Annotated in this window: 160 protein-coding genes and 4 tRNA genes; 97 read left to right on the top strand and 67 right to left on the bottom strand. The window is 63.6% G+C overall.

Annotated features, from left to right (window positions below; translation table 11 throughout):
• Positions 1–191: 191 nt before the first annotated feature.
• Complete coding sequence (locus NAO55_RS15080) at positions 192–1,586, bottom strand: class II fumarate hydratase (protein WP_102841434.1); 1,395 nt, start codon at positions 1,584–1,586, stop codon at positions 192–194.
• Positions 1,587–1,733: 147 nt separating this feature from the next.
• Here NAO55_RS15080 and NAO55_RS15075 point away from each other — a divergent pair, with 147 nt between their 5' ends.
• From NAO55_RS15075 to NAO55_RS15050, 6 genes are all read left to right on the top strand, one after another.
• Entirely contained in the window at positions 1,734–2,240 is a 507-nt protein-coding gene (locus NAO55_RS15075; protein ID WP_102841433.1) for a DUF2059 domain-containing protein, read from the top strand.
• 11 nt (positions 2,241–2,251) lie between these two features.
• Positions 2,252–2,548, top strand: a complete 297-nt coding sequence (locus tag NAO55_RS15070; protein WP_102841432.1) for a BolA family protein — start codon at positions 2,252–2,254, stop codon at positions 2,546–2,548.
• 126 nt (positions 2,549–2,674) lie between these two features.
• A complete protein-coding gene (gene trhO, locus NAO55_RS15065; RefSeq protein ID WP_102841431.1) occupies positions 2,675–3,610 on the top strand; it encodes an oxygen-dependent tRNA uridine(34) hydroxylase TrhO in 936 nt (311 codons plus the stop codon).
• Between the two features lie 46 nt (positions 3,611–3,656).
• A complete protein-coding gene (locus tag NAO55_RS15060) occupies positions 3,657–4,286 on the top strand; it encodes a DsbA family protein (RefSeq protein WP_256070234.1) in 630 nt (209 codons plus the stop codon).
• Positions 4,279–6,057, top strand: a complete 1,779-nt coding sequence (locus NAO55_RS15055; RefSeq protein ID WP_102841454.1) for an ABC transporter ATP-binding protein — start codon at positions 4,279–4,281, stop codon at positions 6,055–6,057. Before NAO55_RS15060 ends, NAO55_RS15055 begins: the two co-directional genes overlap by 8 nt.
• A gap of 158 nt (positions 6,058–6,215) precedes the next feature.
• Positions 6,216–8,168 (top strand): HAMP domain-containing methyl-accepting chemotaxis protein, encoded by a 1,953-nt coding sequence (locus tag NAO55_RS15050; protein WP_102841430.1) that lies wholly within the window; start codon positions 6,216–6,218, stop codon positions 8,166–8,168.
• Between the two features lie 36 nt (positions 8,169–8,204).
• On the opposite strand, the gene NAO55_RS15045 is transcribed toward NAO55_RS15050, so the two are convergent.
• Positions 8,205–9,254, bottom strand: coding sequence for a metal-dependent hydrolase (locus tag NAO55_RS15045; RefSeq protein WP_102841429.1), 1,050 nt, complete (start codon positions 9,252–9,254; stop codon positions 8,205–8,207).
• Positions 9,255–9,389: 135 nt separating this feature from the next.
• On the opposite strand from NAO55_RS15045, the gene arfB reads away from it, so the two are divergent.
• On the top strand, positions 9,390–9,803 hold the full coding sequence (gene arfB / locus NAO55_RS15040) for an alternative ribosome rescue aminoacyl-tRNA hydrolase ArfB (protein WP_102841428.1): 414 nt from the start codon (positions 9,390–9,392) through the stop codon (positions 9,801–9,803).
• A gap of 4 nt (positions 9,804–9,807) precedes the next feature.
• On the opposite strand, the gene NAO55_RS15035 is transcribed toward arfB, so the two are convergent.
• The 3 genes from NAO55_RS15035 to NAO55_RS15025 form a co-directional block, all read right to left on the bottom strand.
• Positions 9,808–11,115 carry an MFS transporter gene (locus NAO55_RS15035; protein ID WP_102841427.1) on the bottom strand — a complete coding sequence of 436 codons (1,308 nt, stop codon included), beginning with the start codon at positions 11,113–11,115 and terminating at the stop codon, positions 9,808–9,810.
• A 161-nt stretch (positions 11,116–11,276) separates the two neighbouring features.
• Complete coding sequence (locus NAO55_RS15030; RefSeq protein WP_102841426.1) at positions 11,277–12,602, bottom strand: DUF2254 domain-containing protein; 1,326 nt, start codon at positions 12,600–12,602, stop codon at positions 11,277–11,279.
• 72 nt (positions 12,603–12,674) lie between these two features.
• Positions 12,675–13,568 (bottom strand): LysR family transcriptional regulator, encoded by an 894-nt coding sequence (locus NAO55_RS15025; protein WP_102841425.1) that lies wholly within the window; start codon positions 13,566–13,568, stop codon positions 12,675–12,677.
• 123 nt (positions 13,569–13,691) lie between these two features.
• Between NAO55_RS15025 and NAO55_RS15020 the strand changes: the two genes are divergently transcribed.
• The 11 genes from NAO55_RS15020 (at position 13,692) to NAO55_RS14970 (ending at position 24,349) form a co-directional block, all read left to right on the top strand.
• Entirely contained in the window at positions 13,692–14,513 is an 822-nt protein-coding gene (locus NAO55_RS15020; protein ID WP_102841424.1) for an HTD2 family dehydratase, read from the top strand.
• Positions 14,514–14,583: 70 nt separating this feature from the next.
• Positions 14,584–15,747: an acyl-CoA dehydrogenase family protein gene (locus tag NAO55_RS15015; RefSeq protein WP_102841423.1), complete on the top strand. Its 1,164-nt coding sequence runs from the start codon at positions 14,584–14,586 to the stop codon at positions 15,745–15,747.
• Between the two features lie 159 nt (positions 15,748–15,906).
• Positions 15,907–16,311 carry a VOC family protein gene (locus NAO55_RS15010; RefSeq protein WP_102841422.1) on the top strand — a complete coding sequence of 135 codons (405 nt, stop codon included), beginning with the start codon at positions 15,907–15,909 and terminating at the stop codon, positions 16,309–16,311.
• On the top strand, positions 16,308–17,660 hold the full coding sequence (locus NAO55_RS15005; RefSeq protein WP_102841421.1) for an MmgE/PrpD family protein: 1,353 nt from the start codon (positions 16,308–16,310) through the stop codon (positions 17,658–17,660). The genes NAO55_RS15010 and NAO55_RS15005 overlap by 4 nt, the downstream gene beginning before the upstream one ends.
• Before the next feature lie 197 nt (positions 17,661–17,857).
• The gene (locus NAO55_RS15000; protein WP_102841420.1) at positions 17,858–19,063 is read left to right on the top strand and encodes a CaiB/BaiF CoA transferase family protein; all 1,206 of its coding nucleotides are present in this window, start codon (positions 17,858–17,860) and stop codon (positions 19,061–19,063) included.
• 20 nt (positions 19,064–19,083) lie between these two features.
• Positions 19,084–19,911 carry an HpcH/HpaI aldolase/citrate lyase family protein gene (locus NAO55_RS14995; protein ID WP_102841419.1) on the top strand — a complete coding sequence of 276 codons (828 nt, stop codon included), beginning with the start codon at positions 19,084–19,086 and terminating at the stop codon, positions 19,909–19,911.
• Positions 19,912–19,965: 54 nt separating this feature from the next.
• Positions 19,966–20,955, top strand: coding sequence for a TRAP transporter substrate-binding protein (locus NAO55_RS14990; RefSeq protein WP_102841418.1), 990 nt, complete (start codon positions 19,966–19,968; stop codon positions 20,953–20,955).
• Positions 20,956–21,074: 119 nt separating this feature from the next.
• Positions 21,075–21,965, top strand: a complete 891-nt coding sequence (locus tag NAO55_RS14985; protein ID WP_102841417.1) for an alpha/beta fold hydrolase — start codon at positions 21,075–21,077, stop codon at positions 21,963–21,965.
• Between the two features lie 362 nt (positions 21,966–22,327).
• Complete coding sequence (locus tag NAO55_RS14980) at positions 22,328–23,044, top strand: hypothetical protein (RefSeq protein WP_146030742.1); 717 nt, start codon at positions 22,328–22,330, stop codon at positions 23,042–23,044.
• An 81-nt stretch (positions 23,045–23,125) separates the two neighbouring features.
• Positions 23,126–23,857 carry a hypothetical protein gene (locus NAO55_RS14975; protein ID WP_102841416.1) on the top strand — a complete coding sequence of 244 codons (732 nt, stop codon included), beginning with the start codon at positions 23,126–23,128 and terminating at the stop codon, positions 23,855–23,857.
• Between the two features lie 201 nt (positions 23,858–24,058).
• On the top strand, positions 24,059–24,349 hold the full coding sequence (locus tag NAO55_RS14970; protein WP_197932470.1) for a lysozyme inhibitor LprI family protein: 291 nt from the start codon (positions 24,059–24,061) through the stop codon (positions 24,347–24,349).
• Positions 24,350–24,424: 75 nt separating this feature from the next.
• On the opposite strand, the gene NAO55_RS14965 is transcribed toward NAO55_RS14970, so the two are convergent.
• Positions 24,425–25,360: a hydroxymethylglutaryl-CoA lyase gene (locus tag NAO55_RS14965; protein WP_256070232.1), complete on the bottom strand. Its 936-nt coding sequence runs from the start codon at positions 25,358–25,360 to the stop codon at positions 24,425–24,427.
• Positions 25,361–25,484: 124 nt separating this feature from the next.
• On the bottom strand, positions 25,485–26,687 hold the full coding sequence (locus NAO55_RS14960; protein WP_013982470.1) for a CaiB/BaiF CoA transferase family protein: 1,203 nt from the start codon (positions 26,685–26,687) through the stop codon (positions 25,485–25,487).
• Positions 26,688–26,863: 176 nt separating this feature from the next.
• On the opposite strand from NAO55_RS14960, the gene NAO55_RS14955 reads away from it, so the two are divergent.
• Positions 26,864–27,763 carry a LysR family transcriptional regulator gene (locus NAO55_RS14955; RefSeq protein WP_102841414.1) on the top strand — a complete coding sequence of 300 codons (900 nt, stop codon included), beginning with the start codon at positions 26,864–26,866 and terminating at the stop codon, positions 27,761–27,763.
• A 145-nt stretch (positions 27,764–27,908) separates the two neighbouring features.
• Entirely contained in the window at positions 27,909–28,907 is a 999-nt protein-coding gene (locus tag NAO55_RS14950) for a DctP family TRAP transporter solute-binding subunit (RefSeq protein WP_102841413.1), read from the top strand.
• A gap of 152 nt (positions 28,908–29,059) precedes the next feature.
• On the opposite strand, the gene NAO55_RS14945 is transcribed toward NAO55_RS14950, so the two are convergent.
• A complete protein-coding gene (locus NAO55_RS14945; protein ID WP_102841412.1) occupies positions 29,060–30,385 on the bottom strand; it encodes a DUF2254 domain-containing protein in 1,326 nt (441 codons plus the stop codon).
• A gap of 250 nt (positions 30,386–30,635) precedes the next feature.
• On the opposite strand from NAO55_RS14945, the gene acs reads away from it, so the two are divergent.
• Complete coding sequence (acs, locus tag NAO55_RS14940) at positions 30,636–32,591, top strand: acetate--CoA ligase (protein ID WP_102841411.1); 1,956 nt, start codon at positions 30,636–30,638, stop codon at positions 32,589–32,591.
• 77 nt (positions 32,592–32,668) lie between these two features.
• Here the strand turns inward: acs and NAO55_RS14935 are convergent, their stop codons facing one another.
• Positions 32,669–33,028 (bottom strand): YgaP-like transmembrane domain, encoded by a 360-nt coding sequence (locus NAO55_RS14935; RefSeq protein WP_013982476.1) that lies wholly within the window; start codon positions 33,026–33,028, stop codon positions 32,669–32,671.
• Between the two features lie 85 nt (positions 33,029–33,113).
• Entirely contained in the window at positions 33,114–35,144 is a 2,031-nt protein-coding gene (locus NAO55_RS14930) for a S9 family peptidase (RefSeq protein WP_102841410.1), read from the bottom strand.
• A 435-nt stretch (positions 35,145–35,579) separates the two neighbouring features.
• Between NAO55_RS14930 and fadB the strand changes: the two genes are divergently transcribed.
• The 5 genes from fadB (at position 35,580) to NAO55_RS14905 (ending at position 42,835) form a co-directional block, all read left to right on the top strand.
• On the top strand, positions 35,580–37,727 hold the full coding sequence (gene fadB / locus NAO55_RS14925; protein ID WP_102841409.1) for a fatty acid oxidation complex subunit alpha FadB: 2,148 nt from the start codon (positions 35,580–35,582) through the stop codon (positions 37,725–37,727).
• An 18-nt stretch (positions 37,728–37,745) separates the two neighbouring features.
• Positions 37,746–38,921: an acetyl-CoA C-acyltransferase FadA gene (gene fadA / locus NAO55_RS14920; RefSeq protein WP_102841408.1), complete on the top strand. Its 1,176-nt coding sequence runs from the start codon at positions 37,746–37,748 to the stop codon at positions 38,919–38,921.
• Positions 38,922–39,055: 134 nt separating this feature from the next.
• Complete coding sequence (locus NAO55_RS14915) at positions 39,056–39,289, top strand: DUF1653 domain-containing protein (protein ID WP_063543648.1); 234 nt, start codon at positions 39,056–39,058, stop codon at positions 39,287–39,289.
• 288 nt (positions 39,290–39,577) lie between these two features.
• Positions 39,578–42,181 carry a type I DNA topoisomerase gene (gene topA, locus NAO55_RS14910; RefSeq protein ID WP_102841407.1) on the top strand — a complete coding sequence of 868 codons (2,604 nt, stop codon included), beginning with the start codon at positions 39,578–39,580 and terminating at the stop codon, positions 42,179–42,181.
• Positions 42,182–42,316: 135 nt separating this feature from the next.
• Positions 42,317–42,835 carry a DUF6586 family protein gene (locus NAO55_RS14905; protein ID WP_102841406.1) on the top strand — a complete coding sequence of 173 codons (519 nt, stop codon included), beginning with the start codon at positions 42,317–42,319 and terminating at the stop codon, positions 42,833–42,835.
• 15 nt (positions 42,836–42,850) lie between these two features.
• Here NAO55_RS14905 and NAO55_RS14900 read toward each other — a convergent pair whose 3' ends face one another.
• Positions 42,851–43,690 carry a DMT family transporter gene (locus NAO55_RS14900; protein ID WP_102841405.1) on the bottom strand — a complete coding sequence of 280 codons (840 nt, stop codon included), beginning with the start codon at positions 43,688–43,690 and terminating at the stop codon, positions 42,851–42,853.
• Between the two features lie 207 nt (positions 43,691–43,897).
• Here NAO55_RS14900 and NAO55_RS14895 point away from each other — a divergent pair, with 207 nt between their 5' ends.
• Positions 43,898–44,134, top strand: coding sequence for a hypothetical protein (locus NAO55_RS14895; protein WP_102841404.1), 237 nt, complete (start codon positions 43,898–43,900; stop codon positions 44,132–44,134).
• Between the two features lie 69 nt (positions 44,135–44,203).
• Here the strand turns inward: NAO55_RS14895 and sulA are convergent, their stop codons facing one another.
• Positions 44,204–44,683, bottom strand: a complete 480-nt coding sequence (gene sulA / locus NAO55_RS14890) for an SOS-induced cell division inhibitor SulA (protein ID WP_063543637.1) — start codon at positions 44,681–44,683, stop codon at positions 44,204–44,206.
• Between the two features lie 10 nt (positions 44,684–44,693).
• Complete coding sequence (lexA, locus tag NAO55_RS14885; protein ID WP_014596417.1) at positions 44,694–45,302, bottom strand: transcriptional repressor LexA; 609 nt, start codon at positions 45,300–45,302, stop codon at positions 44,694–44,696.
• A gap of 200 nt (positions 45,303–45,502) precedes the next feature.
• Here lexA and NAO55_RS14880 point away from each other — a divergent pair, with 200 nt between their 5' ends.
• From NAO55_RS14880 to NAO55_RS14845, 8 genes are all read left to right on the top strand, one after another.
• Complete coding sequence (locus NAO55_RS14880) at positions 45,503–46,210, top strand: TetR/AcrR family transcriptional regulator (RefSeq protein ID WP_063543634.1); 708 nt, start codon at positions 45,503–45,505, stop codon at positions 46,208–46,210.
• 39 nt (positions 46,211–46,249) lie between these two features.
• Positions 46,250–46,774, top strand: coding sequence for a L,D-transpeptidase (locus NAO55_RS14875; protein ID WP_102841403.1), 525 nt, complete (start codon positions 46,250–46,252; stop codon positions 46,772–46,774).
• Between the two features lie 14 nt (positions 46,775–46,788).
• Positions 46,789–47,787 (top strand): beta-N-acetylhexosaminidase, encoded by a 999-nt coding sequence (nagZ, locus tag NAO55_RS14870; protein ID WP_102841402.1) that lies wholly within the window; start codon positions 46,789–46,791, stop codon positions 47,785–47,787.
• A 25-nt stretch (positions 47,788–47,812) separates the two neighbouring features.
• Positions 47,813–48,550 carry an S-methyl-5'-thioinosine phosphorylase gene (locus NAO55_RS14865; protein ID WP_102841401.1) on the top strand — a complete coding sequence of 246 codons (738 nt, stop codon included), beginning with the start codon at positions 47,813–47,815 and terminating at the stop codon, positions 48,548–48,550.
• Positions 48,551–48,697: 147 nt separating this feature from the next.
• Positions 48,698–49,195, top strand: coding sequence for an LEA/WHy family protein (locus NAO55_RS14860; RefSeq protein ID WP_156246087.1), 498 nt, complete (start codon positions 48,698–48,700; stop codon positions 49,193–49,195).
• Positions 49,196–49,202: 7 nt separating this feature from the next.
• Positions 49,203–49,391, top strand: a complete 189-nt coding sequence (locus NAO55_RS14855; protein WP_013982487.1) for an SEC-C metal-binding domain-containing protein — start codon at positions 49,203–49,205, stop codon at positions 49,389–49,391.
• A 7-nt stretch (positions 49,392–49,398) separates the two neighbouring features.
• On the top strand, positions 49,399–49,860 hold the full coding sequence (locus NAO55_RS14850) for a DUF2489 domain-containing protein (RefSeq protein WP_063543623.1): 462 nt from the start codon (positions 49,399–49,401) through the stop codon (positions 49,858–49,860).
• A gap of 76 nt (positions 49,861–49,936) precedes the next feature.
• Positions 49,937–52,474: a penicillin acylase family protein gene (locus tag NAO55_RS14845; protein ID WP_102841399.1), complete on the top strand. Its 2,538-nt coding sequence runs from the start codon at positions 49,937–49,939 to the stop codon at positions 52,472–52,474.
• Between the two features lie 19 nt (positions 52,475–52,493).
• On the opposite strand, the gene tsaA is transcribed toward NAO55_RS14845, so the two are convergent.
• Complete coding sequence (gene tsaA / locus NAO55_RS14840; protein ID WP_102841398.1) at positions 52,494–53,201, bottom strand: tRNA (N6-threonylcarbamoyladenosine(37)-N6)-methyltransferase TrmO; 708 nt, start codon at positions 53,199–53,201, stop codon at positions 52,494–52,496.
• A 109-nt stretch (positions 53,202–53,310) separates the two neighbouring features.
• Positions 53,311–54,519, bottom strand: coding sequence for a tryptophan synthase subunit beta (gene trpB, locus NAO55_RS14835; RefSeq protein ID WP_102841397.1), 1,209 nt, complete (start codon positions 54,517–54,519; stop codon positions 53,311–53,313).
• A 431-nt stretch (positions 54,520–54,950) separates the two neighbouring features.
• On the opposite strand from trpB, the gene NAO55_RS14830 reads away from it, so the two are divergent.
• The 3 genes from NAO55_RS14830 to betA all read left to right on the top strand — a co-directional run bounded on the left by NAO55_RS14830 (position 54,951) and on the right by betA (position 60,271).
• Positions 54,951–57,017: a choline transporter gene (locus tag NAO55_RS14830; RefSeq protein WP_102841396.1), complete on the top strand. Its 2,067-nt coding sequence runs from the start codon at positions 54,951–54,953 to the stop codon at positions 57,015–57,017.
• 93 nt (positions 57,018–57,110) lie between these two features.
• Positions 57,111–58,583: a betaine-aldehyde dehydrogenase gene (betB, locus tag NAO55_RS14825; RefSeq protein ID WP_102841395.1), complete on the top strand. Its 1,473-nt coding sequence runs from the start codon at positions 57,111–57,113 to the stop codon at positions 58,581–58,583.
• 14 nt (positions 58,584–58,597) lie between these two features.
• Positions 58,598–60,271, top strand: coding sequence for a choline dehydrogenase (gene betA / locus NAO55_RS14820; protein WP_102841394.1), 1,674 nt, complete (start codon positions 58,598–58,600; stop codon positions 60,269–60,271).
• 120 nt (positions 60,272–60,391) lie between these two features.
• Here betA and rimO read toward each other — a convergent pair whose 3' ends face one another.
• On the bottom strand, positions 60,392–61,714 hold the full coding sequence (gene rimO / locus NAO55_RS14815; RefSeq protein ID WP_102841393.1) for a 30S ribosomal protein S12 methylthiotransferase RimO: 1,323 nt from the start codon (positions 61,712–61,714) through the stop codon (positions 60,392–60,394).
• Between the two features lie 292 nt (positions 61,715–62,006).
• On the opposite strand from rimO, the gene NAO55_RS14810 reads away from it, so the two are divergent.
• Complete coding sequence (locus NAO55_RS14810; protein ID WP_232244545.1) at positions 62,007–62,615, top strand: tetratricopeptide repeat protein; 609 nt, start codon at positions 62,007–62,009, stop codon at positions 62,613–62,615.
• On the opposite strand, the gene NAO55_RS14805 is transcribed toward NAO55_RS14810, so the two are convergent.
• The 20 genes from NAO55_RS14805 to NAO55_RS14710 form a co-directional block, all read right to left on the bottom strand.
• Complete coding sequence (locus NAO55_RS14805; protein ID WP_102841392.1) at positions 62,593–63,690, bottom strand: acyltransferase family protein; 1,098 nt, start codon at positions 63,688–63,690, stop codon at positions 62,593–62,595. The two genes, NAO55_RS14810 and NAO55_RS14805, sit on opposite strands and share 23 nt — an antisense overlap.
• 20 nt (positions 63,691–63,710) lie before the next feature.
• The gene (locus tag NAO55_RS14800; RefSeq protein WP_369806263.1) at positions 63,711–64,778 is read right to left on the bottom strand and encodes a glycosyltransferase; all 1,068 of its coding nucleotides are present in this window, start codon (positions 64,776–64,778) and stop codon (positions 63,711–63,713) included.
• Between the two features lie 12 nt (positions 64,779–64,790).
• A complete protein-coding gene (locus NAO55_RS14795) occupies positions 64,791–65,000 on the bottom strand; it encodes a hypothetical protein (RefSeq protein WP_063543578.1) in 210 nt (69 codons plus the stop codon).
• 37 nt (positions 65,001–65,037) lie between these two features.
• Positions 65,038–65,379 carry a hypothetical protein gene (locus NAO55_RS14790; RefSeq protein WP_146030741.1) on the bottom strand — a complete coding sequence of 114 codons (342 nt, stop codon included), beginning with the start codon at positions 65,377–65,379 and terminating at the stop codon, positions 65,038–65,040.
• A 37-nt stretch (positions 65,380–65,416) separates the two neighbouring features.
• Positions 65,417–66,622, bottom strand: a complete 1,206-nt coding sequence (locus tag NAO55_RS14785) for a glycosyltransferase family 4 protein (RefSeq protein ID WP_102841389.1) — start codon at positions 66,620–66,622, stop codon at positions 65,417–65,419.
• Positions 66,623–66,687: 65 nt separating this feature from the next.
• Positions 66,688–67,722, bottom strand: a complete 1,035-nt coding sequence (locus NAO55_RS14780) for an acyltransferase (RefSeq protein WP_102841388.1) — start codon at positions 67,720–67,722, stop codon at positions 66,688–66,690.
• 45 nt (positions 67,723–67,767) lie between these two features.
• On the bottom strand, positions 67,768–68,880 hold the full coding sequence (locus NAO55_RS14775) for a glycosyltransferase family 4 protein (protein WP_102841387.1): 1,113 nt from the start codon (positions 68,878–68,880) through the stop codon (positions 67,768–67,770).
• 137 nt (positions 68,881–69,017) lie between these two features.
• Positions 69,018–70,340, bottom strand: coding sequence for a glycoside hydrolase family 113 protein (locus NAO55_RS14770; protein WP_180981661.1), 1,323 nt, complete (start codon positions 70,338–70,340; stop codon positions 69,018–69,020).
• A gap of 25 nt (positions 70,341–70,365) precedes the next feature.
• The gene (locus NAO55_RS14765) at positions 70,366–71,664 is read right to left on the bottom strand and encodes a hypothetical protein (RefSeq protein ID WP_102841385.1); all 1,299 of its coding nucleotides are present in this window, start codon (positions 71,662–71,664) and stop codon (positions 70,366–70,368) included.
• A complete protein-coding gene (locus NAO55_RS14760; protein WP_102841384.1) occupies positions 71,558–72,868 on the bottom strand; it encodes a glycosyltransferase family 4 protein in 1,311 nt (436 codons plus the stop codon). Before NAO55_RS14760 ends, NAO55_RS14765 begins: the two co-directional genes overlap by 107 nt.
• A gap of 60 nt (positions 72,869–72,928) precedes the next feature.
• A complete protein-coding gene (gene rfaH / locus NAO55_RS14755) occupies positions 72,929–73,438 on the bottom strand; it encodes a transcription/translation regulatory transformer protein RfaH (RefSeq protein WP_102841383.1) in 510 nt (169 codons plus the stop codon).
• Positions 73,439–73,489: 51 nt separating this feature from the next.
• Positions 73,490–74,236 carry a WbqC family protein gene (locus tag NAO55_RS14750; protein ID WP_102841382.1) on the bottom strand — a complete coding sequence of 249 codons (747 nt, stop codon included), beginning with the start codon at positions 74,234–74,236 and terminating at the stop codon, positions 73,490–73,492.
• A 21-nt stretch (positions 74,237–74,257) separates the two neighbouring features.
• Positions 74,258–76,471 carry a polysaccharide biosynthesis tyrosine autokinase gene (locus NAO55_RS14745; RefSeq protein WP_102841381.1) on the bottom strand — a complete coding sequence of 738 codons (2,214 nt, stop codon included), beginning with the start codon at positions 76,469–76,471 and terminating at the stop codon, positions 74,258–74,260.
• Between the two features lie 50 nt (positions 76,472–76,521).
• Positions 76,522–77,454 (bottom strand): glycosyltransferase family 2 protein, encoded by a 933-nt coding sequence (locus NAO55_RS14740; protein ID WP_102841452.1) that lies wholly within the window; start codon positions 77,452–77,454, stop codon positions 76,522–76,524.
• Positions 77,423–78,985 (bottom strand): lipopolysaccharide biosynthesis protein, encoded by a 1,563-nt coding sequence (locus NAO55_RS14735; protein WP_102841380.1) that lies wholly within the window; start codon positions 78,983–78,985, stop codon positions 77,423–77,425. Before NAO55_RS14735 ends, NAO55_RS14740 begins: the two co-directional genes overlap by 32 nt.
• Positions 78,986–79,007: 22 nt before the next feature.
• Positions 79,008–80,186 (bottom strand): DegT/DnrJ/EryC1/StrS family aminotransferase, encoded by a 1,179-nt coding sequence (locus NAO55_RS14730; RefSeq protein ID WP_102841379.1) that lies wholly within the window; start codon positions 80,184–80,186, stop codon positions 79,008–79,010.
• A gap of 73 nt (positions 80,187–80,259) precedes the next feature.
• A complete protein-coding gene (locus tag NAO55_RS14725) occupies positions 80,260–81,033 on the bottom strand; it encodes a hypothetical protein (protein ID WP_102841378.1) in 774 nt (257 codons plus the stop codon).
• An 852-nt stretch (positions 81,034–81,885) separates the two neighbouring features.
• Positions 81,886–81,962, bottom strand: a tRNA-Met gene (locus NAO55_RS14720).
• A gap of 161 nt (positions 81,963–82,123) precedes the next feature.
• Positions 82,124–82,200, bottom strand: a tRNA-Met gene (locus NAO55_RS14715).
• 65 nt (positions 82,201–82,265) lie between these two features.
• A complete protein-coding gene (locus NAO55_RS14710) occupies positions 82,266–82,442 on the bottom strand; it encodes a hypothetical protein (RefSeq protein ID WP_180981664.1) in 177 nt (58 codons plus the stop codon).
• A gap of 146 nt (positions 82,443–82,588) precedes the next feature.
• Here NAO55_RS14710 and NAO55_RS14705 point away from each other — a divergent pair, with 146 nt between their 5' ends.
• From NAO55_RS14705 to NAO55_RS14695, 3 genes are all read left to right on the top strand, one after another.
• On the top strand, positions 82,589–82,909 hold the full coding sequence (locus NAO55_RS14705) for a hypothetical protein (protein WP_102841377.1): 321 nt from the start codon (positions 82,589–82,591) through the stop codon (positions 82,907–82,909).
• Between the two features lie 28 nt (positions 82,910–82,937).
• Positions 82,938–83,228, top strand: a complete 291-nt coding sequence (locus NAO55_RS14700) for a hypothetical protein (protein WP_102841376.1) — start codon at positions 82,938–82,940, stop codon at positions 83,226–83,228.
• Between the two features lie 89 nt (positions 83,229–83,317).
• Positions 83,318–84,292: a tRNA dihydrouridine synthase gene (locus NAO55_RS14695; protein ID WP_102841375.1), complete on the top strand. Its 975-nt coding sequence runs from the start codon at positions 83,318–83,320 to the stop codon at positions 84,290–84,292.
• Positions 84,293–84,298: 6 nt separating this feature from the next.
• On the opposite strand, the gene NAO55_RS14690 is transcribed toward NAO55_RS14695, so the two are convergent.
• Positions 84,299–85,045 carry an SDR family oxidoreductase gene (locus tag NAO55_RS14690; RefSeq protein ID WP_102841374.1) on the bottom strand — a complete coding sequence of 249 codons (747 nt, stop codon included), beginning with the start codon at positions 85,043–85,045 and terminating at the stop codon, positions 84,299–84,301.
• Between the two features lie 129 nt (positions 85,046–85,174).
• On the opposite strand from NAO55_RS14690, the gene NAO55_RS14685 reads away from it, so the two are divergent.
• Entirely contained in the window at positions 85,175–85,621 is a 447-nt protein-coding gene (locus tag NAO55_RS14685) for an Hsp20 family protein (RefSeq protein ID WP_063543544.1), read from the top strand.
• Positions 85,622–85,674: 53 nt separating this feature from the next.
• Here the strand turns inward: NAO55_RS14685 and NAO55_RS14680 are convergent, their stop codons facing one another.
• Entirely contained in the window at positions 85,675–86,547 is an 873-nt protein-coding gene (locus NAO55_RS14680; protein ID WP_102841373.1) for a LysR family transcriptional regulator, read from the bottom strand.
• A 147-nt stretch (positions 86,548–86,694) separates the two neighbouring features.
• Here NAO55_RS14680 and leuC point away from each other — a divergent pair, with 147 nt between their 5' ends.
• The 14 genes from leuC (at position 86,695) to NAO55_RS14610 (ending at position 103,220) form a co-directional block, all read left to right on the top strand.
• Entirely contained in the window at positions 86,695–88,122 is a 1,428-nt protein-coding gene (leuC, locus tag NAO55_RS14675; RefSeq protein ID WP_102841372.1) for a 3-isopropylmalate dehydratase large subunit, read from the top strand.
• A gap of 11 nt (positions 88,123–88,133) precedes the next feature.
• Positions 88,134–88,781, top strand: coding sequence for a 3-isopropylmalate dehydratase small subunit (leuD, locus tag NAO55_RS14670; RefSeq protein WP_102841371.1), 648 nt, complete (start codon positions 88,134–88,136; stop codon positions 88,779–88,781).
• A gap of 74 nt (positions 88,782–88,855) precedes the next feature.
• Positions 88,856–89,938, top strand: coding sequence for a 3-isopropylmalate dehydrogenase (gene leuB / locus NAO55_RS14665; protein WP_102841370.1), 1,083 nt, complete (start codon positions 88,856–88,858; stop codon positions 89,936–89,938).
• 54 nt (positions 89,939–89,992) lie between these two features.
• Positions 89,993–91,105, top strand: a complete 1,113-nt coding sequence (gene asd / locus NAO55_RS14660; RefSeq protein ID WP_044315764.1) for an aspartate-semialdehyde dehydrogenase — start codon at positions 89,993–89,995, stop codon at positions 91,103–91,105.
• 135 nt (positions 91,106–91,240) lie between these two features.
• A complete protein-coding gene (locus NAO55_RS14655; protein WP_102841369.1) occupies positions 91,241–92,251 on the top strand; it encodes an aspartate-semialdehyde dehydrogenase in 1,011 nt (336 codons plus the stop codon).
• A gap of 144 nt (positions 92,252–92,395) precedes the next feature.
• Positions 92,396–95,164: a motility hub landmark protein FimV gene (locus tag NAO55_RS14650; protein WP_102841368.1), complete on the top strand. Its 2,769-nt coding sequence runs from the start codon at positions 92,396–92,398 to the stop codon at positions 95,162–95,164.
• Between the two features lie 4 nt (positions 95,165–95,168).
• A complete protein-coding gene (gene truA / locus NAO55_RS14645) occupies positions 95,169–96,029 on the top strand; it encodes a tRNA pseudouridine(38-40) synthase TruA (protein ID WP_102841367.1) in 861 nt (286 codons plus the stop codon).
• A gap of 78 nt (positions 96,030–96,107) precedes the next feature.
• Positions 96,108–96,731, top strand: coding sequence for a phosphoribosylanthranilate isomerase (locus NAO55_RS14640; protein WP_102841366.1), 624 nt, complete (start codon positions 96,108–96,110; stop codon positions 96,729–96,731).
• Positions 96,732–96,946: 215 nt separating this feature from the next.
• The gene (gene accD, locus NAO55_RS14635; protein WP_063543687.1) at positions 96,947–97,840 is read left to right on the top strand and encodes an acetyl-CoA carboxylase, carboxyltransferase subunit beta; all 894 of its coding nucleotides are present in this window, start codon (positions 96,947–96,949) and stop codon (positions 97,838–97,840) included.
• Positions 97,837–99,141, top strand: a complete 1,305-nt coding sequence (gene folC, locus NAO55_RS14630; protein ID WP_102841365.1) for a bifunctional tetrahydrofolate synthase/dihydrofolate synthase — start codon at positions 97,837–97,839, stop codon at positions 99,139–99,141. Before accD ends, folC begins: the two co-directional genes overlap by 4 nt.
• The gene (locus NAO55_RS14625) at positions 99,125–99,748 is read left to right on the top strand and encodes an SPOR domain-containing protein (RefSeq protein WP_102841364.1); all 624 of its coding nucleotides are present in this window, start codon (positions 99,125–99,127) and stop codon (positions 99,746–99,748) included. The genes folC and NAO55_RS14625 overlap by 17 nt, the downstream gene beginning before the upstream one ends.
• Before the next feature lie 97 nt (positions 99,749–99,845).
• A complete protein-coding gene (locus NAO55_RS14620; protein ID WP_256431875.1) occupies positions 99,846–100,391 on the top strand; it encodes a CvpA family protein in 546 nt (181 codons plus the stop codon).
• A 68-nt stretch (positions 100,392–100,459) separates the two neighbouring features.
• Positions 100,460–101,965 (top strand): amidophosphoribosyltransferase, encoded by a 1,506-nt coding sequence (gene purF, locus NAO55_RS14615; protein WP_102841363.1) that lies wholly within the window; start codon positions 100,460–100,462, stop codon positions 101,963–101,965.
• Positions 101,966–102,008: 43 nt separating this feature from the next.
• Positions 102,009–103,220, top strand: a complete 1,212-nt coding sequence (locus NAO55_RS14610; RefSeq protein WP_102841362.1) for an O-succinylhomoserine sulfhydrylase — start codon at positions 102,009–102,011, stop codon at positions 103,218–103,220.
• Between the two features lie 97 nt (positions 103,221–103,317).
• Here the strand turns inward: NAO55_RS14610 and gspD are convergent, their stop codons facing one another.
• On the bottom strand, positions 103,318–105,258 hold the full coding sequence (gene gspD / locus NAO55_RS14605; protein WP_102841361.1) for a type II secretion system secretin GspD: 1,941 nt from the start codon (positions 105,256–105,258) through the stop codon (positions 103,318–103,320).
• 3 nt (positions 105,259–105,261) lie between these two features.
• A complete protein-coding gene (locus NAO55_RS14600; RefSeq protein ID WP_102841360.1) occupies positions 105,262–105,897 on the bottom strand; it encodes a type II secretion system protein N in 636 nt (211 codons plus the stop codon).
• Between the two features lie 254 nt (positions 105,898–106,151).
• On the opposite strand from NAO55_RS14600, the gene NAO55_RS14595 reads away from it, so the two are divergent.
• The 5 genes from NAO55_RS14595 to NAO55_RS14575 all read left to right on the top strand — a co-directional run bounded on the left by NAO55_RS14595 (position 106,152) and on the right by NAO55_RS14575 (position 108,521).
• A tRNA-Val gene (locus NAO55_RS14595) sits at positions 106,152–106,227 on the top strand.
• 37 nt (positions 106,228–106,264) lie between these two features.
• Positions 106,265–106,341, top strand: a tRNA-Asp gene (locus NAO55_RS14590).
• Positions 106,342–106,964: 623 nt separating this feature from the next.
• Entirely contained in the window at positions 106,965–107,507 is a 543-nt protein-coding gene (locus NAO55_RS14585) for a c-type cytochrome (RefSeq protein ID WP_102841359.1), read from the top strand.
• Between the two features lie 13 nt (positions 107,508–107,520).
• On the top strand, positions 107,521–107,976 hold the full coding sequence (locus tag NAO55_RS14580; protein ID WP_102841358.1) for a DUF305 domain-containing protein: 456 nt from the start codon (positions 107,521–107,523) through the stop codon (positions 107,974–107,976).
• Positions 107,976–108,521 (top strand): DUF6692 family protein, encoded by a 546-nt coding sequence (locus NAO55_RS14575; RefSeq protein ID WP_146030740.1) that lies wholly within the window; start codon positions 107,976–107,978, stop codon positions 108,519–108,521. The genes NAO55_RS14580 and NAO55_RS14575 overlap by 1 nt, the downstream gene beginning before the upstream one ends.
• Before the next feature lie 131 nt (positions 108,522–108,652).
• Here the strand turns inward: NAO55_RS14575 and NAO55_RS14570 are convergent, their stop codons facing one another.
• Genes NAO55_RS14570 through NAO55_RS14555 form a run of 3 tightly spaced genes read right to left on the bottom strand, consistent with a single transcriptional unit; the run spans position 108,653 to position 112,097 of the window.
• Positions 108,653–109,135 (bottom strand): DUF1641 domain-containing protein, encoded by a 483-nt coding sequence (locus NAO55_RS14570; protein WP_102841357.1) that lies wholly within the window; start codon positions 109,133–109,135, stop codon positions 108,653–108,655.
• Positions 109,135–110,550, bottom strand: coding sequence for a molybdopterin oxidoreductase family protein (locus tag NAO55_RS20990; RefSeq protein ID WP_369522426.1), 1,416 nt, complete (start codon positions 110,548–110,550; stop codon positions 109,135–109,137). Before NAO55_RS20990 ends, NAO55_RS14570 begins: the two co-directional genes overlap by 1 nt.
• Positions 110,505–112,097, bottom strand: a complete 1,593-nt coding sequence (locus NAO55_RS14555; protein WP_256070229.1) for a molybdopterin-dependent oxidoreductase — start codon at positions 112,095–112,097, stop codon at positions 110,505–110,507. Before NAO55_RS14555 ends, NAO55_RS20990 begins: the two co-directional genes overlap by 46 nt.
• A gap of 261 nt (positions 112,098–112,358) precedes the next feature.
• On the opposite strand from NAO55_RS14555, the gene NAO55_RS14550 reads away from it, so the two are divergent.
• From NAO55_RS14550 to NAO55_RS14495, 12 genes are read left to right on the top strand one after another with little or no spacing between them, the layout of a single operon-like run.
• Positions 112,359–113,015 carry a cytochrome c3 family protein gene (locus tag NAO55_RS14550; protein WP_102841356.1) on the top strand — a complete coding sequence of 219 codons (657 nt, stop codon included), beginning with the start codon at positions 112,359–112,361 and terminating at the stop codon, positions 113,013–113,015.
• 3 nt (positions 113,016–113,018) lie between these two features.
• Positions 113,019–115,979 carry a TAT-variant-translocated molybdopterin oxidoreductase gene (locus NAO55_RS14545; protein WP_102841355.1) on the top strand — a complete coding sequence of 987 codons (2,961 nt, stop codon included), beginning with the start codon at positions 113,019–113,021 and terminating at the stop codon, positions 115,977–115,979.
• Positions 115,976–117,364, top strand: a complete 1,389-nt coding sequence (gene nrfD, locus NAO55_RS14540; RefSeq protein ID WP_102841354.1) for an NrfD/PsrC family molybdoenzyme membrane anchor subunit — start codon at positions 115,976–115,978, stop codon at positions 117,362–117,364. The genes NAO55_RS14545 and nrfD overlap by 4 nt, the downstream gene beginning before the upstream one ends.
• Positions 117,357–117,884: a quinol:electron acceptor oxidoreductase subunit ActD gene (locus NAO55_RS14535; RefSeq protein WP_102841353.1), complete on the top strand. Its 528-nt coding sequence runs from the start codon at positions 117,357–117,359 to the stop codon at positions 117,882–117,884. The genes nrfD and NAO55_RS14535 overlap by 8 nt, the downstream gene beginning before the upstream one ends.
• Positions 117,881–118,444, top strand: a complete 564-nt coding sequence (locus NAO55_RS14530) for a c-type cytochrome (protein ID WP_102841352.1) — start codon at positions 117,881–117,883, stop codon at positions 118,442–118,444. Before NAO55_RS14535 ends, NAO55_RS14530 begins: the two co-directional genes overlap by 4 nt.
• Positions 118,441–119,442 (top strand): hypothetical protein, encoded by a 1,002-nt coding sequence (locus NAO55_RS14525; protein ID WP_102841351.1) that lies wholly within the window; start codon positions 118,441–118,443, stop codon positions 119,440–119,442. The genes NAO55_RS14530 and NAO55_RS14525 overlap by 4 nt, the downstream gene beginning before the upstream one ends.
• A complete protein-coding gene (locus NAO55_RS14520; protein ID WP_102841350.1) occupies positions 119,439–119,870 on the top strand; it encodes a hypothetical protein in 432 nt (143 codons plus the stop codon). Before NAO55_RS14525 ends, NAO55_RS14520 begins: the two co-directional genes overlap by 4 nt.
• Positions 119,867–120,670: an SCO family protein gene (locus NAO55_RS14515; protein ID WP_102841349.1), complete on the top strand. Its 804-nt coding sequence runs from the start codon at positions 119,867–119,869 to the stop codon at positions 120,668–120,670. The genes NAO55_RS14520 and NAO55_RS14515 overlap by 4 nt, the downstream gene beginning before the upstream one ends.
• Entirely contained in the window at positions 120,663–121,664 is a 1,002-nt protein-coding gene (coxB, locus tag NAO55_RS14510; protein WP_102841348.1) for a cytochrome c oxidase subunit II, read from the top strand. The genes NAO55_RS14515 and coxB overlap by 8 nt, the downstream gene beginning before the upstream one ends.
• Entirely contained in the window at positions 121,661–123,286 is a 1,626-nt protein-coding gene (locus tag NAO55_RS14505; RefSeq protein ID WP_102841347.1) for a cytochrome c oxidase subunit I, read from the top strand. Before coxB ends, NAO55_RS14505 begins: the two co-directional genes overlap by 4 nt.
• Positions 123,273–123,920 carry a cytochrome c oxidase subunit 3 gene (locus tag NAO55_RS14500; protein ID WP_102841346.1) on the top strand — a complete coding sequence of 216 codons (648 nt, stop codon included), beginning with the start codon at positions 123,273–123,275 and terminating at the stop codon, positions 123,918–123,920. Before NAO55_RS14505 ends, NAO55_RS14500 begins: the two co-directional genes overlap by 14 nt.
• The gene (locus tag NAO55_RS14495; protein ID WP_102841345.1) at positions 123,917–124,186 is read left to right on the top strand and encodes a hypothetical protein; all 270 of its coding nucleotides are present in this window, start codon (positions 123,917–123,919) and stop codon (positions 124,184–124,186) included. Before NAO55_RS14500 ends, NAO55_RS14495 begins: the two co-directional genes overlap by 4 nt.
• A gap of 132 nt (positions 124,187–124,318) precedes the next feature.
• On the opposite strand, the gene NAO55_RS14490 is transcribed toward NAO55_RS14495, so the two are convergent.
• The 8 genes from NAO55_RS14490 to NAO55_RS14455 form a co-directional block, all read right to left on the bottom strand.
• Positions 124,319–124,870 carry a cytochrome b gene (locus NAO55_RS14490; protein ID WP_102841344.1) on the bottom strand — a complete coding sequence of 184 codons (552 nt, stop codon included), beginning with the start codon at positions 124,868–124,870 and terminating at the stop codon, positions 124,319–124,321.
• A 200-nt stretch (positions 124,871–125,070) separates the two neighbouring features.
• Positions 125,071–126,504 (bottom strand): ATP-binding protein, encoded by a 1,434-nt coding sequence (locus NAO55_RS14485; protein WP_102841343.1) that lies wholly within the window; start codon positions 126,502–126,504, stop codon positions 125,071–125,073.
• Positions 126,498–127,157 (bottom strand): response regulator, encoded by a 660-nt coding sequence (locus tag NAO55_RS14480; protein WP_063543475.1) that lies wholly within the window; start codon positions 127,155–127,157, stop codon positions 126,498–126,500. Before NAO55_RS14480 ends, NAO55_RS14485 begins: the two co-directional genes overlap by 7 nt.
• A gap of 62 nt (positions 127,158–127,219) precedes the next feature.
• The gene (locus tag NAO55_RS14475; RefSeq protein WP_102841342.1) at positions 127,220–127,870 is read right to left on the bottom strand and encodes a tetratricopeptide repeat protein; all 651 of its coding nucleotides are present in this window, start codon (positions 127,868–127,870) and stop codon (positions 127,220–127,222) included.
• Positions 127,867–128,703, bottom strand: coding sequence for an SDR family oxidoreductase (locus NAO55_RS14470; protein ID WP_102841341.1), 837 nt, complete (start codon positions 128,701–128,703; stop codon positions 127,867–127,869). The genes NAO55_RS14475 and NAO55_RS14470 overlap by 4 nt, the downstream gene beginning before the upstream one ends.
• On the bottom strand, positions 128,690–129,361 hold the full coding sequence (locus NAO55_RS14465; protein WP_102841340.1) for an iron-containing redox enzyme family protein: 672 nt from the start codon (positions 129,359–129,361) through the stop codon (positions 128,690–128,692). The genes NAO55_RS14470 and NAO55_RS14465 overlap by 14 nt, the downstream gene beginning before the upstream one ends.
• Positions 129,362–129,376: 15 nt before the next feature.
• The gene (locus NAO55_RS14460; RefSeq protein ID WP_102841339.1) at positions 129,377–130,822 is read right to left on the bottom strand and encodes an AMP-binding protein; all 1,446 of its coding nucleotides are present in this window, start codon (positions 130,820–130,822) and stop codon (positions 129,377–129,379) included.
• On the bottom strand, positions 130,806–131,492 hold the full coding sequence (locus tag NAO55_RS14455; RefSeq protein WP_102841338.1) for a thermostable hemolysin: 687 nt from the start codon (positions 131,490–131,492) through the stop codon (positions 130,806–130,808). The genes NAO55_RS14460 and NAO55_RS14455 overlap by 17 nt, the downstream gene beginning before the upstream one ends.
• A gap of 192 nt (positions 131,493–131,684) precedes the next feature.
• On the opposite strand from NAO55_RS14455, the gene NAO55_RS14450 reads away from it, so the two are divergent.
• The 5 genes from NAO55_RS14450 to NAO55_RS14430 all read left to right on the top strand — a co-directional run bounded on the left by NAO55_RS14450 (position 131,685) and on the right by NAO55_RS14430 (position 137,577).
• Positions 131,685–132,368 carry a response regulator transcription factor gene (locus NAO55_RS14450; RefSeq protein ID WP_102841337.1) on the top strand — a complete coding sequence of 228 codons (684 nt, stop codon included), beginning with the start codon at positions 131,685–131,687 and terminating at the stop codon, positions 132,366–132,368.
• The gene (locus tag NAO55_RS14445) at positions 132,358–133,635 is read left to right on the top strand and encodes a sensor histidine kinase (protein ID WP_102841336.1); all 1,278 of its coding nucleotides are present in this window, start codon (positions 132,358–132,360) and stop codon (positions 133,633–133,635) included. Before NAO55_RS14450 ends, NAO55_RS14445 begins: the two co-directional genes overlap by 11 nt.
• An 81-nt stretch (positions 133,636–133,716) precedes the next feature.
• Positions 133,717–134,394, top strand: a complete 678-nt coding sequence (locus tag NAO55_RS14440; protein ID WP_102841335.1) for a class I SAM-dependent methyltransferase — start codon at positions 133,717–133,719, stop codon at positions 134,392–134,394.
• A 2-nt stretch (positions 134,395–134,396) separates the two neighbouring features.
• On the top strand, positions 134,397–135,116 hold the full coding sequence (locus NAO55_RS14435) for a lipopolysaccharide kinase InaA family protein (RefSeq protein WP_102841334.1): 720 nt from the start codon (positions 134,397–134,399) through the stop codon (positions 135,114–135,116).
• A 325-nt stretch (positions 135,117–135,441) separates the two neighbouring features.
• Positions 135,442–137,577 carry a putative bifunctional diguanylate cyclase/phosphodiesterase gene (locus tag NAO55_RS14430; RefSeq protein ID WP_102841333.1) on the top strand — a complete coding sequence of 712 codons (2,136 nt, stop codon included), beginning with the start codon at positions 135,442–135,444 and terminating at the stop codon, positions 137,575–137,577.
• Between the two features lie 11 nt (positions 137,578–137,588).
• On the opposite strand, the gene NAO55_RS14425 is transcribed toward NAO55_RS14430, so the two are convergent.
• Together NAO55_RS14425 and NAO55_RS14420 are read right to left on the bottom strand one after the other, a co-directional pair.
• Positions 137,589–137,921 carry a protealysin inhibitor emfourin gene (locus NAO55_RS14425; protein ID WP_102841332.1) on the bottom strand — a complete coding sequence of 111 codons (333 nt, stop codon included), beginning with the start codon at positions 137,919–137,921 and terminating at the stop codon, positions 137,589–137,591.
• Positions 137,922–137,930: 9 nt separating this feature from the next.
• On the bottom strand, positions 137,931–138,974 hold the full coding sequence (locus NAO55_RS14420; RefSeq protein WP_102841331.1) for a M4 family metallopeptidase: 1,044 nt from the start codon (positions 138,972–138,974) through the stop codon (positions 137,931–137,933).
• A gap of 197 nt (positions 138,975–139,171) precedes the next feature.
• Here NAO55_RS14420 and NAO55_RS14415 point away from each other — a divergent pair, with 197 nt between their 5' ends.
• The 4 genes from NAO55_RS14415 to NAO55_RS14400 all read left to right on the top strand — a co-directional run bounded on the left by NAO55_RS14415 (position 139,172) and on the right by NAO55_RS14400 (position 142,063).
• On the top strand, positions 139,172–140,611 hold the full coding sequence (locus NAO55_RS14415) for a cytochrome ubiquinol oxidase subunit I (RefSeq protein ID WP_102841330.1): 1,440 nt from the start codon (positions 139,172–139,174) through the stop codon (positions 140,609–140,611).
• 3 nt (positions 140,612–140,614) lie between these two features.
• The gene (gene cydB / locus NAO55_RS14410) at positions 140,615–141,622 is read left to right on the top strand and encodes a cytochrome d ubiquinol oxidase subunit II (protein WP_102841329.1); all 1,008 of its coding nucleotides are present in this window, start codon (positions 140,615–140,617) and stop codon (positions 141,620–141,622) included.
• Positions 141,622–141,786 carry a DUF2474 domain-containing protein gene (locus NAO55_RS14405; RefSeq protein ID WP_102841328.1) on the top strand — a complete coding sequence of 55 codons (165 nt, stop codon included), beginning with the start codon at positions 141,622–141,624 and terminating at the stop codon, positions 141,784–141,786. The genes cydB and NAO55_RS14405 overlap by 1 nt, the downstream gene beginning before the upstream one ends.
• Positions 141,787–141,916: 130 nt before the next feature.
• Positions 141,917–142,063 carry a hypothetical protein gene (locus NAO55_RS14400; protein WP_197932471.1) on the top strand — a complete coding sequence of 49 codons (147 nt, stop codon included), beginning with the start codon at positions 141,917–141,919 and terminating at the stop codon, positions 142,061–142,063.
• A 28-nt stretch (positions 142,064–142,091) separates the two neighbouring features.
• Here the strand turns inward: NAO55_RS14400 and NAO55_RS14395 are convergent, their stop codons facing one another.
• Positions 142,092–143,129: an AraC family transcriptional regulator gene (locus tag NAO55_RS14395; protein ID WP_102841327.1), complete on the bottom strand. Its 1,038-nt coding sequence runs from the start codon at positions 143,127–143,129 to the stop codon at positions 142,092–142,094.
• The gene (locus NAO55_RS14390) at positions 143,126–144,139 is read right to left on the bottom strand and encodes a carbon-nitrogen hydrolase family protein (RefSeq protein ID WP_102841326.1); all 1,014 of its coding nucleotides are present in this window, start codon (positions 144,137–144,139) and stop codon (positions 143,126–143,128) included. Before NAO55_RS14390 ends, NAO55_RS14395 begins: the two co-directional genes overlap by 4 nt.
• 197 nt (positions 144,140–144,336) lie before the next feature.
• Between NAO55_RS14390 and NAO55_RS14385 the strand changes: the two genes are divergently transcribed.
• From NAO55_RS14385 to NAO55_RS14365, 5 genes are all read left to right on the top strand, one after another.
• The gene (locus NAO55_RS14385; RefSeq protein WP_102841449.1) at positions 144,337–146,367 is read left to right on the top strand and encodes an NADPH-dependent 2,4-dienoyl-CoA reductase; all 2,031 of its coding nucleotides are present in this window, start codon (positions 144,337–144,339) and stop codon (positions 146,365–146,367) included.
• Between the two features lie 38 nt (positions 146,368–146,405).
• Complete coding sequence (locus NAO55_RS14380) at positions 146,406–146,825, top strand: nuclear transport factor 2 family protein (protein ID WP_102841325.1); 420 nt, start codon at positions 146,406–146,408, stop codon at positions 146,823–146,825.
• 195 nt (positions 146,826–147,020) lie between these two features.
• Positions 147,021–148,379 (top strand): hypothetical protein, encoded by a 1,359-nt coding sequence (locus tag NAO55_RS14375; protein ID WP_063543439.1) that lies wholly within the window; start codon positions 147,021–147,023, stop codon positions 148,377–148,379.
• Positions 148,380–148,384: 5 nt separating this feature from the next.
• The gene (locus NAO55_RS14370; RefSeq protein ID WP_102841324.1) at positions 148,385–149,332 is read left to right on the top strand and encodes a 1-aminocyclopropane-1-carboxylate deaminase/D-cysteine desulfhydrase; all 948 of its coding nucleotides are present in this window, start codon (positions 148,385–148,387) and stop codon (positions 149,330–149,332) included.
• A gap of 18 nt (positions 149,333–149,350) precedes the next feature.
• On the top strand, positions 149,351–150,451 hold the full coding sequence (locus NAO55_RS14365; protein ID WP_102841323.1) for a cyclic nucleotide-binding domain-containing protein: 1,101 nt from the start codon (positions 149,351–149,353) through the stop codon (positions 150,449–150,451).
• 4 nt (positions 150,452–150,455) lie between these two features.
• Here NAO55_RS14365 and NAO55_RS14360 read toward each other — a convergent pair whose 3' ends face one another.
• Positions 150,456–151,850, bottom strand: a complete 1,395-nt coding sequence (locus NAO55_RS14360; protein WP_102841322.1) for an MATE family efflux transporter — start codon at positions 151,848–151,850, stop codon at positions 150,456–150,458.
• A 121-nt stretch (positions 151,851–151,971) separates the two neighbouring features.
• Here NAO55_RS14360 and pdxB point away from each other — a divergent pair, with 121 nt between their 5' ends.
• The 8 genes from pdxB to NAO55_RS14320 all read left to right on the top strand — a co-directional run bounded on the left by pdxB (position 151,972) and on the right by NAO55_RS14320 (position 159,714).
• On the top strand, positions 151,972–153,117 hold the full coding sequence (gene pdxB / locus NAO55_RS14355) for a 4-phosphoerythronate dehydrogenase PdxB (RefSeq protein WP_102841321.1): 1,146 nt from the start codon (positions 151,972–151,974) through the stop codon (positions 153,115–153,117).
• Between the two features lie 87 nt (positions 153,118–153,204).
• Positions 153,205–155,226, top strand: a complete 2,022-nt coding sequence (gene dnaX / locus NAO55_RS14350; protein ID WP_102841320.1) for a DNA polymerase III subunit gamma/tau — start codon at positions 153,205–153,207, stop codon at positions 155,224–155,226.
• 19 nt (positions 155,227–155,245) lie between these two features.
• Positions 155,246–155,572, top strand: a complete 327-nt coding sequence (locus tag NAO55_RS14345; RefSeq protein ID WP_008567825.1) for a YbaB/EbfC family nucleoid-associated protein — start codon at positions 155,246–155,248, stop codon at positions 155,570–155,572.
• A 79-nt stretch (positions 155,573–155,651) separates the two neighbouring features.
• Positions 155,652–156,251: a recombination mediator RecR gene (recR, locus tag NAO55_RS14340; protein WP_102841319.1), complete on the top strand. Its 600-nt coding sequence runs from the start codon at positions 155,652–155,654 to the stop codon at positions 156,249–156,251.
• Between the two features lie 145 nt (positions 156,252–156,396).
• On the top strand, positions 156,397–157,386 hold the full coding sequence (locus NAO55_RS14335; protein WP_063543425.1) for an ABC transporter substrate-binding protein: 990 nt from the start codon (positions 156,397–156,399) through the stop codon (positions 157,384–157,386).
• Between the two features lie 100 nt (positions 157,387–157,486).
• Entirely contained in the window at positions 157,487–158,233 is a 747-nt protein-coding gene (locus NAO55_RS14330; protein ID WP_102841318.1) for an ABC transporter ATP-binding protein, read from the top strand.
• Complete coding sequence (locus NAO55_RS14325; protein WP_102841317.1) at positions 158,230–159,003, top strand: ABC transporter permease; 774 nt, start codon at positions 158,230–158,232, stop codon at positions 159,001–159,003. The genes NAO55_RS14330 and NAO55_RS14325 overlap by 4 nt, the downstream gene beginning before the upstream one ends.
• Before the next feature lie 9 nt (positions 159,004–159,012).
• Positions 159,013–159,714 carry a type 2 periplasmic-binding domain-containing protein gene (locus NAO55_RS14320; protein ID WP_102841316.1) on the top strand — a complete coding sequence of 234 codons (702 nt, stop codon included), beginning with the start codon at positions 159,013–159,015 and terminating at the stop codon, positions 159,712–159,714.
• Between the two features lie 29 nt (positions 159,715–159,743).
• Here NAO55_RS14320 and NAO55_RS14315 read toward each other — a convergent pair whose 3' ends face one another.
• The 4 genes from NAO55_RS14315 to hemN form a co-directional block, all read right to left on the bottom strand.
• Entirely contained in the window at positions 159,744–160,352 is a 609-nt protein-coding gene (locus tag NAO55_RS14315) for an SCO family protein (RefSeq protein ID WP_102841315.1), read from the bottom strand.
• A gap of 36 nt (positions 160,353–160,388) precedes the next feature.
• Positions 160,389–160,937, bottom strand: coding sequence for an adenine phosphoribosyltransferase (locus NAO55_RS14310; RefSeq protein ID WP_063543415.1), 549 nt, complete (start codon positions 160,935–160,937; stop codon positions 160,389–160,391).
• A gap of 28 nt (positions 160,938–160,965) precedes the next feature.
• Complete coding sequence (fnr, locus tag NAO55_RS14305) at positions 160,966–161,700, bottom strand: fumarate/nitrate reduction transcriptional regulator Fnr (RefSeq protein WP_003301790.1); 735 nt, start codon at positions 161,698–161,700, stop codon at positions 160,966–160,968.
• A gap of 113 nt (positions 161,701–161,813) precedes the next feature.
• The gene (hemN, locus tag NAO55_RS14300; RefSeq protein ID WP_102841314.1) at positions 161,814–163,196 is read right to left on the bottom strand and encodes an oxygen-independent coproporphyrinogen III oxidase; all 1,383 of its coding nucleotides are present in this window, start codon (positions 163,194–163,196) and stop codon (positions 161,814–161,816) included.
• Positions 163,197–163,399: 203 nt separating this feature from the next.
• Between hemN and nadE the strand changes: the two genes are divergently transcribed.
• Positions 163,400–164,224, top strand: coding sequence for an NAD(+) synthase (gene nadE / locus NAO55_RS14295; protein ID WP_102841313.1), 825 nt, complete (start codon positions 163,400–163,402; stop codon positions 164,222–164,224).
• Between the two features lie 17 nt (positions 164,225–164,241).
• Here nadE and NAO55_RS14290 read toward each other — a convergent pair whose 3' ends face one another.
• From NAO55_RS14290 to NAO55_RS14260, 7 genes are all read right to left on the bottom strand, one after another.
• Positions 164,242–164,958, bottom strand: coding sequence for a sulfite exporter TauE/SafE family protein (locus tag NAO55_RS14290; RefSeq protein ID WP_102841312.1), 717 nt, complete (start codon positions 164,956–164,958; stop codon positions 164,242–164,244).
• Positions 164,951–165,163 carry a cbb3-type cytochrome oxidase assembly protein CcoS gene (gene ccoS / locus NAO55_RS14285; RefSeq protein ID WP_063543407.1) on the bottom strand — a complete coding sequence of 71 codons (213 nt, stop codon included), beginning with the start codon at positions 165,161–165,163 and terminating at the stop codon, positions 164,951–164,953. Before ccoS ends, NAO55_RS14290 begins: the two co-directional genes overlap by 8 nt.
• Before the next feature lie 92 nt (positions 165,164–165,255).
• Complete coding sequence (locus tag NAO55_RS14280) at positions 165,256–167,670, bottom strand: heavy metal translocating P-type ATPase (protein ID WP_102841311.1); 2,415 nt, start codon at positions 167,668–167,670, stop codon at positions 165,256–165,258.
• A 7-nt stretch (positions 167,671–167,677) separates the two neighbouring features.
• Entirely contained in the window at positions 167,678–168,178 is a 501-nt protein-coding gene (locus tag NAO55_RS14275) for a FixH family protein (protein ID WP_102841310.1), read from the bottom strand.
• 12 nt (positions 168,179–168,190) lie between these two features.
• Positions 168,191–169,603: a cytochrome c oxidase accessory protein CcoG gene (gene ccoG, locus NAO55_RS14270; RefSeq protein ID WP_102841309.1), complete on the bottom strand. Its 1,413-nt coding sequence runs from the start codon at positions 169,601–169,603 to the stop codon at positions 168,191–168,193.
• A gap of 137 nt (positions 169,604–169,740) precedes the next feature.
• A complete protein-coding gene (ccoP, locus tag NAO55_RS14265) occupies positions 169,741–170,658 on the bottom strand; it encodes a cytochrome-c oxidase, cbb3-type subunit III (protein ID WP_102841308.1) in 918 nt (305 codons plus the stop codon).
• Positions 170,659–170,844 carry a CcoQ/FixQ family Cbb3-type cytochrome c oxidase assembly chaperone gene (locus tag NAO55_RS14260; protein WP_003301805.1) on the bottom strand — a complete coding sequence of 62 codons (186 nt, stop codon included), beginning with the start codon at positions 170,842–170,844 and terminating at the stop codon, positions 170,659–170,661.
• Positions 170,845–170,878: the final 34 nt, after the last annotated feature.

Here is a 170,878-nt window from a genome sequence, read left to right as displayed (position 1 = left end):
TTCACGAAATTGCACGCTTCGCCATGATCAGATTGCGAGTGCATGACCTGGACTGCTTCGGTCAATGCCTAGTTCATAGCAGGGCGGATAGGGCCTTATAGCTGTTATCGCAGCAGCTGGCAGGAACGTGCCAGCGGACTGACCGAGACCTCACTGCTCAAACCTCGACTCCAAGCCGCCCGCCGTTTGCTTTAATCGCTGTTGCCAGAACCCAGCATGGTCTCCGGACGTACCCAATCGTCGAACTCTTCACTGGTCAGGTAGCCAAGCTCCAACGCTGCCTCTCTCAAGGTGGCGCCTTCGGCATAAGCCTTCTTCGCGATCTCTGCCGCTCGGTCGTAGCCGATATGCGGATTCAGCGCAGTGACCCGCATGAGACCGCGCTCAAGATTTTCTGCCATGCGTGCCGGGTCGGGCTCGAGACCGGCGATGCAGTGGGTATTGAAGTTACGACAGCCATCGGACAGAAGCCGTATCGACTGGAGCAGGTTATGGATGATCACCGGCTTGAACACGTTGAGTTGCAGATGACCCTGGCTCGCTGCGAAGCTGATGGTCATGTCGTTGCCCATCACCTGGCAGGCGAGCATGGACAGCGCTTCGCACTGGGTCGGGTTGACCTTGCCTGGCATGATCGAGCTGCCAGGCTCGTTGGCTGGCAATCGCACTTCGGCGAAGCCTCCGCGAGGTCCTGAGCCGAGCAGACGAAGGTCATTGGCAAGTTTCATCAAGGCGACCGCCAGCGTCTTCAGCGCGCCGGAGAGCGCGACCAGTGGCTCGTGGCCGGCCAAGGCGGCGAACTTGTTCGGTGCCGAGACGAACGGCAGGCCGGAAAGGGCGGCCAGCTCGGCTGCGATCGCTTCGGCGAAGCCATGTGGCGAGTTCAAACCGGTACCTACTGCGGTGCCGCCTTGCGCCAGTTCATAAACAGCCGGAAGGCACTGGCGAATCGTCCGCTCGGCTATGTCGAGCTGAGCGACGAATGCCGACATTTCCTGGCCGAAGGTGATCGGCGTGGCGTCCATCATATGGGTGCGCCCGGTCTTGATCAGCTTGTTGTGCCGCGCGGCCAGTTCGGCCAGCCCGCCGGACAGCTCGGCCAAAGCCGGAAGCAGCTCACCGTGGACCGCCTTGGCGGCGGCGATGTGCATCGCTGTGGGGAAGCAGTCGTTGGAGCTTTGCGCGCGATTGACGTGGTCGTTGGGATGCACGGGAGACTTGCCGCCACGCTTGCCACCGGCCAGCTCGTTGGCGCGACCGGCGATGACCTCGTTGACGTTCATGTTGCTCTGCGTGCCGCTACCGGTCTGCCAGACCACCAGCGGAAACTGGTCGTCGTGCTGGGCATGCAGGATCTCGTCGGCGGCCTGTTCGATCAGTCGCGCGACGTCGGGCGGCAGGTCGCCGATGCGGTTGTTGACCCTGGCTGCCGCCTTCTTGATCAGCGCCAGCGCATGCAGCACCTCGATCGGCATGCGCTCGGCACCGATTGCGAAATTGCTCAGCGAACGTTGCGTCTGGGCACCCCAGTAAGCCTGTTCCGGTACTTCGACCTGCCCCAGGCTGTCGGTTTCTATACGCGTCATGCCATGCTCCTGCTCGATATTGCTGGTTTAGGCCGCCTTGCGGTGCCGGGGGTTCCATAGCCCGCCGGTCGTTGCTTGAGGCATTGGAACTCTCGGCGCAGAATGTGTCCATTGAGGGCTACCTATCGCCTTGCCAAGGGATTTCCAATGCCAACCTTACGTATCCAGGCGTTGCGCTGTGCAATGCTGTTTGTCTGCATCAGCTCTTCGGCATTGGCCGACACCGTCAGCCACGCCAGCAGTGCGGAGCGTTTCCTCAAGCTGGCGAACGCCGATCGGCTAGCAGTGCCTGTCTATGCACAAGTACAGCAGATGTTTGCGCAGCGTTTCGCCGAGGCTCAGGCGCCCGAGAGCAAGAAGGCGATGCTCGAGCGCTATCAAGCCCAGGCTAACACCGCGCTAGATAAGGCCATAGGGTGGGACAAGCTGAAGCCCGATCTGGTGTCCCTGTATACCAGTCAGTTTTCCGAAACCGAGTTGAATCAGCTGATCGATTTCTATCAGTCGCCACTGGGCAAGAAGATGCTCGCCAAGCTGCCGGAGCTCAATGCACGGTCTGCCCAGCTAACCCAGGCCAAACTCGAAAGCGCGGTGCCGGAAGTGAACAAGCTGTTGGCCGACATGACGGCCGAACTCGAAAAACAGAAGCCTTGAGATAGCAGGCAATGCGCAAACTCGATCTGATCCAAAACGCCCTGCAGGTTCTGCAGCCCGAGCACCTGGAAGTGCTCGATGAAAGCCACACTCACAGCCGCGGCCTGGAAACGCACTACAAGGCGGTCATCGTCAGCGAGCAGTTCGCGGGTCTGAACTCGGTCAAGCGGCACCAGAAAGCCTACGCCGCCATGGGCCCGCTGATGCAGCAGATCCATGCACTCGCCCTGCACACCTACACGCCGGAAGAATGGGCCCAGCAGCGTGTGGCTCCGGAATCACCTGTTTGCGCCGGTGGGCATAAATAGAGGCGACAACGGACGGGAAACATCCTGGACGTTCTTTGCTAGAATCGCGCTCGCGCCGGCCCACGCCGGCGCTTTCGTTTGTATCCGGTCCACCCTTTACGCGGGTGACCACTGGTGGAAAACCCCATGACACGAAAAATCGTTGTGGCAGCGCTTTACAAGTTCGTATCGCTGCCGGACTACGTCGCCTTGCGTGACCCTCTCTTCACGACGCTTACCGAAAACGGCATCAAGGGCACCCTGCTGCTGGCGGAGGAGGGCATCAACGGCACGGTATCCGGTACCCGCGAGGCGATCGATGCGTTGCTCGACTGGTTTCGCCGTGACCCTCGCCTGGCTGACATCGACCACAAGGAATCCTACTGCGACGAACAGCCGTTCTATCGCACCAAGGTGAAGCTCAAGAAGGAGATCGTCACGCTGGGCGTACCCGGTGTCGATCCCAATCAGCGGGTCGGTACCTACGTCGAGCCGCAGGACTGGAACGCGCTGATCACCGATCCCGAGGTTCTGCTGATCGACACCCGTAACGACTATGAAGTGGCGATCGGTACCTTCGAAGGCGCGGTGGACCCAAAAACCAAGTCGTTTCGCGAATTCCCCGATTACATCAAGGCGCATTACGACCCGGCGAAGCACAAGAAGGTCGCGATGTTCTGCACCGGTGGCATTCGCTGCGAAAAGGCTTCGAGCTACATGCTCGGCGAAGGGTTCGAAGAGGTCTATCACCTCAAGGGCGGCATTCTCAAATACCTGGAAGAGGTACCCGAGGCCCAGTCGCGCTGGAAGGGCGACTGCTTCGTGTTCGACAACCGGGTCACCGTTCGCCATGACCTGAGTGCCGGTGAGTTCGACCTGTGTCATGCCTGCCGCGCCCCGCTGTCCGTGGAAGACCGGCAATCGGAGCACTACGCTGCGGGTATCAGCTGTCCGCATTGCTGGGACACTCTGAGCGAGAAGACACGAGCCGGCGCGCGCGAGCGGCAGAAGCAGATCGAGCTGGCGCGTCAGCGCAACCAGCCTCACCCCATCGGCCGTGATCCGCGGGAGCAGGAACGCTGATTCACACCAGCCCGCGAGCACACCAAGCAGTAAGGGGAGTAACGAAGTGGCCCGACTGATCTATGTGATGGATCCGATGTGCTCATGGTGCTGGGGCTTCGCTCCTGTGCTGCTGGGGCTTGCCGAGCAGGCCGCGGAGTACGGTGTGCCGCTCGTGCTGAAGGTCGGCGGCCTGCGCCGAGAACAGATCGCGATGGATGAGGCCGGGCGCTCGCGCACGCTGTCCTACTGGCAAGCTGTGCATAACGCCACTGGACAGCCATTCGATTTCGAGGGCGGTTTGCCGGCGGGATTGATCTACAACACCGAGCCTGCATGCCGAGCCCTGGTCGCCGCGCGCGGGCTCGATGAAAGCCGGGTCTGGCCGCTGTCGCTGCTGATCCAGCAGGCCTTCTACCAGCAGGGGCGTGATGTCACGCAAGCCGCGCTGCTGGTGGAGCTGGCCGAGGCGGCTGGGCTCTCCCGCGAGCGCTTCGCCGAAAGCTATGACGACCCGGCCACCAAGGCCGAAACGTCAGCGGATTTCAGCTGGGTCGAGAATCTTGGTATCGCCGGGTTCCCGACCCTGCTCGCCGAGCACGAGGGCCAGCTGGCCCTGCTCACCAATGGCTACCAGCCTCTGACGGCGCTGGCTCCATTCCTGGGCCGCTGGCTGGAGCACAATGCGCATGCCTGACCAGCTCAGTTGGGCGGAGATTCGCCGCCTTGCGTTGCGCCACCGCAAGGCGTTGATTCTGGCCAACCTGGTCGCGGTTCTGGCCACGCTCTGCAGCGTGCCGATCCCCTTGCTGTTGCCGCTGCTGGTAGACGAAGTGCTGCTCGGCACCGGCGATGCAGCGTTGCGCGTGATGGATCGCTTCCTGCCCGCCAGCTGGGAAACGGCGGCCGGCTACATCGGCCTGATGCTTGGTATAACCCTGTTGCTGCGGGCTTCGGCCTTGGTTTTCAACGTCCTGCAGGCGCGGCTGTTCGCCCGGCTGTCGAAGGACATCGTCTATCGCATACGCGTGCGGCTGATCGAGCGTCTCAAACGCATCGCCCTCGGTGAATACGAGAGTCTCGGCGGTGGTACGGTCGCTACCCATCTGGTCACCGATCTGGAGACCATCGACAAGTTCATCGGTGACACCCTCAGTCGTCTGCTAGTGGCAGTGCTATCGATCATCGGCACAGCGGCCATTCTGATATGGATGCACTGGCAGCTGGCGCTGCTGATCCTGCTTTTCAACCCGCTGGTGATCTACGCCACCGTGCAGCTGGGCAAGCGGGTGAAGCACCTGAAGAAGCTGGAGAACGACAGCACCTCGCGCTTCACCCAGGCGCTTACCGAAACCCTCGATGCGATACAGGAAGTCCGTGCCGGCAACCGCCAGGGATTCTTCCTTGGTCGACTGGGGCTCCGGGCGCGGGAGGTCCGCGACTACGCCGTCGCTTCGCAGTGGAAGACCGACGCCTCCAATCGCGCCAGCGGCCTGCTGTTCCAGTTCGGCATCGACGTGTTCCGTGCCGCGGCGATGCTGACCGTACTGTTCTCCGATCTGTCGATTGGCCAGATGCTCGCCGTATTCAGCTACCTCTGGTTCATGATCGGACCGGTGGAGCAATTGTTGAGCCTGCAATACGCCTTCTATGCCGCCGGCGGCGCTTTGGGCCGGATCAATCAGCTGCTAGCCCGCGCGGACGAGCCGCAGTATCCGGGTGGGCGGGATCCATTCGCCGATCAGGCGACGGTTGCGATCGATGTGCGGGGTTTGACGTTCGCCTATCAGGATGAACCGGTACTGGAGGGTCTGGACCTCAGCATTGCCGCTGGCGAGAAGGTGGCGGTCGTCGGCGCCAGCGGTGGCGGCAAGAGCACGCTGGTGCAACTACTGCTGGGGCTGTATCAACCTCAGTCCGGCGAGATTCGCTTCGGCGGCGTACCGCTGGAAGAGATCAGCCTGGGCGTTGTGCGCGACAACGTCGCCGTTGTGCTGCAGCACCCGGCGCTGTTCAACGATACGGTGCGGGCCAACCTGACCATGGGCCGGGAGCGCGACGACCATCAGTGCTGGCGTGCGCTGGAGATCGCGCAACTTGCCGAGACCATTCGCCAGTTACCGGATGGGCTCGACAGCATAGTGGGTCGCTCCGGCGTTCGTCTGTCCGGCGGTCAGCGCCAGCGGTTGGCCGTGGCGCGGATGGTGCTGGCCGAACCGAAGGTGGTGATCCTCGACGAAGCCACCTCGGCGCTCGACGCTGCCACCGAATATGCCCTGCACCAGGGACTCAACCGCTTTCTGCAGGGGCGTACGACGCTGATCATCGCGCACCGCCTGTCGGCCGTGAAGCAGGCGGACCGGGTGCTCGTCTTCGATGGCGGGCGGATCGCCGAGGAGGGTGATCATCTGCAGTTGATCGCCGAGGGTGGTCTCTACGCGCGTCTGTACGGGCATCTACAGCATTAGTCCGAGCCCGATGCGGTCATTGCGGTCGGCCAACCAGCATCGGCCGATTTTGCTCGGCTACCGTCAGTCTTAAGGCGCCAAAAAAAACCAGACGAAACGCTCAACTATTAGTAATCTCGGCCGACTTCCCGACTGTGCTTTTTTGTGGGATTTCTCTGATGGAACCAGTGCAGAACCTATTTACCAATCTCTCGGTCGGCAAGAAGCTCATCGCCGGATTTGGCGTCGTGCTCCTGCTTACTGCAGGCGTGGCCGCCACCGGCTTTGTTGCAGTCGAGGAGATCCTTGGCCGGGCGCAACAGATCGAGCAGCTGTCCAGCGTCAACGCGTCGCTCCTGTCGGCGCGCGGCGCCGAGCGTGACTACGCTCTGACGCGTCAGCAATCCTCGGCCGACGCGCTGCACGCATCATTGCAGCAACTCGGTACCGAGCTGGCAGGCTTGGCGAGTACTTCAAGTACGCAGGAGCGGGCCTACCTGACACGTATTCAGCAGGCTGCAGAAGAGTACAGCCGGCAATTCGACCGTTACATGGCGCTGATCGAGCGTGGCGTGAAGCTGCGCACGCGCATGCAGGAGGCTGCTCAGGTCAGCCGCGAAGAGTTCGAATTCATCGAGCTGGACATGTACGACGCCGTGCGCGTGCTGCGCCTGGAAGGTGATCGCCTCAAGGGCAGCGATCCGCTGACGGTCGCCGAGGCGACATCGGGGCTGACCAAGCAGATTCTGGACATGCGTACCCTGGAGAATGTCTACGTCGCCAACAGCTCAGATGAAGCGGCCACCGGTTGGAGCGACTTGCACGGGAACGTGACCACCATCGGTAGCAATCTCAAGATCTGGCTGAACGATGACCAGAAGACTTCCATGGACAAGGCCCTGGCCGAGCTGGACCAGTACAAACTGGCGTTCGACGAGTTTCGTCAGAATCGTAGCGAACGCCTCGCGCTCGAACAGTCGATGGCTCAGCAGTCCGAAGTGGTGATCGCAGCTGCCGACGAGGCCTTGGCCAATGCCAGCAGCGTCATGCAGCAACAGAAAAGCAGCAGCTACATGCTGCTCGGCGTGATTGGCGCGCTGGCCATTCTCGTCGGCCTGGTGGCCGCCACGGTGATTTCGCGAATGATCGTCGGTCCGCTTCGCAGCACCGTCCAGCAAGCTCAGCGCGTTGCTGCTGGCGACCTGACCCATTCTCAGGCGAGCGCGCGTCGCGATGAGGTCGGCCAGCTGCAGAACGCCATGCACGACATGACCACTAGCCTGCGTAACCTGATCGGGCGCATCGGTGGCGGCGTCAGCCAGATCGCCGCGGCGGCTGACCAGCTCTCGGCAGTGACCGCGCAAACCAGCACTGGTGTGCAGACCCAGCGTGTCGAGACCGAGCAGGTGGCGACTGCGATGCACGAGATGGCGGCGACGGTGCAGGAGGTTGCGCGCAATGCTGAACAGGCTTCGACCGCGGCGCGGCAGGCTGACCAGCAGGCTCGCCAGGGTGATCGGGTGGTGCGCGATGCAGTCGGGCAGATCGGCAGTCTGGCCGGCGAGGTGGACCAATCGGCACACGCCATCGAAGCGCTGCACGCCGAAAGCGGGCGGATCGGCAGCGTGCTCGAAGTCATTCGTGCGGTCGCCGAGCAGACCAATCTATTGGCACTGAACGCGGCCATCGAGGCGGCTCGCGCTGGCGAGCAGGGCCGCGGCTTCGCTGTTGTTGCGGACGAAGTGCGCGCCCTGGCGCGGCGCACCCACGACTCCACCGAAGAGATCGAAGGCCTGATCGGCAATCTGCAGCGCGTTGCGCAGCAAGCGGTGGAACAGATGCAGAGCAGTCGTTCGCTCACCCAGCGCACCGTCGAGTTGGCTAACGAAGCGGGTGTTGCGTTGGGGCGGATCACCGAGTCGGTGTCCACCATCGAGCAGATGAACCAGCAGATCGCCGCGGCAGCCGAGCAGCAGAGCGCGGTCGCGGACAACATCTCCGAGAGCGTGACGCGTGTGCGCGACATCGGCGACCAGAGCGCCAGTGCCACAGAACAGACCGCCGGTGCCAGCGCCGAGCTGGCTCGCCTGGGCGTGGAGCTGCGGGAGCTGGTCCGCCAGTTCCGTACCTGACGGCGCGCGGCAGACGCGGCTCGCGCGCGAGCCGCGTTATCTGATCGCCTTGCCGTTCAGCTCGGCCGCCCAGGCGGCCAGGGGCAGCGCGGGTTCCTGCCGCCAGACGCGCTGCCAGATGCTCTCCAGGCGGCGCATATCGCCCCGATTGGCCGGCAGGCGTTCGGGGCGTTCCACCAGCTGCCAGCCCTCGGCGCCGCGTTCGGCCAGAGGAAAGCGAAACGGATGGAAGCCGGTCATGCCCAGCCGCAGATCGGTGACCAGCAATTGGTCGCCGTCCACGTCGTAGCGCAGCACATCGCCGCTGAACCAGCGCAGCCGTTCATGCTGAGGTGAGCCGTCCAGCGCATCGGCCAGGTGGGCATTGCGTGGCAGGCGCACCAGCGCCGGGGGCGCGTCGTCCCACCAGCTCACCAGTGTCTCGTAGTAGTGCTCGCCCTCTACCAGAATCACCCGCCAGAGCAGGCTGTTGAAGGGCGTCGGTGTGCTGAACATCCGCTCGACCTCGATGCCCTGGCGGGTGATGCTGGCCTGCACGCGCTGTTCGGCCATCTGCTTGCCGGCAAGGGTGAAACCCAGGTAGCAAGTGGTCAGCACCAGCGCGTAAGCGGGCCATCGGGCCGTGCGGCCATGCAAGCCAAACAGCGCGCCGGCCAGCACCGCGATCAGCAGCGGCACGCTGTAGAGCGGGTCGATGATGAAGATGCTGGACCAGGCGATCGGTGGAGTGGTCAGCGGCCATAGCAGCTGGGTGCCATAGCTGGTGAAGGCGTCCAGCAAGACATGGGTGACCAGCACCAGCCAGATGGTGAGGAACAGTCGGGTGCCGGAGTATCGCTCATCGGGGCGGAAGCGCCTGATCAGCCAGCTCAGCAACACGGCCACGATGCTGAGGACGAACAGCGAATGGCTGAAGCCGCGGTGATAGGTCATGTTGGCGACTGCATCGCCGTAGTCGATGACCACGTCGAGGTCGGGCAGGGTGCCGAGCACGGCGCCATAGGCGAGCGCCTTGCGGCCTTGCCAGCGTCCGAGCATCGCGCCCTGTACGCTGGCGCCGAGTAAGGCCTGGGTGATCGAGTCCATGTGCAGATCCCTGGGGGCGGGGAAATTACCTTAGCCGAAGCACCGGCGGCACCTGATCGGCAAATTTCGAAAAAGTATGTCGTGGTTCGGCACGGCGTAGGACAATCGCCAGCTCAATCGTCCATGGCGCACTCCATGCTGGAAATTTCCAATACCGTGCAGCTGCCGGATGCCGAGATCGAATTGACCGCGATACGCGCCCAGGGTGCCGGCGGGCAGAACGTCAACAAGGTGTCCAGCGCTTTGCACCTGCGTTTCGATATCCAGGCGTCCTCGCTACCGGCGTTCTACAAGGAGCGCCTGCTGGCGCTGCGCGACAGTCGCATCACCGCGGAGGGTGTGGTCATCATCAAGGCGCAGCGCTATCGCACCCAGGAGCAGAATCGTCTCGATGCGCTCGAGCGGCTGGCGGAGCTGATTCGCAGCGTCGGCAAAGTGGAGAAAACCCGGCGCCCGACCAAGCCGACCTTGGGCTCGAAGAAGCGCCGCCTGGAGGGCAAGAGCAAACGCGGTGCGATCAAGGCCGGGCGCGGGCGGGTGGACTACTAAGCCCTCAGGTGCCGGTGCGCACCTCGTCTGTTGCCTCGGCGGGAGGCATGTCGTCCAGCTCGCTTTTGTTGGCCGGTTCGTGGCTGGCGGCGTCTTCCGGGGTGTCGGGCATCAACTCCATGACCGTGGGGCTGGTGCGCAGGATCGGCGTGAAGTGTCCGTGCGGTTCGGTGACCAAGTCGAACACCTTGCGCGGCCGGTAGAACGCATAGAACGCCAGCACGCCGAGGCCTACCGCGAAGAACAGCGGCAGGGCGATGGGGCCGGCCAGATGCATCAGGCCGCCGGCCGCCACCGGGCCCAGTGCGGCGCCGAAGCCGTTGGCCAATAGCAGGCCGCTGGAGCCGGACAGGATCTCGTCGGGATTGAGTTGATCGACCATCTGCGCGACGGCGATAGAGTAGATGGAAAAGGCCAGCCCGCCCCAGACGAACATCAGCCCCAGCAGCAACGGGCTGGCCATCAGCGGTGCCACGGCGAGCGCGAGAACGGCAGCCAGCGCTACCACCCAGAGCAGCACGGTGCGCCGCTCATGTTTGTCGGAAAACAGCCCGATCGGCCACTGCAGCACGGCGCCGCCGAGGATGGTGATGCTCATCAGCAGGCCCACGCCGGCCGCATCGAAGCCGATCTCGCTGGCGTACACCGGCGCCAGGCCCCAGAACCCGCCGAGGACGAAGCCGGATATCCCGGCCGCCATCAGCGGCAGCGGGGCGATGCGCGCCAGCTGCAGCAGGTCGGTCGGGGGAATGTCGGGCAGGGTCGGCTGCGGCTGGCGGGTCAGGGTAATGGGCATCATCGCGCCGCCGATGAGAATGGTCGCCAGGGCAAACAGGGTGAATTCCATCGGGCTGTCGAGCCCCAGCAATTGCTGCGCTGCCGCCAGGGCACCCAGATTGACCGCCATGTATACGGCAAATACCTGGCCGCGCTTCTCGCCGCTGACCTGGGCGTTGAGCCAGCTCTCGATGACCATGTACAGCGTGACCAGCGCGATGCCGTAGACCACCCGCAGCACCAGCCATACCCACGGATTGACGATCATCACGTGCAGCAGCACGGCGGTGGCCGCCAGCGAAGCGTAGAAGGAAAAGGTGCGGATGTGCCCAACCCGCCGGATCAGCGAAGGCGCCAGCCAGGTGCCGACGAGAAAACCGGCGAAATAGCCGGACATCAGTAAGCCAACCATCCCTGTCGAATAGCCTTCGGCCACGCCGCGCAGGGTCAGGAGCGTGTTGAGTAGCCCGTGGCCGAGCAGCAGCAGAGCCACACCGGCGAGCAGTGAACTGATGGGAGCGATCAAGGACGTCATGCGGTAACCCTAGGCAGCGAAGCCGGTGAAGGCAAGTCCAGGTGCGTCGGACGCTGGCCGATGATGTGACCTAACTTGCTAATTTTCATAACAAAGTCGTGGGAAGCGGCGGCTGGTAGGGCCGACGCTCCCTGCGTTGTGCATTTGGCAGCCGTGGCCATTCAGGATTCCCGCAGCGTCGCGCACTGCAATGGCTTGGCATGGCGCACGGCCTGGTTCAGCGACTGCACGGCTTCGACCATCGCCTCGCGGTCGAGCACGCCGGTCAGGCTGATCGCCGCCTGGTCGACCACCGCCTGGGCATGGCGCAGCAGCACCCGTTCGGTGTCGGCATCCTCGGCGGCGTAGAGCAGGTTCTTGCAGGCCTGCAGCAGTGCTTGCAGAACCTGTAGGTCGTCAGCGCCATAGCGGCGCTGCGGGCCGAAGGTCATCTGCAGCAGCTGATGCAGATTCAGCTCGCGGATGAAAATCCGCGGTCGATCCTCGGCGCGGGCGACCTCGTGGTCGGGCATCTGCATGCGCTCGGCCAGCAGTACGCCCAGCATGTCGATCGCCTTGATCGCCGTTCCCGGGTCGTTGATCCCCGGGCTCAGGGCGCGCACGGCGATTTCGACGATCTGCTTGAAGCCAAAGAAGAAGTGCCGCTGCGCGTACTCCTCGACATAGAAGTCGAAACAGTCGAGCAGACGGTTCGTGCAGTTCTCATCGAGTTCACGGTCGATGCGCATCAATGGATGTCCGGGCATGACGAAGAAGCCGTAGTGCACCTGCACGGTCATGCGCGCGTCCTGCTCTTCGAGGAGGTCCTGGGCAGCGGTGACGTTCAGCGCCTTGAAGTAGCCCGAGCGCCGCGCGCGCACGACCGTCCATTGCGCGTCGTCCGGCCAGATTGGCGCATGGCTGTCTTGCAGCTGACGACGGCGTGCGCGCAGCTGACCGAGGGTCTGTTTGTAGACGCGGTTGAGGATGAAATCCACCTGGATCGACAGCGAAATGGAACGGATGAAGTACACGAACAGACACAGGCAGATCACCGCGAGCCCCAGCGCCAGGAAGATGCCCAGGCTCGGTACGTTGATGTCGTCGCCTTCCTGAATGGTCGAGATCAGCATCAGCGAATCGATGATCGTGCCGAGATAGACGCCGAGCACCACCTGATGACTGCGGCTGCTGATCAGGCCGGGAATGACCCGCGGCGACAGCGAGGAGGCGGCCGAGTTGAGCACCACCATCACCATCGAGAAGCTGAACACCATCAGCGAAATGATCCCGCCGACCAGGGTGCCGAGGATCAGTCGGGCATTCTCGGCGTTCTTCACCAGGCCGAGGTCCAGATCTTCCTTGTACGGCTGCAGCCAGGTCATCTCCAAGAGGATCGTCACGACGCAGAGAACTGCCAGGCCCACCGCGATCAGGGTCGGGTAGAAGGCGATGCTGCCGGTGACGCGGTGATACAGGCGAAACAGCCTGTTGGTCAGTGATGGCATGGCAGCTCCCTGCGGTGATCCGGCGATACGTGTCTACCGCCGTTCGGCAGCAAGCGGCGACTATCGTTCGCTTCAGGCCGGGCCGTCGGCCACAAGGGTCGCGATCAGCGCACGCACGCTGCCGGGCAGCGCGTCCAGTTCGCGAACCAGAATGCTGCGCTCGCGCACCGCCCAGGGTTCGTCCAGTGTCACCAGGGCGAGCTGCATGGTGCGGCTGTGCCGGCGCGCTGCCGACTCGGGAATGATGCCGATGCCCACACCGGCCTCGATCATCCGACAAACCGCCTCGAAGCTGGAGACCTGGATGCGCAGGGAAAGCTGGCCACCCAGTTTTTCCACTTGGTCGCGCAGAAAGGTCAGCAGCGTGCTGCCTTCGTGCAGGCCGATGTGCTGGTACGCCAGTGTCTGGCGCAGCGTGACCTGTGCTTCCCCGGCCAGCGGATGGCCGATCGGCACGGCCAACAGCAGGCGGTCGGTGCTGAAGTGCAGCACTTGCAGCCCTTCGGCCTGCACCGGGCCCGCGATGATGCCCATGTCGGTGCTGCCGTCCAGCACGCCACGCACGATGTCGCGGCTCAGGCGCTCCTGCAGGTCCACCGTGACGCCGGGGCGCTCGGCGAGAAATCCGGCCAGCACCTCTGGGAGGAATTCGGTTACGGCCGTGGTATTGGCGAAGATGCGGATGTGACCGGCCGAGTCGGTGCCGTATTCGGTGAACTCGCTTTTCAGGTAGTCCACCTGGCGCATGATCAGCCGCGCATGCTGCAGCAACTTGTGGCCGGCCGGCGTCAGCTCGACACCGCGGCTGTCGCGGTAAAGCAGGCGGCTGTCGAGCTGGCCCTCCAGCGCCTTGATCCGCGCACTGGCGGCTGCCGGCGAGAGGTGTGCGCGTCGTGCGCCCTGGGTCAGGCTGGGGGACTCGGCAATATGGATGAACAGGCGCAGGTCGGCCAGATCGAAGTGCATAGACGCCTCGGTTTGGGCTAGGCGTTCAGCTTAGCCGAACGCTGGTGTCGGTAAATACAAATTCTCGGAACGCCGGCTTCGTAGCATCCTCCAGCGAAACAAGACAACAGCGGAAACCCGACGATGACCGATACCTCTGCCTGGATTGGCCGCAGTGAAGAAGTGCACGACCAGCTCAGCCGTAACCTGCTGATGCGCATCGCCGCGACCTTCGGCGAAAGCACTCCCGCGCACGGCGAAGCGCTGCCACCTCTGTGGCAATGGTGCTTCTTCCAGGAGCCGGTTGCCGAAAGCGGCCTCGGCGAGGATGGCCACCCGGCACGCGGTGGCTTCCTGCCTCCGGCGGATAATCGCAACCGCATGTGGGCCGGCGGCCGGGTCGAATTCCTGCGTCCGCTGGAAGCCGGCGGCGAGGCGCGACGCGTGTCTACCATCAAGCACATCGAGGAGAAACAGGGCCGCACCGGCGCGCTGCTGTTCGTCACCGTGCAGCATGACTATCTGCAGGACAGCCGGCTGGCGATCCGTGAGGAACAGGACATCGTCTACCGTGAGCCCACCCCGCCGAAGACCAGCAGCGGCGAACCCATGGTCGCCGGTGGCTGGCGCGAGGCGGTCACACCGACGCCGACGCTGCTGTTCCGTTATTCGGCGGTCACCTTCAACGGCCATCGCATCCATTACGACTGGCCTTACGTCACCGAGACCGAAGGCTATGCCGGCCTGGTCGTTCACGGCCCGCTGATCGCAACCTTGAACCTGCGCGCCTTCTGCCGCGCCAACCCCGACGCCCGCCTGCGCCGCTTCGCCTACCGCGGCCTGCGCCCGCTGATCGCGCCGCAGCCGTTCGAGGTCGGCGGTCGCATCGTCGCGCCGGGCAAGGCCGAACTCTGGGCCGGCGACCACAACGGCCTGGCGCAGAGAGCCGAAGTGGAATTCGACTGAATCGTAGGGTGGATAACGGCGCAGCCTTATCCACCGTTGAGGCCGCGTGCCGCACAAGCGAGAAACCGAGATGACCCCGAACAAGACCGAAGAACTGAGCTTCATCCGCGAAGGCGTGCGCGCCCTCTGCGCCGAATTTCCCGCCGAATACTGGCGCAAGATCGACGAGGAAAAGGGCTTCCCGGAAGCCTTCGTCACCGCCATGACCGAAGCCGGCTGGCTCTCGGCGATGATCCCGGAAGAATACGGCGGCTCCGGCCTGGGCCTGGCCGAGGCCTCGGTGATCCTCGAGGAGGTCAACCGTTGCGGCGGCAACTCCGGGACCATCCACGGGCAGATGTACAACATGTTCACCCTGCTCAGAAACGGCAGCGAGGAGCAGAAACGCTACTACCTGCCGAAGCTGGCCAGCGGCGAGCTGCGCCTGCAGTCCATGGGCGTCACCGAGCCGACCACCGGCACCGACACCACCAAGATCAAGACCACCGCCGTGCGCCAGGGCGACAAGTACGTCATCAACGGGCAGAAGGTGTGGATCTCGCGCATCCAGCATTCCGACCTGATGATCCTGCTGGCACGCACCACGCCGCTGGCCGAGGTGCAGCGCAAGTCCGAGGGTATGTCGATCTTCCTTGTCGACCTGCGCGAGGCCATCGGCAACGGCCTGACCGTGCAGCCGATCGCCAACATGGTCAACCACGAGACCAACGAGCTGTTCTTCGACAACCTGGAGATTCCCGCCAGTAGCCTGATTGGCGAGGAGGGCAAGGGCTTTCGCTACATCCTCGACGGCCTGAATGCCGAGCGCACGCTGATCGCCGCCGAGTGCATCGGCGATGGCCGCTGGTTCGTCGAGAAGTCCGCGCAGTACGCCCGCGACCGTGTGGTATTCGGCCGGCCCATCGGGCAGAACCAGGGCGTGCAGTTCCCCATCGCCGAAGCGCATATCGAGATCGAGGCCGCCGACCTGATGCGCTGGCGCGCCTGCGAGGAATACGACGCCGGGCGCAACGCCGGGGCGGCGGCCAACATGGCCAAGTACCTGGCAGCCAAGGCCAGCTGGGAAGCCGCCAACGCCTGTCTGCAGACTCACGGTGGCTTCGGCTTCGCCAACGAATACGACGTCGAGCGCAAGTTCCGCGAGACGCGGCTGTACCAGGTGGCGCCGATCTCGACCAATCTGATCCTGTCGTACGTGGCCGAGCACTTGCTCGAGCTGCCGAGATCCTTTTAACCGGCAGCCGATGCCACGATGCAACGGAGCGGGTTCGGGCCAACGCGTGGAAAAGGCTTCGCCGTTTTCCACCCTACGGCGGCAGGTTTGTAGGGTGGATGTCGCGAAGCACATCCACGCGGGCGTTGGAATGCCAACGCATCGAATCAGGAGGAAGTCATGCACATCGGTCACCTCGACCATCTAGTCCTCACCGTCGCCGACATCGAGACGACGGTGGACTTCTACACCCGCGTGCTCGGCATGCAGGTGGTGACCTTCGGCGAGGGGCGCAAGGCGCTGGCCTTCGGCAACCAGAAGATCAACCTGCACCAGGCCGGGCGCGAATTCGAGCCCAAGGCCGAGCGGCCGACCCCGGGTTCGGCGGACCTCTGCTTCATCGTTGCCACACCGCTGGCCGGGGTGATTGCCCATCTCCAGGCGCAGCAGGTGGCCATCGTCGAAGGCCCGGTACAACGCACCGGCGCGACCGGACCGATCCGCTCGGTGTACCTGCGTGACCCCGACCAGAACCTCATCGAACTGTCCAATCCGTTAGAGAATCCGCTGGAGCCCAACGCATGAGCCAGCACACCCGTGCCTTGACCGAATTCCTCGCCGGGCTCGCCTACGAGCAGATCCCCGAACCGGTGCTCGCCCGCACCGAAGACCTCTTTCTCGACTGGCTCGGCTCGGCCCTGGCCAGCGCCGGCTCGCATCCGATTCCGCTGTTCGAGCGTTACGCGCAGAGCATGGGCCCGACCGACGGGCCGGCGCGCATTCTGGTCAACGGCCAGAGCAGCTCGGCCTATTTCGCCGCACTGGTGAATGCCGCCAGCTCGCATCTGGTGGAGCAGGACGACCTGCACAACAGCTCCGTGTTGCACCCGGCCACGGTCGTGTTTCCCGCTGTGCTGGCGGCGGCGCAGGATTTCGGCAAGTCCGGCCGCGAGCTGCTGGTGGCCTCGGTGGCCGGCTACGAGGCGGGCATCCGCATCGGCGAGTTCCTCGGCCGCTCGCATTACCGCATCTTCCACACCACCGCGACGGTCGGCACCCTGGCCGCGGCGGTGGCCGTTGGCAAGCTGATGGATTTCGACCAGCAGCAGTTCACCCATCTGCTCGGCAGCGCCGGGACGCAAGCGGCGGGGCTGTGGGAGTTTCTCCATGACGCGGCGGACTCCAAGCAACTGCACACCGCCAAGGCGGCTGCCGATGGCCTGCTCGCCGCCTACCTGACCGCCGATGGCCTGACCGGCGCGCAGAACATCCTCGAAGGCGAGCAGGGCATGGCGGCGGGCATGTCCCGCGATGCCGAGCCGAGCAAGCTGTCCGACCGGCTCGGCACGCGCTGGGCGCTGGCGGAAACCTCGTTCAAGTTCCACGCCTCCTGCCGGCATACCCACCCGGCGGCCGATGCGCTGCTGGCGCTGATGCAGCGCGAAGGGCTCGGGGCCGATGACATCGCCTCGGTCACCACCCGCGTGCACCAGGGCGCGATCGACGTGCTCGGCCGCGTGACGGTGCCGCAGACGGTGCATCAAGCCAAGTTCTCCATGGGCACAGTGCTGGGGCTGATCGCCCTGTACGGCAAGGCCGGCCTGACCGAATTCCACAGCCATGCGCTCAGCGACCCGCGCGTCGGCGAGTTCCGCGAGAAGGTCTCGATGACGCTCGATCCCGAGGCGGACGGCGCCTACCCGGCACGCTGGCTCGGTCGCGTCGACGTGATCACCGCCGATGGCCGCACGCTGCACGGCGCCATCGACGAGCCGAAGGGCGACCCGGGCAACACGCTGAGCCGCGCCGAGCTGGAGGACAAGTTCCGCCGCCTGGTGCAGTTCTCCGCGGCGCGCAGCGATGACGAGGCGGGCGCGCTGATCGATACGGTCTGGCGCCTGCGCGAGAGCGGGAATTTAGACATGTTGAGGTGACCGTAGGGTGGGCTTCAGCCCACCACAGGTAACACGCTCCGGTGGGCTGAAGCCCACCCTACTAGAAGCGCAATCGTAGGGTGGATGACGGCGAAGCCTTATCCACCAATGTGGCGCCAGAGCCCCAGGAGCTTGAACAAACGCGTGGAAATGGCTTTGCCGATTTCCACCCTACGCCGAATATGCAGGAACCGAACATGAACGACACCCAAGTCAAACCCCGCCCACTCGATGGCATCACCGTGGTCAGCCTCGAGCACGCCATCGCTGCGCCGTTCTGCACGCGCCAGCTGGCCGACCTCGGCGCACGGGTGATCAAGATCGAACGGCCCGGTGCCGGGGATTTCGCCCGCGGCTACGACGAGCGGGTCGACGGCCTGGCCTCGCATTTCGTCTGGACCAACCGCTCGAAGGAAAGCCTGAGCCTGGACGTGAAGCAGGACGCCGCTGCCCAGGTGCTCGACCAGCTCTTGGCCAAGGCCGACGTGCTGGTGCAGAACCTCGCGCCCGGCGCCGCGGCGCGCATGGGGTTGTCCTTCGAGGTGCTGCACGAGCGCTTTCCGCGGCTGATCGTCTGCGACATCTCCGGCTACGGCGAGGGTGGCCCCTATGAACAGAAAAAGGCCTACGACCTGCTGATCCAGAGCGAGGGCGGCTTTCTCTCCGTCACCGGTGGGCCGGGTGAAACCGAGATGGCCAAGGCCGGCTGCTCCATCGCCGACATCGCCGCGGGCATGTACGCCTACACCGGCGTGCTTTCGGCGCTGATGCTGCGCGACAAGACGGGCGAGGGCAGCCGCGTCGACGTTTCCATGCTCGAAAGCCTGGTGGAGTGGATGGGCTACCCGTTGTATTACGCCTACAAGGGCGCGACGCCGCCGCCGCGTGCCGGCGCCGCCCACGCCACCATCTACCCCTACGGCCCTTTCCCCACTGGCGACGGCGGCACGGTGATGCTCGGCCTGCAGAACGAGCGTGAGTGGCTGGCGTTCTGCGACAAGGTGCTGCTGCAGCCGGAACTGGCGCAGGACGAGCGCTTCTCCAGCAACGCCCGGCGTTCGGAGAATCGCACCGAATTGCGTGCGCTCATCGTCGAGGCGTTCAGCCACCTGAGTGCCGAAGAGGTGATCGCCCGGCTGGATGCCGCGCCCATCGCCAATGCCCATGTCAACGACATGGCCGGTGTCTGGGCGCATCCGCAGCTCAAGGCGCGCCAGCGCTGGAGCGAGGTGGACAGCCCGGCCGGTCGCTTGCCTGCGCTGCTGCCGCCGGGACGCAACAGCGCCTTCGCCCCGCGCATGGATCCGATCCCCGCGCTGGGCCAGCACACCGACAGCCTGCTGGCCGAGCTGGGTTACGCCCCCGGCGACATTCAGCGCTTGCACGAGCAGGGCGCGGTATGAGCGCGCCCAGGAGCCAGCCCATGAACGCATCGATCATCCGTAGCGCGCTGTTCGTCCCGGCGACCCGCCCGGAACGCATTCCCAAGGCGCTGGCGAGCGGCGCCGACGCGGTCATCGTCGACCTCGAGGATGCGGTCGCAGAGAACCTTAAGGCAGAGGCGAGGGGCAACCTCGATGCCTTCCTCGCGGCCAACCCGGCGGCGCGCCTGCTGGTGCGCATCAACGCGCCAACCCATGCCGAGCAGGCCGCGGACCTGGCGCTTTGTGCCCGTCATGCCGGTGTCGCCGGCGTGCTGCTGCCGAAGGTCGAAAGCGCGGTGCAGGTCGCGCTGGCGGCCAGCTGCGGCAAGCCGGTCTGGCCAATCGTCGAAAGTGCCCGCGGGCTGGCCAATCTGGCGGAAATTGCCCACGCCCAGGGTGTCGAGCGGCTGTCCTTCGGCGCGCTGGACCTGGGCCTCGATCTCGGCCTGGCCAATGGCAGCGCCGGCGCTGAGCGCATGCTCGACCAGGCACGCTATGCGCTGCTGCTGCAGTCGCGATTGGCCGGACTGGCAGCGCCGCTGGACAGCGTCTTTCCCGACATCAAAAACCTCGAAGGCCTCGCCCGTGCCACTGCCGATGCGCGTGACATGGGCTTTGGCGGCCTGCTGTGCATCCACCCGAGCCAGGTGGCCGTGGTGCACGAAACCCTGATGCCCAGTGCCGACGAGCTGGACTGGGCGCAACGCATCCTCGCCGCCGGAGCTTCCGGCGATGGGGTTTTCGTGGTGGACGGACAGATGGTCGATGCCCCCGTCATCGGCCGTGCCCGTCGCCTCCTGCAACGTGCCGGGCAAGCGGTTCCCTGACCACAACGCTTGCCTGCGAAACGTACCAACCGACAAAAACAAGAGGGTACTTCCATGCTGAGTAACAAGCTCAAGGCACTCGCCTGCGCGCTTTCTTTCACTGTCGCCGGGGTGGTGCATGCCGAACCCGTGACCATCAAGTTCGCCCATGTAGTGGCGGACAACACGCCGAAGGGGCAGGGCGCGCTGCTGTTCAAGAAGCTCGCCGAAGAACGCCTGCCGGGCAAGGTGAAGGTCGAGGTCTACCCGAACTCCTCGCTGTTCGGCGACGGCAAGGAAATGGAGGCCCTGCTGCTCGGTGACGTGCACATGCTGGCGCCGTCGCTGGCCAAGTTCGAGCATTACGCCAAGGCCATTCAGATCTATGACCTGCCGTTCCTGTTCGACGACCTGGCGGCAGCCGATCGTTTCCAGAGCGGCCCGCAGGGCAAGGCGCTGCTGCGCGCGATGGAGGACAAGAACATCACCGGTCTGGCCTACTGGCACAACGGAATGAAGCAGCTTTCGGCGAACAAGCCGCTGCGCGAGCCGAAGGATGCCCGTGGGCTGAAGTTCCGCGTGCAGGCCTCGGCAGTGCTCGACGAGCAGTTCAAGGCGGTGCGCGCAAACCCCCGCAAGATGAGCTTCGCCGAGGTCTACCAGGGCTTGCAGACCGGCGTGGTCAATGGCACCGAGAACACCTGGTCGAACTATGAAAGCCAGAAGGTGCACGAGGTCCAGCCTTACATGACCGCCTCCGACCACGGTCTGATCGACTACATGGTGATTACCAACACCAAGTTCTGGAACGGCCTGCCGGAAGACGTGCGCGGCGAGCTGGAAACGATCATGGAAGAGGTCACCGCCGAGGTGAACCGCCAGGCCGACGACCTTAACCAGCAGGCACGCCAGGCCATCGCCGCCTCCGGCAAGACCGAGATCATCGAGCTGACCCCCGAGCAACGCGCCCAGTGGCGCGAGGCGATGAAACCGGTGTGGAAGAAGTTCGAGAGCGAGATCGGCGCCGAGCTGATCGAAGCGGCGCAGGCGGCCAACCGCTCCTGAGCCTCCAGAGGCACCAAGCGGCGGAGAACGAACGGGTCTGTCCGATGTGACCGGCCCGTTTTTTTATGCCTGAAACCAGGCTTATGCTGACCGACCAAAGCGCGCAAGGAGACGCCGGCATGAGTCGTTACGCCACGGTCAGCACACCCGTGCTGGATATCGCTTATCTCGAATGGAACCCCCGCGGCCAGCAGGTCGCCGTGCTCGTGCACGGCTGGCCGGATTGCCCCGAAGGCTGGGAGCCCGTGGCCGAGCGCCTGGCCGCAGCGGGCTACCGGGTGCTCTGCCCGACGCTGCGCGGCTTCGGTCGGACACGCTTTCGCGACGCGCTGACCCCACGCAGCGGTCAGCTCGCCGCGCTGGGCCGTGACCTGCTGGATTTCATCGACGCATTGCGCCTCGACCAGCCGGTGTTGGTCGGCCATGACTGGGGGGCGCGGGCGGTGGCCAATGCCTGCGGGCTGCGCCATCACGCCGCCGCACGGCTGGTAATGCTCGCGGTGGGCTACGGCACCAATGACCCGAACCAGCACATCTCGCTCAGCCAGGCGCGCAACTACTGGTACCACTGGTACATGGCCACCCCGCGCGGCGAGCAGACGGTAGTCGAGGATCGCGCGGCCTTCACGCGGCTGCTGTGGGATACCTGGTCACCGGCCGGCTGGTACAGGGAGGCGGATTTCATCCAGGCGCTGGAGGCGTTCGACAACCCGGACTGGGCTGCCGTGGTACTGCATTCCTACCGCCACCGCTGGGGCTTCGTCGCCGGCGATCCTGCCTATGCATCGGACGAGGCGTTGCTGCAACCGGCCCCGGTGCTCGCCGTGCCGACGCTGGTGCTGCACGGCGAGGCCGATACCTGCAACGCACCGGAAACCTCGGCCGGGCGCGAGGCCTTGTTCAGCGGCCCATACCACCGACAGCTGTTGCCAGGCGCCGGCCACTTCCCCCAGCGCGAGGCGCCGCAGGCGGTGGCCGAGGCGATTCTGCAGTTCTGTCAGGGGGATTGAGCCGTTGCTAGATGCTGCGGGCGGCGAGACCTAACCGTTTCTCTGGCCTGCAGTGGTTGGTTTTTCTAGGGCTCTGCTAGGCCTGCCGCTTGTACTAGCCGGTTTTTTTGCGGCGCTACACGGCATGGAATCTGGAAGGCTTATCGACACGGCAATGGCTGAGCGGGTGCGGAAGGTCGCAGGCGAGGCAGTGTCTGATGACATCAATTTCATGCTTCCCGGAGCTGGTGTATAACCACCCGGCGTCCCTGAGGGGCCCGAGCTAGAGGCTCGGACACAATGGCGAATGGAATGTTATACACCAAGCCCGTTCGGCGTCTTATACACCACTTGGTGTCTAATTATAGTTAGAGAATACTCCGATGACTGAGCAAACCCTAAAATTTTTGGGTGAGATGATTGCATATGGCGGAGGCGGAGCTGTAGTAGCTTACTTAACCTTTCAATTTCTAGGAAAATCCTGGATTGAAAATAAATTCACCCAAAGGCTCGATTATCTAAAACACCAACAAGCTCTTGAATTACAACGACTAAGAGTTGAGATAGACGCACTGCTTAGCGGAGCAATAAAGCTGCAAGAGCGAGAGTTCCAGGTGCTACCAAAAGCATGGCAAAAACTTGATGAAGCATATGGATTGATTTCATCACTAGTTCACCCTATGCAAGAGTATCCCGATGTAGACCGCATGAGCGAAGCACAGCTTGAAGAGTTTCTTGCATCTACAATTTTCACTGAATCGCAGAAACATGAGATTCAATCCTCCAGAAACAAGCTAGAAACCTATAAAGACATTGTCTTTTGGCATCGCTATCGAAAAGTGAAATCTGCCTTCTCAGAACTGCAAAGTTTTGTTGCGCGCAATGGAATATTCTTTACGCCAGAGCTTAAAGAACAATTCACAAGAATCTCGGAAATGCTCTGGTCAGCGCTAGTCTCGAAAGAGGTAGGGCACGAGGCAAGCGATCACAAAATGCAACGCGAAGGGTGGCAAAAAATTAAAGATGATGCAGAGCCTCTCTATAAGAAAATAGAGGGGGCAATTCAAGCACGCCTACAGTCACATGGCAGAAAACTGTGATCTCTAACTAGTGGTTAAAACCCTTCGCTCCGCTCGCTGGGGCGGGTTAAAGCCCGCCCCTTAACCAAATGTTAGATATTTATGCAGATAACTGAGTGGGTCATAGCAGCAATAGCGTGGGCAAATGAGAACCAAGGCGTTCTCAGTGTTGCGCTATTCGTGATCACTGTGATTTTTGGCTGGTTTAGTGGGGTTTTCTCTGCTCTACGCCGGAAACCAAAATTCAAAATAGAAACCATCCCCGGTCCAACCCTCTGCTGCACATATCTCACCGGAAACAAGCATCAAGAATACGATGCGCATCAAACAGCAATAGCCATATATTTGCACATCTCAAATATTGGCGCTGCGCCATCAAGCATTCATAAGGTCAGAGTTGGGTATCATTGGAACCTCACTCCATGGAGCATGCTTTGGCTAAAAAACTCCATCGGCTGGTTTTGGATTGAGCATCAAGCGGTAGCACTTACTGATTTCCAAGTAGAAATTGTAGGCAACATAAAAATCTACCCATTTCTAACCCAGAAAAATTATTTATCTCCTGCTAGGCTCGATAGTTTTCTCGAAATTGGCCAATCTATAAATGGCGTTGTCTACTTTGAGCAACCTGAGAGCTGGGGAGGTTGCTTTCCGAAAAACAAAAAACAACTAGTAAAAATCAAAGTAGAAGTCACCGACGTCTTCGGAGGCCGCCACAAGGCAACAATCAAAGTGCCGACAGTGACCTTAGAAGAAGCAAGGAAATACAATCCAGAATTTGGAAGCACACTTTTCAAAATTAACAACCCAGAATCGGACAAGAATGAAGTTTAAATATCTAGGAACTGGTTAAAACCGCTCGCTTCGCTCACTGGGACGGGCTAAAGCCCGCCCTTGGCTTAATCGTTAAGTGCTAGGTGTAAATTTGAAAGCAATACACTTTGTATTTTTCTTCATTTCAGCAGCAGCCTTTGCCACTGAAGAAAATAATGATCCATGCAATGCCCAAGGCGGAGGCGTTACCGCAGGATATATGTGCGTGGCACAAAAAAACTCGCTGACGAGCAGTTGAATGCAGAATACAAGAAAGCCATCAAAAGAGCCGAAGAAGAAGAAACTGCATTGCGCCAAAATTGGCCACACACCGAACTGGTTAGCTTATTTCGTTCTTCTCAAAGGGCGTGGCTTAAATTCAGAGATGCCGAGTGTGAGTTCATAGGGATGTCGTCCACGCCATCTCCTTGGCAGGGTGTCCAAGTGGAAGAGTGCAAATTAAGAATGACTATTGAGCGAACAGAGTATTTTAAAGGAGTTCACTCAGGCTAACGCACCCAATAATAGGTATATGGCTTCTCCCCACAATCAGTGAAAGATAGCTTTTTCGAGACGGTCCGCCCGGATTTAAACGCCGGCTTCCTGCATCCACTTCGGTTTCGGGTAACGGCGATCGGCCTTGCCGGCCTTGAGTACCGCGCCCGGCACGTCGTGGCCGACCAGTTGGGGCAGGTCGGCGGCGCATTGCAGCAGGCGGTCGAGATCGACGCCGGTGTTCAGCCCCATGCGCTGGAACATATGCACCACGTCCTCGGTGCAGATATTGCCGCTGGTGCCGGGCGCGTAAGGGCAGCCGCCGAGGCCGCCGAGCGAGGCGTCGAAGCGGTCGATGCCGGCGTTCAGCGCTGCCAGCGCGTTGGCCAGGCCCATGCCGCGGGTGTTGTGGAAGTGTGCGGTGAATATTGCCTGTGGCCAGCTGTTCAGCGCTTCGCGGCAGATACGCTCGACCTGCGCCGGGTTGGCCATGCCGGTGGTGTCGCAGAGGGTGATGCCCTGCACGCCGATCTCCAGCAGGCGTTGCACCAGCTCATAGATGCGCCGCTCGGGCACGTCGCCCTCGAAGGGGCAGCCGAAGGTGGTCGATAGCGAGGCGTTGATGAACACGCCACTGCCGCGAGTGACTTCGATGATTTCGCGGAACTGCGCCAGCGACTGTTCGGGCGTCATGCGCAGGTTGGCCAGGCCGTGGGTATCGCTGGCCGACATCACCAGGTTGATCTCGTCCACCTCGCAGGCCAGGGCGCGCTCGCAGCCCCTCACGTTGGGCACCAGCACGGTGTACTCGACGCCCTCCGCACGGCGGATGCCGCGCATCACGTCTTCGGCGTCGCGCAGGTTGGGGATGGCCTTGGGCGAGGTGAAGGAGGTGACCTCGATCTTCGCCAGCCCGGTTTGCGAGAGGTGGTCGATCAGGGCGATCTTGGCTTCGGTCGGCACGAAGTTCGCTTCGATCTGGAAGCCGTCGCGGGTGGCGACTTCCTGGATATACAGGCGTTTGCTCATGGGGAGTCCTGGGGTTTCGTAGGGTGGATGACGCTCTACCCATCCACCGTTGTGGCTTGCTGGCTGGTGAACAAGCTTCGCGTTGTCCACCCTACGTATGGGCGTAGGGTAGATGACGCACTGTTCAGATGATCCCGCGTTCGCGCAGGCCCTGGCGTTGTTCGTCGGTGAGGCCGAGGCCGGCCAGCACGTCGTCGGTGTGTTCGCCCAGCTGCGGGCCGCCTTCGCCGATTCGTCCCGGCGTGCGCGATAGCTTGGGCAGCACGCCCGGCACCTTGAGCGGGCCGGCAAAGGTCTGCACCTGCTCGATCATCTGCCGCGCCAGGTAGTGCGGGTCCTTGACGATATCGGCGGCGGTGTAGGGATAGCCGGCCGGCACGCGGGCGCCCTTGAGTGCTTCGATCACCTCGTCGCGGCTGTGCTGGATGGTCCATTCGCCAATGGCGGCATCGATCAGCTCGGCGTGCTGGGCGCGGCCGTCGTTGTGGGCGAAGCGCGGATCATCGGCAAGGTCCTGGCGGCCCATCAGGGTCATCAGGCGCTTGTAGATGCTGTCGCCATTGCCGGCGATCAGCACGTAGGCGCCGTCGTTGCACAAATAGGAATTGGACGGCGTGATGCCGGGCAGGGCGCTGCCAGCCGGCTCGCGTACATAGCCGAAGGCGTCGTATTCGGGCACGAGGCTTTCCATCATGGCGAACACCGACTCGTACAGCGCCACGTCGATCTCCTGGCCCTGGCCGCTACGGTTGCGCTCCTGCAGGGCGAGCAATACACCGATCACGCCATACAGCGAGGACAGCGAATCGCCGATGCTGACGCCGACCCGCACCGGGGGCTGGCCCGGATAGCCGGACAGGTGGCGCAGACCGCCCATGGCTTCGCCGATCACACCGAAGCCCGGCAGGTCACGATAGGGGCCGGTCTGGCCGTATCCGGAGATGCGCAGCATGATCAGCCGAGGGTTCAGCTTCGACAGCTCATCCCAGCCCAGGCCCCATTCTTCCAGCGTGCCGGGGCGGAAGTTCTCCACCAGAATGTCGGCTTCGGCCACCAGCTGGCGGACGATTTCCTGGCCTTCCGCGGCCTTGAGATCCAGCGTCACCGAGCGCTTGTTGCGCGACTGCACGTGCCACCAGAGCGAGGTGCCGTCCTTTAGCTTGCGCCACTTGCGCAACGGGTCGCCAACCCTGGGGGGCTCGATCTTGATCACGTCGGCGCCGAATTCACCGAGCAGCTTGCTGGCGAAAGGGCCGGCGATCAGTTGGCCCATCTCGATCACCTTGAGGCCCTGCAGCGGCAGGTTCTTGTCTGTCTGTTCGCTCATCACGACACCTGTGCCGGTTGATTCATGGTGCCGAGCATGACCGACCCATCGGCAGCGGACAATTGGTCGTTGGCCAAGCATGGCTTCGCGCTCCACGAAGCCGGGAGACGTGAGGCCGTGGAATAGCGGCGGGAATAGGTGCATGCTTCGTCACCCGCGAATACGGAAGCTTGCCCATGCGCCGCATCGATTTCGTCACCCTTCGGCTGTTCGTCGCCATCGCCGAGACCCGTAGCCTGACCCGCGCCGCCGAGCGCGAGCATCTGGCGCTGGCAGCGGTGAGCAAGCGCGTCAGCGATGTGGAAGGGCAGCTCGGCGTCAGCCTGCTCTATCGCCAGCCCAAGGGCGTCGAGCTGACGCCGGCCGGCCACGCGCTGCTGCACCACGCGCGCAACCTGCTGGACAACCTGCAGCAGCTGGACGCTGACCTCAGCGAGTTCAGCCAGGGCGTGAAGGGCCATGTGCGCATCCACGCCAACACCTCGGCGGTGATCGAGTTCCTGCCCGAAGACCTGAGCGCCTTCGCTCGCCAGCACCCGGAAGTGAAGATCGACCTGGAGGAGCGCGTCAGCAGTGACACCCTGCGCGCCCTGCGCGAGGGGCTGACCGATATCGGCATCTTCGCCGGGCACATGCCGGGCGAGGACCTGCAGGTGTTTCCCTACCGCGAGGATCGGCTGGTGCTGGTCACGCCACGTGAGCATCCGCTGGCCGGCCGCGAATGCATTGCACTGCGCGAGGCGGCAGGCTTCGACTTCATTGGCCTGCAGCAGGATGCCTCGCTGCATGCCCTGCTGCAGCAGTCGGCACAGCAGATGGGCACGCCGCTGCGTCTGCGCATCCAGGTGCGCAGCTTCGAGGCGATCTGCCGGATGATCCACACCGGCATGGGCATCGGCGTGCTGCCTGAGCAGGTGGTGCGCAACTACCTGCCGGCGCTGGACGTGGCCATGGTGCCGCTGACCGATGTCTGGGCGCGGCGCGAACTCAAGCTCGGCGTGCGCAATCTGGAAAGCCTGTCGGTGACTGCCCGGCAGATGCTCGAACACCTCACGCTTCGCGAAGGCCAGGCCTGAGCGAAGCCGTTTGGCGGCGCGATCGCGTCACGGCCTTCGCCAAACGCGAAGTCGCGCTTGGCCAATTAGCAATTCAGCCCGAGGGGGCGGCGGGGTAGAGTCGGACCAGCTGCATGGCTCACACAACTACAAAACGGAGCTCTCCATGGCACGACTCACCCGTGGCATCACCCGTCTGCTCGCCGCTTCAGCGCTGTTTAGCGTCCTCGGCGCCCAGGCCGATCCGATCCTGATCAAGTTCTCCCATATCACCGCCGACAGCACGCCGAAGGGTCAGGGCGCGCTGATGTTCAAGAAGCTCGTGGAAGAGCGCCTGCCCGGCCAGGTGGAAGTGCAGGTATTCGCCAACTACTCGCTGTACGGCGACGGCAAGGAGATGGAGGCACTGCTGATGAACGAGGTGCAGCTGCTGGCGCCGGCACCGTCGAAGCTCGAGCAGTACACCAAGCAGCTGCAGCTGTTCGACCTGATGTTCCTGTTCGACGACATGGCCGCGGCGCAGCGCTTCCAGCAGTCGGACAAGGGCCGCGCCATGCTCAAATCCATGGAGGACAAGGGCATCACCGGCCTGGCCTACTGGCTCAACGGCATGCGCCACTTCACTGCCAACAAGCCGCTGCGCGAGCCGGCCGACGCCCGCGGGCTGAAATTCCGCGTACAGCCCTCGGACCTGCAGGCCGCCCAGTACACCGCCCTGCGGGCGGTGCCGCGCAAGATGGCCTTCGCCGAGATCTACCAGGGCCTGCAGACCGGCGTGGTCAATGCCCAGGACAATCCCTGGTCGAACATCTACAGCCAGAAGTACCACGAGGTGCAGAAGTACATCACCGAGTCCGGTCACGGCATCGGCAACTATCTGCTGATCACCAACACCAGGTTCTGGAACGGCCTGCCGGCAGAGGTGCGCGGCGAGCTGGAAGCGATCATCGACGAGGTCACCGTGGAGGTGAACCGCCAGGCCGAGGCGCTGAACGAGAAGGCCAAGCAGGGCGTGATCGACTCGGGCAAGAGCGAGATTCTGGTGCTGACCGACGAGCAGCGTGCCCGCTGGCGCGAGGCGGTACAACCGGCCTGGAAAAAGTTCGAGGGCGAGATCGGTAAGGAGCTCATCGAGGCGGCTCAGGCAGCCAACTCTGCGCCTTGAGGCAAGCCCGCCAATGGTCTGTTAGACCAATGTGCAGTTTCGGCCACGGCGCTGGCTGCACAGAATGGCGGCGTCTATCTGCGTGATCGGACAAGTGTGTATTCCAACCGGATGGTTGACCGAGCGGCCCCTGAGGCCGCTTTTTTTTGCCTTCAGCTTTTCGCCGGAATCGGCAGTAATGCCAGCGGCGCCAGTTCGTCATGCAGGCGGTTGATGCGCTCCAGCAGATCGTTGACCGCACGGCGGTCACGGTCATTCTGCAGGTCCGTATCCGCGGCGTCGCGCAGTGCCGCCAATTCATCCACGTAGGCCTCCAGCTGGTCGCTGGAGGGCTGCCCGTGCAAGGCAGTCTTCAGGCACTGCATCAGCGCCATGACGATCGCCGGGTCATTGCTGCCATAGGTACGAATCGGGTCGAGGATAAGCGTCAGCCGTCGTTGCGGGCTCAGCTGTGGATAGAACAGCCTGGGCTTGCCATTGTCGATGCAGCCCACGTCCAGCGGCGGGACGCCACCCAGGCGACCGAGCAACACGCCGTGCAGATTGAGCACGCGTATTGCCGTGCCCGGGTCGTTGATCGACGGGCTGATGGCCTTTACCGCGATTTCGGTCATCTGCCGCATGCCATAGAAAACGTTGGCGCCGGCGAACTCTTCATCGTGGAAATCGAAGCAGTCGAGCACCTGTCGGGTTCGCCGGGCATCCAGTTCGGCGCTGACCTTGAGCAACGGATGCCCTTCGACCAGAAAGAACCCGGGTTCCACCTGTAGCACCGCCTGCAGATCGTCCGGCCCCAAGAGCTCCCGCAGGCGTTGCTCGTTGACCTCGCGCAGATAGCCGGGCGTGACCGCTTCGATGCAGTACCAGTCGCGGTCATCCGGCGCCGCGGTGATCGACCCCAGGCGCTCGCAACGCTGCGCCAGGTTATGGCAGGCGCTGCGGTAGAGCTGGCCGACGATCCAGTCCACCTGGATGGACTGCGAGATGGAACGGATGAATACGACGAACAGGGCCATACAGCCCAGGCCCATCAGTACGGCGAGCAGCACGCCGAACGCAGGCAGGCTATCGGGTTCGTTCTTGTTGATGAAGGCGATCATCAGCAGGAAGAACAGGATGCAGCCCAGGTAGTTGCCGAGGATCAGCTGGTTGCGCCGATCGCTGATCAGCCCGGGCAGCACGCGCGGGGAGAGTCGCGAGGCGGCCCCATTGAGCACGACCATGACCATGGAAAAGCTGAACACGGTCAGCGAAATGATGCTGGTGATGAGCGTGCCGAGGATTTCCCGGGCGTTGTCCGCCTCTGCCAGGCCGGACGGCAGCATGTTTCGCCAGGCGTGAGCCAGGTCAGTCGTTTCGAAGAGCAGGACGAGACCGCCCAGCACGAAGTAGCCGGCCGGAATCACGGTGGGGTAGAAGACGATGCTCTGGGGGATCCGCTGCAGCTGACGAAACAGGGCGTTGCTTGGTGCTGACATGGTGGTTCCCGGCGATGGCTGTTACGAATTGAGACAGCAGCCCTCGGCAAATGGCCGCGAAACAGTGTCTATGCTTGGAGAGTGGCCGCTAGTCGCGGCCGCTGCGGTATTCGGCATCGGCTGAAGCAGACGTCTGACAGGCGCGTGGTTGGCGATCCGCACGGGAAGCGTGGATCGATCGGGTGGTGAGGGTTCGCCTGCGAGACAAGGCTGCGACCGGAAAATAACCAGATAACCCGAGGTGACTGCCATGTGTGCTGCGTCCGTGTATCCCGTGTCCCCTGAGGCTGCAAAGCACTCCCTGACCGACGAGGCCGCTTATCGGGCCATGTATCAGCAGTCGGTGATCAACCCTGAAGGATTCTGGCGTGAGCAGGCGGCACGGCTGGACTGGATTCGGCCCTTCAGCGAGGTCAAGCGCACCTCCTTCGACGACCATCACGTCGATATCAAGTGGTTTGCCGACGGCACGCTGAACGTGTCGGCCAATTGCCTGGATCGGCACCTGGCCGAGCGCGGCGATCAGGTGGCGATCATCTGGGAGGGGGACGACCCCTCGGAGCACCGCGAGATCACCTACCGCGAGCTCTACCAGGAGGTCTGCAAGTTCGCCAACGCCCTGCGTGGCCAGGATGTGCACCGCGGTGACGTGGTGACCATCTACATGCCGATGATTCCCGAGGCCGCGGTGGCAATGCTGGCCTGCGCGCGCATCGGTGCGATCCACTCTGTGGTGTTCGGCGGCTTCTCGCCGGAGGCATTGGCCGGGCGCATCATCGACGGCAGCTCGAAGGTGGTGATCACTGCCGACCAGGGCATACGCGGCGGCAAGGCCATCGCCCTGAAGGAGAACGTCGACGAGGCGCTGACGAACCCGCAGACTCGTTGCGTGCAGAAGATCATCGTGGTGCGCCGCACCGGAGCGAACATTCGCTGGCACCCGCACCGGGACGTCTGCTACGACGACCTGATGCGCGTGGCCGGCGAGGTCTGCGCGCCGAAGGAAATGGGCGCCGAGGAGGCGCTGTTCATTCTCTACACCTCGGGCTCCACCGGGAAACCCAAGGGCGTGCTGCACACCTGCGGCGGCTACCTGCTGTACGCCGCGCTGACCCACGAGCGGGTCTTCGACTACCGCCCCGGCGATATCTACTGGTGCACCGCCGACATCGGCTGGATCACCGGGCACAGCTACCTGATCTACGGCCCACTGGCCAACGGTGCGACGACCCTGATGTACGAAGGCGTGCCGAACTATCCGGACGTCACCCGCATCGCCAGGATCATCGACAAACACCGGGTCAACATCCTCTACACCGCGCCGACGGCAATCCGCGCGATGATGGCCGAGGGGCCGGCGGCGATGGAGGGTGCCGACGGTTCGAGCCTGCGCCTGCTCGGCACGGTGGGCGAACCGATCAATCCGGAAGCCTGGCACTGGTACTACGAGACGGTCGGTCGGTCGCGCTGCCCGATCGTCGATACCTGGTGGCAGACCGAGACCGGCGGCATCCTCATCAGCCCGTTACCCGGTGCCACGGCGCTCAAGCCCGGCTCGGCGACGCGGCCGCTGTTCGGCGTAGTGCCGGGGCTGGTGGACAATCTTGGCAACCTGCTGGAAGGCCCGGCGGAGGGCAATCTGGTGATTCTCGACTCCTGGCCAGGGCAGATGCGCACCATTTACGGTGACCACGACCGTTTCGTCGATACCTACTTCAAGACCTTCCGCGGCATGTACTTCACCGGCGACGGCGCCCGCCGCGACGAGGACGGTTACTACTGGATCACCGGGCGCGTCGACGATGTGCTCAACGTCTCCGGACACCGCATGGGCACCGCCGAAATCGAGAGCGCCCTGGTGGCGCATGCCAAGGTGGCCGAAGCCGCGGCCGTTGGCGTGCCGCATCCGCTCAAGGGCCAGGCGATCTATGTTTACGTGACTCTGGTTGCTGGTACCGAGCCCAGCGACACGCTGCGCCAGGAGTTGCAGCAGTGGGTCCGGCACGAGATCGGCCCGATCGCGGTGCCGGATACCATCCAATGGGCGCCGGGGCTGCCGAAGACACGGTCCGGCAAGATCATGCGCCGCCTGCTGCGCAAGATCGCCACGGACGACTACGACACTCTGGGCGATACCTCGACGCTGGCCGACCCTGGCGTCGTCGACCAGTTGATCGCTGCCCATGAGGCGGTGAAGCGGCGCTGAAATCCAGAGCGCCCGGCTCGCCTGCTGCAGCTTCGCTCGCGGACAAGTCCGCTAGCCACAGGCCCGCAGGGCGATGTTCAGACGCCGGCGGGCGGGCTTTTCAAATCGTCGTTGCCGGTGACCGTGGTGCCGTTGGTGGCAGCTGCGGCGTTGGCCTGCAGTTGCTCCTTGTTCGAGTCATAACGCTCGAACGGCATATGGTGCGAGCGCCCTTCGGCCATGCCCGCCTGTTCGCTGACTTCATTGAACACGCGCTTGGCCTCGCAGTGGCCGGTCACGCCCCGGGCCACGGCCATCCCGCCGATGCCCAGTTGCAGCAGACCGCCGAGGCCACCACGGCGCAGGCCCTTGGCGAGGAAGTACAGGCCGCCGGCCAGGGACATGGCGCGCTCCCAGCCGTGGACGTTCTGTTCGAGATGCTTGGAAGAGTTGTTCATGGGGGGCTCCGACGAGGACATTCTCAATGAATGACTCTTGCCGGAGCCGCCTGTTCGCCACCGCAGGTCGGCAGGCATGGTCCGATCAGGCCATGCCGAACACCTTGAGCACAAAGGCGTACTCCAGCGCCACGTCCTTGAGCGCCTGGTAGCGTCCGCTCATGCCACCGTGACCTGCGCCGAACTCGGTCTTGAGCAGCAGCAGGTTGTCGTCGGTGCGGGTGGCACGCAGCTTGGCGACCCACTTGGCGGCCTCCCAGTACTGCACGCGGCTGTCGTTGTAGCCGGCCACGGCAAGCAGTGGCGGATAGGCCTGGGCCCGGACGTTCTCATAGGGCGCATAGGCGCGGATGCGTTCGTGCACCTCGGGCTGGTTCGGGTCGCCCCATTCGTCGTACTCGGTCACGGTCAGCGGCAGGTCGGCATTGAGCATGGTGTTGAGCACGTCGACGAAGGGCACCTCGGCGATCGCCGCACCGAACAGTTCCGGACGCAGGTTGAGTACGGCACCGATCAGCAGGCCGCCGGCACTGCCGCCGCTGATGGCCAGGCGTGGCGATGTGGTGTAGCCATCGGCCAAGAGCTGTTCGGCGCAGGCGATGAAGTCGCTGAAGGTGTTCGGCTTGAGTTCCAGCTTGCCGGCGCGGTACCAGGCCTCGCCCAGATCACCACCGCCACGCACATGGGCGATGGCGAAGATGAAGCCGCGGTCGAGCAGCGACAGCCGCGCGTGGGAGAACCAGGGGTCAAGGCTATGGCCGTAGGCGCCGTAACCGTAGAGGTAGAGCGGTGCGGGCTTGCCGAAGCTGTCGCGGCGGCCGACCAGGCTGATGGGAATCTGCGTACCGTCCTGGGCGGTGGCCCAGATGCGCCGACTTTCATAGGCGTCCGCATCGAAGGGGCCCTCCACCGGGGTTTCCTTGAGCACCTCCTGCGTGCCGTCGGCCAGGGTCAGCTGGCGGATCTGCGCCGGGCGATTCAGCGCCTCGTAGCGCAGGCGGATCACCGTGCTGGTGAATTCCAGCGAGTTCTGCACGTGCAGGCTGTAGGCCGCATCGGGCAATTGCAGGCGATAGGGCTGCACGCCCTGCGGTCGTACCTCGATCACCGGCAGGCCGCTTTCGCGCAGGGTCAGGGTGATCGCCTCGGCGTTCAGGCTGACATCCTCGAGCATCACCGCATCGTCATGCGGGACCAGCTCCTGCCAGTGCTCGCGGCCTGGCTCGGCCTCGCTGGCGTGATAAAGGGCGAAGTTGATGCCCGCCTGGTTGCTGCGGATCAGCCAGCGCCACTGGCCTTCGTAAAGGCCATGATCGGGGAAGTACTCGTGATCCTCCTGGCGCGGCGCCAGACAGGTCCAGCTGCCCTCCGGCTGGTCCGCCGACAACACCCAGGCTTCGCTGGTGGTCTTGCTGTGGGAAAGGATGACCAGCTGGCGCTCGGAGCTGGCGCGGTAGCAATGCACGAAGAAACGCCCGTCCGGGTCGTGATAAACCTCGCTGCTGTCCGTATCGCCAAGGCGGTGGCGGTAAATCTTGTGTGGGCGGTGGGTGTCGTCCAGCTCGCCGTAGAACAGGGTCTGGCTGTCGTTGGCCCAGGTCATGCTGCCGTCGCAGTTGTCGAAGGGCAGCTCGGTGACCGCGCCGCTGGCCAGGTCCTTGACGTACAGCCGGTAGATCTCGTCGCCCTCGCGGTCGAGGCTGTAGGCGAGCTTGCTGTGGTCCTGGCTGACGCTGAAGGCACCCAGCGAAAGAAAGCCGCCGCCGGCCAGCTCGTTGGGGTCGAGCAGCAGCTGTTCGGCGCTTTCATCGACGGTCAGCGAACCATCCAGCGGGCGCGGGCAGCGGTAGTGCCGGGGATACTCGTCGCCTGCGGTGGTGCGCTGGTAGTACAGCCATGGCCCCCAGGGGGCGGGCAGCGATAGATCGGTTTCGCGGATGCGCCCTTTGATCTCCTGAAACAGGACTTCACGCAGTTCGGCCTGATCGGCGAGCTGCTCCTCGAGATAGGCATTCTCCGCCTTGAGATAAGCGAGCACATCCTCGGCGTCGCGATTCTCCAGCCAGCGGTAGGGGTCGATGCCGGTGTCGGCGCGGGCGATGGGGGTTTGGGACATGCAGTACTCCGGATTCGGTGGTGCGTTGACCGTACATGGCGTGCAACGAATTGCGGCAGTGTACCTGCTCGACTACGTCTAGGATTGACCCGGTTGGTGCGGCCCGGTTTCAGCTTTTGAAACGACTGGGCGACGCGTTCATCGCTGTGGTGAATGCAGGCAGATCGGCGTTGTCGATGATGACCGGGCGGTCGCGAAATGTCCGCTTGCGGGTGCCTTTCGGTTAGGCAAAGCAGCCGATTGACAATGCTGCGCTTTTCCCCGAAGGTGTGCCGACCCAAATCAAACGGGCGTATGAATCGAGCGTTTGCCAGAGCAGATGCCGATCACCCGGATTATCGTGTCGGTGGGTGTCGTTCGCCGCGAGGCGCGGTCGAGTCAGGGCCGAAGACGTGAGACACGTAACGTTCAGCTTCCATACCTGGAGATCAGTTGATGATTTACGAAGGTAAAGCCATCACGGTTAAGGCTCTTGAGAGCGGCATCGTCGAATTGAATTTCGACCTCAAGGGTGAGTCCGTCAACAAATTCAATCGCCTCACTCTCAACGATCTGCGCCAGGCTGTCGACGCCATCAAGGCCGACGCTTCGGTCAAGGGCGTGATCGTCACCAGCGGCAAGGACGTGTTCATCGTCGGCGCCGATATCACCGAGTTCGTCGACAACTTCAAGTTGCCCGATGAAGAGCTGGTTGCCGGCAACCTCGAAGCGAACAAGATCTTCAGTGACTTCGAAGACCTAGGCGTGCCCACCGTGGTCGCCATCAACGGCATCGCCCTGGGTGGCGGTTTCGAGATGTGCATGGCTGCCGACTATCGCGTCATGTCCACCGCTGCCAAGGTCGGACTGCCGGAAGTCAAGCTGGGCATCTACCCGGGCTTCGGCGGCACCGTGCGTCTGCCGCGCCTGATCGGTGTGGACAACGCCGTCGAGTGGATCGCCTCCGGCAAGGAAAACCGTGCCGAAGACGCCCTCAAGGTGCACGCGGTCGACGCCGTCGTCGCTCCGGAGAAGCTCCAGGAAGCTGCACTGGACCTGGTCAAGCGCGCCATCTCCGGCGAGCTGGACTACAAGGCCAAACGCCAGCCTAAGCTGGACAAGCTCAAGCTCAATGCGATCGAGCAGATGATGGCCTTCGAGACCACCAAGGCGTTCGTCGCAGGGCAGGCCGGTCCGAACTATCCGGCCCCGGTCGAAGCCATCAAGACCATTCAGAAAGCCGCCAACTTCGGCCGCGACAAAGCCATCGAAGTCGAGGCTGCTGGCTTCGTCAAGCTGGCCAAGACCTCGGTTGCGCAGAGCCTGGTCGGCCTGTTCCTTAGCGATCAGGAGCTGAAGAAGAAGGCCAAGGCCTACGACAAGCAGGCGCGCGACGTGAAGCTCGCTGCCGTACTCGGCGCCGGCATCATGGGCGGCGGCATCGCCTACCAGTCGGCTGTCAAAGGCACGCCGATCCTGATGAAGGATATCCGCGAAGAGGGTATCCAGATGGGTCTGGACGAGGCCTCCAAGCTGCTCGGCAAGCGTGTTGAAAAAGGCCGTCTGACCGCTGACAAGATGGCGCAGGCGCTCAATGCGATTCGTCCGACCATGTCTTACGGCGACTTCGGCAACGTCGACATCGTTGTCGAGGCCGTGGTCGAGAACCCGAAGGTCAAGCACGCCGTGCTGGCCGAGGTGGAGGGCCACGTTCGCGAAGACGCGATCATCGCTTCCAACACCTCCACCATCTCCATCAGCTACCTGGCCCAGGCGCTCAAGCGTCCGGAAAACTTCTGCGGCATGCACTTCTTCAACCCGGTGCACATGATGCCTCTGGTTGAGGTGATCCGCGGCGAGAAGACCAGCGAAACCGCCATCGCCACCACCGTCGCCTACGCCAAGAAGATGGGCAAGAGCCCGGTCGTGGTCAACGATTGCCCGGGCTTCCTGGTCAACCGCGTGCTGTTCCCGTACTTCGGCGGATTCGCCCGCGCCATCGCTCATGGCGTCGATTTCGCCCGCGCCGACAAGGTGATGGAGAAATTCGGCTGGCCCATGGGCCCAGCCTACCTGATGGACGTGGTCGGCATGGACACCGGCCACCACGGCCGCGACGTGATGGCCGAAGGCTTCCCGGATCGCATGAAGGACGACACCCGTACCGCCGTCGATGTCATGTATGACGCCAATCGCCTCGGCCAGAAGAATGGCAAGGGCTTCTACGCCTACGAGATGGACAAGAAGGGCAAGCCGAAGAAGGTGGTCGACCCTGAGGCCTACGAGCTGCTCAAGCCGGTCGTTGCCGAGACGCGCGAGCTGTCCGACGAGGACATCATCAACTACATGATGATCCCGCTGTGCCTGGAAACCGTGCGTTGCCTGGAAGACGGCATCGTCGAGACCGCTGCCGAAGCCGACATGGGCCTGATCTACGGCATTGGCTTCCCACCCTTCCGTGGTGGTGCGCTGCGCTACATCGATTCGATCGGCGTCGCCGAGTTCGTCGCGATGGCCAACAAGTACGCCGACCTGGGCCCGCTGTACCACCCGACCGCGAAGCTGCGTGAGATGGCCGCCAACGGCCAGCGCTTCTACGGTTAATCGAGGGAGAGAGAATTCATGAGCCTGAATCCAAGAGATGCAGTCATCGTCGACTTCGGTCGCACCCCGATGGGGCGCTCCAAGGGCGGCATGCACCGTAATACCCGCGCCGAGACCATGTCCGCACTGCTGATCGACGGCCTGCTGGCGCGCAATCCGAAGATCGACCCGGCCGAGGTCGAGGACGTGATCTGGGGCTGCGTCAACCAGACCCTCGAGCAGGGCTGGAACATCGCCCGCATGGCCTCGCTGCTGACCCGCATTCCGCACACCAGCGCCGGCCAGACCGTGAGCCGCCTGTGCGGTTCGTCCATGAGCGCCCTGCATACTGCTGTGCAGGCCATCCAGACCAACAACGGCGACGTGTTCGTTATCGGTGGTGTGGAGCACATGGGCCACGTCAGCATGATGCACGGCGTCGACCCGAACCCGCAGCTGTCGCTGCATGCGGCCAAGGCTTCCGGCATGATGGGCCTGACCGCCGAGATGCTCGGCAAGATGCACGGCATCAGCCGTGAAGCCCAGGATCAGTTCGGTGAGCGCTCGCACCGCCTGGCGCACAAGGCTACCGTCGAGGGCAAGTTCAAGGACGAGATCATCCCGATGGAAGGTCACGACGAGAACGGCTTCCTCAAGGTCTTCGACTACGACGAGACGATCCGTCCGGATACCACCCTGGAAAGCCTGGCCGCGCTGAAGCCTGCCTTCAACCCGAAGGGCGGCACCGTGACCGCCGGTACGTCCTCGCAGATCACTGACGGTGCGTCCTGCATGATCGTCATGTCCGCTCAGCGCGCCAAGGATCTCGGCATCCAGCCGATGGCGGTGGTTCGCGCCATGGCGCTGGCTGGCGTTGACCCGGCGATCATGGGCTACGGCCCGGTGCCGTCCACCCAGAAGGTGCTCAAGCGCGCCGGTCTGACCATGGACGACATCAGCCACGTCGAACTGAACGAAGCCTTCGCTGCACAGGCGCTGCCGGTGCTCAAGGACCTCAAGCTGCTCGACAAGATGGAAGAGAAGGTCAACCTGCACGGCGGCGCGATCGCCCTGGGTCACCCGTTCGGCTGCTCCGGTGCGCGTATCTCCGGCACCCTGCTGAACGTGATGAAGCAGAACAACGGTACGCTGGGTATCGCTACCATGTGTATCGGTCTGGGCCAGGGGATCAGTACGGTCTTCGAACGCGTCTAACAGACAGATGCAAATGACTGCGCTAGGCTGACAGCCATTCTCGCGACTGGGCGGGAGGATGATTGTCAGCCGGTGCATGGAAGCCGGGGCCTGGTGCCCCGGTTTTTCTTTTTTGTGTTTGTGTGGAGGTAGGCATGCAGTTGCAGCCGGGGCGTTATCGCCATTACAAGGGGCCGGAATATCGCGTATTCGCTGTTGCGCGGCACTCCGAGACGGAGGAGCCGGTGGTGTTCTATCAGGCACTTTATGGGGAGCGCGGACTCTGGGTACGCCCGCTTTCGATGTTCACCGAGAGCGTCGAAGTGAACGGCGAAACGGTTCCGCGTTTCGCATTGATCGAAGCCGAAACGAGTGTTTTCGAAGGTTGAGCTGGCCAGCGGCCACCAGGTCCACGCTTGACCTCACCTCCATCGCCACTATATATAGCGGTGCTTTTCAGGCAGAGCGAAAACCTTGCTGTCCGCTTGATGGCATCGAACCGCCGCTCTGATTCGCTCCAGAAGGAGCCAAGCAGGGCGATTGTTCTGTCAGGTCGCCCCGTTCGCAAAACGCGCACGAATGTTCGCTGATGCCTTGCCGTCTACCGCCGGCACGGGTATTCAAACTGCCGGAGGCATTGCCTCTGTTCACCTCTAGATTCAGGAACTCTCCTCTCCATGGGTAAATCGCTGGTCATCGTGGAATCACCGGCCAAGGCCAAGACAATCAACAAGTATTTGGGCAACCAGTACGTGGTGAAGTCGAGTATCGGCCACATCCGCGACCTCCCCACCAGCGGCTCGGCCAACAAGGAGCCGGTCAAGCGCGGCAAGGCTGCGGCGGCCGAGGCGCCAGCGCTGTCGCCCAAGGAGAAGGCCAAGCGTCAGCTCATTACCCGCATGGGGGTCGACCCTGAGCATGGCTGGAAGGCCAAGTACGAGATCCTGCCCGGCAAGGAAAAGGTCATCGAGGAACTGCGTCGCCTAGCCAAGGAAGCCGACACCATCTATCTCGCGACCGACTTGGATAGAGAGGGGGAGGCCATCGCCTGGCACCTGCGTGAGTCGATTGGCGGCGACGATAGCCGCTACAAGCGCGTGGTGTTCAACGAGATCACCAAGAAGGCCATCCAGGAGGCGTTTTCCCAACCGGGCGAGCTCGATCTGAATCGCGTCAACGCGCAGCAGGCGCGCCGCTTTCTCGATCGGGTGGTCGGCTACATGGTTTCGCCGCTGCTCTGGGCGAAGATCGCCCGCGGCCTCTCTGCCGGTCGCGTGCAGTCGGTGGCGGTGAAGCTGGTGGTCGAACGCGAGCGCGAGATCCGCGCGTTCGTTCCGGAAGAATACTGGGAAGTGCATGCCGATCTGGCGACTGCCCAGCAGGCCAAGGTACGCTTCGAGGTCGCCCGCGAGAAGGGCGAGGCGTTCAAGCCGCTGAACGAGGCGCAGGCCAATGCTGCGCTGGAGAAGCTCAAGGGCGCCAGCTACAGCGTGACCAAGCGCGAGGACAAGCCGACCAGCAGCAAGCCTTCGGCGCCCTTCATCACTTCGACCCTGCAGCAGGCGGCGAGCAATCGCCTCGGCTTCGGCGTGAAGAAGACCATGATGATGGCCCAGCGCTTGTACGAAGCCGGTTACATCACCTACATGCGTACCGACTCGACCAATCTATCGGCTGATGCCATCAGCATGGTGCGCGGTTTCATCGAAGGCGAGTTCGGCGACAAGTACCTGCCCGAGAAGCCGAATCTGTATTCGAGCAAGGAAGGCGCGCAGGAAGCGCACGAGGCGATCCGCCCGTCTGATGTCAATCTGCGGCCGAACCAGCTGTCCGGCATGGAGCGCGATGCCGAGCGTCTGTACGAGCTGATCTGGCGCCAGTTCGTGGCCTGCCAGATGCCGCCGGCGCAGTACCTGTCCACCAGCGTTACGGTGGCTGCCGGTGATTTCGAGCTGCGCGCCAAGGGCCGCATTCTGAAGTTCGACGGCTACACCAAGGTCATGCCGCAGCAGAGCAAGGCTGGTGAGGATGACGTGTTGCCGGAGATGAACAAGGGCGACGCCATGAAGCTGCTCAAGCTCGACCCGAGCCAGCACTTCACCAAGCCGCCGGCGCGCTATTCCGAAGCCAGCCTGGTCAAGGAGATGGAGAAGCGCGGCATCGGCCGGCCGTCCACCTATGCCGCGATCATCTCCACCATCCAGGATCGTGGCTATGTCTCGCTGCACAATCGCCGTTTCTACTCGGAGAAGATGGGCGACATCGTCACCGAGCGCCTCTCCGAGAGCTTCAACAACCTGATGGACTACGGCTTCACCGCCGGCATGGAAGAGCATCTGGACGACGTCGCCCAGGGCGAGCGTGACTGGAAGCATGTACTGGACGAGTTCTACGGTGATTTCCGCAAGAAGCTCGAGGTTGCCGAGTCCGGCGAGAATGGCATGCGTGCCAACCAGCCGACGCTGACGGACATCCCGTGCAAGGTCTGCGGCCGGCCGATGATGATCCGCACCGCGTCCACCGGCGTGTTCCTCGGTTGTTCCGGCTACAGCCTACCGCCGAAGGAGCGCTGCAAGTCCACCGTGAACCTCATTCCGGGTGACGAGATCGCCGCGGATGACGAGGGCGAGTCCGAATCCCGCGTGCTGCTGGGCAAGCATCGCTGCCCGATCTGCAGCACCGCGATGGATGCCTACCTGCTCGACGAGACGCACAAGCTGCACATTTGCGGCAACAACCCGGACTGCTCCGGCTACGAGATCGAGGAAGGGCAGTACCGCATCAAGGGGTACGAGGGGCCCAGCCTGGAATGCGACAAGTGCGGCAGCGAGATGCAGCTCAAGACCGGTCGTTTCGGAAAGTTCTTCGGCTGCACCAACGCCGAATGCAAGAACACCCGCAAGCTGCTGAAGAATGGCGAGCCGGCGCCGCCGAAGATGGATGCGGTGAAGATGCCGGAGCTCAAGTGCGAGAAGGTCGATGACACCTACGTGCTGCGCGATGGCGCTTCCGGGTTGTTCCTGGCTGCCAGCCAGTTCCCGAAGAATCGCGAGACCCGTGCGCCGCTGGTGCGAGAGCTGATTCCCCACAAGGACGAGATCGATCCCAAGTACCACTTCCTGCTCCAGGCACCGCAGCAGGACCCGGACGGCCGCCCGGCGGTGATCCGCTTCAGCCGCAAGACCAAGGAGCAGTACGTGCAGAGCGAAGTCGACGGCAAGCCCACCGGCTGGAAGGCGTTCTACGACGGCGGCAAGTGGCAGGTCGAAGACAAGCGCTGAACCCGACTCGACCGACTCGCCAGGCGAGTCGGTCGGATTGATTGCCTCACGGCCACGCCGTCTGTTCGTCGTTCGCGCTGGTGCAGCGTTCGTCGAAGGTCCATTCTCTGCACATTCTCTTCCGGAGAGCATGCCATGGCTCACGAGCTCTATACCCGTACCAACCAGAAGATCTTCTTTGCCGGCCTCTCGCTGGAAAGCTGGCGCAAGGCCGAAGAGACTGCCTCGATGAACTCCCAGGGGCTGATTCAGGCCGAGCGCGAGGCATGCCTGTTTCACCTGTACGGTGCGCTGCTCGGCCTGTGCCATGAGATCGCCGGTTACTATCGCTCGCCGGGCGCCGATGCGCCGGTGGTGGAGGCGTTCCTGACGCGCAGCGTGCTAGAGGCCGCGCCGAGTCCGGAGCTCGCCGAGCTGCTGGAACTGTCGGAACAGCCGAGCACCTGGCTTGGGCAGTTGCTGGCCGCCTACCGTCAGCTATCCCAGCCGCCACGGGCCCCGGCCAAGGTCAAGACCGACCCACGTCAGCCGCTGATCGAGGCGGTTACTGTCGAGGATGATACTCCGCCGCTGAGCCGGGCCGAGCTGGAAGCCTGGCGGCAGAACCTCAAGGGGCTGGCACTGCGTTTTCGCGAGTCGCTGACCGAGTGGTGATCAGGTAACGCCGTGCTAGCGGCGATGCCTGATGCTTAGCACCAGGGCGATGCCACCTAGAATCGCGGTGCCGGCCAGCAGTAGCGTTGTGGACACCGCCTCGCCCAGCAGCACGGCGCCGGCAACAGCCGCCAGTAGCGGAACGCTGAGCTGCACGCTGGCCGCCTGGATTGCCGCGAGGCCGGGCAGGGCGGCGTACCAGATGGCATAACCGACCCCGGACGTCAGTGCCCCGGACAGCAGCGCGTAGATCACGCCGGGCCAGTCCCATGTCTGCTGGCCCAGCAAGAGCAGGCAGAGCAGGGCCGCCAACGGGACCGCCCGTAGAAAATTGCCCGCCGTGGCTGCAAGCGGTGTGGCGGTCCCTCGCCCGCGAAGCGAATAGACGCCCCAGGCGACGCCGGACAGGAGCATCAGCAAAGCGCCATCCAGGGGTGGGGTGCTGCTCCCCGGAAGTAACAGGATCACCAGTCCGGTCACCGCCAGCAGCAAGCCGACAAGCTGCCCGGCACTGAAGCGCTCGCCTCTCAGCAAGCCCCAGGCAAGCATGCTCAGCTGCACGGCACCGAACAGCAGCAGAGCGCCGGCGCCGGCGTCGAGGTCGATATAGGCGAAGGAAAAACAGGCCGCGTAGATGAACAGCGCCGCGGCGCTGATCCAGTCACCACCTAATGGTTGGTCGGTCCTGTCGATGCGCAACAGCAGCCAGAGGGTGAACGCCCCGGCGACGATCCGCAGGCCGGTGAAGCTGGCCGGATCGATGGCGGTGTCCCGCAGCGCGATCCGGCAGAGGATCGAGTTGCCGGCGAACGCCAGCATGGCCAGAGCGGTGAGTAGCAAGGTGCGGGTGGTCATGCACGATTCCTTGTCCCGGCGCAGAGACGCGCGCGCTTTTTTCAGCGCATGCTACGTTGCCGATCCACCCGGGGCACGTCATTTTCTTGGAGGGATTGCTCGATACATGTGTCCGGCAGCGCTCCCTCGTGGGTGGTCTGGAAAGCCAAAGGCTGCCCCGATCCCGGTCGGCTGTTACAATGGCCGCCTTTCACGCGGAGCTGATCCATGCCTACATCTTTTCTTGAAATCGTCGAGCTACCGGACGGGCGCATCGTGCTTCGTCGTGCCGAGGACGAAGAGGTGTTGGTCACTCTGGACTTTTCGGACGATGCCAAGCTGTTCCTGCAGGGGCAGCACGTGGAGATCGCCAAGGCGATGTTCAATGTGGGTGTTCAGATGGCGGGTCGGATGACGGAAGGCGATTTCGATCACGATGACGACGAGCCACGCGTTCTGCACTGAGTGCAGCTGCGGCGCCGCGGCGGTTCCACCATCGCTTCATGCCAGGCAGCACGTCCCTGTGCTTGCCAGTCAACAACCCAGACGAATATTCAGGCTCTGCGCTTCGCCCAGACTGGCGGCGTTGCGCAGCTTGCTGCGTGTAGCGTCGTCGAGGTGGCCGAGCCAGCTGATGACGGTATGGCTGCAGCCGGACGCCAGTGCCTTGCACGCCAGTTCCAGCGCACCTTCTGCATTGCGCGGTTGCAGAAGGATGATGCGCTCGCGATTCAGGCCGCACTTGCGCAGGAAGTTCTGTGAAAGGAAGGCGGGCGGCGCGATCAGTGTCAGCCAGCGGCTGTCCGTCGCATCGCCGAGTTCGCGCAGGATCGGCGTGAGCAGCAGATGGCAGTGCTGGCTGCTGCCGCTGAGGCTCAACTCGCTCAGGTGATCCTTTTTCTCCTGCTCGGGTTTGCTGCGCGGTGCGAGGCTGCCGAAGGGGGCCAGGCTTTGTGCGATGACACCGTCGAACAGCGATAGCTGGGGCCGGGAAGTGCTGGTCTGGTACTGCATAACCTTCTCCTCAGCGGCGTATGACGCCGACACTCAAGCCTTCGATGACCAATTCCTGATGTTCAAGGTCGACTTCGATGGGGGCGAACTCCGGGTTCTCCGCCAGCAGCCAGACCTTCTTGCCGTCGCGCTTGAAGCGCTTGACCGTCACCTCATCGCCGACCCGCGCCACCACGATCTGGCCGTTGCGGGCCTCACGGGTGGTGTGCACGGCCAGCAGGTCACCGTCGTAAATGCCGATGTCCTTCATGCTCATGCCGTGCACACGCAGCAGATAATCGGCGCGCGGATGGAAAAAGGCGGGGCTGATCTGGCAGGATTCCTCGACATGCTGCTGGGCCAGTATCGGTGCGCCAGCAGCGACGCGGCCGATGATGGGCAAGCCGGTTTCGGCAGGTGCGGGCTCGAAGTCGGGAATACGTATCCCGCGGGAGGCGCCGGGCGTCATCTCGATGGCGCCTTTGCGGGCGAGCGCCTTGAGATGCTCCTCGGCGGCATTGGGCGACTTGAAGCCGAGCTCCTGAGCGATCTCCGCGCGGGTTGGCGGATAACCGTTGTCTTCCAGGCAGCGCTTGATGAAGGCGAGGATTTCCGTCTGGCGAGGCGTCAGCTTGATCATGTCGGTCTCTGTTCTTTTATACAGTGACTGGGATTATATACAGTGATCAGGCCTTGGCAATGAATGTTTCATGTCGGGTCAGCCGGCGGGCTGGACGGTGCGTCTGCGACAATGACGCTAGTGCCATGCGGCGTTTCGTGGTTGACTTGCCGGTCGGTGAAACGTAAGTTTCAAACAGTTGTTTGTCTTTCGGAGGGGGCATGGCGCAGTCGGAAACAGTTGAGCGCATTCTTGATGCAGCGGAACAGCTGTTCGCGGAAAAAGGCTTCGCCGAAACCTCGCTTCGTCTGATCACCAGCAAGGCTGGGGTCAACCTGGCGGCGGTGAACTACCACTTCGGTTCGAAGAAGGCACTCATCCAGGCAGTGTTCTCGCGCTTCCTCGGGCCGTTCTGTGCCAGCCTGGAACGTGAGCTGGATCGCCGCGAGGCGCTCACCGACAAGAAGGACACGCTGGAGGAGCTGCTGGAGATCCTCGTAGAGCAGGCACTGGCGGTCAAGCCGCGCAGCGGCGACGACCTGTCGATATTCATGCGGCTGCTTGGCTTGTCCTTCAGTCAGAGCCAGGGGCACCTGCGGCGCTACCTTGAAGACATGTACGGCAAGGTGTTTCGCCGCTACATGCTCAAGGTCCATGACGCCGCGCCGGCCATTCCGCCGATCGAGCTGTTCTGGCGTGTGCATTTCATGCTAGGGGCCGCGGCATTCAGCATGTCCGGTATCAAGGCGCTGCGTGCGATCTCCGAGAACGACTTCGGCGTCCGCACGTCGATCGAACAGGTGATGCGCATGATGGTGCCATTCCTGGCCGCCGGCATGCGGGCCGACAGCGGCATCGATGACAGTACCCTGGCGGCGGCGCAACCCGTCGCGCGGCGCAACGCAGCGGCCATTCCGGCCAAGGCTTGAGCTACAAGGCTACCGGGGGATCGGCTAAGCTAGCCGCCCATGGCCTTTCTCGATCTTCTGCATATTTCCATCGCTGACCAGCAGCTCTACGGCTTTGCCGATGGGCAGCTGCGTCTGCGCTTCCCCGTGTCCACCGCGCGTAACGGCGTCGGCGAACAGAATGGTTCCGGCTGTACGCCGCGCGGCGTGCATCAGGTGCGTGCGCGCATTGGCGACGGCCTACCCGAGGGGGCAGTGCTGCGCGGGCGGCGCTGGACCGGCGAAATCTGGTCGCCGGAGCTGCACGCAAGGTTCCCTGGACGCGACTGGATACTCACTCGCATCCTCTGGCTGAGCGGTTGCGAGCCGGGCGTCAACCGGATGGGGAAGGTCGATACCTTCCGCCGTTACATCTACATCCACGGCACGCCCGATTGCGAACCGATGGGTGTGCCGCTTTCCCACGGTTGCGTGCGCATGCGCAATGCCGATCTGCTGCAACTTTTTCCCAGGGTGTCGCCGCACTGTCCGGTGCACATCACCGAGGCACCTTGCCCAGGCTGGGCTGCCGCTGAACTCGAATAAGGATCTGCGTCTGTATGCACGGTTCATTGATGCTGGATATCGCCGGCACCTGGCTGACTGCCGAGGATCGGCAGCTGCTGCGCCAACCCGAGGTGGGCGGGCTCATTCTGTTCGCTCGCAACATCGAATGCCCGCGCCAGGTGGACGAACTGTGCCGCGCGATTCGCGCCGTGCGCCCCGACCTGCTTCTGGCGGTGGATCAGGAGGGCGGCCGCGTGCAGCGGCTGCGCCAGGGTTTCGTGCGGCTTCCTGCGATGCGCGAGTTGGCACGTTGCGCCGACGCTCCCAGGCTGGCCGAAGCCTGCGGCTGGGTCATGGCCAGCGAGGTGCTTGCTGTGGGCCTGGATTTCAGTTTCGCGCCGGTTCTCGATCTGGATCATCAGCGTAGCGCGGTGGTAGGCGCGCGCGCCTTCGAGGGTGACCCGCAGATCGCGGTGAAGTTGATCGATGCCTTCATCCGCGGCATGCATGCCGCCGGCATGGCCGCCACCGGCAAGCATTTCCCGGGGCATGGCTGGGCCGAGGCCGATTCCCATGTTGCGATACCGGTCGATGAGCGCAGCCTCGACGAGCTGCGCCGATGTGATCTGATTCCCTTCCAGGCATTGAGCGGCACGCTCGATGCGATCATGCCGGCGCATGTCATCTATCCGCAGATCGACGAGCAGCCTGCGGGTTTTTCCCGGCGCTGGCTGCAGGACATCCTGCGTGGCGAGCTGGGCTTCAAGGGCGTGATCTTCAGCGACGATCTTTCGATGGCCGGAGCGCATGTCGCCGGCGACGCGGCAGGCCGGATCGAAGCCGCCCTGGGCGCGGGTTGCGACATGGGACTGGTCTGCAACGACCGTGCGGCGGCCGAACTGGCGCTGGCCGCGCTGCAGCGCTTGAAAGTCACGCCGTCGGCTGCACTGTCGCGCATGCGTAGCCGGGCGGGTAATGCGACGGACTACAAGCAGAACCCTCGTTGGCTGGATGCCATTGGTGCGCTGAAAGCTGCCGATCTGATCGACTGATCGCTCACATCTCGAGGAATACTCCATGACTGTCCATGCCATCATCGGCGGTACCGGTCTGACCCAGTTGACCGGCTTCAAGCTGCATCGTGCGCAGCTGATCGATACGCCCTATGGGCGGCCCTCCGCCGAAGTCCTGCGGGGCGAGTATGGTGGTCGTGAGGTGCTGTTCCTGGCCCGGCACGGCCATCCGCATCGTGTTCCGCCGCACCAGGTGAACTATCGCGCCAACCTCTGGGCGCTGAAGCAGGCCGGCGCCGAAGCGGTGATCGCGGTCAACGCGGTGGGCGGCATTCATTCGGCGATGGGGGCCGGTCATTTCTGCGTACCGCATCAGATCATCGATTACACCTATGGCCGGGAACAGACGTTCTTCGAAGGCGAGATCGACCACGTGACCCACATCGATTTCAGCTACCCCTACGACGAAGCATTGCGCGAACGCCTGATCGGGGCGCTCGCCGCCGAGGGGTTCGCCTTCAGTGGTCATGGCGTGTACGGTTGCACTCAAGGGCCGCGTCTTGAAACGGCTGCGGAGATCTTCCGTATGGAGCGCGACGGTTGCGACATCGTCGGCATGACCGGCATGCCCGAGGCGGCCCTGGCCCGTGAGCTGGAACTGCCGTACGCCTGCCTCGCATTGGTGGTCAATCCAGCAGCTGGCAAGGCGGATGGGGTGATCACCATGGCGCAGATCGAGGCGGCGCGCGCCGCTGGCATCGGCAAGGCGCGACTGGTCCTGGCTCGCCTGCTGGCCGGTTGATCGTGCATTGGCCGGTGGCCTGAATGCCGCTGTGCATGCCTGCAACGACAGTGTCATATTGCGGCCTGAGACTGGTAATTTTGCGGCGCCACCCCATTGCGGTGAACATGCCGCTTGCTACACTTGGCCGTCCTTTGGAGTACCGGAATGTCTTGCCAGGCACACACAATAAGAATTCTAAGAACGGTCGTGTTGCTGACGCTGCTTGGCGGTATGGCCGGTTGTTCGACCTGGTTTTCGGGCGATTTCAAGGACCCGAAAGTCGAACTCACCAAGGTCGATATCATCAAGGCGCGGCTGCTGGAACAGCAGTTCATGCTGCGCTTCCGCATCGACAACCCCAACGATCACAGCCTGCCGGTGCGAGGCCTCATCTATACGGTTCATCTCAACGATGTGGAACTGGCCAGCGGCGAGTCCAGCGGTTGGCTGACCGTTCCTGCCAACAGCTTCGAGTACTACGAGGTGCCGGTGCACACCAATCTGTGGCGGCACATGAAGTACATCGTGCGGCTCTTGGAAAAACCGGATCGCCCGATCAACTACCGACTGGCCGGCGAACTCAAGACCGGGCTGATGGCTGGGCGACGCGTGCACATTTCCAACAATGGCGAGATAATCCCGGGCAACTTTATTCCGGAGTAGTACCCAGATGAGTCACGAACCCCATGTGCATGGTCCCGACTGCAACCACGACCACGACCACGACCATCACCACGTCCACGGGCCGCACTGCAATCATGGACACGAGCCGGTGCGCAATCCGCTGAAGGATGTCGGTCGCAACGATCCGTGCCCCTGCGGTAGCCAGAAGAAATACAAGAAGTGCCACGGGGCCTGATGCTTCCATGAGTCTTTTCCTCGGTCTGCTCGTCATCGCCGTGCTGCTGGTTGCAGCACTGGCCGGCTATGCGCTGTATTTGTGGCGTCGCGTATGGCGCAACGAGCGTTTGCAGGCCGAGGCACGCGCGCAACAGCAGACGGCGTTGGCCGAGGATCTGCGAATCCTCGCCAGCTGTCTGTTGGACGAGCAGTTACCGCTGATCGAGGGCGCCATCCGCATCAAGGTGCTGCTCGACAACTACGACGTCACCCTCGGGCAGCATCCCCGTTGCCAGGTGTTCCAGCAGTTGTTCGACGCCACAGAGCAGGTGCCGACCCATGCAGCCTGGAAGGCGCTGGACAAGAGCGAACGTCGGCGCCACGAGGCGCAGTTCAGCGCGCTCGAGTTGCAACACAAGGCCGAAGCGCGCCGTTCGGCCCGTTGGCTGCTCGACGAAGCTCTGCCAAAATCCCGCGACGCGGCCTGATCGACCGATCTTCTTCGCCGTACGCCCTCTAATCTGTTAGCACCCATCCCTCGCCAAGCCCGCACAGGAGTCTTCGATGTCTCTGCGTCTGCCGTACGCCCTGGTTCGTCTGACGTTGGGGGCCGCGCTCGGCCTGGCCGGCCTCGGCGGTTGTCAGGCCTATCTCGATAACCGCTACAGCGCCAGTCTGCCGCCAGCGCAGGGCATCCAGCCGCTAACCGGACTGGCAGGCAGTGCGAGCATCCGGCGCAATTCGCTGGGCATGCCACTGATCGAGACCTCGTCGTTTCACGATGCGCTGTTCGCCATGGGTTACGTCCACGCCACCGACCGGCTGAGCCAGATGATCAGCCTGCGGCTGATGGCCCAGGGGCGCTTGGCTGAGATGATCGGGCCCGGTGTGCTGGAGACCGATCGCTTCATGCGTGCGGTCAATCTGCGCCAGAGCGCCGAGCTGCTCTATCGCGAATCCTCGCCGCGGATGAAGAGGTTCTTTGAGGTCTACGCCCGCGGCGTGAACGCATACCTGTATCGTCATCGCGACAAACTGCCGATGGACCTCGCCGAGTCCGGCTACAAACCGGAGTACTGGAAGCCCGAGGATTCGGTGCTGGTGTTCTGTCTGCTCAATTTCGGCCTTTCGCAGAACCTGCAGGAAGAGGTCGCCGCGTTGCTGATGGCGCAGAAGGTGGGTAGCGACAAGCTGGCCTGGCTATTGCCCATCTATCCGGACGAGGCCTTGCCGTTCGACGAGGCGGACAAGCTCAAGGGGCTGAAACTGGGTGGCAGCGTGCCCGGGCTGACGGCTATCGAGCAGGCCGTTCAGCACTTGGCAGCGTTGACCCCGACCGGCATGGCCGCGTCGAATAACTGGGCCATCGCCGGCAGCAATACGCGCAGCGGAAAGCCGATCCTGGCCAATGACACGCACCTGCCGCTGTCGATGCCCTCGTACTGGAATTTCATGCAGATCCGCGCACCGAAGTTCCAGGCCGCGGGCGTCACCATCGCCGGGGTGCCCGCAGTGGTCGCCGGCTTCAACGGCAAGCTCGGTTGGGGCATGACCATGGTCATGGGCGACAATCAGGACCTCTATCTCGAGCAGCTGCGCCGCGAAGGCTCGCGGCTGATGTACCTGGCCGACGGCAAATGGCTGCCGGCCCGCGAGCGGCATGAGACCTACTTCGTCAAAGGCGAGCGACCGATTCGCGAGACCATCTACGAAACCCGTAATGGGCCTCTGCTGAACACGGCGCTGGTCGAGCGCAAGCATCCCTTGCAGCCGCTGCAGCTCGCCAGCGGCTACGGTCTGGCACTGAAGACCACGCAACTGGAGGCCGATCGCACGCTGGACGCTTTCTTCGACCTGTCCCGCGCGCAGTCGGTGGACCAGGCCTTCGAGGCGACCCGCGAAATTCGTGCAACCGCCCTGAATCTGGTCTTTGCCGACCAGCAGGGCATCGGCTGGCAGGTCACCGGACGTTTTCCCAATCGTCGCGAGGGGCTGGGGCTGGTGCCGTCGCCCGGTTGGGACAATCGATATGAGTGGGATGGTTTCGCCGATCCGATGCTGCATCCCTACGATCAGGATCCGATCCAGGGCTGGCTCGGCACCGCCAATCATCGCAGCGTTCCGCGCGGTTACGGGATGCAGCTTTCCAGCTCCTGGTATGGTCCGGAGCGTTATGAGCGTCTGGCGGAACTGGCTGGCCGTGGCAAGCACGACACCCGCAGCACCATCGCGATGCAGTACGACCAGGTCACGCCTTTCGCCGCCAAGCTCAGGACGATGTTCGAGGCGCCGGGCATGGCCGAGCCGTTGCGCCAGGCAATCGATGCACTGCCGTCCGCCGAGCGCAGCAAGGCGCGCGAGGCGCTGGATCGGTTGCTCGCCTTCGATGGCAAGCTCGCGGCCGATTCGGCCAACGCCGCGCTGTATGGCGCCTTCCTGCACGAAAGCGCGCGGCAGATCTTTCTCGATGAGCTGGGGCCGGAAGATACGTCAGCGTGGCGCGCACTGGTGCAGACGGCCAACACCTCCTATTCGGCCCAGGCCGACCATCTGCTCGGCCGCGAAGACAGCCCATTCTGGAACGACCAGCGCACCGCGCAAACCGAAGACAAACCGGCGATCCTCGCGCGCAGTTTGGCTGCAGCGGTGACCTTGCTGGAAAGCCGCCTGGGCAACGATCGCAGTGCGTGGCAGTGGGGCACGCTGCATACGGCTCGCTGGACCTCCGGCGCGACGCAGCTGGCGCCGCATATGCCGGCGGGCCAGCGGAGCAAGATCAACGCCATCGGCGACTACCTGGACCGCGGTCCCTATGCCATGGGCGGCGACCACAGCACGCTGAACGCCTCGGCCTATCACCTGGGTTCGGATTTCGATACCTGGCTGATTCCGGCGATGCGCATCATCGTCGACTTTGGCCGTGACGAGCCGATGATCGGCCTCAACAGTTCAGGCCAGTCGGGCAATCCGGCCAGCCCGCACTACGCCGATGGCATCGACGCGTGGATGAAGGCGAGCTACATGAGTTTCCCGTTCAAGGCGGAGAATCTCGACAAGGTGTATGGCAACCAACGCCTGTTGCTGACGCCCGCCGGCAAGTGAGTGGAGCGCCGCGCCGGCATCAGGCCGGTTGCGGCGCTGCTGGCGCGACTTCGAGAACGCGGATCACGCCTGGCGTCGGATAGTGCCAGCGCACGTCCACATCCCAGAACTGTGCGCCGTATCGCCGTTCCGGTTCGGGTTTCTGATAGGCCGGGCGCGGGTCCTGCGCCAGGCACTGCTCGATGAGTTCCACCAGCGGTTCGCCGAGGCGTAGTGCTTCGCGGCGGGCCTGCGATAGTCCAGTTTCTGACCACTGCACCTCGATCAACTCTGGCGCGTCGGCGGCCATGTCATTGCGCGCATCCGGCAGCGCATCGGCGTAGGGCACGTAGGGTTTGATGTCCAGCACCGGGGTGCCGTCCAGCAGGTCGATGCCGGAGATGAACAGCCGATCCGCTTCGACCCGATCCAGCCTGACCACCGATTGACCGATTCCGTTGGGCCTGTGGGTCGCGCGGGTGGCGAACACGCCGACCATGCGATTGCCGCCCAGACGTGGCGGGCGGACCTTGAGGCGGGGTTTGCTTTCCAGTGCCTTGTGGAAAAGAAACAGCAGCCATACATGGCTGACCTGCTCGAGCCCGGCTACCGCCTCCCCGCTGTCGAACGGCGGCAGCAGTTCCACCACTCCGCGTGCGGCCGGCGCCAGGCTGGGCTGGCGGGGGATGGCGAACTTCTCCTTGAAACAGGAGCGGACGTAGCCGATAGGCGAGACGCTGTGTTGCATGGGGCAGGCCTGGATACGGGCGGGCGGCTGCGCATCTTACCCGCTATGGCGCCGCGTTGCGCGACGTCGGGCCGCGCGCTCGTTGAAGCGGCGGCCCGATGCCAAGACCTTACAGACCGAGCAGATTGGCGACGTAGTCGGCATCCTTGTCGCCGCGGCCGGAAAGGTTGACCAGGATGTGGCTGTCCTTGCTCAGCGTTGGCGCGGTGCGAATCGCCCAGGCCACGGCGTGAGCGCTTTCCAGGGCGGGGATGATGCCTTCGACACGCGACAGGGTCATAAAGGCGTCCAGGCATTCCTGGTCGGTCGCGGTCTGGTAGTTCACCCGGCCGATGTCCTTGAGATAACTGTGCTGCGGACCGACACCAGGGTAATCCAGGCCGGAGGCGATGGAGTGCACCGCGGACGGGTTGCCCTCGGCATCTTCCAGCACATAGCAGGCCATGCCATGCAACTCGCCGGGCTTGCCCTTGGACAGCGTGGCCGAATGGCGGCCGGGCTTGTCCAGGCTTTCGCCCGCCGGCTCGATACCGACCAGCTCGACCGCGGCATCCTCCAGAAAGGCAGTGAACATGCCCATGGCATTGGAGCCGCCGCCGACGCAGGCGACCACATGATCCGGCAGGCGACCGTGTCTGGAGAGAAATTGCTCACGGGCCTCGTTACCGATGATCGACTGGAAATCGCGGACCATCTTCGGAAACGGGTGCGGGCCGACCACCGAGCCGATGGCGTAGATGTAGTTGTGCGGGTCCTTCAGGTATTCCTCGAAGGCGCTGTCCACTGCTTCCTTGAGCGTCGCCGCGCCGCGGGTGACGGCTACCAGCTTGCAGCCGAGGATCTTCATCTTGGTGACGTTCGGGTGCTCCTTCTCGATATCCACCTGGCCCATGTGAATCTCGCAGGGAATACCTACCAGTGCGCAGGCGGTGGCCAGCGCGACCCCATGCTGGCCGGCACCGGTTTCCGCGATCACCTTCTTCTTGCCCATGAACTTGGCCAGCAGTGCCTCGCCCAGGCAGTGATTGATCTTGTGCGCGCCGGTGTGGTTCAGGTCTTCGCGCTTCAGGTGAATCTGCGCACCACCGAGCTGCTCGGACAGCCGCCGCGCATGGAAGATCGGGCTTGGCCGGCCCACGTAGTCGGCGAACAGTGCGGCCAGTTCCTGCTGGAAATCCTCGCGCTGGCGGATTTCCTCGTAGGCCAGGTTGATGTCGTCCATCGTCTGCTTGAGGTGCGGCGGGACCAACTGGCCGCCGTAGGGGCCGAAGTATCCGTTGGCGTCGGGCATGGCAGTGAAGCGAGGATCGGACGACATGGGTTCATCTCTGCTGGTGAAAAGGGGGGCCTGTTTACGCGGGGCGATCATAAGCCAGCGCCTGGGCCGCTGAAAACGTAGCGGCAACCGCGCAGTGACTCCTCGTTTCTTCGTGCTGTTGCGGCGCTCCGAATAGGCTCGGCGAAGGGCTGGTGGTGGTCAGTCATGGCGAAGGGTGCCAGTCTCGGTTCGCAGGATTTTGATTTATCGTGTAGGATGCGCCGCTTATTTCATCTTATCGGAGCAAATCACCGCTTTTGTTTGGTCGGCATACCCGCGTGCCGATGGGTATGGCTGTCATCAGCACAGCATGTCTTGCATACCCGCCCCGCCATCAGGCCGCGTAACCCTTGGCAAATTTGCACGCCGCCTGCCGCAATACGTCGCACTGCGATGTCGTAAAGCCAGAACAAGTTCAGGAGATCGAACTGATGAACGAGGCTGAGCTCTCGCCCAATGATTCCGAAGCGCCGGCTGACCGGATCAATCCCGTAGTGTTCTACGGTTCCGCAATCGCCATCGTGGCGTTTGCCATATGGACGATGTTCTTCACTGATCGCTCCCAAGCGGTCATCAATACGGTGCTTGGCTGGATATCCGACAGCTTCGGCTGGTTCTACTTTCTCGCCGTGCTGGTCTACCTGCTCTTCGTGGTGATCGTCGCCACCAGCCGCTACGGCAAGATCCGCCTCGGGCCGGATCATTCCAAGCCTGAATTCAATGTGGTCACCTGGGCGGCGATGCTGTTTTCCGCCGGGATCGGCATCGACCTGCTGTTCTTCTGTATCGCCGAACCCATCACCCAGTTCCTCGAACCGCCGGTAGGCGAGGGCGGCACCACCCAGGCCGCACGCCACGCCATGGAGCTGACCTTTCTCCACTGGGGGCTTTCGGGCTGGGGTGTCTATACCCTGGTCGGCATGTCGCTGGCGTATTTCAGCTTCCGCCAGGGCTTGCCGCTGTCGATCCGCTCGGCGCTGTATCCGATCTTCGGCAAGCGCATCTACGGGTCCATCGGGCATACCGTCGATACCGCCGCGGTGCTGGGCACGGTGTTCGGCATAGCCACCAGTCTCGGCATCGGCATCATCCAGCTGAACTTCGGCCTCAACTACATCTTCGGCGTACCGGAAGGCACCTTCACCCAGGCCGTGCTGGTGGTGCTGATCGTAGTGTTCTCGGCGATCTCGGCGGCGACCGGGGTCGAGCGCGGAATTCGCCGGCTTTCCGAGTTCAACATGCTGCTGGCGGTACTGCTGTTGCTGTTCGTGCTGGTGGTCGGCGATACGGTGTTCCTCCTCAATGCGCTGGTAATGAACGTCGGCGACTACTTCTCCAACTTCATCAGTCTGTCGCTGGACACCTACGCCTACCGCCGGCCGACCGACTGGCTGAACGCCTGGACGGTGTTCTTCTGGGCCTGGTGGATTGCCTGGGGGCCTTTCGTGGGCCTGTTCCTGGCACGCATTTCCCGTGGTCGCACCATCCGCGAGTTCGTCATCGGCACGCTGCTGCTGCCGCTGGCCTTCATGATGGCCTGGATGTCGATCATGGGTAACAGCGCCATCGAGATGGTCATGGGCGGTGCCCTCGAATTCGGCCAGCAGGCGGTGAGCAACCCTGGCTCGTCGATCTATCTGTTCCTGCAGAGCCTGCCCTGGGCTGGCCTCACGACTATCGTGGTGACCATCCTCGCGATAGTGTTCTTCGTTACCTCCGGCGACTCCGGCTCGCTGGTGCTGTCGAACTTCACGTCCATTCTCAAGGATGTGAACAGCGATGCACCGGTGTGGATGCGCATCCTCTGGGCCGCCATCATCGGCATTCTCACCCTGGCGCTGTTGATCGCCGGTGGCCTGACCGCGCTGCAGGGCACCGTGGTGATCATGGGGCTACCGTTCTCCATCGTGCTGCTGTTCATGATGTACGGGCTGTTCAAGGCACTGCACGTCGAAGGCGTCATGGCCGACAGCTACCAGAAGAGCCTGTCCGGCTATCTGTCCGGGCGCGCCACGCTGGAACACACGCAGATGAACTGGAGTCAGCGGCTGTCGCGGGCGATGAGTTTCCCCAGCCGTTCGCAGATCCGTCGTTACCTGAAGGAGGTCTGCAAACCGGCGATGGAGGAGATCCAGAAGGCGCTGGGCGAGAAGGGCGTGCCGGTGGAGATCGTCGAAGGCGAACCGGGCAACGAGCACCTGGCGCTGCACGTCAATCTGGGCAGCGAGCAGGACTTTACCTATCAGATTTGGCCGGTGCGCGGCACCATGCCGTCCTTTGCCCTGCGCACGCAGAGCGGCAACGCCGACTACTACCGGCTCGAGGTGCATCTGCGCCAGGGCAGCCTGGGCTACGACCTGATGGGCTACTCCCGGCGGCAGCTGATCGAGGACATCCTCGACCACTACGAGCACCACATGCACTTCCTGCATCTGCAGCGCGAAAACGGCGGTGGTGAAAGCGGCATGCCCAACCCGGGTGCGGCGCCGACACCCTGACCCTGCACGCCTCGGGCGATCCCCGAGGCGTTCCATCCATGTCGCGGCAGCGTCGATCCGCTGCCGCCACAGACAGTACGAACGAGGTAGAACATGGCCCGTTTCCCACGGCAGCAACTCTATATCCATGGCGGCTACGCCGACGCCAGCAGCAACCAGACCTTCGAAAGCATCAACCCGGCCAACGGCGAAGTCCTGGCCGAAGTGCCCGAGGCCGGTGCGGCCGATCTGGAACGTGCGGTTGAAAGCGCCGAGCAGGGCCAGCGCGTCTGGGCAGCACTGACCGGCATCGAGCGGGCGCGCATCATGCGGCGCGCGGTCGATCTCTTGCGCGAGCGCAACGACGAGTTGGCCCTGCTGGAAACCCTGGACACCGGCAAGCCGCTGAGCGAGACCCGCAGCGTTGACATCGTCACCGGTGCCGACGTGCTGGAGTACTACGCGGGCCTGGCTCCGGCCATCGAGGGCGAGCAGATTCCGCTGCGCGACAGCAGCTTCGTCTATACCCGGCGCGAACCGCTGGGCGTGGTGGCCGGCATCGGTGCCTGGAACTACCCGATCCAGATCGCCCTGTGGAAGGCCGCTCCGGCGCTGGCTGCGGGCAACGCGATGATCTTCAAGCCCAGTGAGGTCACGCCCTTGAGCGCGCTCAAGCTGGCGGAAATCTTCAGCGAGGCCGGGCTGCCTGACGGCGTGTTCAACGTGCTGACCGGCAGTGGCGCCGGCATCGGTGCGCTGATCACCGAGCACCCGCGCATCGCCAAGGTGTCCTTCACCGGCGGTGTGGCGACCGGCAAGAAGGTCATGGCCAGCGCGGCAGGCTCTTCGCTGAAGGACGTGACCATGGAACTGGGCGGCAAGTCGCCGCTGATCGTCTGCGAGGACGCCGATCTGGATCGCGCGGCCGATATCGCGGTCATGGCCAACTTCTTCAGCTCCGGCCAGGTGTGCACCAACGGCACACGGGTGTTCGTCCCCGCGGGCCTGAAAGCGGCCTTCGAGGACAAGCTGCTGGAGCGCGTGCAGCGCATCCGCCTGGGCGATCCGCAGCAGGATGAGACCAACTTCGGTCCCCTGGTCAGCTTCGCGCACATGAACAAGGTGCTCGACTACATCGTCAAGGGCAAGGCCGCTGGCGCGCGGCTGCTCTGTGGCGGTGAGCGGGTGACCGAGGGCGAGTACGCCAGGGGCGCCTTCGTCGCACCCACCGTCTTCAGCGACTGCAGCGACGACATGACGATCGTGCGCGAAGAGATCTTCGGCCCGGTGCTGAGCCTGCTCGAGTATCAGGATGAGGACGAAGTCATCCGCCGCGCCAACGACACCGAGTACGGCCTCGCCGCCGGCGTGGTCACCAGCGATCTGGCGCGGGCGCACCGCATCATCCATCGCCTCGAGGCCGGCATCTGCTGGATCAATACCTGGGGCGAATCGCCGGCGCAGATGCCGGTCGGTGGCTACAAGCAGTCCGGCATCGGCCGCGAAAACGGCATCGCCTCGCTGGCGCACTACACGCGGGTCAAATCGGTACAGGTAGAGCTGGGCGAGTTCGCCTCGGTGTTCTGAAGGAGGTTTGAACCATGGAATATGACTACATCATCATCGGCGCCGGCTCGGCGGGTAACGTGCTCGCCGCGCGCCTGACCGAGGATGCCGACGTCAGCGTGCTGCTGCTGGAAGCCGGCGGCCCGGACTACCGGCTGGACTTCCGGACCCAGATGCCCGCCGCGCTGGCCTATCCGCTGCAGGGCACGCGCTACAACTGGGCCTACAAGACCGACCCCGAGCCGCACATGAACAACCGTCGCATGGACTGCGGCCGCGGCAAGGGCCTGGGTGGTTCCTCGCTGATCAACGGCATGTGCTACATCCGCGGCAACGCGCTGGACTACGACAACTGGGCCAAGATCCCCGGCCTGGAAGACTGGACCTACCTCGACTGCCTGCCGTATTTCCGCAAGGCCGAATCGCGCGACATCGGCCCCAACGATTACCACGGCGGTGTCGGCCCGGTCAGCGTGACCACGCCGAAGGCCGACAACAACGAGCTGTTCCACGCCATGGTCGAAGCCGGTGTGCAGGCCGGCTATCCGCGTACCGACGACCTCAACGGCTATCAGCAGGAAGGCTTCGGCCCGATGGACCGTACCGTGACGCCCCAGGGCCGGCGCGCCAGCACGGCGCGCGGCTATCTGGATCAGGCCAGGGAGCGGCCGAACCTGACCATCGAAACGCACGCGGTGACCGATCGCGTCCTGTTTGAAGGCAAGCGCGCAGTGGGCGTGCGCTACCTGCGCGATCGCAAGGATCCGTACATCGTGCGTGCGCGTCGCGAGGTGCTGCTGTGCGGCGGAGCGATCGCCTCGCCGCAGATCCTGCAGCGCTCGGGCGTCGGGCCGGGCGAGCTGCTGCGCCGGGTCGGCGTGAAACTTGTCCACGAGCTGCCCGGCGTTGGCCAGAACCTGCAGGACCATCTTGAGATGTACCTGCAGTTCGAGTGCCTGAAGCCGGTTTCGCTGTATCCAGCGCTGAAGTGGTGGAACCAGCCGGCCATCGGCGCCGAATGGCTGTTCCTCGGCAGCGGCATCGGCGCCAGCAACCAGTTCGAGGCCGGCGGCTTCATCCGCAGCAGTGACGAGTTCGAATGGCCGAACATCCAGTTCCACTTCCTGCCGGTGGCAGTCAGCTACAACGGCAGCAACGCCCATGACGGTCACAGTTTCCAGGCCCACGTCGGCTCGATGCGCTCGCCCAGCCGCGGGCGTATCGAGATCCGCTCGACCGACCCGGCCGAGGACCCGAGCATCCTGTTCAACTACATGGCCCACGAGCAGGACTGGCGCGAATTCCGCGATGCCATCCGCATCACCCGCGAGATCATCGCCCAGCCGGCGCTCGACCCTTACCGCGGTCGCGAGCTGAGCCCGGGTATCGATGCGCAGAGCGATGCCGAGCTGGACGCCTTCGTCCGCGAGCACGCCGAGACGGCCTATCACCCGTCCTGCTCCTGCAAGATGGGCAGCGACGACATGGCCGTGGTCGACGGCCAGGGCCGGGTGCATGGGCTGGAAGGGTTGCGCGTGGTGGATGCCTCGATCATGCCGCAGATCATCACCGGCAACCTCAACGCGACCACCATCATGATCGCCGAGAAGATCGCCGACCGGATTCGTGGTCATGAGCCGCTGCCGCGCAGCACGGCGAAGTACTACGTGGCCGGCAATGCGCCGGTGCGGCAACCGCCGCGGCGTTGACGAACCCGCAGCCCGGTGGTGGAAAAGGCTTCGCCGTTTCCACCACCGGGCTGCCCAGGGCTCGTAGCGCAGAAATGAAAACGCCCCGCAGAAGCGGGGCGTTTCATGTAGCGGAGCAGCTCAGATCACTTCGGCCCAGAGGTCGTACTCGTCGGCGTTGGTGACGCGCACGCGGACCTTGTCGCCCGGCTGCAGCGGCTGTTCGCTGTCGACGTAGACCATGCCGTCGATCTCCGGGGCGTCGGCCCAGGAGCGGCCGATGGCGCCGTCCTCGTCCACTTCGTCGATCAGCACGTCCAGTTCCTTGCCGACCTTCAGCTGCAGGCGCGCGGCGCTTATGGCCTGCTGGTGCGCCATGAAGCGGTCCCAGCGATCCTGCTTGATCTCGTCCGGTACCGGTTCCAGGCCCATGGCCTCGGCCGGTGCGCCTTCGACCGGCGAATACTGGAAGCAGCCGACGCGGTCGAGCTGGGCTTCGGTGAGCCAGTCGAGCAGGTATTGGAAGTCTTCCTCGGTCTCGCCGGGGAAGCCGACAATGAAGGTCGAGCGAATGGTCAGCTCGGGGCAGATCTCGCGCCACTGCTTGATGCGCGCCAGGGTCTTGTCTTCGAAGGCGGGGCGCTTCATGGCCTTGAGCACCTTCGGGCTGGCGTGCTGGAAGGGGATGTCCAGGTACGGCAGGATCTTGCCGGCGGCCATCAGCGGGATCACGTCGTCGACGTTGGGGTAGGGGTAGACGTAGTGCAGGCGCACCCAGACGCCCATCTTGCCCAGCTCCTCGCACAGCTCGAGCATGCGCGTCTTGACCGGCTGGCCGTTCCAGAAATCCAGCTTGTACTTGAGGTCGACGCCATAGGCGCTGGTGTCCTGGCTGATCACCAGGACTTCCTTCACGCCGGCCTTGACCAGGCGCTCGGCCTCGCTGAGCACATCGCCCACCGGGCGGCTGACCAGCTTGCCGCGCATGGACGGGATGATGCAGAAGCTGCAGGTATGGTTGCAGCCTTCGGAAATCTTCAGATAGGCATAGTGGCGCGGGGTGAGCTTGATGCCCTGCGGTGGCACCAGGTCGACGAAAGGATCGTGCTCGATGCTCGGCGGCACCACTTCGTGCACCGCATTGACCACCTGCTCGTACTGCTGCGGGCCGGTAACCGCCAGCACGCTGGGGTGCACGCCACGGATGTTGTTCTCGTCCACGCCCATGCAGCCGGTGACGATCACCTTGCCGTTCTCGGCGATCGCCTCGCCGATGGCGTCCAGCGATTCGGCCTTTGCACTGTCGATGAAGCCGCAGGTATTGACCACCACCACATCGGCATCCTCGTAGGACGGCACGATCTGGTAACCCTCCATGCGCAGCTGGGTGAGGATGCGTTCAGAGTCGACCGTGGCCTTGGGGCAACCCAGGCTGACGAACCCGACTGTTGGCGTTTTGCTCATCGACTTTGAACCTCGAAAACCGCGCATTAAAAAGGCGCGCGAGTATACCGATGTGGATGTTTTTTAGCCAGATTGCGGCAGCGGCCGTATGTCTGTCGGCTGACGAACATCGTCGTGGCGGGGACGCGGCGCCCAGCGATCGTCAGGCGCCGACGTCCAGGCCCAGCAAGTCGCTACTGGGCCGAGTCGCATCCTGCAGGTTCTGCTCGGCCAGCATCGTTGCGGAGGAAGGGGCGCCGTTACGGTACTCGCTCGGCGTACAGCCAACGAACTGCTTGAACGCGCGCGCGCCGTGTCGCTGGACCAGCAGCGCCAGGCGGGCGGTGATGCCGCTGCAGCGGCAGATGCGCTCAAGGTCGATCGTCAGTCGCCGGTACGGTTGTACAACGCACTGGGGGTGCTCGCCGACCTGAACAACGACTTCGCCCAGGCCGAGCGCTATTACCGGTTGGCCTTGCAGATCGAGCCGCGTTCGGTGCTGGTGCAAAACAGCCTCGGCTATTCCTACTACATGGCCGGGCACTGGCAGGAAGCCGAGCGCGTATTCCGCCGCGCGCTGGATCGCAACACCGCCTATGCGCCGCTGTGGCGCAACTACGGACTGCTGATGGCGCGCACGGAACGCTACGAGGAGGCGCTGTCGGCTTTCGAGCAGATCGGGTCGCGCGCGCAGGCGAGCAACGATGTGGGCTACATCTGCCTGGTGGAGGGCAAGTTGGACGAGGCCGAGCAGTTCTTCCGCAGCGCTATGGAGCAGTCGCCGTCGCACTACGCCACCGCCTGGGACAATCTGGAGCGCGTTCGCCAGCTGCGCAAGGTGCGCCAGCTCGGTCTTGGTCAGGCGCAACCCGATGCGGTTGCCTCGACTGCCGCCGACGTCAGGGTATTCGCCGTACCCTGACCGGCGGGACGATGGCCGCCGTAGCGGCGGCCTGGTCGCTGCGCGGGGCGCGCGGCAGGTAGCGCTTGAGGCGCAGGGCCGGCGCCTCGATCAGATGCCAGGACAGCACGGCCAGCAGCAGGCTGCCGGCGAAGCTCAGCAGCATGAAGGGAACCAGGGATAGCTGCCCATCGGTCCAGTGCATCAGCAGTTGCTGAAGTGGAAAACTGAAGATGTACAGGCCGTAGGAGAAGTCGCCGGCCTTGCCGAAACCGGCCAGGCGCGGCACGCGCAAGTGTGCCAGGTAGAGCGTCAGGTACGGCAGGGTGAGCAGGTGCACCAGTTCCCAGTGGTCGCTGCGGGCGCTGACGAGATTGGCCGCGAGCAGTAGCCAGGCGAGCGTCCAGTGCCAGTGAATGCGCAAGCGGTACAGGTACAGCACTACGCCGGCATAGAAGAACATCCCCAACCGCGAGGCCTTGCGTAGCAGGTCGCTCTGCAGCTCGAGAAGCGGCATCAGATGAAAGTGCACGCCCACCAGCAGAAACAGGCCGATCAGCGCGCTGTTGCGACCGAAGCACTTGAGCAACCCCAGGGTGAGCACCGAGGCATACATCAGCACCTCATAGGGCAGCGTCCACAGCGAGCCGTTGACCGTATGTGGAAACGGATTGCTGGAAAAGGTCCCGGGCAGGCGGAACTCGGTGATCAGCGCGGCATTGCTCAGGTAGGCGAGTGTGCCGGGTGCGGCGAAATAGTCGCCCAGCGGCAGCGCCGTCGCCAGCGGGCCGACCAGCAGGACCGCCAACAGCACCGATACGAGCAACGCCGGAAGGATGCGCAAGGCCCGCTTGGCGGCGAAATCCAGCACGCTGCGACTGTTCAGCCATGAGCCAGCGATGAGAAAGCCGCTCATGACGAAGAAGATGTGCACGGCGATGTCCGCCGAGTCGTAGCTGCCGCTGAACAGGCGCAGGGGCTCCCGGTCAGCCTGCCCGGACAACCCGTAGCTATGGCCGAACACCACCATCGAGGCGGCGAAGAATCGCAGAAAATCGAAGTTGTTGTCTCTTGGCGCGGTGGTTGGCGCGTGCATCGGTTTCCCCTTGGGTGTGGTCAGCGCAGCGGAAAGGTCTGGTTCATTCCCAGCGTGCGGCTCTCGCCGTCACGGATGGCCTGCTCGATCAACCGCAGCCGCTGCGGAGTCTGATGCCGCCGGGCGATGTAGCGCAGCAGCGCAAGGAAGATCCGCCGGTTCAGGCGGTACAGCCAGGGCGAGGCCGCCCAGATGTGGGTGTCGAACCAGGCCTGGTTGCGTGCGGTGTAGTAGGCGCGAAAGTCCGAGTCACCGAGCAGGAAGGCTTCGTAGATGTTGCGGGTGTGGGCCTTGATGTTCCACGACAGCTCCAGCTCGTCGATCACGGCGTCGGTGACCAGGCGCAGCCGGCCGCCACCGGCAGTGATGCGGCGGGTGTACTCGGTGTCGTCGGCGTAGAGCACCAGCTCGCGCAGTGGCACGCCGATGGTCTGGTACAGGCTGCGGTGGGCGAGCATGCCACCATAGGGTGCGAACGGCAGGTCCAGCGTACGCGGCGGGATGCCTTGCGGGCGCCCCCAAGGCAGGCGGCGCCAGATCTTGTAGGGCAGCTGCGCGACGTGAAATCCGAAGTAGCTGGAGCGCGGCTGGATGGCGAAGCGGCCCGGTACGCCGCGGGCGATATCCTCCTGCTGACTGGCACGAAAGCCCAGTACCGCGGCGCGATCCAGGCCGACCTCCTGACCGAGGCGGGCCAGCTCCTCGTGCAGCAGGCGTACGGCGGCCGCGGTGGGTGCATTGTCGTCATCCATCATCCAGATGTAATGCGCGCCCTCGGCGAGCGCCGCCTGCAGCCCGACCGCGTAACCGTTGGCCGAGCCGGTGTTGTGCTCCAGCGAAATGATGCGTACCTGGCCGGGCCAGCGGCTGCAGAGCTGCTCCAGCGGCGCGCGTGACGCATTGCTGACCACCAGCACGCGTGTGATCTGCTCGAAGCGGAAGGCCTGCTCGATCAGGCGCTGGAGGAATGGCAGGCGCTCGCCATAGGTCACCGTGACGATGGTGGTTTGCTTAAGGGCCGCCTCGTCGGGCAGCTCGGCGGCATTCACGCACGGACGCAGGGCTTCGGGGCATGCAAGGTTCGACATGGCGGGCATTCCTCAGCCTTGTTCGGAGGTGGTGACTGGGATGTCGCCGGTGGGCGCCGCGGGGGCTAGCCGATCATCGTCGTCGGGGCTGAAAAAGGCGTGGAATACCCGAATGAAGGTTTCCCCCGGGGCGCCGCTGGCGCCCGGAGCGGGAATGAGTTCGGTATAGGAGTAGCCGTCCGCCAGAACCAGCGAGGTCCTGGATGGTGCGTCTGTGCTCATGCTGTAGCTCCTGAAGAAGCGGGGCTGCGGGCCCTGATCAGAATGAATAACGTCTGTTGTCCACCGGCCGGGTAGGAAGCGAGTCCGAGGCGGGTTCAGCGAAACGATGCTGTCGAGCGCCCGGCAGCGGGCTGGCCTTCTGGCCACCGCCGGATGCGCCGCAGTGCGGTGCGACAGTGGCCGGGGCGGGTCGGTAGGCGATGACGCTGGGGCCGTTGGCGGGGTCGCATGCGTGGTCGTCGGTGGCGCCGGGTGACGGCTGTGCCGGGGCGGTCGAAAGCGGTTCGCTCATGCTCATGGCACCGCTCGATCCGCTCATCAGCACAAGGGCAAAGCCGAGCGCGCGGGTCGCCCGCAGCCATTGCTTTACTGTGTTCATCCTTGAAACCTCGTAAATGTGATGGGGAAGGGTGTGGTCAGGCGTGCTTTATCGGAACCACCGCGGCCGGATAGAGAGGCGTGCTCGGTTGGGAACTGGGCGCCAGGGCCAGGCCGTCGCCGAGCCTGGCTTCGCGCAGTCGCGCCTCGACGAAGGCGCGGATCTCCAGCTCGAATCGCTCACCCGAGAAACGTTCGGCGTTGCGCCGGCAGCTTGCCGCGCTGATGCGCGCGCGCTGGCGTTCGAACTCGTCGATGGCCGCGATGATCGAAGCGGTTGTCTGCTCGGGGTAGAACACCCCGGTGGGCTCGGCATGCTCGAGCCCCCGCACGGTTTCCAGCACGCCGCCGCGACCGTAGGCGATCACCGGGGTGCCGCAGGCCTGGGCCTCGATCGGCGCGATGCCGAAATCCTCTTCTGCGGCGAAGACGAAGGCCCTGGCGCGCTGCATGTGGCGCAGCAGCACCTCGAAGCTCTGATAACCGAGCAGGGACACATTGGGCCCGGCGACTTCGCGGGCCTTGTCCATCTCCGGGCCGCTGCCGATCACGATCAGGCGCTTGTCCGGCATCGCCGCGAAGGCCTCGACGATCAGCGGAATCTTCTTGTACGGCACCATGCGAGAGGCGGTCAGGTAGAAGTCTTCCTTGGCCTCGTGCAGGGTGAACTGGCGGGTATCCACCGGGGGGTAGATCACCGTGGACTGGCGCCGGTAACTCTTGTTGATGCGCCGGCCGATGAAATGCGAATTGGCGATGAACTCGTCGACGCCACTGGCGGTGCGCTGATCCCACATGCGCATGTAGTGCAGCAGCATGCGCGCCAGCTTGGCCTTGACGCCGCGCTCCAGGCTGGCTTCGTGCAGGTACTGGTGCTGCAGATCCCAGGCGTAGCGAATGGGCGAATGCACGTAGCTGATGTGCAGCTGGTTGGGGCCGGTCAGCACGCCCTTGGCCACCGCATGGCTGCTGGAAATGACCAGATCGTAGGCCGACATGTCCAGCTGCTCGATGGCCAGCGGCATCAGCGGCAGATACTTCTGATAGTGCGTGCGGGCCTTGGGCAACTGCTGGATAAAGGTCGTGGTGGCGCGCTTGCCGCCGAGGTGGGCGCGGTCTTCATCGGATAGGAAATCGATGACGGCGAACAGGTCGGCGTCCGGCCACACGGCGCACAGCCCGGCGAGCACGCGCTCGGCGCCGGCGTAGGTCACCAGCCAGTCGTGAACGATGGCAACTTTCATGGATTGACTTCCTTGGTCTAGAGGATCGGCGGCGGGGCCGCCTTGCAGGCATGAAACGGGGATGGTCAGCGCATGTGCAGGCGTGCCAGCGGCAGCAGGCCGCTTTGCCCGGTGAGGCGCTTGCCGGCGTGTGCCAGCGGTTGCTCTAGCAGCCAGCGACAGAGCATGGCGCTGCCCAGTGCCAGCAGCAGACCCAGCAGTGCGGTGCCGATTACCGCGCCCGGCCCGCTGATTGCGAGGTTTTGCATCAACAGCGCGGCCAGTCGCTGCATCGCTGGCAACAGCAGATAGAGCCCATAACCGAGCTGGCCCAGCCAGACCAGCAGCGGCGTGCCTATCGTCAGGCGACCGGTGAGCAGCACGAAGCCGGCCAGCGCCACGGCGTAGGTCAGCAGCTGCCGTGCCCAGGCCGCTTCGCCCTGCGACCAGCCAGCGAGAAAGATGACCGGCAGCACCAGCACGTAGGCTCGTCGCGTGTAGCGTGCGTATTCCCGGGCGCGGCGGCGGGCATAGCTACTGTCGGCATGCTGCGCCTCGTGCCGCAGGGAGGCGAACAGCATCAGCGACACCAGCAGCGGCAGCGTGACCGGCAATGCGCCATCCAGCAGCTGCCGGGCCAGCGCCAGCAGGAGCGAGCAGGCCAACAGCAGCAGAGCGGCACCGGCGCGCAGACTAACGCTGTGCAGCAGGCCGAGCTGATGCATCAACAGGCACAGCAGATAGAACAACAGGATCGGCGGCATCGCGCCGTAGGCGCTGGCGACCTCGAACGGGATGGCTTGCTTGGCTGCTGTCACCCCGGGCAGCCAGGCTGACGCCTCCGGCAGCAGCAGCGCCGTCAGCAGCGCGGCCAGCAGGTAAAGCGGCACCAGGCGCAGCAGACGGCGCACCACGAAGCCGCGTCCGCCATCGCTGCTGGCATGCAGACTGGCCGGCACCACGAAGCCGCAGCCGAGCAAAAACCAGAGCGTCGCCAGCAGCCAGAGGTCTACGCCCAGGCCCGCCGTAGCGCCGTCGGCCGTTGCTAGCGGCAGCGCGTGCATGAGCAGCAGGAGTGCTGCGCCGCCGCGCAGCGCATCGACATGTGCCAACCGTTCCATGGTCTGCCTCGCTTGATGATTGAACGAACGAACCGGGGAGGGCGCTCAGGGCAGGCGCCGCTCGGATGACCAGGCAACCATCGGAGGCGGGCTGCGCTTGCCGGTCAGGGTCTGGTCGATGAGTTGCGAGACGATCTGTGCCGAGCGTTTCCAGGAGTAGCGCAGCACATTGCCTTCGCCCAGGGTGCGCAGGTCGTCGCGCAGCTGCGCATCGCGCAGCACATGGCCCATGCAGCGGGCGATGTCCTCGATGTCGAGTGGGTCGAAGTACAGCACGCTTTCGCCCAGCACCTCCGGTATCGATGCCGCCCGCGCCGCGATCACCGGACAGCCGCAGGCCTGAGCCTCCAACGGTGGAATGCCGAAGCCTTCGTACAGCGACGGGAAGACGAAAGCCCGGGCACCCTGGTACTCACGCACCAGCTGCGCATCGTCGATGCGCCCGAGCAGGCACACCCGGCCGTCATCGCTTACGCTGCAATCGGTGCCGGAGAACACCGAATGCGAATCGCCGACGATGTGCAGCTCGACGTCGTCGAAGCCCTCCAGGCTGAGGAATGCCGCGACCATGCGGGCGAAGTTCTTGTGCGCATTGGGCGAGGAAACCGCCAGCAGGTAGGGCTTGTCCCGCTCATTGGGCGCCTGCGGATCGGGCGGACGGAACGTCCGGGCGACGGCGTTGGGCACCACGCAGATCTTCTCGCTCGGGTAACCGTAGTAACCGGCGATTTCCCGGCGGGAAAAGTCGCTGACCGTGATCAGCGCCTTGATGCGTCTGAGCAGCAATGGCGTCAGCCCCTTGTAGAAACCGCGGAAGGCGCGTGAGTAGCTCTCCGGGTGGCGGACATAGGTAATGTCGTGATGGGTCGCGACCTGGTTGCGGTAGATCAGCGGCGCGGTGTTGCACAGCGAGACCAGCGGCGGCGAGCCGTTGCGCGCCAGCCACAGTGGCAAATCCAACTGTTCCCATAGATGGCCGCTGTGGCGACCGATGCAGCGCACCTGCAGGCGCTTGGCGCTGTCGTGCATGCGAATGTCGTGCGGGGCGACGAAGGTCAGGTCGTTGCGCGTCGCGCCCAGCTCCAGGCAGACCTGTTCGGCGAAGCGTTGTACGCCGCGGGTCTCCTGGGTGAGGAATCGTGCGTTGATGACGATCATCCGGGTTCTCCTTGCGGGGGTACCAGGTATTCGGTTGGGAAGATCAACCAGCGCGGGCGATGGGCATCCCTGCGACCGGCAATGTCACCGGCAGGCGATTCGCACGGGCGCCTCGATCCGCGGGCTGTCGCGTGTGCTCAGCCCTCGGGGGCGACGGCGCGCAGGCTGATGATCTTGGGAAAGCCGTCGAGCTTCACCGTGGTGCTGCAGGCGTCGTCACTGGCCGGGCAGCGCCATTCGTTGCCAGTGGTCACCCGTCCGTGGCGGGGTTGCGCGGTATCAATCATCGCCACGCGCCCGGTGATGCCTTCGTTGTTCTCGTTGCCGCGCAGCTCGACGGTCCTTGGCTTGCCGGTGCTCCAGGCCACCAGCAGTTCGTCCTCGCCCCGGGCGAAGCGCAACATCACCACGTCATTCGCGGTGTTTTCCAGGCGCCCGAGGTAGGCGTACTGGCTGACGATCTCGCTGATCGCGGCGAGTACCGGGTAGGCCGGTTTGGGCGTGAAATCCTGACGCACCAGGCCGAAGTTGTGCTCGCGCTCGGTCTTGTCGGTGCCGTCGTTGCGGAAGTCGTACCACCACATGCCCTTGATGTTCGGCAGCGTTCGGGCGAGGAAGAATGCCCGCGCCAGGTAGGCGGCCTGCAGGTTTTCGTCGATGCCGCACGCGCCCTGGTGCGAGGGCCAGGCCATCTCGGTCAGGTAGAGCGGCACCGGACGCCCGGCGGCGCGGGTCAGTTCCTTGTCTACCTCGGCCATCCAGTCGATCCAGGCTTCCGGTGTATTGCGCCGCCAACCGCGGCAATGCACGTAGGGGTGCAGCGAGAGGCCGTCCACCGACTGCATCAGGCCGTTCTCCAGCAGGCGCAGAGCGAAACCAGACTCGATGCCCTGGCTGGTCACGGCGCCGGCCAGCACGGTAGCAGCCGGGTCACGCTGGCGGATGATCCCTGCCGCGTCGGCGATGAGCCGGGCGTAGTCCTGGGTGAACGCCGGGTCGCGGGGGTCTTCCACGTCCCACTCGTTCCAGATCTCGTAATAGGCCACCTGGCCCTTGAGGTTCTCGGTAACGAAGTCGACATAGCGGTTGTACGCGGCCCGCACCGGCTCGCTTCTGGGCTTCTCGCCACCCCCGTGATGCTGGTTTCCATAACCGAGAATGAACTGGGTACTCAGGCCATGGCGGGCGGTTTCCTTCAGGTAGCGCTGCCAGGACGGTTCGATCTTCAGCTGGTTCGGCTGGCGCTCGACATAGGCCCAGTGGGCATCGGTGCGTACCGAGGTGATGCCGGCATCGCGCATCATGGCGTAGGCGCGACCGCTGGGGTCGCCTTTGTGCAGCTCATGGGCGCAGACACCGACGACGAAGGGTTCGTCAACGGTTTGCGCCGTAATCGGGAACGAACAGCCGAGCAGACCGCCGTACAGTACGGCGTTGAGCAGGGTAGAGCGCATCGTCATGTGGATCATCCGTGAGGGTTGAGGCTCAGATCAGGCGTTGCAGTTCGGGCAGTCGCTGGGCGGCGAGGCCGTCGGCCGGCGACCGGGCCGGGGTCAGCACATGGGAGATCGCCAGGCCGAGGAACAGGGTGGCCGTGGTCACCTCCAGCACATCGGTGGCCCAGGCCACGAGACACAGGCAGAACACGATGGGCAGCAGCGCGTTGCGCCACCGTGAACCGCGCTCGTGCAGGCGCAGCATGAGCGGGAAGGTCAGCAGGTAGAGCAGCACGCCGAAGATCCCGAGCATCCCCCACAGATACAGCGCGGTGTTGTCGGCGATGCTCAGCAGCTCCAGCCCCGGCAGCGGATAGACCTGGCCGGCGCTGCCCACCGTGCCGAAGCCGGCGCCCCACCAGCCCCAGCCTTCACGGGTGATGACGCCGATGAAGTTCGGCCAGCTGTTGATCAGCCGGTCGGCGAACGAGGCGAGCAAGGTGCCATTGTTGGCCGCATTGGGGTCCAGGCTCAGCACCAGGCTGGCCATCGGCAGCATCAGGCCGACCAGCACTGCAACGAGAAAAGCCGTGGCGCTGGCAAAACGATATGCGGTGACGATCAGCATCAGCAGGGTCAGCACATAGGCCGCCGCGGTGGACTTGTTGGTGGTCAGCACGATGCCGATCAGCGCGGCGACATACAGCATCAGCCGCAGCAGCCGCGAGCGGGTGAACGCGGCGATGAACAGGCTGTAGATCGCGATCATCACCGACAGCGCCGTGGACATGCGGGCGAAACCGCCGATGCGGTCGATGTCGTCGAACGCCCAGGAGCGGTTGGCGCTCAGTTCCACCTCGCCGACCATGTAGCTGTAGCCCTTCCACGGCACGCTGGTGAGCAGGTCCAGGGCGATGCCGACGAACGAGGCGATGAGGCAGAAGCCGATGACTCGCCGCAGCAGCCCGAGCCGCAGCTCCAGGTGCCGGCCGCAGATCAGGCCGAACAGCAGCGGGATGTAGATGAACAGGCTGAAGCCGATGTTGTGCAGCTCCGCCCCATGCATCAGCGCCAGCTGGCTGGACGTCACCAGGCCGAGCAGCACCAGCCAGAACAGTGGCCAGCCGCGATAGCGCAGCAGTTCCAGGCTCAGCGCCGCCAGACAGGCAATCTTGGGCAGGTACAGCAGCCAGGAGATCCCGGCCATGTCGAAGTAGTAGCGCAGGGCGCCGGAGAAGGTTTCAGTCAGCAGCAGCGAGGCGACGACCAGCGTCAACAGGGTCGACTTGTCGAAGGCCAACGGATTCGAGTCGCGTGGTCGCGGAGTGATCAGCAGGCTCTGGTTCATGGTGGATTCTCGTTCCCTGAAGCGTCTCGTGCAGGATCGACTGATAGCGGTCCAGCATGCGTTCCATATCCAGCAGTGGCAGCACGCTGGCGCGGGCCTGGCTGGCAAGGCGGTGGCGTAGGGTGCCGTCGATGTACAGCCAGAGCATGGCGATGCCGAGCGAATCCGGATCGTCGGGCGAGCAGAGCAGACCGTTGTGTCCGTCGCGGATGATCTCGGGCAGCCCGCCCATGTCGCTGGCGATCACCGGCAGCTGATTGGCGCAGCCCTCGACGGCCACCAGGCCGAATGGCTCGGCCCACAGCGAGGGCACCACCAGCACGTCGATGCTCTGCATGAACTCGTCCCGGTCGCAGTAGCCGAGAAAGCTCACCTTGGCCGGGTCGGCCATGGCCTTGAGGCGGGCCTCGTAGTCCAGCTTGCCGCGCCCGGCGATATCCAGCCGTGCATCGATTCCCAGGCGCTGGAACTGCGTGATCAGCCAGCCAACACCCTTGTTCTCCGAAAGCGTGCCGATGTAGCCGAAGCGCAGCGGATGTCCGCTGCGTGATTTGAGTCGGCTGCCGATGCCGGTCTCGGCCGGTGTGCAGTTGTGCACCACATGCTGGCGAGTGTGGCTGAAGTAACCCTGGGCGGTGATGCGTTCGAGAATGAAGCGGCTGACACCGATCACGGTCGAGACCTGCGTCGAAGCGCGGGCATGGCCGAGGCGGAACGTCGAGCACAGGCCACACTGGCGCTGGCAGCTCCTGCCGTGGTTGAACATGGTGTCCTTGGGGCAGAGCAGATACAGGTCGTGCAGCACCTGGACGATGGGCAGGCCCGCGGCGCTGATCTCATCCCAGGCGGAAATCGACCAACCGGTGAGGTTGTTGCTGACGACGATGTCCGGCTGCTCGCGCCGGATCACATCGCGCACGTGGCGGCGCATCTCGCCGTTGTAGCGGTCGCGGTAGTGCCAGCCGAGTCGGGCCAGGCGGCTCGGACGTTGCTGGGTGTAGTGCCAGTAGAAATTGGCCAGCCCGGCGCGATAGACGCGCACCTGATTCTGGGTTTGCGAGTGCAGGCCGGCATCCGGGCCGGTCGCCAGTACGGCCACCTCGCAGCCACGCCGCTGCAAGCCTTCGGCGAGGTGGCGCAGCATGACTTCAGCGCCACCGCCTACATGCGGCGGATAGAACGCGTTGAGCAATAGGATCTTCATGGTTTGGCTCGCTGTCTGGGCCTGTCAGGCCGTGCGGGTTCAGCGAGAACCCGCCTGATCTCAGGCATGGCACTGAAGGTAGCGGTTGGGCACCCGTACCTTCTGTTCTCGCTGCAGCAGGTTGAGCAGGATGATCGAGCGCTCCTCGCCATCGCTGGCGACGAAGATGGCTTCGATATCGGCGAAGCTGCCACCGCAGACCTGGACCCGCTCGCCCGGCTTGAAGGTCAGGTTCGTCGGGCGTTCGTCCCGGGCCAGGCGTTGTCGCAGCTGTTCGATCAGCTCGTCGCGTACCGGCGTCGGCTGGCCGCCGAAGGTCACTACGCGGCTCACGCCACGCGTCGAGCGGATCGGGTACCAGTTGTCATGTGTGCAATCGAGGCGGATGAACAGGTAACCCGGAAACAGCGCCTCGCCGTTTCGGCCGGGCGCCGAGCCACGGCTGGTCGAGGGCGCCTTGAGCGGCCGATAGCACTCGAAGTGCTGGCGCAGCAGGTGTTCCTCGGCGCGAGCCTCCTGTCGCGGCTTGGTCTGGATCAGGTACCAGCGTGTGGTTGTGGCGGTGGTCATGAAGGTGTCCTTCCCTTGTCGACGTTTCCGTATTCCTACGGCCAATAGCGGTCATGCCGGCATCAGCGTTGCTCGTTTCTCGTGGCCTTCCACCACGCTGAAACGCAGCAGCAGGCCCTTCAGTTGTTCGCGGCTGTTGAACATCATCACGTCGATGATCGACAGCGACGGCACGAATGCATGCTTGAGCTGGGGGTAGACGACGTCATCGTCCATGCGCAGGAAGCGCAGCAGCAGCCCCTCGGCGCGAAAGCGGGCGGGGCAGTACAGCTCCATGCCGCCGATGGGGTTGAGGTAGAGTTCGCCATCCATGCGATGGGTGATCTGGATGACGCGCTCCTGCATGTCCATCCTTGCCGGCAGATCGAGGCTGGAGCCGCGGTAGATCGGTGTGCGGATATCCAGATAGGCGCACAGCCGGCGCAGCGAATGCTCGGTAAAGGTCGCCAGGTTGCGCTCGGGGCATTCGAGGATGCTCTGGATCAGCGGCAGCACCGTGTCGCGCTGCGGCGCCCTGGCATAGCTGCGCTCGAGCGTCTTCATCAGGGCCGCGGCTTCCTTGTCGAAGTCATCGCACAGCCAGCGTTGGTTGATGCGCTCGGTCTGATGGCCCTTGCGTAGCGGGAAGGTGATCAGCTTGGGCTGACCGTTGACCAGTATCCGGTTGCGGTTCATCCATGAGCCCTTCACGTATTGCAGGTCGTCGCCCAGCACGAATACGTCGCTGAGGGCGATCAACTGAAAATAGCCCAGATAGGGAAAAAGGTAGGGCTGCATCATCGAGACGGTTCTGAGCATGGCGCACCTCCGTGTCTGCATTCAGGCTTTCTGGGTGGTGTAGGTGTAATAGCCATAGGCGCCGCTGTCGTACGGCGAAGTGGAGGCCTTGCGTTTCACCGCGTTGAGGATCACGCCCTTGAGCAGCACGCCGTTCTGCGCCAGACGGCGCTTGGAGGCATCGATCTGCGAGCCGGTGCTGAGACCGAAGCGGGCCACCAGCAGATTGGTGCCGGCCTGCTGCGCCACCAGGACCGCATCGGTGACAGCCAGCACCGGCGGCGTGTCGATGATGATGAAGTCGTAGAGCTTTTCCGCCTCCTTGAGCAGCCGCGAGAAGTTCTCGTGCATGAGCAGTTCGGACGGGTTCGGCGCGGAGAATCCGGCAGAGATGAAATGCAGGTTCTTCAGCTCGGTACGGTTGATGATCGCCGCCAGGTCGAGGCCGCCTGCCAATGCATCCGACAGGCCGTTGCGCGGCGTCATGCCGAACAGCGTGTGCAGGTAGCCGCGGCGCATGTCGCCATCGATCAGCAGCACGCGCTGGCCGGTCTGGGCGATGACCGCGGCGAGGTTGCTGGAGACGAACGACTTGCCCACCGAGGGCGTCGGGCTGGTGATCATCAGCACCTTGTTGCGTGCCTCGAGCATGGCGAACTTGAGGCTGGTGCGCAGGCTGCGCAGCGATTCGACGGCCAGGTCGGTCGGCTCGCTGATGCTGAGCAGGCGGGTCTTGCCGTCGCGTGTCTTGCGCCGCCGGTTCAGCTGCTCCTGCGAGGCGCTGTAGGGCAGGCCGGCGTACACCGGTACGCCGAGCTTCTCGATCACGTCCGGGCTTTCCACGCCACGGTAGAACGCCTGGCGCAGCAGGATCACCGCCGCCGAGACCAGCAGGCCGACGAAGAGGGCGAGCGCCACCACCAGCGGGCGAACCGGCTTGGACGGCTTCTCGATCATCGAGTAGGCGTTGTCGATGATGCGTACGTTACCGATGGTTCCGGCGCGGAGAATGTCCTGCTCCTGCGCCTGGTTCATCAGCAGCGTATAGGTCTGGGTCGTGACTTCCATGTCACGTTTGAGGCGCAGCAGCTCCTGCTGCGTCATGGGCAAGGCGTCGACCTTTTTCAACAGCTGCGCCTTCTGTGCCTGCAGCTCGTTCATCTGGGTCATCAGCGTGCGGTAGGTCGGGTGCTCGCGGGTATAGAGACGGTCGTAGTCGACCCGCTTGAGCGTCAGCTCCGACAGTTGGGTCTCCAGCGCGACGATCTGGTCCAGCACGCCCTTGGTCTCGATGCTGATGTCCACCGACTTGGAGCTGGTCTGGTAGTCGTGCAACGCGGCTTCGGCCTTTTCCAGCTCCTTGCGCACCTGGGGCAGCTGCGAGCGCAGGAAGTCCAACCGCTGGGCCGCCTCGGCGGAGCTGCGCTGGATGTTCTGCTGGACGTACAGACGGCTGATCTCGTCCAGCACACGGCTGGCCAGCTGCGGGTCCGGATCTTCCAGCGACATGTAGATGATGCCGGAGTCCTTGCCGGCCTCGCCGACCTTCAGGCGATCCTGGTAATCCAGAGCGGTGGTCTGCGGGCGATTCCTGAGCAGGACGAATTCGGTGCCCGGGCGTGCCTGCAGTTCGGCGATCTGCACCTTGAAACCCTGGCTTTCGATGGCCTGGTTGACCTGGCCACGCAGGATCAGTTGCTGCTCGTCGTCATACAGACCGAAGTTGCCAGCGGTCCCGGCCACCAGCGTCAGCTCCATGCCCAGGTAGTCTTCCGGAACGTCGAGCTGGAACACATCGAGCTTCTCGCCACCCCAGGCATAGCCGGTCAGACCGAACAGCGGTGCGGCCAGTGCACCATCGGTTGCCGGGTCATGCCGGCGCGCCATGAAGGCGCCAATCAGCGGGAAATGGCGGGGCCTGGCGACGATGTACAGCTTCAGTTCCTCGACCGCTTTGCCCAGCACGGCGCGGGATTTGAGCAACGAGATCTCGGTGACCGCCTGGGAAACCGAGTCGGGGCGCGGCACGACCTCCGGTACGCCGGTGATGGCGGCCTTCTTCGGCTCGATCTGGATCATCGCGGTGGCCTGGTAGATCGGCGTGGCGATGAGGGCGTAGACGATACCCAAGGCGGTGAACAGCCCGGTGATGGCGATAATCAGCGCCTTGTGGTCGTAGGCGGTGCGCATGATGCCGGCCAGGTCGATGCGGTTGTCGGCATCGTATTCCAGCGAAGATCGGGTCAAGGCAGTCATTGGGAATCCTTCCTCATGGTGCGTTGTTTCGAGAGTTTCGGGGCTGGGGATCAGCTTCTGGCCAGGCGGGGGCTCAATCGGCGCAGCAGATTGAGGCCGATGTTCTGTGCGATGGTCGAGAGCGCCTGGAGCTTGCTGAACGGCGAGACCAGCGCTAGACATTCACCGAACACCTGGATCAGGAAATACTCGTACAGCTCGCGATTACCGATGCGGTTGTAGTAGCGCGCCAGGGAGTAGTGCGCATGCATGGCCATCTGGATGCGCTGCTTGCTTGGCCGCATGGAGAAGATTCCGCCCTCGTGCACGCGATAGGCAGCTGGGCTGATGCCTTCCATGAACTTGCCCTTGCCGTAGGCGCCGAGCAGCGACCACCAGCAAATATCCAGCACCTCCACGCCGAGCAGCTCCGGCGGCAGTTCCTGAATCAGGTTGCGAAAACACACCGTCAACGTCGAGAGCGGGCGGCCCCGCATCAACTCGAGGGCACTGGCGTCCCGGCGCAGCTTTCCGGTGAGCTGCGGGCTCTGGATGATGCCCTTGCTGTTGAACATGAACGCATCGTGGAAGGTGATGACGTAGTCGCGGTGCTGCTCCAGAAAATCCACCTGCTGCTGCAGCTTGCTCGGGTCGGTCCAGTAGTCGTCGCCTTCGCAGTAAGCGATGTACTTGCCGGCTGCGCGAGCGAACAGACGGGTACTGAACGGCACGCCCAGACTGAACTGGTTCTGGGTCTGGTAGATCGGCTTGATGATGGCCGGATAGCGCGCCACGTAGTCGGCAATGATCGCGGCCGTGGTGTCGGTCGAGGCGTCGTCATGGACGATCACCTCGAAAGGGAAGTCCGTTTCCTGCTGGAGGAAGCTTTCCAGCGTCTTCCTGATAAAGGATGCGTGGTTGTACGCCAGGCAGACGATGCTCAGCAGCGGCTCGGTCCGGCCGCCCCAGCGTTCAATCAAGGCTTGCTCGCTCTTCAATTCCATTTTTGGATGCTCGCTTGATGATGAGTAGATGAAGCTTGAGTAGCAGGGACTTCGAGCTGACGAGGACCAGCAATAGGCAGACTGCCCCGCTTGTGGCCAGTGCCAGCAGGATGTCGAAGCGGTTGTCGCTGACGAGCGCCACGAACAGGGGCTCGCCCAGGGCCAGACCGAGTGCGGTCATGGCGCTGATGCGCAGCATCTCGCCGATCCAGATGCCGTGCAGCCTGGGTGCGAAGCGTCGATGCACAACCGGCGGCCAGATCAGGAGGGTCGCCAACCGCAAAAAGAACCACGCCAGCGCCGCGCCATAGGCGCCGTGCATCAGGGCTGCGTAGATCACGATCGGCATGCTGATGGCTGTCGAAATGACGCTGTACCAGATGTGCAGCCGTAGCTGGCCATAGGCGTACTGCAGGTAGAACTGGAACGCGCCCACCGCCATCAGCGCGCTGCCCGGCACGTACCAGAACAGCATGCGCTCGCTCCACTGGGCCGCAGCCTGGTCGCCGGTCCAGGCGAATATCAGCGCCTGCCCGTGCCAGGCGATCACCGCGGCCAGCGGAAACAGCACGCTGCAGACGAAGCGACTGGCATTCAGGTAGAGCCGCTCCATGTCGGCGATCCGTCCCTCGGCCACGAGCATCGTCATGCGCGGCAGCAGGGTCTGCACCAGCGGGTTGGTCAGCGTCATGATGCCGGTGGTGATCAGCGCCACCAGCGAGAAATAGCCGTACTCCTTGAGCAGCAGCACCTTGGACAGCAGCACTTTGTCCAGCTGGGTCAGTGCGATCCAGAGCAGCGAGGTGAAGAACATGCCGCCGGCGAACGGCAGCACCGGCCGGACGACCTGCCAATCGATGCCCGTCAGCAGCCGCGGAGCGGTCAGCTGAACGTAGGCCTTGCTGGCGAAGGCGAGCGTCTCCACCAGCGCAACGGCAGCCTGAAACAAGAAGAAGTCCAGCGGATCCTGCGAGACGAAGGCAACCAGAACCAGCCCGCCGAAGTAGCGCAGCGTGGCGATCAGAATGTTCGCCGCATTCAGCCAGCCATGCAGCTCGACCCCTTGCAGGCCGCTCTTGTACAGCGTTGCATACAGACGCAAGCCGACCATCAGGCCCATCAGGCTGATGCAGTTTCCGATGGTCCCGGTGCTGAGTTCGCGTGCCTGCAACCAGGTATCGGCGATCCAGCCGCTGCTCAGATAGATCGCCACGCAGGTCGCCACTGCAATCGGTAGCAGCATCAGCTCGAACGAGCGCAGCAGGCGCCCGGCCGGCCCGGGACCCGCGGGCAGATCACCCTGGCCGCGATAGTGCGCCACCTGCCGCACCAGTGCCGGCGACATCCCCGCATCGAGCAGCTGCAGCCAGGCCTGCAGCACGGCGAAGAAGCCGATCAGCCCGTACGCCTCCGCGCCCAGGTGGCCCAGGTAGAACGGCAGGATCAGGATGCCGATCAGCAGGGCGTAAGCCTGGCCGAGGTAATTCAGGCCGGTGTTGCGGATAACCGATAGCCGCTTGGGATCTGACATGAGTCGTGGTCGCCCTCATCACTCAGGAGATGTGCTTGTAATCGGGCGCAGGCATGCGTTCGATGCCGAGCATCCCGAAGGCATCCACGAATGGCTGGAACAGCGTCCGGCTCGACTCCGTGCTATGGATCGACTCCTGGATCAGCGTCTGTATGACCTTGTCCTGCACCTTGCGCGGCAGGCCGGGATAGATCGGCAGGCACAGCACCCGACGACTCAGCGAGCGGGAGTTCGGCTGCGGCTCCTGGGGCTGCAAGTGCTCGAGCGTGTCCAGCGAGGGATAGAAGTAGCGACGCGGATTGATGCCGTTTTCGTTCAACTGAGTCCGGCAGCTCAGCAGTTGGCCTTCGTTGGCCAGCGCAACGGGAAAGTAGCTGTAGTTGCATTGGGAGTCGGCCTGCGCCCTCTGCAGGTCGAAGTGGCCGCCGAGGCGTCGCTCGTAGCGATGGCCGATCTCCGCGCGGCACTCGAGAATCAGCTCGATATCGTCGAGTACGCACATGCCCATCGCCGCGGAAAATTCGTTCAGCTTGGCATTGATGCCGATACCGTCGATCTGGTCGGTATCGACGATGCCGAAGTTGCAGAGCAGGCGGATGCGCTCGGCCAGGTCGTCATCGTTGGTGACGATGGCGCCACCCTCGATGGTGTGGAACAGCTTGGTCGCGTGGAAACTCAGGGTGCTGATGTCGCCCCATTCGTAAACCGAGCGACCCTGGTGCCGGACGCCGAAGGCATGGGCACCATCGTAGATCACCTTGAGGCCGTGTCTGCGTGCGATCTGCTCGATGCGTTCTACATCGCAGGGGTTGCCGAATACATGGGTAGCGACGATGGCCGATGTATCGGCCTCGATATGCCGTTCGATCTGCGCCGGGTCGAGGTTCCAGGTCGCCGGATCGATATCGGCGAAGATCGGCCGTATACCTTCCCATTGCAGCGAGCTGGTGGTGGCGACGAAGCTGAACGGCGTTGTGATTGCGCTGCCGGTGATGGCGAGCGCGCGGTAGGCGATCTGCAGGGCGATGGTGCCATTGTTGGTCAGGATGATGTTCCGGACGCCGAGGTAGTCCTTGAGCCGCTGCTCGAGCGCTGTCACCAACGGCCCGTGGTTGGTGAGCCAGCCGGTGTTGTAGATCCTGTCCACATACGCCTTGAACTTGTTCTTGCTGCCCAGGTAGGACTTGGTCACGTTGATCATGGTGATTTCCTTATCGAGTGGTTCGCTTGCCGGGACCGCAGGCGGAGGAGGGCAAGCGGACGGATGGGCTGGCTCAGGCGGCCTGGTGTTCACCGATCACGCTGGCGCGTGCAGCCCGGCGCTGGGTTCGCTTGAGGATCATGCGGGTCAGCAGGCTCCCTGCATGCGGATCGCCGTAGTGGAAGATGGCGGTCGCACGCAGCTTCGCCGGATCGCAGGGTTCATTGGCGTGCAGGGATCGGTAGCCCCAGAACAGATACAGATTGCCCGGCACCAGTTGCAGGCGCTGGGGCTTGAGCAGGCCGATGGTGATCGCCCGGGTGATGAGCCGGCGACTCAAGCGGTTCTGCAGTAGCGCTTTCTCCACCACGTTGAACAGCGTTAACCGGCGGATCGTCCGGAGATTGGGAAACAGCAGCAGATCGCCACGTTCCTCGCCGTCCTGCGGAATCTCTACGGGCAACAGTGCGGTCACCAGCGAGGCATCGAAGTGAAAGCAGTTCGACTCCTTGCGCCCGGTCCGTCCCTGCACGCAGCGCATCACCATGTAGATGCGATCGCTATAGGCGGCCTGACCGGCACCGGCGCGGTAGGTATCGGCGAGCAACTTCTGGAACTCCGGCGCGTTGCCCAGTTCTGCGACCAGCGAGTCCGCGACAGGCTCGCTATCGTGGTGAGCGAAGTATTCACCATGATGACGGCGGGCCTGCTCATACACCTGCTCGCGCAGTTGATGCAATTGGAACTTGTCCAGAAAGTTGTGCAGACAGGCAAATCCGTTCTGGTTTATCTGCGAAACAATGTGAGCCTGATCCTGATCTTCAAAGTTATAGAGAATGGATGACACGGTCGTTCTCCCTGCGCGATTTGGCTAGGTGAGGCGGTGCTGGGAAGGCTGGTGAAATGCAGATGCGGCACCGGTTCGAGTATTGGGCAGTTACTGCAAAGATGCTGTAGCGGAACGACGTACTTACGAACAACAGATTTGATTTAAATCACTTTCAAATAATCGAAAGACAAAGCTACCGCCATCGACATCAATAGTCGCGTTCAGCGATTTAATTATTTGTCGATTGCCTGTGGCAGGGCTGGCCGCAACCTGGATGGGGCGGTACTCGGCGCTATCGGGCAAAGCTACCGCACACCGGAACACTTTCCAGTGACTACAACAAATTCGAAAGGCCAGAAAAACCCTCGCACTTCTAAAGAATAGAAGCGCTACTAAACAGGCAGGGGGTTTAAATCTTTTGTCGCAAAAGTTGACCTGTCCGGTTGGTCTTTAACTGCGGTGCGGCGTGTTACTCCCTGTCGCGAATAGATATCCGCCATAATGTGATCGAAGTCAAGTTAGGGAGCCAAAAAAATGGTCTGGATGGGCAGCGCTTCATGGCAGCGTAGCTAACTAATTGATTTGCCAGAAAAGGCGGTTTAGCTCGCTGGCTTCCGGTGCCATCATGCGTGGCTATAAATCCGCCGCTAATTATCCTTTGTCTGAATAAGTCGACAGGCAGGATTACTGACTGCGCGCTTTCGCGCTTATAGAGTCGGGATTTATTACTGGGCGTGATATTTGAGGGGAAAGAATTAAATCGTTAAGGAATTAGTTCTTCTGCAGGCGCGGGGCGTAGCAAGCGGCGGGACGAAATGAAAAGGAGCGCAAACGAAAAAAGGCCACTCATTCGAGTGGCCTTTTTTAAGGTGGTTGCGGGAGCCGGATTTGAACCGACGACCTTCGGGTTATGAGCCCGACGAGCTACCAGACTGCTCCATCCCGCGTCTGTGGGGGCGCATTCTACAGCCCAAGCGCTGGATGTCAACGCCTTTTCGAAAAAAACACATGGCGATTCAATTGTTTAGCCAAGAATCGCAGCCTGCGTATGGTCCTTCCTGACGACGAGCCAAACAAAAAAGGCCACTCATTGAGTGGCCTTTCGAATTGGTTGCGGGAGCCGGATTTGAACCGACGACCTTCGGGTTATGAGCCCGACGAGCTACCAGACTGCTCCATCCCGCGACGCGCATTCTACAGCTTTCGCTGGTGCTGTCACGGATTAAATTGGGTTCCGCCAATTATTTCCGTCAGGCACGGCACGAGGTGGGTGAATCGATGGGCTCGACGACCTGACGCTGATGGCACCGGGTGCCAGGTTGCCTGGACTGGTATCTGCGTGCGATGCGCAGCATACCCCACAGCATGGCGAGCGCGGCCGAGGCCCAACTGCAGATCATGGTCGCCAGTATCAGCGCAACTTCCATCGGGTGCTCCTCCTGTGCGATGCAATTCCTTCCGTTGTGGTTGTGACCCCGTCTGGCTGCAAGCGGTTCCGGTTGGCCGTCGGTCGCCGGCTGCGCACTCCTTGGATAGCCCACTGCCTATAGATCAACAAGCGGAGGATTCGAACATGCGTATTCAGTCAGTCGTAATGCTGGTGGCGCTCGTTTCGGCAGCGGGCGCCCAGGGCGTAGATCTATCGGCGGCGGAGCGGCAGCTGGCCCAGAACACGGCTGCGCCGGATCGTGGCGCAGCTGGCAACGGCTCGATGGGTATTGGCGAGGACATCCAATATCTCGACGAGCAGGACCAGCAAGGGCAGGCGGTATCCAACGAGGCGCAGGATGCGCGGTCCGGGCGCGTCGAACGTGACGCCGAGCCCGGCCATGGCGGCAACGAAACCGACATGGAGCACCGCCGTCGTCCGACGCTGGACAGGCGTGAAAACTGACTGGTGTTCAAATGTTGAGGAGGTAGCCATGAGGCGGTTGATTGCATCGGTTATGGGGTTGGCCCTGGTGAGTTCGATCGGGGCTTTCGCTGGAGCAGCGGACGAGGCGCAAGACGATGCCCAGCGGGCGGAGGTAGTGGGTGAACGGCAGCCGAACCCTTCCACGGACAGCAACCAGCGTCCAACCGACCGGCGGGAAGATCGCTCGCAGGAGGGCGGCGCCGCTCTGGGCACCATGGGCACGGGCAACTCCGGTACCACAGGCGGAATGGGTGCGACCACCGGCACCGACACGATAGGCGGGACTATCGAAGAGTGAGCGGATAGGCCGGCCTGGCAACGGCACACGATTCATAAAGGGCACGCGCATCCGTACAATGCCGGCCTTTTCATCATGTAGTGACCGGTATGCAGATTGCTTTGGCGCCCATGGAGGGACTGGTCGACGAAATCCTTCGTGACGTGCTCACCCGGGTGGGTGGCGTCGACTGGTGCGTGACCGAGTTCATTCGGGTGTCCGATCGCCTGTTGCCGCAAAGCAGCTTTGACAAGCTTGCCGCGGAACTGAAGGCCGGCGCGCTCACTCGTGCCGGGACGCCGGTGCGCGTTCAATTGTTGGGCTCCGATCCGATCTGCCTAGCAGACAACGCGGCTTTTGCCTGCACACTCGGCGCCCCGGCCATCGACCTCAATTTTGGCTGCCCGGCCAAGACGGTCAACAAATCCCGCGGCGGTGCTGTGCTACTGAAGGAGCCGGAGCTGCTGCATTCGATTCTCTGTGAGGTGCGCCGAGCCGTGCCGGCGGACATCCCGGTAACCGCCAAGATGCGTCTCGGCTTCGACAGCCCGGACGGCGCGCTCGATTGCGCCCGTGCGCTGGTGGCCGGTGGGGCAGAGCAGCTGGCGGTGCACGCCCGAACCAAGGTCGAAGGCTACAAGCCGCCGGCGCATTGGGAGTGGGTCGCGCGGGTGCAGGAGGTGGTCGCGGTGCCGGTTTACGCCAATGGCGACATCTGGTCGCTTGAGGACTGGCGTCGTTGCCGTGAGGTGAGCGGTGCAGAAAACATCATGTTGGGGCGCGGGCTGGTTTCACGACCGGACCTGGCCCGGCAGATCGCTGCGGCTAAAGCCGGCCAGCAGGTCGCGCCGATGAGCTGGGAGGAATTCCGACCCGTGCTGCTGGATTTCTGGCAGCAAGCGCGGGGAAAGATCGCACCGCGTTATGCGCCGGGTCGGCTCAAGCAGTGGCTGGCCCTGCTGACCCGCAATTATCCGGAGGCGGTGGCGCTGTTCGCCGAGCTGCGCCGGGAAAACGATTGCGCGCGGATCGATGCGATGCTCGGCGTCGATACGCGCGAATTGCGTGCCGCCGCATTGGCCTGAGCCGAATCAACGCCCACCGGCTACATCCAGTAGCGCTCCGCTGGTATAGCTGGCCTGTTCGCTGGCGAGCCAGAGGATGGCTTCGGCGATTTCCTCGGCTTGCCCGCCGCGCCCCATCGGCACACTTGCCTTGACCCGTTCGACACGATCCGGCTCGCCCCCGGCGGCGTGGATATCTGTATGGATCACGCCCGGGCGCACCGCATTGACCCTGATGCCTTCGCTGGCGACCTCTTTGGCCAGGCCCAGGGTCATGCTGTCGATGGCGCCCTTGGCGGCGGCGTAGTCGATGTACTCACCCGGTGCGCCGAGGCGGGCGGCCACCGATGAAAGATTCACGATCGCGCCGCCCTGGCCGCCGTGGCGCGTCGACATCCGCTTGATCGCCTCTCGTGCGCACAGGAAGCTGCCGATCACGTTGGCGCCCAGCACGCGGCCCCAACGCGCCGCATCCATCTGTTCCAGGCGCATCTGCTGCTCGAGCATGCCGGCGTTGTTGACCAACACGTCCAGGCGGCCGAGCTCCCGGTCGATAGCTTCGAACATGTGCAGCACCTGGGTCTCGTCAGCGACGTCGGCCTGTACGGCGATCGCCGTTACGCCCAGGCCGCGTACCTGTTCGAGTACCGCGTTCGCCGCGTCCGCGCGCTGGTGATAATTCAGGCACAAGGCATAGCCCTGTTGCGCCGCCAGTCGTGCAGTGGCGGCGCCGATGCCGCGGCTGGCGCCTGTGATCAGCATGACTCTGGACATGTGCTACCTCTCGTCGCCTGGCTCGTTTGCAGTATCTTGAAATCTGTTGTGCGGTTCCTATCTAGGGCTCAGCGGGATGCCGAAGTCGGGTCCCGCCCGTTTCAACTCGCTGATTTCAGGAGGTTTATCATGAGTTCATTCCCCATGGCCCCTCTGTTCCGGCAATCCGTGGGCTTCGACCGCTTCAACGACCTGTTCGAGTCGGCCCTGCGTAACGACACCGGCAGCTCGTACCCGCCCTACAACATCGAGAAGCACGGCGACGATCACTATCGCATCGTGGTCGCAGCCGCCGGTTTCCAGGAGTCTGACCTCGATCTGCAGGTAGAGCGTAGCGTACTGACCATCACTGGCGGCCGCCGCGAGAACGAGGCGGAGAACGTCACCTACCTGCACCAGGGCATCGCCCAGCGGGCGTTCAAGCTGTCGTTCCGTCTGGCCGATCACATCGAAGTGAAGGGCGCAGCGCTTAACAGCGGCCTGCTCCACATCGATCTGGTCCGTGTCGTGCCGGAAGAAGCCAAGCCCAAACGCATCCCGATCAATGCCGACCAGCGACCCGCACTGGAGGGCTGATAAGCAGACACAAGAAGGGCGCCGCATGGCGCCCTTTTTTTCATTCTAGCCAGTCAGTTGCGTTCGGCATCCAGCAGCGTGATGAAGGCCCTCGCCGCATTGGACAGGGTGCGTTCCCGATGCAGGATGTAGCCGAGCTGGCGTGTCAGCTGGATGCCCGGCAACGGCAGGCTGACCACCTGATCGTCCAGCATGCGGCGTGGCAGCACGCTCCAGGCGATGCCGATCGAGACCATCATCTTGATCGTTTCCATATAGTTGGTGCTCATGGTGATGTTGGGCGTCAGCCCCTCGCGCTCGAACAGGCGCTGGGCGATATGGTGGGTGAAGGTATTGCCGCCGGGGAATACCGCTGGATGGCCGGCGATATCCGCGAGGGTGATATCCGCCTTGGCGGCCAGCGGATGTTCCGGTGCGACGACGAAATCCAGTGGATCGTCCCAGACCTTTACCGCCAGCACCGGCTCGGCGGTCTGTGGCGCCAGGGTGATCACCGCCAGCTCGGCACGGCCGTGCAGTACCTCGTCATATGCCACTTCCGAGTCGAGAAAGCGGATATCCAGGCTGACCTGCGGATGGGCGCGGGTAAAAGCGCGCAACAGCGGTGGTAGACGATGCAGGCCGATGTGATGACTGGTCGCCAGGCTCAGTCGTCCGCCGATATCGCCGTTGAGGTTGGTCAAGGCGCGGCGGGTGTCGTCCAGTACATTCAGGATCTGATACGCACGGGGCAGCAGGGCGCGGCCGGCCTCGGTGAGACTGATCTCGCGGCCCAGTCGATCGAACAACCGCACGTCCAGCTGCGCTTCCAGCGCGGCGATGCGCTTGCTTACCGCGGGTTGGGTCAGGTGCAGCCGTTCGGCAGCCAGCGAGAAGCTATGGGTTTCCGCGACAGCGATAAAGGCGTTGAGGTTGGCGAGGTCCATGAGAGTCTTCCGGTGGTAGTGAATTCCAAACAGGAATGCATTGGATGAAAAATATGAATTTGAGTAATTCAACGCAAGCCCCTAGCATCGTCCCCATAAGCGCAAGGGCTATTCGCCCCGCATAGAAAGCAGATGAGGAAAAGTCCGATGGCCGGCAAGACGCTCTACGACAAGCTCTGGGAAATGCACGAGGTGAAACGTCGCGACGATGGTTCGTCGCTGATCTACATCGATCGTCACATCCTCCACGAAGTGACCTCGCCGCAGGCCTTCGAAGGGCTGCGCCTGGCCAATCGCAAGCCGTGGCGCATCGATGCCAATATCGCCACGCCGGACCACAACGTGCCGACCACCAAGGGCGAGCGTCAGGGCGGTCTGGAAGCCATCGCCGACGAGGTTTCGCGCATTCAGGTGCAGACGCTGGACGAGAACTGCGATGACTTCGGCATTCTCGAGTTCAAGATGAACGATGTGCGTCAGGGCATCGTCCACGTCATCGGCCCGGAGCAGGGCGCCACACTGCCGGGTATGACGGTGGTCTGCGGTGACTCGCACACCTCCACCCACGGCGCCTTCGGTGCGCTGGCCCACGGCATCGGTACCTCCGAAGTCGAGCACGTGCTCGCCACCCAGTGCCTGGTGGCCAAGAAGATGAAGAACATGCAGGTGCGCGTCGAAGGCAAGCTGCCGTTCGGCGTCACCGCCAAGGACATCGTGCTGGCCGTGATCGGCAAGATCGGCACCGCTGGTGGTAATGGCCATGCCCTGGAATTCGCCGGCAGCGCGATTCGCGATCTGTCCATGGAAGGGCGCATGACCATTTGCAACATGTCTATCGAAGCCGGTGCCCGCGTAGGTATGGTCGCGGTGGACGAGAAGACCATCGCCTATGTCGAAGGGCGCCCATACGCACCGAAGGGCGATGACTGGGACAAGGCGGTCGAGCTCTGGAAAGGTCTGGTCTCCGATGAAGATGCGGTTTTCGACACCATCGTCGAGCTGAAGGCCGAGGACATCAAGCCGCAGGTCAGTTGGGGCACCTCGCCGGAAATGGTGCTGGCTGTCGACCAGAACGTGCCGGACCCGGCCGTCGAAGCCGATCCGGTCAAGCGTGATTCCATCGTGCGCGCGCTGAAGTACATGGGCCTGAACGCCAACCAGCCGATCACAGAAATCAAGCTGGATCGCGTGTTTATCGGTTCCTGCACCAACTCGCGGATCGAAGATCTGCGCGCTGCCGCCGAGGTCGCCAAGGGTCGCAAGGTTGCCGCGAACGTCAAACAAGCGCTGGTGGTGCCGGGTTCCGGCCTGGTCAAGCAGCAGGCCGAGGCAGAGGGACTGGACAAGATCTTCATCGAGGCCGGCTTTGAATGGCGTGAGCCGGGCTGCTCCATGTGCCTGGCGATGAACCCGGACAAGCTGGGCAGCGGCGAGCATTGCGCTTCGACCTCCAACCGCAACTTCGAAGGCCGGCAGGGCGCCGGTGGTCGTACTCACCTGGTTAGCCCGGCGATGGCCGCCGCGGCGGCGGTGACCGGTCACTTCATCGATGTACGCGAACTGATCCAGGCCTGAGGAGACGAGACATGAAAGCCTTTACCCAACACACCGGCCTGGTCTGCCCACTCGATCGCGCCAATGTCGACACCGACCAGATCATTCCGAAGCAATTCTTGAAGTCGATCAAGCGCACCGGCTTCGGCCCCAACCTGTTCGACGAGTGGCGCTATCTGGATGTCGGTCAGCCGAACCAGGATTGCTCGCAGCGTCCGGTGAACAAGGACTTCGTGCTGAACTTCCCGCGTTATCAGGGCGCCAGCGTATTGCTGGCCCGCGAGAACTTCGGCTGTGGCTCCTCCCGTGAGCATGCGCCGTGGGCGCTGGACGAATACGGCTTCCGCGCCATCATCGCGCCGAGCTTCGCCGACATCTTCTACAACAACAGCTTCAAGAACGGCCTGTTGCCGATCGTGCTGAAAGAAGAGGAGGTGGACGAGCTGTTCCAGCAGGCCGAGGCGACCGAAGGCTACCAGCTGACCGTCGATCTGGCTGCGCAGACCGTTACCCGTCCGGACGGCAAGCAATACGGCTTCGAGGTCGATGCCTTCCGCAAGCACTGCCTGCTCAATGGTCTGGACGATATCGGTCTGACCCTGCAGGACGCCGAAGCCATTAAGGCCTTCGAAGCTCGTCACCAGCAGAGCCAGCCCTGGTTGTTCGGCGCGATCAAGTAACGCGCGAGCTGAACCTATATATAGGAGTGGGCTGCATCCCCACCCTGCGGCGTATCAATTCACAGGAACGAAAAATGTCCAAACAGATTCTGGTTCTCCCTGGCGATGGTATTGGCCCGGAAATCATGGCCGAGGCGGTCAAGGTGCTGCAGCTGGCCAATGACAAGTTTCAGCTGGGCTTCGAGCTGAGCTACGACGAGCTCGGTGGTGCGGCTGTCGACAAGTACGGCGTGCCGCTGGCCGATGAGACCCTGGAGCGTGCTCGTGCCGCTGACGCGATCCTGCTGGGCGCCGTCGGCGGGCCTAAGTGGGACACCATCGATCCGGCCATTCGTCCCGAGCGCGGCCTGCTGAAGATTCGCTCCCAGCTGGGGCTGTTCGGCAACCTGCGCCCTGCGCTGCTTTATCCGCAATTGGCCGATGCCTCGTCGCTCAAGCCGGAAATCGTTGCCGGTCTGGACATCCTGATCGTCCGGGAGCTGACCGGTGGCATCTACTTCGGCCAGCCGCGCGAGAGCAAGGTACTGGAGAACGGTGAGCGCATGGCGTACGACACACTGCCGTACAGCGAGAGCGAGATTCGCCGCATCACCAAGGTTGGCTTCGACATGGCCATGGTGCGCAACAAGAAGCTCTGCTCGGTGGACAAAGCGAACGTGCTGGCTTCCAGCCAGCTGTGGCGGGCGGTGGTCGAGGAAGTCGCCAAGGACTACCCGGAAGTCGAACTCAGCCATATGTATGTCGATAACGCTGCCATGCAGCTGGTGCGCGCGCCGAAGCAGTTCGACGTGATCGTCACCGACAACATGTTCGGCGACATCCTGTCGGACGAGGCCTCCATGCTCACCGGTTCGATCGGCATGTTGCCGTCGGCCTCGCTGGACGCCGGCAACAAGGGCATGTACGAGCCGTGCCACGGCTCGGCACCGGACATCGCTGGCAAAGGTATCGCCAACCCGCTGGCAACCATCCTTTCCGTTTCGATGATGCTGCGTTACAGCTTCAATCAGGTGGCTGCAGCCGATGCCATCGAACAAGCGGTCAGCGATGTCCTCGATCAGGGCCTGCGCACCGGCGACATCTGGTCCGAAGGTTGTAGCAAAGTTGGTACTCAGGCGATGGGCGATGCAGTAGTCGCGGCCCTCGCGAAGTTGTAATCTTTTGGCCCGCGCTGAATGGTGCGGGCCACTTTTTCTATAGGTGTAGTTGCGATGAAACGTGTAGGTCTGATCGGTTGGCGCGGTATGGTCGGTTCCGTGCTCATGCAGCGAATGCTGGAAGAGCGGGACTTCGACCTGATCGAGCCCGTGTTCTTCACCACTTCCAATGTCGGCGGCCAGGGGCCCGATATTGGCAAGGAAACCGCTGCGCTGAAGGACGCCTACAGCATCGACGAGCTGAAAGGCCTCGATGTGATTCTGACCTGTCAGGGTGGCGACTACACCAATGAGGTCTTCCCGAAGCTGCGCGAAGCCGGCTGGCAGGGCTATTGGATCGATGCCGCCTCGTCGCTGCGCATGCAGGACGATGCGGTGATCGTGCTCGATCCCGTGAACCGTCGCGTGATCGACCAGCAGCTCGATGCCGGCACCAAAAACTACATCGGCGGTAACTGTACCGTCAGCCTGGCGCTGATGGGCTTGGGCGGTCTGTTCGAGGCAGGGCTGGTGGAGTGGATGAGTGCCATGACTTATCAGGCCGCATCCGGCGCCGGCGCGCAGAACATGCGCGAGCTGATCAAGCAGATGGGCGCCATCAATGCGGCTGTGGCTGACGATCTGCTGAATCCCGCCAGCGCCATTCTGGACATTGACCGCAAGGTGGCCGAAACCCAGCGTAGCGAAGCTTTCCCGGTGGACAATTTCGGCGTGCCGTTGGCCGGCAGCCTGATCCCGTACATCGACAAGGAACTGCCGAACGGGCAGAGCCGTGAAGAATGGAAGGCGCAGGCCGAGACCAACAAGATCCTCGGTCGCTTCAAGAGCCCGATCCCGGTTGACGGCATCTGTGTACGCGTCGGTGCCATGCGTTGCCATAGCCAGGCGCTGACCATCAAGCTGAACAAGGATGTGCCGATCTCCGATATCGAAGGGCTGATCAGTCAGCACAATCCCTGGGTCAAGCTGGTGCCGAATCACCGCGATGCCAGCATGCAGGAGCTGAGCCCGGCGGCTGTGACCGGGACGCTGAGCGTACCGGTCGGACGTCTGCGCAAGCTGAACATGGGCTCGCATTACCTGGGTGCGTTCACTGTCGGTGATCAGCTGCTGTGGGGGGCTGCCGAGCCACTGCGGCGCATGCTGCGTATCCTGCTGGAGCGCTGATAGGCGCTCGATGACGTGCCAGACGCCGCGACTTGCTCGCGGCGTTTTCGTTTGTGCGATGTGCCGCTCGGCAGTGTCGCTTGCAGTGGTCTGCCATTTCGCTACAGTGCCGGTCCTTAATGCGTGGAGGTGACGATGCCCACAGGTGTCGGTGTTGCGGTCGTAGGTGCGGTTAGCTTGGTAGGCGAAGCGCTGGTCGAGGTGCTCGAGGAAAGGGCATTTCCGGTTGCCGAGCTGCATCTGTTGGATGGCACCGAGAGTGTCGGGCATACCGTGCCGTTCAAGGGCCGGAATCTGCGTGTAGGCGAGGTGGATCGCTTCGAATTCAATCGAGCGCAATTGGTGTTTTTGGTTGGTGCCTCTGCATTGCTGAGCGAGTGCCGCGTCAAGGCGTTAGCGGCTGGCTGCCGAGTCATCGATCTGTCAGCCTCGATTCCCGTCGAGCAGCAGCTATGCGTTGTGCCAGAGGTCAACGGCGTGCTGCTCGACGCGTTGCCGGAACAGTGCGCCGTTGCAAGTCCACTGCCTGAATCGGTCGCCCTGGCCATCGCATTGAAACCGATCCAGCAACAGCTGGAGTTGCATCGCGTGACTGTTACAGCCTGTCTGCCCGTGTCCAGCCATGGCTCGGCAGGCGTGAGGGAGCTTGCCCGACAGACCTCCGAATTGCTCAATGCACGACCTTTGGAGCCGCGGGTATTCGGTCGGCAGGTGGCTTTCAATATGCTCGCACAAGCCGAGGCGGTCGACGCGCAAGGATATGGATTGCAGGAGCGGCGCCTGGTTGAGGAGCTTCGTCAGCTCCTGGATATGCCGGAACTCGCTGTCTCTGTTACGTTCGTTCAGGCTCCGGTGTTCTTCGGAGAGAGCCTCGTCGTCTCGTTGCAGGGGCGGGTCGAGGCCGATATGCAGGCGCTGTCCGCAGCCCTTGAAGCGGCGCAGGGGGTTGAGCTGGTGGAGTCGGGCGATTATCCGACAGCGGTTGGCGACGCGGTCGGGCAGGATGTGATCTATGTCGGAAGAGTTCGTCGAGGCATCTGTGATCCACGGGAAGTCAATTTGTGGATTGTGTCTGATAACGTGCGAAAAGGCGCAGCGCTGAATGCTGTGCAGTCTGGTGAGTTGTTGATAAAAGACTATCTGTAAAAGATACTTACTGGTAATTCAAAGATTAATTCTAGCCGGTGCGCTGAACGGCTTATCGCTGATGGGGAGCCACCGCCAGGTGGCGCGGGCAGTGACATAAGACCCTCTCGTAGTACGAGAAAAAGATAAACAAGGGATTAAATAATGGTTCGGGTTCGCAATCTGGTGCTGGCAATCGCGGCTGCTACCGCGCTGACTACAGAAATGGCCCATGCGCTTGGGCTGGGAGAGGTCACGCTTCAGTCGTCATTGAATCAACCGCTGATCGCAGAGATCGAACTGCTCGATGCCAAGAACCTGGCTCCCGGCGAAGTCATACCAGTGCTTGCGTCCCTGGAGGATTTCAATCGAGCGGGTATTGATCGTCAGTACTTTCTGACGGACCTGAAGTTCACCCCGGTACTGAGGCCAAACGGAAAGAGCGTCATTCAGGTTTCCTCCAGCAAGCCGGTGCGTGAGCCTTACCTCAATTTTCTCGTAGAAGTGCTGTGGCCAAACGGGCGCCTGCTTCGCGAATACACCCTGCTTCTCGATCCGCCACTCTACTCGCCGGAAACGGCCGCAGCCGCGGCTCCCCAGCTGCCCATTTCCTCCGCCCCGGCTCGTGCCGCCGAGCCGCTGCGCGCGGCCCCGATTCGCCCGGCGGCTGCGCCTTCCGCGCCGGTATCCGTCGCGAATGCTGCGCAATCGGGTAATGAATATCGCACCTCTGCCCGCGATACGCTCTGGGATATCGCCGAGCGTAACCGGGGTGAGGGCACGGTCCATCAGACGATGCTGGCCATTCAGGACCTGAACCCGAATGCCTTTATCGATGGCAACATCAATCGAATGAAAAGCGGGCAGGTGCTGCGCCTTCCTGACGCGGGGCAGATATCCAGCCGCTCGCAGGCGGAGGCGATCAGCCAGGTTGCCGAGCAGAACGCCGCTTGGCGTCAGGGTCGAAGCGGCGCAGTGGCAGCTGCGCGCCAGCTGGATGCAACGCGTCGTACCGAGGCCGGCGCCACGCCGTCGCGTAGCGATTCTGGAGATAGCCTGCGCCTCGTCGCAGCCGATGCCGGCAAGTCGACCGAAGGGTCCGATACCGGGGCTGGCGATGGTGGCAAAGCGTTGCGCGACAAGCTCGCGGTAACTCAGGAAAGCCTGGATTCCAGTCGCCGTGAAAACGATGAGCTGAAAGATCGCCTGAACGATCTGCAGGGGCAGTTGGAGAAGTTGCAGCGTCTGATGCAGCTGAAGGATGACCAGTTGGCCAAGCTCCAGGCGCAGTTGGGCGCAGAGGGGCAGACCGCTGAGACGAGCGAGGCGGCTCCGACAGGCGCTGCGACCCCGTCGGCAGCGGTCGATGGCGATACAGCACCCCTTGAGCAGAACGCTGCAAACGCCCCGCAAGATGACGCTCAGGCTGATGCCGGTGCGAGCGCAGCAGAGTCGACTCCGGCTGTGGCTCCATCTCCAGTTAAGCCCCAGGCCGCCAAGCCTGCCCCGCAGCCCGCCAAGCCCGCTGCACCTGCAGCCGAGCCGGAGCAGCGGGGCCTGATCGATGATCTGATGTCAAACACTCTGCTGCTCGGTGTGTTGGGCGGAAGCGCGCTGCTGTTGCTGCTGGTCGGCCTGATGGCTCTTTCGCGTCGAAATGCGATGCGGGAAGCCGAGTTGCAGGAAAGCCTTCTGGCGGAGAGCGCGGTGGATGATCTGCAGCTTGGCACGCCCGGGTTCGTCGACGTTGGTCAGGAGCGCCCCCAGGAAGCGGTCTTTCAACCCGTCAACACGCCGGCGCCTGCTGGCAACGAACTGACCCCCGCAACTGGTGATGCGCTAGCGGAGGCGGACATCTACATTGCCTATGGTCGCTTCAACCAGGCTGCAGAGCTTCTGCAGAATGCACTCAACGATGAGCCTCATCGCAGCGATCTGCGCCTGAAGCTCATGGAAGTCTATGCGGAGCTGGGGAATCGCGAGGGTTTCGCCCGTGAAGAGGCCGAGTTGCGTGAGATCGGTGGCGCCACTGCGGAAGTCGAGCAGCTGAAGCACAAGTATCCGGCGATGGCCGCAGCCGTGGGCGGTGCTGCAGCGGGCATGGCCGCAGCGCAGGTGGACATGAACAGCCTCGATCTGGACGATTTCCAGCTTGATGAGCCGCCAGTTCCCGCTGCCAGCAAGAACCTGAATGATGAGTTCGATCTTAGCCTGGATGATCTGGATATTGATCTGAATGACGAGCGTCCGGCCTCCTTGCCTGCGGATGATTCGTTGAATTTTGACGATCTGATGTTGGACGAAGATTTGGAGGTTAAGTCCACGGAACAGACTGCAATCGACGACGACTTCAGCCTGGGGCTGGAAGAGGACGAGCAGCCGTCGAAGACCGAGCAAGAAGAACTGACCGACTTTTCCTTCGGCGCTGAAAGCGCTGCGGACAACACGGTTGAAGAAGATGATTTTTCGCTGAGTCTCGAAGACGAAACACCCGCCGGTGCGCCTGTTGAATTCGATAGCGATGAGCTTGATTTCGAGCTGACTGAAGAAGCTGCTGCCGAGACCGAGACGCTGCCAGAAGGCTTCGACATTTCCCTGGAGGAGCCAGAGCAGGAGCAAGGCGCTCGATCGGACAACTTTGCAGCGCAGCTGGATGAAGTTGAGGCTGACATCGAGGACCTATCGAAGGATCTAGACGAGCCGACGCCGGCACCGGTAGCCGAGCAGGGCGATGTCCACCCCACCGCGGAGCTGGACGAGGATTTCGATTTCTTCTCCGATACCGACGAGACCACCACCAAGCTGGATCTTGCCAGGGCCTACATTGACATGGGGGATGCCGAAGGTGCGCGCGATATCCTCGATGAGGTGATGTCCGAGGGTAGCGATGTTCAGCAGCAGGAGGCGCGCGACATGCTCGCCAAACTCGCCTGATCCTATGAACCAAGCAGTACCCGAAGCGGCAGCCGAAATGGCTGCCGTCGGCGTTTCCAGAATCGCTCTCGGCGTTGAGTACAAGGGGGCCCGATACCGTGGCTTCCAGCGCCAGCGTGCCGGTGTGCCGTCCATTCAAGAGTCACTCGAGACAGCGCTGACCAAGGTCGCGGGCGGCCACCGTGTCACGCTCAGCTGCGCGGGGCGCACGGATGCGCTGGTCCACGCCAGCGGTCAGGTAGTGCATTTCGATACGCCCGTTTCGCGCAGCATGCATGCATGGGTCATGGGCGCGAACATGAACCTGCCTCCGGACATAAGCGTTACCTGGGCAAAGGAGATGCCGCTGCATTTCGATGCGCGCTTCAGTGCCATGGCGCGTCGATACCGTTACGTGATCTACAACGATCAGATCCGTCCAGCGCATCTAGCAGAAGAAGTTACCTGGAATCACCGTCCGCTGGACATCGAACGGATGCGTGCCGCTGCCGTTGCCCTGGTGGGTACGCACGACTTCAGTGCATTCCGCGCGAGGCAGTGCCAGGCCAAGTCGCCGATCAAGACAATTCATCATCTGGAGCTGCTCGAATACGGCCGGCTGATCGTCATCGATGTCAGGGCCAATGCCTTTCTCCATCACATGGTGCGCAATTTTGCCGGAGTGCTCATGACCATCGGTGCCGGTGAGCGACCGGTGGAGTGGGCGTCGCAAGTGCTTGAGTCACGAGTTCGCCGCACCGGTGGAGTAACGGCACATCCATATGGTCTCTATCTGGTCGAAGTGGACTACCCGGAAGAGTTTGAGCTACCGAAGCGCTATCTCGGGCCGCATTTTCTTTCCGGCCTGCCAGACGTTCGATGCTGACGAATGCCCGTGGCGATTCGCTTGCAGCTGACATGGCTTTTGTTACCATCCTTTTTTCCGTTGACAGGTAGAGTTCCGTTGCCGATCGTTCGCAGCAAGATATGTGGCATCACCCGGATTGAGGACGCCCTGGCCGCTGCGGCGGCGGGCGCTGATGCCATCGGCCTGGTCTTTTATCCCAAGAGTCCACGGGCGGTCAGCCTGCAACGGGCGCGCGAGATCATCGCAGCCTTGCCTCCTTTCGTTACGACGGTCGGGTTGTTCGTCAATGCCAGCCGCTGTGAGATCAACGAGACGCTCGATGCGGTTCCACTGGATATGCTGCAGTTCCATGGGGACGAATCACCGGGCGCATGCGAAGGCTTTCACCGCCCGTGGTTCAAGGCGCTGCGAGTCGGTAACGGCGAGGATGTCGCTGCTCAGATTGCTCGCTACGGCAATGCTAGCGGCATCCTTCTGGATACCTTCGTGGCTGGCATGCCGGGCGGAACGGGCGAGCGCTTCGACTGGTCACTTATCCCCCCTTCATTGCCCAAGCCGTTGATTCTTGCTGGAGGGCTTACCGTAGAGAATGTCCAGCAGGCAATAGCCCAGGTCCGGCCATATGCCGTGGACGTCAGTGGCGGTGTGGAGCAGGGCAAGGGCATCAAGGATGCGGCCAAGGTTGCAGCCTTTATCGAGCGTGTGCGGTCGACTATGTGACGCCTGGATGGTCGTGACCGTCCAGTAACGAGTCGCTGGTGAGCCCAGCGCACCGATTGGTGGTGATTTCTTCCGGCAGGAAGAGATCGAATATGGCGGTTGCGCTCATGCGCATCGCTTACGCGTCTGGCGAGCGTTTGCATGCTCCGGTCGCAACGATGAATCAACCTGCGGCGCGGGTGCGCGGCAGGAATGAAGCTTTGGAGAACAAGAGCATGAGCAACTGGCTGGTAGACAAGCTGATCCCTTCGATCATGCGCTCGGAGTCGCAGAAGAGTTCGGTGCCCGAAGGCCTCTGGCACAAATGCCCATCCTGCGAGGCGGTTCTGTATCGTCCCGAACTGGAAAAGACGCTTGATGTATGCCCCAAGTGCCAGCATCACATGCGCATCGATGCCCGTACTCGTCTGGACATCTTCCTCGATACCGAGGGGCGTGAAGAGATTGCCGCCGATCTCGAACCGGTCGATCGTCTCAAGTTTCGTGACAGCAAGAAGTACAAGGATCGCCTGACCGCCGCTCAGAAGCAGACCGGTGAAAAGGACGCCCTGGTCGCCATGAGCGGCAAGGTGGTCAATGTCCCTGTGGTTGCCTGTGCCTTCGAGTTCTCTTTCATGGGCGGCTCGATGGGTGCGATCGTCGGCGAGCGTTTCGTTCGTGCCGCCAACGTGGCGCTGGAAAAGCGCTGCCCGCTGATCTGCTTCTCCGCATCCGGCGGCGCCCGGATGCAGGAGGCGCTGATCTCGCTGATGCAGATGGCCAAGACCTCTGCAGTCCTGGCTCGCATGCGCGAGGAAGGCCTGCCTTTCATCTCCGTCCTGACTGATCCGGTCTACGGCGGCGTTTCCGCCAGTCTGGCCATGCTGGGTGATGTGATCGTCGCAGAGCCGAAGGCCCTGATCGGCTTCGCTGGCCCGCGGGTAATCGAACAGACCGTGCGCGAAAAGCTGCCGGAAGGCTTCCAGCGTAGCGAGTTCCTGCTGGATCACGGCGCTATCGATCTGATCATTCCGCGTTCCGAGTTGCGTGCTCGTCTGTCGCGCCTGTTGGCGCAGATGCAAAAACTGCCGTCACCGAGCGAACCTGCCCAGGTAGCGGCTACTGCATGACCACCCGGAGCCTGGCCGACTGGCTCGCCTATCTTGAGCAACTGCATCCGACTGCCATCGACATGGGCCTGGATAGGGTTCGTGCGGTGGCAGCGCGGCTTGGTCTGACGCGGCCGGCTCCGCTGGTAATTACCGTTACCGGCACCAATGGCAAGGGCTCGACTTGTGCCTTCCTCGCGTCGCTGCTTCGCAGCGAGGGTCTCGAAGTCGGCGTTTACAGCTCACCGCATCTGCTGCGTTACAACGAGCGCGTACAGCTCGGGGGGGTGAATGCGAGCGATGAGCAGCTCTGCGAAGCCTTTGCCGCTGTGGATGGCGCCCGTGGCGACATATCGCTGACCTACTTCGAAGTCGGGACGCTGGCGGCATTCTGGCTCTTCGAGCGGGCAGGGCTGGACGCGGTGGTACTGGAAGTCGGCCTTGGTGGCCGACTGGACGCGGTCAACATCATCGATGCCGACCTGGCGGTGATTACCAATATTGGTCTCGATCATGCCGACTGGCTGGGTGATAGCCGTGAAAGCGTGGCGTACGAGAAAGCCGGGATTCTGCGCGAAGGTAAACCAGCGCTGTGTGGCGATCTTGAAGTACCAACACCATTGCTTGAGCGCGCCAAAGTGCTGATGGCGCCGTTGTTCGTGCGTGGGCGTGATTTTGATCTGGCGATCGATGCTCGGACCTGGCATTGGCGCGGCGTCGATGCAGCGGGCAAGCCGCTAGAGTTGCATGGGTTGCCGCAGCTGTCGTTGCCCATGGAGAACGCGGCGCTTGCGCTACAGGCCTTTGCCTTGCTGGGGCTGTCCTGGGATGCCGAGCGCATTGCCGGCGCGCTGCAACGGACGCACGTGACCGGGCGCTTGGACCGGCGGTACGTCATGCAGAACGGCCAGCGCATCTCGCTATTGCTGGACGTAGGACACAACCCTCACGCTGCCGGCTTTCTCGCTCAGCGGCTCGGACAGCGACCGATCACGGGGCAGCGGTTGGCTGTGTTCGGCCTCCTTGCAGACAAGGATCTGGCTGGCGTGCTCGATGCCCTGAGCCCGCAGATCGCACAATGGGCGGTCGCGCCGCTGCCTACCGCCCGTTCGCGGTCAGCGGCACAGCTGGCTGCGGCACTGGTTGAGCGTGGTGCTTCGGTCAGTCAGTATGAGAGCATCGAACAGGCTCTCGTCGCGCAGTGCAGTAAGGCTGATTCTGGCGATGAAGTGCTGGTCTTCGGATCGTTCTTCTGTGTCGCTGCGGCGCTCGAATGGCTGGAACAACAGGCAGGGGAAAGTGGGCATGGCATTGCTGGATAAAGGATTGCTGCAACGCATGGTCGGCGCGTTGGTGCTGATCGCCATAGCGGTCATTTTCGTACCGATGCTGTTCAATCGGCAGGACGACCTTCGCCATGTCACGGTCGATGCGCCCAGCATTCCCGCCGCACCGGTTGTTGCCGATATCCAAATGCAGCCGGTCGAGGTGCCAGAGGCGAAATCGGCCCCCGAGGGCTTTGAAATCATCGAGGAAGAGGGCGACGCGACTGCCGCCACGGCTGAAGACCCGGTGCCAGCTCCGGTCGAGCCGCTTGCTCCGGCTGATCCTGCTCCAGCTACTGCGCCATCGGCACCAACGGCACCAGGGGAGCCGCAGAAGCCGGAGCCGCGGCTGGACAACAATAACCTGCCGGTCAGCTGGTCGATTCAGCTGGCAAGCCTATCCAATCGCGCGAGTGCGGAAAGTCTGCAGCAGACGTTGCGTTCGCAAGGCTACAACGCCTATATCCGCACCGCTGACGGGATGAATCGCGTCTTCGTCGGGCCGCTGGTTGAGCGCAGCGAGGCGAACCGCCTTCGCGATGTGCTGCAGCGTCAGCAGAAACTCGATGGTTTCGTGGTGCGCTTCAAACCCGAAGAGGGTTGACCTGTAGGGCCGCCTGTCGCCGTTTGATCGGTGTCGCGATCAGCACACCAGCGTTGACGCAACCAGTGCGTACCCGTGGCGCCTGCGCTCTGCTAAAATGCGCGGCCTTTCCCCCTTTGTAGAAGACATCGTGGCATTCACCTGGGTCGATTGGACCATCATTGCCGTCATCGCTGTTTCCAGTCTGATCAGTCTCAAGCGTGGTTTCGTCAAGGAAGCGCTATCGCTGGTCACCTGGATCGTTGCCGGCGTGATCGCCTGGATGTTCGGCGGCGCCTTGTCTCACCATCTGGCCGAGTTCATCAGCACGCCCTCGGTGCAGGTTATCGCAGCGTGTGCCCTGTTGTTCGTGGCGACCCTGCTGGTGGGCGCGCTGGTGAATTTCCTGATCGGCGAGCTGATCAGGGTGACGGGGCTGTCAGGGACCGATCGTTTTCTCGGAATGGTATTTGGCGCCGCACGAGGTGGTCTGTTGGTGGTGGTGCTTGCAGGGCTGCTCAGCCTGGCACCGGTCCAGCAGGATACCTGGTGGCGCGAATCGGCATTGCTGCCGCATTTTCTACTGATCGCCGATTGGTCGAAGAACCTGATTCTCGGGTTCAGCGGCCAGTGGGTCGCCGGTTCGCTCAATCCGGTCGGTTGAGTATTTTTCCCGGATGCTCGGTCTGCCTGCGCATTCGGCCAGCTTGTAATAACTGAGGGGTTCCTTGCATGTGTGGCATTGTCGGCATCGTCGGTAAGTCGAACGTCAATCAGGCGCTGTATGACGCGCTTACCGTACTGCAGCACCGCGGCCAGGATGCAGCCGGTATCGTGACCAGCCACGACGGTCGTCTGTTTCTGCGCAAGGACAACGGCCTGGTGCGCGATGTATTCCAGCAGCGCCACATGCAGCGCCTGGTTGGCAACATGGGCATCGGCCATATCCGTTACCCCACAGCCGGCAGCTCCAGTTCGGCCGAAGCCCAGCCGTTCTATGTGAACTCGCCGTACGGCATCACCCTGGCGCACAACGGCAACCTGACCAACGTCGACCAGCTGACCAAGGAGATCTACGAGTCGGATCTGCGCCACGTGAACACCAGCTCAGATTCCGAGGTGCTGCTCAACGTGTTCGCCCACGAACTGGCCGTGCGCGGCAAGCTGCAGCCGACCGAAGAAGACGTCTTCGCCGCCGTCAGCAAGGTCCACGAGCGTTGCCGCGGTGGTTACGCCGTGGTGGCGATGGTGACCGGTTATGGCATCGTCGGTTTCCGCGACCCGAATGCAATTCGCCCGATCGTCTTCGGCCAGCGCCACACCGACGAAGGCGTCGAGTACATGATCGCTTCGGAAAGCGTGTCACTCGATGTGCTCGGCTTTACCCTGATTCGCGACCTGGCGCCGGGTGAGGCGGTGTACATTACCACTGACGGCAAACTGTTCACCCGCCAGTGCGCGGACGCGCCGAAGCTCGCGCCATGCATCTTCGAGTACGTCTACCTGGCGCGTTCCGACTCCCTGATGGACGGCGTGTCGGTGTACAAGGCGCGTCTGCGCATGGGCGAGAAGCTCGCCGACAAGATCCTGCGCGAGCGTCCGGACCACGACATCGATGTGGTCATTCCGATTCCGGACACCAGCCGCACCGCGGCGCTGGAGCTGGCCAACCGGCTCGGCGTGAAGTTCCGCGAAGGATTCGTCAAGAACCGCTACATCGGCCGTACTTTCATCATGCCCGGCCAGGCTGCACGCAAGAAGTCGGTGCGCCAGAAGCTTAATGCCATCGATCTGGAGTTTCGTGGCAAGAACGTCATGCTGGTGGACGATTCCATCGTGCGTGGGACCACTTGCAAGCAGATCATCCAGATGGCCCGCGAAGCCGGGGCGAAGAATGTCTACTTCTGCTCGGCGGCGCCGGCGGTGCGCTACCCCAACGTCTACGGCATCGACATGCCCAGTGCCCACGAGCTGATCGCGCACAACCGCACCACCGAGGAAGTGGCCGAACTGATCGGTGCCGACTGGCTGGTCTACCAGGATCTGGAGGATCTGATCGATGCGGTAGGCGGCGGCAAGGTCAAGATCGAGAACTTCGATTGCGCGGTGTTCGACGGCAACTACATCACAGGCGATATCGACGAGGCCTACCTGCAGAAGATCGAGCAGGCACGCAACGATCTGAGCAAAGCCAAGACCAATGCGGTCAGCGCGATCATCGATCTGTACAACAACTGATCCATTCCGGTCGCGGCAAAGCTGCGCCGGCTGAGGCAAGACTATGACCATTGAATGGGAAGCCGGACGGCTCGATAGCGATCTCGAAGGGGTCGGACTCGATACTCTCGCAGTGCGCGCCGGCCAGCGCCGCACGCCGGAGGCCGAGCATGGTGAGCCATTGTTCTTCACCTCCAGTTACGTGTTCCGCAGCGCTGCCGACGCGGCTGCTCGCTTCGCCGGCGATGTGCCGGGCAACGTCTACTCGCGCTACACCAATCCGACCGTGCGGGCATTCGAGGAGCGTATCGCCGCACTGGAGGGCGCCGAGCAGGCCGTCGCCACCGCTTCCGGAATGGCAGCCATCCTCGCCACCGTGATGAGCCTATGTTCGGCTGGTGACCATGTACTGGTTTCGCGCAGCGTGTTCGGCGCCACCGTCTCGCTGTTCGAGAAGTACTTCAAGCGCTTCGGTGTGCAGGTCGATTACGTCCCGCTCACCGACTTCGCCGCATGGGAATCGGCGTTCAAGGAAAACACCAGGCTGGTGTTCGTCGAATCGCCATCCAATCCGCTGGCTGAGCTGGTGGATATCGCTGCGTTGGCGGAACTCTGCCACGGCAAGGGCGCTATGCTGGCGGTGGACAACTGTTTCTGCACGCCGGTGCTGCAGCAGCCGCTGAAACTGGGGGCCGATATCGTCATCCACTCGGCGACCAAGTACATCGACGGCCAGGGCCGCTGCCTTGGCGGTGTGGTTGCGGGGCGCAGCGAGCAGATGAAGGAAATCGTCGGCTTCCTGCGTACCGCCGGGCCGACGCTCAGCCCGTTCAATGCCTGGGTGTTTCTCAAGGGCCTGGAAACCCTACGCCTGCGCATGCAGGCCCATTGTGCCAGCGCTCAGATACTGGCCGAATGGCTGGAACAGCAGCCGGGCGTCGAGCGGGTGTTCTACGCTGGCCTGCCGAGCCATCCACAGCACGAGCTGGCCAAGCGCCAGCAGAAGGGCTTCGGCGCGGTGCTGAGTTTCGAAGTGACCGGAGGCAAGGCGGGCGCCTGGCGATTCATCGACGCCACCCGGCTGATCTCGATCACTGCCAACCTGGGCGACAGCAAGACCACCATCACCCATCCCGGCTCGACCACCCATGGTCGGCTGTCGGCCGAGGATCGCGCGACCGCGGGCATCAGCGACAGCCTGATACGCGTTGCGGTGGGTCTGGAAGACGTGGACGATCTCAAGGCCGACCTGGCCCGCGGGTTGGCCGCACTCTGAGCCACCGCACCATCCCATAGCGGCACCGTTCGACTGCCGCTGTGGGGTTGGTTGCCTCGTCCCCTGCTGAACACGCAACGCCGCCAGGCGCCGTCGGTTACTGACGTAGATCGATGGCCGGTGCGGGCTCGCCTCGGCCATCGAACAGCTGCGTAGGATTGGCCGGAAGGATGGTCGGACTGGCCGAATCGGTCTCGATCACCCGGATATCGCTGTACTTCTTCCCGGACAGCGCGGCGAGCCCGGCGCGATCGCGTATCACCGTCGGCCGCAGGAAGACCATCAGGTTGCGTTTGACGTGAGTCTCCTGCGTGGAGCGGAATAGCGCGCCGAGCAGGGGGATATCACCGAGCAGCGGTACCTTGGCGTTGGTGCGTGTCACGTCGTCCTGGATCAGGCCTCCAAGGACGATAACCTGGCCATCCTCGGCGAGGATGGTGCTCTTGATCGAGCGCTTGTTGGTCACCAGATCGACGGCCTGTGCCGTCAAACTGGCACTCGGGGCGATGGACGATATTTCCTGCTCGATCTGCAGGCGCAGGGTGGCCCCCTCGTTGATGTGCGGTGTGACCTTGAGCGTCACACCGATATCCTGGCGCTCGATGGTGGTGAACGGGTTGTTCGCTCCAGCCGAGTCGGTGGTGTAGGAGCCGGTCTGGAATGGCACATTCTGGCCGACCAGGATCTCCGCTTCCTGGTTGTCGAGGGTCAGCAGGCTGGGTGTCGACAGCAGATTGCTCTTGCTGTTGGAGGACAGTGCGGTGATCAGGGCACCAAAACTGCGCGTACCGACGCCGATGATCGCGCCGTCTGGCAGCTCGCTGGGGATTTCGTTCTCATTGATCGCATTCAGTACGCTTCCGACCGAAATGCCGGTGTTGCCGAAGCTTACGCCGCCGGCGCCGCCAGTACTGCCGCGAGCGTCAATGGCCCACTGCACGCCGAGCGCATCGGTGATGTCGCCCGAAACTTCGACGATGGCCGCCTCGACCATGACTTGCGCGCGCGGAACGTCTAGCTGCCTGACGATGCTTTCCAGCGTACCGATCAGCTCGGGATCGGCCAGCAGCACCAGCGCATTCAGGCTTTCATCGGCACGAATCAGGATGTTCTGCGACCGCCCGGTACCGCTGCCAGCCTCGCCAGTGTCCGGGTTCTGCAGGCCTTCGGAGATGTCGCCAAGTGTTTCGGCAAGGGATTTCGCATCGTTGTGGCGCAAGCGGATGACGCGAGTATTGGCCGAACGGGTGGCTGGCGTGTCGAGTGACTGAGCCAGTGCGGCGAGTTTGCCCCGTGCCTCGCGTGGGCCGATGAAGATCAGTCGATTGGTGCGCGAATCGGCAATGATCTGCACGCCCGGTGCACTTTTCGCTTCGCCGCGGATCATCGCGTTACGTAGGACCTCGGCAATATCGACCGCCCAGCCATGGCGCAGGTTGAGCACGCTGTAGTCGTTGCTTTCGGCCTGGTCGAGCTGGTCGACCAGATCCTGTATGCGCGCGATATTGGCGCTGCGATCGCTGATGATCAGCGCGTTGGCCGATGAAACGGCTGCGAGATGGCCGTACTGCGGAACCAGTGGGCGGATCAGGGGAATCAGCTCGGCGGCGGAGGTGTGTTGCACCTGGATTACCCGGGTCTCCAACTGGTCGCCGCCGGTCGGCCCACCGCCGGCTTCCGCCTTGGCTTCGGCGTTCGGTATGACCCGCGCGACATCACCTTGAGTCAATACGCTGAATCCATGCGTCGCCATCACCGAAAGGAACAGCTGATAGACCTCGCTCAGCGACAGGGTCGCGTTGGATACCACGCTGACCTGGCCCTTCACTCGCGGATCGACGATGAACGTCTGGCCGCTGAGCTGGCTGATCTGATCAATGAACGCGCGGATGTCGGCGTCCTTGAGGTTGATGGTCCAGCCGTCTTGCTGATTCGGACTCGGTTCGATACCCGGTTCGGCTGCGATCAAGGGCAGCGGGGCGGCCAGCAGGCCGGTGGCTAGCAGGGCAAGCAGTGAGCGCGAGAAAGGCTTCGGCATCGGTCAATCGTCTTCCATGGGCTGGTCGTTGGAGGGTGCGGCGTCAGGCTGGATGACGGCTTCTTCCAGCTGCTGGCGCAAAGCGTCCATCTGTTGCTGCATCAGCTGCGACTCGTCCGTCGCGAGTTCGCCAGTTGCTGTTTCTTCCTGATAGGTCGGCTCGTTCGGAACGTAGGCTGGCGATCGAGTTTCGGGAAAATGCAGCACCTCTACGGTGCCGTTGCGCAGCAATTCCACATGGTTGGGATAGACCTTATGCAGGCTCACGCCATCCTGCAGGTCCTGTCCCTGCCAGTACAGCTTCGGTGGCTGCCCATCGACCTGGACGATGGCGCTCGATCGCTCTGGCTCGATGTGCACGAAGCTGCCACGCAGGGTGAAACCGCTGGCGGCTGCCGAAGGCGCATAGGCGTCGGAGGGCGCGGCCGAGCCGAACAGGATCTCCAGCCGCTGCATGTCTGGTCCGCTCGCTCCGCCGACGTTCTGCTCATAGATGTCTGCCGGCGCTGGTGCACGGCTCAGATCCAGCCACTGCTCGAGCCGGGTGGCCAGATAAACGGCGTAGATACAAAGGAGCACGATGCTGGCAAGCAGTGGAACGTGTTGACGGTAATTGCGCAGTTTTCCCGGCAATGGCAAGCGAAATACTCCGTGGCGCTCTTGTTGTAGGTTCCCTGGGCGCGGGGCTGTTGTCAGGCGTTACAGCATTTCTAGATCAATTTTGACGATACCGCAGCCGAAATTTCAGACAATCCGGGTGAGCGGATGGTGCCCGAACAAAGTTACAAAGCGATGCGGCAGTCTCAGTTGACCACGCTTTGGTAAAAAAAATTCAATGCTGCTGTTGACTTAGCTTAGGGGGGTGAGTAAATTGCGCGCCTCGCAAGGCGATCGGCTGATTAGCTCAGCTGGGAGAGCACCTGCATCACACGCAGGGGGTCGGCGGTTCGATCCCGTCATCAGCCACCAACCTTTGTGAGATTTCGGACGAAAGTCCGGCCGACGCGCAGCGGTAGTTCAGTCGGTTAGAATACCGGCCTGTCACGCCGGGGGTCGCGGGTTCGAGTCCCGTCCGCTGCGCCATATTACTCAGTTCACTTCCTATGGACGTGATGAGACAAGAGAAGCTGCCCTAGGGCAGCTTTTTTTGTGTCCGCTGTTTGGCCCTTGCGTAATTCTTGCGGCAGATCTTTTTATCATCAGTGCTCGCGTCGGCGGCGTATGGCCATCAGGGCCAGCGTGTAACCATCGTTGCGCTCGAAGTGGCTGGCCGCGGCAACCAAAAATCCAGCTTAGCTACCGAGCGCTCTATCGATGCCGCTGCCGCTGTCTGCGTACTCCACAAAATCGGTTTGAAAAGCGCTCAGTTCGATGAATGGTGCGTCTGTCGTCAACAGCACACGCATGATCCAGTCCGTCCGTCTTGGCTCTGAAAGATCGCAGTCTCACCGGTTATAGCGTACGGCCAAAGGCGCCACCGGCTCTCGCTCGATCAGACAATACAGCCCCTACAGCGATCAGTCTGCACATAATTCAAGAATATAGGTAGCCGACTAACTAGAAGATCGGTTAGAACTGACCAATAGCGTTTTGCCTCACCTGCCTAGATTACTTTTTTGTAAGGTAACTATTTGTTGGCAACTATGCGCCGTGTTGTTTTGTCTATGCCTCAGGCGCCGCTGATTAATCTAGAGGCATAATCACTTATGCAAAAAACTCAGAGCTCCTTGCTAAAAGGCTTAGTGGTTGGGCTTGTATTGGCCGCTTTGTTTGTTTTTTTGCTGGTGTTGCTAGTTGCGTATACCGGCGCATACAACGTTGCCGCTTCTCAGGATCACTCACCCTTTGTTCGCTGGGTGTCGACCACCACCATGGAGAACTCAGTGGCAGCCAGAGCGGAGGACCTGGACGTGCCGGAACTCTCCGAGGAGCAGATCGCCGCCGGTGCAGAGCATTACAAGGCGATGTGTCAGCACTGCCATGCAGGCCCAGGCGTGGAACGCGCCGAGTGGGCTCGAGGCCTTTTACCGCAACCTCCGCATCTCGTCGAGGAGGCCGCACATTGGCAGCCGAACGAGGTGTTCTGGCTGATCAAGCATGGCGTGCGTATGTCGGCGATGCCGGCTTTCGGCGAAACGCATGACGATGGAGAGCTCTGGAATATCGCCGCTTTCGTGAAACAGCTGCCTGGTATGTCTGCCAGCGAATATGCCGCGCTAGGGCAGCAATCAGGTACGCACGGGAACTGAAAGGAAAACGATGATGCAGATGTCTTATTGGCGCTTCGCCGCCATGATCGCAACTTCTACAGTCGTCATGTTCGGCTTGATGTATCTGAATACTTACGCATTCGAACATGTATTTTGGAGCGAGACCCGCGCCTGGATGGCGCTGTTGATGGGGGCTGTCATGGCCGTCATCATGCTGAGTTTCATGCTGAGCATGTATCAGAAAAAGCGGATCAATATCGCTATATATATCGGCAGCGTCGTTGTATTTGCCCTGACGCTCTGGCTGGTCCGTAGCCAGGCTACCGTTGGTGATGCCGAATATATGAAAGCCATGATCCCCCATCATTCGATTGCGATCATGACCAGCGAGCGCGCGCAAATTACCGACCCGCGGGTTCGCAAACTGGCCGATGAGATCATTGCGGCTCAGCGTCGTGAAATATCGGAAATGAAGTATCTGATCAACGAACTTGAGGGGGTCGACTGATGCGTCTTCATCTGCACCGGAGCGGCCAGGGTTCGCTCGCTTGTAAATTGCTTGCGCCTCTCGCGGTTCTGTTGCTGGCCGCCTGTGGCGATCCCGCGCCTGGAGAGGGTGTTGAAAAGCCGCTGATGAGCGACCCGTCACCGAAGATGGTCGGTGCGCGTGAAGCGGTGGGCACGCCCGACATCCCAACCATCGATCCGCAGACGCTTGACGCTGCCGAAATCGAGAAGGTGCTGGGTGTAGGCCCGCGGTGTGCTTTCGCCTACACAGCGGAAAGCAAGCCCGTGGCTGTTTTTCAGGTGACTGGCGATAACGCCGGCCAAGGGGTGGTGAAGATCCATGGCCGATTGGTAAAGCTTGCGGGGCATGAGGCTGAAGTCGGTGGTTTCACACTGAGTGGTGACGGTATGTCGGTCAGAATCGAGCCAGCGGGCGAAGGGGGCGATTCAAGGCCGGCCGAACAGCGTGAGGCCGACATGCTATTCGAGCTGGAGCAGGGCCTGCACGTCGGTTATCGTGGCTGGTATCGCTGTACCAGCCCCTGACCGATGCCAGCCCGCGATCGGTACCAATGCCAGCCAGCCATACCTGCAACGAGCAGCAGGCGTTCACCAAGCACCGGCTGCTCGCTTGTGTTCGAGCGGTAATGGCCAGTAACGGCCATAGCCGCTTCGCCTCATTGCTCGGTCTGCTTGCCACTGAACCTGGTGATCGGTTTTTCCGCGTCCTTGTCCAGACCGCCCGCGAAGCTCTTGAGCCCCTCGATGATGGGCATCAGCGCCGCCCACAGTTCATCGTCGTGGAGCATCTTGTAGGCGCCGGTAACGCCTGGCGCCTCGTCGTGCTTGCCGTCGGGTTTGTAATGCCCGACGGCATGGAAGGCCTCTTGGAAGGCAAACACCACTTTGCAGAATTGCGCGGGCTCGATGCGCGACAGCGCCATGCCGAGGATCGACAGGTTCTGCACGGCATTGAGCGAGCCTTCCTTGCTCATCCCATCGACCAGTACCTTGAGCACGCGGTCATGCGAGCCCGCCAGGTCGTTGGCAAAGCGCAGCACGCCACGCTGGTGCAGGGTTTCGAGCAGGGTATCGAGTTCCTCGCGCGCGCTGGGGCCGATCGGCGTCGGCTTGACGTCGTAGTTGATTCGCTGGGCCATCAGTATCTCTCCGGATGCGGGGCTTGGGCGGGCGGGGCGACGTAGTCGTCGCGGTACCACTTCACCTCGACGGGCACACCTTCGTTGGGGGTGCGCTTGGCGTGGCGGAAGCTGTTGGACGGCAATGGCGGTTCGCCTTTTTCGGCCAGCACTTCCAGCTTCACCGCGGTTTCCTTGTAGGCCGGCGTGTTCACGTCGGGATCGTGGTGCTCGCCGGTCAGCAGGTTGAGGCCAGGCTTTCCTTGGTGGATGGGCATGAACAGCGTCTTGCCGGCGACTCGCTCGGTCACGGTGGCACGCACCTCCACCGAGCCGCGGCGCGAGCTGATCTTCAGCCAGGTGCCGTCCTCGATGCCGCGCTCGGCGGCAAGTTCCGGGCTGACCTCGACGAACCAGTTCGGCGCTTGCGACCAGATGCGTGGGCCGCGCCCGGTCTGGTTGGTGGCCTGGAACTGCTCGAGCATGCGGCCGTTGTCGAGCATGATGTCGTACTCGTCGTCGGCGGCTTCGGCCGGCTGCTTCCATTCCAGCGGGAACAGCACGGCCTTGCCGTCGTCGGTGTGGAAGCGCTCGGTGTAAAGCAGCGGTGTGGTGCTGCCGTCGCTCTGCATGGGCCAGAACAGCGATTGCCAGCCTTCGAGCCGCTCGTAGCTGATGCCCTGGAACATCGTGGCGATGCCGGCTGCCTCGTCCATGATCTGGCTCGGGTGCGTATAGCCCCAGTCATAACCCATGCGCCTGGCCAGGTCGGTGAAGATCTGCCAGTCCGGACGGCTGTCTCCTAGCGGCGGCAGCACCTCGTAGAAGCGCTGAATGCGCCGCTCGGTGTTGGTGAACGTGCCGTCCTTTTCTACCGAGGGGCAGGCCGGCAGCACCACGTCGGCGAATTGCGCAGTGCGGCTGAGGAAGATGTCCTGCACCACCATGAAGTCCAGATTTTCGAAGCCGCTATGCACGTTGCGGCTGTTGGCATCGGAGAAGGCGGTCTCCTCGCCGATGATGTACATGGCCTTCACCGAGCCCTCGCGGGCTTTCTGCACCATGGTGAAGTTGTCGTTGCCCTTCTCCAGCGGCAGCCGCTCCTTTGGCACGCCCCAGGCCTTGGCCCACTTGTCGCGGTATTTCTCCTCGGTGACTTTCTCGTAACCGGGATACATGTTTTTCAGGCAGCCGAAATCGCTGGCGCCTTGCACGTTGTTGTGGCCGCGCATCGGGTAGCCGCCGGTGCCGGGCCGGCCGTAATTGCCGGTGACCAGCAAGAGGTTGGATAACGCCGTGCTGGTGTCCGAACCGTGGCTGTGCTGGGTGATGCCCATGGCCCACAGCAGGCAGACCGATTCGGCCTGGCCGATCAGCTCGGCGGCCTCGATCAGCGCTTCCTTGGCGATGCCGGTGACCTCGGCAGCGAAGTCCATGGTGAAAGGCTCGAGCGATTTTCTGTATTCCTCGACCTGATTGACCCGGCTGTCGAGGAAATCGAGGTCGGCGTATCCGTGATCGAACATATAGCGCGACAGCGCCGAGGCCAGACCAGGTCGGTGCTCGAGTTGGGCCGCAGGTGCAGGTCGGCACGCTCGGCCATCTCGTGGCGGCGTGGGTCGAACACCACTAGCTTCTGCCCACGATGCTTCTTCTGCGCCTTCAGTTTGGAGGCGATCACCGGGTGGTTCTCGGACAGATTGCTGCCGACGATGACGATCAGGTCGGCCTTTTCCATGTCCTCGATGGTGCCCGAATCGCCGCCGTAGCCGACGGTGCGGAACAGGCCCTTGGTCGCCGGGTTCTGGCAGTAGCGCGATGAGTTGTCGACGCTGTGGGTGCCGATGATCGCGCGGGCGATCTTCTGTGTCAGATAGGCCTCTTCGTTGCTCGCCTTGCTCGAGCCGATGAAGCCGATGGCGTCCGGCCCGTGGGTGTCGCGGATCTGCAGCAGGCGATGGGCGACCAGGTCCAGCGCCTCATCCCAGCTCGCTTCGCGGAACTGGCCGTTTTCGCGGATCAGCGGCGTGGTCAGGCGTTTCGGGTCGTTGACGAAGTCCCAGGCAAACTTGCCCTTGATGCAGGTAGAAATGCCGTTGGCCGGGGCGTCGACCACCGGCTGCACCTTGAGGATGTGCCGGTCGCGCGTCCACATCTCGAACGAGCAGCCCACGCCACAGTAGGTGCACACCGTCTTGGTGCGCTTGATCTCCGGCTGGCGCCAGTGCATGTCCATCTTCGAGAGGGCGGTGATCGGCCGCGCGCCGATGGTCTCCTCGAGCGTCTTGACCATGTCGATCATGGGCCGCTTGACGTCCTGCGGCAGCGCGGTGAAGGGACCGGCATCGGGTTGCATGGTCTTTTCCAGCAGCGCGTTGCACGGGCATACGGTGACGCAATGGCCGCAGCTGACGCAGCTCGACTGGTCGATCGGCTTGCCGCCGTCCCACAGCACGCGGGGGTGCTCCATGGTGAAGTCGATCGACAAGGTCTCGTTGACCTCGACGTTCTGGCAGGCCTCGACGCAGCGCCCGCAGAGAATGCACTGGTCCGGATCGTAGGTGTAGAAGGGGTTGGAGTGGTCCTTCTCGTACGGCTTGCGCTTGAATTCGTAGCGCTGGATCGGCGGATTGATCTGCGCGTAGGTGTTGTGCAGCGTGCAGTCGCCGGTGTTGTGCTCGCACAGCGTGCAGTACAGCTCGTGCTTGGCCACCAGCCGGTCCATGCCTTCCTCGCGTGCGGCCTTCGCCTCGGCGATCTCGCTGGTCACCTGCAGGCCGTCGCGTGCCTTGAGCGTGCAGCCGCGCACCAGTTCGCCGTCGACCTGGACCCAGCACACGTCGCAGGTTTGCGGTGAGCCGAGCGCCCGGTGGTAGCAGACGTGCGGCAGGTCGATGCCATGCTTGGCGAGAAAGTCGATCAGCGGAGTGTCGGCCTTACCGACCAGGGCTTTGCCGTCGTAATGGATCGTGCAGTCGCTCATCAGGCCTCCGTCTTGTCGCGGTGGTGGGGCGGGCCGGCGTTCCCTGGCCTGTTGCCGGCACGGTCCGGCGGGTCCTGTCGGCGCTCGTTCCGCCGTGGGTGGGCGGTCGAGGCTAGCTGTTGTCCATAGCTGACTGACCGGCCTCTGGAAACGTTCCCCGCCGATTTGTATGGATTTGGCCGTGGCGTTGAACTCATGCCGTGCGCACGGGCCAGAAACAGACGGATACAAAAACCAAACGACCCGGATGCCGTTCGTCTGATGGCCCAGCTCTTCCCGCGTTCTGCCGACATGTGGCTGCGCCTGGTCCTGCTCCTGCTGTTCCTGGGGTTGGTCGGGGGTTTCGTCGCGTTCGTCATACTGTCGCGTTCGTCCTATGTCACCGGCGTGGGGCTGACGGTGGATCAGCCTGTGCCCTTCAGCCACGAACACCACGCCGGCGCGCTACAGATCGATTGCCGCTACTGCCACGACAATGTCGAGACGAGCGCCGTGGCCGGCCTGCCACCGACGCACACCTGCATGAGCTGTCATTCGCAGTTGTGGACCGGCGCCGAGATGCTCGCGCCGGTGCGCCAGAGCCTCGCGCAGGGCGAGCCGCTGCACTGGAACCGGGTCAACGAGCTCCCGGACTACGTGTTCTTCCACCACGGTGTGCACGTGAACGCCGGCGTCGGCTGCGCCGAATGCCATGGGCAGGTCGACAGCATGCCGCTGATGCGCAAGGCCGAGCCGTTCAGCATGAGCTGGTGCTTGGACTGCCATCAGGACCCGGCGCCGCGGCTACGACCGCGCGCCGCAGTGACCGACATGAGCTGGCACTACGCCGGTGACCGGCGCGCCCTCGGTGAGGCGCTGATGCGCAAGCGACGCATCGCCGAGGGCGACCTGACCCACTGCTACACCTGCCACCGGTAAGCCATGGACATTCGAGACGACGCCAACTCGCAGCACCGCGCACCACTCGACTGGACGGCCATCCGTGCGCGTCTGGAAAACGAGCGCGGCCCGCGCTACTGGCGCAGCCTCGAACAGTTGGCCGACGAGCCGGCGTTCGCCGAGTTCGTCGAGACCGAGTTTCCCTCGGTTGCGCCGCAAATGGACCGTCGCCGCTTTCTCCAGGTGATGGGCGCCTCGCTGGCAATGGCCGGCCTGGCCGGCTGTAGCAAGCCGGAGAAGGGTGTGCCCTATGTCCGCCAACCGGAAAAACTCATCCCCGGCGAGGCGCAGTGGTATGCCAGTTCGGTAGCCTTCGCCGGCTACGCACAGCCGGTGCTCGGGCGTACCCACGTCGGCCGTCCGACCAAGCTCGAAGGCAACCCGCAGCACCCGCTCAGCGGCGGCGCCAGTACCGCCATCATCCAGGCGATGATTCTTCAGCTGTATGACCCGGACCGGTCGCAGGTGCCACGCTTCAAGGGGGTCGACACCACTTGGGACAGCTTTCAGCACGAGGCCAGCGGCGCCGCCGAGCGCCTCGATCACCAGCGCGGCCGTGGCCTGCACCTGCTGCTCGGCGCCAGCAGTTCACCGACCTTGCAACGCCAGCTCGGCGACCTGCTGCAGCGCTGGCCCGAGGCCCGTTTGTATCGCTTCGAGCCCTTCGAAGGCGACGGCTACCGTGCCGCCGAGCGTGCCTTCGGACGGCCGCTGGAAACCCATTACCGCTTCGATGCGGCCGAGTGGGTGCTGAGCTTCGAGCACGACTGGCTCGGCACGGGGCCGCGCGAACTGCCGCACGCCGTGCGCTGGGGTGAACGCAAGCGCGCCGCAGCGAAGGGGGAGGGCGAGGCGCGGCTGCTGATCGTCGAATCGGTGCCGACGCTGACCGGCGCCAGGGCCAGCGAGCGCAAGCGCATCGAACCCGACGAGCTGCCGCGTTACCTGCAGGCGTTGGCGGCCGCGCTCGGCGAGGGGCGCGGTCCCGGCGAGCCATTGCCGGCCGAACGTCAGCGCTGGATCGAGGCCGTCGCCCGCGGGCTCGAGGCGCGGCGCGGCCGTTGCTTGATCACCGCTGGCGAGCGGACCCCGCTGGACGTGCAGGCCGCCGTGCACCGGCTCAACGCGCGGCTCAGCAATGTCGGCCATACGCTCGATTACAGTGAGCCGGTGCTCTGGCTGGAGGCCGGCGGGCAACGTCTGGCCGAGCTGCCGGCGCTGGTCGAGGCGATGCATGCCGGCCAGGTCGAGACGCTGCTGATGCTCGATTGCAACCCGGTGAACACGGCGCCGGCCGATCTCGCGTTTGCCGAGGCGCTCGACCGTGTCCCGTTGCGCATCCATGCCGGGCTCTACTACGACGAGACCGCTGCCTTCAGCCACTGGCACCTGCCGTTGACCCACGACCTCGACGGCTGGCACGACGGCCGCGCCGCGGATGGCAGCGTCTGCCTCGGCCAGCCGCTGGTGCGCACCTTCTACAGCAGCCGCACGCTGTCGGAGATCCTCGCGCTGCTGCAGGGCAATCTCGACCCGAGCGGCCGCGCCGAGCTGCGCAAGACCTGGCAATCGCTCGACGAAAGCGCCTGGCGCCAAGCCCTGGAACGCGGCTTTCTGTCCGACTCGGAACTGCCGCCGGTGAAGGTCGATGCACGGCCGCTGGCTTGGGGCGCGCCGCCCGCCGCGGCCGAAGGCCTGTCCCTGCGCTTTCTGCCCGACCCCTGCGTGTGGGACGGTCGACTGGCCAACCTCGGCTGGCTGCAGGAGCTGCCCAAGCCGATCACCAAGCTGACCTGGGACAACGTCATCGGTGTTGCGCCAAAGCTCGCCGAGGAGCAGCGGCTTTCCAACGGCGACGTGGTACGGGTCACGCTGGGCCAGCAGGTGATTGTCGGTCCTGTGTGGATCATGCCCGGCCACGCCGAGCGCACGCTGAGTCTGTACGCCGGCTACGGCCGCACCCGTGCCGGGCGGGTAGGCGATGACCAGGGTTACGACATCGCGCCGCTGCGCACAGCTGACGAACCCTGGCTGCGCCGCGGCGCAACGCTGGAGAGGACCGGTGAGTACCTGCCGCTGGCGACCACCCAGCCGCAGCACATTCCGCACGGCAAGCAAATCATCAGGAGCGAGCCACGCGAGACGGCCTACCGCAAGGTTGCGGCAGAACCGACGTACCCGGCCGAGCCGCGCAAGATGCTCTACCCGCCGACGCCGCCGAGCGAACCGGTGTGGGGCATGACCATCGATCTGGACCAGTGCATCGGTTGCAACGCCTGCGTGGTTGCCTGCCAGGCCGAGAACAACGTCCCGGTGGTGGGCAAGGAGCAGGTCGCCATCGGCCGCAACATGCACTGGCTGCGGGTCGACCACTACTACCAGGGCGACCCGGCCGAGCCGGAGTCCTCGGCCTTCCAGCCTGTGCCCTGCATGCACTGCGAGCAAGCGCCCTGCGAGGTCGGCTGCCCGGTCAACGCCACCGTGCACGGCCCGGACGGGCTGAACGAGCAGATCTACAACCGCTGCATCGGCACCCGCACCTGTTCGAGCTACTGCCCGTACAAGGTGCGCCGCTTCAACTGGTTCGACTGGACCGGCGACGACGAGCCGTCGATCCAGCATCAGCGCAACCCCAACGTCACCGTGCGCTCGCGCGGTGTCATGGAGAAGTGCACCTACTGCGTGCAGCGCATCAGCGAGGCCGGGATCGCCGCGCGCATCGAAGACCGGCCTGTGGCTGACGGTGAGGTACAGACCGCCTGCCAGCAGGCCTGCCCGACTCAGGCGATCGTCTTCGGCGACCTGTCGGACCCCGTCGCGCGGGTGCGCGAGGGCCGCGACACCCAGCGTCACTATGCCTTGCTGGAAGAGGTCGGCACGCGACCGAAGACCACCTACCTGGGGCTGGTCGAGCTGCCGAAGGTCGTGGAGGACAACTCATGAGCCACGCCGAGCTCGACCCGCGCTATCCGGGTGCCGACACGCCGCACTTCCTGCCGCGGCAGCTGCCGCTCGGCGAGGTGTCTGACCGTGTGCTGACCATTCCGGTGGATTTCGCCCGTTATCGCCGCGCCTGGTGGGCGTTGTTCATCGTCAGCTGCCTGCTGCTGGGCTTGTTCGTCGCCTCGGCAGTGGTGGTGCTCTGGCGTGGCGTCGGCGTGTTCGGCAACAACATCCCGGTCAACTGGGGCTTTCCCATCCTCAACTACATGTGGTGGCTGGGGATTGGGCATGCCGGCACCTTCATTTCGGCGATGCTGCTGCTGCTCAACCGTCCGTGGCGCAATTCGCTCAACCGCCTGGCCGAGCTGATGACGATCATGGCGGTGGTCTGCGCCGGCATCTACCCGATCCTGCACCTAGGCCGGCCGTGGCTGTTCTACTGGAGTGCTCCCTACCCGAACACCATGGAGCTGTGGCCACAGTTCAAGAGCCCGACGGCCTGGGACTTCTTCGCCGTGCTCGCTTACCTGTTCGTCTCGCTGATATTCATCTACATCGGTGCCATTCCGGATTTCGCTTCGGCTCGCGACCACGCCCGCAAGCGCCGCTACAAGGTGTTCTACGGCCTGCTGGCGTTCGGCTGGCGTGGCGCCTCATCGCACTGGGCACACTGGCGCCGGGCCTACCGTTTCGTCGCGCTCCTGGCGATTCCGCTGGTGTTCGCAGTGTCCAGCGGCTATTCCTTCCTGCTCGATCTGGCGCCGGAAACCGGGTGGCACTCGACGGTGTTCCCGCCGTATTTCGTCGCTGGTGCGATCTTCTCCGGCTTCGCCCTGGTGATCGTGATCGCGCTGGGCCTGCGGCGCTTCTTCGGCTGGCACCTGCTGATCACGCGCAAGCACCTCGACGTGCTCGGCGTGCTGCTGCTGGCCAGCGGCTGGATGACCGCCTACGGCTATTTCGCCGACACCTTCATCGCCTTCTATTCGGGGAAGGAGCATGAGATCACCGTAACGATGGAGCGGCTCAGCGGGCCGATGGCCTGGAGCTGGTGGACGGCGATCTTCTTCAACCTGATCTGCCTGCAGGCGCTCTGGTGGCCGCAGGTGCGGCGCAGTGGCAAGGCCTTGCTGGCGATCGCCGTCGGCGTGCTCATTGGCATGTGGTGCGAGCGCTGGATGCTGATCGTCGTGCCGGCGACCCGCGACTACCTGACCTCGTCCTGGCAGAGCTATAGCCCGACGTTCTGGGACTGGTCGCTGTTCATCGGTACCTTCGGCCTGTTCCTGGTGCCGTTCTGCCTGTTCATCCGCCTGTTGCCCATGATCTCGACTTTCGAGGTGAAGGAGGCGCTGCACCGCTATCGGGGAGACGGCGATGACTGAGCGCTGCTACGGCCTGCTCGCCGACTACGCCCATCCCGAGCGGCTGCTGGAGGCCGCCCGCGCGGCCCGCGAAGCCGGCTACACCCGGCTGGAGGCGTACAGCCCGTTCCAGCTACCCGAACTCGAGCCGATACTCGGCCAGCGCAGCAACGGCGCCTATAGGGCCGGCATCCTCGGCGCGCTGGTCGGCGGCGGGCTGGGACTGGCCATGCAGCTCTACGCCAACTGGAGCTATCCGCTTGATATCGGCGGCCGGCCGTTGATCGCGCTGCAGGGCTTCGCGGTGATCGCCTTCCTGCTAACGATCACCGGCGGGGCAATCGGTGCGCTGCTGGGGTTGCTGGTGCTCTGCCGGTTGCCGCTGCTGCACCATCCGTTATTCGAGATGGAGGCGTTTCAGCGCGCCACGAACGATCGCTTCCTGCTCTGCATCCGCGCCGACGATCCGCTGTTCGACCCGGTCGGGACTGCCCTGTGGCTCGCTGAGCGCGCGGTGTCGGTGAGCGAGGTGCCCGCATGATCACGTACCGCTGGCGCCACGACGTCCGCTATTGGGTCGGCCTGTGTCTGACCGCTTCGATCCTCGCGCTCGCCGGTTGCGACCAGATGGCCCGGCAGCCGCGCGCCGATGCGCAGGAGGCGAGCCAGTTCTTCCCGGACGGCAAGGTCAACCAGGCGCCACCACTGGGCACGGTCGCCCGCGGCGAGCTGGCCCGGGAGGCGGTGCTGGCCAGGCGCCCGCCGCTGACGGCTGCGCTGCTGGCGCGTGGCGAGGAGCGCTATCGCATCAACTGCATGCCCTGCCATGGACTGGCCGGCGATGGCCTCGGCACCGTGGTCAACCGCGGCTTTCCGCAGCCGCCGGATTTTGCCGAGGCACGCTTGCGGCAGGCGCCGGATCGGCATTTCCTCGAGGTGATCGAGCACGGCTACGGCGTGATGTACAGCTATGCCGCGCGGGTCGCACCGGCCGATCGCTGGGCGATCGTCGCGCATATCCGCAGCCTGCAGCTGGCTCGGCACGCTGTAGCCGCGGCGTTGCCCCTGGCCGACCGCCAGGCGCTGGAGGCGCAGCCATGAGCGGTCGAAATCCGCGCACGCTGGCCTGGTCCGCGTTCGCCCTGGGCGTGCTGGGCGTTGGCGTCGGGCTACTGTGGGCTCCGCGCGACACCCTGGCAGCCTGCGTCGCCAGTGTGCTCGGGCTTGCCGGCCTTCCGCTCGGCGGGTTGGCGCTGGGCCTGGCGCTGGCGCCTGTCAGCGGCAGCGCGCGCGACCAGCTCTGGCCCTGGGCACTGGTGGCGAGCCGGGCCATGCCGGCGCTAGTGCTGATGGTGCTGCCCGGCCTGCTCGGCGCCGGGTTGATTTACGAATGGATGCACCAGTACAGCAACGGCTTTCGCGCGCTCTGGTTGTGGTGGCCGAGTTTCGTCGTGCGTGGCCAGCTTTACGTTGCGCTCTGGTGGGCGCTGGCGCGCTGGCTGTTGCCGACCACCTTGCGTAACCCCGCCGGCGCCGGGCTGGGGCTGATCGCGGTGGTTTTGAGTGTGTCCTTGGCCGCGATGGATTGGGCGCAATCGATGGCGCCGCATTTCGCCTCGAGCATCTTCGGCCTGCTCTGGCTCGGACGGCTGCTGCTGTCGGGCATCGCCGCCTGCATCCTGCTGTGCCTGATGGCCGGCGCGTCGCGCCCAGGCGTGCTGCGCGGGCTGCTTTGCGCCGCGACGCTGGCGTGGATCTACCTGCATTTCATGCAGTACCTGATCGTCTGGTACGGCAACCTGCCGGAGGAGGTGCACTGGTACGAGGTGCGCGGGCGCGAATGGCCGCTGTTGACCTGGCTGGTGGCGCTGCAGAGCCTGGTCTTCTTCGCGACCTGGTGGCGATTTTCCGGACGGCACCGACCGCTGGCCGTGCTCGCTGCCGCCACGCTGCTGCTGGGGCTGGCCGAAGGTGCCTGGCTCAGCCTGGCCAGTCTGGCCGGGCTGAACGCGCTCTGGGTTGGGCTGGCCATGGCCGCCGCGGTGGCAGCGGGCGCAGGGGCGATGGCCCTCCAGGTCCTGCCGAGGAGGTCCGCATGAGCGTGCCGGTCGACCCACGTTCGCGCGAAGACGGTTTCGAGCATCAGGATGCCAACGTCAAGGTGCTGCTGGTGATCGGTTTTGGTCTGCTGGCGACACTGGTGGCCGGGCTGCTGGGTGTCGGCATGCTGATTGGCTACTACAACTCAGAACCCGAGGCACGGGTGACGGCGCTGGAGCGCGACACGATCATCCCGCCTCGGCCGCGCCTGGAAAGCGACGCGCACCGCAACGCCAAGCGGGTCATTGGCGAGGCGGAGGAGCGCCTGCGCCACTACGCCTGGGCCGACCGCGAGGCCGGCATTGCGCGCATTCCGCTGGAACGCGCGCGTGCGCTGCTACTCGAGCGCGGCTGGCCGGCGCCGGTGGAGGCTCGCGGCGACGAAGGCGTTCGTCTGCAACAGGCCAAGCGGAGGGCCGAGCCATGACGATCCGCCTGCTGCTCGCCGCCTGGCTGCTGATGCTGGGTCTGATCGCTCACGCCGACGAGCCCTTCGATCCCTTCGCCGCCGCCGGCATCGATGCTCGCCCCGGCGCGCAAGTGCCGCTGGACATGCGTTTTACCGACGACAGCGGCACCCCGGTGACCCTCGGCGATTTGCTCGACGGTCGGCCGGCGGTGCTGGTGCCGGTCTATTACAACTGTCCGAACGTCTGTGGCACGCAGCTGGCTAGCCTGTTCAATCTGCTCAGCGCGGTACCCTTCGAGCTTGGCAGGGATTATGTGCTGATCGTCTACAGCTTCGACCCGCGCGAGACGCCGGCTGATGCCCGCGCTGAGCGCGACAGGCTGGCCAGGCGCTGGCCGCGGCTTGCCGGGTCGGATGCGGTCCATCTGCTGACCGGGCCGGAGACATCGAGCGGCCGCGTCAGCGAGGCGCTGGGTTTTCGTTACCGTTGGGACGCGCAGATCGACGAGTACGCCCATGCCTCGGCAGTGGCCGCGCTGAGCTCGGCCGGCGTCCTTGTGCAATGGCTCTACGGGCTCGGCTATCAACCCAACGACCTGCGCCTGGCGCTGACCGAGGCAGGGGAAGGGCAGGTGGGTGATTTCAGCGATCAGCTCCTGCTGCTCTGCTACCACTACAACCCTCGCACCGGTGGCTATGACAACTGGGTAATCGGGGCGCTGCAGGTCGCCGGTACCGGCACGGCGGCGCTGTTGCTCGGTTTCATCGGGTTGTCGCTATGGCGCGAACGGCGCAAGCGGGAGGCCGGCGATGAATGAGTTCGTGCGCTTGTGGCCAAAGACGGCTTCGGAGCATGCGCACAGCATCGACGCGCTGGTCTGGTCGTTCACCGGAATGATGACGATCTTCGTGGTGCCGGTGTTCGTGCTTACCATCCTGTTCGCCATCCGCTATCGCAAAGACACCAGGGTGCCGCGCGACCACCGCCCGCGCGGCAGCATGAAGGTGGAGATGACCTGGATCGTGCTGCCCTTCATCGGTTCGATGATCATCTACCTGGTCTCGGCCAAGCTGTACTACGAGGTCCGCACGCCACCGGTCGATGCGATGGAGATCCAGGTAGTCGCCAAGCAGTGGATGTGGAAGTTCCAGCACCCCGGCGGGCAGCGCGAGATCAATACGCTGCACGTGCCGGTGGGGCGTCCCGTGCGGCTGAACATGATCTCCCAGGACGCCATCCACAGCCTGTATTTCCCGGCCCTGCGCATCAAGCAGGACCTGCTGCCCGGGCGCTACACGCAGCTGTGGTTCAACGCTACCGAGGCTGGCCGCTATGAGGCGTTCTGCGCCGAGTACTGTGGTACCGACCATTCGAAGATGCTCGCCACGCTGATTGTGCAGCCGCCGCAGGAGTACGAGCGCTGGCTGTCGCAGGCCGGTGCCAGCGAGTCGTTGGCCGAGCAGGGCGCGGTATTGTTCCGCCAGTTCGGCTGCAGCGGCTGCCACGGTCCGGCCTCGGTGGCCAAGGCGCCGAATCTGCAGGGACTCTACGGCCGCCGGGTAGCGCTGGACGACGGCAGCTCGGTACTCGCCGATCAGGCCTACATCCGCGACAGCATCCTGTTGCCGCACAAGCACATCGTTGCCGGTTACGAGCCGATCATGCCGAGCTTTGCCAACGTGATCGATGAAGAGGGTGTACTGCGCCTGACCGCATACATCCAGTCGCTCGGGCAGGTCGGTGAAGGCGGGCAGGGCGAACCGCATGCCGACAGCCCACGCAGTCCGACTTCAGAGGAGATGCAGCCTTGAGCCAGAAGAACCCCGCCGCCGACCGCGCGCCCAGTTACCTCGCCGACGAGCACGGGTTGCGTACCTGGCTGCTGACCACCGACCACAAACGCATCGCGATTCTCTACCTGATCGGCGTCACCGCGTTCTTCTTTCTCGGCAGTCTCGCCGCCAGCCTGGTGCGTATCGAGCTGGTCACACCCGAGGGCGACCTGCTCAGCCCCGATGGTTACAACCGCGCCTTCACCCTGCATGGCGTGGTGATGGTCTGGTTCTTCCTGATCCCGTCGATCCCGGCGGTGTTCGGCAACTTCCTCATCCCGATCATGATCGGCGCGAAGGACATGGCTTTTCCCAAGCTCAACCTGTTCAGCTGGTACCTGCTGGTCGGCGGCGGGATATTCACCCTGTACGCGCTGCTGGCTGGCGGCGTCGATACCGGTTGGACCTTCTACACCCCGCTGTCGACGATGTTCAGCAACGGTCATGTGGTGGCGGTGATCCTCGGTGTGTTCATCGTCGGCTTCTCGTCGATCCTCACCGGCTTGAACATCATCGTCACCATTCATACCCTGCGCGCGCCGGGGATGACCTGGTTCCGCCTGCCACTGTTCTGCTGGTCGCTGTACGCCACGTCGGTGATTCTGGTACTGGCTACGCCGGTGCTGGCGATCACGCTGCTGCTGGTGGCGGGTGAACACCTGTTCGGCATCGGAGTGTTCGACCCTCGCTTGGGCGGCGATCCGCTGCTGTTTCAGCACCTGTTCTGGTTCTACAGCCACCCGGCGGTGTACATCATGATCCTGCCGGCGATGGGCGTGATGAGCGAGCTGATCACCGCGGCGGCGCACAAGCGCATCTTCGGCTACAGCTTCGTTGCCTATTCGAGCCTGGCGATCGCGGTGATCGGCTTCATGGTCTGGGGCCACCACATGTTCGTCGCCGGGCAGTCGATGTACGCCAGCATGGTGTTCTCGCTGCTCAGCTTCCTGGTCGCGATCCCCTCGGCGATCAAGGTCTACAACTGGACTGCCACGCTCTACAAGAGCAACCTGACCATCGATGCGCATTTCCTCTATGCGCTGACCTTCATCGGCCTGTTCGTCATCGGCGGCATCACCGGCCTGTTTCTCGCGCTGCTGGCAGCGGACGTGCATGTGCACGACACCTACTTCGTGGTCGCCCATTTCCACTACATCATGGTCGGCGCGGCGGTCGCCGGCTTCTTCGGCGGGCTGCACTTCTGGTGGCCGAAGATGACCGGGCGGATGTACTCGCAGCTGTGGGGCAAGATCGCCGCGGTGATGATCTTCTGCGGCTTCAACCTGACCTTCTTCCCGCAGTTCCTGCTTGGCTATCTCGGCATGCCGCGGCGCTATCACGGCTATCCGGAGGACTTCCAGTTCCTCCATGTGCTGTCCTCGACGGGGGCGGCGCTACTGGCGGTTGGCTACATCATGCCGTTCTTCTATCTGCTTTGGTCGCTACGCTATGGGCCAAAGGCGTCGGATGATCCCTGGGAAGCCGCCGGGCTGGAATGGCGCACTTCCTCTCCGCCGCCGAAGCACAATTTCCTGCAGACGCCGATCGTCGATTTCGAAGCCTACGACTATCCGCCCGAGGCGACTCATGGACGTGCGTGAGCAGTACCTGGCCGAGCCCTACCAGACCGCTGCCCAGCAGCGCGAGGCGAGCTTCCTCGGCATGTGGTTGTTTCTCGCCACCGAAATCATGATGTTTGGCGTGCTGTTCCTGGTCATCACCTACTACCGGCTGCAACATCCCGCCGCGGTTGGCGAGGCGGTGCAGCACCTGCATGCCGTTCTGGCCGGTTTCAACAGTGTGCTGCTGCTGACCGGCAGCCTGTGCATGAGCCTGATGGTGCAGGCTTCGCGGTTGGGCCATTACCGCCGGGTACAGCAGTTGCTGTTGTTGACGGCGTTCTTCGGCCTGGCCTTTCTGGGGGTGAAGGCGTTCGAGTACGGCTGGGAATATCGCGAAGGGCTGCTGCCAGGGGCGGGTGAGGCATCGCCACTCAAGTCAGAGGCTGCGCGGCTGTTCATGAACATCTACTTCTTCAGTACGGCCTTGCATGCGGTGCACGTGAGCGTCGCCGTGCTGATCGTGCTGGGGATGGTGTTGCGCATTCATTTCGCTCACATGAAGCTGCCACAGCGGGCCATCACGCTGGAAATGGTCGGTCTGTACTGGCATCTGGTAGACATGGTCTGGATCTTTCTCTACCCCTCGCTCTATCTGGTCGGGAGGGCGGCATGAGAACAGGCAAGCAAGTGCTGATCTATGCCGGTTTGCTGGTGCTGCTGGCCATTGGCGCGACGATAGCCATTCGGTATCCACAATGGGCATATGTCGCGCTGGCCTGTGCCGCCGGACAGGCCGCGCTCGTGCTTTTCGGCCTCGCTCAACTCGGCACACACTCGCCGTTGGTGCGCTTCTTCGCGCTAGGGGCAGGCTTCTGGCTGGTGTTGATGTTTACCCTGTCGCTGTCCGATCTGCTCACCCGCTCGGGTGCTGCTGTCTAGTCGCAAACGATGCCTGCGTGTCTTACGCCGGTCACGCCGGGGCGCGATGGGAATTTTCCTGTTTGCTCGTTGATCGTGGGCCGGATGAGAACGCCCAGGCAGCTACAGTTTCTGGGCGTTCTGATGGGCAGGTCAGGATCGCGGCGAAGACGGCAGCATCCGCTGTAACGTACCGTCGCGGCGTACGTACTGATGGAACAGCGCGGCCGCGGCATGCAGCCCGATCAGCCAATAGCCGGCTACCGCCAGCGTTTCATGCAGTTCCTTGAAATCGCCGGCCAGCTTCTTGTCCGCACCGATCAGTGCCGGCAGCTCGAGGCCGAAGAAGGGAATCGGCTTGCCCGCCGCGCTCAGTGTCAGCCAGCCCAGCAGCGGTAGGCCGATCATCAGCGCGTACAGCCCCAGGTGCATCAGTTTGGCCAGGACGTGTTCCCAAGCCGCGCCGGCAAGCGCCCTGGGTGCAGGATGCAGCCAGCGGGCAATCAGCCGCAGCCAGACCAGCACGAATACCGTCATGCCGAGCATGAAGTGCCAGTGCTTGAGCAGTTCGCGTGGCTCGCTGCCCTTGGCGAAGTTGCCCTTGAGTTCAATGGTGGCGTAGACCGCGGCAATCAACAGCAGCATTAGCCAGTGCAGGGCGATGCTCAGTCGGCCGTAGCGCGCCAGTGGGGTGGAAGCAGCCATTTTCACGCACTCCGTGTGGGGATATGTCGGCAGTCTAGGACGCCTGGCTTAAGCGAACCTTAGCGAGCGGCCGCGCCAGCTGCGGCAGGCTGTCGCGGTATCTGCGGAGCTGCGGGCAGGGGCGGTGGATCGCTTCGGCCCTCCACCCTACGGACGGTGCCTGCTGCGGGCTACGCGACTCCGGCGCCGACGCGCGGCACCTATTCCGCCACTGGCTGCGGCTGGCGGGGCAGGTGCACGCTGACCTGCAGGCCGCCCAGGGGCGAGTCGGCCAGTTCGATGCTGGCACCATGCAGCTCGGCGATACGCGCGACGATGGCCAGACCCAGCCCTGCGCCCTCGCCGTCGCTCTGGCGGTAGAAGCGCTCGAACAGCTTGTCCCGTTGTGTCGCTGGCACGCCCGGGCCGGTGTCATCCACCCGCAGCGTGACAGTGGTCGCGTTGGCCTGGAGACCTACCTGGATCTGGCCGCCTTCCGGTGTGTACTGCAGGGCGTTGCCGACCAGGTTCTGCAGCAGCGTGGCCAGGCTCGCCGCATCGCCGCTGAGGTGGGAGTCGGCCTGCTCGTCGGCCTCCAGCGTCAGCTCCTGGCCGCGTGCCAGCGCTAAAGGCGTCAGCTCGGCCAAGGTTTCACGACACAGCGGCAGCAGATCGATGTCTGCCAGGCTCAGGCGCTGGGCGCTTGGCTCCAGGCGCGCCAGGGTCAGCAGTTGGGTGACCACCCGGGTGGTGCGGTCGACGCCGGCGATCAGCTGTTCGAGGGCCTGCTCACGTTCGCCCTCGCTGGCAGCCTGCTGGGCGTTCTGCGCATGGATGCGCAGCACCGCCAGCGGCGTGCGCAATTCGTGGGCGGCGTCGGCGATGAAGCGTTTCTCGCGTTCCAGCAACTGGTTGACCTGCTGCAACAGGCGGTTCAATGAGGCGGCCACCGGCTCCAGTTCCTGTGGCAGCGGCGCCAGCAGCAGGGGCGCGAGGTTGTGTGGGTCTCGGCTCTTGAGCAGCTGCGCCATGCGCGCCAGTGGGCGCAGGCCCCAGCCCACCGCCAGCCAGATCAGCAGCGCCAGCAGCGGCAGGCCGATCAGGTCGGGCAGCAGGCTGCGGCGGGCGATCTTGCCGACCAGTTCGCCGCGCACATCGCCGCGTTCGCTGAGCAGGATCCACAACCCATCCTCGCGGTCCTCCAGCAGGAACAGACGCCAGGCGTGACCGCCCAGCAGCACGTCGTGGTAGCCGGCGGGCAGTCGTGCGAAGTTCGGCGCATCGCCAAGCCCGGCGAGCAGCTGCTGCAGTGCGCCATCCGGAGCGCCGGCTGACTGCAGCAGGGTGCTGCCGTCGGTGGCATACACCTGAAAGCCCAGCTTGGTCTCGTAGTCGTGGCCGGGTACGCCCTGGTCGCGGCGTGCGTTCACCGCGGCATTGAGTGCCGCCTGCAGCGCACCGCGGGCCTGCGGGTCCATCTCGCGGCCGACCAGCCCCTGCACCAGCCGCGCACTCTGCGCCAGCTGGGCGTCGAACAGCTCCTCGATCTCATGACGGGCGTCGCGGTAGCTGCGCCAGGAAATCAGGCTCAGCGAGATCAGCAGAGTGCCGAGCAGCAGGGCCAGGGTGCGCTGGCGGATCGAGCGCTTCAGCATTTGTCCACCAGATAGCCGACGCCGCGTACGGTGCGGATCAGCTCGGGAAAGAACTTCTTGCGCAGGTGATGGATGTGCACCTCCAGCGCGTTGCTCTCGACTTCCTCGTCCCAGCCGTAGAGCACCTGCTGCAGGCGATCACGGGTCAGCACGCGACCGGGCTGGGCGATCAGCTCGTGCAACAGGACGAACTCCTTGCGCGGCAGGTTGATCGGCGTGCCCTGGTAGCTGACCTGCTGATTGACCGGATCGAGGCGAATCCCGCGGTAATCCAGCACCGGCTCCGGCCGGTTGAAGCTGCGCCGGAGCAGGGCGCGCAGGCGTGCCTTGAGCTCGGCGACATCGAAGGGTTTGACCAGGTAATCATCGGCGCCGGCATCCAGCCCGGCGATGCGGTCGTCCGTGGCATCGCGGGCGGTGAGCACCAGCACCGGCAGCGGATTACCGGCGGCGCGCAGGCGCTTGAGTAGCTCAAGCCCGTCCAGCCGCGGCAAACCGAGATCGAGGATGGCCAGCTCAAAGCTCTCGTGGCTCAGTGCATGCAGCGCGCTGGCCCCGTCCTGCAGCCAGTCGACCGTGTAGCCCTCGGGCCTGAGCGCGGTGCGGATGCCCTCGCCAAGGGCGCGATCGTCTTCCACCAGCAGAATGCGCATGTCGTTCCTGTTGTCTTGAAGGGTTCGCGGCATTGCCGTGCATTCAACGCCGCCGCAGCCGGTTATTCCAGCTTTTCCTTGACCTGCGCGAGCAGCGCGCGAGCTTCGTCGCGGCGCCCGGCATCAGCGACTTCACGACCGGGGCGGGCCGGCGCGGCGAGCGCTTTTTCCAGCGCCGTGCGCGCTTCGCCGTAGCGCTTCTGGCGCAGCAGGAAATCGCCGTGGAAATAGTTCGGGTCAATGCCGTTCGGGTTCAGCGCCAGTGCCTGCTGGAACAGCGCCTCGGCCTTGTCCTCGTCGCCGAAGCCGATCGGCCAGCCGGGCACCTGATAGTAGAGGCTGGCCAGACTGGTGTAGGCCGAGCCGTCGAGTGCCGCCGGGTTGAGTTCGATGGCCTTTTCGAATTCGGCCTTGGCCTGTTTGACCAGTGCCAGCGCGCCGAGCCCGCCCTTGGCGCCGGCCCAGGTACTGAGCACGATGCCGTGCCAGACATGCAGCTCGGCGGCGTTCGGCTCGGCGGCCACGACCTGTTCCGCCTCGTCGGCGAGTTTGGCGAAGGCGGCTTCGCGCTTTGCCTCTGGCGTCTGGTAGTTGATCTCCGCCCAGTGCGTCTGGATCTGGCGCAGTGACGATTCACCGGCCGGACTGAGGGCGAAGGAGAGTTGGCTGGCGAGGGCCAGCATCAGGGCGCAGAGGCCGAGCAGAGGCTTCATGGGTGTTCTCCGGTGGAGGTGGGTTGTGATGCGGGTGGCTGTGGTTGTTCTGCGCGGGCGAAGCGCTTGACCACCGGCAGCTGCTTGCGCAGCGCCAGGTCGACCAGGCGCGGCAGCAGGCCGTTGAGGCGCACGAAGAGTTTTTCCGGCCAGCCGAGGTAGAGCTCTTCGCGCTCGCTGACGATGGCGCGCAGGATCTGCTCGGCGACCTCGCGGGGGTCGTCCATTTCCACCTTCAGCTCGTCGTTCATCGCCACCACCTGGGCGCTGTTCATGGCCGTGCGGGTGGCGCGCGGAGCGATGTAGAGCACCTTGATCTGGCTGTCGGCCAGCTCGCGGCGCAACGCCTCGGAGAAGCCGCGCAGGGCGAACTTGCTCGCGCAGTAGGCGGCGAAGCCCGGAAAGCCGATCGAACCAAAGGTCGAACCGAGGTTGACCAGCAGCGCCTGTGGTTGCTGGCGCAGCAGCGGCAGCAGCAGGTGGGTCAGCTGTAGGGTGGCGGTGACGTTGAGTTCGATCAGCCGGGCGATGGCGTCCTCGCTCTGGCTCTCCAGCAGGCTGAACTGGTTGATCCCGGCGGCATTGACCAGGCAGTTGAGCCCGCCGAAGCGCCGCGCGGCGTCCAGCACCAGCTGTCGTCCGTTGCGCTGGCTGAGGTCGGCCGTGACCAGGCTGATCTGCGCGGGATAACGGCGGGCCAGGGTTTCCAGGGCAATGCTGCTGCGCCCCACCAGCAGCAATTGCGCACCCTGGGCACAGAGCCGCTCGACCAGCAGCTGGCCGATACCGCCGCTGGCGCCGGTGAGCAGGATGCGCGCGTCACGCAGTTGCATGGTCGTGCTCCGCTGCGGTCAGGCTGCGGAAGATGTCGCCGTAGAGGCGATAGACCACGCGGGCGGTGTGCACCACCGCGGCCTTGTCGTCCTCGTTGTCGAGGCGGTTCATCAGCTTCTTGAAGAACTCGATGTGCTCCATGTCCAGGCTGCCGTGGGAGGTCAGGTAGCTGAACGCCTTGGCCGGCAGCTGGAGTTTGTCCTGCAGCACGCCGGCGGCCTGGGTGGCGAGGGCGATGCTGGTGCCTTCCAGCACGTTGACCATGCCGAAGAAGCTCGCCGGGTTGTGCCGGGCGATGCGGTCGTAGACATAGGCGACCATCAACTCGGTAGGCAGCGCCGGCTGACCGTGGCGCACCGCCTCGGCATCGCCGCCGCAGGCGCGAATGTCGTTGAGGATCCACTCCTGGTGGCCGATCTCTTCCTCGATGTACTCGGCGATCGCCTCGCGCAGCCATTCCAGTCGCTCCGGCAGGCGCGCGCCACAGGCCATTAGCAGCGGTACGGTGTGCTTGACGTGGTGGTAGGCCTGGGTGAGGAAAGCGATGTACTGCTCAAGGGTGGCGCTGCCGTCGAGCGCCGAATGGATGATCGGCGCGGCCAGCAGGTATTCGCGTTCGGCGCTGGTCTGGTGTTGCAACTGGTCGAAGAAATTCATGGTGAACCTCGAAAATCAGGACTGAAGGGCGTTGATCGCCGATTGGTAATGGTTGAAGAGGGCATTGCGGCGCAGGCGGCCGTTGGCGGTGGCCAGGCCGTTGCTGACGCTGAATGGCGCATCGGCACGCAGCCAGCGATGCACGCGGGCGTAATCCGGCAGGCCGGTATTGACCCGCTCGACCGCCGCCTGCAGCTCGGCGTCGCCGAGCTCGGGATGGCGCGGCACCAGCACGGCGACGTTCTGCGCCAGCGCCTCGCCGTGCAGCCAGGCCTGGGCGATCGGCGCCCGCTGAACCAGTTCGGCCTCCACCCATTCCGGGTTGACGTTGCGCCCGTAGGCGGTGACGAACTGGTGCTTCTTGCGTCCGTGCAGGGTCAGGAAACCGTCCTCGATATGGCCGAGGTCGCCGGTCGCCAGCCACTCGCCGACCTGCGGAGGTTCACCGAGATAGCCGAGCATCTGCGGGCCGCGCACCAGTACTTCGCCATCGTCGGCCAGGCGCAGCTCGACGTGCGGCAAGGGTCGGCCGACCGTGCCGATGCGCCGTGCCTCCGGCGTGTTCAGGCAGACCACCGAGGCGCATTCGGACAGCCCGTAGCCTTCGTACACCGGCAGCCCGAGGCGCTCGGCGCGTTCCAGGAGTTGCGGCGCAACGCGGCCGCCACCGACGGCGATGAAACGCAGCGAAGTCGGCAATGGCACGCCCTGTTCGGCCGCACTGACCAGCGCCAGCAACAGCTGCGGCAGCAGGATCAGGCTATGCGGCTGGGTCTGGTTCAACGTGGCGACCAGGCGCGGCAGGTCGAAGCCGGCTGCGCCGCTGAAGCCGATCTCGGCCAGTGGCCGCAGCTCGACCCGGGCACCGGCCAGCAGCGGCGCGTAGAGCCCGGCGATGTTTTCCAGCAGTGTCGCCAGCGGCAGCACGCACAGGTGTTGCCGTACTTCACACGGCAGGCTGGCCTGCCACAGGCTTTCGGCCACCGCCAGCTGCGCCTCGGCATCCAGGCAGACGCCCTTGGGCTGCCCGGTGGTGCCGGAGGTGTAGGTGATCTTCAGCGTGCCGTCGGGCACCGGCGAGACGGTGTCCAGCTGGCGCAGGTGCAAGCCGGGTTCACCCGGCTGGAAGCCGCAGCGCTCGCTGAGCGGGCTGCTGGCGCCGATCAGGCAGTCGATGCCGGCGTGGTTCAGCACATGCTCCTGCTGCGCCGGGGAAAAGAACCCCGGCAGCGGCACGCAGACCAGTCCGGCGCGCAGAAGGGCCAGGTCCCACAGCGCCCAGTCCAGGCCGTTGTCCAGCGCCAGGGCGACGCGCTGCACACCGAGCTGCTCCAGCTGGCTGGCGCGCGCGGCCAGCTCGTGGCGCAACTCGGCATAGCTCAGCTGGCGCGGGCCTTCGACCAGGGCGATGCCGCTGTGCCGTTCAAGCGTCGCCCAGAAACGTTCAGCTGCAGGCTGCATGGGGCACCTCGCCGGTGAACAGCGGCTGGTAGCCGAGCCGCGCGTAGATGCCCAGCTGCACCAGGCGCTGGTGGCCGGGCAGGATCTCACCGGCCATCAATTGCGGGCGGCTGGCGTAGTAGCTGCCCCAGTCGGCCAGCTCGTCGCCCATTCGCGTCGGGTCCGCCGGCCCCAGTGGCAGTGGCTCCAGCGCCAGGCGCTGGAAGCTGTTGAGCAGCGCTGGCGTGCCGGTGAACACCACCCAGCGAAAGCCCTGAGCGACCAGCAGGTCGGTCAGCGCGACGATCAGCAGGCGCGCCGAGGCATTGCCAAAGGCCGCCAGGTTGCCGACCTCGACAATCTCCTCGCGCGGCACCGGGCGGCCGCTGCGGCGGGCAACGGCCTGCTCGATCGGTTCGTCCAGATAGCGTTCGAGAAACAGCGGGCGGCGTTGCGCGCTGCGCAGGCCGACCGCGCCCTGCACCTGGCCGCCGTCGCCATGCAGGCCGAGCAGGCAGGGCATGAAGTGGCGCACCCGCGCCCCGTAGTGCTCGGCGAAACGCTGGCGAATGAAGTCTTCCAGGGCCAGCCGTCGCGGGTCCTCGCCGGCTTGCGTCAGTTGCAGGCAGAGCGATGGCTCGCGGCCGATGCGGGCCAGTATGTCAGTGTGATCAACCCAGGGCAGTTCCATCGGGGAACCTCGGTTAGAAGCCTGGGCTGGATTGTTGGTGGGCAAACTTAAGGCAGTCTTAAGCCGCGCGGGGCTAAATGCGCGGCTGGCGAGGCGACGTTTTTTTCACATCGTCTCGGCTATGTTCTGCGCCGCGCGCAGGCGTAATAAGCAGCGTCTGCCGTTCCGAAACTTCTAGCGAGTACCCCAGCGATGCGCATCCTGGTCATCGAAGACAACCGTGACATCCTCGCCAACGTGCTCGATTACCTGGAGCTCAAGGGCTACGTGGTCGACTGCGCGCAGGACGGCCTCAGCGGCCTGCACCTGGCCGCCACGCAGGACTACGACCTGATCGTGCTGGACCTGATGCTGCCGGGCATCGACGGACTGCAGGTGTGCAAGCGCCTGCGTGACGATGCCGGGCGCGATACGCCGATCATCATGCTCACCGCCCGCGATGCCCTGCCTGACCGCATCAAGGGGCTGCAGGCCGGTGCCGACGACTATCTGATCAAACCCTTCGCGCTGTCCGAGCTGGTCGCCCGTATCGAGGCGATCCTGCGGCGCTGCCAGGGGCCGCGCCGGCGTCAGCTGCAGGTGGCCGATCTCTGCTATGACCTGGATACCCTGGAAGCCAGCCGTGACGGCCAGCCGATCCGCCTCAACCCCATCGGCCACAAGCTGCTGGCGATCCTCATGCAGCGCAGCCCGGCGGTGGTGCGCCGTGAAGCGCTGGAGGAAGCTGTCTGGGGTGATCACGTGCCGGACAGCGACGCGTTGCGCAGCCATATCCACCAGCTGCGCCAGGTGCTCGACAAACCCTTCGCCAAGCCGCTGCTGCATACCGTGCATGGCCTCGGCTTTCGCCTGGCGGAGGACTGCGATGCTCGCTAAGCAGCCGCTGGCGCGGCGGATCGTCATCGCCTTCACGCTGATGACGCTGGTGGTGAGCGGGGCGTTCGCCCTCGGCATCGTCGGTGTGGTGCACTTCATCGAGGAACAGCTGGTCACCGAGGAGTTGAGTCGCGACCTGGACATCGTGCTCAACGAGGACCTGCCAAACGGACGGACACCGCAGCTGGACACCAGCACCCACTTCTTCGCCTCGCATCTGCCCGAGCACCCGATGCCAAAGGCGTTTGCCGGGCTCGGCGAGGGGTTCACCGAGCTGGTTCGCGGGGACGATGCCTACTACGTCTATGTGCGCAAGGTCGGCGCTGAGCGCTACGTGCTGGTGCAGGAGCAGCACGAGTTCGAGGCCCGTGAGGATGCGCTGTTCAACGTCGTGCTGGCCGGCTTTCTGCTCAGCGTGCTCGGCGCCTGGGCGCTGGGGCGGCTGATGGCCAACCGGGTGTTGGCACCGGTCAGCCGCCTGGCCAACCAGGTGCGCCACCGCGACCAGCTGCATCCGCTGGCGCCGCCGCTGGCCTTGCAGTATCCCGATGACGAGGTCGGTCATCTGGCTGCGGCGTTCGACAGCACCCTCGGCCAGCTGCGCCAGACCCTCGAGCGTGAGCGGCTGTTCACCGCCGATGTCAGCCACGAACTGCGCACCCCGCTGATGGTGGTGCTCGGCGCCTGCGAGCTGCTCGAGCAGCAGGCCGAGCTGTCGCCAGCCGCGCAGCGACCGCTGGCGCGCATCCAGCGGGCCGCGCGGGAAATGCACGAGCTGGTGGAAACCTTCCTGATGCTGGCGCGGGCGCGTCCGCAACAGACGTCCTTGGCCGGTGACGCCAGCTTGCGGAGCGTGGCGACCGAGCAGAGCGAGCGCTGGGCACCGTTGCTGGCGGAAAAGGGCCTGGCTTTCGAGCTGCTGGAGGAGGGCGAGGACCGCGGCGTCTACAACCACACCCTGCTCGGCACGGTGATGTCCAACCTGCTGCGCAACGCACTGCATTACACCGACCGCGGCACGGTGCGGTTGGTCCTCGGTGACGGCGGCTTTCGCGTCGAGGACAGCGGCGTGGGCATCCCGTTGGCGGAGCAGGAGCGCATGTTCCAGCCGTTCGTTCGTGGCGCCGAGGGGCGTGGCGAAGGGCTGGGGCTGGGGCTGTCGCTGGTCAAGCGGATCTGCGCGCATCAGGGCTGGCAGGTCGGTGTGGTGCCGCGGCAACCGCAGGGCAGCTGCTTTCAGGTGCGCTTGCATGACAGCGCGGTTTGACGTTTTTTTCACATCCCGTTGACGGGCCCTTGATGTCTGTCTGGTTAGTTTGGCGTTCCGTTTCCAACCGGAATGCCCGCCATGACCACACCGAGCCCCATCGAACTGGAGTTCTCGCGCAAGTACGACCGCCAGCACGCCTACGAATACCTGCACAAGCATCAGGATGGTCTTGCCCGGCGCTTGTCGCACTGGCGTGACGAGCAGATGGCGCGTCGCGCGCTGAAAATCGCTGGCGACCCGGATCTGGTGCTCGATCTGCCCTGCGGTGCCGGGCGCTTCTGGCCGCTTTTGGCCGAGCACCCGAGCCGGATGATCTTTGCTGCCGACAATTCGGCCGACATGCTGGCGATCGCCGAGTCGGCGCAGCCGCAGGAGCTTCTTTACCGGGTCGAAAGCTTCCAGACCTCGGCCTTCGCCATCGACATGGGCGACAACGTGGTGGACAACATCTTCTGCATGCGCCTGCTGCACCACATCGCTGACCCGGCGCATCGGCTGGCGATGCTGCGCGAATTCCACCGCGTCACCCGTGACACGCTGATCGTCTCGCTGTGGGTCGATGGCAACTACAAGGCCTGGAAGCGCAAGCGCCTGGAGCGCCGCCGGCCGGCCAAGGACAACCAGAACCGCTTCGTCGTTGCGCGCTCGGTGATCGAGGCGGAGTTCGCCGAGGCCGGTTTCGACATCCTTGACCGCAATGACTTCCTCCCGGGCTATGCCATGTGGCGGGTCTACGTGCTGCGCAAGCGGGGCTGAACATGAGCCGACCACTCGTACTGCCGGCCCGCGAGGCGCGAACCAGTACCTTCCAGCGTTGGTGGAACACCCAGGGCGAATGGGTCGAGGAACCCAACCAGCGTCGCGACGGCGAAAGCGGTGTGCAACGGATTCGGCGGCGCGAACCAGAGCAGCCGCTGCTCTACTGCAAACGTCAGATCGGCCATCTGTATCGCTCACTGCTGCATCCGTTCGGCCGGCCCACGGTGCTGCGCGAACTGCAGGCGCTGCTGGCCTTTACCCGGCTCGGCGTGCGGGTACCGGAGCTGGTCTACTGCGGCACGCGACAGCAGGCCGGCCAGTGGCAGGCGCTGCTGGTGACGGCAGAACTGCAGGGTTTCGTCAGCCTGGAGGACTGGTATCTACAGAATCTGGGACAACGCTTCGGTCCGGCGGTCCAGGAGCGCATGCTTGCGGCCGTAGGGATGACCCTCGCGCGCATCCATCAGGCGCACTGGCAACATGGGTGCTGCTATCCCAAGCACATCTTCCTGAAGGTCCATGGTGAAGGTGATGCGGCGCGGGTCGACGTGGCCTTGCTCGATCTGGAAAAGAGCCGGCGTCGGCTGCGCCGCCATGCTGCGGCCCGGCATGACCTGCGCCAGCTCCGGCGTCATTGCGCAGTCATGGCCGAACAGGACTGGCAGCAGCTGCTGACCGCCCACGCCGCATATCGCCAAGGCCCCTGCGATCGCATCTGAGCCGCGGCTGGTGTCACTGCTCGTCAGCCTGGAAGCCCTAGGCATGGCACAGCCCGCAGCCACTTGGGTTTCCGAAGCGGCGAGTGGCACAGGTTGTGGCTGTCTGTCTTGTGCCTGAAATCGGTGCGGGTGCCTGCTGTGATGCATCTTGCTGGTGCGCAGGGCCAGGCAAACGACGGGCTCGGATTCCGAGTGATGGCCAAGTGCCCTGTGGTGGAGCGTTTCTTGCTGTGCGTGGGCTTTCTGCCTTTTCCTGCCGATCGGCTCTGCGAGCCTGTCGCGTGCGCGCTGTGGCCTGGCGGCAGGACCTTCGTCAAGACACGCAATGACCCAAGAATCTTCAGCCGCAACCAATCGTCCAGGCAGCCTGCTCAGTTGCGAGGTGCTCGATCGCCCTCGTGTTCTCGACACGCTGGTCAACAACCTCGAAGGCATGGCCTATCGCTGCCGCAACGATGCGGCCTGGACTATGATCTTCGTCAGCCAGGGCGCGTTGGGGCTGTGTGGCTACCGTGCAGCCGATTTGGTCGACGACGCCTGCATCAGCTGGGAGCAGATCACCCACCCGGACGATCGCGCACGGGTGCGGCGGGCTGTCGATGCGGCAATCATCCGCCAGGGGCGTTTTTCGACGCAGTACCGGATACGCACCGCCGCGGGCAACCTGAAGTGGGTCCTCGAACGCGGAGTGGCCGTGCCGAACGAGCAGGGCGAGATCGTCATTGAGGGGTTCATCGAGGACATCTGCGCTCAGCGCGCGGTGCTCGAGGCGCTGGAGCAGGCGGAGCTGCGCTACCGAAGCATTTTCGAGAACGCCTCCGAAGGTATTTTCCAGTCGACGCGCGATGGCCGTTACCTGGCCGCCAATCCGGCGCTGGCGCGCATCTACGGCTATGAAAGTGCCACCGAGCTGGTCGCCGACCTGGCTGACATCGAGCGTCGCCTCTATGTCCAGGGCGGGCGCCGTGAGGTGTTCTGCCAGCTGATGGAGCAGCACGGTGAGGTGCTCAATTTCGAGTCCGAGGTCTATCGGCGTGATGGCGTGCGGATCTGGATATCGGAGAACGCCCACGTGGTGCGCGGCGCCAACGGCGAGTTCATCTGTTATGAAGGGACGGTGCAGGACATCTCCGAGCGCAAGCATTACCAGCAGCAGCTGGAGCGCCAGGCCAACCATGACCTGCTGACGGGGCTGCCCAACCGCATCCTGCTCAATGACCGCATCGATCAGGGGCTGGCCCGTGCGGCGCGACTGGGCTACTACCTGACGCTGGTATTCATCGACCTGGACAATTTCAAGTTCATAAACGACGGTCTTGGCCACGTCGCCGGGGACGAGTTGCTCAAAAGCATTGCCAGGCGTCTGTCCGGGTGCCTGCGGAGTTCCGATACGGTGGCGCGCGTTGGCGGTGACGAGTTCGTCCTGGTGCTCAGCGACCACTATCGCGTCAGCACGGTGATTTCGCTGCTCGAACGCGTGCTGAACGAGATTCGTCGCCCGGTCACGCTTGCCGGTCGCGAGTTCCAGATCGGTGCCAGCCTGGGCGTGGCGATGTTCCCGGATGACGGCGAGGATGCGCAAACGCTGCTCAAGCACGCCGATATCGCCATGTATGCGGCGAAGAAGCGTGGCCGTAACACGTTCCAGTTCTTCATTCACGACCTTAATCGGGTCGCGGATGAGCGCTTGAATCTGGAAGCGGCGATGCGCATCGCACTGGAGCGAGACGAATTCTCCGTGCACTACCAGCCGAAGGTGGATGCCTCGTGCCGCATCGTTGGCGTCGAGGCGCTGGCACGCTGGACCCATCACGATCTGGGCGTGATCGGCCCTGATCGCTTCATCGCCGTGGCCGAGGAGAGCGGGCTGATCATGCCGCTGACCCTGGCCATACTGCGCCAGGCCTTCAATGCTGCGCGGGCCTGGAACGAGGGGCGCGCAGTACCCTTGCTGATTGCGGTGAACCTGTCGCCGCTGCTGTTTCTCGGTGACGACGTGGTCGAGCGGGTTGCCGCGGTGCTCGACGACGCGGGGCTACCGGCAAGCCAGGTCGAGCTGGAGATCACCGAGACCGTCTTTCTCGGCGACGGCACACGCGCGGTCTCGATACTCGCCGAGTTCAAGGCGCTCGGCTTTCGTCTGGCCATGGACGATTTCGGTACCGGCTATTCATCGCTCAGCTACCTGCGGCGTTTTCCGCTGGACATCATCAAGATCGATCGCTCGTTGGTCACCGGGCTTGAGCAGGAGGAGGAAGTGGCAATGATCGCCCGTGCTGCCATTTCGCTGGGCAAGAGCCTGCACAAGACGGTGGTGGCAGAGGGTGTGGAGAACCTGCCGCAGCTCGACTACCTGCGTCGTTACGGCTGCGACGAGTTCCAGGGCTACCTGCTGTCGCGCCCGCTGCCGGCCGAGCAGCTGACCGCCTTGCTCGAGGGCGGCGGAACCATCGAGCTGTGAGCGCGCGGATGTCAGTCCGACTCACCGGGAATGGCTCCATTGCGCCATAGCTGCACCAGTTCCTGCGGCGCGCGATCTTCGGGAATTTGCAGAACAAGCTCGGCGTCGGCATCTTCGCGGCGGTAGTGCAGTTCGACCCGAAAGAAGCGCTGATCACCAGCGCCAACCGTCTTGCTGGCTATCGGCAGGCATCGCTCCAGTACCGCACAGAGCGCCTGGCGCTGTGCGGCATCACAGCCGGTAAAGGCGATCTGGCGCGGCCGGGCAAGCCCTGGGGCGGCGACAAGGCCTCCTTCGAGGCTCAAGCGCAGTGAGGTATCGGGTCCCAGCGGCGGCATCTTCATCTCGTCTCCTCACCGTTGCAGCACACCGACCTCGAACCAGGCCTGCTGCAGCGCGTCGACCTGCCTGGATTGCCGGCCGAACGAGCGGGCGGCGTGGCTCAGCGTTGCATTGGCGAACGTCACGAAGTCGGCATCGTTCGGCAGTTGCTTGTCGCAGATGGTGTCGTACCAGATGCGTCCGGTCTGTTCCCAGGCGTATCCGCCAAGCGCAGTGGCGGCCAGGTAGAAGGCGCGGTTGGGAATGCCCGAATTCAGATGCACGCCACCGTTGTCCTGGCGGGTTTCAATGTAGTCGCGCATATGTGCCGGTTGCGGATCGCGGCCGAGCAGCGGGTCGTCGTAGGCCGTGCCGGGATTGGCCATCGAGCGCAGCGCCACGCCATTGACCTTGTCGGTCAAGAGTTCGGCGCCGACCAGCCAGTCGGCTTCGGCTGCCGTCTGGCCGAGCGCATGCTGTTTGGTCAGTACGCCGAACACATCCGACACCGATTCGTTGAGCGCCCCCGACTGGTTGAAGTAGACCAGCGCCGCTTCGCTCTCGATCAGACCGTGGGCCAGCTCGTGAGCGACCACATCCAGCGAACGGGTGAAACGCTGGAACAGTTCGCCATCGCCATCGCCGAAGACCATCTGCTCGCCGTTCCAGAAGGCGTTCTCATAGCCCTGGCCGTAATGCACGCTGCCGATCAGCGGCATGCCCAGGTCATCGATCGAGTCACGCTGGTACACCTGCCAGAAGAATGCATAGGTCTGGCCAAGCGCCGCATAGGCCTCGTCCACGGCGGGGTCGCCGGTCGCCGGCTGGCCTTCACGACGCCGCAGTGTGCCGGGGAGCCGCATCTGCTGCTCGGCATCGTGGATGCGGCGTTGCGGATGGCCGGGCGTGCGTAGCTCGCCCAACTCGGCGATGGCGGTGGGACGAGGCGGCCCAGGGTTGGGCAGCAGGCTCAGCACATGACCGAGCGTTTCGCGGGCACAGCCGCGCAGATAGGGCGAACCGTTCTCGATGATGCGATCGAGGATGTAGGGCGGAATGAACGAGCGGATCTGCACCGGCGGAACTCCTGGCTGACGCGGCTATGCACAGCATAGCTTCGGCCTGTGCGCCCGGCTCGACCGTCGATCACGCGATCGTAGCGACATGCCGCGGCGATCAGGCTGCACCCTTGGCGCGATCTGCTGTCACTTGTGCTGGATCCCGTAATCGCCGTCACAGACGACGCGGGCGGTCATCTGACGAGGAGTTGCCCATGTTCGGATTGGAAGCGCTCGAGCTGGCGCGTGTTCAGTTCGCTTTCACCATCACCTTTCACATCATCTTTCCCGCGATCACCATCGGGCTTGCCAGCTATCTCGCGGTGCTCGAGGGCCTCTGGCTGAAGACCAAGCAGGAGGTCTACCGCGACCTCTACCACTTCTGGTTGAAGATCTTCGCCGTTAACTTCGGCATGGGCGTGGTTTCCGGCATCGTCATGGCCTACCAGTTCGGCACCAACTGGAGCGCTTACTCGGAGTTCGCCGGCAGCGTGACCGGGCCGCTGCTGACCTATGAGGTGCTGACGGCGTTCTTCCTCGAAGCAGGCTTCCTCGGCGTCATGCTGTTCGGCTGGAACCGCGTCGGCCCGCTGCTGCACTTCTTCTCCACCGTCATGGTCGCGGTCGGCACTTTGATTTCGACCTTCTGGATCCTTGCCTCCAACAGCTGGATGCATACCCCGCAGGGGCACGAAATCATCGATGGCGTGGTGGTGCCGGTGGACTGGCTGGCCATCATCTTCAACCCGTCGTTCCCGTATCGTCTTGCGCACATGGCCGTTGCCGCCTTTCTCGCCACGGCGTTCATCGTCGGCGCTTCGGCGGCCTGGCACCTGCTGCGTGGCAATGACAACCCGGCAATCCGCAAGATGCTCTCGATGGCGATGTGGATGGCGCTGCTGGTGGCCCCGGTACAGGCGGTGATCGGCGACTTCCATGGCTTGAATACCCTCGAATACCAGCCGGCGAAGATCGCGGCGATGGAAGGGCACTGGGACAATTCCGAAGGCGGACCGACGCCGCTGCTGCTGTTCGGCTGGCCGGACATGGAGGCCGAAGAAACCCGCTACAAGATCGAGATTCCCTACCTCGCCAGCCTGATCCTCAATCACAGCCTGAGCGAGCCGATCCCGGCGCTGAAGGATTTTCCGCCCGAGGACCGGCCGAACTCGACCATCGTGTTCTGGACGTTCCGCATCATGGTCGCGCTGGGGCTGCTGATGATCGTCACCGGCATCTGGAGTCTGTTGCTGCGTCGCGGTGACCGGCTCTACCGCTCGCGAGCGTTCCTGCGGATGGCGCTGTTGATGGGGCCGTCCGGGCTGATCGCCATTCTCGCCGGCTGGTACACCACCGAGATCGGCCGCCAGCCCTGGGTGATCTACGGCGTGATGCGCACCGCGGACGCCGTATCCAACCATGGCGCCGGGCAGCTGGGGCTTACCCTGGCGATGTTCGTGGTCGTTTATTTCGCGGTGTTCGGTGTGGGCATGGTGTATGTCCTGCGGCTGGTGACAAAAGGCCCGGTGATCAGCGAAGGGCGTGAGAAAGGAGCGGGTGGTCCGGGCGAGGCGCGCACGCCGATGCGTCCGCTGTCCGCCGCGGACGAGGCGATCAACCACGAACAGGGCGATCAACTGGGCGAGAGGAACTGAGCCATGGGTATCGATCTTTCATTGATCTGGGCAGTGATCATCATCTTCGGGATCATGATGTACGTGGTGATGGACGGCTTCGATCTCGGCGTCGGCATCCTCTTTCCGTTCGTGCGGGACAGCTCCGAGCGTGACGTGATGATGAACACCGTTGCGCCGATCTGGGACGGCAACGAGACCTGGCTGGTGCTCGGCGGCGCAGGACTGTTCGCCGCCTTTCCGCTGGCCTATTCGGTGGTGCTGTCAGCGCTCTACCTGCCGATCATCTTCATGCTGATGGGGCTGATCTTCCGCGGCGTGGCCTTCGAGTTCCGCTTCAAGGTCACGCGCGAGCGCCAACACATCTGGGACCGGGCGTTCATCGGTGGGTCACTGGCGGCGACCTTCTTTCAGGGCGTCGTGCTGGGTGCGTTCATCAGCGGCCTGCCGGTGGAGGGGCGCGCCTATGCCGGTGGCGCGCTGGACTGGCTGACGCCGTTCTCGCTGTTCTGCGGTCTGGCGCTGATCGTCGCCTATGCGCTGCTTGGCTGCACCTGGCTGATGATGCGCACGGCTGGTGATCTGCAGAGGCGCATGCATGACATCGGTATTCCACTGGTTTGGGCGGTGTTGGCTGTGACCGGCATTGTCAGCCTGTGGACGCCGCTGACCCATCCCGACATCGCCGAGCGCTGGTTCAGCATGCCCAATCTGCTGATCTTCATGCCGGTACCGATTCTGGTGCTGCTGTGCGCTTTCGGGCTGTTGCGTTCGATCCAGCGCTATGCCAACTACACGCCGTTCCTGCTCACGCTGGCCTTGATCTTCCTCGGGTACAGCGGGCTGGGCATCAGCCTGTGGCCGAACATCATTCCGCCTTCGGTGAGTATCTGGGAGGCCGCCGCGCCTGCCGAAAGCCAGGGTTTCACACTGGTCGGCGCGCTGCTGATCCTGCCGTTGATCCTGATGTACACGGCCTGGAGCTACTACGTGTTTCGCGGCAAGGTCAGCGCCGAGGACGGGTATCACTGATGGCCCGTCGCTCGGAGGAGTCGCCGCGCGCCGGCGAGCAGAAGCCGCTGTGGCAGCGCATGGCCTGGCTGGTGGTGATCTGGAGCGCCAGTGTGCTGGCGCTTGGGGTGGTCGCGTGGTTGCTGCGGCTGGCGATGAGTGCAGCGGGGCTGGCGACGCCCTGAGCTGCGCCACGCTGGGGCAGCTCCCGCCGCGCATGGCGCGCTATAGGGCGCGACTTGGCAGCATGACGGCAGTGGATGCGCTTAGAGGGCTATCATCTCTACTTCATCGGCTGGCTGTAGCGTGGCTGGCATGAACCTTGATGGTTCACCGGCAACCGCCCCGACAATGCAGACGATCAGGAGTCTACCGATGGACGATTATCAGGACGAGCTACTGGAATGGCATGCGGCCGAACAGGACCATCCCGATTCTGCCGAGGATGCCGTCGAGCTCTGAGGGCTCGCCCGAAACGCGTGTGTGCCGGTCAGCCGCCCCTACGCTGGGTGCGACGATAGTCACCGGGTGTCTGTCCGCTCCAGCGCTTGAAGGCGCGTTGAAACGCCTCCGCGGACGAGAAACCGAGCAGCCAGGCGATCTCGCCGAAGGCCGATTCGGTATCGCGTATGTATGCCATCGCCAGGTCGCGCCGGGTGTCGTTGAGAATGGCGCGGTAGCTGCTGCCTTCATCGGCCAGCTTGCGACGCAGCGTCCAGGCCGGCATCTGCAGGCGTGCCGCGATCTGCTGCAGGTCCGGCTCCTGCCCCTTGAGCATGGGCCCGAGAATCTGCGTGACGCGCTCGCGCAGGCTGCGGGTGCGGGTACGCCGCTCCAGCTCGATCTCGCACAGTTCCAGCAGATGCCGCCAGGTGCCGGGACAGTGTTCTGGGTTGCGCAGGGCCAGCGTGTGCTGATCCAGCTGTAGCTGGTTGGCCTCGGCGCCAAATGTCACCGGGCGGCCGAATAGCGCTTCGTAGCGGGAGGCGTATTCCGGCGCATCGAACTCGATATGGATCGCCGTCGGCAGCAGCGGTTGGCCGCATAGCCGCTGCAGCTGGGTGACCCAACTGGCGAGCACGGTATCGACGACGAACCGGTTGTAGGCGTTGTACGGGCTGATCGAATAGAAGCGCAGCCAGGCGCCGGTGGCGTCCTCGTGGAAGCTCGAGCTGCCACGATAGTTGGATGCGTACAGCGGTTCGTAGCGGATCAGCGCGCGCGCCGCTTCACGGACGGTTGGCGCTTGCGCGGCGGTCAGGCCGGCAAGCCCGAGGTGGCTGGGCTTGCGCAGCCGGCCCATCTCCAAACCTAGCGCGGGGTCGCCCGCCAACTGGATGGCGGCATGACCCAAGCGCATGTAGCGTGGAATCGACAGCCGTGCATGGGGCTCGGCCATGCGCTCGGCGTCTAGCCCATAGGCGAGCAACAGGGGTTGCGGGTCGTGGCCATGCAGCTGCAATACCTCGCTCAGGCTGTGCAGGAAGCCGACCGACAGGTCGCCCAGGCGTATGCGCTGCACTGTCATCGGCCGCTGTCGAGCCAGAGGTTCTTGACCCGCACCGGCACGCCATGCCCCGGCGCCGCCGGGCGACGCGGCGAGCCGAGCAGGTTCCAGGGCACGGCGAGTGTATGCACGGCCATGCGCGGCCGGTCATCGAAGCCGTTTTCGAGCGCACCCTGGCAAGCGGAGTGCGGATCCGCCAGGGCGCCGGGTAACGCGAGTAGCCTCGCTTCGGCAGGTGGGCGGTGCAGGTAGGCATCGCACCCGAGCATTACCGCCATCGGACCTGCTGGCGTGGCGATCGGGCGCCTGGGTTCGGGTATCGGGGCGACGCTGTAGCGGCGTTCGTAGCGACTGAGTGCATGTTTGTACTGCAGCGTTCCGAGGGGCTTGCCGCGGCCGTCGAATGTCAGGCTGACCTGGCGTAGCGGGCCATCACCGATTCTGAGGCGATCATTTTCCAGGTACGGTTCTGGCAGCACGATCGAGCCCGCCACCAGGGTGATGCCGAATTCCCGGGCAAGGCCGCCGAAGATTGCCTGGTAATTCTCGGCCATCTGCCGCGCCTTCAAACGCAGTACGGCGCCGGTGCGGCGGTCGTCACCCTGATTGCCGGTCAGTGCGCGCAGATAGCTGCCCGGGTTGCTCAGTGCCATCCACTGCATCGCATCGCGCAGCGTGCGGGCTTGCTGCACTTCCGGCTTCTCTCCCAGAGCGAACAAGCCGGTGCCGACATGCTCCGGCAGCACGACGATGGTTCGTTCGCTCAGCATTCCGGCTTCGGCAGCCTGTCGGAGATACGTCCTGAACTTCAGCTGCAGCCGTTCGCGGCTCTGATAGTCGGCCGGTTGCAGGCGCGTTTCGATGCCCAGCAGGTTGCCCCCGGTGCCCGCTTGACCCTGGCTTTCGATGGGCAGAGTGCGCAGATCGGAGAGCAGCGGGCCGCTGCGTCGGTCATGGGTCCAGTCGAGGTAGACCGCGAGCGAGACGCCGACGAGGATCAGCAGCAGGGCCAGTTTGAGCGAGAGACGCATGAGCAGGCGATGAGGGTGAGCAGGGATGGACGGCGTCAGCCTAGATAAAGGTGCTGCGGTTGCCAAGCGTTTTGCGCTGAATGATCAGAAAGTTGTCACTTATGATCATTGAGCGTGGCGTATGGGCTGTTTATCGTCGCTGCATATCCGACCGCAGCCCCAAGAGGCTCGGCACCGACAATGATGAGGACACACCGATGACCGCCTTCCCGCATCTGCTGGCTCCGCTCGATCTGGGCTTCACCACGCTGCGCAATCGCACCCTGATGGGCTCCATGCACACCGGCTTGGAGGAGATGCCCAACGGTTTCGAACGCATGGCGGCGTTCTTCGCCGAGCGCGCCCGTGGCGGCGTCGGCCTGATCGTCACCGGTGGGGTAGGTCCTAACGAGGAGGGTTCGGTGCGCGCCGGTGCGGCCAAGCTGTCGACACCGGAAGAGGCCGAAGAGCACAAGATCGTCACCCAGGCCGTGCACGAGGCTGGCGGCAAGATCTGTATGCAGATCCTGCATGCCGGTCGCTATGCCTACAGCCCGCAGTTGGTGGCGCCGAGTGCGATCCAGGCGCCGATCAACCCGTTCACCCCGCGCGAGCTGGACGAGGAGGGCATCGAGAAGCAGATCCGCGATTTCGTCAATTGCGCGAGTCTCGCCCAAAGTGCCGGCTATGACGGCGTCGAGATCATGGGATCGGAAGGCTACTTCATCAACCAGTTCCTGGTCGCGCACACCAATCACCGTACCGACCGCTGGGGTGGCAGCTACGAGAACCGCATGCGCCTGCCGGTGGAGATCGTGCGTCGAGTGCGCGAGGCGGTCGGGCCGAACTTCATCATCATCTATCGCCTGTCGATGCTCGATCTGATCGAGGGCGGCAGTCTCTGGGAAGAAGTGGTGCAGCTGGCCAAGGCCATCGAGCAGGCCGGCGCCACACTGATCAACACCGGCATCGGCTGGCACGAAGCACGCATTCCGACCATCGCCACCAAGGTCCCACGTGCCGCCTTCACCAAGGTCACTGCCAAGCTGCGCGGCGAGGTTGGCGTTCCGCTGGTCACCACCAACCGCATCAATACGCCGGAAGTGGCCGAGCAGGTGCTGGCCGAGGGCGACGCCGACATGGTCTCCATGGCGCGACCGTTCCTTGCCGACCCTGAGTTCGTCAACAAGGCCGCTGCGGGCCACAGCGAGCGGATCAATACCTGCATTGGCTGCAACCAGGCCTGCCTGGACCATACCTTCAGTGGCAAGCTGACCACCTGCCTGGTAAACCCGCGTGCCTGCTATGAAACCGAGCTCAACTACATCCCCACCACGACGGTGAAAAAGGTCGCGGTGGTCGGCGCCGGTCCGGCGGGCCTCGCCGCAGCGACCGTTGCAGCGGAGCGCGGACATCAGGTGACGCTCTTTGACGCTGCCGGTGAAATCGGTGGCCAGTTCAACGTGGCCAAGCGCGTGCCGGGCAAGGAAGAGTTCTACGAGACCCTGCGCTATTTCCAGAACCGCCTGGAGGAAACTGGGGTCGAGGTGCACCTGAACACTCGCGCAACGGCCGAGACACTGCTGGCGGGCGGTTTCGACGAGATCATCCTGGCCACCGGTATCGTGCCGCGCACGCCGGAGATTCCCGGAATCGACCATCCGAAGGTGATTGGCTATCTCGATGCGATCCTCGAACGCAAGCCGGTCGGTCAGCGCGTGGCGGTGATCGGTGCAGGTGGCATCGGCTTCGATGTGTCGGAGTACATCACCCACGACGGTCAATCCACCAGTCTGGATCGCGAAGCGTTCTGGAAGGAGTGGGGCATCGATCTCGGCCTATCGGCACGTGGCGGCATCGCCGGCATCCAGCCAGCTCCGCATGCACCCAAGCGGCAGGTCTATCTGCTGCAGCGCAAGAAATCCAAGGTTGGTAACGGCCTGGGCAAGACCACCGGCTGGATTCACCGTACCGGCCTGAAGAACAAGCACGTGCAGATGCTCAATTCGGTCGAGTATCTGCAGATCGACGATGCCGGGTTGCACATCCGGGTTGGCGAGGGCGAGCCGCAGGTGCTGGCGGTGGATACGGTCATTCTCTGCGCCGGCCAGGAGCCGCTACGCGAGCTTCAGCAGGGGCTGGAAGCGGCTGGCGCCCGGGTGCACCTGATCGGCGGCGCCGACGTGGCAGCCGAACTGGATGCCAAGCGGGCCATCAACCAGGGTTGCCGTCTGGCAGCCGCACTCTGAACCAGCCAGGCCTGACCACTTCACGGGGGAGCACGGGTATGGAGAACAAGCTGCTGCAGCCACGAGCTGCCGAATGCCTGCAGGCCTGGCACACGATGATCGCCCTGCGCGATCTGAGCCGGCTGCCGGAACTGCTGCACCCGCAGGCGGTGTTCCGCTCGCCGATGGCGTACAAGCCCTACGAGGGCGCGGCGGCGGTCAATCTGATCCTCAACACCGTGCTGCAGGTATTCGAGGACTTTCGCTATCACCGGGAACTGGTCAGCGCCGAAGGCAGCGACGTCGTGCTCGAGTTCAGTGCCAGGGTAGGGGATCGTGAGCTCAAGGGAATCGACATGATCCGCTTCGACGAGGCGGGCAAGATCGTCGAGTTCGAGGTCATGATCAGGCCGATGAGCGGCCTGCAAGCGCTGGGCGAGGAAATGAAGCGCCGTCTTGCGGCCTACCGCGCCAAGTGATTTAGCTAAGCCCATCGCAAATCGGCGGACGTCGCGCTCTACGGCGGCCAATGCGCAGAATGGCTGCCAACCCAGTCACATTGCCTGCGCGTGCATTTCCCCTAAACTGGCGAAACCTACGGAACCACGGCGACGGATCGCCGCGCGTTCCGCCAATCGCCGGCTCGCCGTTGCGAGCGATAAAGGAAGCCGAGCATGCAGAACAAACCGCAGATGGTCGAAGCCGTGCTGTTCTTCAATGAAGGCGCCATCTGCAAGGAAATGCTGTATCCCGAATTCGAGGCAGTACTGGACGGAGTGGTCGCGCTCCCCGAGTTCGCCGATCGCCAGATGCGCGCGGTCTACGTCATGATCAACCCGAGGTTGCAGGTTCGTGCCGCGGTGTTCTTCTGCCTCGACTTCAATGACGATGGTTCCGCGGACTCTGGCTGGAACATTCCATTGCGGCAGCTCGCCGAGCGTACCGGCAGGGGGCCGGACATGGGGGCGGGGCCGATTCGCCTGGCCTGCCGCAGCCAATGCCCGGTGTCCTGGCACCAGATGCACATGTGGGACCCCAAGGTAACCGCCGAGCGCAATGATCTCGCCGTGTTGCGCGAGACCATCAAGCGCAACCAGCTTGGCCTCTTGGTTGAGGATGATGCGCCCCAGGCAGTGCCTGCCGAGCGTTTGCAGATGGTTGCCGAGGACACCTGGTATGCCGCCGAGGCGGCAAAGGAAGCGGCGACCCGCCGCTCCGAAGCTCACGAGCGGGAGCAGCGGCAGAAGGCCGCGCTGCTGATCAAGCAGCAGCGTCAGCGTATCGCCAATCTGGAACGCCTGCGCGAAGAAGAAACGCTCAAGGCGAGCGCTGCGGCGGAGAAGGAGCGCAAGCTGCTGCAGGATGAAATCCGCTCGTTGCAGCAGCAACTTCAGCAGCAGACCGATATCAATGCCAACCTGCATGCTCAACTGACCGCACAAGGCGAAAGTTTCCAGAAAGCGCGTGAGGAGATGAGCAAGCAACTTCGCACGCTGGAGGCGAACGGGCGCGTCGAGGTCAGTGCCGCTCGCGAGCAGTTCGAGCATGAGGCGCAGGCGCGCATCGCCGCGGCTATCGCCGAGTACAAGGAGCAGGTCGCGATCCGCGATGTCGAACTGGCTTACCGCAACGAGCTGGACGCGCAGCTCGAAGACGAGATTCAGCGGCTCAAAGGCGAATGCGAGGAGCTGCGGCTAAGTGGCGATCGCGTACTGGAGGAGCTGTCGCGTCAGGGCGTGGTATTCATGGCCTATCACCCTGGAGCGGGCCACCTGACCATCGCCTTGCAGGACCTGGCTCGATACCGCGCTAACCCCATGGCTTATGCCGCAGCCAAGTGCTTCGTTTCCGAAGAACAGTACCGCCAGTGGCTGGATCATTATCAGAAGCCGGCCTGTGTAGCGACACTTGCGAGCGGTGAGCGCTGTGCCATGCCGCTGGACAAGATCGATTCGCCGAGCCGCTTCGTGATCGGTGAATCCAACTGCTGTGCCCGTCACCGGAAGGAAGACCGGCAGCGCACCGGTAGCTGAGCCACTTGTCCGGTCCGATTTCACCCGAGCTGGATGCACCGCTGCGTTTGCAGCCGCTGTCGTTGGACTGGCTGCAGGCCGCCGGTGTGGAGGCCGTGGTGCTGCGGCTCGATCTGGTGGATGCCGAGCTGTCGGGTAACAAGTGGTTCAAGCTCGTCAAGCATCTGGAGGCTGCTCAACGCAGCGGGGCGGGTGGGCTGATCAGCCTCGGCGGAGCTCACTCCAACCATCTTCATGCGCTGGCGGCCGCCGGTCGCCGCTTCGGCCTCGAGACGGTCGGGTTGCTGCGCGGACATGCACAGGACACACCTACCGTCATCGATCTGCAGGCGTTCGGCATGCGTCTGCATTGGCTGGGCTATGGCGCTTATCGGGCGCGCAATCTCCCCGACTTCTGGCACCACTGGCAGGAACGCTACCCCGGTTACTACTGCGTTCCCGAAGGTGGTGGCGGCTTGCTCGGTGCGCTGGGCTGCGGGGATCTGGTCGGGCGGTTGCGTTCGGCACTGGACCAAGTAGGTTGGCACGATTACGACGCGGTCTGGCTCGCCGCCGGCACCGGCACGACGCTGGCCGGGATCGCCATCGGCGAGGCGGGACGGCACCGGGTATTCGGCGCGCTGGCCGGTCCGCCCTCACATGCGGTCGATAGCCGTGTCGCCACGTTACTGACAGAGGCCGGCGCAACAGAGGCCGACTATCACCTTCTGGATGCGAGCCGCGGCGGTTTCGCTCGGTTCGACAGAGAGCTCGCCGGTTTCATTCAGCTGACCGAGCGTGACTCGGGTATCCCTCTGGATCCCATCTACACTGCAAAGGCGATGATGGCATTGCGCCTTTATGTCGAGCGCGGGTATTTTCCATCGGGCACACGCCTGGTGTTCGTTCACACCGGCGGTTTGCAGGGCTGCCGCGCTGCCCAGGCGCAGCTGGAACGGCTGTTGGATGGATAGAGCTTTGGATTTGTCAGGATGAACAAACCGCTACACCCCGATCAGCTGCGTAATCTGGTTCCGCTGAATGAGTTGTCCACCCGTCAGCTATGGGACCTGCGTGCCCGTCTGCAGCCTGCGTTCCTGTCCGCTGGGCAGGTATTCGAGCGAGGGCAGGGCTCGACACGCGATTATCTGCTGACGGGGCGGTTGCTGCTGGTCGATTGCGATGGTCTGGAGTCGCTCCTGCTCGAAGGCAGCCCGGAGGCGTCGCATAGCCTTTCGCCAAACCTGTTGCGCGAGGTGCGCGCGGTGGATGACTGTCTGATGCTGTCGATCGACAGCCATGAACTGGATCGTCTGCTGTCCTGGCGTCAGGCCCTGCAAGATGTGCTGTTGGAGCTGTCTTCGGATGACGAGGTGGGCGACTGGCTCGAGCGGCTGCTGGACAACCCGTTGTTCGCTCAGGTCCCGCCGGCGAACATCCGCAGCATGCTGAGCCGACTGGTGAGCATTGACGTCGCGGCGGGCCAGACCCTCCTGAACGAAGGTGATGTCGGCGACTGCTGCTATTTCCTCAAGAGCGGTCATGCCCAGGTACTGAAAAACATCGACAGTGGCCAGCAGCAGCTGCTCGCCGAGCTGGAGCCCGGCGCCTGCTTCGGCGAGGAGGCACTGCTGGAGGAGCGGGCACGCAATGCCAGTGTCGTGATGATCGAGGACGGCTGCGTGTTGCGCCTCGACCGGTCCGACTTCATCGAGTTGCTCAAGGCGCCGGTCGTGGCTGAGGTCGAGCTGGAGCAGGTGGCCGATCTGCTAGGTTGCGGCGCCCAATGGCTGGACGTGCGGCCGCTGGATGACTACGAGCGGGGGCATGCCATGCAGGCGCTGCATATGCCCTTGCATTTGTTGCGCCTGAAAACCCGCCTTCTCGACCCGCGACGCACCTACCTGTGCTACTGCGAAAGCGGCAAGCGCAGCGCCAACGCCGTGTTTCTGCTGACCCAGCTTGGCTTTACCGCCTACGCGTTGCGTGGTGGGCTCGATGCGCTCGATGCCGAAGATCGCGATGCGCTGCTCTGGGAGTGCGGTACCGGTTACCTGGCGCGATCCGATGGTCGCATCGAGCGCAGCCTCTGATCCGTCAGGCTGCGGCTCGGCGCAGCGCCGTATGGCGACGAATCTCCCGGCGAGCGCTGCGCGCCAGTCGCACGCTGAGCAGCAGCGCGGCGCAACTCAAGCCGGCGATCAGACCCTGCCATAGGCCGCTTGGCCCACTCGCCGGGCCAAGGTGATCGGTCAGCCCCAGCAGATATCCGACCGGCAATCCGATGCCCCAATAGGCGAACAGCGTGTAGACCATGGTCATGCGGGTGTCCTGATAGCCACGCAATGCGCCAGCCGCGGTGACTTGCACTACATCCGAGAACTGGAACAGTGCCGCATAGAAGAACAGGCTGGCGGCGACTGCGATCACCGCCGGGTCCGGAGTATAGATTCGTGCGATCTGCTCGCTGAACAGCAGCATGGCGCTGGCCGAGAAGCAGGCATAGACCAGCGCCGCGGCGATCCCTACACCAGCGACGAAACGGGCGTCCCGCGGGGCGCTGCGACCCAGCTCCTGCCCGATGCGCACGGTTACCGCCATGCCCAGCGACAGCGGGATCATGAAGATCAGCGAGGTGAAGTTCAGTGCGATCTGGTGCCCGGCAACCACCGTCGCACCGAGCGCCCCGATCAACAGCGCGATCACCGAGAAGATGCTCGCCTCGGCGAACACGGCGATGCCGATGGGGACGCCGACCGACAGCAGCCGACTGAGAATCGGCCAGCGCGGCCCTTCGAAGTGGGCGAACAGCTGGCTCGCCTGGTAGGCCGGCGCGCGCTTCACCCACAGGCTCATCGCCGTCAGCATGAACAGCATCACCAGCGCCGTGGAGACGCCGCAGCCGACGCCGCCCAGTGCCGGCATGCCGAGCTTGCCGTAGATGAAGATGTAATTCAGCGGGATGTTCAGCAGCAGGCCGAGGATGCCGATGACCATGCTCGGCCGTGGGTGACCCAGGCCATCGCTGAAGCAACGCAGCACCTGATACAGCGCCACGGCGGGGAAACCGCAGGCGACGGCACGCAGGTAGGCCATGGTCGGGTCGATCAGCGCGGGTTCGACACGCATCAAGTGCAGCACCGGCTTGGCGTTCCACATCAGCAGCGCACTGATGATGCCGATACCCACGCCCATCCACAGGGCCTGGCGCACCAGTGGGCCGATTTCGGCATGCTGACCGGCGCCGAAGCGCTGGGCAACGTTGGGTGTGGTGGCCAGGGTGATGCCGCTGACGAGCAGGTAGACCGGCACCCAGATCGAGTTGCCCAGCGCGACGGCAGCGAGATCATGCGGGCTGACACGGCCCGCCATCACGGTATCGACGAAACCCATGGCGGTACTGGCCAGCTGGGCAATCATCATGGGCAGGGCGAGGGCGAAGAGGGTGCGCAGTTCAAGGCGGACCCGTCTGAGACGCAGCTCAGTGGGCATTGCGAGGCGTTCCGGTTGTATACAAGAAACGCGCTAGTCTACGCCGGGTCGTCGTACTCAGGAAGGCGGCAAAGCAGTGGCGGGCCGTCTAGAATGTGCTTCCCCCAACCGGAGCCATGCCATGCACATCCTTGCCGACGAGAACATTCCGCTGGTCGATGAGTTCTTTGCCGGTCTCGGGGCGATTCGTCGCATGCCCGGCCGCAGTATCAACCGGGCGGCGCTGGAAGGCGTGGATGTGCTGCTGGTGCGCTCGGTGACGCGGGTCGACCGCGAATTGCTGCAGGGCACGGCGGTGCGCTTCGTCGGTACCTGCACCATTGGCACCGACCATCTGGATCTCGACTATTTCGAGCAGGCTGGCATCGATTGGGCCAGCGCGCCAGGCTGCAATGCGCGGGGGGTGGTCGATTATGTGCTGGGCGGCCTGTTGGCGTTGGCCGAGGTCAGCGGCGAAGCCCTGGCGCAACGTAGTTTCGGCGTGGTGGGCGCCGGCGAGGTAGGCGGGCGCCTGGTCGAAGTGCTGCGAGGCCTCGGCTGGGACGTGCGCGTTTGCGACCCGCCGCGCCAGGCGCGCGAAGCGGGCGGTTTCGTGTCGCTGGATGAGGTGCTCGCCGAGTGCGACGTCATCAGCCTGCACACCCCGCTGAGCATGAGCGGCGACTGCCCGACCTTCCATCTGTTCGATCGGCAGAGGCTGAGCAAGCTGCGACCGGGCGCCTGGCTGATCAACGCCAGCAGAGGGGCGGTGGTGGATAACGCGGCGTTGCGCGACCTGCTGCTGCAGCGCCCGGACCTCGAGGCAGTGCTGGATGTCTGGGAAGGCGAGCCGCAGGTGGACGTCGAACTGGCTGATCTGTGTCGCATCGCCACGCCGCATATCGCCGGTTACAGTCTGGACGGCAAGTTGCGCGGCACGGCGCAGATCCACGCGGCCTATTGCGCTACACGAGGCCTTGAGCCGACCGTCCAGCTGGCGCAGCTGATGCCGGGTGCTGCGCTGACCGAGCTGACCTTCGCCGCATCGGCAGAGCCGGCCGACATGCTGGCAACGCTGTGCCGGGCGGTCTACGACCCGCGCCGCGACGATGCCGACTTCCGTCGTAGCCTCGTCGGCGACGACGCGCAGCGCCGGACAGCGTTCGATCTGCTGCGCAAAGGCTACCCCACGCGCCGCGAGATCGACGGGCTCGCCGTGCGGATAGAGGGGAACAACCGAGCGCTGGAAACGGTTGTCAGCGCGCTCGGTGCTCGCTTGCTGCACTAGCTGGCAGATCGGGCGCAGCTCGGATGCAATTTCCATCCTGCTCCGCTAGCATTACCCGTCCTCTGCCTAGTTCCCCGCGATGGTGTTATGAGTTATCAGGTTCTTGCACGTAAATGGCGTCCGCGCTCGTTCCGCGAAATGGTCGGCCAGACGCATGTGCTCAAGGCCCTGATCAACGCGCTGGACAACCAGCGTCTGCACCATGCCTATCTGTTCACCGGTACCCGCGGCGTCGGCAAGACTACCATTGCGCGGATCATCGCCAAGTGCCTGAACTGCGAGACCGGCGTCAGCTCAACACCCTGCGGCCAGTGTTCGGTCTGCCGGGAGATCGATGAAGGACGCTTCGTCGACTTGATCGAAGTGGACGCCGCGAGCCGCACCAAGGTCGAGGACACCCGCGAGTTGCTGGACAACGTGCAGTACGCACCGAGCCGCGGACGTTACAAGGTCTACCTGATCGACGAAGTGCACATGCTCTCGTCGCACTCTTTCAACGCGCTGCTCAAGACCCTCGAAGAGCCGCCACCCCACGTCAAGTTCCTGCTGGCGACCACCGATCCGCAGAAGTTGCCGGTGACCATCCTGTCGCGCTGCCTGCAGTTTTCGCTGAAGAACATGCCGCCGGAGCGAGTCGTGGAACATCTGTCCCATGTGCTTGGCGTCGAGAATGTGCCTTTCGAGGAAGATGCGCTGTGGCTGCTCGGGCGCGCCGCGGACGGCTCGATGCGCGACGCCATGAGCCTGACCGACCAGGCGATCGCCTTCGGTGAGGGCAAGGTGCTGGCCGCCGATGTGCGGGCTATGCTTGGCACGCTTGATCACGGTCAGGTCTACGGCGTGCTGCAGGCGCTGCTTGAGGGCGACGCTCGGGCGCTGCTCGAAGCCGTTCGCCATCTTGCCGAACAGGGCCCGGACTGGGCCGGTGTACTGGCGGAAATGCTCAATGTGCTGCATCGCGTTGCCATCGCCCAGGCGCTACCGGATGCGGTGGATAACGGCCAGGGCGATCGCGATCGGGTGCTGGCACTGGCCCAGGCGCTGCCAGCCGAAGATGTGCAGTTTTATTACCAGATGGGGCTGATCGGCCGCCGCGATTTACCGCTGGCGCCCGATCCGCGCAGTGGCTTCGAAATGGTTCTGCTGCGTATGCTGGCGTTCCGTCCGGCGGATACGGATGACGCGCCGCGAACATCGCTAAAGAATTTGGGAATCAGCCCGGCCACAGCTGATTCCAAGCCTGCAGCGGTGGCCGATACCGCTGCCCCCGGCGTGTCGCCTGTTCCTAGTTCCGCTCCAGAGGCTCCTGTCGCCTCAGAGATGCCGATGTCAGCTGCTGTGGTGGCGGCCAGCCCTGTCGAGCCGCTGGCCGCATCCGTTCCTGAGCAGCCCACCGCGGCAGAGCCACCGGCACCGTCAGCGATTGAAGAACAGCCGGTGCCAGTGGTCGATGTGCCCTGGAACGAGCCGCCCGCGGTGGCGCCGGTGGCCGTCGAGTCCGATGCCGTTCTGCCGGAGCCAGCGCTGGACGGTCCGCCTGATCATATGGCCGCCGTGGTCCAGGTCGAAGAGCCTGACGATGACGAGCCTCCGCTGACTGATGAAGACTATTTCGAAGTGGAGAACCAGGCCGAGGCGTACCTCGAAGAATTGCAGCAGGACGAGACCGAGCAGCAGGAGGCCGAGCCTCTGCCCGCGGTGGAGCCGGCTACCGGGCTGGCTGCCGAGTGGCTGGAGCTCTATCTCAAGCTCGGCCTGTCCGGTCTGACCGGCAGCATCGCTGCCAACTGCACGTTGATTTCGGTGGAGGGCGATCGCTGGCTGATGCACCTCGACCCGGCGCAGAGCGCCCTGTTCAATCCGACGCAGCAGCGCCGGCTGAACGATGCGTTGAATCAGTACCACGGGCGGACGCTGCAGCTCGATATCGTGCTGCAGAAGCCCGAGCAGGAAACGCCGGCGCAGGCCGCGCAGCGTCGTCGCGCCGAGCGACAGCGTGCCGCCGAGCAATCGATTCATGCGGATCCGCTGGTCCAGCAGTTGATGCAGCAGTTCGCCGCGGTGATCCGTGAAGGCACCATCGAACCCGTAGAACACTCAGAACCCTGATCGAATTGAGGTGATACCCATGATGAAAGGTGGCATGGCCGGCCTGATGAAGCAGGCGCAGCAGATGCAGGAAAAGATGCAGAAGATGCAGGAAGAGCTGGCGAACGCCGAGGTCACCGGACAGTCCGGCGCCGGCCTGGTCAGCGTGGTGATGAACGGGCGTCATGACGTCAAGCGCGTCAGCCTCGATGACAGCCTGATGCAGGAAGACAAGGAAATCCTCGAAGACCTGATCGCTGCGGCCGTCAACGATGCGGTACGCAAGATCGAGCAGAACAGCCAGGAAAAGATGGCCGGCATGACCGCCGGGATGCAGCTGCCGCCGGGCTTCAAGATGCCGTTCTGATCCATCAGGCAGGTCCCACCCGGGCCGTCCGCTTGCCAGGGAGCGGCCCGCTTTTCCAGTGATTCAAACCGAGACGCTCATGAGCTTCAGCCCGCTGATTCGGCAACTCATCGATGCCCTGCGCATTCTTCCCGGCGTCGGGCAAAAGACCGCACAACGCATGGCGTTGCAGTTGCTCGAGCGCGACCGCAGCGGTGGCCTGCGCCTGGCGCAGGCGCTGACGGCGGCGATGGAAGGGGTTGGCTACTGCCGGCAGTGCCGCACGCTGACCGAAGACGATCTGTGCCCGCAGTGCGCTGATCCGCGGCGCGACGATTCGCTGCTTTGCGTGGTGCAGAGCCCGGTGGATGTGTTCGCGGTCGAGCAGACTGGCTTTCGTGGACGTTATTTCGTGCTCAAGGGGCATCTGTCTCCACTCGATGGCTTGGGTCCGGAAGCCATTGGCATCCCCGAGCTTCTGGCGCGTGTTGCCGACGGTGCATTCACTGAAGTCATCCTCGCGACGAACCCCACGGTGGAAGGGGAGGCGACGGCGCATTACATCGCGCAGATGCTGATTCCAAAGGGGCTGACCATCAGCCGAATCGCCCACGGCGTTCCGCTGGGCGGCGAACTGGATCTGGTCGACGGCGGAACCCTCGCCCATGCCTTGGCCGGCCGCAAGACGATCAGCCTATAACCTGCAGCATTGATGATATGCCACCTCGGTAGTGCCGTTTCCCGTGTGATTCAGGTACAGTTCTAAGCCATTAACATTAGATAACTAAAGCGAATATAGTCCTTCGTTCTGGTTATATGTACTGGCTATCCGAATCGAGGTCGAAATGAAAGCAAAGCATTGGCTGGTTCCGGCTCTGCTGTTGCTGAGCGCGTTTGCTCAGGCGCAGGAGAAGTTCAAGGTTGGCTACATCCGCGTGATGGACGATGCCCAGGCCATGGTTGCACATGAGGCTGGCTTGTATAAGAAGCACGGCCTTGATGTCGAGCTGATCGAGTTCAGCTCCGGTACCGATCTGATCAAGGCGATCGTTGGTGGGCAGTTGGATACCGGCGTGCTCGGCTTCACCAATGCGGTGGCCTGGGCTTCCAAAGGCGCAGATCTCAAGGTCGTGGGCGGTGCTCAGCAGGGCTACCACTCCATCGTGGCGCTTGAGGGTTCGGGCATCGAGAAGGTTGCGGACCTGAAAGGTAAGATCCTTGCCTCCCAGAAAGAAGGAAGCACGGCCGATGCGGTGCTGCGCGGCGTGACGCTGAAAAGCGCAGAGCTCAAGCCGAGCGACGTCAACATCATGGGTGTCAGCCCGGCCGTTGCGGTGCAGTCGCTGGTCTCCGGGCGTGTCGATGCCGCCTTCCTGTTCGAGCCATACGATCGCATCGCGCAGCTGGTTGCACCGGTTCAGCAGGTCTACGAGATCGGTGAAGTGTGGCCGTTCCCGTGCATGGTTGTGATCACCTCCGGCGACACCCTGGCCAAGCGCAAGGACGCCGTCTGGAAGTCGCTGGATGCTCAGCGCGATGCCATCGAGATGCTCGACAAGCAGCCAGCCGAGGCAGCCAAGCTGATCGCCGACTACTTCATCGCCGAACCGACGCTGAAAACGCTCAAGCGTGGTGAGCTCGCTCGCGAGGTGGTGATCGAGGAGGCGATCGGCACCCAGACCTTCAGCGCCAAGCTTGGCCAGGATGATCTGGCGCGCATTCAGGAGCTGGCGGACATTCTGCAGGAGCTCGGTTCGCTGAAGACCCGCGATGGCAAGCCGTTCGACACCAGTGCCATCGTCGATCTGTCCTGGCAGGAAGCTCGCCAGCTCTGATCGCTCCCTCTGTTTGGTATCACACGGACCCGGCCTTGCGCCGGGCCGTTTGCATCGCCCGCATTGCCGGGCAATTTCGTTTCTGGATTTGCGGATTTTTATGCAACTCAGGTTTGAAGAAGTAGACAAGCGCTTCGGGCAGCTCGAAGTCATCAAGGGGTTCAGCGGCGAGTTCGCCCAGGGCGAGCTGGTTGCATTGGTCGGGCCTTCAGGCTGTGGCAAGTCGACCCTGTTGCATCTGGTTGCGGGGCTGGAGAAGCCCAGCGCTGGCCGCGTGCTTGCCGATGGCAAGCCGATCACCGAGCCGAGCCCGCGGCGAACGCTGGTGTTCCAGGAGCATGCGCTGTATCCCTGGCTCAGCCTGCAGGGCAATGTGGCCATGGCGCTCGAGCTGCAGGGCGTGGCCAAGGGCGAGGCCTTTGAGCAGGCGCGCGTCTGGCTCGAGCGTGTCGGGCTCAATGGCTTCGAGCACTACTATCCGCACCAGGTTTCCGGTGGCATGCGCCAGCGTACCGCCCTGGCCCGGGCTTTTATCGCCAAGCCCGAGGTGCTGTTGCTGGACGAGCCGTTCGGCGCCCTCGATGCACTGACTCGCATGGCGCTGCAGGATGTGCTGCGCGAGCTGATCGAGGAGCATCAGCCGACCGTGCTGCTGGTTACCCATGACGTCGATGAAGCCCTGTATCTGGCCGATCATGTGCTGGTTTTCAGTGCGCGTCCGACTCGGGTGCTCAAGACGTTCAATTTCACCCATTGCGAAAAAAGCCACGACCTGTCGGACTTCGCTGCCGAGCGTAAGGAAATCCTCAGCCTGCTGGGCATCAAGACGGAGGTAGCGCACCCATGAGTCAGGCTCGTCGTCTTACCGGCCCGAAGAAATATCTCGCCGTCGTTCTGGCCATCCTGTTCATCCTGCTGATCTGGCAGGTGGCGGCCTGGAGCCTGCCTGCGTTCCTCATGCCGGGTATCCCGACCGTCGTCGAGCGTCTGATCACCACGATCCAGCAAGCGGAGTTCCGCGAAGGCCTGTACGGCAGCATGAGCCGCCTGGGCAGTGGATATGGTTTCGCCTTGCTGTTCGGCATCGGTTTCGGTCTGGTTGGGGGCGTACTGTTCTTCTTCCGCGAGATCCTGCGCTCGGCCATTGTCATCCTGCAGTCGATTCCGTCGATCGCCTGGGTGCCGCTGTTCCTCATCGTGATGGGCTTCGGCAACCTGCCGATCATCGTCGTGGTGGCGCTGGCGGCGTTCTTCCCGATGGCGCTTTCGGTGATGAACGCCACCGAGAGCGTGCAGCCAGTGCATGTCTCGGCCGCACGGGTGATGGGCGCTTCGCGTTGGCAGCTGCTGCGCCGCGTGTACCTGCCGGCGGTGATGCCAGAGCTGATCACTGGTGCCCAGCTGGCCTTCGGTAATGCCTGGCGTGCACTCATCTCCGCCGAGATGCTGATCGGTTTCGGTCAGGGCCTGGGTCGCTCGTTGGCTTACTCCGGGGAGATCGCCGATATGGTGGGGGTCATGATGAACATCCTGGTGATTGCCATTCTCGCGACCCTGATCGATCAGGTGGTGCTGGAGAAGTTCAAGCAGCGAATGCTGCGCTACCAGTACGTCTAGGATTGGCCCGTGCCTGCTTCGTCGCGCATCGTTCTGTGGCTCGCCTTGCTGGTGCCAGCTGCGTCCTTGGCCGAGCCGCTGCCGATAGCGCTGCCCGAACACCGTGTGCTCTCGAGTAGCGAGACGGAGAGTTTCGAGTCGGCGCTGGCCGAGCAGATCGGCGCCGAGCTCGGGCGTCCGGTGCAGCTCGTGGTGTCGGAAGGAGAGGCCGCCGTGCGCATGGATGCCAGCCTGCCGCGTGGCGTGAGTGCCTACTATCGCGCCGTGCCTGCCGCGCTCGTCGCGACCGAGGCGGGGCCCGCCGGCTGGGCCGATCTTCACGATCAGCCGGTCTGCGTCAGCAATGCAAGCCCCTATGCGGCACTGCTGCGCCAACGCTTTGCGGCATCTCCGCGGCAGTATCCCAGCACAGCGCACGCACTTATCGGCCTCAAGCTCGGCGAATGCGTGGCGGTGGTCGAGGATGAAGGCTTACTGACGGAGCTGGCCACCTTGCCGGAATGGCGCCGCTACAAGCGACTGCTGCCTGCGCTGGGCAACGCCGAGCGGCAGCTTCGCCTGGTTGCTGACGACACCAAACTACAGCAGGAGCTCGATGCGCTCATCGCTCGCTGGTCCGCGGATGGCAGCCTGGTGGAACTGACGCGGCAGTGGATCGATGAGGTCGCCTTTCAGGCCTATGTGCTGGCTGACACCCTGGATTGCCACTGATCGCTTCGCAGCCAACATCAGCGGCTTGTTCAGTGCGCGGTATCGACGATCCGTGACAGTGCTCGCTGCAATCCATCGAGCATGAGCGGGGCGCGAATGTGTCCACGCAGGGTGCCGTCGGGGCCCACCAGCGCCAGATTGCCGCTGTGGCTGACGCTGTAGTCGCCCTGAGTCTCGTTCGCCGGCACGAACGGCAGGCCGAGCGCCCTGGACAGCTGCTGTAGTTGCTCCATTTCGCCGGTGAGGCCGCTGAAGCCCGCGCGGTAGTAATCGAGATAGGTCTTCAGCTGCTGCGGTGTATCGCGCGCAGGATCGGCAGTGATCAATACCAGCTGCAACCGCTCGCGGGTATCGCTCGGTAGCTGGCCGAACAGTCGGCGCATGTCGCTCAGTGTTGTCGGACAGATGTCCGGGCAGGCGGTGAATCCGAAGAAAAGAATATGCCAGCGTCCCTGCAATGACCGTGTGTCGAACGGCTTGCCATCCTGGTCGATCAGCGTTAGCGGAGGTATCACACGCTCACGCGGCAGCAGCAGAACATTCGCCTCATCCAGCAGGGCGTCACGGTCCAGTGCCAGTGCTGGTGTGGTCCAGGCAAGCGCAAGAATCAGCAGGCAGCGCCAGAGGGTCATTGGCACAGCGGCTCCTCTAGATCGCGTCGAGGCCGTAACTGATCAGCGGTCGCTCAGCGCGAAAGCGGTCAGGGTAAAGGTCGGAATGCCAATGTCCTGCAGCTTCTGCGATCCGCCGAGCTCGGGCAGGTCGATGATCGCAGCGGCTTCATGGATGCTGGCGCGCATGCGTCGCACCAGCTGGGCAGCGGCGAGGAGGGTGCCGCCGGTGGCGATCAGATCATCGAACAGCAGTACCGAATCGCCTTCGCACAGGCTGTCGGCATGGATCTCCAGGTGCGCTTCGCCGTATTCGGTGCAGTAGGCCTGCGACAGCACGTCTGCGGGCAGTTTGCCCTGCTTGCGGAACAGCACCAGTGGCTTGTTCAGCTCATATGCGAGGATCGAGCCGATCAGAAAACCGCGGGCGTCGAGCGCGCCGATATGGGTGAAGTCGGCTTCCACGTAGCGCTGGATAAGACTGTCAGCCACCATGCGCAGCGCTTTCGGTGACTGGAACAGAGGGGTGATATCGCGAAAGATCACGCCCGGCTGCGGAAAATCCGGCACCGGGCGGATCAGGGTCTTGATGCTGAATTCGTCGAAGATCATCGGGTTACTACTCCAAAAACTCGGTGACTCAGACGTCCATGGCACCGCCGGCGAGGGCGCACAGTCCGATGGAATCCAGAATGCGCACCTCCTTGCCCTCGGCTTCGAGCAGGCCGTTCTGCTGGAAGCGGGTGAATACGCGGGATACGGTTTCGACCGCGAGGCCGAGGTAATTGCCTATCTCGTTGCGCGACATGGGCAGACGGAACTGGTTGGCCGAGAAGCCCCGCGCACTGAAGCGCGCCGAGAGGTTGATCAGGAACGTGGCGATGCGCTCATCGGCGGTCTTCTTCGACAGCAAGAGCATCATCTGCTGGTCGTCGCGAATCTCGCGGCTCATGATGCGCATCAGCTGGCGGCGCAGTTGCGGCAGCAGCACGCTCAGTTCATCGAGTCGCTCGAAAGGAATTTCGCATACCGATGTGGTTTCCAGCGCCTGAGCCGTGACCGGGTAGCTTTCCGTGTCCATGCCCGACAGGCCGACCAGCTCGCTGGGCAGGTGGAAGCCGGTGATCTGCTCCTCGCCGCCATCGGTCACGCTGAAGGTACGCAGCGCCCCGGAGCGCACCGCGAACACCGAGCTGAACACGTCGCCCTGGCGGAACAGTGTCTCGCCTTTCTTCAACGGGCGTCCGCGCTTGACGATGTCGTCCAACGCGTCCATGTCCTGCATGTTCAGGGACAGGGGCAGGCAGAGCCCGGAAAGGCTGCAATCCTTGCAGTGAGCTTGCCGCTGCGCACGGACCTTGATCGACTCGGACATAGAGGGCTTCCTGGAAAACCGGGTTATAGCGCGCAAGGTTAACTCAGCTTGTCGACCATAGCCAATCGGCGCGAGGGTCGCAGGGACTTCGAGACAGGCCGTCCTGGGGAAGGCTAGATCACATGGGATTGGCCGCGAGCGGCGTCTTCCGGCAGGTAGTGATCGAACAGCATGCAGATGGAGCGAACCAGCAGGCGCCCGGCAGGCTGGATGATCAGGTGACTGTGCGTCAGTTCGAGCAGCCCGTCCGCTGTCATTTGCTCGAGGATCGGCCAGATTTCGGCGAAATACGCCCGGAAGTCGATGCCATAGGCATGCTCAATGGTGGCGAAGGACAGTTCGAAGTCGCAGATCAGTGACTGAATGACGGCACGGCGGATGCGGTCGTCCTGGCTGCAGCGTAAACCTCTGGCTGTCGCTAATTGACCGAGATCCAGTTGATGCTGATAGTCGGCGATATCCGCGCTGTTCTGGCAGTACAGGTCGCCGATCTGGCTGATTGCCGATACGCCGAGACCAATCAGATCGCAGTGGCCATGGGTGGTGTAGCCCTGGAAGTTGCGCTGCAGGCTGCCGTCTTCCTGTGCCATTGCCAGCTCGTCGTCAGGCAGTGCGAAGTGATCCGCTCCGATGTAGCGGTATCCCGCATCGGTGAGCTGCTCGATGCTGCGCTCGAGCATGGTCAGTTTATCGGCCACGGACGGCAGGTCGGCCTGGTTGATACGTCGCTGTGGGGTGAATCGCTCGGGCTGGTGCACGTAGTTGAACAGGGACAGGCGATCCGGCTGCAGCTCGATTACGGCGTCGACGGTCCTGGCAAAGCGGTCCGGGGTCTGCAATGGCAGACCGTAGATCAGATCGATGTTCAGTGAGCGGTACTGTAACGTGCGGGCCGCATCGATGATGGTGCGGGTCTGTTCGAGGGTCTGCATGCGGTTAATCGCGCGCTGCACGTCAGGGTCCAGATCCTGGACGCCGATACTGAGGCGATTGAAGCCAAGTTCTCTGAGCAGACCGATTGTTGGCCAGTCCGCTTCGCGGGGATCGATTTCGATGCTGAAATCCCCGTGATCATCGTCCTGCAGATGGAAATGCTGGCGCAGGTGGCGCATTAGCCTTCGCAGTTCGTCATGACTGAGAAACGTGGGGGTACCGCCTCCAACGTGCAGCTGTTCGACGACCTGTTCCGCGCTCAGGTGGCAGGCGATCAGCTCGATCTCCTTTTCGAGACGCTCCAGGTAGGGGAGAGCGCGGCCCCGGTCCTTGGTGATGACCTTGTTGCGACCGCAGTAGTAGCAGGCGTTGGCACAGAATGGCAGATGCACGTACAGCGACAGCGGATGCACGGCCAGACGGCTGCTGCGCAGCGCGTGAAGGAGGTCGAAGGATCCGATCTTGTCGTTGAACTGGGCCGCTGTCGGATACGACGTATAACGCGGGCCAATCTGATCGTAACGACGGATCAGGTCGGCATCCCAGCGAATGGAGTCGAGCATGTGGTGTTTCCGGTCATGACAGCGGTCGCTGGATTCTAGGGGGAGCGCCTGGCACCGGACTTGACCTGTATCAAACTTGGTCTGACCCTAGCCAGCGGTACCAAATCGATGCCTCCGGGCGCGAAGATTCCGCCGCAGCCGTGGTCGGACATTACATCGAATCGTATTGATCAGCAGAGCCTCACAAGGCCAAGGAGAGTTTCATGCACAGCCGCCAGCAAGAAATTGCAGCTGCGCTCAACGTCTGCGCACCGTTTAGCGGGCCCGAGGCGATTCAGACCGAAATCGACCGACGCGTGGCCTTCATCCAGCGCTGTTTGCGTGAGTCTGGAATGAAGACGCTGGTGCTGGGCATCAGTGGCGGGGTCGACTCCACGACTGCCGGGTTGCTGGCCCAGCGCGCGGTCGAGGGCATGCGGGCGGCTGGCGAAGGAGATTACCGATTCATTGCGGTTCGTCTGCCTTACCAGGTCCAGCATGATGAGCATGAGGCGCAGCTCGCCGTGGACACGATCAAGCCGGACGAATGCCACACCGTCAACATCGGTACAGCTGTGCTTGGTCTGGCTGCAGCGACCGAGGCCCTCGAACCGTTGAGTCCCGAGCAGCGCGACTTCGTGCTGGGCAACACCAAGGCGCGCATGCGTATGGTCGCGCAGTACACCATTGCCAATGCCCGGCAGGGGCTGGTCATCGGGACTGATCATGCTGCGGAAGCGGTGATGGGCTTCTTCACCAAGTTTGGCGATGGGGCTTGTGATCTGACGCCGTTGGCGGGGTTGGTGAAGGATCAGGTTCGCCAGCTGGCCGGGGCTCTAGGTGCGCCGGAGCAGCTGGTTCACAAGGTGCCCACCGCTGATCTCGAGGAGCTGTCGCCCGGCAAGCCCGACGAAGCGGCACACGGCGTGACCTACCGCCATATCGACGACTTTCTGCAGGGCAAGCCAGTGCCAGAGGAAGCGGCGCGCATCATCGTCCAGACCTACGACAAGACGGCGCACAAGCGTCAGCTACCCAAGGAGCCTTGAGGCGCACTGGCGATTGACTAATGCGAGTGGCTGCCATTCGACGCAGCCGAGCCATGCCCCATCAGCCACTGCTGATGCGGGCCGGGCATGGTCCAGATGCCGAACAGAATGACCATGATGCCCCCGGCGACACGTACTCCGCGCTTGCGCAGCAGCGTCGTCAAGCGTTCTGCGGCGAGGCCGGTGGCAAGCAGTACCGGCCAGGTGCCGATGCCGAACGCCAGCATCAGCATGGCACTGTCCAGTGCATCACCCTGGCTGGCCGACCACAACAATGTGCTATAGACCAGCCCGCACGGCAGCCACCCCCAAAGCGCGCCCAGAATCAGGGCTCTGGAAACGCTGGTCACAGGCATCAGGCGACTGGCAACGGGCTGGATATGCCGCCAGAGGCCGCGGCCGAGGGCCTCGACGCGAGTCAGCCCGCTCCACCAGCCGGCCAAGTACAATCCCATGCTGATCAGCAAAAGGGCAGCGATGACCCGCAGCGTCATTGCCGCGGGGCTCTTTGCCACGGCCCAGCCGGCCAGGCCGATGAGGAAGCCGGCAAGCGCATAGCTCAATACGCGGCCCAGGTTATAGGCGAACAGCAGACGCAGACGCCGAGCGCGCTGCTCCGGCGGGATAGCCATGGTCAGGGCACCCATGAGGCCGCCGCACATGCCGAGACAGTGGCCTCCGCCGAGCAACCCAAGCACCCAGGCGGATAGCAGCAAGGGCGCCAGCTCATTCACCTTTGCGTTGCTCCTGCTGCTGCTCGTCGGTTTCCTGAGGGCCTCCGCTGGACGGCCGTTGCGGCTCTTCATCATCGAACAGGATGCTGTGTGCCGGTCCGTCCAGATCGTCGAACTGGCCGCTGTCCACCGCCCAGAAGAACACCCAGATTGCCAGAGCCACCAAGACCACTGCGACAGGGATCAGGATATACAAAGCCGCCATCGGGACCTCCATGCGCTGAAGCGAAAGCCTTCAGCGCGGAAAAAATGCGTGACCAGTACCTCGCGTGCATCGAGGCGCCTGAGCCGCATGTGTCAGCCGAGCGCCTTGGGTAGGCGGGTCAGCCGAAGTGCGTTCAATACCACCAGCAGCGAGCTTGCCGACATGCCCAGTGCCGCCCAAAGGGGAGTGACCCAGCCTATCGCGGCGAACGGCAGGATCAGGCCATTGTACAGACTCGCCCAGACGAGGTTTTCGATGATGATGCGCCGGCTGCGGCGTGCAACCTCGAACGACTGTGCCAGGCTGCCAAGACGGTTCGAGAGCAGCACCGCGTCAGCGCTGGTCTTCGCCAGATCGGTAGCCGAGCCCATGGCAACGCTGATATCGGCGGCGGCCAGAACCGGCACGTCGTTGACGCCATCACCGAGCATCAGCACCCGATGTCCTTGTGCCTGCAGTGCTTGCAGTCTGGCAAGCTTTGCCGCGGGGGTCAGGCCGCCCTCGGCCTGGTCGATGCCCAGCTCGGCAGCGATCTGACCGACCATCGGTGAGCTGTCGCCGGAAAGCAGGAGCGTCTTCCAGCCACGACCCCGGCAGGCATCGAGCAGCGCTGGTGCGTCGTCACGCAGCCGGTCGTCCAGAACCAGCCAGGCGAGCGCCCCGTGGTCATCGCCGAGCAACAGCCATTGCCCCATTTCTCCGGGAATCGATGGGGGTGGATTACCGTAGCCTTCTGCCACGAAGCTCGGCTGGCCGATACGCAGCACGCGTCCGTCGACGCTGCCCACAAGCCCAAGGCCTGGCACGGTTTCGACCGACTCCGCCGGCAACGGCGCACGTCCGAAGGCGCGGGCGATCGGATGCTCGGAGCGGTTCTCGAGGGCGGCGGCCAGCGCCAGGCATGCATCGGCATCGAGGGCACCGAGGGGGTGTATGGCGCTGAGCGTGAGGCGCCCCTCGGTCAGGGTGCCGGTCTTGTCGAACACCACTGTGTCGATCTGATTGAGCCCCTCCAGGACGTGCCCGCGAGTCAATAGCAGGCCGAGCTTGTGCAGGGTTCCGGTTGCCGTGGTGAGGGCGGTAGGGGTCGCCAGCGACAGCGCGCACGGGCAGGTCGCCACCAGCAGCGCGAGGACGATCCAGAACGCCCGTTGCGGATCGATCTGCCACCAGACCAGACCGACAACGGTAGCCACGACCAGGACCACCAGCAGGAACCACTGTGCAACCCGATCGGCCAGCTCTGCCAGTTTCGGTTTGTCCGCTTGCGCCCGCTCCAGCAGCCGGACGATGGCGGACAGGCGGGTGTCGTCTCCCAGCGCCTGGACTTCGATAGTCAACGGACCTTCCACATTCAGGGTGCCTGCGGTGACGGCATCGCCTGCACCTCGTGGCAGCGGCAGATACTCGCCAGTGAGCAGTGATTCATCGACGCTGGATTGACCGCTGACGATCGTGCCATCCGCTGGAATCAGTCCGCCAGGTTGCACCAGCACCTGATCGCCCAGTTGCAGTTCGCTGAGCAGAATACGGCTGCTATGGCCCTGCGCATCAAGCCTCAGGCACGAAGCCGGCAGCAGGTTGACCAGCTGCGCGGTGGCGGCTGCGGTCCGCTCGCGGGCCCTTCGCTCAAGATAGCGTCCTGCCAGCAGAAAGAGGGCGAACATGCCGACCGCATCGAAATAGAGTTCCCCCTGGCCGGTGATCGTCGACCAGATGCCGGCAACGTAGGCACCGCCGATGGCCAGCGACACGGAAACGTCCATGGTCAGATGACGGGTGCGTATGTCGCGCAGCGCCCCCTTGAAGAAGTCCGTGCAGCAGTAGAAGACGATAGGGGTCGTCAGCAGCAGGGCGGTCCAGCGCAGGGTGACGAAGAAGCTCTCCGACAGGTCGAGATTGAACTCGGGCCACGTCGCCATGGTGGCCATCATCACCTGCATCCACAGCAGACCGGCGACACCGAGCTGGCGCAGCGAGCGGCGATTCTCGTTGGCCAGGCGTTCAGCGGCCTCATCGGCGCGGTAGGGATGAGCGGCGTAGCCAATGCGACGAAGCTCGGCCAGCAGCTCGCTGAGCGGCAGCTCCGAGTCGCTCCAGCGCACGTTCAGTCGGTGGTTGGACAGGTTGAGGCTAGCCTCGGCAACGCCCCTGACGTTGCGCAGATGGCGCTCGATCAGCCAGCCACAGGCAGCGCAGCTGATGCCCTCGATCATCAGAGACGTGCTGGCCAGGTCGCCCTGGTGCTGGACAAATGGTTGTTGGACGTCCTGGCGATCGTACAACGCCAGTTCTTCGCCGAGCTCCTGCGGAAGTGCCTGGGGATTGACCGCCGTATCGCTGCGGTGCTGGTAGTAGCTTTCCAGTCCGCCTTTGACGATGGCCTCAGCGACTGCCTGGCAACCCGGGCAGCATAAGGCCCGCGTCTCGCCCAGCACGCGGGCCTGGAAGTGGCTGCCGGCCGGAACCGGCAGACCACAGTGGTAGCAGGGAGTAGGCGTTGCCATCTGTGGCTCAGGGCTTCAGTTCGAGCGCGCGGCCGGTTTCGATGGTTTTTTCCTCGTATAGACGCCAGTCCTGATCACCTTCGCGACCAAGCAGCTCGATGAAGCGGCGGCCACTGATCGATTCCTGCATCTGGCCCTGATAGATGCCGTCGCCCTGCGGCTGCAGGATGATGCGGCGGTCACGCTCGGGCTGGGTCGGAGAGATCAGGTTGAGCACCAGTTGCTGCGGGCGGCTCGCACCGCTCAGTTGCACTTCGGCCAGGCCGCGCTCGTCATTCAGGGCGATGCGTGCCTGCATCTCCAGGCGCTCTGCCAGTTTCTCGCGCTCCAGCGACTGGTTGATGCCCTTGCCGGCGTCGTAATAGTTGTCCGCGACCAAGGTGTCGGCATTCTTGATCGCCAACGTCAGCAGAGACACGCCCAGTATCACGGAGCTGAGCAGGATGGCGATGACAAACCAGGCCCAGAACTGGGTGTACCAACGCGTTTGTTCGTTATCAGAGCGCATGCATTACCTTACTTAGCGGATGCTCGGGCCGATGAAACGGCTGTCTGCATCGTCGGTTATCGAGTCGTCGTCTGCCGAGCGAATGTGGAAGACGATTTCATTGGTACTCGAGGGCAGTTTCTCGGCGGCGATGGACAGCTCGACCGGGATCGTCACAAGTTCGCCGCCTTCGGCGCGAATCTCGCTGCGACCTTCGTAGACGAGGCCGTCGAGGCCGGTCGCTTCGATGACGAAGGTCTGTTCGCGCTGGGCCTTGTTCATCACCTTGAGGGTGTAGACGTTTTCGATGTTGCCCTGCTCGTTCTCGCGGTAGAGCACGCGATCCTTGAGCACGTCGAGTTTTACCAGCGGGCGATCATACACGGCATAGGCGAACAGCCCCATCATGGCCACCAGCGCGATGGCATAGCCGATCAGGCGCGGGCGCAGCAGATGAGTCTTCTGCCCGGACAGGTTGTGTTCGGTGGTGTAGCTGATCAGCCCGCGCGGGTAGTTCATCTTGTCCATGATGGCGTCGCAGGCGTCGATACAGGCCGCGCAGCCGATGCATTCGATCTGCAGGCCGTCGCGGATGTCGATCCCGGTCGGGCAGACCTGTACGCACATGGTGCAGTCGATGCAGTCGCCGAGGCCCATGGCCTTGTAGTCGGCGTCTTTCTTGCGCGGTCCACGCTTCTCGCCGCGCCGCGGGTCGTAGGAAACGATAAGGGTGTCTTTGTCGAACATCACGCTCTGGAAGCGCGCGTAGGGACACATGTAGATGCACACCTGCTCACGCAGATAGCCGGCATTGCCGTAGGTGGCGAGCGTGAAGAAGGCCACCCAGAACAGGGCCCAGCCGCCAACCTGCAGGGTGAGCAGGTCAGGTACCAGTTCGCGGATGGGGGTGAAGTACCCGACGAAGGTGACTCCCGTCGCGAACGACACGGCGAGCCAGATGCCGTGCTTGCCCAGCTTGCGGATGAACTTGTTGCCGCTCATCGGCGCCTTGTCCAGCTTCATTCGCTGGTTACGATCACCCTCGGTGACCTTTTCGGCCCACATGAACACCCAGGTGAACACGCTTTGTGGGCAGGTGTAGCCGCACCAGACGCGGCCGGCGAACACGGTGATGAAGAACAGGCCGAAGGCGCAGATGATCAGCAGCCACGACAACAGCATGAAATCCTGGGGCCAGAACGTCGCCCCGAAGATATGGAATTTGCGGTCCGGCAGGTCCCACCAGACAGCCTGACGGCCGTTCCAGTTGAGCCACACGGTTCCAAAAAAGAGGACGAACAGTACGGCGCCGCCTACGCGTCGCAGGTTGCGGAATACACCGCTGAAGGCTCGGGTATAGATCTTTTCACGCGCGGCATAAAGGTCGGCTGACGCTTCAGCCTTGGACGGGGGGGTTACATCACGAACGGGGATCTGCTCAGTCATCGAGTGCGTACCACGGCGGAAGGTGGGTGTCCTGGCCGATACGTGCCGACCAGGATCATTTTTCTGTCCAGCTGCGAATGGTACGCCCGGAGCGTTGGGGTCAGGTGCGACAGGTCGTCACCCCCGACCCTTGTGGATCACTGCTCCGGCTGCTGCGACAGGCTGTAGACGTAGGCTGCCAGCAAGTGCACCTTGTCGTTGCCAAGGATTGCTTCCTGAGCCGGCATGCGGCCATTGCGACCGTAGCGCAGGGTCTGCTGGATCTGGGCGAAGCTGGAACCATACAACCAGACATTGTCGGTCAGATTCGGCGCGCCCATGGCTGCAACGCCCTTGGCTTCCGGTCCATGGCAGACTACACAGTTGGTGGCGAAGATTTTTTGACCCTGCTCAATGTCGACGCTGATACCCTCTGGGGTATCACGGCCGGAGAGGCTGCGAACATAGCCAGCCACGTTGCGAATGCCTTCTTCGCCGATCACGTCCTTCCACGCCGGCATTGCGGCCTGACGGCCGTGCAGGATGGTGGTCTTGATGGTTTCCGGCTCACCGCCCCACAGCCAGTCGTTGTCGGTCAGATTGGGGAAGCCATAGGCACCCTTGGCGTCGGAGCCGTGGCAGACCGAACAGTTCGAGGCGAACAGGCGGCCACCCATCTTCAACGCCTGGGGATCGGTGGCCACTTCTTCTACCGGCATGGCGGCGTACTTGGCATACAGCGGGCCGTACTGCTCCTCGGCCTTGTCCATTTCCCGCTGCCACTCCTTGACCTGCGTCCAGCCGCCCTCATAACCAGGCAGGACGCCTTTCCAGTTGCCCAGGCCGGGATACAGGGCGAGATAGCCGAGCGCGAAGATGACTGTGCCGACGAACAGCATGAACCACCAGCGCGGCAGCGGATTGTCGTATTCCTCGATGCCGTCATAGGAATGGCCGACGGTTTCTTCGGTGCTGTCGGGGCGCTGCCCCTTACGAGTTGCCAGTAGCAGCCAGACCAGCGCGGCAATGGTGCCGAGGCTCAGCAGGGTGACGTACCAACTCCAAAACGAGGTCATTTATTTCTTACTCCTGGAAGCTTCTTCATCACGCTTCTTGGCGTCGGTCTCGTCGTCCGCGAAGGGCAGGTTGGCGGCTTCGTCGAAGCTGTTCTTGCGTTTGCTGCTGTAAGCCCAGAGCACCACGCCGATGAAGGCGACGAATACCAGAATTGTGCCCAGGCCGCGAAGAGTCCCGATTTCCATCATGCGTTACCGTTTGTTGGTGAGTGCAGTGCCG

Source organism: Stutzerimonas frequens, from assembly GCF_024448335.1.
Classification (GTDB): Bacteria; Pseudomonadota; Gammaproteobacteria; order Pseudomonadales; family Pseudomonadaceae; genus Stutzerimonas; species Stutzerimonas frequens.
Note: the sequence above shows the minus strand (reverse complement) of the source record. Positions and strands in the feature narration are given on the sequence as shown.

What these genes read in the sequence shown, in the direction of transcription:
- NAO55_RS20990 (WP_369522426.1), bottom strand. Translation starts at nt 110,550, where the DNA reads ATGGACTTCGCTGCCGAGGTCACCGGCATCGCCAAGGAAGCGCTGATC.
- NAO55_RS14775 (WP_102841387.1), bottom strand. Translation starts at nt 68,880, where the DNA reads ATGATCGTCATCAACGCACGATTCCTCACCCAGGAGACCCGCGGCGTA.
- purF (WP_102841363.1), top strand. Translation starts at nt 100,460, where the DNA reads ATGTGTGGCATTGTCGGCATCGTCGGTAAGTCGAACGTCAATCAGGCG.
- NAO55_RS14760 (WP_102841384.1), bottom strand. Translation starts at nt 72,868, where the DNA reads ATGAAGATCCTATTGCTCAACGCGTTCTATCCGCCGCATGTAGGCGGT.
- NAO55_RS14425 (WP_102841332.1), bottom strand. Translation starts at nt 137,921, where the DNA reads ATGAAGATGCCGCCGCTGGGACCCGATACCTCACTGCGCTTGAGCCTC.
- NAO55_RS14980 (WP_146030742.1), top strand. Translation starts at nt 22,328, where the DNA reads ATGACTGAGCAAACCCTAAAATTTTTGGGTGAGATGATTGCATATGGC.
- NAO55_RS14260 (WP_003301805.1), bottom strand. Translation starts at nt 170,844, where the DNA reads ATGGAAATCGGGACTCTTCGCGGCCTGGGCACAATTCTGGTATTCGTC.
- fnr (WP_003301790.1), bottom strand. Translation starts at nt 161,700, where the DNA reads ATGTCCGAGTCGATCAAGGTCCGTGCGCAGCGGCAAGCTCACTGCAAG.
- NAO55_RS14900 (WP_102841405.1), bottom strand. Translation starts at nt 43,690, where the DNA reads ATGACCACCCGCACCTTGCTACTCACCGCTCTGGCCATGCTGGCGTTC.
- fadA (WP_102841408.1), top strand. Translation starts at nt 37,746, where the DNA reads ATGAGCCTGAATCCAAGAGATGCAGTCATCGTCGACTTCGGTCGCACC.
- NAO55_RS14740 (WP_102841452.1), bottom strand. Translation starts at nt 77,454, where the DNA reads ATGGAATTGAAGAGCGAGCAAGCCTTGATTGAACGCTGGGGCGGCCGG.
- gspD (WP_102841361.1), bottom strand. Translation starts at nt 105,258, where the DNA reads ATGCCGAAGCCTTTCTCGCGCTCACTGCTTGCCCTGCTAGCCACCGGC.
- NAO55_RS14405 (WP_102841328.1), top strand. Translation starts at nt 141,622, where the DNA reads ATGGCCCGTCGCTCGGAGGAGTCGCCGCGCGCCGGCGAGCAGAAGCCG.
- cydB (WP_102841329.1), top strand. Translation starts at nt 140,615, where the DNA reads ATGGGTATCGATCTTTCATTGATCTGGGCAGTGATCATCATCTTCGGG.
- NAO55_RS14610 (WP_102841362.1), top strand. Translation starts at nt 102,009, where the DNA reads ATGACCATTGAATGGGAAGCCGGACGGCTCGATAGCGATCTCGAAGGG.
- NAO55_RS14415 (WP_102841330.1), top strand. Translation starts at nt 139,172, where the DNA reads ATGTTCGGATTGGAAGCGCTCGAGCTGGCGCGTGTTCAGTTCGCTTTC.
- NAO55_RS14875 (WP_102841403.1), top strand. Translation starts at nt 46,250, where the DNA reads ATGGCCTTTCTCGATCTTCTGCATATTTCCATCGCTGACCAGCAGCTC.
- NAO55_RS14865 (WP_102841401.1), top strand. Translation starts at nt 47,813, where the DNA reads ATGACTGTCCATGCCATCATCGGCGGTACCGGTCTGACCCAGTTGACC.
- NAO55_RS15030 (WP_102841426.1), bottom strand. Translation starts at nt 12,602, where the DNA reads ATGCCATCACTGACCAACAGGCTGTTTCGCCTGTATCACCGCGTCACC.
- NAO55_RS14845 (WP_102841399.1), top strand. Translation starts at nt 49,937, where the DNA reads ATGTCTCTGCGTCTGCCGTACGCCCTGGTTCGTCTGACGTTGGGGGCC.
- NAO55_RS14855 (WP_013982487.1), top strand. Translation starts at nt 49,203, where the DNA reads ATGAGTCACGAACCCCATGTGCATGGTCCCGACTGCAACCACGACCAC.
- NAO55_RS14500 (WP_102841346.1), top strand. Translation starts at nt 123,273, where the DNA reads ATGGACGTGCGTGAGCAGTACCTGGCCGAGCCCTACCAGACCGCTGCC.
- NAO55_RS14375 (WP_063543439.1), top strand. Translation starts at nt 147,021, where the DNA reads ATGCAGAACAAACCGCAGATGGTCGAAGCCGTGCTGTTCTTCAATGAA.
- NAO55_RS14275 (WP_102841310.1), bottom strand. Translation starts at nt 168,178, where the DNA reads ATGCGCTCTGATAACGAACAAACGCGTTGGTACACCCAGTTCTGGGCC.
- NAO55_RS14650 (WP_102841368.1), top strand. Translation starts at nt 92,396, where the DNA reads ATGGTTCGGGTTCGCAATCTGGTGCTGGCAATCGCGGCTGCTACCGCG.
- NAO55_RS14380 (WP_102841325.1), top strand. Translation starts at nt 146,406, where the DNA reads ATGGAGAACAAGCTGCTGCAGCCACGAGCTGCCGAATGCCTGCAGGCC.
- NAO55_RS14695 (WP_102841375.1), top strand. Translation starts at nt 83,318, where the DNA reads ATGCAGATTGCTTTGGCGCCCATGGAGGGACTGGTCGACGAAATCCTT.
- NAO55_RS14790 (WP_146030741.1), bottom strand. Translation starts at nt 65,379, where the DNA reads ATGAACACAGTAAAGCAATGGCTGCGGGCGACCCGCGCGCTCGGCTTT.
- NAO55_RS14655 (WP_102841369.1), top strand. Translation starts at nt 91,241, where the DNA reads ATGCCCACAGGTGTCGGTGTTGCGGTCGTAGGTGCGGTTAGCTTGGTA.
- NAO55_RS14545 (WP_102841355.1), top strand. Translation starts at nt 113,019, where the DNA reads ATGGACATTCGAGACGACGCCAACTCGCAGCACCGCGCACCACTCGAC.
- hemN (WP_102841314.1), bottom strand. Translation starts at nt 163,196, where the DNA reads ATGCTCGACTCCATTCGCTGGGATGCCGACCTGATCCGTCGTTACGAT.
- rimO (WP_102841393.1), bottom strand. Translation starts at nt 61,714, where the DNA reads ATGAGCAAAACGCCAACAGTCGGGTTCGTCAGCCTGGGTTGCCCCAAG.
- recR (WP_102841319.1), top strand. Translation starts at nt 155,652, where the DNA reads ATGAGCTTCAGCCCGCTGATTCGGCAACTCATCGATGCCCTGCGCATT.
- NAO55_RS14955 (WP_102841414.1), top strand. Translation starts at nt 26,864, where the DNA reads ATGCGCCGCATCGATTTCGTCACCCTTCGGCTGTTCGTCGCCATCGCC.
- NAO55_RS14330 (WP_102841318.1), top strand. Translation starts at nt 157,487, where the DNA reads ATGCAACTCAGGTTTGAAGAAGTAGACAAGCGCTTCGGGCAGCTCGAA.
- truA (WP_102841367.1), top strand. Translation starts at nt 95,169, where the DNA reads ATGAACCAAGCAGTACCCGAAGCGGCAGCCGAAATGGCTGCCGTCGGC.
- NAO55_RS14690 (WP_102841374.1), bottom strand. Translation starts at nt 85,045, where the DNA reads ATGTCCAGAGTCATGCTGATCACAGGCGCCAGCCGCGGCATCGGCGCC.
- NAO55_RS14450 (WP_102841337.1), top strand. Translation starts at nt 131,685, where the DNA reads ATGCGCATCCTGGTCATCGAAGACAACCGTGACATCCTCGCCAACGTG.
- NAO55_RS14460 (WP_102841339.1), bottom strand. Translation starts at nt 130,822, where the DNA reads ATGCAGCCTGCAGCTGAACGTTTCTGGGCGACGCTTGAACGGCACAGC.
- NAO55_RS14960 (WP_013982470.1), bottom strand. Translation starts at nt 26,687, where the DNA reads ATGAGCGAACAGACAGACAAGAACCTGCCGCTGCAGGGCCTCAAGGTG.
- NAO55_RS15025 (WP_102841425.1), bottom strand. Translation starts at nt 13,568, where the DNA reads ATGCACTTCGATCTGGCCGACCTGCGCCTGTTCATCCATATTGCCGAG.
- NAO55_RS15015 (WP_102841423.1), top strand. Translation starts at nt 14,584, where the DNA reads ATGACCCCGAACAAGACCGAAGAACTGAGCTTCATCCGCGAAGGCGTG.
- NAO55_RS14390 (WP_102841326.1), bottom strand. Translation starts at nt 144,139, where the DNA reads ATGCGTCTCTCGCTCAAACTGGCCCTGCTGCTGATCCTCGTCGGCGTC.
- NAO55_RS14465 (WP_102841340.1), bottom strand. Translation starts at nt 129,361, where the DNA reads ATGAATTTCTTCGACCAGTTGCAACACCAGACCAGCGCCGAACGCGAA.
- NAO55_RS14455 (WP_102841338.1), bottom strand. Translation starts at nt 131,492, where the DNA reads ATGGAACTGCCCTGGGTTGATCACACTGACATACTGGCCCGCATCGGC.
- NAO55_RS14930 (WP_102841410.1), bottom strand. Translation starts at nt 35,144, where the DNA reads ATGTCCCAAACCCCCATCGCCCGCGCCGACACCGGCATCGACCCCTAC.
- NAO55_RS14495 (WP_102841345.1), top strand. Translation starts at nt 123,917, where the DNA reads ATGAGAACAGGCAAGCAAGTGCTGATCTATGCCGGTTTGCTGGTGCTG.
- NAO55_RS15075 (WP_102841433.1), top strand. Translation starts at nt 1,734, where the DNA reads ATGCCAACCTTACGTATCCAGGCGTTGCGCTGTGCAATGCTGTTTGTC.
- NAO55_RS14965 (WP_256070232.1), bottom strand. Translation starts at nt 25,360, where the DNA reads ATGAGCAAACGCCTGTATATCCAGGAAGTCGCCACCCGCGACGGCTTC.
- NAO55_RS15020 (WP_102841424.1), top strand. Translation starts at nt 13,692, where the DNA reads ATGACCGATACCTCTGCCTGGATTGGCCGCAGTGAAGAAGTGCACGAC.
- nadE (WP_102841313.1), top strand. Translation starts at nt 163,400, where the DNA reads ATGCACAGCCGCCAGCAAGAAATTGCAGCTGCGCTCAACGTCTGCGCA.
- NAO55_RS14850 (WP_063543623.1), top strand. Translation starts at nt 49,399, where the DNA reads ATGAGTCTTTTCCTCGGTCTGCTCGTCATCGCCGTGCTGCTGGTTGCA.
- NAO55_RS14990 (WP_102841418.1), top strand. Translation starts at nt 19,966, where the DNA reads ATGCTGAGTAACAAGCTCAAGGCACTCGCCTGCGCGCTTTCTTTCACT.
- NAO55_RS14975 (WP_102841416.1), top strand. Translation starts at nt 23,126, where the DNA reads ATGCAGATAACTGAGTGGGTCATAGCAGCAATAGCGTGGGCAAATGAG.
- NAO55_RS14905 (WP_102841406.1), top strand. Translation starts at nt 42,317, where the DNA reads ATGGCTCACGAGCTCTATACCCGTACCAACCAGAAGATCTTCTTTGCC.
- NAO55_RS14785 (WP_102841389.1), bottom strand. Translation starts at nt 66,622, where the DNA reads ATGAAAGTTGCCATCGTTCACGACTGGCTGGTGACCTACGCCGGCGCC.
- NAO55_RS14430 (WP_102841333.1), top strand. Translation starts at nt 135,442, where the DNA reads ATGACCCAAGAATCTTCAGCCGCAACCAATCGTCCAGGCAGCCTGCTC.
- NAO55_RS14895 (WP_102841404.1), top strand. Translation starts at nt 43,898, where the DNA reads ATGCCTACATCTTTTCTTGAAATCGTCGAGCTACCGGACGGGCGCATC.
- NAO55_RS14490 (WP_102841344.1), bottom strand. Translation starts at nt 124,870, where the DNA reads ATGGCTGCTTCCACCCCACTGGCGCGCTACGGCCGACTGAGCATCGCC.
- acs (WP_102841411.1), top strand. Translation starts at nt 30,636, where the DNA reads ATGTGTGCTGCGTCCGTGTATCCCGTGTCCCCTGAGGCTGCAAAGCAC.
- NAO55_RS14680 (WP_102841373.1), bottom strand. Translation starts at nt 86,547, where the DNA reads ATGGACCTCGCCAACCTCAACGCCTTTATCGCTGTCGCGGAAACCCAT.
- NAO55_RS14530 (WP_102841352.1), top strand. Translation starts at nt 117,881, where the DNA reads ATGATCACGTACCGCTGGCGCCACGACGTCCGCTATTGGGTCGGCCTG.
- NAO55_RS14685 (WP_063543544.1), top strand. Translation starts at nt 85,175, where the DNA reads ATGAGTTCATTCCCCATGGCCCCTCTGTTCCGGCAATCCGTGGGCTTC.
- NAO55_RS14780 (WP_102841388.1), bottom strand. Translation starts at nt 67,722, where the DNA reads ATGGAACGGTTGGCACATGTCGATGCGCTGCGCGGCGGCGCAGCACTC.
- NAO55_RS15045 (WP_102841429.1), bottom strand. Translation starts at nt 9,254, where the DNA reads ATGGACTCGATCACCCAGGCCTTACTCGGCGCCAGCGTACAGGGCGCG.
- NAO55_RS14485 (WP_102841343.1), bottom strand. Translation starts at nt 126,504, where the DNA reads ATGCTGAAGCGCTCGATCCGCCAGCGCACCCTGGCCCTGCTGCTCGGC.
- NAO55_RS14470 (WP_102841341.1), bottom strand. Translation starts at nt 128,703, where the DNA reads ATGCAACTGCGTGACGCGCGCATCCTGCTCACCGGCGCCAGCGGCGGT.
- tsaA (WP_102841398.1), bottom strand. Translation starts at nt 53,201, where the DNA reads ATGCAACACAGCGTCTCGCCTATCGGCTACGTCCGCTCCTGTTTCAAG.
- NAO55_RS14325 (WP_102841317.1), top strand. Translation starts at nt 158,230, where the DNA reads ATGAGTCAGGCTCGTCGTCTTACCGGCCCGAAGAAATATCTCGCCGTC.
- rfaH (WP_102841383.1), bottom strand. Translation starts at nt 73,438, where the DNA reads ATGACCACCGCCACAACCACACGCTGGTACCTGATCCAGACCAAGCCG.
- NAO55_RS14710 (WP_180981664.1), bottom strand. Translation starts at nt 82,442, where the DNA reads ATGGAAGTTGCGCTGATACTGGCGACCATGATCTGCAGTTGGGCCTCG.
- trhO (WP_102841431.1), top strand. Translation starts at nt 2,675, where the DNA reads ATGACACGAAAAATCGTTGTGGCAGCGCTTTACAAGTTCGTATCGCTG.
- NAO55_RS14745 (WP_102841381.1), bottom strand. Translation starts at nt 76,471, where the DNA reads ATGACTGCCTTGACCCGATCTTCGCTGGAATACGATGCCGACAACCGC.
- NAO55_RS15050 (WP_102841430.1), top strand. Translation starts at nt 6,216, where the DNA reads ATGGAACCAGTGCAGAACCTATTTACCAATCTCTCGGTCGGCAAGAAG.
- ccoS (WP_063543407.1), bottom strand. Translation starts at nt 165,163, where the DNA reads ATGGCGGCTTTGTATATCCTGATCCCTGTCGCAGTGGTCTTGGTGGCT.
- NAO55_RS14770 (WP_180981661.1), bottom strand. Translation starts at nt 70,340, where the DNA reads ATGACGATGCGCTCTACCCTGCTCAACGCCGTACTGTACGGCGGTCTG.
- NAO55_RS14705 (WP_102841377.1), top strand. Translation starts at nt 82,589, where the DNA reads ATGCGTATTCAGTCAGTCGTAATGCTGGTGGCGCTCGTTTCGGCAGCG.
- leuB (WP_102841370.1), top strand. Translation starts at nt 88,856, where the DNA reads ATGTCCAAACAGATTCTGGTTCTCCCTGGCGATGGTATTGGCCCGGAA.
- NAO55_RS14880 (WP_063543634.1), top strand. Translation starts at nt 45,503, where the DNA reads ATGGCGCAGTCGGAAACAGTTGAGCGCATTCTTGATGCAGCGGAACAG.
- NAO55_RS15000 (WP_102841420.1), top strand. Translation starts at nt 17,858, where the DNA reads ATGAACGACACCCAAGTCAAACCCCGCCCACTCGATGGCATCACCGTG.
- NAO55_RS14395 (WP_102841327.1), bottom strand. Translation starts at nt 143,129, where the DNA reads ATGACAGTGCAGCGCATACGCCTGGGCGACCTGTCGGTCGGCTTCCTG.
- lexA (WP_014596417.1), bottom strand. Translation starts at nt 45,302, where the DNA reads ATGATCAAGCTGACGCCTCGCCAGACGGAAATCCTCGCCTTCATCAAG.
- sulA (WP_063543637.1), bottom strand. Translation starts at nt 44,683, where the DNA reads ATGCAGTACCAGACCAGCACTTCCCGGCCCCAGCTATCGCTGTTCGAC.
- fadB (WP_102841409.1), top strand. Translation starts at nt 35,580, where the DNA reads ATGATTTACGAAGGTAAAGCCATCACGGTTAAGGCTCTTGAGAGCGGC.
- NAO55_RS14945 (WP_102841412.1), bottom strand. Translation starts at nt 30,385, where the DNA reads ATGTCAGCACCAAGCAACGCCCTGTTTCGTCAGCTGCAGCGGATCCCC.
- NAO55_RS14535 (WP_102841353.1), top strand. Translation starts at nt 117,357, where the DNA reads ATGACTGAGCGCTGCTACGGCCTGCTCGCCGACTACGCCCATCCCGAG.
- NAO55_RS14445 (WP_102841336.1), top strand. Translation starts at nt 132,358, where the DNA reads ATGCTCGCTAAGCAGCCGCTGGCGCGGCGGATCGTCATCGCCTTCACG.
- trpB (WP_102841397.1), bottom strand. Translation starts at nt 54,519, where the DNA reads ATGTCGTCCGATCCTCGCTTCACTGCCATGCCCGACGCCAACGGATAC.
- coxB (WP_102841348.1), top strand. Translation starts at nt 120,663, where the DNA reads ATGAATGAGTTCGTGCGCTTGTGGCCAAAGACGGCTTCGGAGCATGCG.
- NAO55_RS14935 (WP_013982476.1), bottom strand. Translation starts at nt 33,028, where the DNA reads ATGAACAACTCTTCCAAGCATCTCGAACAGAACGTCCACGGCTGGGAG.
- NAO55_RS14520 (WP_102841350.1), top strand. Translation starts at nt 119,439, where the DNA reads ATGAGCGTGCCGGTCGACCCACGTTCGCGCGAAGACGGTTTCGAGCAT.
- NAO55_RS14700 (WP_102841376.1), top strand. Translation starts at nt 82,938, where the DNA reads ATGAGGCGGTTGATTGCATCGGTTATGGGGTTGGCCCTGGTGAGTTCG.
- betB (WP_102841395.1), top strand. Translation starts at nt 57,111, where the DNA reads ATGGCCCGTTTCCCACGGCAGCAACTCTATATCCATGGCGGCTACGCC.
- NAO55_RS14830 (WP_102841396.1), top strand. Translation starts at nt 54,951, where the DNA reads ATGAACGAGGCTGAGCTCTCGCCCAATGATTCCGAAGCGCCGGCTGAC.
- NAO55_RS14345 (WP_008567825.1), top strand. Translation starts at nt 155,246, where the DNA reads ATGATGAAAGGTGGCATGGCCGGCCTGATGAAGCAGGCGCAGCAGATG.
- NAO55_RS14550 (WP_102841356.1), top strand. Translation starts at nt 112,359, where the DNA reads ATGGCCCAGCTCTTCCCGCGTTCTGCCGACATGTGGCTGCGCCTGGTC.
- NAO55_RS14570 (WP_102841357.1), bottom strand. Translation starts at nt 109,135, where the DNA reads ATGGCCCAGCGAATCAACTACGACGTCAAGCCGACGCCGATCGGCCCC.
- NAO55_RS14280 (WP_102841311.1), bottom strand. Translation starts at nt 167,670, where the DNA reads ATGGCAACGCCTACTCCCTGCTACCACTGTGGTCTGCCGGTTCCGGCC.
- NAO55_RS14515 (WP_102841349.1), top strand. Translation starts at nt 119,867, where the DNA reads ATGACGATCCGCCTGCTGCTCGCCGCCTGGCTGCTGATGCTGGGTCTG.
- NAO55_RS14765 (WP_102841385.1), bottom strand. Translation starts at nt 71,664, where the DNA reads ATGAACCAGAGCCTGCTGATCACTCCGCGACCACGCGACTCGAATCCG.
- asd (WP_044315764.1), top strand. Translation starts at nt 89,993, where the DNA reads ATGAAACGTGTAGGTCTGATCGGTTGGCGCGGTATGGTCGGTTCCGTG.
- NAO55_RS15070 (WP_102841432.1), top strand. Translation starts at nt 2,252, where the DNA reads ATGCGCAAACTCGATCTGATCCAAAACGCCCTGCAGGTTCTGCAGCCC.
- NAO55_RS14735 (WP_102841380.1), bottom strand. Translation starts at nt 78,985, where the DNA reads ATGTCAGATCCCAAGCGGCTATCGGTTATCCGCAACACCGGCCTGAAT.
- NAO55_RS15035 (WP_102841427.1), bottom strand. Translation starts at nt 11,115, where the DNA reads ATGACGTCCTTGATCGCTCCCATCAGTTCACTGCTCGCCGGTGTGGCT.
- arfB (WP_102841428.1), top strand. Translation starts at nt 9,390, where the DNA reads ATGCTGGAAATTTCCAATACCGTGCAGCTGCCGGATGCCGAGATCGAA.
- NAO55_RS14750 (WP_102841382.1), bottom strand. Translation starts at nt 74,236, where the DNA reads ATGCTCAGAACCGTCTCGATGATGCAGCCCTACCTTTTTCCCTATCTG.
- NAO55_RS14620 (WP_256431875.1), top strand. Translation starts at nt 99,846, where the DNA reads ATGCGCGGCCTTTCCCCCTTTGTAGAAGACATCGTGGCATTCACCTGG.
- nagZ (WP_102841402.1), top strand. Translation starts at nt 46,789, where the DNA reads ATGCACGGTTCATTGATGCTGGATATCGCCGGCACCTGGCTGACTGCC.
- NAO55_RS14440 (WP_102841335.1), top strand. Translation starts at nt 133,717, where the DNA reads ATGACCACACCGAGCCCCATCGAACTGGAGTTCTCGCGCAAGTACGAC.
- NAO55_RS14860 (WP_156246087.1), top strand. Translation starts at nt 48,698, where the DNA reads ATGTCTTGCCAGGCACACACAATAAGAATTCTAAGAACGGTCGTGTTG.
- NAO55_RS14625 (WP_102841364.1), top strand. Translation starts at nt 99,125, where the DNA reads ATGGCATTGCTGGATAAAGGATTGCTGCAACGCATGGTCGGCGCGTTG.
- ccoG (WP_102841309.1), bottom strand. Translation starts at nt 169,603, where the DNA reads ATGACTGAGCAGATCCCCGTTCGTGATGTAACCCCCCCGTCCAAGGCT.
- NAO55_RS15080 (WP_102841434.1), bottom strand. Translation starts at nt 1,586, where the DNA reads ATGACGCGTATAGAAACCGACAGCCTGGGGCAGGTCGAAGTACCGGAA.
- NAO55_RS14800 (WP_369806263.1), bottom strand. Translation starts at nt 64,778, where the DNA reads ATGTCGAACCTTGCATGCCCCGAAGCCCTGCGTCCGTGCGTGAATGCC.
- NAO55_RS14475 (WP_102841342.1), bottom strand. Translation starts at nt 127,870, where the DNA reads ATGAAGCCTCTGCTCGGCCTCTGCGCCCTGATGCTGGCCCTCGCCAGC.
- betA (WP_102841394.1), top strand. Translation starts at nt 58,598, where the DNA reads ATGGAATATGACTACATCATCATCGGCGCCGGCTCGGCGGGTAACGTG.
- NAO55_RS14950 (WP_102841413.1), top strand. Translation starts at nt 27,909, where the DNA reads ATGGCACGACTCACCCGTGGCATCACCCGTCTGCTCGCCGCTTCAGCG.
- NAO55_RS15010 (WP_102841422.1), top strand. Translation starts at nt 15,907, where the DNA reads ATGCACATCGGTCACCTCGACCATCTAGTCCTCACCGTCGCCGACATC.
- NAO55_RS14915 (WP_063543648.1), top strand. Translation starts at nt 39,056, where the DNA reads ATGCAGTTGCAGCCGGGGCGTTATCGCCATTACAAGGGGCCGGAATAT.
- NAO55_RS14525 (WP_102841351.1), top strand. Translation starts at nt 118,441, where the DNA reads ATGAGCGGTCGAAATCCGCGCACGCTGGCCTGGTCCGCGTTCGCCCTG.
- NAO55_RS14580 (WP_102841358.1), top strand. Translation starts at nt 107,521, where the DNA reads ATGCAGATGTCTTATTGGCGCTTCGCCGCCATGATCGCAACTTCTACA.
- leuD (WP_102841371.1), top strand. Translation starts at nt 88,134, where the DNA reads ATGAAAGCCTTTACCCAACACACCGGCCTGGTCTGCCCACTCGATCGC.
- pdxB (WP_102841321.1), top strand. Translation starts at nt 151,972, where the DNA reads ATGCACATCCTTGCCGACGAGAACATTCCGCTGGTCGATGAGTTCTTT.
- ccoP (WP_102841308.1), bottom strand. Translation starts at nt 170,658, where the DNA reads ATGACCTCGTTTTGGAGTTGGTACGTCACCCTGCTGAGCCTCGGCACC.
- accD (WP_063543687.1), top strand. Translation starts at nt 96,947, where the DNA reads ATGAGCAACTGGCTGGTAGACAAGCTGATCCCTTCGATCATGCGCTCG.
- folC (WP_102841365.1), top strand. Translation starts at nt 97,837, where the DNA reads ATGACCACCCGGAGCCTGGCCGACTGGCTCGCCTATCTTGAGCAACTG.
- leuC (WP_102841372.1), top strand. Translation starts at nt 86,695, where the DNA reads ATGGCCGGCAAGACGCTCTACGACAAGCTCTGGGAAATGCACGAGGTG.
- NAO55_RS14435 (WP_102841334.1), top strand. Translation starts at nt 134,397, where the DNA reads ATGAGCCGACCACTCGTACTGCCGGCCCGCGAGGCGCGAACCAGTACC.
- NAO55_RS15055 (WP_102841454.1), top strand. Translation starts at nt 4,279, where the DNA reads ATGCCTGACCAGCTCAGTTGGGCGGAGATTCGCCGCCTTGCGTTGCGC.
- NAO55_RS14995 (WP_102841419.1), top strand. Translation starts at nt 19,084, where the DNA reads ATGAACGCATCGATCATCCGTAGCGCGCTGTTCGTCCCGGCGACCCGC.
- NAO55_RS14555 (WP_256070229.1), bottom strand. Translation starts at nt 112,097, where the DNA reads ATGAGCGACTGCACGATCCATTACGACGGCAAAGCCCTGGTCGGTAAG.
- NAO55_RS14480 (WP_063543475.1), bottom strand. Translation starts at nt 127,157, where the DNA reads ATGCGCATTCTGCTGGTGGAAGACGATCGCGCCCTTGGCGAGGGCATC.
- topA (WP_102841407.1), top strand. Translation starts at nt 39,578, where the DNA reads ATGGGTAAATCGCTGGTCATCGTGGAATCACCGGCCAAGGCCAAGACA.
- nrfD (WP_102841354.1), top strand. Translation starts at nt 115,976, where the DNA reads ATGAGCCACGCCGAGCTCGACCCGCGCTATCCGGGTGCCGACACGCCG.
- NAO55_RS14385 (WP_102841449.1), top strand. Translation starts at nt 144,337, where the DNA reads ATGACCGCCTTCCCGCATCTGCTGGCTCCGCTCGATCTGGGCTTCACC.
- NAO55_RS14360 (WP_102841322.1), bottom strand. Translation starts at nt 151,850, where the DNA reads ATGCCCACTGAGCTGCGTCTCAGACGGGTCCGCCTTGAACTGCGCACC.
- NAO55_RS14985 (WP_102841417.1), top strand. Translation starts at nt 21,075, where the DNA reads ATGAGTCGTTACGCCACGGTCAGCACACCCGTGCTGGATATCGCTTAT.
- NAO55_RS14585 (WP_102841359.1), top strand. Translation starts at nt 106,965, where the DNA reads ATGCAAAAAACTCAGAGCTCCTTGCTAAAAGGCTTAGTGGTTGGGCTT.
- dnaX (WP_102841320.1), top strand. Translation starts at nt 153,205, where the DNA reads ATGAGTTATCAGGTTCTTGCACGTAAATGGCGTCCGCGCTCGTTCCGC.
- NAO55_RS14795 (WP_063543578.1), bottom strand. Translation starts at nt 65,000, where the DNA reads ATGAGCACAGACGCACCATCCAGGACCTCGCTGGTTCTGGCGGACGGC.
- NAO55_RS14805 (WP_102841392.1), bottom strand. Translation starts at nt 63,690, where the DNA reads ATGCACGCGCCAACCACCGCGCCAAGAGACAACAACTTCGATTTTCTG.
- NAO55_RS14400 (WP_197932471.1), top strand. Translation starts at nt 141,917, where the DNA reads ATGAACCTTGATGGTTCACCGGCAACCGCCCCGACAATGCAGACGATC.
- NAO55_RS14365 (WP_102841323.1), top strand. Translation starts at nt 149,351, where the DNA reads ATGAACAAACCGCTACACCCCGATCAGCTGCGTAATCTGGTTCCGCTG.
- NAO55_RS14310 (WP_063543415.1), bottom strand. Translation starts at nt 160,937, where the DNA reads ATGATCTTCGACGAATTCAGCATCAAGACCCTGATCCGCCCGGTGCCG.
- NAO55_RS15005 (WP_102841421.1), top strand. Translation starts at nt 16,308, where the DNA reads ATGAGCCAGCACACCCGTGCCTTGACCGAATTCCTCGCCGGGCTCGCC.
- NAO55_RS14335 (WP_063543425.1), top strand. Translation starts at nt 156,397, where the DNA reads ATGAAAGCAAAGCATTGGCTGGTTCCGGCTCTGCTGTTGCTGAGCGCG.
- NAO55_RS14575 (WP_146030740.1), top strand. Translation starts at nt 107,976, where the DNA reads ATGCGTCTTCATCTGCACCGGAGCGGCCAGGGTTCGCTCGCTTGTAAA.
- NAO55_RS14730 (WP_102841379.1), bottom strand. Translation starts at nt 80,186, where the DNA reads ATGATCAACGTGACCAAGTCCTACCTGGGCAGCAAGAACAAGTTCAAG.